The 220,292-nt window shown below is 52.7% G+C and carries 207 protein-coding genes, 1 tRNA gene and 5 pseudogenes (1 of these 213 cut by a window edge); 173 read left to right on the top strand and 40 right to left on the bottom strand.

The window, feature by feature from the left end:
• From F1381_RS28820 to F1381_RS12885, 28 genes and pseudogenes are all read left to right on the top strand, one after another.
• A pseudogene (locus F1381_RS28820) lies at nt 1-1,860 on the top strand (hypothetical protein); the annotation flags it as partial.
• A gap of 18 nt (nt 1,861-1,878) precedes the next feature.
• Nucleotides 1,879-2,853 (top strand): hypothetical protein, encoded by a 975-nt coding sequence (locus F1381_RS28270; protein ID WP_187355324.1) that lies wholly within the window; start codon nt 1,879-1,881, stop codon nt 2,851-2,853.
• Nucleotides 2,854-2,871: 18 nt separating this feature from the next.
• Nucleotides 2,872-3,345, top strand: a complete 474-nt coding sequence (locus F1381_RS13005) for a DUF6630 family protein (RefSeq protein WP_151735279.1) — start codon at nt 2,872-2,874, stop codon at nt 3,343-3,345.
• Between the two features lie 253 nt (nt 3,346-3,598).
• On the top strand, nt 3,599-4,105 hold the full coding sequence (locus tag F1381_RS13000; protein ID WP_151735278.1) for an ankyrin repeat domain-containing protein: 507 nt from the start codon (nt 3,599-3,601) through the stop codon (nt 4,103-4,105).
• Between the two features lie 163 nt (nt 4,106-4,268).
• Nucleotides 4,269-5,309, top strand: a complete 1,041-nt coding sequence (locus tag F1381_RS28265; RefSeq protein ID WP_187355323.1) for a hypothetical protein — start codon at nt 4,269-4,271, stop codon at nt 5,307-5,309.
• A gap of 17 nt (nt 5,310-5,326) precedes the next feature.
• Nucleotides 5,327-5,995 (top strand): hypothetical protein, encoded by a 669-nt coding sequence (locus F1381_RS12990; RefSeq protein WP_151735277.1) that lies wholly within the window; start codon nt 5,327-5,329, stop codon nt 5,993-5,995.
• A 373-nt stretch (nt 5,996-6,368) separates the two neighbouring features.
• The gene (locus F1381_RS12985) at nt 6,369-6,875 is read left to right on the top strand and encodes an ankyrin repeat domain-containing protein (RefSeq protein ID WP_425495272.1); all 507 of its coding nucleotides are present in this window, start codon (nt 6,369-6,371) and stop codon (nt 6,873-6,875) included.
• Between the two features lie 173 nt (nt 6,876-7,048).
• The gene (locus tag F1381_RS12980) at nt 7,049-7,441 is read left to right on the top strand and encodes a nuclear transport factor 2 family protein (RefSeq protein WP_151735276.1); all 393 of its coding nucleotides are present in this window, start codon (nt 7,049-7,051) and stop codon (nt 7,439-7,441) included.
• A 233-nt stretch (nt 7,442-7,674) separates the two neighbouring features.
• Nucleotides 7,675-10,017: an ATP-binding protein gene (locus F1381_RS12975; protein WP_222850438.1), complete on the top strand. Its 2,343-nt coding sequence runs from the start codon at nt 7,675-7,677 to the stop codon at nt 10,015-10,017.
• 2 nt (nt 10,018-10,019) lie between these two features.
• Nucleotides 10,020-10,592: a Pvc16 family protein gene (locus F1381_RS12970; protein WP_150275711.1), complete on the top strand. Its 573-nt coding sequence runs from the start codon at nt 10,020-10,022 to the stop codon at nt 10,590-10,592.
• A 311-nt stretch (nt 10,593-10,903) separates the two neighbouring features.
• Nucleotides 10,904-12,442, top strand: coding sequence for a phage tail sheath family protein (locus F1381_RS12965; protein ID WP_151735274.1), 1,539 nt, complete (start codon nt 10,904-10,906; stop codon nt 12,440-12,442).
• A 36-nt stretch (nt 12,443-12,478) separates the two neighbouring features.
• Nucleotides 12,479-12,922, top strand: a complete 444-nt coding sequence (locus tag F1381_RS12960) for a phage tail protein (protein WP_151735273.1) — start codon at nt 12,479-12,481, stop codon at nt 12,920-12,922.
• A 156-nt stretch (nt 12,923-13,078) separates the two neighbouring features.
• Entirely contained in the window at nt 13,079-13,447 is a 369-nt protein-coding gene (locus F1381_RS12955; RefSeq protein WP_151735272.1) for a hypothetical protein, read from the top strand.
• Complete coding sequence (locus tag F1381_RS29175; protein WP_187355329.1) at nt 13,444-13,629, top strand: DUF6760 family protein; 186 nt, start codon at nt 13,444-13,446, stop codon at nt 13,627-13,629. Before F1381_RS12955 ends, F1381_RS29175 begins: the two co-directional genes overlap by 4 nt.
• A 9-nt stretch (nt 13,630-13,638) precedes the next feature.
• On the top strand, nt 13,639-14,115 hold the full coding sequence (locus tag F1381_RS12950; RefSeq protein ID WP_151735271.1) for a phage tail protein: 477 nt from the start codon (nt 13,639-13,641) through the stop codon (nt 14,113-14,115).
• A 14-nt stretch (nt 14,116-14,129) separates the two neighbouring features.
• Nucleotides 14,130-15,692, top strand: coding sequence for a hypothetical protein (locus F1381_RS12945; RefSeq protein ID WP_151735270.1), 1,563 nt, complete (start codon nt 14,130-14,132; stop codon nt 15,690-15,692).
• Nucleotides 15,692-16,303: a CIS tube protein gene (locus F1381_RS12940; protein WP_151735269.1), complete on the top strand. Its 612-nt coding sequence runs from the start codon at nt 15,692-15,694 to the stop codon at nt 16,301-16,303. The genes F1381_RS12945 and F1381_RS12940 overlap by 1 nt, the downstream gene beginning before the upstream one ends.
• Before the next feature lie 14 nt (nt 16,304-16,317).
• Nucleotides 16,318-17,361 (top strand): phage late control D family protein, encoded by a 1,044-nt coding sequence (locus F1381_RS12935; protein ID WP_151735268.1) that lies wholly within the window; start codon nt 16,318-16,320, stop codon nt 17,359-17,361.
• A complete protein-coding gene (locus tag F1381_RS12930) occupies nt 17,358-18,080 on the top strand; it encodes a phage baseplate assembly protein V (protein WP_151735267.1) in 723 nt (240 codons plus the stop codon). Before F1381_RS12935 ends, F1381_RS12930 begins: the two co-directional genes overlap by 4 nt.
• A gap of 32 nt (nt 18,081-18,112) precedes the next feature.
• Entirely contained in the window at nt 18,113-18,499 is a 387-nt protein-coding gene (locus F1381_RS12925; protein WP_151735266.1) for a PAAR domain-containing protein, read from the top strand.
• A 4-nt stretch (nt 18,500-18,503) separates the two neighbouring features.
• Nucleotides 18,504-18,899, top strand: coding sequence for a GPW/gp25 family protein (locus tag F1381_RS12920; protein WP_151735265.1), 396 nt, complete (start codon nt 18,504-18,506; stop codon nt 18,897-18,899).
• Complete coding sequence (locus tag F1381_RS12915) at nt 18,899-22,546, top strand: putative baseplate assembly protein (RefSeq protein WP_151735264.1); 3,648 nt, start codon at nt 18,899-18,901, stop codon at nt 22,544-22,546. Before F1381_RS12920 ends, F1381_RS12915 begins: the two co-directional genes overlap by 1 nt.
• A gap of 15 nt (nt 22,547-22,561) precedes the next feature.
• A complete protein-coding gene (locus F1381_RS12910; RefSeq protein ID WP_151735263.1) occupies nt 22,562-23,434 on the top strand; it encodes a baseplate J/gp47 family protein in 873 nt (290 codons plus the stop codon).
• Nucleotides 23,431-24,180 carry a phage tail protein gene (locus F1381_RS12905; protein WP_151735262.1) on the top strand — a complete coding sequence of 250 codons (750 nt, stop codon included), beginning with the start codon at nt 23,431-23,433 and terminating at the stop codon, nt 24,178-24,180. Before F1381_RS12910 ends, F1381_RS12905 begins: the two co-directional genes overlap by 4 nt.
• A gap of 27 nt (nt 24,181-24,207) precedes the next feature.
• Nucleotides 24,208-27,033, top strand: a complete 2,826-nt coding sequence (locus F1381_RS12900) for a tail fiber domain-containing protein (protein WP_222850437.1) — start codon at nt 24,208-24,210, stop codon at nt 27,031-27,033.
• A gap of 17 nt (nt 27,034-27,050) precedes the next feature.
• Nucleotides 27,051-27,239 (top strand): hypothetical protein, encoded by a 189-nt coding sequence (locus tag F1381_RS12895; protein WP_151735261.1) that lies wholly within the window; start codon nt 27,051-27,053, stop codon nt 27,237-27,239.
• A gap of 45 nt (nt 27,240-27,284) precedes the next feature.
• Nucleotides 27,285-33,239 (top strand): tail fiber domain-containing protein, encoded by a 5,955-nt coding sequence (locus F1381_RS12890; protein ID WP_151735260.1) that lies wholly within the window; start codon nt 27,285-27,287, stop codon nt 33,237-33,239.
• A gap of 1,034 nt (nt 33,240-34,273) precedes the next feature.
• On the top strand, nt 34,274-34,636 hold the full coding sequence (locus F1381_RS12885; protein ID WP_151735259.1) for a hypothetical protein: 363 nt from the start codon (nt 34,274-34,276) through the stop codon (nt 34,634-34,636).
• 8 nt (nt 34,637-34,644) lie between these two features.
• On the opposite strand, the gene F1381_RS12880 is transcribed toward F1381_RS12885, so the two are convergent.
• Together F1381_RS12880 and F1381_RS12875 are read right to left on the bottom strand one after the other, a co-directional pair.
• Nucleotides 34,645-35,598, bottom strand: a complete 954-nt coding sequence (locus tag F1381_RS12880) for a serine hydrolase domain-containing protein (protein ID WP_151735258.1) — start codon at nt 35,596-35,598, stop codon at nt 34,645-34,647.
• A gap of 121 nt (nt 35,599-35,719) precedes the next feature.
• Nucleotides 35,720-36,625: a helix-turn-helix transcriptional regulator gene (locus tag F1381_RS12875; protein WP_246188009.1), complete on the bottom strand. Its 906-nt coding sequence runs from the start codon at nt 36,623-36,625 to the stop codon at nt 35,720-35,722.
• A gap of 48 nt (nt 36,626-36,673) precedes the next feature.
• Here F1381_RS12875 and F1381_RS12870 point away from each other — a divergent pair, with 48 nt between their 5' ends.
• The 6 genes and pseudogenes from F1381_RS12870 (at nt 36,674) to F1381_RS12850 (ending at nt 41,412) form a co-directional block, all read left to right on the top strand.
• Nucleotides 36,674-38,716: a carbohydrate-binding protein gene (locus tag F1381_RS12870; protein ID WP_151735257.1), complete on the top strand. Its 2,043-nt coding sequence runs from the start codon at nt 36,674-36,676 to the stop codon at nt 38,714-38,716.
• A 174-nt stretch (nt 38,717-38,890) separates the two neighbouring features.
• Entirely contained in the window at nt 38,891-39,439 is a 549-nt protein-coding gene (locus tag F1381_RS12865) for a polymer-forming cytoskeletal protein (protein WP_151735256.1), read from the top strand.
• Between the two features lie 254 nt (nt 39,440-39,693).
• A pseudogene (locus F1381_RS29275) lies at nt 39,694-39,870 on the top strand (SDR family NAD(P)-dependent oxidoreductase); the annotation flags it as partial.
• A complete protein-coding gene (locus F1381_RS12860) occupies nt 39,810-40,103 on the top strand; it encodes an SDR family oxidoreductase (RefSeq protein WP_222850441.1) in 294 nt (97 codons plus the stop codon). The pseudogene F1381_RS29275 and the gene F1381_RS12860, both read left to right, overlap by 61 nt.
• Before the next feature lie 58 nt (nt 40,104-40,161).
• Nucleotides 40,162-40,716: a polymer-forming cytoskeletal protein gene (locus F1381_RS12855; RefSeq protein WP_151735255.1), complete on the top strand. Its 555-nt coding sequence runs from the start codon at nt 40,162-40,164 to the stop codon at nt 40,714-40,716.
• 159 nt (nt 40,717-40,875) lie between these two features.
• The gene (locus tag F1381_RS12850) at nt 40,876-41,412 is read left to right on the top strand and encodes a hypothetical protein (RefSeq protein ID WP_151735254.1); all 537 of its coding nucleotides are present in this window, start codon (nt 40,876-40,878) and stop codon (nt 41,410-41,412) included.
• Between the two features lie 97 nt (nt 41,413-41,509).
• Here the strand turns inward: F1381_RS12850 and F1381_RS12845 are convergent, their stop codons facing one another.
• The 5 genes from F1381_RS12845 to F1381_RS12825 form a co-directional block, all read right to left on the bottom strand.
• The gene (locus tag F1381_RS12845) at nt 41,510-43,363 is read right to left on the bottom strand and encodes an ABC transporter ATP-binding protein (protein ID WP_151735253.1); all 1,854 of its coding nucleotides are present in this window, start codon (nt 43,361-43,363) and stop codon (nt 41,510-41,512) included.
• Complete coding sequence (locus F1381_RS12840; RefSeq protein WP_151735252.1) at nt 43,360-45,195, bottom strand: ABC transporter ATP-binding protein; 1,836 nt, start codon at nt 45,193-45,195, stop codon at nt 43,360-43,362. The genes F1381_RS12845 and F1381_RS12840 overlap by 4 nt, the downstream gene beginning before the upstream one ends.
• Before the next feature lie 32 nt (nt 45,196-45,227).
• Nucleotides 45,228-46,352 (bottom strand): helix-turn-helix domain-containing protein, encoded by a 1,125-nt coding sequence (locus tag F1381_RS12835; protein ID WP_151735251.1) that lies wholly within the window; start codon nt 46,350-46,352, stop codon nt 45,228-45,230.
• 119 nt (nt 46,353-46,471) lie between these two features.
• Nucleotides 46,472-46,813 (bottom strand): hypothetical protein, encoded by a 342-nt coding sequence (locus F1381_RS28255; RefSeq protein WP_187355322.1) that lies wholly within the window; start codon nt 46,811-46,813, stop codon nt 46,472-46,474.
• A 20-nt stretch (nt 46,814-46,833) separates the two neighbouring features.
• Entirely contained in the window at nt 46,834-47,262 is a 429-nt protein-coding gene (locus F1381_RS12825) for a hypothetical protein (protein WP_151735249.1), read from the bottom strand.
• Nucleotides 47,263-47,436: 174 nt separating this feature from the next.
• On the opposite strand from F1381_RS12825, the gene F1381_RS12820 reads away from it, so the two are divergent.
• From F1381_RS12820 to F1381_RS12810, 3 genes are all read left to right on the top strand, one after another.
• Nucleotides 47,437-48,321 carry an AraC family transcriptional regulator gene (locus F1381_RS12820; RefSeq protein WP_151735248.1) on the top strand — a complete coding sequence of 295 codons (885 nt, stop codon included), beginning with the start codon at nt 47,437-47,439 and terminating at the stop codon, nt 48,319-48,321.
• 734 nt (nt 48,322-49,055) lie between these two features.
• On the top strand, nt 49,056-49,790 hold the full coding sequence (locus F1381_RS12815; RefSeq protein ID WP_151735247.1) for a M12 family metallo-peptidase: 735 nt from the start codon (nt 49,056-49,058) through the stop codon (nt 49,788-49,790).
• Nucleotides 49,791-49,853: 63 nt separating this feature from the next.
• Nucleotides 49,854-50,171, top strand: a complete 318-nt coding sequence (locus F1381_RS12810; protein WP_151735246.1) for a putative periplasmic lipoprotein — start codon at nt 49,854-49,856, stop codon at nt 50,169-50,171.
• A 412-nt stretch (nt 50,172-50,583) separates the two neighbouring features.
• On the opposite strand, the pseudogene F1381_RS29270 reads toward F1381_RS12810, so the two are convergent.
• Nucleotides 50,584-51,001 (bottom strand): annotated as a pseudogene (locus F1381_RS29270) (IS110 family transposase); the annotation flags it as partial.
• Nucleotides 51,002-51,236: 235 nt separating this feature from the next.
• Between F1381_RS29270 and F1381_RS12800 the strand changes: the two are divergent.
• A complete protein-coding gene (locus tag F1381_RS12800) occupies nt 51,237-52,232 on the top strand; it encodes a phosphotransferase enzyme family protein (RefSeq protein WP_151735245.1) in 996 nt (331 codons plus the stop codon).
• A 98-nt stretch (nt 52,233-52,330) separates the two neighbouring features.
• Here F1381_RS12800 and F1381_RS12795 read toward each other — a convergent pair whose 3' ends face one another.
• Complete coding sequence (locus tag F1381_RS12795; RefSeq protein WP_187355321.1) at nt 52,331-52,609, bottom strand: DUF2087 domain-containing protein; 279 nt, start codon at nt 52,607-52,609, stop codon at nt 52,331-52,333.
• Between the two features lie 478 nt (nt 52,610-53,087).
• Nucleotides 53,088-54,029, bottom strand: a complete 942-nt coding sequence (locus F1381_RS12790; RefSeq protein WP_151735243.1) for an amidohydrolase family protein — start codon at nt 54,027-54,029, stop codon at nt 53,088-53,090.
• A gap of 115 nt (nt 54,030-54,144) precedes the next feature.
• Between F1381_RS12790 and F1381_RS12785 the strand changes: the two genes are divergently transcribed.
• From F1381_RS12785 to F1381_RS12770, 4 genes are all read left to right on the top strand, one after another.
• Nucleotides 54,145-54,834, top strand: a complete 690-nt coding sequence (locus F1381_RS12785; protein WP_151735242.1) for a response regulator transcription factor — start codon at nt 54,145-54,147, stop codon at nt 54,832-54,834.
• A complete protein-coding gene (locus tag F1381_RS12780) occupies nt 54,831-55,835 on the top strand; it encodes a sensor histidine kinase (protein WP_151735241.1) in 1,005 nt (334 codons plus the stop codon). The genes F1381_RS12785 and F1381_RS12780 overlap by 4 nt, the downstream gene beginning before the upstream one ends.
• Before the next feature lie 99 nt (nt 55,836-55,934).
• Nucleotides 55,935-56,690 (top strand): ABC transporter ATP-binding protein, encoded by a 756-nt coding sequence (locus tag F1381_RS12775; RefSeq protein WP_151735240.1) that lies wholly within the window; start codon nt 55,935-55,937, stop codon nt 56,688-56,690.
• Nucleotides 56,687-58,648, top strand: coding sequence for an ABC transporter permease (locus F1381_RS12770; RefSeq protein WP_151735239.1), 1,962 nt, complete (start codon nt 56,687-56,689; stop codon nt 58,646-58,648). The genes F1381_RS12775 and F1381_RS12770 overlap by 4 nt, the downstream gene beginning before the upstream one ends.
• A 145-nt stretch (nt 58,649-58,793) precedes the next feature.
• Here F1381_RS12770 and F1381_RS12765 read toward each other — a convergent pair whose 3' ends face one another.
• Nucleotides 58,794-59,597, bottom strand: a complete 804-nt coding sequence (locus F1381_RS12765) for a lipase family protein (protein ID WP_151735238.1) — start codon at nt 59,595-59,597, stop codon at nt 58,794-58,796.
• Nucleotides 59,598-59,831: 234 nt separating this feature from the next.
• Between F1381_RS12765 and F1381_RS12760 the strand changes: the two genes are divergently transcribed.
• The 4 genes from F1381_RS12760 (at nt 59,832) to F1381_RS12745 (ending at nt 64,193) form a co-directional block, all read left to right on the top strand.
• Nucleotides 59,832-60,692: a phosphotransferase gene (locus F1381_RS12760; protein ID WP_222850436.1), complete on the top strand. Its 861-nt coding sequence runs from the start codon at nt 59,832-59,834 to the stop codon at nt 60,690-60,692.
• A gap of 14 nt (nt 60,693-60,706) precedes the next feature.
• A complete protein-coding gene (locus tag F1381_RS12755; RefSeq protein ID WP_151735236.1) occupies nt 60,707-60,979 on the top strand; it encodes a hypothetical protein in 273 nt (90 codons plus the stop codon).
• Between the two features lie 74 nt (nt 60,980-61,053).
• A complete protein-coding gene (locus tag F1381_RS12750; RefSeq protein ID WP_151735235.1) occupies nt 61,054-62,217 on the top strand; it encodes a DUF6932 family protein in 1,164 nt (387 codons plus the stop codon).
• A gap of 260 nt (nt 62,218-62,477) precedes the next feature.
• Nucleotides 62,478-64,193: an SGNH/GDSL hydrolase family protein gene (locus F1381_RS12745; RefSeq protein ID WP_246188008.1), complete on the top strand. Its 1,716-nt coding sequence runs from the start codon at nt 62,478-62,480 to the stop codon at nt 64,191-64,193.
• A gap of 108 nt (nt 64,194-64,301) precedes the next feature.
• Here the strand turns inward: F1381_RS12745 and F1381_RS12740 are convergent, their stop codons facing one another.
• Complete coding sequence (locus tag F1381_RS12740; protein WP_151735233.1) at nt 64,302-65,906, bottom strand: M4 family metallopeptidase; 1,605 nt, start codon at nt 65,904-65,906, stop codon at nt 64,302-64,304.
• A 405-nt stretch (nt 65,907-66,311) separates the two neighbouring features.
• Here F1381_RS12740 and F1381_RS12735 point away from each other — a divergent pair, with 405 nt between their 5' ends.
• The 4 genes from F1381_RS12735 (at nt 66,312) to F1381_RS12720 (ending at nt 71,290) form a co-directional block, all read left to right on the top strand.
• On the top strand, nt 66,312-67,451 hold the full coding sequence (locus F1381_RS12735; RefSeq protein ID WP_151735232.1) for an SGNH/GDSL hydrolase family protein: 1,140 nt from the start codon (nt 66,312-66,314) through the stop codon (nt 67,449-67,451).
• A 161-nt stretch (nt 67,452-67,612) separates the two neighbouring features.
• Complete coding sequence (locus F1381_RS12730) at nt 67,613-69,175, top strand: DNA-binding protein (RefSeq protein ID WP_425495265.1); 1,563 nt, start codon at nt 67,613-67,615, stop codon at nt 69,173-69,175.
• Nucleotides 69,176-69,385: 210 nt separating this feature from the next.
• The gene (locus F1381_RS12725; protein WP_151735230.1) at nt 69,386-70,186 is read left to right on the top strand and encodes a class I SAM-dependent methyltransferase; all 801 of its coding nucleotides are present in this window, start codon (nt 69,386-69,388) and stop codon (nt 70,184-70,186) included.
• A gap of 144 nt (nt 70,187-70,330) precedes the next feature.
• Complete coding sequence (locus F1381_RS12720; protein WP_151735229.1) at nt 70,331-71,290, top strand: acetylxylan esterase; 960 nt, start codon at nt 70,331-70,333, stop codon at nt 71,288-71,290.
• A gap of 187 nt (nt 71,291-71,477) precedes the next feature.
• On the opposite strand, the gene F1381_RS12715 is transcribed toward F1381_RS12720, so the two are convergent.
• The 4 genes from F1381_RS12715 to F1381_RS12700 all read right to left on the bottom strand — a co-directional run bounded on the left by F1381_RS12715 (nt 71,478) and on the right by F1381_RS12700 (nt 77,329).
• Nucleotides 71,478-72,953 (bottom strand): glycoside hydrolase family 5 protein, encoded by a 1,476-nt coding sequence (locus F1381_RS12715; RefSeq protein ID WP_246188007.1) that lies wholly within the window; start codon nt 72,951-72,953, stop codon nt 71,478-71,480.
• A 528-nt stretch (nt 72,954-73,481) separates the two neighbouring features.
• Nucleotides 73,482-73,913 carry an NUDIX hydrolase gene (locus tag F1381_RS12710; protein WP_151735227.1) on the bottom strand — a complete coding sequence of 144 codons (432 nt, stop codon included), beginning with the start codon at nt 73,911-73,913 and terminating at the stop codon, nt 73,482-73,484.
• Between the two features lie 214 nt (nt 73,914-74,127).
• Nucleotides 74,128-76,002 carry an LTA synthase family protein gene (locus F1381_RS12705; protein ID WP_151735226.1) on the bottom strand — a complete coding sequence of 625 codons (1,875 nt, stop codon included), beginning with the start codon at nt 76,000-76,002 and terminating at the stop codon, nt 74,128-74,130.
• 244 nt (nt 76,003-76,246) lie between these two features.
• The gene (locus F1381_RS12700) at nt 76,247-77,329 is read right to left on the bottom strand and encodes a nucleotidyltransferase domain-containing protein (RefSeq protein ID WP_151735225.1); all 1,083 of its coding nucleotides are present in this window, start codon (nt 77,327-77,329) and stop codon (nt 76,247-76,249) included.
• A gap of 169 nt (nt 77,330-77,498) precedes the next feature.
• Here F1381_RS12700 and F1381_RS28250 point away from each other — a divergent pair, with 169 nt between their 5' ends.
• The 5 genes from F1381_RS28250 (at nt 77,499) to F1381_RS12680 (ending at nt 85,117) form a co-directional block, all read left to right on the top strand.
• On the top strand, nt 77,499-77,651 hold the full coding sequence (locus F1381_RS28250) for a hypothetical protein (protein ID WP_187355319.1): 153 nt from the start codon (nt 77,499-77,501) through the stop codon (nt 77,649-77,651).
• A 127-nt stretch (nt 77,652-77,778) separates the two neighbouring features.
• Complete coding sequence (locus tag F1381_RS12695; protein ID WP_151735224.1) at nt 77,779-79,083, top strand: MFS transporter; 1,305 nt, start codon at nt 77,779-77,781, stop codon at nt 79,081-79,083.
• 213 nt (nt 79,084-79,296) lie between these two features.
• Nucleotides 79,297-82,455: a GNAT family N-acetyltransferase gene (locus F1381_RS12690; RefSeq protein ID WP_151735223.1), complete on the top strand. Its 3,159-nt coding sequence runs from the start codon at nt 79,297-79,299 to the stop codon at nt 82,453-82,455.
• Nucleotides 82,442-83,317 carry an amidohydrolase family protein gene (locus F1381_RS12685; RefSeq protein ID WP_151735222.1) on the top strand — a complete coding sequence of 292 codons (876 nt, stop codon included), beginning with the start codon at nt 82,442-82,444 and terminating at the stop codon, nt 83,315-83,317. Before F1381_RS12690 ends, F1381_RS12685 begins: the two co-directional genes overlap by 14 nt.
• Nucleotides 83,318-83,560: 243 nt before the next feature.
• A complete protein-coding gene (locus F1381_RS12680; RefSeq protein WP_151735221.1) occupies nt 83,561-85,117 on the top strand; it encodes an ABC-F family ATP-binding cassette domain-containing protein in 1,557 nt (518 codons plus the stop codon).
• A 382-nt stretch (nt 85,118-85,499) separates the two neighbouring features.
• On the opposite strand, the gene F1381_RS12675 is transcribed toward F1381_RS12680, so the two are convergent.
• Nucleotides 85,500-87,167, bottom strand: coding sequence for an ABC transporter permease (locus F1381_RS12675; protein ID WP_187355318.1), 1,668 nt, complete (start codon nt 87,165-87,167; stop codon nt 85,500-85,502).
• The gene (locus tag F1381_RS12670; RefSeq protein WP_151735219.1) at nt 87,142-88,044 is read right to left on the bottom strand and encodes an ABC transporter ATP-binding protein; all 903 of its coding nucleotides are present in this window, start codon (nt 88,042-88,044) and stop codon (nt 87,142-87,144) included. The genes F1381_RS12675 and F1381_RS12670 overlap by 26 nt, the downstream gene beginning before the upstream one ends.
• Before the next feature lie 328 nt (nt 88,045-88,372).
• Between F1381_RS12670 and F1381_RS12665 the strand changes: the two genes are divergently transcribed.
• Nucleotides 88,373-88,573 carry a hypothetical protein gene (locus tag F1381_RS12665; RefSeq protein WP_151735218.1) on the top strand — a complete coding sequence of 67 codons (201 nt, stop codon included), beginning with the start codon at nt 88,373-88,375 and terminating at the stop codon, nt 88,571-88,573.
• Nucleotides 88,574-88,843: 270 nt separating this feature from the next.
• Here F1381_RS12665 and F1381_RS12660 read toward each other — a convergent pair whose 3' ends face one another.
• The 3 genes from F1381_RS12660 to F1381_RS12650 are packed head-to-tail and all read right to left on the bottom strand — an operon-like array spanning nt 88,844 to nt 92,640.
• Nucleotides 88,844-89,470, bottom strand: coding sequence for a response regulator transcription factor (locus F1381_RS12660; RefSeq protein ID WP_151735217.1), 627 nt, complete (start codon nt 89,468-89,470; stop codon nt 88,844-88,846).
• Entirely contained in the window at nt 89,463-91,802 is a 2,340-nt protein-coding gene (locus tag F1381_RS12655) for a sensor histidine kinase (RefSeq protein WP_151735216.1), read from the bottom strand. The genes F1381_RS12660 and F1381_RS12655 overlap by 8 nt, the downstream gene beginning before the upstream one ends.
• 34 nt (nt 91,803-91,836) lie before the next feature.
• Nucleotides 91,837-92,640, bottom strand: a complete 804-nt coding sequence (locus tag F1381_RS12650) for a CPBP family intramembrane glutamic endopeptidase (RefSeq protein WP_187355317.1) — start codon at nt 92,638-92,640, stop codon at nt 91,837-91,839.
• 234 nt (nt 92,641-92,874) lie between these two features.
• On the opposite strand from F1381_RS12650, the gene F1381_RS12645 reads away from it, so the two are divergent.
• Entirely contained in the window at nt 92,875-93,390 is a 516-nt protein-coding gene (locus F1381_RS12645; RefSeq protein WP_187355316.1) for a hypothetical protein, read from the top strand.
• A 92-nt stretch (nt 93,391-93,482) separates the two neighbouring features.
• Here the strand turns inward: F1381_RS12645 and F1381_RS12640 are convergent, their stop codons facing one another.
• Nucleotides 93,483-94,694, bottom strand: coding sequence for an MFS transporter (locus F1381_RS12640; RefSeq protein ID WP_151735213.1), 1,212 nt, complete (start codon nt 94,692-94,694; stop codon nt 93,483-93,485).
• Between the two features lie 198 nt (nt 94,695-94,892).
• Between F1381_RS12640 and F1381_RS12635 the strand changes: the two genes are divergently transcribed.
• Nucleotides 94,893-95,471, top strand: coding sequence for a TetR/AcrR family transcriptional regulator (locus F1381_RS12635; RefSeq protein WP_151735212.1), 579 nt, complete (start codon nt 94,893-94,895; stop codon nt 95,469-95,471).
• A 73-nt stretch (nt 95,472-95,544) separates the two neighbouring features.
• Here F1381_RS12635 and F1381_RS12630 read toward each other — a convergent pair whose 3' ends face one another.
• Nucleotides 95,545-96,444 carry a dihydrodipicolinate synthase family protein gene (locus F1381_RS12630; RefSeq protein ID WP_151735211.1) on the bottom strand — a complete coding sequence of 300 codons (900 nt, stop codon included), beginning with the start codon at nt 96,442-96,444 and terminating at the stop codon, nt 95,545-95,547.
• 191 nt (nt 96,445-96,635) lie between these two features.
• On the opposite strand from F1381_RS12630, the gene F1381_RS12625 reads away from it, so the two are divergent.
• The 3 genes from F1381_RS12625 to F1381_RS12615 all read left to right on the top strand — a co-directional run bounded on the left by F1381_RS12625 (nt 96,636) and on the right by F1381_RS12615 (nt 98,551).
• Nucleotides 96,636-96,824, top strand: coding sequence for a hypothetical protein (locus F1381_RS12625; protein WP_151735210.1), 189 nt, complete (start codon nt 96,636-96,638; stop codon nt 96,822-96,824).
• Nucleotides 96,825-97,361: 537 nt separating this feature from the next.
• Nucleotides 97,362-98,225, top strand: a complete 864-nt coding sequence (locus F1381_RS12620) for a DUF4085 family protein (RefSeq protein ID WP_151735209.1) — start codon at nt 97,362-97,364, stop codon at nt 98,223-98,225.
• On the top strand, nt 98,222-98,551 hold the full coding sequence (locus tag F1381_RS12615) for a hypothetical protein (protein WP_187355315.1): 330 nt from the start codon (nt 98,222-98,224) through the stop codon (nt 98,549-98,551). The genes F1381_RS12620 and F1381_RS12615 overlap by 4 nt, the downstream gene beginning before the upstream one ends.
• Before the next feature lie 279 nt (nt 98,552-98,830).
• Here F1381_RS12615 and F1381_RS12610 read toward each other — a convergent pair whose 3' ends face one another.
• Nucleotides 98,831-100,273 (bottom strand): MDR family MFS transporter, encoded by a 1,443-nt coding sequence (locus tag F1381_RS12610; RefSeq protein ID WP_151735207.1) that lies wholly within the window; start codon nt 100,271-100,273, stop codon nt 98,831-98,833.
• 150 nt (nt 100,274-100,423) lie between these two features.
• Nucleotides 100,424-100,879: a MarR family transcriptional regulator gene (locus F1381_RS12605; protein ID WP_425495271.1), complete on the bottom strand. Its 456-nt coding sequence runs from the start codon at nt 100,877-100,879 to the stop codon at nt 100,424-100,426.
• A gap of 81 nt (nt 100,880-100,960) precedes the next feature.
• Here F1381_RS12605 and F1381_RS12600 point away from each other — a divergent pair, with 81 nt between their 5' ends.
• The 3 genes from F1381_RS12600 (at nt 100,961) to F1381_RS12590 (ending at nt 102,787) form a co-directional block, all read left to right on the top strand.
• On the top strand, nt 100,961-101,833 hold the full coding sequence (locus F1381_RS12600) for a CPBP family intramembrane glutamic endopeptidase (RefSeq protein WP_151735205.1): 873 nt from the start codon (nt 100,961-100,963) through the stop codon (nt 101,831-101,833).
• A 28-nt stretch (nt 101,834-101,861) separates the two neighbouring features.
• On the top strand, nt 101,862-102,245 hold the full coding sequence (locus tag F1381_RS12595; protein WP_151735204.1) for a hypothetical protein: 384 nt from the start codon (nt 101,862-101,864) through the stop codon (nt 102,243-102,245).
• Nucleotides 102,246-102,316: 71 nt separating this feature from the next.
• Nucleotides 102,317-102,787 (top strand): DUF2691 family protein, encoded by a 471-nt coding sequence (locus F1381_RS12590; RefSeq protein ID WP_151735203.1) that lies wholly within the window; start codon nt 102,317-102,319, stop codon nt 102,785-102,787.
• An 80-nt stretch (nt 102,788-102,867) separates the two neighbouring features.
• Here the strand turns inward: F1381_RS12590 and F1381_RS12585 are convergent, their stop codons facing one another.
• Nucleotides 102,868-103,353, bottom strand: coding sequence for an SRPBCC family protein (locus F1381_RS12585; RefSeq protein ID WP_151735202.1), 486 nt, complete (start codon nt 103,351-103,353; stop codon nt 102,868-102,870).
• A 109-nt stretch (nt 103,354-103,462) separates the two neighbouring features.
• Between F1381_RS12585 and F1381_RS12580 the strand changes: the two genes are divergently transcribed.
• The 4 genes from F1381_RS12580 to F1381_RS12565 all read left to right on the top strand — a co-directional run bounded on the left by F1381_RS12580 (nt 103,463) and on the right by F1381_RS12565 (nt 106,786).
• Nucleotides 103,463-104,341 carry a CPBP family glutamic-type intramembrane protease gene (locus F1381_RS12580; protein ID WP_151735201.1) on the top strand — a complete coding sequence of 293 codons (879 nt, stop codon included), beginning with the start codon at nt 103,463-103,465 and terminating at the stop codon, nt 104,339-104,341.
• Complete coding sequence (locus F1381_RS12575; RefSeq protein ID WP_151735200.1) at nt 104,342-105,091, top strand: MerR family transcriptional regulator; 750 nt, start codon at nt 104,342-104,344, stop codon at nt 105,089-105,091.
• A 99-nt stretch (nt 105,092-105,190) separates the two neighbouring features.
• On the top strand, nt 105,191-106,159 hold the full coding sequence (locus F1381_RS12570; RefSeq protein WP_151735199.1) for a helix-turn-helix transcriptional regulator: 969 nt from the start codon (nt 105,191-105,193) through the stop codon (nt 106,157-106,159).
• 81 nt (nt 106,160-106,240) lie between these two features.
• Nucleotides 106,241-106,786 carry a ribonuclease FAU-1 family protein gene (locus F1381_RS12565; RefSeq protein ID WP_151735198.1) on the top strand — a complete coding sequence of 182 codons (546 nt, stop codon included), beginning with the start codon at nt 106,241-106,243 and terminating at the stop codon, nt 106,784-106,786.
• A gap of 206 nt (nt 106,787-106,992) precedes the next feature.
• Here F1381_RS12565 and F1381_RS12560 read toward each other — a convergent pair whose 3' ends face one another.
• Nucleotides 106,993-107,217, bottom strand: coding sequence for a helix-turn-helix domain-containing protein (locus tag F1381_RS12560; RefSeq protein WP_151735197.1), 225 nt, complete (start codon nt 107,215-107,217; stop codon nt 106,993-106,995).
• Between the two features lie 172 nt (nt 107,218-107,389).
• On the opposite strand from F1381_RS12560, the gene F1381_RS12555 reads away from it, so the two are divergent.
• The 18 genes and pseudogenes from F1381_RS12555 (at nt 107,390) to F1381_RS12475 (ending at nt 127,052) form a co-directional block, all read left to right on the top strand.
• On the top strand, nt 107,390-107,671 hold the full coding sequence (locus F1381_RS12555) for a DUF6809 family protein (protein WP_151735196.1): 282 nt from the start codon (nt 107,390-107,392) through the stop codon (nt 107,669-107,671).
• A 183-nt stretch (nt 107,672-107,854) separates the two neighbouring features.
• Nucleotides 107,855-108,640 carry a hypothetical protein gene (locus F1381_RS12550; RefSeq protein WP_151735195.1) on the top strand — a complete coding sequence of 262 codons (786 nt, stop codon included), beginning with the start codon at nt 107,855-107,857 and terminating at the stop codon, nt 108,638-108,640.
• A 143-nt stretch (nt 108,641-108,783) separates the two neighbouring features.
• A complete protein-coding gene (locus tag F1381_RS12545; protein ID WP_151735194.1) occupies nt 108,784-109,635 on the top strand; it encodes a hypothetical protein in 852 nt (283 codons plus the stop codon).
• A gap of 84 nt (nt 109,636-109,719) precedes the next feature.
• On the top strand, nt 109,720-111,495 hold the full coding sequence (locus F1381_RS12540) for an ATP-dependent nuclease (RefSeq protein WP_151735193.1): 1,776 nt from the start codon (nt 109,720-109,722) through the stop codon (nt 111,493-111,495).
• A 310-nt stretch (nt 111,496-111,805) separates the two neighbouring features.
• Nucleotides 111,806-112,003 (top strand): annotated as a pseudogene (locus F1381_RS28810) (MerR family transcriptional regulator); the annotation flags it as partial.
• A 24-nt stretch (nt 112,004-112,027) separates the two neighbouring features.
• Nucleotides 112,028-112,459, top strand: coding sequence for a hypothetical protein (locus F1381_RS12535; protein ID WP_187355326.1), 432 nt, complete (start codon nt 112,028-112,030; stop codon nt 112,457-112,459).
• Nucleotides 112,460-112,727: 268 nt separating this feature from the next.
• Nucleotides 112,728-113,945, top strand: a complete 1,218-nt coding sequence (locus tag F1381_RS12530) for a glycoside hydrolase family 5 protein (RefSeq protein ID WP_151735192.1) — start codon at nt 112,728-112,730, stop codon at nt 113,943-113,945.
• A 708-nt stretch (nt 113,946-114,653) separates the two neighbouring features.
• On the top strand, nt 114,654-115,874 hold the full coding sequence (locus F1381_RS12525; RefSeq protein ID WP_151735191.1) for an IS256 family transposase: 1,221 nt from the start codon (nt 114,654-114,656) through the stop codon (nt 115,872-115,874).
• 367 nt (nt 115,875-116,241) lie between these two features.
• Nucleotides 116,242-116,408 (top strand): annotated as a pseudogene (locus F1381_RS29265) (DUF255 domain-containing protein); the annotation flags it as partial.
• Between the two features lie 558 nt (nt 116,409-116,966).
• Nucleotides 116,967-119,069 (top strand): thioredoxin domain-containing protein, encoded by a 2,103-nt coding sequence (locus F1381_RS12515; RefSeq protein WP_151735190.1) that lies wholly within the window; start codon nt 116,967-116,969, stop codon nt 119,067-119,069.
• An 886-nt stretch (nt 119,070-119,955) separates the two neighbouring features.
• Entirely contained in the window at nt 119,956-120,624 is a 669-nt protein-coding gene (locus F1381_RS12510; protein ID WP_151735189.1) for a GntR family transcriptional regulator, read from the top strand.
• 51 nt (nt 120,625-120,675) lie between these two features.
• Nucleotides 120,676-121,830 carry an amidohydrolase gene (locus tag F1381_RS12505; protein WP_151735188.1) on the top strand — a complete coding sequence of 385 codons (1,155 nt, stop codon included), beginning with the start codon at nt 120,676-120,678 and terminating at the stop codon, nt 121,828-121,830.
• 55 nt (nt 121,831-121,885) lie between these two features.
• A complete protein-coding gene (locus F1381_RS12500; RefSeq protein ID WP_151735187.1) occupies nt 121,886-122,929 on the top strand; it encodes a methionine ABC transporter ATP-binding protein in 1,044 nt (347 codons plus the stop codon).
• On the top strand, nt 122,904-123,563 hold the full coding sequence (locus tag F1381_RS12495) for a methionine ABC transporter permease (RefSeq protein ID WP_151735186.1): 660 nt from the start codon (nt 122,904-122,906) through the stop codon (nt 123,561-123,563). The genes F1381_RS12500 and F1381_RS12495 overlap by 26 nt, the downstream gene beginning before the upstream one ends.
• A gap of 32 nt (nt 123,564-123,595) precedes the next feature.
• On the top strand, nt 123,596-124,612 hold the full coding sequence (locus F1381_RS12490; RefSeq protein WP_151735185.1) for a uroporphyrinogen decarboxylase family protein: 1,017 nt from the start codon (nt 123,596-123,598) through the stop codon (nt 124,610-124,612).
• Between the two features lie 16 nt (nt 124,613-124,628).
• Entirely contained in the window at nt 124,629-125,459 is an 831-nt protein-coding gene (locus tag F1381_RS12485; protein WP_151735184.1) for a MetQ/NlpA family ABC transporter substrate-binding protein, read from the top strand.
• A 19-nt stretch (nt 125,460-125,478) separates the two neighbouring features.
• Nucleotides 125,479-126,288 carry a pyrroline-5-carboxylate reductase gene (gene proC / locus F1381_RS12480; protein WP_151735183.1) on the top strand — a complete coding sequence of 270 codons (810 nt, stop codon included), beginning with the start codon at nt 125,479-125,481 and terminating at the stop codon, nt 126,286-126,288.
• Nucleotides 126,288-127,052, top strand: a complete 765-nt coding sequence (locus F1381_RS12475; RefSeq protein WP_151735182.1) for a VOC family protein — start codon at nt 126,288-126,290, stop codon at nt 127,050-127,052. Before proC ends, F1381_RS12475 begins: the two co-directional genes overlap by 1 nt.
• A 113-nt stretch (nt 127,053-127,165) precedes the next feature.
• On the opposite strand, the gene F1381_RS12470 is transcribed toward F1381_RS12475, so the two are convergent.
• The 3 genes from F1381_RS12470 to F1381_RS12460 all read right to left on the bottom strand — a co-directional run bounded on the left by F1381_RS12470 (nt 127,166) and on the right by F1381_RS12460 (nt 131,553).
• Nucleotides 127,166-128,008, bottom strand: a complete 843-nt coding sequence (locus F1381_RS12470) for a sugar ABC transporter substrate-binding protein (RefSeq protein WP_151735181.1) — start codon at nt 128,006-128,008, stop codon at nt 127,166-127,168.
• 148 nt (nt 128,009-128,156) lie between these two features.
• Nucleotides 128,157-129,749 carry a response regulator gene (locus F1381_RS12465; RefSeq protein ID WP_151735180.1) on the bottom strand — a complete coding sequence of 531 codons (1,593 nt, stop codon included), beginning with the start codon at nt 129,747-129,749 and terminating at the stop codon, nt 128,157-128,159.
• 1 nt (nt 129,750) lies between these two features.
• Nucleotides 129,751-131,553 carry a cache domain-containing sensor histidine kinase gene (locus tag F1381_RS12460; protein WP_246188005.1) on the bottom strand — a complete coding sequence of 601 codons (1,803 nt, stop codon included), beginning with the start codon at nt 131,551-131,553 and terminating at the stop codon, nt 129,751-129,753.
• A 262-nt stretch (nt 131,554-131,815) separates the two neighbouring features.
• On the opposite strand from F1381_RS12460, the gene F1381_RS12455 reads away from it, so the two are divergent.
• From F1381_RS12455 to F1381_RS12430, 6 genes are all read left to right on the top strand, one after another.
• Nucleotides 131,816-132,850 (top strand): ABC transporter substrate-binding protein, encoded by a 1,035-nt coding sequence (locus tag F1381_RS12455; RefSeq protein WP_151735179.1) that lies wholly within the window; start codon nt 131,816-131,818, stop codon nt 132,848-132,850.
• Between the two features lie 87 nt (nt 132,851-132,937).
• Nucleotides 132,938-134,449, top strand: coding sequence for a sugar ABC transporter ATP-binding protein (locus F1381_RS12450; RefSeq protein WP_151735178.1), 1,512 nt, complete (start codon nt 132,938-132,940; stop codon nt 134,447-134,449).
• 6 nt (nt 134,450-134,455) lie between these two features.
• Nucleotides 134,456-135,493: an ABC transporter permease gene (locus F1381_RS12445; protein WP_151735177.1), complete on the top strand. Its 1,038-nt coding sequence runs from the start codon at nt 134,456-134,458 to the stop codon at nt 135,491-135,493.
• The gene (gene yjfF, locus F1381_RS12440; protein ID WP_151735176.1) at nt 135,483-136,448 is read left to right on the top strand and encodes a galactofuranose ABC transporter, permease protein YjfF; all 966 of its coding nucleotides are present in this window, start codon (nt 135,483-135,485) and stop codon (nt 136,446-136,448) included. Before F1381_RS12445 ends, yjfF begins: the two co-directional genes overlap by 11 nt.
• A 96-nt stretch (nt 136,449-136,544) precedes the next feature.
• Nucleotides 136,545-137,579 (top strand): ABC transporter substrate-binding protein, encoded by a 1,035-nt coding sequence (locus F1381_RS12435; protein ID WP_246188004.1) that lies wholly within the window; start codon nt 136,545-136,547, stop codon nt 137,577-137,579.
• Nucleotides 137,580-137,868: 289 nt separating this feature from the next.
• Nucleotides 137,869-139,728, top strand: coding sequence for a carbohydrate-binding protein (locus tag F1381_RS12430; RefSeq protein WP_425495270.1), 1,860 nt, complete (start codon nt 137,869-137,871; stop codon nt 139,726-139,728).
• 107 nt (nt 139,729-139,835) lie between these two features.
• Here F1381_RS12430 and F1381_RS12425 read toward each other — a convergent pair whose 3' ends face one another.
• The 3 genes from F1381_RS12425 to F1381_RS12415 form a co-directional block, all read right to left on the bottom strand.
• Entirely contained in the window at nt 139,836-140,423 is a 588-nt protein-coding gene (locus tag F1381_RS12425; protein ID WP_151735173.1) for a DUF2812 domain-containing protein, read from the bottom strand.
• Nucleotides 140,424-140,425: 2 nt separating this feature from the next.
• A complete protein-coding gene (locus F1381_RS12420) occupies nt 140,426-140,749 on the bottom strand; it encodes a PadR family transcriptional regulator (protein WP_151735172.1) in 324 nt (107 codons plus the stop codon).
• A gap of 244 nt (nt 140,750-140,993) precedes the next feature.
• Entirely contained in the window at nt 140,994-141,827 is an 834-nt protein-coding gene (locus F1381_RS12415) for a MurR/RpiR family transcriptional regulator (protein ID WP_151735171.1), read from the bottom strand.
• Nucleotides 141,828-142,007: 180 nt separating this feature from the next.
• On the opposite strand from F1381_RS12415, the gene F1381_RS12410 reads away from it, so the two are divergent.
• The 7 genes from F1381_RS12410 (at nt 142,008) to F1381_RS12380 (ending at nt 148,587) form a co-directional block, all read left to right on the top strand.
• A complete protein-coding gene (locus F1381_RS12410; RefSeq protein ID WP_151735170.1) occupies nt 142,008-142,883 on the top strand; it encodes a DUF8171 family membrane protein in 876 nt (291 codons plus the stop codon).
• Entirely contained in the window at nt 142,876-144,828 is a 1,953-nt protein-coding gene (locus F1381_RS28805; RefSeq protein ID WP_246188003.1) for an ABC transporter ATP-binding protein, read from the top strand. The genes F1381_RS12410 and F1381_RS28805 overlap by 8 nt, the downstream gene beginning before the upstream one ends.
• A complete protein-coding gene (locus F1381_RS12400; protein WP_151735169.1) occupies nt 144,815-145,648 on the top strand; it encodes an energy-coupling factor transporter transmembrane component T family protein in 834 nt (277 codons plus the stop codon). Before F1381_RS28805 ends, F1381_RS12400 begins: the two co-directional genes overlap by 14 nt.
• Before the next feature lie 34 nt (nt 145,649-145,682).
• Nucleotides 145,683-146,468 carry a PHP domain-containing protein gene (locus tag F1381_RS12395; RefSeq protein ID WP_151735168.1) on the top strand — a complete coding sequence of 262 codons (786 nt, stop codon included), beginning with the start codon at nt 145,683-145,685 and terminating at the stop codon, nt 146,466-146,468.
• A gap of 300 nt (nt 146,469-146,768) precedes the next feature.
• Entirely contained in the window at nt 146,769-147,608 is an 840-nt protein-coding gene (locus tag F1381_RS12390; RefSeq protein ID WP_151735167.1) for a DegV family protein, read from the top strand.
• Nucleotides 147,609-147,659: 51 nt separating this feature from the next.
• A complete protein-coding gene (locus F1381_RS12385; protein WP_151735166.1) occupies nt 147,660-148,067 on the top strand; it encodes an LSm family protein in 408 nt (135 codons plus the stop codon).
• 325 nt (nt 148,068-148,392) lie between these two features.
• Nucleotides 148,393-148,587: a sporulation protein Cse60 gene (locus F1381_RS12380; protein ID WP_151735165.1), complete on the top strand. Its 195-nt coding sequence runs from the start codon at nt 148,393-148,395 to the stop codon at nt 148,585-148,587.
• 162 nt (nt 148,588-148,749) lie between these two features.
• Here F1381_RS12380 and F1381_RS12375 read toward each other — a convergent pair whose 3' ends face one another.
• The 3 genes from F1381_RS12375 to F1381_RS12365 form a co-directional block, all read right to left on the bottom strand.
• Nucleotides 148,750-149,037, bottom strand: a complete 288-nt coding sequence (locus tag F1381_RS12375; RefSeq protein WP_151735164.1) for a YxcD family protein — start codon at nt 149,035-149,037, stop codon at nt 148,750-148,752.
• On the bottom strand, nt 149,037-149,471 hold the full coding sequence (locus tag F1381_RS12370) for a hypothetical protein (protein ID WP_187355311.1): 435 nt from the start codon (nt 149,469-149,471) through the stop codon (nt 149,037-149,039). The genes F1381_RS12375 and F1381_RS12370 overlap by 1 nt, the downstream gene beginning before the upstream one ends.
• 238 nt (nt 149,472-149,709) lie before the next feature.
• A complete protein-coding gene (locus tag F1381_RS12365; protein WP_151735163.1) occupies nt 149,710-150,276 on the bottom strand; it encodes a beta-class carbonic anhydrase in 567 nt (188 codons plus the stop codon).
• A gap of 148 nt (nt 150,277-150,424) precedes the next feature.
• Here F1381_RS12365 and F1381_RS12360 point away from each other — a divergent pair, with 148 nt between their 5' ends.
• The 8 genes from F1381_RS12360 to trmD all read left to right on the top strand — a co-directional run bounded on the left by F1381_RS12360 (nt 150,425) and on the right by trmD (nt 156,917).
• On the top strand, nt 150,425-151,942 hold the full coding sequence (locus tag F1381_RS12360; RefSeq protein ID WP_151735162.1) for a carboxypeptidase M32: 1,518 nt from the start codon (nt 150,425-150,427) through the stop codon (nt 151,940-151,942).
• A gap of 78 nt (nt 151,943-152,020) precedes the next feature.
• Nucleotides 152,021-152,668: a PAQR family membrane homeostasis protein TrhA gene (gene trhA / locus F1381_RS12355; RefSeq protein WP_151735161.1), complete on the top strand. Its 648-nt coding sequence runs from the start codon at nt 152,021-152,023 to the stop codon at nt 152,666-152,668.
• 146 nt (nt 152,669-152,814) lie between these two features.
• Nucleotides 152,815-153,171: a putative DNA-binding protein gene (locus F1381_RS12350; RefSeq protein WP_151735160.1), complete on the top strand. Its 357-nt coding sequence runs from the start codon at nt 152,815-152,817 to the stop codon at nt 153,169-153,171.
• Nucleotides 153,172-153,189: 18 nt separating this feature from the next.
• Nucleotides 153,190-154,578, top strand: a complete 1,389-nt coding sequence (gene ffh / locus F1381_RS12345) for a signal recognition particle protein (protein WP_151735159.1) — start codon at nt 153,190-153,192, stop codon at nt 154,576-154,578.
• A gap of 301 nt (nt 154,579-154,879) precedes the next feature.
• Nucleotides 154,880-155,152 (top strand): 30S ribosomal protein S16, encoded by a 273-nt coding sequence (gene rpsP, locus F1381_RS12340; protein WP_150267586.1) that lies wholly within the window; start codon nt 154,880-154,882, stop codon nt 155,150-155,152.
• Between the two features lie 22 nt (nt 155,153-155,174).
• Entirely contained in the window at nt 155,175-155,405 is a 231-nt protein-coding gene (locus F1381_RS12335) for a KH domain-containing protein (protein WP_020432321.1), read from the top strand.
• Between the two features lie 115 nt (nt 155,406-155,520).
• The gene (gene rimM, locus F1381_RS12330) at nt 155,521-156,045 is read left to right on the top strand and encodes a ribosome maturation factor RimM (protein WP_151735158.1); all 525 of its coding nucleotides are present in this window, start codon (nt 155,521-155,523) and stop codon (nt 156,043-156,045) included.
• The gene (gene trmD / locus F1381_RS12325) at nt 156,045-156,917 is read left to right on the top strand and encodes a tRNA (guanosine(37)-N1)-methyltransferase TrmD (protein ID WP_151735287.1); all 873 of its coding nucleotides are present in this window, start codon (nt 156,045-156,047) and stop codon (nt 156,915-156,917) included. The genes rimM and trmD overlap by 1 nt, the downstream gene beginning before the upstream one ends.
• Nucleotides 156,918-157,884: 967 nt before the next feature.
• Here trmD and F1381_RS12320 read toward each other — a convergent pair.
• Both F1381_RS12320 and F1381_RS12315 read right to left on the bottom strand, forming a co-directional pair.
• A tRNA-Pro gene (locus F1381_RS12320) sits at nt 157,885-157,958 on the bottom strand.
• A 177-nt stretch (nt 157,959-158,135) separates the two neighbouring features.
• On the bottom strand, nt 158,136-158,333 hold the full coding sequence (locus tag F1381_RS12315; protein WP_151735157.1) for a hypothetical protein: 198 nt from the start codon (nt 158,331-158,333) through the stop codon (nt 158,136-158,138).
• 213 nt (nt 158,334-158,546) lie between these two features.
• Here F1381_RS12315 and F1381_RS12310 point away from each other — a divergent pair, with 213 nt between their 5' ends.
• Complete coding sequence (locus F1381_RS12310) at nt 158,547-158,795, top strand: LSm family protein (protein ID WP_151735156.1); 249 nt, start codon at nt 158,547-158,549, stop codon at nt 158,793-158,795.
• Nucleotides 158,796-158,915: 120 nt separating this feature from the next.
• On the opposite strand, the gene F1381_RS12305 is transcribed toward F1381_RS12310, so the two are convergent.
• A complete protein-coding gene (locus F1381_RS12305) occupies nt 158,916-159,935 on the bottom strand; it encodes a DUF4097 family beta strand repeat-containing protein (RefSeq protein ID WP_151735155.1) in 1,020 nt (339 codons plus the stop codon).
• Nucleotides 159,936-160,150: 215 nt separating this feature from the next.
• On the opposite strand from F1381_RS12305, the gene F1381_RS12300 reads away from it, so the two are divergent.
• The 11 genes from F1381_RS12300 (at nt 160,151) to F1381_RS12250 (ending at nt 169,515) form a co-directional block, all read left to right on the top strand.
• Nucleotides 160,151-160,438, top strand: a complete 288-nt coding sequence (locus tag F1381_RS12300; RefSeq protein ID WP_151735154.1) for a hypothetical protein — start codon at nt 160,151-160,153, stop codon at nt 160,436-160,438.
• 147 nt (nt 160,439-160,585) lie between these two features.
• Nucleotides 160,586-160,930, top strand: a complete 345-nt coding sequence (gene rplS, locus F1381_RS12295; RefSeq protein WP_042128973.1) for a 50S ribosomal protein L19 — start codon at nt 160,586-160,588, stop codon at nt 160,928-160,930.
• Between the two features lie 243 nt (nt 160,931-161,173).
• A complete protein-coding gene (gene lepB / locus F1381_RS12290; protein WP_151735153.1) occupies nt 161,174-161,794 on the top strand; it encodes a signal peptidase I in 621 nt (206 codons plus the stop codon).
• A 33-nt stretch (nt 161,795-161,827) separates the two neighbouring features.
• Nucleotides 161,828-162,691: a ribosome biogenesis GTPase YlqF gene (gene ylqF, locus F1381_RS12285; RefSeq protein ID WP_151735152.1), complete on the top strand. Its 864-nt coding sequence runs from the start codon at nt 161,828-161,830 to the stop codon at nt 162,689-162,691.
• 131 nt (nt 162,692-162,822) lie between these two features.
• Complete coding sequence (locus F1381_RS12280; RefSeq protein ID WP_151735286.1) at nt 162,823-163,476, top strand: ribonuclease HII; 654 nt, start codon at nt 162,823-162,825, stop codon at nt 163,474-163,476.
• A 99-nt stretch (nt 163,477-163,575) separates the two neighbouring features.
• Complete coding sequence (locus tag F1381_RS12275) at nt 163,576-165,816, top strand: hypothetical protein (protein ID WP_151735151.1); 2,241 nt, start codon at nt 163,576-163,578, stop codon at nt 165,814-165,816.
• On the top strand, nt 165,813-166,115 hold the full coding sequence (locus F1381_RS12270) for an EscU/YscU/HrcU family type III secretion system export apparatus switch protein (RefSeq protein ID WP_151735150.1): 303 nt from the start codon (nt 165,813-165,815) through the stop codon (nt 166,113-166,115). The genes F1381_RS12275 and F1381_RS12270 overlap by 4 nt, the downstream gene beginning before the upstream one ends.
• Complete coding sequence (locus tag F1381_RS12265) at nt 166,115-166,498, top strand: YraN family protein (RefSeq protein WP_425495264.1); 384 nt, start codon at nt 166,115-166,117, stop codon at nt 166,496-166,498. Before F1381_RS12270 ends, F1381_RS12265 begins: the two co-directional genes overlap by 1 nt.
• Nucleotides 166,499-166,689: 191 nt before the next feature.
• Nucleotides 166,690-167,103, top strand: coding sequence for a hypothetical protein (locus F1381_RS12260; RefSeq protein WP_151735148.1), 414 nt, complete (start codon nt 166,690-166,692; stop codon nt 167,101-167,103).
• 96 nt (nt 167,104-167,199) lie between these two features.
• A complete protein-coding gene (locus F1381_RS12255; RefSeq protein ID WP_151735147.1) occupies nt 167,200-167,712 on the top strand; it encodes a metallophosphoesterase in 513 nt (170 codons plus the stop codon).
• 135 nt (nt 167,713-167,847) lie between these two features.
• Nucleotides 167,848-169,515, top strand: a complete 1,668-nt coding sequence (locus F1381_RS12250) for a YifB family Mg chelatase-like AAA ATPase (protein ID WP_151735146.1) — start codon at nt 167,848-167,850, stop codon at nt 169,513-169,515.
• A gap of 101 nt (nt 169,516-169,616) precedes the next feature.
• Here the strand turns inward: F1381_RS12250 and F1381_RS12245 are convergent, their stop codons facing one another.
• Nucleotides 169,617-170,045 (bottom strand): organic hydroperoxide resistance protein, encoded by a 429-nt coding sequence (locus F1381_RS12245; RefSeq protein WP_151735145.1) that lies wholly within the window; start codon nt 170,043-170,045, stop codon nt 169,617-169,619.
• A gap of 146 nt (nt 170,046-170,191) precedes the next feature.
• On the opposite strand from F1381_RS12245, the gene F1381_RS12240 reads away from it, so the two are divergent.
• The 54 genes from F1381_RS12240 to proS all read left to right on the top strand — a co-directional run.
• On the top strand, nt 170,192-170,659 hold the full coding sequence (locus F1381_RS12240; protein WP_151735144.1) for a MarR family winged helix-turn-helix transcriptional regulator: 468 nt from the start codon (nt 170,192-170,194) through the stop codon (nt 170,657-170,659).
• Nucleotides 170,660-171,013: 354 nt separating this feature from the next.
• Complete coding sequence (gene sucC / locus F1381_RS12235; RefSeq protein ID WP_151735143.1) at nt 171,014-172,171, top strand: ADP-forming succinate--CoA ligase subunit beta; 1,158 nt, start codon at nt 171,014-171,016, stop codon at nt 172,169-172,171.
• 68 nt (nt 172,172-172,239) lie between these two features.
• Complete coding sequence (sucD, locus tag F1381_RS12230) at nt 172,240-173,169, top strand: succinate--CoA ligase subunit alpha (RefSeq protein WP_151735142.1); 930 nt, start codon at nt 172,240-172,242, stop codon at nt 173,167-173,169.
• Between the two features lie 168 nt (nt 173,170-173,337).
• The gene (dprA, locus tag F1381_RS12225) at nt 173,338-174,456 is read left to right on the top strand and encodes a DNA-processing protein DprA (RefSeq protein WP_187355310.1); all 1,119 of its coding nucleotides are present in this window, start codon (nt 173,338-173,340) and stop codon (nt 174,454-174,456) included.
• Nucleotides 174,457-174,529: 73 nt separating this feature from the next.
• Entirely contained in the window at nt 174,530-176,626 is a 2,097-nt protein-coding gene (gene topA / locus F1381_RS12220; RefSeq protein ID WP_151735140.1) for a type I DNA topoisomerase, read from the top strand.
• A 21-nt stretch (nt 176,627-176,647) separates the two neighbouring features.
• Nucleotides 176,648-178,018: an FADH(2)-oxidizing methylenetetrahydrofolate--tRNA-(uracil(54)-C(5))-methyltransferase TrmFO gene (gene trmFO / locus F1381_RS12215; protein ID WP_151735139.1), complete on the top strand. Its 1,371-nt coding sequence runs from the start codon at nt 176,648-176,650 to the stop codon at nt 178,016-178,018.
• Nucleotides 178,019-178,254: 236 nt separating this feature from the next.
• Nucleotides 178,255-178,797 (top strand): ATP-dependent protease subunit HslV, encoded by a 543-nt coding sequence (gene hslV, locus F1381_RS12210; RefSeq protein WP_151735138.1) that lies wholly within the window; start codon nt 178,255-178,257, stop codon nt 178,795-178,797.
• Nucleotides 178,798-178,832: 35 nt separating this feature from the next.
• Nucleotides 178,833-180,236 carry an ATP-dependent protease ATPase subunit HslU gene (gene hslU, locus F1381_RS12205; protein ID WP_151735137.1) on the top strand — a complete coding sequence of 468 codons (1,404 nt, stop codon included), beginning with the start codon at nt 178,833-178,835 and terminating at the stop codon, nt 180,234-180,236.
• Nucleotides 180,237-180,616: 380 nt separating this feature from the next.
• Nucleotides 180,617-181,024, top strand: coding sequence for a flagellar basal body rod protein FlgB (gene flgB, locus F1381_RS12200; RefSeq protein WP_151735136.1), 408 nt, complete (start codon nt 180,617-180,619; stop codon nt 181,022-181,024).
• Between the two features lie 6 nt (nt 181,025-181,030).
• Nucleotides 181,031-181,480 carry a flagellar basal body rod protein FlgC gene (gene flgC, locus F1381_RS12195; protein WP_151735135.1) on the top strand — a complete coding sequence of 150 codons (450 nt, stop codon included), beginning with the start codon at nt 181,031-181,033 and terminating at the stop codon, nt 181,478-181,480.
• Between the two features lie 39 nt (nt 181,481-181,519).
• Nucleotides 181,520-181,828, top strand: a complete 309-nt coding sequence (fliE, locus tag F1381_RS12190) for a flagellar hook-basal body complex protein FliE (RefSeq protein WP_151735134.1) — start codon at nt 181,520-181,522, stop codon at nt 181,826-181,828.
• Between the two features lie 34 nt (nt 181,829-181,862).
• On the top strand, nt 181,863-183,446 hold the full coding sequence (gene fliF / locus F1381_RS12185; RefSeq protein WP_151735133.1) for a flagellar basal-body MS-ring/collar protein FliF: 1,584 nt from the start codon (nt 181,863-181,865) through the stop codon (nt 183,444-183,446).
• A gap of 10 nt (nt 183,447-183,456) precedes the next feature.
• Nucleotides 183,457-184,473: a flagellar motor switch protein FliG gene (gene fliG / locus F1381_RS12180; RefSeq protein ID WP_151735132.1), complete on the top strand. Its 1,017-nt coding sequence runs from the start codon at nt 183,457-183,459 to the stop codon at nt 184,471-184,473.
• Nucleotides 184,466-185,329, top strand: a complete 864-nt coding sequence (locus F1381_RS12175; RefSeq protein ID WP_151735131.1) for a FliH/SctL family protein — start codon at nt 184,466-184,468, stop codon at nt 185,327-185,329. The genes fliG and F1381_RS12175 overlap by 8 nt, the downstream gene beginning before the upstream one ends.
• On the top strand, nt 185,307-186,623 hold the full coding sequence (fliI, locus tag F1381_RS12170; protein ID WP_151735285.1) for a flagellar protein export ATPase FliI: 1,317 nt from the start codon (nt 185,307-185,309) through the stop codon (nt 186,621-186,623). Before F1381_RS12175 ends, fliI begins: the two co-directional genes overlap by 23 nt.
• A 3-nt stretch (nt 186,624-186,626) precedes the next feature.
• Complete coding sequence (gene fliJ / locus F1381_RS12165) at nt 186,627-187,070, top strand: flagellar export protein FliJ (RefSeq protein WP_151735130.1); 444 nt, start codon at nt 186,627-186,629, stop codon at nt 187,068-187,070.
• Between the two features lie 18 nt (nt 187,071-187,088).
• A complete protein-coding gene (locus tag F1381_RS12160; protein WP_151735129.1) occupies nt 187,089-188,054 on the top strand; it encodes a MotE family protein in 966 nt (321 codons plus the stop codon).
• A gap of 50 nt (nt 188,055-188,104) precedes the next feature.
• Nucleotides 188,105-189,619, top strand: a complete 1,515-nt coding sequence (locus F1381_RS12155) for a flagellar hook-length control protein FliK (protein ID WP_151735128.1) — start codon at nt 188,105-188,107, stop codon at nt 189,617-189,619.
• Between the two features lie 32 nt (nt 189,620-189,651).
• Nucleotides 189,652-190,143: a flagellar hook assembly protein FlgD gene (gene flgD / locus F1381_RS12150; protein ID WP_151735127.1), complete on the top strand. Its 492-nt coding sequence runs from the start codon at nt 189,652-189,654 to the stop codon at nt 190,141-190,143.
• A gap of 53 nt (nt 190,144-190,196) precedes the next feature.
• A complete protein-coding gene (locus F1381_RS12145) occupies nt 190,197-190,523 on the top strand; it encodes a TIGR02530 family flagellar biosynthesis protein (RefSeq protein ID WP_425495269.1) in 327 nt (108 codons plus the stop codon).
• A gap of 108 nt (nt 190,524-190,631) precedes the next feature.
• Nucleotides 190,632-191,450, top strand: a complete 819-nt coding sequence (flgG, locus tag F1381_RS12140) for a flagellar basal body rod protein FlgG (protein WP_151735125.1) — start codon at nt 190,632-190,634, stop codon at nt 191,448-191,450.
• A 117-nt stretch (nt 191,451-191,567) separates the two neighbouring features.
• Nucleotides 191,568-191,792, top strand: a complete 225-nt coding sequence (locus F1381_RS12135; protein ID WP_151735124.1) for a flagellar FlbD family protein — start codon at nt 191,568-191,570, stop codon at nt 191,790-191,792.
• Nucleotides 191,789-192,256, top strand: a complete 468-nt coding sequence (locus F1381_RS12130; protein ID WP_151735123.1) for a flagellar basal body-associated FliL family protein — start codon at nt 191,789-191,791, stop codon at nt 192,254-192,256. Before F1381_RS12135 ends, F1381_RS12130 begins: the two co-directional genes overlap by 4 nt.
• A 39-nt stretch (nt 192,257-192,295) precedes the next feature.
• Nucleotides 192,296-193,294: a flagellar motor switch protein FliM gene (fliM, locus tag F1381_RS12125; protein WP_151735122.1), complete on the top strand. Its 999-nt coding sequence runs from the start codon at nt 192,296-192,298 to the stop codon at nt 193,292-193,294.
• Nucleotides 193,284-194,615, top strand: coding sequence for a flagellar motor switch phosphatase FliY (fliY, locus tag F1381_RS12120; protein ID WP_151735121.1), 1,332 nt, complete (start codon nt 193,284-193,286; stop codon nt 194,613-194,615). Before fliM ends, fliY begins: the two co-directional genes overlap by 11 nt.
• A 27-nt stretch (nt 194,616-194,642) precedes the next feature.
• Nucleotides 194,643-195,008 carry a response regulator gene (locus F1381_RS12115; protein ID WP_151735120.1) on the top strand — a complete coding sequence of 122 codons (366 nt, stop codon included), beginning with the start codon at nt 194,643-194,645 and terminating at the stop codon, nt 195,006-195,008.
• 9 nt (nt 195,009-195,017) lie between these two features.
• Entirely contained in the window at nt 195,018-195,548 is a 531-nt protein-coding gene (locus F1381_RS12110) for a flagellar biosynthetic protein FliO (RefSeq protein WP_151735119.1), read from the top strand.
• Nucleotides 195,549-195,550: 2 nt separating this feature from the next.
• Complete coding sequence (gene fliP, locus F1381_RS12105; RefSeq protein WP_151735118.1) at nt 195,551-196,315, top strand: flagellar type III secretion system pore protein FliP; 765 nt, start codon at nt 195,551-195,553, stop codon at nt 196,313-196,315.
• A gap of 20 nt (nt 196,316-196,335) precedes the next feature.
• Nucleotides 196,336-196,605, top strand: a complete 270-nt coding sequence (gene fliQ / locus F1381_RS12100; protein WP_151735117.1) for a flagellar biosynthesis protein FliQ — start codon at nt 196,336-196,338, stop codon at nt 196,603-196,605.
• A gap of 10 nt (nt 196,606-196,615) precedes the next feature.
• Nucleotides 196,616-197,401: a flagellar biosynthetic protein FliR gene (gene fliR, locus F1381_RS12095; protein ID WP_151735116.1), complete on the top strand. Its 786-nt coding sequence runs from the start codon at nt 196,616-196,618 to the stop codon at nt 197,399-197,401.
• 22 nt (nt 197,402-197,423) lie between these two features.
• On the top strand, nt 197,424-198,518 hold the full coding sequence (gene flhB / locus F1381_RS12090) for a flagellar biosynthesis protein FlhB (RefSeq protein ID WP_151735115.1): 1,095 nt from the start codon (nt 197,424-197,426) through the stop codon (nt 198,516-198,518).
• Between the two features lie 21 nt (nt 198,519-198,539).
• Nucleotides 198,540-200,573 carry a flagellar biosynthesis protein FlhA gene (gene flhA / locus F1381_RS12085; RefSeq protein ID WP_151735284.1) on the top strand — a complete coding sequence of 678 codons (2,034 nt, stop codon included), beginning with the start codon at nt 198,540-198,542 and terminating at the stop codon, nt 200,571-200,573.
• A complete protein-coding gene (flhF, locus tag F1381_RS12080) occupies nt 200,570-201,985 on the top strand; it encodes a flagellar biosynthesis GTPase FlhF (RefSeq protein WP_151735114.1) in 1,416 nt (471 codons plus the stop codon). The genes flhA and flhF overlap by 4 nt, the downstream gene beginning before the upstream one ends.
• Nucleotides 201,982-202,863, top strand: coding sequence for a MinD/ParA family protein (locus F1381_RS12075; RefSeq protein WP_151735113.1), 882 nt, complete (start codon nt 201,982-201,984; stop codon nt 202,861-202,863). Before flhF ends, F1381_RS12075 begins: the two co-directional genes overlap by 4 nt.
• Nucleotides 202,864-202,898: 35 nt before the next feature.
• Nucleotides 202,899-204,290, top strand: a complete 1,392-nt coding sequence (locus tag F1381_RS12070; protein ID WP_151735112.1) for a protein-glutamate methylesterase/protein-glutamine glutaminase — start codon at nt 202,899-202,901, stop codon at nt 204,288-204,290.
• 34 nt (nt 204,291-204,324) lie between these two features.
• Complete coding sequence (locus tag F1381_RS12065) at nt 204,325-206,397, top strand: chemotaxis protein CheA (protein ID WP_151735111.1); 2,073 nt, start codon at nt 204,325-204,327, stop codon at nt 206,395-206,397.
• 32 nt (nt 206,398-206,429) lie between these two features.
• Nucleotides 206,430-206,891, top strand: a complete 462-nt coding sequence (locus F1381_RS12060) for a chemotaxis protein CheW (RefSeq protein WP_151735110.1) — start codon at nt 206,430-206,432, stop codon at nt 206,889-206,891.
• Between the two features lie 3 nt (nt 206,892-206,894).
• Complete coding sequence (locus tag F1381_RS12055) at nt 206,895-207,521, top strand: chemotaxis protein CheC (RefSeq protein WP_151735109.1); 627 nt, start codon at nt 206,895-206,897, stop codon at nt 207,519-207,521.
• Nucleotides 207,514-208,011, top strand: a complete 498-nt coding sequence (locus tag F1381_RS12050) for a chemotaxis protein CheD (RefSeq protein WP_151735108.1) — start codon at nt 207,514-207,516, stop codon at nt 208,009-208,011. Before F1381_RS12055 ends, F1381_RS12050 begins: the two co-directional genes overlap by 8 nt.
• Before the next feature lie 2 nt (nt 208,012-208,013).
• Entirely contained in the window at nt 208,014-208,427 is a 414-nt protein-coding gene (locus F1381_RS12045; protein ID WP_246188001.1) for a hypothetical protein, read from the top strand.
• Between the two features lie 105 nt (nt 208,428-208,532).
• On the top strand, nt 208,533-209,285 hold the full coding sequence (locus F1381_RS12040; RefSeq protein WP_425495268.1) for a FliA/WhiG family RNA polymerase sigma factor: 753 nt from the start codon (nt 208,533-208,535) through the stop codon (nt 209,283-209,285).
• Nucleotides 209,286-209,314: 29 nt separating this feature from the next.
• Nucleotides 209,315-210,718, top strand: coding sequence for a flagellar assembly protein A (locus tag F1381_RS12035; RefSeq protein ID WP_151735105.1), 1,404 nt, complete (start codon nt 209,315-209,317; stop codon nt 210,716-210,718).
• A gap of 82 nt (nt 210,719-210,800) precedes the next feature.
• Nucleotides 210,801-211,109 (top strand): hypothetical protein, encoded by a 309-nt coding sequence (locus tag F1381_RS12030; protein WP_151735104.1) that lies wholly within the window; start codon nt 210,801-210,803, stop codon nt 211,107-211,109.
• Between the two features lie 36 nt (nt 211,110-211,145).
• A complete protein-coding gene (locus F1381_RS12025) occupies nt 211,146-211,703 on the top strand; it encodes a DUF6115 domain-containing protein (RefSeq protein WP_151735103.1) in 558 nt (185 codons plus the stop codon).
• Nucleotides 211,700-212,326: a hypothetical protein gene (locus F1381_RS12020; protein ID WP_151735102.1), complete on the top strand. Its 627-nt coding sequence runs from the start codon at nt 211,700-211,702 to the stop codon at nt 212,324-212,326. The genes F1381_RS12025 and F1381_RS12020 overlap by 4 nt, the downstream gene beginning before the upstream one ends.
• Before the next feature lie 209 nt (nt 212,327-212,535).
• On the top strand, nt 212,536-213,237 hold the full coding sequence (rpsB, locus tag F1381_RS12010) for a 30S ribosomal protein S2 (RefSeq protein WP_150267721.1): 702 nt from the start codon (nt 212,536-212,538) through the stop codon (nt 213,235-213,237).
• Nucleotides 213,238-213,373: 136 nt separating this feature from the next.
• Nucleotides 213,374-214,024, top strand: coding sequence for a translation elongation factor Ts (gene tsf, locus F1381_RS12005; RefSeq protein WP_151735100.1), 651 nt, complete (start codon nt 213,374-213,376; stop codon nt 214,022-214,024).
• Between the two features lie 108 nt (nt 214,025-214,132).
• A complete protein-coding gene (gene pyrH / locus F1381_RS12000; RefSeq protein WP_151735099.1) occupies nt 214,133-214,861 on the top strand; it encodes a UMP kinase in 729 nt (242 codons plus the stop codon).
• The gene (frr, locus tag F1381_RS11995) at nt 214,861-215,415 is read left to right on the top strand and encodes a ribosome recycling factor (protein ID WP_151735098.1); all 555 of its coding nucleotides are present in this window, start codon (nt 214,861-214,863) and stop codon (nt 215,413-215,415) included. The genes pyrH and frr overlap by 1 nt, the downstream gene beginning before the upstream one ends.
• 79 nt (nt 215,416-215,494) lie before the next feature.
• The gene (uppS, locus tag F1381_RS11990; protein ID WP_151735097.1) at nt 215,495-216,262 is read left to right on the top strand and encodes an undecaprenyl pyrophosphate synthase; all 768 of its coding nucleotides are present in this window, start codon (nt 215,495-215,497) and stop codon (nt 216,260-216,262) included.
• Between the two features lie 19 nt (nt 216,263-216,281).
• A complete protein-coding gene (locus F1381_RS11985) occupies nt 216,282-217,085 on the top strand; it encodes a phosphatidate cytidylyltransferase (protein ID WP_151735096.1) in 804 nt (267 codons plus the stop codon).
• Nucleotides 217,086-217,109: 24 nt separating this feature from the next.
• On the top strand, nt 217,110-218,249 hold the full coding sequence (locus F1381_RS11980) for a 1-deoxy-D-xylulose-5-phosphate reductoisomerase (RefSeq protein ID WP_151735095.1): 1,140 nt from the start codon (nt 217,110-217,112) through the stop codon (nt 218,247-218,249).
• Between the two features lie 145 nt (nt 218,250-218,394).
• A complete protein-coding gene (rseP, locus tag F1381_RS11975) occupies nt 218,395-219,669 on the top strand; it encodes an RIP metalloprotease RseP (protein WP_151735094.1) in 1,275 nt (424 codons plus the stop codon).
• Nucleotides 219,670-219,778: 109 nt separating this feature from the next.
• Nucleotides 219,779-220,292: the 5' portion of a proline--tRNA ligase gene (proS, locus tag F1381_RS11970; protein ID WP_151735093.1), read on the top strand. The gene runs 935 nt beyond the window's last position; 514 of the gene's 1,449 nt are visible here — the first part of the coding sequence; it begins with the start codon at nt 219,779-219,781; its stop codon lies beyond the right edge, outside the window.

Raw genomic sequence — 220,292 nt, 5'->3', positions numbered from 1 at the left:
ATCAGCGTATTCCTCGATGTCATGGAGCGGATCGGCGCGCTCGGCAAGGCGGCCAAACGCTCGTTCAGCCATCTGGAGGGCAAGATGTGGGAGTATCTGATCGGTGTGGATATTTCGAAGCCGCTGGGTGAAATGGCGGAAGGAGAAGCGGCGGCGGAGCAGACGGCTGCGGCGGACGCCGGAGAAGCCGAGAAGCTGTCGGCGGATGACATCGAGATGGATGCCGTAGAAGAAGGCGAAATCTCGCCTGAGCTGGCGGAGGATATGAACCTGCGCGACGGTGAGACGCGAGAGCTGCCGGGCAGTGCGCAGCCGGCGACACTTGCGGGCATTGAGAAGGAGTTCGCAGTGGAGCAAGAGCCGCAAAGCCTGGCCGGGAAAGTCAAGGCCGGCGTGTCGATGCGCGCGAATAATGTCAAACTGGTGTTTGACCAAATAAAAACATATGTAATAAAATGGATGAAGGCGAACGGATTGAAATTGCTGGCAGCGATTGTCGGCACACTGGCTGCGGTGGTAGTGCTGGAGATTGTCACCGGCGGGGCCATCACCGCATTCCTTCCGGTATTGATGCAGTTCCTGATGACAGCCATGAATGCATCGGCTGTAGTGGCTGTGGCCCAGACCCTGGCGGATGCGGCGGGCTATATCGGCCAATATCTGAGCAAGGGCTGGCAGAAGCTGGTCGAGCCCGCTTCGATCGCCTTGGCGACGGCGATGGCAATGGGGCTGGTCGAGCTGGCGATGGAGCTGGGCTTCAAGGGCCTGGGCAAAGGCCTGAAGAAAGCCGGCGCAGCGGTGAAGAAAGGTGCCACCGCGGCGGCCAAGGGCGCCAAGAACGCGGCAAGCGCAGGCGTACGCAGCGTCAAGAGCCTGCTGAAATCCGGAGCCACCCTCGCTTCCAAGTCAGGCAGTATGATCATCCGTAACGGTAAAGTGGTGATCAAGAGTCTGCAAAAGGGATTCACGAAGGGGGTCACGAAGCTCAAGGGTCTGCTCGGCAAGATCCTGAACAGGTTCAAGTTCAAGCGGTTCGAGCTGGAACGCAAGGGCAGATACTTCTGGTTGTACGGAATAGTTAATCCCAAGATAGAGATTATGCACGGGAAACTACCCGACCAGGACTCTGAGGATCTGGCTAAGCGTGGGAAGAAGTCTCCTAACACTGGAAATGAGATTACAGAGGCGCTTGATGATGCTAAGATTTCTAAGAATCCGTCCAGTCCAGTTGATATTAAGAAAGAAATCCAACGATTAGATGATGAAATAGCAAGGATTCAAAGAAAAGGAAACAAAAAAGAGTTTAACAGATTAACCCGCAGAAGAAATAAGCTGGCCAATTCATTGAATACACCGGATGATATAAGTGCCAATTTTGACTTGAAGGCTGCGAAAGAGTATGAAAGAAAGATCAATAATCTCAAAGAGGATGGAACCAAGAAATATTTCACCCATGATAAGGGGGATTTTGGAGAAGAAATCGCGAAAAAAGTAGCTAAAGACAACAACTTAGGCGATGACGTCTCCTCCATGTTCCAGACAGGAAGAAATGGAATTGATTCAGCGTTCCTGTCGAAGGGGCCTCCTCCAAAATTAACAATAGTCGAGTCCAAAGCATCAGAGATGGCTAATTTTAAATATTCAGCCGGCCAGAAAGAAGGAGGAGCTAGTTATCTGGAGAGTATCCTTAAGCGATCGGGCTCCAAGTATGAAGAGCTAAGGAGAAACATGGCAAAATTAGAAAGGGAGAACCCCGGTCTGGAATTCGGCTACATCCGAGTTGAAACCGAGATCAAGATAACCCCAACCGGATTTGGTGTTGAGCGATTAAAGATCAAAGAATGGACTGAGATAAAATAGAATTCAAAGGAGCAAACTATGATCAATCCCAAAAAGCTGAAGACGGCATTTAAAAAATATAAAAAAGATGTAGTTTCCGGGACAAATTATGAAGTTGTCAGACAAGATTATGATGAAAGAAGCAATGAAGTTCAAGATATAGTGGATTCAAATCAGACAGAAAAAGATCATATATTACTGTTAAGTCATTTAGATATTTTCACTTATTACTTGAAGCAATGGAAGAAAGATGTCCTGGTGAATGGCGGTAAGCGGACAGAAACGCTAAAAATCATGCAGATGACGGTTTTCTACCAATGTATGGGACATGATCTGTACAAAGTAAAGTATCCAAAAATGAGAGTAGGATATTCTTTCGGGGACGTTGTAGGTGCGTTGATTCATTTCACTATGTTTGGCTGGGAGAAGGAAGAGAACATTTTATTTGACTTTATCGCCAATAATTTGGGAGGGCATTTAATGCAGGCCAGAGAATCGGACAGGCACATCTGGTTCTTGCTGGAGCTATACTTGCAGCTCAGAGATAAAAGATTATTGGACACCGATCAGCAGGTGCATCTTGCCGTGATTCAGAAATTTAAAGAAGCTGAGATTCCATACGGATTAATCCCTGAGGACCTTGGCATTTACGGTAAGGTGCTGGAGCAATGGAAGACAGCCAGTTCCTATGAAATGGAACAACTGATTGCTGAAATGTCCGTGCGCCATTCCGTATTGGTCTCGGAGATCGACAAAATGGGTGAATTCGGTGATTACAGATACGGTTTCTACCCGTATGAAATCCTATTTTTGCTGCATGCACGAACTAAAATCGGAATGCCTGTGCCTAATGAGTTCAATGATTTTTTAATGAATACACCAGAGGCGAAAATGGAGTTCAACATCCATGAGCCTTATCCCGAATGGGACCCGCTGATGCGGAGCATTGATGATTTCTATCGGAAGAATTATCCCGAGTATCTTCCCAATCAATATGGCGGACTATTTCAATAATTACCGGAGGGACTGTGTATGAGTGACGAAGTGTTTGTAGAGCTCATATTTGAAGACAAGAATGATGTAGATGCTATTCTGAATGATCGGAAGAATAGCAGACATGAGAGCATATTAGAATATGGGCTCTCCAGACAGAAGTTCTTGTACCTTGATTACAAAGGAGAACAGGACCAGGAGATCACAAGTTTTATACTGGATTATGAATTTGATCGAAACTTGGAACTGGCTTCTGGAGATGAGCTTGAGGAATTGGATGATTTTGAGTATGAGTTCTTACCTGATAAGGTCATGGAGACGAACCGGATTCTATCACAGAACGGTTACGGACTGTTTGCTTATCCTACCTCCGGCGATTTCTATGCATTATTCATCAGCAAGCTAGAGAACAGGGAAAGATTAGAACAGGTAGAGCTACTCCACGGAGAACATTTACCGCCCGAAGAGAAAGGAATTCAGTATTACCACTATGATGAGGAAGATATGCAGTAAGAGATGGCGCTATTGAGCATGCATCGACTGTAAGGGGAGAACGTACTAAAAGGGCAACTGTGGTCCAACGTCCATGGTTGCTCTTTTTATTAGTGCTGGGCATTGCGATATTTTGACCGGGAGAGTCCGCACTGGCTTGGCATAGGAGCTGTCAGTTGAAGACGAGGAAGGCTCTTTGAGACTGTAAAATATTGGGTTGAAGAGGGACAAAGAATACAGCAGTAGATAATTGAACAATGAGGAGAGGTTTGTTTTGGATAATGTAAATTTAATAAAGGAAATTAGGTCTGCAATTAAACGTGGCGATTTAAATGAGACGAAACGGTTAATAGGCGACGATCGAGAAGTTTTAAACACAATGACGGCATTCGGTTCATGGCTCCACGTAGCTGCAACAAAAGGTCAGCTTGAAATTGTGAAATTTTTAATAGAAACAGGTATCGAAATTGAAGCAAAAGACGACACGTTCGATGCATCTGCATTATATACGGCAGCTGGAGAGGGGCACTTGGAGATCGTAGAATATCTGATTAATCAAGGTGCAAAAATTGATGTGAGCTTAGCGCAGAGAAACCCATTATTCAGTGCCATATATGGTGGTCATATTGACACAGTAAAATATTTGGTTGAAGAGGGCATAGATATTTCAATTAAGTATACCGGTGAAAATATAAAAAATATGGATGCCTACGAGTATGCAAGGCAATTTGGACAAACAGAAATCGCTGAGTATTTAAAGAGACAACTAGAAGAAAAATAAGAAGATTCTTAGACTGAAATTAGACCACAAGAGGGGAACAAACTCTTGTGGTTTTTTTATCATCTCTGGCGTGGCGGCACGTCCGGATAATGGATGAAGGCGAACGGCTTGAAATTGCTGGCAACGATTGTCGGCACGCTGGCTGCGGTGGTAGTGCTGGAGATTGTCACCGGCGGGCTATATCGGCCAATATCTGAGCAAGGGCTGGCAGAAGCTGGTCGAGCCCGCTTCGATCGCCTTGGCGACGGCGATGGCAATGGGGCTGGTCGAGCTGGCGATGGAGCTGGGCTTCAAGGGCCTGGGCAAAGGCCTGAAGAAAGCCGGCGCAGCGGTGAAGAAAGGCGCCACCGTGGCGGCCAAGGGCGCCAAGAACGCGGCAAGCGCAGGCGTACGCAGCGTCAAGAGCCTGCTGAAATCCGGAGCCACCCTCGCTTCCAAGTCAGGCAGTATGATCATCCGCAATGGTAAAGTTGTGATCAAGAATCTGCAAAAGGGATTCACGAAGGGGGTCACGAAGCTCAAGGGTCTGCTCGACAAGATCCTGAACAGGTTCAAGTTCAAGCGGTTCGAGCTGGAACGCAAGGGCAGATACTTCTGGTTGTACGGAATAGTTAATCCCAAGATAGAGATTATGCACGGAAAACTACCCGACCAGGACCCTGAGGATCTGGCTAAGCGTGGGAAGAAGTCTCCAGGTAGTACCGGCAGCGAGATTGCAGAATCTATCCAGGATTCTAAAATAACCGGGGACCCAGCTCATCACGGCACTACAAAAAGAAATACTGAAATAGAGGCCAAATCTGAACCCGTATCTACTAAGGAGACGGGGAATGGTAGTGAAGGTCCGAAGAAGACTAGATGGCAGTATATAACCGAGTGGCATGATAAAAGGGTTTCAGAATTGTTCGGGAATCTAGATGGTAGAAGATTTAATGATGTCGGAAGAAATTATGATGCACGCTATAAAGGGAAAGATATAGAATATAAATCAGATAATTTTAACAACGGGCCACGAACCCAATCAGAGTTAACTCGAATGGAGCGGCAGATAGAGAAGGATATTAAACTTTTAAATTCCGAGGAGGCAAAACCACATTGGCACTTTGAGCATAACCCGACAACGGCGCCTGAAATGAAGCCGTTGCTGGATAAATTGACCGGTGCGGGCATACCTTGGACCTATGGTCCGGACAAACCATTTTAGAAGGCTGGAGGATAACTATGGGCACAACCTTTGCTGAATCTATGAAAGAAACCCTTGGCTTGGCCGTTGCCAAAATTGGGTACAAGTTTACATCTTCATTGATTTCTAAAGATAGCTACTGTGTGTTTGTAAAGCGATATAACGATAAAATCGGCCTGTATATCAAATGCACCGATAATCGGGCAAAGGGAGGTGATGTTGTAGTAGCCCTATGGATCGCACCGGTTGAATTTCCTGATGACAGATTAGAAGTGCTGAGTCTCGGATTTAAAATTGTGGTCTATTCTGAATATGAAATCTCTGACGAAATTGTGCAATCCATAGGCAACAAAATCATTGAATTAAGCGGGAGTATCTCCAGTCTGGCTGCAGCAGTAGAGAAGGATATGGCCAGTCCTTTCATAGCAAAAGGAAGGCAGAAATACTACTATTATTCAAGGAGAATGTACGATTTACTCTGTTCCGAAAAAGAGCTCTCACAGCCCCTTGAAGAACTGAAATCCTCAGCCAGAAAATGTGTTGATGCCAAACTCTCCCTTAATAAACTCGTGGCTCAGTGTACTGCAGTTATTAATAAATGGGGGGACACTTACTTCTCCGATTTGATGCCGCAGCTAGAACAGCTAGAGAATGAAGAAAAAGGGAGGTTATTAGCAGGCGTACTGTATGCGGAAATGCTGATTTAATATAAATGCAATAAAATCTTCATGTCTTACGTCTATGAGGTTTATGGAACTTGATTTTAAATTTATCACTTATGAATATTTAGAGGAGGCCAATTCCAACTTGAAAAGGTTGAGGATCGGCCTTTTTTCCTTAAAATGCCTTCAGGGTATTGAGTGTGGTATGTTTCCAGATTTAGATGCATCTTGAACTGCTCTTTCTGCAGCACTTAGCAAAATGTATAAACTATCTCTGATCTTATTATTGAAAATAAATCCAATAAAGGTAACATATATATATGACCTTTCAATCCGCGTTAATATGGTAACTTGGCGGTAAAAGTTCACTATAATCTTGGTAGTAGGAAATGAAATTAATAGAAATGGAGGCTTTATATTGATTAACGCAGCTAGTATAAAGGAAATCCGAAATGCTATAAAGGATGATGATATTCAGGAAGTGAAACGTCTGATAGGTTATGATAAAGAAATTTTAAATACGATGACTGCATTTGGCACATGGCTGCATGTAGCGGCAAAGAAGGGGCATCTCGATATCGTTAAGTTTTTGCTCGAAAAAGGAATAGATATAAATAAAAAGGGTGGTACCTTTGATGGATCTGCGCTAAATCTCGCGGCAGGAGAAGGGCATTTGGAAATCGTTCAGTATTTACTTGATCACGGAGCAGAGATCGATGTCAGTTTAGCTCAGAGAAATCCATTATTTGCAGCTATAGATGATGGTCATATAGAAGTGATCAAATATCTGGTTGTAAAAGGAATAGATACTTCAATTAAATACTCTGGTGAAAACATTGAGAACATGGATGCATACCAATATGCAAGACAAGTCGGACAAACAGAAATCGCTGAGTATTTAAAGAGACAACTAGAAGAAAAATAAGAAGATTCTTAAACTGAAATTAGACCACAGGAGGGGAACAAACTCTTGTGGTTTTTTGTCATCTCATATGTATCAGTAATTGGCGTTGTTGATGTGATAATTACATAAGCGATTAATATTAATTTGTGGTACGATGCGATCGAGACCATAAAAAAAGGAAGGCTGTGGATCGAATGAACCTTGATGTTGTGAAGGAGTTTTTTGCGCTAACCGAGCAATTTGTGACTGAGGAATCCCGTTATGCAGGCATTTTTCATCCTGACATCAAGCAGACCGAATATCCCAACTGGCTGACGGCAACCCTTACGGTCAGTGATTGGAAGGTGTTATTCCAACGGATGCCCAATGGGGCCAAGCTGCTGTCATCGCAGAGTTATGACATTCAGCACGCATTTGAGACAGAGAACGCCGTAATTACTGAGGTGATATGGACGGCGGTCGTCGGTGCGGATCTTGGGACTTTCAGAGCCGGGCAGGAGCTGAAGGCTTATTTTTGCTGTGTGTTTGAGTTTAGGGACGGATTAATTTTCCGCCAGCGCAATTACGATTGCTTTGAACGGTTCTGATTTCTGCTTGCTGTCTGTCGCGTGAAGGGAAAGAGGCTGTTTTTTCTGCTAACGATGAAGTAATAACTCTATCCCGCCTCTTTCCATTGATTCTTCTTCATTTCCACAAGCTTCTTTCCCTCCCCATAACCTGCTGAAAAATAGCTGGAACATTTTCTTTTCAGTTGTATTCCCCCCTCCCAAACTTCCATATTAGTGAACGAGAAAAATAAAGAGTGAGGACATCACATGTCATGAAACTCAAACGACAATCCAAATGGTTTGGTCAGCCTGTAATTGAAAAAGTAACCGGTACTGAAGTTCATCCAACACTTGCCGTGAATCAGCCGGAGTCTGCTGAAATGCGGGAAGAAACAGTGGTAGCGACGGAGGTGCACCAGCAAGAAGAGCTTATCGCACCTGAACAAACAGCAGACGCAAAACCGGTTCACCCTTACACCGCAAATGCCGAATATCTATCAGACGAGCTCCGCTTGCTAGACCTACGTCTGCGTTATTACCGCGCATCTGCCGGCAACGGGGAGCAGACGCTAATCGATGAGGAGATCATCGCTTTGCTGGGCGGTGATGCATCTCAGACGGAAACCGCACAAGGGCTTGCGTCCTCCATAACCTCTCTGGATCGGAACATTTCCGAGCGGCTGGCCCTAAGCAGGGAAGCAGGCGTTAAACTGATGCTGCCCCATATCGCCTCGAAGCTGAAGCTGTCGGTGCTGGAGCGGAATTGCCTCATTGCTTGTCTGGCCCCTGAGCTGGACCGGAAATATGAGCGCGTCTATGCCTGCCTCCAGAACGACCTCTCCGCCAGAGGCCCGGCCGTAGAGCTGATTCTGTCGTTGTTTGCAGAGTCGGGGGAGGAACAGCTGGCGGCGCGGCTCTCTTTCGAACGAACCGCACCGCTGATGCATGATCTGCTGGACCGCACAGGCGAATATGGAGACAGCCGCGTCCCGCTGATTGCCCGGCCGCTGAAGCTGGAGGACTGGAGCGTGAGCGCGCTGCTCGGCTTCGAGACGCTGGACGGGAGGCTGGCTCCGGCGGCCAGGCTGTATCCGGCAGACACTATTCCTGTAACAACAGAAGAAAGTGACATGCAGGTGAGACAAATGCTGCGCTTCGTGAACCGGCAACATGCCGGAGCGGAGGGCTGGCCCGGAACGCTGCTGTATTGCAGCGGAGGGGACGAAGCCGAGAAGCTTGCCGCCGCCGGAACTGTATGTAAGCGGCTCGGTGCGGCGCTGCTGGTTGCCGATGCGGGTAAGCTCCTGCTTGAGAATGGCTACCCTGAGCTACTGCGGCTGATCGGCCGGCATGCCCTGCTGCATCATACGGCGCTGCTCTTCACCAGCTTTGACGCACTGACAGCCGAGGATGACCGGTACAATCCGCAGATCCGGCTGCTGCTGCAAACGCTCGGCGAACGGGCTCCGCTCACGTTCATTCTGGGCGAGGCCGCGTGGCGGGAGAACCTGACGGAGATTCCTCTCCATTTCATGCAGGTTGACTTCCCGCTGCCGGATGCCGCCGCCCGCCGTAAAGCATGGCAAAGCTACGCTTCCGGCCACACCCTCTCAGAGGCCGTCGATCTGGCCGACTTAAGCGGAGCGTTCCGCTTCTCCAGAGGGCAGATCCGTGCGGCGCTGCGCGGCGGGGAGGACCTTGCCGTGTGGAACGGCTCAGCCAGCGGAGAGATCGGCGTGAAGGAGCTGTACCAGGCCTGCTACCAGCAATCCGGACGCACGATCCGCACATTGGCGAACAAGATTGATGCGGTGTATACCTGGGACATGCTGGTGCTGCCGCACGAAGCGATGGGACAATTGCGCGAAATATGCAACCAGGTGAAGTACCGTCCACTGGTATACGGGGAGTGGGGTTTTGCCGGGCGGCTGTCGCTGGGCAAGGGGTTAAACATTCTGTTCTCCGGGCCGCCCGGTGCCGGCAAGACGATGGCTGCCGAGGTCATTGCCACCGAGCTTAATCTGGAGATGTATAAGGTTGATGTCTCGCAGATTGTCAGCAAGTACATCGGGGAGACGGAGAAGAACTTATCGCGGATCTTTGACGAGGCGGAGACCTCGAACGCCATCCTGTTCTTCGATGAAGCCGATGCCTTGTTCGGCAAACGCTCTGAAGTGAAGGATGCCCATGACCGTTACGCCAATGTGGAGATCAGCTATCTCCTGCAGAAGATGGAGGAATACTCCGGCATCGTCATTCTTGCCACGAACCTGAACCAGAACCTGGATGATGCCTTCCTGCGCAGACTGAATTTCAAGCTGGAATTTCCTTTTCCCGAAAAAGAGCAGCGCGAGCAAATCTGGCGGGGGATGTTCCCGGCCGGTGCCCCGGTGGACGATACGGTCGACTACAAGTTCATCGCAGACAAATTTGCGCTTGCCGGCGGCAACATCAAGAATATCGCGCTGAACGCCGCTTTTTATGCGGCTCATGAGGGCTGTCCCATCGGGATGAAGCAGATCATGCTGGCGGCAAAGCGCGAATACCGAAAGCTGGGCAGAACCTTCCTGCAGTCCGATTATGCTCCATACCACCAACTGATTGAGGTGAACTGACGATGGCCGTGGATACCGGTACAGTGATCAGAGATGTCAGCACGAGCCTGAAGGCGCTGCTGAAAGCGGGTGTGCCGGAGCTGAACGATGACAGCTTCATCAGCTTCGGCTCCCCCAGCGATATTGACAGCTCTACGATGAAGCTGTCGATGTGTTTGTATTATTTGAGCCACAGCCCCAGCATGCGCAACAGCGAGCGGGAGGAGATCGGCGGCACAGAGGATTTCTATTACCCGCCGGCCTACCTGGATCTTTACTATCTGCTGACGCCATACGCCAAAGACCGGGAGACGGAGCAGCTTATTCTGGGACGGATCTTTCAGCTGTTCCACGAGCATCCGGTGCTGAGCGGCGCCGATCTGACCGGGAATCTGGCCGCATGCGGCAACGAGGAGATCCGGATTTCCTACAATAATCTGACGATCCAGGATATCAAGCAGCTCTGGGAGGTTTTCCCCGGAAAGCCGGCCAAGGTCAGCTTGTCTTATCTGGTCTCACCGGTGAGGCTGCCTGCCGACAAGCGGATTACGATCCCGCGGGTTCAGACCCGCGAACTCGGCATTCATCCATATTAGTCTGCTTCTTCTGTGAAAGGAGTGATTCATGGAGGATAACTGGAGCGGAGAATCATTTGTTTATTTGCACGAAGCATTAACAGGGAGCGCAGCTCACAAAACTAAGCGTATGCTTCCGATGCGAGTTTTGTACGAAGTATTACCAAGGAAGCGCAGCTCACAAAACTAAGCGTATGCTTCCGATGCGAGTTTTGTACGAAGTATTACCAAGGAAGCGCAGCTCACAAAACTAAGCGAATGCTTCCGATGCGAGTTTTGTACGAAGTATTACCAAGGAAGCGCAGCTCACAAAACTTTTAGGAGGATACAAGATGGCCAATTATTTATCGCCTGGTGTGTATGTGGAAGAAGTCTCCAGCGGGGTTAAGCCGATTGCCGGTGTGGGCACCTCGGTCGGGGCGTTTGTCGGAATCGCAGAAAAGGGTGTGATCGGCAAAGCGGTGCTGGTCACGAACTGGAGCCAGTTCGTCAGCGAATTCGGCCAGTTTATTCCAAACGGGTATCTGGCTTATGCGGTGTATAACTTTTTTGCCGAAGGGGGCACTTCCTGCTATGTGGTGAGAGCGGCTCCTACCGACATTCAGCCGGCCTCGCTGACCATCCGGGACACAGAGAACGGTGATCTCTTCAAGGTCGTTGCCCGTTCCGAGGGGGTCTGGGGCAACCGGATTTCGGTCAAGGTGAGCCAATCCTCCAACAAGCAACAGTTTGGCTTCAAGGTAGTTGTGCAGTATGACGAGGACGACGACTTTAACGACGAATACGCCGGTGAAGATGAAGAGGGCAAGATTGTCGAAGTATTCGACAACATGCTGCTGATCAATTTCGAAGAGAAGATCAACGAGGTGTCCGCCTTTGTAAAGGTGACTCCGCTGATCAATCTGGATGTCCTGGAAAATATGGAGAAAACTCCGGCCTTCAACGAGAACGCGCTGCTCCTCAGCGGCGGTGTAAACGGGATGTCGCCGATTGATTTCCTGGGCGATTCGGTGAACCGCAACGGGATCCATGCCTTCGACACCATCGACGGCATCAATATCGTGGCCGCTCCCGACCTGGCCGACATGGCTTATAGCCGCGGAACTATCCTCGATATGCTCAATTACTGCAAGCAGCGGAAGGATTGCATCTTCATCGTCGATCCGCCGCACGGCCTGACCCCAACCGAGGTTAAGGACTTCAAGGCTGGTGCGGGCAACTTCTCCGGTAACTCCTTCAACACGTCTTACGGCGCGCTTTATTATCCGTGGGTGTACATCAATGACCCGCTGACCGGTAAGCAAAAGCTGGTGCCGCCTTCCGGCGCTATCGCCGGAACCTACGCTTACGTGGACTCTGTGCGCGGTGTGCACAAGGCTCCGGCCGGAACAACGGACGGCTATCTGGACACGGTGGTGGGCATCGAGAAGGTCATCACCAAAGCGGAGCAGGAGCTGCTGAACCCGGAAGGCATCAACGTCATCCGCTCGCTGCCGGAAGGCATCTGCGTTTGGGGTGCACGGACATTGTCCTCCGACTCCGAATGGAACTATGTTAACGTGCGGCGCCTGATGATGTACATCGAAGAATCGCTGGACGAAGGCAGCCAGTGGGTGGTCTTTGAGCCGAACGACCCGAGCCTGTGGGGCAAAGTCAAGCGCAACCTGACGGCCTTCCTGACCCGTGTCTGGAGAGACGGCGCGCTTTATGGCACTACGCAGGAGGAAGCATTCTTCGTCAAGGTGGACGAGGAGAACAATCCGCCTGCGGTCCGGGATGCCGGCCAGCTGATCATTGAAGTCGGCGTGGCTCCGGTGAAACCGGCCGAATTCGTGGTCATCCGGGTCAGCCAGAAGACATTGTCCAAATAACAGACTCATATCAGAGCATGAGAGGAGAAATACGATATGGCAACAGGCAAAAGACTGGATCCTTACCGCAATTACCGCTTCCGGGTGGTCATTGACGGCATTCAGACCGCAGCGTTCGCCGATGCGACAATTCCCGACACCTCTACCGAGGCCGTCGACTACCGGGAGGGCATTGATGCGCCGCATTCGCGCAAGCTGTCCGGCCTGACCAAGTTCGGCAACATCACGCTGAAGAAAGGTCTTACTGACTCGCTGGAGCTGTACAACTGGCGCAAATCGGTCGAAGACAAGGGCGCGCTCAAGAACCGCAAGAGCTTGTCCATCATTCTGGTGGACGAGGAGGGCAATGACAAGGCGCAATGGGATATCCTCGAAGCCTGGCCGGTCAAATACGATGTCAGCGCGCTCAGCGCCAAGGGCAACGAGGTGTCGGTCGAATCGCTGGAGCTGGTGCATGAAGGTGTACGCCGGGTGAGATAAGCCGTATGCTCCGCCGCCGGGCAGCCGACAACATACGCCTCAACCTAAAAAATTATAGGCCTGTATGAAAAGGATCGGCACCGGAATGGCGCAGCGGCTTAAGTATTCCTGAGAACCCCGGACGAATCCGGGCGGAAGCGAGGTATAGACGAAAGCATGGACATTTTGCAAACCGAATTCAGCTTCACTCTACCCAAGGGCTACGTGGATGGCACGGGTACCCTGCATAAGCAGGGCACCATGCGGCTCGCAACCGCAGCGGACGAAATTATGCCGCTGCGCGATTCGCGGGTGCAGCAGAACCCGGCCTATTTAAGCGTGATTCTGCTCTCGCGGGTGGTTGTCAGCCTGGGCGGCCTGAGCATGATTACACCACGGGTCATCGAAGAGCTGTACACCGCGGATTTTGCCTATCTGCAGGAAATGTACAACCGGATCAACCAGAACGGATCCAATACCTTGCATACCAAATGCCCGAAGTGCGAGCAGCCGTTCGAGATTGAGCTGGAGACGTTGGGGGAATAGTCGGCTACCCCCTTGACCGCCTCTATGAGGAGGTAGCCTTTCTGACCTATTACCTGCACTGGGATTACGCGACCGTGCTTGGCCTGGAGCATCCCGAGCGGGACCGCTGGTGCCGGGAGGTCAGCAGCATTAACCGGAAGCTCGGCGGAGGGGAAGAGAAGAAGGAGTTCTTTGAGGCTTAGGAGGTAATTATGCGGCCAAATATTCTGAATATCGGGGCCAGACGGAACTGGGTTCCGGGGTACCGGGAAGACCCCTATCTTGCTTATAACTTTATCGTGGAGATCGACGGAATATCAGTCGCCGGCTTCAGCGAGGTCTCCGGTCTGAGCATCGAAACCCAGGTGGAGCGCAAAACATTCGGCGGTGAGAACCACAAGGAATTTGTGTTCCTGACAGGGACGAAGCACTCTGATCTGACGCTGAAGAATGGAGTGACCGGAGACAATTATTTATGGAGCTGGTATCAAAATGTGATGAATGGGGTCATCAGCCGGCGCAGCGGCTCGATCTGCCTGCTGGATCATTCCGGCAATCCACAGGTCTGGTGGAATTTCATCGAAGCCTGTCCGATTAAATGGGAAGGACCGGCGTTCAATGCAGGCAGCAGCAGTATCGCTGTGGAAAGCCTGGTGCTGACTCACAACGGGCTGTACCGGTACAGATAGCGATGAGCCTGATCTTGCTAAAGCGGATAACCACCACGGGAATTCCGGCAGCGCCTGATTTTGCCGGCAGGATCAGCGGGAAATACGGAATCCTCCGCCATCGCCAGGCGCTTACCGGCCTGATTCTGCGCAAGCTGAGCTTTCAGCTGTCTGGCTGGCCCGAGACCGATGCCGCTCCAGCCGCTGTAACGAACATACATCCTGTGCAGCTTGTCCAAATCCGGCAGGAGTCCGCCCATCGGCCAATGACAAGCACGGTGCTGCCGGAACGGGTGATCCGGACACTGCTTGTGAAGCATACCTCAAGTATCGTCATCCGCCAGCAGGCGATTCCTCCCGGCCCGGAGCGGGAGATTACGGGAGCTGCCGTCAGGGCAGCCGCTTCCGCTGCTCCGCTGCATCATCCGGAGCAGGAAGAAGCCGGCAAGGCCGGGCATTACGCCAGGCCGGTTCCGCAGCCGGCAAGAGAGCTGGAACTGCCCTCAGGAAGAGCAAGGGTGCCGGAACGGCAGCTTAAGACCGGTTACCGGCTGCCCGCAGAGCGGGTGCAGGAATTCGCACGGTCCGTTGTTCCTTCAGTAGTAGAGGACGGGCCTTGGAATTTAGGCAGGGTAAGAACACACCAATTACAGCATATAACAACTGGGAAAAGTAATTCCATTGCTGCTGCTGATCCGTGGCAGGCGGTAAAGTCTGCCGGACGGCAGCTGCGTGTTCTGCAGATCCATTCCCATAATCGCGAGGCCCGTTCTTCCTCTAATCTGCAGGAAGTGCAGCAATATTCAGCTCCGCCACAACGGATGATTCCGTTAAGTCTTGGGCCTGGACGGCAAGCGGCGGCCTCATTACCCGGAACGGTGATGCAGGCGGGAACGGCCCGGTCCGGCGGATCAGCTGATCCGGATGGCCCCGTACCTGCTGCCGTAGTACCGCAGATGCAGCGGGCTCTGCCTGAGACGCTGAAGCTTACTGCAGGCAAGGGGGTAGCCCAAGTACTGGCCGGACTTGCATACCGGGGGCCCTCCGCTGAGAGCGGACGGACAATCTTTCCTGCTAGAACAGTCACTCAACACGCTGCGGGTGAGCGGAGTACACTAATGAGTCCGCTTCCGGCTTCCGTTCAGGAATCCCGGACGGAACTCCAGATGCTGCAGCAGCGGCACCGGCCCGTAGATGCTTTCGGACCCCAAAGGAGATCTGCCCCGCCGGTGTATCCCGTCAGCGGCCCGGCGCTTCCCGTGATGCCGGAGCTGCAGAACAGACCGGCTGTGAATACGCCGGGGCGGGCCATGCGCGGCACAGCGGAGCTTCCGTTTGCGGAGCTGCTTCATCACAGGCCAGAGCAGCGGAAGGCTGCGGCGGGGGCGGCAGCGGGCAAGCCGGCTGGACAACCTGCAGAGCGCATGCAGTCTCCGCAGGCGGGAGGGCATACCCCGGCTGCAGCGGGGCCGGCGCCCAGGGAGGCCGCCCGGCAACCGAAGGTCAGTGCGGAAGAGATCCATCAGCTGGCGGAGCAGGTATACCAGGTACTGGAGAAACGAATAGCCATTCGCAATGACCGGAGGGGGCTTAGGTAATGGCGGAGAAAGCGAAGATTATTCCGCTGGATATGGGCGGCGGTGCCATTGAGGTGATGTATAACCCCAATGAGTACACCGTTTCTTTTGAAGGGAAGTATACAGGCGAGAAGAACAACAAGCAGTTCCAGATTAGCGAAACGCCGGAGTTCAAGGTTTCTTTATTCTACGATACTTACGAGAAGCGCAGCGATGTGCGCAAGCTGACCCGTAAGCTGACCTCACTGCTTGACCCCAAGGTCAGCGGAAAGAGCACGAAGCGGCCGCCGGTGTGCTTGTTTGTCTGGGGCGGCTTTACGTACCGCGGGCTGCTGAGCAAGATTGAGCAGAAATTCACGATGTTCCTGGAGAACGGCACACCCGTACGCTCGCTGCTGGATGTCACGTTCATCACGGATGAGCCGGATAAAACAGTTGAGGACAACCAGGGGCTGAATGCCTGCCGTAAGCTGTGGATCGTCAAGAGCGGCGACCGGCTGGATCTCATTGCGAACGAAGCGCTGAAAGAGCCGCTGGCCTGGCGGAGAATTGCCGAACTGAACGGGATTGTCAATCCGATTGGCTTTCCCGGCAAAAATGATATCGGAAGGACGCTGGTCATTCCGGATTAAGGCGGGGGCTGAAGATGAGCACCAGTGTAGCGAACTACAAAATTGAACTGAATGGAAGCAAGCTCGCCGCCGGCCTTACGGCCGCTGTGGAAGGCGTGACGCTGGAGGATGAAATCAACCTGCCGGCTTTGTTCTCCATCCGGCTGAATATGGTGGACTCCGGCAATGGCATGTGGCGCGGCATTGATCTGAAGACGCTGAAGCCCGGCGACAAGGTGAAGCTCTCGCTCGGGCTGGACAAAGCCGTGCCGCTGATCAGCGGGGAGATTACGTCGCTGGATCTGAATTTCTCCGAGCATTCCGTACTCGATATCCGCGGGTATGACCTGCTGCACAGGCTCCGCATGGGCACGCGCAGCAAGGTGTTTCTCAAGAAGAAGGACAGCGAGATCGCTGCGGAAATCGCCAAGGAGCATGGCTTGTCGCCTGTGGTTGACGATACGGCTACTGTGCATCCCTATCTGTTCCAGAACAATCAGAGCAACTACGAGTTTCTCCTGGAACGGGCCGCGCTGCTCGATTATGAGCTTTATGCCGACGACAAGACGATGTATTTCGTCAAGTCGCGGGCACAGAAGGCCCCGACGCTGCCGGAGCTGAGCTTCAAGAAGGATTTTGAACGGCTGAACCTGGAGCTGCGGACGCTGACCCGCGGCAGCAAGGTTAAGATCCGCGGCTGGGATGTCAAGGAGAAGAAAGCGCTGGAGGCCGAGGCCAAGGCGGGCGATGAGACAGCCAAGATGGGCGGAAAGGAGACCGGGTATGCGATCTCCGCCAAGGGGATCGAGGAATCGCCGATTGCCATTATGGCGGAGAATCTGCTGGACATGAGCGAAGCGAAAGCGCTGGCCAGCGCCGCATACAACAGCAGGCTGCGTGATTTTATCGCCGGCGAAGGCATGTGCTGGGGCAATCCGCAGCTGCGCGCGGGCCAGACGGTGAAGCTGCTCGGCATGGGCGAGCGCTTCAGCGGGATCTATTACGTCGTGTCCACCGTCCACAAGCTGGACAGTAAAGGGTACACAACGACTTTTAGAGTAAAGAGGACAGGCCTATGAACGAAGGACCGGGAATTGGAAGCTTCAGCGAAAGTCTGCTGAATGACGGGCGGATTTACGGCGTTCTGACAGGAATTGTGATCAAGAACGATGCGGTGAACGATAAGGAAAAGCCGGGTCCCGGGCGGGTAAAAGTCAAGATTCCGCTGCTGGGCATGGCCGAATCCAACTGGGCGCGCATCGCTTCTCTGATGACGGGCAAGGGCAGAGGCATTTTCTTTCTGCCGGAGGTGGATGATGAGGTGCTTGTGGCCTTCGAGAATGGGGATGTCAACCGTCCGTATGTGATCGGCTCCCTCTGGAACGGCAAGGATGAACCGCCCGAGACGAATGCCGACGGCAAGAACAATCTGCGGGTTGTGAAGACCCGGAGCGGGCATCTGGTGGAGTTCAGCGACAAGGCCGGCGAAGAGCGTATCAGGCTGATCTCGGCCAAAGGCCACGCTATCCTGCTGGATGACAAGAGCGGCAGCGAAAGCATCCAGATTATCGACAAGGCAGGCAAGAACAAAATCGTGATCCAGACGAAGGACAACAAGGTCTCCATCATTTCCGGCAAGGATCTGGAGATTTCTGCTCCAAGCGGCAAGCTGACGCTGACTGCTCAGACGGTAGAAATTAACTCCTCCGCTGACACGAAGATTGAAGCCAAGGCCGGGATGAACGTCAAGGCTGCGGGCAGTATGGCGCTCAAAGGAGCGATGATTAACCTGAATTAACGCACACATCAATTAGCGAGGGAGCTGGAGGTATGGGACAACCGGCGGCCAAGAAGGGCGACCGCATTGTTGCCACGGATATGCATATTGTCATTCTCCCCGGACCGGCGCCGACTCCGTTGCCGCACCCATATACGGGGATCATCGACGGCGCACTCAGCGGCAACGTCAATATTATGGGCCAGCCCGCCGCCACAGTCGATTCCACGGCTACGAATACGCCGGGACATGTTCCCCAAGGCGGCCTGTTTCAGAAGCCGCCCCATAACAAAGGCACCATTGTCGCCGGAAGCACCAGTGTCAAGATTAACGGCAAGCCGGCGGCGCGGAGCGGGGACGCGGCCAAGACCTGCAATGACCCGGCCGATCTGCCCGTAGGAAAGGTGATTGCGGCGGGAACGGTTTTTATAGGAGGTTAGCAAGATGGAAGTAGTAGATTTCTTGGGCCGGGGCTGGAGGTTTCCGTTCGCTGTGCAGCGGGGCAGCACCAGTGTATCCGCCGGTGAAGACGCCATCAGGGAGTCGATCATCCTGATCCTGTCTACCGCCCGCGGGGAACGGGTCATGCGTCCCGATTTCGGCTGCCGGCTCAGCGAGCTGGTCTTTGCGCCGAACAATATGAGCACCGCCACACTGATCCGCAGCTATATCGAAGAAGCGCTGCTGAACTGGGAGCCGCGGATCGAGGTGGAGGATATTACGGTAACGCCGCTGGCCAACCAGTCACAGCTGGACGTATCCATTGAATATTCCATCCGGGCCAGCAACAGCAAATACAATCTGGTGTATCCATTCTTCCTTGAAAGCGTGGGGAAATAATGCCAAACTCAGTGCCATTGATTGACAGCCGGAATCAGGATCAGCTGGTTACAGAGCTGCGAAGCTTAATTTACAGGTATTGCACCAAGGAATGGAGTGACCTGACCGAGCTTGCAGCCGATAAGAAGGCCGAAGCCATGATCCATATCTTTACGGATATGCTGGGCAAGGTGACGGAGCGGCTGAACAAGGCCCCGGAGAAGCACTTGATCTCCTTTCTGAACATGGTCGGCATCAGCCCGACTCCGCCGCGGGCGGCTAAAGCGCCGCTGCTGTTTACACCCAAAGATGATGCCCAGGGGACAGGCACCATTCCGGCGGGCAGCAAGGTATCCGCCCAGCCCGATAGCGGAGGAGAACTGATCTTCGAGACCGACAAGGATCTTACGGTCATCAAGTCCCGGCCGGTCCGGGCAGCCAGTGTCGATCCGCTGCGGGACAAGTGGAGCAGTCATGACTTTCTGTTCTCGGATGAAGATCCGGGCGCCAGAGCGGAGTTGTTCACCGGAGATTCTGCAGTGATTCACCGGCTGTATCTGGGCCACGGGCAGCTGCTGGGCTTCGGGGAAGCCGGCAGCCGGTTAACGGTGTACCTGAACAAGCCGGAAGATACGGGGTCGCCGGAGAGCGGAAGCATTGAACAGGGGAATGTGCCTCTGACGATGGACTGGTTCTGCTTCGATAAGGACGGGAACCCCGTCCGTCTTACCCCTGCGGTGAGCCGGGAATGGGGAGATTCCATCTGGGGAGCGGCCTACCAGTTCGACGGGTTAAGCGGAGTCCAGGCCAAAACGGTCACCGGATATGATGCAGCAGGCGCTACTCGGGAATGGAACAGCAAATGGCTGTATGCGGAGCTCCGGACAGAGGTGAGCTCAGCCGCAGACATGCCGGACATTGAAGGGCTCCATCTGGCGCTCAGCATCGCCAGTCCGGCGCCGCTGCAGCCGGATACTGCTCTCGGAGGCGGTGCTGCACTTGATTTGGGCAAGGACTATTACCCCTTCGGCGATAAGCCGAAGGTGAACGATACGTTCTACATTGCCTGCGGCGAGGCTTTCTCCAAGGAAGGCGGGGAGATTGCCGTCCATATTGCGTTGTCCGCCCCGGCGATCAGCCCGCTGCCGGACACGAAGTTCGTGCAGCTTAGCTGGGAATATTGGGACGGGGCAAGCTGGAGCGCAATTACGGGCTTGCAGTCGGAAGCCCAGTCCGGCTCAGCGGAAGGGACGGGGCGTCCCGATCTTCTGACCGCCAGCGGGGTCGTGCGCTTCCGTTGTCCGGGCATCCGCAGAACGGAGCTGAACGGAGAGGATAATTACTGGATCCGGCTGCGTATTACCGGTGGCCATTACGGCGAGGAAGCGAAATACGGCTACCGGGACGAGGAGGTGCAGGTCGGAGACAATACGGTGACCATTGCCCAGCTGCAATTTACCGAAGCGACCTATAAGCCGCCGTCTCTGCAAAAGCTCAGCATCTCTTATCAATACACCATGGAGGATTGTCCTGAGGTTGTGCTGACGGAGAATAATTTCGTGTTCGCGGAGAAGACACGGGAATGCAGAGAGGAAGGACTCTATTTCAAGCCCTTCTATCCTTGTACGGAGCCGTCCCCGACCTTATATATTGCCTTCGACCAAAATCCGGCCAATCTGCCGGTGTCGCTGTTCTTCCCGTTGACCGGTGAGCAGCTCGGGGTAAGTCCGGTGATTGCCTGGGAATACTGGGACGGCCGCAGATGGCTGACGCTCCCTGTCAGCGATGATACCAGGGGCTTTACCCGCAGGGAAATGCTCCAGTTCGCTGCGCCGGCGGATACCGGCCGCCGTGCGCTGTTCGGGACCGAGCATTACTGGATCCGTGCCCGGCTGGAGGAGGGCAGCTTCGACATTGCGCCGCAACTGGATGCCATCTATTCCAACGTGGTATGGGCGCACAATGTCAGCACCATTGCCGGCGAGCTTCCCGGCTCCAGCAACGGGGAAGAGAACCAGAGCTTCCAGTTATCTAAGACTCCGGTGCTGCCAGGCCAGCGGCTGTGGGTCCGCGAGGCTTCGGGTCAGTCGGAGTGGAGCTTGTGGGAGGAAGTGGACGCGTTCTCCTTGTCCGAAGCGGATGGGCGGCATTACATGCTCGATCGCACCAGCGGTACGATCAGCTTCGGCGACGGCCGGAACGGCATGATTCCGCCGATGGGTGTCGACAATCTCAAATGCGATTACCAGTATGGAGGGGGAGCTGCGGGCAACGTTGCCGCCGGCTCGATTACGAGAATGTGGGACAGCTTCGACTGGCTGGACGGCGTAACCAATCCGGTTGCTGCGGACGGCGGCTTTGACCAGGAAGGCACGGAGCAGGCCATCGTCCGCGGCCCGCATTCGCTGAAGAGCTGGGACCGCGGGGTTACCGCAGAGGATATCGAATGGCTCGTACGGGAAGGCATGCCACGGATCGCCAAGGTGAAGTGTCTCGGTGCCCGAAACCGTGACCTGGAGTTTGTGCCGGGAACGGCTACAGTGATTGTCGTGCCGGAGAAGGACGAGCCGAAGCCCGTGCCGAGCCAGGAGCTGCTCAGTGAGATTGAAGCCTATTTACTGGAGCGGACGGCGGCCATCCTTGGTTCTCCTGCTCCGCGCATAGCCGTAATCGGCCCTGACTATGTGCGTATCGGCATTGAAGCGACTGCGGCATTCACCTCGGTGGAGCAGCGTAAAGTGGCGGAAGGCCGGATGATTGAAGGGCTGAAGCAGTTCTTCCATCCGCTCTATGGAGGGCAGTACGGCGAGGGCTGGGCGCTGGGGAATAACCTGTACGTATCAGAGGTTTATGCCCTGCTTAAGAACACGCCTGGAGTGGACTATATTTCGGACATCGCCGTAAAGGCTTCTCTGCAATGCTATACGCTGGGCATTGAGCCGCTGGAGAGCGGTCCCTACCGTCCGGCTGTGGAATATCCGAAATACAGCGCGGTGCGGATGAATGACGGCACCGTTCAAATGGCGCTATTCGAAGGGGCGGCGGCAGGCAGCAAGGTGAAATCCCTGATGGTCAAAGGCTTCAGGGAGAATGCGGAGATTCAGCTGCGCTACCGCAATTACAGCCCGGTCAAGCTGAAGGTCCTCTCGATTGACGGCGATATTCTGGAATGCCGGACCTGGGACGGCGAAGAGCTGAAGCTCAGCTATCCTGAAGGCAGTGATGTCGAATACACCCTGCCCGGAGATGCCCTCGTACGCTCTTATATCATGAATGAAGTCCCGGCAGGCGCAGACACCTTTTTCCTGAAAATCGCCGTCTTCGAGCCGGGTGACATTGTGTACCTCAGCCGCAACGATGAATATATCAACTCTACACCGCTGAAGCTCAGCCAGGCCAGCAGCGAGAACATTTTCCTGGAGGAGAACGAGCTGATATACGGCGGCACGCATCTGATCAACAAGACGGATGCTCCGGTGTTCGCATATCTGCTGGATAAGCAGGGGGACATGCTTCATGATCTGACCGCTGCGCAGCCGGAATGCGCCCTTGCGGAAATCCGCAGGGAGGACCGGAAGTATATCACCGGAACCGCCGGCATACCGGCAGGGGTGGAGCGCTGCCCGTATTGTTCTACGCAGGACACGCGTCTCCATGCCAAGCATTAGAAAGGAGGAAGGCCTATGGCGCTTCCGATACCGAATTTGGACGATCTGGATTTCGAGCAGTTGGTCGCCGACGCCAAATCGCTGATACCGCTGTATGCTCCGGAGTGGACGAATTATAATCCCTCCGACCCGGGCATTACACTGGTCGAGCTGTTTGCCTGGTTCAGTGAAATGGTGCTGTACCGCCTGGATCAGGTGACAGATGCCAGCAAGCAGGAGTTTCTGAAGCTGCTGGGCACAGCGCTGAAGGACGGCGAGGACCTGACGAACGGTATCCGCCGGGGGGTACAGCAGTTCAAGGAAACCTACCGTGCAGTTACGGCGGACGATTACCGGGAACTCGCCAGGCAGGGACTGGCCAAGATTCCGGGCATACAAGACAAGTACCCGGACCTGGCGCTGCGTACGCTCTGTCTGATCAACACGGATATGGAGTATGGTTCGGCCATGGACAAAGAGAGCTTCGGCCACGTGTCCGTGATTCTGGTGCTGCAAACCGCCAGGCAGAATGATCTCCTGCGCGAAATCACAGAGATTAAAGCCGCCGTCAAGACGTATCTCGACGCCCGTAAGCTGCTGACCACGCGGGTGCATGTGGTCGAGCCCGACTACCGCGATGTATCTGTCTTTATGGTGGTATCCGCAAAAAATAAAGGAATTTCCGCTACGGTAAGCGAAGCGGTAAGCCGCTTCCTGGACCCCGTATCCGGCGGAGAAGAGGGAGAGGGCTGGCCTCCGGGACGGAGACTGTATGCTTCCGACCTGTACCACCTGGTTGAAGCCATCCCCGGTGTGAATTACGTTGCCGCCTTGTCGCTGGATTCGCCGGAGCTTAGGCCCTACCAATTATTCCGGCTGAAGGAGCTGAAGGTGGAGGTGGAGGAATGACCACTCAGGAGGATTACAGTTATGTGAATTATTTGCCGCGGATCTTTCAGCAGCAGGCCAACCAGTCTGAGGCGGACTTTTTTCTGGGGCGGTTTCTGAAGGGCTTTGAGGCGCTGCTCTCGGGCAAGACAGGGGCGCTCAGCGGAGAGTCGGCGGGAATTGAAGCCCTGCTTGACGGATTTCATCACTATTTCGATCCGCTCAAGACCCCGGCGGCCTTTCTACCCTGGCTGGCAGGCTGGCTTGGCCTCACTCTGACCGATGGTGAGGAATACGACGGTAACCTTGACACTTACGAACGGGCACTTCACCCGGCGCAGCTGCTTCCGCTGCCTGCTGACCGCAGCACAGTGAACCGCAAACTGCTTGGCGGAATTATGGAGCTGTATAAGAAGCGGGGTACCCCTGAGGGGCTTGCGGAGTATTTGCAGGTGTTTGCCGGAGAGGAGGCCGCCATTCATATCGAGAGCTATGAGGAGCCGGTCCGCTGCGGCAAAGGCAGCCGCATCGGCATCAATACGATGGCCGGACCGGCGGAGCCGAGTTATTTTACCGTCCACGTCATCCTCCCCGCACACAACCGGAGCCTGCTTCAGAACAAGGTGAACATCCTGCAGGAGGTGCTCCGCCGGGAGAAGCCGTTCTACACCAATTACAGCCTGAATATCGAGGTGCCGCGGATGCGTCTTGGCGTGTACGGCCGTGTAGGTATGGAGACCTTGGTCGGAGGAATGCGAGAGGATTAGAGATTACAAATCCGGAGGTTGCAGAACATGGGAAAAGAATTCAAGAGAATGAATTATTTCGACGGGCTGTTCCTGAATGCCGCCGATTACAGCCTGGATCAGGACTTCTACCTGCGTCTGCAGCGCCTGCATAACCGCTATCTGCACACCTGGGGCATTGTCACCGGGCTGAAGGTGCAGGCGCTGCCTGGCAAGGATATGCAGGTGCAGGTGAGTGAAGGCTTGGCACTGAATCAGGTCGTACTGAACGGCGAAAGCGTCAGCCAGGAAATTCTGATCTATGAAGGACACCCGGATAATCCGGTGGATTTGTCCGAATATATGGCCAATGAAAGCATTTATATATGGGTCAGCTATAAGGAAGAAAAGTCTGAGCGGAATGTGGAACGGGGCCAGGGCGAACCGATTCATACCTGGGAGCGCGGCAGGATCAGTCACGGGACCATCCAACCGGAGGGAGCCGGGAACATCGTGCTGGCCCGTGTGGTCCCGCGCAAGGACGGCACTGACACGAAGATCGACAATGCCTGCATCTTTGACTATGACTCGGACGCCGCACGTACACCGCTGAGAATTTATGCGGGGGCGGCTGGTCGGAAGATGGTTACCGAGCAGCTGATTGTCAAAGCCAAAAGTGAAGATAACAACGGGAATATGAGTGACAATGAACAGTCTCTGGCTGCCATGCCCTCTGTATATGCACTGCAGGAAGGTAACGTGCTGGAGGTCAATGCCCGGGAGACGCATTTCACCGGCTCGCTGAACATCAAAGGCGATCTGACGCTGGAAGGCGAGCTCTACCTGCAGGGCAAGGACCAGTCCCAAAGCGAGCTGCGTATTATGAACAGCTTCGTCGAGGTCAACAGCCCCAATCCCGATGATCCGGATTATGTATTCCCCGGTCCCCGCGACGGCGGGCTGGAAGTGTACCGGGGCAGCGGCGGCACGCAGGACGCCCGGATTGTCTGGGTCGAGAGCGAGCAATGCTTCAAAGCGGGGCTTGGCACCGATCTCAAAAAAATCGCCTACGGCAACGATTGGGAGGGGCTGATCGGCCACGATTTTGCCGACAGCATGCACAAGCACGGCAAGCTTAGCTCTGCCACCGGCGCCAGCCTGGGCTACAATGCAGCCGGCAAGCTGTACAGCGATGCGGATCTGGCGCTGAAGGATGACAAAATGCTGTGGCTGAAGGCTACGGATAAGGACACTATTGACAGCACGCATGGCCTGGGGTGGTTCGGCAAGGGCAAGCTGTTCGCAGGTGCGGAGGTGGACGGTCCGGCGCTGTTCGGCGCAGCGGGCGGGGTGCTCGGGACCAGAGCGGTCGCCGCCGACGGCACGCGTACGGACAAGCCGGTACTCTCTTGGAACAGCAGCGGCAATGTGGGCATCGGTCCGAGGAAGACCCTGGAGGATTCGCTGGATGTGGATGGCAGCCTGCGCATGCTCAGCGGAAGCAATCCGATCCGCTTCACCTCCGTCTGGAGCGCTTTCCCGGACGGCAAGAACAATACCGCCGAGATCAGCAATGACACCACGTATCATAAAGCGCTGATGATCGTGGGCAATCAATCCGCGGGACAAGGAAGAAAGGTAGCGATCTGGGACCGGCTTGACGTCAACGGTATGCTCTACGTCAACGGCAGCCTTCAGGCGTCCGGGCAGATTATTCCGAGTGTGGGTAACGGCGCAGGCAACGGAATTGTATTCCCGAGCGATCCGGGCGGCGGTTCCGGCGATATGGCCTGGATAAAATACTACCGGCGCGAAGGCGAGGATTGCACGCTGGAGATCGGAACCACAAACGACAAGCTGGACCATATTTCGCTTAATGCTTCGGGCAATGTCGGCATCGGCACGCTGCTCCCTGCGGATAAGCTGGAGGTCACCGGAGGACTGCGCATTATGACCGGCTCGGGACAGAATCCGATCCGCTTCACCTCCGGGTGGTCCGGATTCGCAGGAGGGAACAAAGCTGAGATCAGCAATGATACGGGAACCTACGGGTCCCTGATGATTGTCGGCAATTCTGCAAACGGAGGAGCCCGGAAAGTTTCGATCTGGGACCGGCTGGATGTTAACACCTACCTGCAGGTGAACGGTAACGCCAGAATTACCGGAGATCTGGAAATCGACGGAGTCATTAAGACTGCGGTGCTGAATTTCGACGGAAAGCTCAAAAAGCTTGATGTGGCCGACAACTTCGACGCCATTGTGCGCTGCGCCGATTTCAAGATCGGTTATCCGGGACGCAGAGGGACGCCGGGCAGAGCGCTCGTGGACAACGGCAGCAGCCTTGTCCTGAATTACGGCAACGACTGGTCTTATGCCTCGGTGCACAGCAGCCTGGAGGTGCGCAGCGCCTTGATTCCGAGCGCGGGCAGCGGCAACAACGGCATTATCTTCCCTTCCGACCCCGGCGGCGGCAGCGGCGACTCTGCTTGGATCAAGTTCTATCCGACGAGCGGAGAGAACTGCGTGCTTGATATCGGCGTTTCAAACGACGCCGGCGACCGGATCTATCTGCATGCGAGCGGCGGAGTCTATGCCAACGGCAGCATGTATTGGTGGTCCTCCCGCGAGCTGAAGGACAACATCGCCGACCTCCCCGTAAAGGAAGCGAAAGGGCTGCTCGAAGCGCTTAATCCGGTATCGTTCAAATACAAGGACGGGACGAAGGAGCGGACACTCGGCTTTATTGCCGAAGAGGTTCCTGCCATTCTGGCCGACAAGGATCAGCGTGCGGTCAGTGCGATGGATATTATCGCGGTACTGACCAGTGTGATGAAAGACCAGCAAAAAGCGATTACCCGCCTGCAAAAACAAATGGCCGCCCTGCAGGGTGCCTGATTATGGAGGAATAGACAATGAGAGAACAGATTGAAGCACGGATTGGACATTTGAAAGCAGAGCTTGAATCCGGCCGGCAAATGATGCAGGAGCTCGATGAGAAACGCACCGGATTAAGCTATACCTTAATGCGCATCAGCGGCGCGGTACAGGTGCTGGAGGAACTGATTGCCGCAGGTGAAGAGGAAGCCGTGCTTCCCCAGTAACCAGGCGTTCATTGGCTATTTGAAAAGCCGGGAGGAGTGGAACTAGTGCCAAACGATATCAAACGGATGAATTACTTCAACGGGCTGCTGCTGAAGGAGGAAGATCTGAAGCTGGACCAGAGCTATCATCAGCGGCTGCAGCGGCTGCATAACAGGTACTTTCATGATTGGGGAGTCGTCGCCGGACTGAAAGTTGAGCCGTCGGAAAAAGACCCGACCAAGGTAACCATCGCGCCGGGGATTGCCATTAACCGGGTGCTGGATCCCGAGAACAATGAGGAGATCGGCCAGGAAATTGTCGTTGGCGCCGATCATCCCAGCCTGCATCTGGATTTGGCTGGCTACAGTACCTCGGACCAGATTTATATCACCGTCAGTTACAGCGAGCTGTTGACGGATACAGATGCTGACAAAGGCGGAACGAATAACATCCATGTATGGGAATATCCGGTGATCAAGACGAGCTCCAAGAAACCGGAGGAGCCCAGCAAGGATATCCTAATCGCCCGTGTAGTGCTGACGCACCGCCAGGATGGCACGATGGCCGTCGAGAATACCTATACCACGGATGTTGACGGTTCCCCCCTGGTCAGAAAAGCTGTAGGCGGTGCTACACTGCAGGCCGGCAAGCTGATCATCGGCAAGGAGGCGGGCCCGTCCCAGCCTTACTTCAGCTCTTCCGAGACCGGCATTGGCGATGATACTTCCACGCTGTATATCCATGCCGAGAAAAGCGAATTTACCGGGCCTGTCCATACCGCGGCGCTCACGGTAAGCGGCCAGCTTGAGGTGGACGGCTCCTTCGCCGTGACGGCGGGCGGCGAGGAAACGCTCAAGGTTAGCGCGGGAGGAGATATCGAGCTGGCCGGTCCCGTCCATGTTACGGGTCCGCTCCAGGCCGCCGGCGGTCTGGATGTCTCCGGCGGGCAGGCGGTACTCGACGTGCCCCAGGTTGTGATCTCCGGCAATATGATTACGCTGAATAAGAATGACGCCGGGCCGCCAAACAGCGGCATTGAGATCAGCCGCGGGAACCGGCCGAATGCCAAGCTGGTTTGGGACGAAGATGCTGCCGCCTGGAAGATCGGAACTGAGAATCAGGCGGACCAGTCGGGCAGCGGTATGCATAAAATCGCCTACGGCGCGGATTGGGAGCGGCTGCACGGCGGGGCCAGTGCAGACGGGCTGCATAAGCATAGCGGGCTGTATGACAGTAAGGGGGCGCCGGCGCTCAGCACAGACACTGATAGCAATGTTGTGATCGAGAACAAGCTGACGGTGGACAAGACATTGATTGCGACCGGCAGCGGCCTGGAAATTAAGCGCGGCGAAACGAAGCCGAATGCCAAGCTTGCCTGGAATGAAGAAACCGGGACCTGGCAAATCGGCGCTTCGCCAGGCGAAATGACAGACATCCCGGACGGGAAGCGCTGGGAAGAACTGACGGGCGGCAGCCACAATGCGGATGACCTGCACACACACAGCCAGTTTCATAATGAAGACCGCAGCCTGCTGGCACTGGAGATCGGTGCGGATGGCAATGTCCATATTCCGCATGAGCTGATGGTCGGCGAGACGCTGACAGTGAATAAGCTGGTCGTCAAGGAAGAAGAGGTGGTCGTCCGCAAGGTAGAGCAGGAGGTTGCGGACAGCTTCCTGACAGTCAACAAGGCGGAGAATGAGGCAGCGGCGGATGACAAGGGCGGCCTTGAGGTATACCGGGGAAACGGGAAGCCGAAGGCCCGGCTGGAGTGGAGTGAGAATGAACGGAAATGGCGGATCGGTGTGACAGGCAGCATGTCCGACATTCCTTACGGCAATAAGTGGGATGCGCTGACGAATGGAACGGTTGCGGATACCTCACATAAGCACAGCGTGCTTGGGACTCCTTCCGGCGGGGCAGTGCTGACCGTCAATGATCAGGGTAAGGTGACCGCCTCCGGCGATGCCGAGGTTGCCGGGAAGCTGCTGGCCGGGGGAGAGGCCGAGCTGCAGGGCAATCTGAAGGTAGGCGGATCGGCCACCATTGACGGCAATCTGACCGTTACCGGCTCAACCACCTTCATTAACAAGAGCGAACTGGCCGTAACCAGCAACCGGATCGAGCTTAACAAGTTCGAAGGCAGCAGCGGTTCGCTGCTGAAGCGGAGCAGCATTGAGGTCTACCGCGGTAAACAGAATCCCAGCGCCAAGCTGGTCTGGGACGAGGATGAGCTGCGCTGGAAGCTGGGCCTTGGCGATGAGTTGTCCAATATCGCCTACGGCAGCAACTGGGATGCATTAACCGGGGGTGTCTCCTCAGATGCGGATGGTCTGCACCGCCACAATTCACTCAGCGATGGAGAAGGCAATACGGCGCTGCGGACGACGGACGACGGTGATATCGAGGTTGTGAACAGCGCTGAGATCCAAGGGACGCTGACCGTGAACAACGGAGCGGATATTACGGGGGGGCTGGCCGTAGAAGGGCAGCTTACGGTGGATGGCAATCTGCTTGTCCGGGGGACCACGACAACGGTTTCCCGCGAAGATCTTGTCGTTGAAAGCAATATGATCGAGATCAACAAATTTACCGGCGGGGAGCCGCCGGTGAACGAGAGCGGAATCGAAGTCTTCAGAGGAGAATCTCAGCCGGGCGCACGGCTGGTCTGGAACGAAAGCGAACGCAAGTGGAAGGTCGGCATCGGCACCTCGCTGGAGACGATCGCCAGCGGCAGTGCCTGGGATAAGCTGACGCAGGCGGGAAATGCCGACTCCCTGCATATCCATAGCCAGCTGTATAATCCGCAGACGGATATACTGGCGCTTAGCGCCAGCGCGGAGGGCGATGTCGATATTCACCATGATCTGACCATCGGCGGCGGTGCCACCATTGCCGGAAGCCTGGAGGTCCGCGGAGCAGAGGTCAATCTCCAGTCAGACAAGCTGACCGCTGCCAGTTCAGTGATCACTCTGAACAAGGACGGTGCCGCTGCCGTATCGGCAACGGGCGGAGCGGTTGAAATCTACCGCGGCTCCGCCGGTGCAGCGGCCCAGATTGCCTGGCAGGAGGACAAGGATCAATGGAAGCTTGGCCTTGCCGGAGCCGCCGACGGGCTGGCGGTGGACACGGCGGGCAACATCAACGCCTCCGGCAGTCTGCAGGCAGCGGGCGGTGTCTTCACCGGTACCATCAGCGCGGCCGGCGCTTCCCTCACCGGCAATCTGATTGTCGGTGAAGGACTTGAAGTGCCCCAGGGGACGGAATCGGATGCCCAGATCAAATGGGTGAAGGACCGCTGGAAGCTGGGCACGGTGAACAAAACAGTGCTGAGCCTGACGCGCAGCGGCAGGATGGGCATCGGCACCGATAATCCGACCGAAGTGCTGGATGTGGCCGGCAAGGCCGTCTTCCGCACCGAGGCGGAATTCGCGGGAGCCACTTCCTTCTCCGGTAAGCTGACGGCGCATAAGGAAGCGGTCTTTGAAGATCAGGTGTCCTTCACCAAGCCGGTGAAGGCAGCCGACCTGGCGGTCAGCGGCAGCCTGGAGATTACCGGCAAGCTGCTTGCAGGCAAATTGGAAGCCTCGCGGGGGTTGGATTCAGAGGGTAAGCCGCTGGCCAATGCGTCCATCTATTGGGACAATGCGAAGCAGGCCTGGTTCTATGGAAACGGCGTTACACTGGCGGAGCTCGGATCGGGCAAAGACAGCCAGAATAAGCTGTACGATGCGGTTGGCAAGGGAATTGCTGTATTTGCCGACGCGGAAGGCAAGGTCGGCATCGGAACGAACACTCCGCTTGCGGCGCTGGATGTCAGAGTGGCGGCGGATACCACGGCATTCTCGGTTACGAAGGCTGGCAATGTAGGGGTTGGCACGGCCACGCCTGCTGCCAAGCTGGACGTAAGGGGTGAAGCGGCGGTTACCAAGCTGAACGTACAGGGTGATGCGGCAGTTACCGGTACTTTGAATGCCGCCAGCGCGGTGGTTTCCAAGGATTTGACCGTCAACGGTAATTTGACCGTCAACGGCGATGTGGTAACAGTCAACACGGCGACGCTGGAAATTGAGGATAACATCATCCGGGTCAACAAGTACAGTCCGCAGGCCACGCCGGTTGTCAAGAACGGCGGGCTGGAGGTATTCCGCGGCGGCACAGCCCCGGCGGCACAGCTGGTCTGGGACGAGAGCGCAGACCAGTGGCTGGCGGGGGCATCTGATGCGCTGAAGGCCATCGAATACAAGGGCCATACCCATCCGGAAATCGCGGGCTTAAGTGAAGTGTTCACCATTGACGCCGGCAAGGTCGGCATCGGTACAGCAGCTCCGGCGGCTACGCTGGATGTAGGCGGAACCGCGCGTATCAGCGGCAAGCTGACGGCAACGGAGGCGGCGGTCAGCAGCCTCCTGAGCGGCAAGGACGCTGCCTTCACAGGCACATTATCCGGCAAGGATATAGCTGTCTCCGGTATGCTGACAACCATGGATGCTTCTGTCACCGGCACGCTGACCGCCAAGGACAGCGCCGTCACCGGCAAGCTGACAGCCAAGGATGCCGTGATCAGCGGAAGCCTGGCCGTGGGCCAGGGACTCAGCGTGGAGCGCGGCACCGATCCGAAGGCGCAGATTCTGTGGGACGAGGCCGCTGATGAATGGCAGCTTGGCGTCGCCGGGAATATGAAGCAGCTGTCCTATAACGGGCACACGCATCAAGAACTGACTGTACTAAGCGGCGCGCTGAAGGTAGTCTCCGGCAATGTCGGCATCGGTACGGCAAATCCGGCCGTCAAGCTCGACGTCAGCGGCAATGCGGCGGTCAGCGGGAAGATCAGCGCCGCCGAAGCTGCAGTTACGGGCACCCTGACCGCGAAGGATATCAGCGCGGGAGGAACCGTTACGGCGGCCAACGCTTCAATCAGCGCGGCGCTGAGTGCGAAGGATGCGCAGGTAACCGGCAAGCTGACGGCCAAAGACGCCGTGATCAGCGGCAGTCTGGCTGTGGCCCAGGGCATCAGCGTGGAGCGCGGCACCGATCCGAAGGCGCAGATTCTGTGGGATGAAGCAGCTGATGAATGGCAGCTTGGCGTTGCCGGCAGCATGAAATCCCTATCCTACAGCGGACATACGCACCAGGAGCTCGCCGAATTAAGCGGGGCGCTGAGGATCGTGTCCGGCAATGTCGGGATCGGCACGGCCAGCCCGTCCGCCAAGCTGGACGTCGGCGGCAGCGTTGCCGTCAGCGGCAAATTGACCGCTGCCGAAGCTGCGGTCAGCAGCCTCTTATCCGGCAAGGACGCAGCATTCACCGGCGCATTATCCGCCAAGGATGCTGCGGTGACCGGAACGTTAACGGTGAAGGATGGCTCCGTGAGCGGCACATTAACAGCGCCCAATGCGGCGGTGACCGCCAAGCTGACCGCCAAGGACGTTGCCGTGAGCGGCAGTCTGGAGGTCAGCCAGGGCCTCACGGTCAGCAGAGACAGTGATCCCAAGGCCCAGCTGCTGTGGGATGAGGGGCTCGATGCCTGGCAGGCCGGCATTGCCGGCAGCCTGAAGCCGTTGGCCTACAGCGATCATACCCACGCTGAGCTGTCCAAGCTGTCCGCAGCGTTAACCGTCGATGACACAGGCAATGTGGGAATTGGCAAACCAGCAGCGGATGACTATAAGCTGGATGTCGACGGGAATATGCGGGCCAAGAACTTCGCCCAGACCTCCTCCCGCACCTTCAAAGACAACATTACGGCCTTGCCGGTCAAGAAGGCGGTCGAGCTGCTGGGCAAGCTGAAGCCGGTAACATTCAGCTACAAGGCAGATAACGGCAAGCAGCAGAATATCGGCTTCATCGCCGAGGAGGTACCGCAGATCTTCGCCACCTCTGACCAGAAATCGGTTGTGCTGATGGATATTATCGCTGTACTGACAACAGTGGTGCAGAAGCAGCAAAAAGACGCTGAGGGCATGCATAAGCAGCTCAAAGCACTGCAGTCGCAAGTTGCTGCGCTCACCGGTGCGTGAGCAGCTTCAACGCGTAACCCGCATTAATGTAGATAAAGAGCTTTCGCGCAAGGCGCGGAAGCTCTTTTATAGTAATCTTCCTGTCCGCCGAAATCAGCAGCCGTTAAATATTGAATAAAGTCACCTTCCATGACGTACAAAGATAGATATTTACGGCTCATACTTTACACAGCGTTTACCAAATCCATGAAAAAGCTTAAAAAATGAAGCAATTCTTAGCCTCAGCCGGATAAAATGAAGCGTTTACGAAATATCGGGGATATGGGCGATATACCCATTTTTATGGAATTTCAAATTTTAATAAATATGCGTTATACTTTAGTCATCACCACAGCAACAACCGAATAACAAGTAAGCACGGTTGTCAGGGTGATGAGCTCATTCCTAAATTTAGAAATGAATATAGGAAAGGAGAGGCCCCCGATGTACTGAGTTAGCGAAGCATGCTGGAATCGGCTGCAGCAGCATGAAAGGCTGGACGTGACAACGGCTTTTCGCAGACCGTGGGCATGCGGGAATCCAAGCGGACCAAGATTCAGGAAGCACCCCACTTAAGCAAGACTACTTGCGGAAGAAAGAGGCTGATTCCAATGAAAACGGTTAGCGAAGCGTACAATTAAACGGTAATCACATCAGGAGGAGCGTCAGTGAAAACGTGACTCGTGAGGATCGTGTACGCGGGAACTCACCCCATATGCTACGACATGGAGTAAGAATCTCCGAACGGGAGCGCACGGGAAAGTCTGAAATTTGAATAACATTTACCATGTCAGGGATATGGAATTGTTGCTGGAGGAAATGATTGAATTGAATAGTTATTGTAACAAATAAATCCCCGTTGCCTTAGGTAGTAAGGTAAGCGGGGATTTATGCGTTCTCCGGACATGTTACATGAGAAGTGAGATGTACCTCATAGAAATGGAATTTGTTTTCCACTAAACTGAAAGCGGTATCATACGCGAATCGGCTGACTGCCGCAGCAAGAGGGTGTAGGCGGTTGCCGGTTACACTTTAGTTCAGAAGGAGACGATTCCGTGTTGTTCCTGCGAAAAGTTCCGTTCAATGCCTGGTTGTTTGGATTGCTGGCTGCCCAGTATGCCCTGATGCATCTGTTTTCCCTGGATATTCCCGCTTCGGTTACAGAAATTGAGCTTGTGTTGTTCATTGTGTACACTGCTGCGGAAATCTTTATGTTCATCTACCGCGGCAGACGGACAGCGGGAGGAGCGGTGGACGGCATGATCCCGCTATTCTTCCTGGTGCTCTGGACGGTTTCTTTATTCTCGATGCTCCAGCGGGAGAGCTATCCTGCCGCTTTGACGGCGATTAACTCGCTGGGTGTGTTCACTGCATTCTTTATGCTGTTTGTAGAGTATATTTTTCTAATAAAAGATTGAAAGCGTTATTACGGGCAGAAGAGCAATCGCGGAGCGATGCAGCTGCGGAATACATCCGGCGGCGCCTGCTTTCTTGGCATACGCTGATCCGAGGTTAGGACAACTACCGTCTCGTGCTCAGGCACAATATAGACGAATTGCCCTCCGTATCCGCGTGCGTAGTAGTATTCCAGTGCGGCTGCACCTGCCAAAGCCTGCTCCGCTGTGTAGCTGTCACTCCGCCAGTGCCAGCCGTAACGGCCGCTCCGGGGCGGCTCGGTTCCGATAGCGGCAGCCGTTGAACGTGCGATGAGCTCGGGTGAAATGAGCTGCGCGCCATCTGCTGCCTTGCCCTTCCGCAAATACAGCTCGCCGAAGGCCAAGAGGTCGGCAGGCCGCAGGGACAGCCCGAAGCCGCCGGTATGTATGCCCTGCGGATCGGTCTGCCAAAGGTATTCCTGTATCCCGAGCGGACCGAACAGATAGAGCTCGGCGAACCGGGCGGCACTCATGCCCGAGACCTGTACGAGGATTGCGGACAACAGCTGGGATACACCGGAATTGTATTCCATTCTGGTTCCTGGCGCTTCACGGAGAGGCTGCTGCAATACATAATCGATCCAGTTCCCGGTCCGGGTCATCTTCGGAAAAGAATTAATACCGCCGAACTCGCTCCAGTTGAAGCCTGCGGACATCGTGAGCAGATGCTCCAGTGTCATATCCTGCTTGCGGCTGTCGGCGTCCTGCCGAAGCTGCGGGAAATACCCGGCGGCCTTGGCCGTTTGCGGCGGGAGCAGTCCCTGGTCCATGGCGATGCAGATCAGCGCCGAGAGAATGCTTTTGGTGCAGGAGTTGATCCTGTATAGCTCTGTTGCCGCACTCTGATCCCGGTAATGCTCGAATACCAGCGAGCCGGCATGGCTGATCAGAGCGCTGCGCAGGTTCAGCGGTGCAAGGTCTTGTGCAAGTTGATCCAGATTCATCACATTGTAACCTCCGTGTCATCCTGAGATGTACACGTATCATATCATGAACGGAATACTTGTCCCAAACCCGGACCGTCTTCAGGATGGTGCCGGGTTTATTTTATAGTGATAACAGCGTTCAATGGCGATGCTTGATCCACTGTGCCCGGAACTTTCTGGGAGGCATCCCGTAAATGGCCAGAAATGCGCGGTTGAAGGTGCGCTGACTGTCAAAGCCCGCATTGCCGCATATGCTCGTCAAGGAAGCATTGGTAGTAAGGATCAGCTTGGAAGCATATTCTGCGCGAAGCAAGGCGAGATAATTTCGGAAATTCATTTTGATATGATTAGAGAAGATACGTGAGATGTAATATTTACTGATGCAAAATTCAGCGGCCAGCGCTTCAAGTGTTAGGGGCTCGGTGAAATGTTCTGCCACAAACTCTATGATCTTGCGCGGCAGCTCCTGAACCGGAGGCTGTTGCCTTGGCTGAAGCTCCATTTGCTGCAGCAAATGGGACATAATCACGTGCAGCCAGCCCAGCTTAAGCGTAATGTCATCCTCTCTGCGGATATGCTCAAACGCATAAAGGGCATCCGGATGGATGGAGGCTTGAGGGAGACGCGGGACTAAGGGACGCACATTGCCTAGGCTGGGAATCAAGGCTCCCAGAAGCCTTGGGTGAAATATAAGGATCAGGGCCTCGGTATTCGCGGACCCGGTTCGGTGATAGCTGTGGATAATATCGGGAAAGATTACAGCAGCTTCGCCGGCATTTATGCTGTAAGCGATTCCATCAATCTCAAGAGACTGTGCTCCGGAGAAGACATAAAGGATCTCAATGGAACTATGCAGATGGGCGGGGAAGCTTAATGGTTTACCGTTGCGGATCACGCTCATCTCGCTGGACCGAATCTCATAAAACGGCGGCATGGTTTTGCGGCCTCCCGTGCAAATTTTGGCTACTATTCGATGCTTTCTGACTAATTTCATACCATGAATCATGCTATAATTCAAGCCATTAATACCAAATAATAGAATCATAGAGTGGAGTAAGGAACATCTGTAGCCATATTGAAGGAGGATATGAACATGGTTAAAAAGAATTGCTCTGCTCTGACCATCGCCTGCCTGCTAGCGGCAGCGTTGCTCACCGGAACAAGCGGCATTGCGCAGGCAGCCGTCATTAACGCTATACCGAACGCCAGCAAGACGGAAAAAAGCTATAACAACAGCTTTCTGTCAGTACCAGGGTATGCTTCGTTAGGGGTAAAGGACCGCAGCTCGTATGCAGGCACTTCTTATCACCGAAAGGTTGCGAACGGCAGGGAGTTCCTGCAGGCCATTCTGGATGCGGGCAGCGGCTCGGTTAAGGTGATCGAAGTTACAGATACGCTGAATCTGGGCTGGACGGAGCTGGCATTAACCTCGGCGGAAAAAACGAAATACAGCTTTATCAGCAAGTATCCGGACCCTGCCAACGGGTTCACCAATCCGCTGCTCAGCACTTCCGGCGTATCGAAGCTGAATATCAGCAATGTTGACGGACTGACCATCTTCTCCACTTCGGGGAAGACCATCAAGCATGCCGAACTGAAGCTGCAGGCGTCGGTGAATGATATGGTCATCCGGAATTTGAATTTTGATGAGATGTGGCAATGGGATGATTCCGGTGAGCATAAGGAGGTGGGCTGGTCCTTTATCAAAGTGAACGGGGCCAATAATGTATGGATTGACCATTGCAGGTTCTCCATTGCAGCGGACGGGCTTATTGACATGGAGAATGGATCGAGCAACGTGACCTATTCATGGAATGAGTTCGGGCTTGCGGCTGCCCAGAATCCTTCCTCCAGCAGCTCCATCTATCAGTCCATTGAATATATGGAATCGAAATATGCAGCCGGCACCCTTAACACTTCTACGAGTCTTTATTACAAAATGCGAAAGGAAGGCGCCAGCAAAAATCAGATTATGGCCTATGCGGCTTATCACTCCAAAGGGCATCTGGTTGGTTCAGGGGATAAAGATTTCACCAACTATGTCGGCTCAAACGGGGTTGAGGTCAAAGACGGCAACCAGAGGCTTCGTTTGACGATGGCCTATAACCGTTACACCAACGTCGGCTCACGCCTGCCGATGATCCGCCAGGGTGTCGGACATTTGTTCAACAACTATTTTGATAACTCCACACATCAGAGTGCAACGGATACGGTGGCTGCGATCTCTAAATATGGCGGTGACAAGTTGGCACGGGGTATGAATGCACGTAACGGCGCCTCCATCGCGGCGGATACCAACGTCTATAATAAGATCAATGAGCCGCAGCTTGGAGCCGAGCGCCAGGGAGACGACACGGGCAACATGAACGCTCCTTTTGACGTGCTGTTCAAGGATGCGGTGAATCACAGTCTGATCGTGAATTCCATGGTAACGAACAGCAGCGGAACCTCCTATACCGGGAGCAGCTGGGATAATAACGGCGTTAATTTATTCACGTCAGGTGTGAAATGGGATAACAAAGCCAGCATCGGTCAATGGGCCTGGTCTTCAGCGATTGTCGGAGTAGAGAATATGAGCAAGTCCAGTCCGCCGTCAACCCCGTTCACCTTCACTTACGGAACCAATGAACGGCTGCCCTATGCCTATACAACATTCCCGCTGTCCAGCGTAGTATCCGTGGTGAACCAGAATGCCGGGGCTGCCAAAATCACCCTCAGCGCCGCCGATTGGCTTCGCACGCAGGTTTACGACGCTTTCGGGACAACGGAGGCGGAAAGCTACACCGGCATGTCCGGCGTACAGAATGAGATTAGTACAGAGGGCGGCCAGAATGTGGGATATATCGAGAACGGCGATTATCTGGTATTCAATAATGTTAACCTTGGCGCGGGGGCCAGCGGCTTTCAGGCAAGAGTGGCCAGCGCCAACGCCGGAGGCAGCATCGAAATCCGGTTGGACAGTCCGTCAGGAACTCTGGTGGGAACGGTCCCTGTCACGGGAACCGGCGGCTGGCAGACCTGGACGACCAAGACGGCAACACTCAGCGGAGCGACCGGTACGCATAATCTGTATCTGAAATTTACGGGCGCAAGCGGATATTTGTTCAACCTCAACTGGTTCAAATTTGTACAGTAATATCATAAAATCATACCAAAGCCGGTCCGGGCAATATTCACATCGCCCGGACCGGCTTTGTTAAATTCAAGAAATAAAATGTTGTGAAAAATTTCACTATACAATCTATAAATTTTAATATATTATAAGTTTATAAAACAAATTTATAAAAAGAAATTTAGGGGGAGTAGAAAGATGAAATTTGTAAAAGTATTGATGGTGGCAGGAATTTCGGCGGCACTGCTTGCAGGCTGCGGCAATAACAACAACGCGGCGAATGAAGCTGCAAGCCCTGCACCGGCAACGGAGCAGACAGACGCCACTTCGGCGGCTTCCATCGTCAATGAAGCGGATGCTTTTGTGAAAGCTGTCAGTGCTGAAGGTACCTGGATTGTAGCTACACTGAACGATGTAACGGTTGAGCAGGAAGTAGTAGTAGCAGGCGAGTTCCATGACAAGGGCCTGGCCGAGAACGATATTTACCGTAAAATTGCCTTGTATGCGCAGGATGCAGACCACAACATTACCGCTTCCTATACGCTGACTGTTCCTAAACTGACCGTTCAAAGCGAGAACCTGCGCGTGCAGGGCGGAACGATCAAGGGCGATGTGTACGTGGAAGCAAATGGCTTCAACCTGCATGAGTCGGCCAAGATTGAAGGCAACCTGTATTTTGCCAGTGAAGAAGTGAAGACAAGCGCTGTCATCGACGGTTCCGTAAGCGGCGAAACTGCTGTGAAATAAGCAATCATACATCCCAATAGTATGTGAATAGCCCGTAGCCCACTCCTAACATGAGAGAGGGTTGCGGGCTTTTGCTGTCCACCGCTGCGTGTTCTTATACGGGAACGAACGGTGCAAATAATACTTTACCAATCGTTCTCAATATGCTATGCTGAGGAACGTAAAGAATAAGCGAGCGTAAGGTTTTATTTTTTTGATCATTCTAGAATGACTGGTCTCAAAAGAATTACTCAAACTTAAAAGGGGGCATTAACATGGGGAAATTGGCAGGTAAAGTTGCACTGATTACTGGCGGAAATAGCGGGATTGGCCTGGCTGCAGCCCGCTTGTTTGTGGCGGAAGGAGCGAAGGTGGTCATTACCGGACGAAAATTGGCGTCATTGGAAACGGCGGTGCAGCAACTCGGCGAAGGGAACGCATTGGCCGTGCAGGCGGGGCCACACGCACCCCGATCTGGAATCAGACGCCTGAAGCCTGGGAACGGTTCGCTGCCGGCATGTCCCGCTCGATTCCGCTCGGACGGCTGGGAGAAGCCGAAGAAGTCGCCCGGGCTGCATTGTTCCTTGCCTCCGACGATTCTTCTTATATTCAGGGCGCAGATATCAGTGTAGACGGAGGCGCCGGAGCCTCTCCGCTGGGGGCACCTGTTTATCATCTGGACTGATGGTTATATTATGGTATACCTCATAAATGGGAGAATTATGGAAAAGGAGAAATCATTCATGAACAAATGGATTAAACTGATGGCAATTGCGGGCGTGTCTGCCTCGTTACTGGCAGGGTGCGGCAACGGCAATAACAACGGGGCGAACGAAGCAGCCAGCCCTTCACCGGCGGTCGAACAGACGGATGCCAACTCGTCGGCTTCGATTGTCAACGAGGCGGATGCATTCATTCATGCGGTCAGCGCGGAGGGGACCTGGATTGTAGCGATAACGAGTGATGTCACGGTAGATCAGGATGTCGTGATATCCGGCGAATTCCATGACAAGGGAGCAGCCGAGAATGCGGTCTACCGCAAGCTGGCCCTTTACGCTCAGGATGCCGATCACAATATCACCGATTCCTACACACTGACTGCCCCTAAAGTCACCGTGCAGAGTGAGAATCAGCTGGTACAGGGTGGTACCATCAAGGGCGATGTAGTAGTTGAAGCCAATGGCTTTACGCTGGATAAGACGGCCACCATTGACGGCAATCTGACCTTTGCCAGTGCAGAGGCCCAGGATTCCGCTACCCTTGACGGTACAGTGACCGGCGAAACTGCCGTTCAATAACAGGAAGATTGAGTGAAGGGATGCCTGAGCAGGCATCCCTTTTTTGCATGAATGATTGGATGTACATTTTTCAGGTAACAAACTCTTCAATAAATACGGAACGCGGCGTAGTACAATGGGGAGGCCAGCTTCTAACCGGATGAATGGAGGCCATTACCGTTGCATATGAACAAAGCCATATACATACTTATTCTGATGCTCGCTATCCCGCTGGCCGGCTGCACCCGGGCAGATCAGATGAAGGCTCAGGCCCATGAGACGGAGGCTGCAGCCTCCGTTGACCAGCGGTATGCTTTACCTGACATGAAGCTGAAGCTTCCGCCAGATCTGCAGCTCGCGCGGGAAACGGACCATTATTACCTGATCCAGAATGCGGACGGAGAGGTATTCGGGGAGATATTGTCCGATGAGTATTCAGAAACCTACGATTACAGCCGGGTCAAGCCCAACCACAGCTCAATGACCGCTGAAGAACAGGTGAAGCTTCCCATTGGAGACTGCCGGCTGATTACGCTGGATGCGGACAACGGCAGTGCCGCCTCCGGGAGGACGGGAACGCATGACCAGTATTACGCTATCGTGACGGTCAAGGATGCGAAGGTTTACATCCTGAATTTTACCCGTCATAATAAGGCGCTCGAGACGAAGCAGGAATTCATCAAGATATTGGAAAGCATGGAGGTTGAAGTGTCTTGACCGGCAGGCTCCGGGTGAACGCCGGAGCAGTAAGGGTGCAGAATGTATGCTATTCGAATGTATGCAATCTGTGAGACTCCTACTCCAGCCATGGATTCTACAGCAGGGTCGTGGCGGGCGCAAGTTCTGCTGAGCCCCGGTCTTCTTGCTCCTCTGGGCGGAACTGGATCTGGTAGAGCTTCGTATATAACCCGCCGCGCTCCAGCAGCTCGGTGTGGCTGCCTTCCTCGACTATGCGTCCCTGGTCGATAACGACAATCCGGGAGGCACTGCGCACCGTGGAGAGGCGATGGGCGATGACCAGCGTCGTCCGGTTCTGCATCAGCAGATCCAGCGATTGCTGAACTATACGCTCAGATTCGTTGTCCAGCGCGGAGGTCGCTTCATCGAGCAGCAGCAGAGGGGCGCCCCGCAGGAACGCGCGGGCGATGGCCAGGCGCTGCCGCTGTCCGCCGGATAAGGTGGAGCCATGCTCCCCGATCACCGTATCCAGTCCCTGCGGAAGCTTATGGATGAACTCCTGGGCTCCGGCCAGGCGGACCGCCTCGTGAATCTGCCCGTCGTCTGCCGAATCGACGCCGAAGGCAATATTATCACGGATCGTCCCCGAGAATAAATAAGGCGTCTGCGGCACGTACGTAATCAGTGACCGGGCTTTCTCCAGCTCGTGCTGAACCGGATGGCCATAGACCGAGATCAGCCCGGCTGCCGGCTCGTATAGTCCGCAGCACAGCCGGACCAGCGTCGTCTTGCCCGCACCGCTCGGGCCGACGACGGCAACCGTCTCGCCAGGGCGGATACTCAGCTGAATTCCCGAGAACAGCGGTTCCGCCTCTTCCTGGCCGGCAGCATAGCTGAAGTAAAGATCCTTAATGCTCAAAGCATATTCCTGCCCCGGCGGGTTCACTGCTGCGGCAGAGCCGGCGGAGAGAGAGGCTTCAGATGATGAAGCCTTCTCCGGCTTCCCTTTGCCCGGCAGATCCATAACGGCGAAGACGCGGTCCCCGGCGCCCAGCGCTTCCTGTATTCCGCCCCAGGTCTGCGACATATACACAAACGGCCACTGGACTCTGCCCATCAGTATGATAAAGGCCAGGACTCCGCCGGCGGAGGTGCCGCCGTGCACTGCGGACCAGGCAATCAGCATGGCGCAGACAATCATGACCAGGTTGTTGACTAAAGCGGAGGATTGCCACAGCAGGCCGTTCAGCAGCGTTCTGTGCTGCTGCATCTTGGCCAGCTTCATCCGTTCCGACTCATACTTCTGCAGCAGCTTCTCTTCAAGCGAGAAGGAACGTACCACCTTCATGCCCTGCAGCGTCTCCTGCAGAATCCCCCGCAGTTCTCCTTCCTTGGTGTAGATGTCCGTGGACAACCGGCGCAGCCTGCGGTCAAAGAAACGGCCGCAGAGAAAGACTACCGGACCTGATCCGAGCGCGAGCAAAGCAATCCATACATCCATTCTCGCCAAATAAATGAAGGAGACGAGGCAGAGCAGCAAATTGTAACCGAGATCATAAATGACCCCGCTCAAGAGGCCCATAGCCATTCCCGCATCTTTGGTATTACGGGAGGTTAAATCCCCGGAGTGCATGGCTTGCAGCTGCGGGAAGGGCAGGCTATTCGTGCTGGCGAACAGCCTGGCCCGGAAATCCCAGGACATTTGCCCCTGGGTCATGAACCGGAAGAAGTGCTGGAGCATCAGGCAGACAATAATGATGGTGCATGCAGCCGCAGCGACAGCGGTCAGCCGGGTGAGAGAATCCATGCTGCTGCTGTTGATCGTATCAATAAAGACCTGCTGGATGGCCGCGAATCCGACATCGAACACCAGCTTGGCGGCCAGTGTCAGCACAGCGGCGCCGAGCCCGAGCTTATACGGCTTCGAATAAGGCAGCAGCCGCCGGAACATGGGCCATAAACCGTGCTTTAAGTGCGTGCTCTCTTTCATAGTGCTTCCTCCCGGAGTTCCTCTGCAGGCTGCAGCTTAGTCATACTCTCAACCATTGAATAATAATGGCCTTGGCGGGCGATTAATTCCTGATGGGTACCGGCTTCGGTGATCGTGCCTTGGCCGACATAATAAATCATATCTGCGTCCTGAATCGTCGACAATCTATGGGCGATAACCACCGTGGTCCGTCCGTGCATCAGCTTCCGCAGCGCCTGCTGGACAATCTTTTCATTATAGCTGTCGAGTGCTGCCGTAGGCTCATCTAGGAGCAGCAGCTTCGGCTGGCGGACAAAGGCCCTGGCCATCGACAGCCGCTGCCGTTCGCCGCCGGAGAGCGTAATCCCCCGTTCGCCGATGACGGTCTCATACTGCCGGGTAGTGCTCATAATAAAATCATGAATACCGGCATTCTGCGCCGCTTCCATGACTTCCTCCCGGCCGGCGGAGGGATTGCCCCAGGCAATATTATCGTAGAGCGTGCCGGAGAACAGATAAGGCTCCTGCGAGACATAGGCAAGCTGGCGGCGCCATTCCGGCAGCGGTATGGCGGCAAAGTCCTGCCCGCCGCAGCGGATCACGCCCTCATCGGGTGGATAGACCCTGAGCAGAAGCTGCAACAGCGTGCTCTTCCCGCTGCCGCTTGGCCCGGCGAAGGCGGTTACTTTGCCCGGATGGATTGCAAGCGAAATATTCTTCAGCACTTGCTCCCCGCTATAACCGAAGCCCACGCTCTTCAATTGGATATACCCCCGTGTGTATTCAGTCTCAGTTTCATTTGGAGTGGCGGAGGTCTGTGCATTTCTTGACTCTTCGCTGGCCGCAGGTTCTTCCTCCAGATCAAGCAGCTCGAACATCCGGCTGCCCTGGGCGAGCGAGGTCTGCAGCTCCGTCCACAGATTGGACAGCTTCGAGAGGGGGCCGGAAATTTGCTCAAAGCAGATCAGGAAGGCCGCGACAGCACCCACATCAAGGCTCCCCCCGATGACAAGGTATCCGCCGTAGGAGAGGACAAACAGCAGGCCGCCGAGAACCACCGTGAACGGCAAATTATAACCGATGGCCTCCAGTCGGGTAAGACGCTTATGCACCCGGAGATACTGCTGAACACGCTCCGAATACTGCCGCTGAAGCTTGGGGGCGAGCGAGAACGCGCGTACAACCTCGGCACCCTGCACCGTGTCCTGAACGAACATCTGCTGATCCGCTTCAATCTGCTGGCGCTCCTTATACAGGGAGCGCATACGGGAGCTGAAAGGAAGCATAACCAGCGGTACAAGCAGGCAGATCACCAGCGTGCCGGCGGTGAGTGCGGGCTGGAGGGATAGCAGATACATAATCAGTAAGGCAACCTGCATGACATAGCCGAACATTTCGATGGTCTTCTGGTTGATGCCGTGCTGGGCGGCGGCTGCAGAGTCGTTGATGCGGCTGATCAGGTCAGCGGAATGATAGCGGTCCAAGTTTTTGAAACTCACTTTCATCAGCTTCCCGAGCATGGATACCTGGAGTCTGGAGGTGGATTTGGCGTCGAGAGCTCCCGTTATATACATCCTAAGAAAGCTGGCCGTGGCATCCGCGATCAGGATCACAAACGCCAGGACGGTAATGGAGCTGAACAGGGACATCTCCTGCTTGGTGGCAGCATTAATAATACGCCGCAGCAGCTCCGCCAGCCCGACTTGGGTAACCGAGTTGACGAGTGAAAGGAGGCACAGCAGTACATACCAGCCCCAGTAAGGCTTAGCCAGCTTCAGCAGGCGGCGGAAGATGTGCGGTCCGGCAGCTTGGTTCATTGCGGCGTCAGCACGGTTATGCAAGGACTTTTTCAAGCAAAGGCCTCCCCATAGAATGAATATGTGCTTTACAGGTATTCTTCTTGCTCTTCCAGCATCACCTTGGCTGTCAATGCCAGCAGCTCCCGCAGTCTCCCGGTGTGAAGATGATAGTACAGGCGGTGATCCTGGCGTTTGAGCTCGATAAGATCAAGGAAGAACAGGAAGTTGGCGTGATAATTGACGGCGGCCGGCGTAATGCCGAGCGCAGCTGCAATCTCCTGTCCGTAATGCGGCCGGCTGCGCAGGAGCAACAGGAAATCGAGCCGCCGTTTATCCGAGAAGGTCTTCAGGAACAGCTCCGTCTTCTCCCGCTCGGCAACCGGACCGTAGATGCGCTCATTGTGAATGCCGAACAAGACCCAGCCGACCGGCCCGTCTTCCGTATAGGCTTTTAAAAAGTGATTATTGACCTGGGACATAAAGCTGATATGAAAAGTGGTAGGAAACTCATACAGCGTCGGCTCATTCTTGTTAATTTCGCGGATGAACCGCTCAGGGTTGGCCAGGAAGAGCTTACGGTAATGGTTAACGGCTGCTTCGGATGTCTGCCGGAGCGGCTCCTTCCAATGTGAAAAGGCATCCTTATAGAACACGCGCAGCAGCTGCAGATACCGTCCTTTGGTTTCTTCCGGATAAGCGAGACATTCCAGCAGCGGCGCTTGCGCCCCTGCCACCTCGGTATGCGGCTGTACTTTGGCGACGAGCAGACTCAGTTTGTTCAGGTCGCCTTTGACCGCTTCCCAATCGTTGCCGTCCAGCAGCTCGTCAAATTTGTCATAGTACACGCCCCAGACCATTTCCGCTACTGCTCGCTCGGCAGGCTCTTCGGCGAGAAGGTCAATCCAGCTTTCAACGGACAGCGGAGCTTGATGCCTGCAAATGTAGTAATAGAACGCATTGTCCATGGCCTTATGCAAAAAGTTATAGCCGAAGAAAAACAGCAATTCTCTGTACGCATGCGGCGACAGACTGGCTCTGGCCTGGGCGTGATAAGCGCTCGCCTGCGGGTCCAGCGTTATTTTGTAATCCTCGGCTATAGCCTCCATCTGCTCCTCGCAGGCAATCATGCCCATAGCGATGATCATTTCCATAGCCTCGTTATAGGCAAAGGAAATATTGTTCAGCAGCATTTCTTTAATCGGTATTTCCATAGCTCCTCCGATCATAATTCGAACTGAATATTAAGCTGAAACAAGTAATGTTTAATGATTACTTAATGTTAAAATACTCCATTCATCATTTTTTGTAAATAGACGATTTCACCGGGCATTTATATATCGAAATGAATACGGCCGTCTTTGGTGCTGAGGTAAGGCGCTGTGTTCTGAAGATATGCATATTCCGGGAGCCGGACCAGACAATTACGCAGGATATATTTGGCCAAGGTGTTAACATATACGTCATCGCTGCTGTTGGCGACGTAGCTTCTGCGGAGCTGCTGAAGAAGCGGCTCCCTCATGGCGGCAATAACCGGCAGAGCTGTCACTGGCGGCAGCTCCGAGAGGAGCAGCCTGAAATAAAAAACCGTCCCGGAATGCCTTGGATGATCCGCCAGATGACGGACTGCTCCATCCAGGAGAGGCTGAATCCGCTGCAGATCGTCGGGGAACACCGAAGCAATGAAGCGCAGGGCTACAAGCGAGGTCTCATAGCATTCCCCTTCGGCGCAGAACCGGCCGAAGCATGGCCATCGAGCCGGTCTGCGGTTGTATTAATCATGGATTGCAGACGCACACTGTCAGCATCCATAAGCGCAAGCAGGCGCATAATTTCAAGCTCGTAGGCATTTGCAGAGAAGAGGTGTGTCCGCGGCGTGACCCAGGTCAACGTTCGCATTTTTTTGTTCAAGACAGGTGGGACGAAATAGCGGGGGGACATCATTTTTTTGGCGGAACCGGTATGGAAGGCCGTCTTCAGGGATTGCCGGAAGGTGTTAACCGTTTGCTCACCGCTTAAGCCTTGCCAGAGTGTCCCGGCGATGCGTGCTTGCTCGTTAGTTGAAACAGGTACGCCTTTTATCATTAATTCGTTGGCTATAAGCATCATTTGATAAGGGGTCAAAAGCTATACCTCCTTGGAAACTGTTGCCCAATGGGTAAAATATACAACTTGTGTTAAAGTTCAAGATATAACAAAACGTATGCGGATTCCGGTATCCGTCAATTTCGTGCACTGAATGTCGGACCCGAAGGGCCCCAGTCTGATAGATTGAATGTGAGGAAAGGAGTGGCTGCGGTGAATCCGTTGACCTGTATGAATGATGCTCTGGATTACGTAGAGGAACAGTTGGACGGGGAGATCGATTATCAGGAGGTGGCCCGAAGGGCTTTATGCTCGGAGTATCATTTCAAGCGGATGTTCTCGTTTCTGGCGGGTGTTCCGCTCTCCGAGTATATCCGGGCCCGGCGGCTTACACTGGCCGCGTTCGACCTGCAGGGCACGGCTCTGCGGATTATTGATATCGCTGTGAAATACGGATACCGCTCGCCGGATGCGTTCGCCAAAGCATTTCAACACTTCCATGGCGTAACGCCCTCGGAAGCAAGGGCGGCGGGCCAGCCGCTGAAGGCCTTTCCCCGCATGAGCTTTCAATTGACGATCAGAGGAGGCGGAGAAATGAAGTACCGGTTGGAAGAGAAGGAAGCATTCCGCATTGTCGGCTTGTACAAAAGAGTGCCGATTGTTTTTGAAGGGGTTAATCCCGGAATTGCCGCCATGTGGCAAAGTCTGAATCCGGAGCGTATCGCCGCGCTTAAGGGATTGTCCGATACGACACCGCAGGGGCTGCTCAGCGCTTCGGTGAATTTCTCGGAAGGGCGGATGGAGGAGAAGGGGGAGCTGGACCATTATATCGGTGTGGCTACGACCCGGGACTGTCCGCCGGAGTTCGAGCAGCTTGAGGTTGCAGCGTCTACCTGGGCAGTATTCGAGGCCGTGGGGCCGTTCCCGGACACGCTGCAAAATGTGTGGGGCCGGATCTATGCCGAGTGGTTTCCTACCTCCGGATATGAACTGGCAGAAGGTCCGGAAATTCTGTGGAACGAGAGCAAGGACACCTCGTTGCCGGACTACAGAAGTGAAATCTGGATACCGGTGAAGAAGCGGCCGGCTGGATTATAATGTCTTGATCCCAGTCAAATGACATCAAGTCCAGATGCTGGCGTCGGCAAGCCGCAGCGGTTGGAATAATCGACCGTTGCGGTGCGTCCACCTAGCGATAACGTTTATCCTAGTACCTTGACCAAGCCAAATCTAAGGATGATATACATCTACGTCCTTTTCCCGTGACGTGAACAAGCCGACAAACAGCCCAATCCGGCTGATCATTCTAAATGTAGGTTTCACCTGTACGGTGGTTTTTACCAGACTAGTACCTTGACCAATCAAAATTCAGGATACAAGCGCTATAACTCTCCCACTATAAATTAATATTTCCTCTTGTTTGCTCACTCGTTCTCAGGTTTTCATTCATTGACATTTCGAGAGTTGGAATAGTCATGTAAGGATTACATTATTCACCTGAAGAGACGGTGGCGGGAATAGAGAGTGGGGGAGTTGTCCCCAACCCCAAGTTACATGCTTTGATCGCACTTTGGATATCCACACCTGTCTCTTGACGGCTTTACCCTCCCATGTCACGCGGGGTCTTTGCCCTTTCATTCCTTCGTTCTGCCTCTCAAGAGGTCAACTCTTCCTCCTTGATATTCTCCCTTTCATACTCCTTGTATTTTGATTAAAGGAACACGCATATATCTCTCTTGCACATTTATGTGTTTTCCATAAATTTAATAATTCCCTATACTTGATATTAAGTTTTTGTATATACGCGACTTTAAAGTAATGGTAATTTTAAATTGTTACATAATTACCTATTTCAGGAGGCATACAGATTTAGAACATCGCATGAAAATTACACACCAAATGTTGAAAGATCTTCGATTGCTTCGGTATATGATGAAAACGGTAACATTGTCGGTACGCACATTATTGAAAAAAATATTTCAGATGCCGAGGAAAATAATATACAATCTCGTGCCGCTTCGGGTAGACTATGCAAAGTTTTAGTTGCTGTTGATGAGGAGTACCGCGCAAAACACAGCAATTGGATGTCATTAACTGAAAGTATAGTTGAGGCAGCAGACGATGCTTTTAACAGAGATTTTGGTATAGATTTAACGGTTACAGACTATCGCTATTGGACCTCTAGTGGCAGCAATGCCTATCAAACTCTTAATAATTTGATGTCTACATATTCTTCAAATAGTTATGACTTTGTAATTGGTTTTACAGCAGAAACTGATTTCATTGATAATTATGGTATTCAATTAGCCGGTAAAGCCCAAGATATAACCAGCAATCCTATGTACGGAAGCTATGCTGTAAACTGGGATCAGAATGACACTTACTCCGATTGGCACTCTTTGCAACATGAGATTTCTCATCTTTATTCGCTTCAACACGATATTCAGGGGCCGTCGCCTTTATGCATCATGAATTATGGAACTATTTATAGTACATCATCTTGGGATACAGACCACTATAACCAGCTTGCCGTAAGGGTAGGTTGGTATGGGACTAGCATAAACTAATCTTCATGAGCGCCACAAACTTAGTTTAGTGGCGCTTTTAAAAATTTCTGGAGGCTTAATACAATGAAAAAGCTTATTTTTATTTTATCTGTTTGCTTGCTTTTAATTGGATGTTCAAATGACAAAGTAACCAGTACCAATAATTCGTCCAATAGCGATCCGGTGACTTGGCTAACAATAGATGGGAATAAATACTATTACACAACTACTTACGACAGTATGGATGAGACCACTCTAATTGATACGGGAACCATAACTGACAGTGAAGATGGAATTCAGCTTGGTCTTAAAATCTATAAAAGCACTGCCTTCGAAGACCGCTATTTCATAAAAAACCAAGACTATGAAAACGCATGGCGAGAATATAAATTACGCGAATAAATTTGCGCCTGTAAACTCTTTTCTTTACATTATTCATTTCGCTTGTAAAATGCGGATTTTATTTACTACTTCTCGAACACTAATGACAATCCATAATTTAAGCCACGCTTAACGAAAGTCCATGTGCCTACAACTTCGCCGGAGATCAAAACTGCATTATGTTTTCTGTATCAAAAATCTATATTGAAACTCTTTTAGCCACTCAAACCCTCCCACTATAAATTAATATTTCCTCTTGTTTGCTCACTCGTTCTCAGGTTTTCATTCATTGACATTTCGAGAGTTGGAATAGTCATGTAAGGATTACATTATTCACCTGAAGAGACGGTGGCGGGAATAGAGAGTGGGGGAGTTTTCCCCAACCCAAAGTTACATGCTGTGATCGCACTTTGGATATCCATACCTGTCTCTTGTACTTCCCGTTACGCACTAAATCGGCAATGACTTTTGCATTTTTATAGTCGTTTTTCGTTGGTTAGTTGTCTTCCAGTTCTTTGCTTTTGTGTACATGATGCGGATTGACAATGACCACAGGGATGCCTTGTTTTCTCAAATACTCCGCTAGAGTGAATCAGCAGTGTCCGGTAGGCTCAATACCGAAGAGGACGTCACTCTTGGCATGCTCCTGCTGTAGCTCCTTCATCCACTGAACCAGTTGCTCCAGTCCGGTACGGGTATTGGAGAACACACAGTCCTTTCCCAGTTCAATCCCCCGAAAGTCGACGGCACGGGCTATGTGGGTTTCTTTAGAAATGTCTGCGCCTACGACAAGTGTCTTGTCAGAAATTCGTGTAATCCGTTGAGTCTGTTTTCGATTGTTTATACTTTATGTTGAGTGCCAAATCAAAGGACGTTATGCGCTGCCATCACCTGTTCTTACTGGCAAGTTAGATGGTCCATAGCTGCAATTTGGCGCGCTCAAGGTCATAGTTAAATAAAGGAACTGTCCCAGACAACCATTTCATGGCTTACGGGACAGTCACCCATACTTGATTGTTCTAATTCATCGTTCTTAGTATAGTGAAGACATCAAGCAGGTGAAATGGAGCAGAGGAGAATCGTCATATGAAGCCTATAGTGGAAGATGATCCGGATGTTTTGTACCAGGAACTCGAAAGCAGCTGTAAACATTATTTTGGACTGGACGTCCAGAAAGCCGTGCAGATCAAACGCGGATGGCTGAATCTGAAATGGAAGCTCGAAACGAGCTCCGGGGTGTATTTGCTGAAGCAGTATAACGCCGGGCGGCTGAAGAAATACAGTCTGGAGGATTTGCGCGACGCGCTGCAATTCCACCAGCAATTACAGGCAGAAGGAGTGGCATGTCCCCGTCTTCTGACGCATAATGGTGAGATTATGCAAGTTACAGAGAGCGGACAGCTCTTCGTCGTAATGGAGTACTGCCCGGGATATACGGTGCGGCCCGGCACGGCCAAGGAGAGCCAAATGTATGCATTAGGCTGTCAGACGGGGAGAATGCACCGGCTGCTGAACGATAACGCTCCGCTGCCTTACAAGGAGCCGCAATTCTTGCCACCCGGCAAAGAAGCCAGAGTGATTTATTGGAAGAATGCCTGCAAGGAAGCGGAGGCGGACGGCAAGGCTTGGCTTGCAGAAATCATGGAGCTGCAGCTAAAGGCTACAGAGGCGTTTGATCTGACGGTACTGGGTAATGTGGCTAAAGGGCTCGCACACCGGGACCTGTGGGTGGACAATATACTGTTCGAGGAGGACGGGCTCTCGGCCATTTTGGACTTTGACCGGCTGCGCTACGATTATCCCGAGCTGGACCTTGCCCGGGCGGTGATCTCATGCTCGCTTCAGGAAACCGGCTTCCAGACTGACAAGGTCAAGGCTTGCCTTGAAGGCTACCGGAAGGAACAGAGCTTCGCCAAGGGTAAGCTGGCAGAGTCATTGCGGATGCTCTGGTATATGGAGAGCGAATGGTGGATTAACAGGGAGATGGACCGGCACAGTGCGTCACCGGCCAGATTTGCCGAAGAAATGCTGTGGCTTTCCCGTCATCACCGGCAGCTTGATGAGCTGTTCGGAAATATATGAGTGCAGCCCATTAAAGCCAAACAAGATCGAATACTTCCGCTTCAAAAAAAGGGCAGGGGAAACGCCATCGTTTCTCCTGCCGCTTCTAATGCTTACATTCACTCGCTCTCCGCTTCCTGCCGGGGCTTCCAGTACACGCGCCCGTCGCCGGTCCGTTCGAGGACATGATAATCCACGAGCTCCCGCCTCAGATAACAATGATCGTTGTACGTATGATTCTGCTTGATGATCTCATTGACTTCCGCCTCGCTATACTCCACTTCATTGTTGAACTTTGAACCCAGATATTCGATCACCAGCTTCTGGTTGCTGCGCTTGGCGGGCCAACTGCGGATTTTGCGCTCATGGTCCAGAAAATTGTCCAATTTAGTGCCCATCCTAATTCTCCCTTCTTGTGTACAGTACATGAACTTACAAAACTAATTATACATATATCTAATTAGAATTCAATCGAATTTAATAACTGCCAATGGGGAAGCCTGGGACGCGTTCGCCGATAGGGCGGCTGAGGGCAGCAATGCCGCTGTACGTCTGGTCTATTACCAGGAGAGTGTGCTTGAAGGGCCATACTTCCAGGATGTGTTCTTCCAGGATGAACAGTACTACCTATTTGATAGCTCTGCGGAGCGGCAGACCAAAGAGCCCTTCCATATCTGTTGAGCCTGGAAGGGCAGTTCGGTAATCCATCCCGCCTGAACGGGGTTATTGTGCTGGCGCGCGATTCGCAGCTCACTTTCGAGGATGTTATGCATACCTTCTTTTCCAGTACCTTAGATCCAGAGGCAAGAAGCAGGTTTAAGTTAGTCCGCTTCTATACACCAGAGAGTTCAGCGGCCCTTGAATAGCTTCCGTCAGCTAATCCTGAACCAGTAACCCGGTTTCCCGGACCCGGTTAAGCTCCTCGGCAGTCATCAGGCCGCACCGATATAAATTCATATACTCCTGTGACACGCTCTGATTAAAGATCAGCAGATCATCGCTATTGACCGTAACCGGCACCCCATTATCGAACAGCTTACGGATGGGATGGGAGGCATAGCTCTCCGCCACACCCAGCATCACATTGCTGGTGGGACACACGTTCAGCCGGATGCGGTGATCCGCCAGCCAGTGCATGATCTGCGGAGACTTCGCCGCCGCAACACCGTGATGCACCTCGTGCAGCTCCAGCTCCTCGACCGCTTTCATCACATCATCAGCGCTGCCGAACTCCCCGACATGTGCCTTCAGCACGAGCCCTGCGGCTTTGGCTTTCCGGTAGATTCGCTTGAACTTGTTAACGGGCGCAGCGAGTTCGTCACAGCATATGTCTACGGAGCGGAACCACCCGTACCCCAATATCTCATCCAGCCGTTCGAAGACCGCATCCGCATTACACGCCCGGTCAAAAGCCAGCTCGGGAAGAAAGCGGGTATCCGTAGCGTACCGCTCGCGGAAACCGTTCATCGTCTTCATGAAGGATTCCATACCGCCCAAAGCATCAATTTCGTCTATGCCAAAGCTTAGCGCCAGCAGCGAGATCCGGTCTTCACCGGCCTGCACGAACGAAGCCTCCACCCGTTTCAGGTATCCCGGAGTGCCGGGACATACACTTTTGACATGAGAATTGAACCAATTCGCCATGCCTCCCAGCGAGTCGAACACAGCTGGAGGCGGCTCAACCTTCACGCCTGCCCACTCCTCAATGTAGCGGATGCTGCCCCCTCGTCCAGCATGGTTGTGCAGATCGCTCTTGGGCACGTTCTGTACTCCCTGCAGTGATCCGCTCTCCAATGAATCCATGAATTGCTGTTTCATCTCATCCCTCCGTTATGATCAATTGTCCAATCGGTGACGATTATGATAGGCTGTGTTATGTAGAGAATGTTTTAGTTATACGCAAGTTCCATATAATGGTTTCTCCGGAGGTCCCATGTTCAAAATCATGCTGATCGAAGACGACATTACGTTATACAGCGAAATTAAGGAGCGCTTAACCCAGTGGGGCTATGAAGTACATGGTATCAGCGACTTCGGCAAAGTGATGCAGGAGTTCGCGGCGGTGAAGCCGGAGCTGGTGGTGATTGATATCCAGCTGCCGCAATACGACGGCTTTCACTGGTGCCGCATGCTGCGGGCGCATTCCAATGTGCCGATTATCTTCCTCTCCTCGCGGGATCATCCGAGTGATATGGTGATGGCTATGCAGTTTGGCGCAGATGATTTTATGCAGAAGCCGTTTCATTTCGAGGTGCTGGTCGCCAAGATTCAGGCCACGCTGCGCAGGGTGTACAATTACAGCACGGAAGCAACGCTGCTGAAGACATGGCGGGGAGCAACCATTGAATACGGAAAGAATACCGTAAGCAGCGGGAGCGGGTCGATTCTGCTGACTAAGAATGAAATGTTCATTCTGCGGATCCTTGCAGAGCGCAAGAATCAAATCGTAAGCCGCGAGGACCTGATCAAAGAACTGTGGGACAATGAGCATTTCGTCAGCGACAACACCTTGACCGTAAATGTGAACCGGCTGCGCAAGAAGCTGGAGCCGCTCGGCCTCGACGCTTTCATCGAGACGAAGGTCGGACAAGGGTATATGGCGACGGAAGAGGAAGCCCTATGATCCTGAAATACATACAAGAGAAACGGAGCTGGCTGCTTCTGCTGGGAGGCCTGCAGCTGCTGATCCTGTTTATAGCCTATATCGATGCGTCTATCCCTTTTCTGCCGGTGCTTTATATTGTCATGCTTAATGTGCTGATCTGTGCGGTGTTTCTGCTGTTCAGATATTCACGGGAGACACGGTTCTATGCCCGAATGGCCGCCTGGGACGAGGTTTATGAGCTGGGGGCGATCTCGGGTGCCGAAAGTCCCTTCCAGGAAATCGTCCAGGAAGCTGTGGAAGGTCAAACGGCCCGTTACCGAAGAGAGGCTGAGGAGAACATTCAACTGCTGGAGCAGGAGAAGGATGAGCTGTTAGCCTGGATTCATGAAGTGAAGACGCCGCTGACTGCCATGCAGCTGATGATCGAACGGATTCCGGATGAACCGTTGCAGACCCGTCTGAATTATGAGTGGTTGCGGATTAATCATCTGCTGGACCAGCAGTTGCACCAGAAGCGCATTCCGTTCATGCGCAACGACCTGTTCATCGAACGGACCAGGCTGGAGCCGATTCTCCATGCCGAGATCCGGGCGCTGAAGTCGTGGTGCATCCCGAAGGGCATCGGCTTCGATGTATCGCTTGAGGCGGAAGAGGTACTTACGGACGGCAAGTGGCTTGGGTTCATCCTGCGCCAGCTGCTGACGAACAGCGTCAAATACAGCGAGGCGTCTGATATTACGATTGAAAGCAGACTAGAGCATGAGCATGTTGTGCTGACCATAACCGACCAGGGCAGAGGCATCGAAGCCAAGGACCTGCCGCGCATTTTCGAGAAAGGCTTCACCTCCTCCGCCGGACGGCAGGAAGGGGCGGCTACCGGGATGGGGCTTTATTTGGCGAAGCAGGTGACAGAGGAGCTTCTGATCAGGATCGGGGTGACGTCTGCCGCCGGACAAGGCAGCAGCTTTACACTAACTTTTCCGCGGGAGAACGATTTCGTGCGGATAACGGGCATGTGACAACAATGTCACATGCTCCTTCATTTTGTTCGGGGAATCGCAGGATAAATCCGCCGCATCCGCTTAAGATGGAACTATAGAAAAGGAGTGGATGAACAAGTGGCAATCCTACAGGCTAATAAAATTTACAAAACATACGGCAACAAATTCAACAAGCAGGAGGTGTTAAAAGGCATCGACCTGACCGTGGAAAAGGGCGAATTTGTCGGCATTATGGGCGCTTCCGGCTCCGGCAAGACGACCCTGCTGAACGTGCTCTCCTCCATAGACCGGGTTACCCGGGGGACGATTGAAATCGAAGGCAAGGAATTCACGGCGATGAAGGAGAAGCAGCTGGCTGAATTCCGCAAGCAGCATCTCGGGTTTATTTTTCAGGATTACAATCTGCTGGACACGCTGACGGTCAAGGAAAATGTACTGCTGCCGCTGTCGATTACCGGGATCTCGAAGAAGGATGCACACCGCAAGTTCGAGCAGGTGGCCGGGGAGCTGGGCATTTATGAGCTGAAGGATAAATATCCTGCCGAAATTTCCGGCGGGCAGAAGCAGCGGACGAGCGCGGCGCGGGCGTTTGTGCATGATCCGGGGATTATTTTTGCCGATGAGCCGACCGGGGCGCTGGATTCCAAATCTGCCTCTGACCTGCTGAACAAGCTGGCCGACATGAACCAGAAGCATCAGGCGACGATAGTAATGGTAACGCATGACCCTGCAGCCGCCAGCTATTGCAGCCGGGTGGTGTTCATCCGCGACGGACAGGTATATACCCAGCTGAACAAGGGCGAGGAGGCCCGGCAGTCGTTTTTGGGTGACATCATCAAGACCCAAGGCGTGCTGGGCGGTGTCCAGCAATGAGCCTGAATGTAATCATCCTGCGCAATCTGAAAAAGAACATCAAGAACTACTATCTCTACGTCTTCGCGCTGGTGTTCGGGGTGGCGCTGTACTTCTCCTTCGTAACGCTAAAATATGATCCTTCCCTGGATGTAATGGAGGGTACGATCAAAGGCGGAGCAGCCATAGGTGCCTCTTCGGTGCTGCTGATCGCCATCGTTGCGATCTTCCTGCTGTATGCCAACACCATTTTCATCAAACGGCGCAGTAAGGAGATCGGTTTGTTCCAGCTGATCGGTCTGACCAAAGGACGGATCTTCAAGCTGCTGAGCGCCGAGAACCTGATTCTTTATTTCGGGTCGATGGTGCTGGGGATATTGGCCGGCTTTGCCGGTTCCCGCCTGATCCTGATGATTTTGTTTAAAATCCTTGATATTGAAGTGGCAGCGAAGCTGCGTTTCTCTATAGAAGCTCTGCAGCAGACCGTTATTGTGTTCGCTGCCATATATGTGCTCATTATGCTGATGAACTATATGTTTATCAAAGGGCAGAGCATTCTCTCGCTGTTCCGGGTGAACTCCACCGCAGAGGAACGTGTGCGCAAGATGCCGATCCGGGAGATTATCATGGGGGTGCTCGGCATCGCCTTTATTCTCGGCGGATATTACATCTCTACCCAGCTGTTCGGCGGCAAGTTCGTCGATATGGCAGAGCTGATGGCGGCGATGATTGCCATTCTGGCCCTCGTTATTATCGGGACCTATCTGTTCTATAAAGGCTCGGTCAGCTTCGTATTCAACCTGATCCGCAAGCGTAAAAAGGGCTACCTGTCGATTAACGAGGTCTTGTCGCTGTCTTCCATTATGTTCCGGATGAAATCGAATGCGCTGCTGCTGACGATCATTACGACCGTATCGGCACTCGCCATCGGACTACTGTCCCTGAGCTATATTTCATATTATTCGGCGGAAGCGCAGGCAAGGGAGAGCTCGCCGCAGGACTTCGGGTATGTGAACCCCGAAGTGAAGGAGCAGTTCACGGCTGCGCTGGATCAGGCGGGAATCAAGTATGAGGAGCTTTACATTCCTGTTTTTTATACATCCGTGGATGCGGCGCAAGTGATGGGCAAAACGGTGTATCAGAAAGATGAAGACAAACAAATTCACACAGCCGTTATTAGCGACAGCAGCCTTGGGAATGTAGATGTAAAGCCCGGGGAGACGCGCCTGATGGGACTTAGCGGTGCTCTGAAAAACTTCATGCCAATGAAGGAGACGGGAGAACTGGGCTTCTGGACTGCGGAAGGTAAAGTTCCGATGAAGCTGAACGGAATCACCAGTGAAGCAGTAATGCCTTATCGCTTCGGGGGCGGAAGCGGTGTATTCGTAGTCGATGAAGCGGATTATCAGAAGCTGGTTAAGGTTAGCTACCCTTCTTCGCAAAAGAATGTTCCAACCGAGTACTATGGCCTGAATCTGAAGGACCGCGGACAGATGAAGCAGGCGTACGAAATCTACACCGCCCAGGAGAGCACCGGGGATAAAGACCACGCCTTGAGACTCACCAGCTTCTCACAGTATGAGTTTGAAATCAACCAGCGCACCAGCATGGGCATGATCATGTTCATCGTCGGCTTCCTGGGGCTCACCTTCCTCATCACATCAGGCTGTATCCTCTATTTCAAGCAGATGGACGAGGGGGAAGAGGAGAAGGGCGGCTATACGATCCTTCGCAAGCTGGGCTTTACCCAGGGCGATCTGCTGCGGGGCATCCAGTTCAAGCAGCTGTTCAATTTCGGCATTCCGCTGATCGTCGGCTTATTCCACAGCTATTTCGCCGTCAAATCGGGCTGGTTCTTGTTCGGCACGGAAATGCTGACACCGACGGTCATTGTCATGGTGCTCTACACAGTGCTGTATTCAATCTTCGGTCTGCTGTCTGTGGTTTATTATAAGCGTGTAATCAGAGAATCGCTGTAACGGTAAAAATACTTATGTGTTATGGGCGGCTCCCTCTTCGGCAGCCGCCCGTCAAAGGAATGAACCGGCCCGCCGTCTTGACGGCTGCGGCCGGTTTTTTTTATTCCCGAGTGTTATCCCTCATATGCCATCGGAGAATGACGAGTTACAATATCTGGAGAATGCGGGCTGTGGGAGACGGACAGAAGCCCGGATTGGCTAAGTGTAATTCTTCCGTAAACTGCGGGTCTAATTTGGACAGCTCGGCGAAATAGCTGCTGATGATATGGTTAAGGCCGATGGCGCCGTTCTGGAAGGGCAGGGAGTACAGCGGACGCACGTGGCTGTAAACATATTTCTTCTCCCGCTTCGGCAGCTTGTAGACGGTAGGCGGTGCGTGTACGACAATGTCGAACGGATTCGCATAGCGGAAGATGGCGGAGGCATAGCTTCCGGCGGCTTTTGCGAAGTCGGGGTCCCCGACGCGGGGAGAGCCGTACGTGTAGAGAAACGGCGGAAGGTGGCCGGTGTTAGCCGCAACATCTGCGGCACAGAGCGTTGCGAGGGCTGCCCCGAGGCTGTGGCCCGTGATGTAGAGGCTCTTGCCGGCCGGCAGCTCCCGCAGTGCGGACAATATGCCTTGCCGGGCCGAGCTGTAGATGTTCGTAAACCCGCGGTGGGTGAGGACAGCTTCCTTGATGTACTTGAACCGCTTCTGGGAGGCGATCATGTCGGAAACCCAGTCGGTAGCCGAGCTGGTCCCCCGGAAAGCGACGATGAGGGCTTCGGCGGATTCAAGGATGAATCCGAAGCGCTCCTTAACGCCGGCGATGGATACGGCTTCAATGGTTGCTGTCTGTGTATAGCCGCGCGGAATCACAAACGCCCCGTCCGCATTGCTGTACTGGGCATAGGTCTGGGCGCAGATCGCCGCCAGAAAGATCGCCCACTTGTTCTCTGCCTTGCCCACCCCGACTCCCCCTTTTACTATCTGTGTATGACACGGGCGGAGAATGGGTGACTGTCCCTGTTCAGATTTAGTCTTAGCACGTGCAAGCGTTATGATGAAATGGAGGGAATTAAGCTGTCACTGACAGAGAAGCAATGGACACATATAATGCAGAGCAACGGAATCCTTGGGGGCATCCGCAGCGGAGAAGCTATAGTCCGGGGGAGGGCGGTTTTACGGCCTTTTAACCTGCTAATGGAAGGTGGAGCATCGCTGCACCTTCTGGAAAAGACCACCTCATCCCGGACGGAGCCGGTAGAGAATGCGATGTACCGGTTCTTCAGCGGCAAAAAAGTCCGTATCCCCAAAATATTTTATAATACATTCGATGCTGCAGCTGAGGAAGGTGTACTGCTGATGGAAGACCTGGCGCCGACCCACCGCAATATTGCAGACTGGAATGCACCGCTTGCTGCCGGGGCGCTGACTGATCTGCTGGGGCTGATCGCGGAATTTCATGCCTGCGGCTGGGGACAGGCCGATTTGCCGCTGCCGGAGCACCTGGGGAGTCTCGGGAACTATATGCAGCATCTGAATTATCTCGAACGGGATTATGCGTATTTCCGGCAGCATTGTGCTTTCAGGCTGGGGGCGGAAGAGCATGCGCTGTACGAGCACTGTTTGCGCAGACTGCAGGAGCACGCCGGCCGTCATATTGACCGCATTCACGCCAGACATCATACTGCATACATTCACGGGGATTTAAACGCCTGCAATGTATTGTATCCTGCGGTTCCCGGCGCATTGCCGGTATTGATTGATCTGGAAGCGGTGCGGACCGGGCTTTGTTCTGAGGATCTTGTGATGCTCTTCGTGCACGATTTTCATCATGGCGAAGCGCAGACGATGGCAATCCTGCAGCAATATTATGATATTTTACACGCCGGACTGGTGCAAACCTATCCTTGGGAGCAGTTTATGGAGGATATGCGGTGGTCGCTGATGGAAGGACTGTTTTTTCCGGCGAAGCTGCTTGCGCATGAAGGGGTGCAGGACGAGGAGCTGGCGTGGAAATCCATCGAGGCCTGCCGCGCACTGCTGGAGGCAACCGGATAAGGGGGATGAACGGAATGAAGAGAATGATCGGCGGCATCGCCTTTTTACTGTTCGGGCTGGTGCTGTATGTTAGTATGCACAATCAGGCGGTGGAACAATTGCCCGCTATAGGCAGCTGGCCGGCAAAAGGGAAGATGTGGCAAGCTCTTGTAGAGACCCACGGATTAACCCCGACTTACATTGCCATCGCCTTTTGTATTGCGGGCACTTTGCTGATTCTATGGGATATCGCTGAAGATTATGTGGGGCCGCTGCAGGAGCTGAGGAATAAATACAAAGACAAATGAGCCTCCGAAGTCATTTTATGGGATATAATGTTCTATGAATTTTTTTGATAACATACATAGCGGGGGGTGGATGAATGCCTATACCTGACTTTAATAAGAATGGATATCTACCGAAAGGTTTGCATAAATGCAGTAGTAATGAATTTTATCAAAGATTTTGTGTTGCTACTGTTAATAAACCTGGCCGGGAAGAACGACTAGATGGGATTATACGAGAGCAAATGAAGGATATTTTTGAAGAGATGCTCTATTTTGCAGCGCAGAGAGGCTCAAAGATGATCATTTTCGGTGGATCCTTTATAACAAATCAACCTTATCCGGATGATATTGATTGTATAATCATAGTTCCTAACGAAAAATGCATCCCATCCAAAAGTGAAACATTTATTGTATCGAATTGTAAAATTGATGCTATTTTTATTACTGAAGATAATGAGGAAAATATATATAGAATGATAAATTTATTTTCCAGGAATCGCTTCAACATGGAAGTTGGTTTAGTGGGTGTGCTGGTTGACGATTCGGAAGATATCACAGATTATGATGATTATGATGAGTTCTACAACCTAGAGTCGCATCTTGAAGATATGCTTATTTACACTTCAAGACACATAATAACCGGATATCAGAAGAAGGGGCTTCTGATTACTATACATGGACTGAATACTTATGCGGAATGGAATTATGAGCTAGCTCCTATTGTAAGCTCAGACCATTGGATATTTGCCCCTTTCAGATATGGAAATGTAAAGTCACCACTTCTTAAAGATGGTAAGAAAATTATTGAGCAGTTCCGGGATTGGGTTTACGAAATAAAGACTAGATATAGAATGAATCCTTCGGTAATTGCCCATAGTTACGGTACATTCGTCTTGGCATCATATCTACATCTAACTAATTCTAAACCGGCGGTTACTTTTAACGATATCATACTTACAGGGTCTATTCTTAGTCCTCATTTTGATTGGAAAAGCTGTTTTGATTCCGGATCAGTGAAACGTGTATATAACTTAATTGCGCCTAATGATCCGTGGGTCCCCCATATTGAAAAAATAAAGTGGATTAATAATCATCCGCTTTATGGCAACTCAGGGGTAACAGGATTTGAAGTACCTGAAGATTTAGCCATTTTTCAAGAAGAACGTATACCTCTATTCGATCATTCAAGTATGTTGAAAAGAGATGTATTCGAGCAAAAGGTCATGCGCTTTCTAAACGCCTCAAGACTTATTCAATAGCCTGCATGGGAAGAAGGGAATCGGAAGCTATACCGTGGTATTCAGGGCTGTTGAATTCAAAAGAAGATCAATACAATTAAAAGGTCTTCCCGTAAAGGGATGGCCTTAACCGATTAGACTCATCAATTTTTCGGGTAAATGCTTTACTTTACATCTGATAAGGTACATATACTGTTTGCTACAATATAGTGAATCCCGTTGACAATACACAAATTTTTGTTAATGGAAACGTATACATGTGCGAAAGAAGGTTATTTCCTTTGAAAAAAAATCAAACAGAGCCGGCAGGTCCGGCCGCCCCCAAAGACCCGGAGCAGCGGCGGAACGGGGTTTACCTTCTTTATGAGGCCGATATTGAAGCCACCGCCCGCAGCGGCGGCCGCCCTTCGCAGGAAGTTTATCTTGATAACGGCAGGCTTGCAGATAAAGCCAGATACACCGGCGGCGTCAGCGATGAGGTGATCTTGCAGCTGCTCACAAGCTGCAGCGGTCTGCGGAAGCTGGTACACAGCATCGGAGTCAGCGTCAAGGCGGCGGAGCCTGTAATCTTTGTATGGCATAACTGGGGAAGAACTTCAACGTATGAAACCGGAACACAGGTCCGCATTACCTGTCCGGGTGACGGCAGAGAGGTTCAGATTCCTCTGGCAGATATCCGGTGGTCGGATGACGACGATGTTCCCGGTAAGCTCGGATTTGAGTTCGCCGAGCCGGGAGCGCTGGGCAGGGCAAGCGTAATCTTCTATTTGAACGATGGTTACGAGGTTCCGGACATCGAAATGGAGCCGCCGGTGGCGTTCGGCTCGGCGGAATATCAGACAATGATTACGAGGTCACTGCTGCAGGCCGGCAACAACCGCCGTTTAAAGCTGGCGCTGGACAAGGCAGCCCGTGGCGAACAGACCACTATTGCCTATATTGGCGGATCGATTACCCAGGGGGCTGGAGCCAAACCGATTCATACGGGCTGTTATGCTTACCAGTCCTATATGCGGCTTAAGGAATTGCTCGATCCGGAGGGCCGGGGCCATATCCGGTTCGTGAAAGCGGGAGTCGGCGGAACCCCATCGGAGCTTGGTGTGATCCGCTATGAGCGGGATGTTACGCGGGACGGCGCCATCATGCCCGATATCGTGGTCGTTGAATTCGCAGTCAATGACGAAGGGGATGAGACCAAGGGGAATTGTTACGAGAGCCTGTGCCGGAAAATATTGTCGGCCTCCAACCGTCCCGCGGTAATTCTGCTGTTCAGCGTGTTCGTTAACGACTGGAATCTGCAGGACCGGCTGTCTCCTGTAGGCTTTCATTACGACCTGCCGATGGTCAGCGTCAAAGACGCCGTCACGGAGCAGTTCCGGTTATCGAAAGCGGAGGGTAACGTCATTTCCAAAAGACAATTCTTCTACGACAGCTATCACCCGACGACGGACGGCCACCGGGTCATGGCGGACTGCTTGGTTCACCTGTTCGCCGAAGCCGCCAAAGGGCCGCTGGACGAACATGATATCCGGCTGGACCTGGAGCCGGTAATCGGCAATGACTATGCTGGTATCCGTCTGCTGGACCGGCGGGACAATACCGGCCGGGCTAGTATTGAAGCGGGCGGCTTCACGGAGACGGATCGGGAGCTACAGATGGTGGAAAGGGACGATCAACCCGGCGGGACTCCGCAATTTCCGTACAACTGGATGCATACCCCGGCCTCGGGCGGCGAAAGCTTCAGCTTGACGATCAATGCCCGTAATCTGATCCTGGTCTACAAGGATTCCGGCAGCCCGGAGTTTGGGCGCGCGGATATTTATGTAGACGGCAATTTCGTCCGTACCGCTGATCCTCATGAGAACAACTGGACCCACTGTAATCCGCTGATTCTGTTTCAGCACCGGGATCGCAGGGAGCACCGGATCGAAATCCGCATGACGCCCGGAGAAGAGGAGAAATGCTTTACGATCCTGGGGTTCGGGTATACGGAGTAGATTAGCTGCCAATATCTGCGTATATATGACAGAACGCGTTCCCCGGCTTGCGGGGAACGCGTCTTTGTGCGGGCACAGGGTGAACCTGTGTTCAAGGTAAACCACTGTTTAGTTTACGCCAACGGCTGTATATGCTTTGGTGACGGCAGTGACCTGGGCGGAGCCGGCTCCGTACAGTTCAGTGGCTGATTGAATCACGGCCGCCCGTGCTGCAGAGAAGTTGGAAGAAGTAGTGAGATAGTTGACAAGGGCGTTGTAATAGATTTGCACCGCAGCATCGCGGCCGATACCTGTAATTGTCTGGCCGTTAAAGGTTCCGCCCTGTACGACCAGATAAAATGCCTTATTGTTGATTCCGCTGTTGGTATGCACGCCACCGTTGTCACTCGAGCCGGTGTAGCGGTTGGCGTATTTGTCAGGCTGGCCGTACAGCGTCGGATTGGCCAGGGAACGCAGGGCATCTCCCGCTACACCCGGTGTGTAAACGTCATCCCCGACCAGCCAGCTGTCGGCTTCAATCGAATTTCCGATGATATCGGAGAAGGATTCGTTCAGCGCTCCAGGCTCGCCGTAGTATTCGAGATTGGCGGTATATTCAGTCACTCCATGGGTCAGCTCATGACCGACGACATCGAGATCTCCTGAAAGCGGAGCGAAAGTTACGCCGTCCCCGTCACCGAAGACAATCTGAGTGCCGTTCCAGAAGGCGTTATTATACTTGGTATAGTAATGTACTGTGGATTTAATCTGCAATCCGTTGCCGTCCAGGCTGTTGCGGCCGAATTTGCTCAGGTAATAGTCATACACCCGCTCCGCATACGTATGGGCATCAACGGCAGCGCCGTCAGTCCATGTATTGTTGGTGCTGGTCAGCAGTGTGCCCGGTAGCGAGGTCTTATTCTTGGCGGTATAAGTGACGATGCCCTTGCCTCTGGTGCTGTCATAAAGCTGATAGGTAGAGCCGGATAACCGGGTCTGGAAGGTCTTCGTATCGCCGAATACCCCAGGGCCGGTTGCAGTCACGTCCTGCAGGATGTTGTACTTGAACAGCACGCTGCCGTCCTCGGCAGAGATGAAGTAGCGAATGCGCAGTGGCAGGGGTTCCAGCACGTTGACTTCTGTTTTGTAGGCCAATCTAGGGACATCATCCTGGACAAAATAATACAGATCCGCACTTGGAGTCACCTGCGGCTCGCCCAGTGCGCCATATTCCAGGGTAGCGTCTGCCGTGGCGACAGCAATCGCATCCGTTCCGGACAGCAGGCTGATCTTGGCGAACGTCTGCGGAAGGTTCTGGTATACATCCTGGACGACGCTGCCCAGCAGGGAGGTCACGTTGCCGTTCTTGTCCACATGCAGGGTCTGGTCCGCACCGTATACCGGGACACCGCCGATCGTCTGGGACAGCCGGTAATGCTTGGTGCCGGTGACGCTGTTGGTCTTTTGCTCCTTGATTTGGAACTGGCTGCGGATATCGTCCTGGTCGCTGACGCTAAGCTTTCCTTTGACACTGTCCAGATAAGACCAGACAGCCTCCTCTGAACCTGCACCTACCGGCGCTTTCCAGGACTGGCCTGTGATGGAGATAGGGGCAGATTCGGTGAACAATTCACTTGGACCGCCGACGTCATCAATTTCAGCCGCAGTTCCTATGGAAGCGAACGAACCAAAAGCCAAAATGCCTGCAAGAAGTGAAGCCGCTTTTCTTTTCATAATTAATATTCCTCCGATCAAAATAGTTGGTATTAAGCGTGTAATCTCTTGTAGGTTTGGACTCTGACTGAGCCTGAGAAGCAATCTGCGGTGGTGGCAGTGACGGCAGGACAACGGTCTACCTGGATTCAAGAGGCAGTGGAAGGCATCACTCCCTTCAATAAAATGGATAATAATGTATAAACCATCTATTAATTTGCTATTCTACTATCATTGTTTTATTTTGTGAAGATAGATTCGGAAAAAATGTAAATAAATACTATATAAATATGATCTTTTAGTGAATTCTTCCATGGTATGGAATAAGAGATTTAAGAGAAAAGTAAAGGGTCCGCTTTCATTTTTCGGAACGGGTGTTGGTATAATGAGAGAGCTGGAGATTAATCAGGAGGAGATGGAGATAATATGGAGCTAAATCAGCAATTGCAGACGTATGCGCTCTCAGAGATTGAGCTGCTGAAGATTCACGGCAGAACGGCTGGCAGCCTGGATCCCTTGACGTTGTTCTGGACGGGAAGTGCGCTTGAAATGAACGTTACCGGCAGTGAACTGTGGGTTGAGATAGAGGCGGATTATGAGCTTTACGAGCCTTGGATCAGCATTCTGGTAAACTCAGCTCCCGTAAGCAGAGTTATGGTGACCGCGGGGAGGTACTGGCTCTGCATCTTCCGCGGGATGAACCCGGCAGCAGTGAAGAATATCCGCATTGTCAAAGATGTGCAGGCCATGAGCGCCGATCCCGCATGTTCACTGCAGCTGCACGCCGTTAAGGCGGACGGAGAATTCAAGCCGGTGGGGGATAAGCCGTACAAAATCGAATTTATCGGCGACAGCATCACTTCCGGTGAAGGGGCTATCGGCTCCGTTCACGAGGAGGATTGGATTCCGATGTGGTTCAGCGCGATACATAATTATACAGCTATGACAGCGGAAGCTCTGGACGCCGATTACCGGGTCATTTCGCAAAGCGGCTGGGGCGTGCTGACAAGCTGGGACAATAATCCGCACGGCAATATCCCTGGCGGTTACGGAAAGGTGTGCGGTCTGCTCACCGGTGCGAAGAATGAAGCTTTGGGCGCTCAGAAGGACAATGATTTTACTGCCTGGCAGCCCGATGCGGTGGTGGTCAATCTGGGAACCAATGACGGAGGAGCCTTCTATTCGCCGGGGTGGAAGGACGAAGCCACCGGAAAGACGTACAAGCAGCGGCTGAATGCGGACGGTTCCTTTCATGAACAGGATCTGGCGGCCTTTGAAGAGGCAGCGGTGCGGTTTCTGCGTCAGCTTAGACAGTACAACCGCAAGGCGCATATCATCTGGGCCTATGGCATGCTGGGCATTCCGATGCTGCCGGCGATCCGCCGGGCGGCTCAGGCTTACACTAAAGAAACCGGCGACAGGAAGGTCACGGTGTTCCAGCTTCCTGATATGACACCGGAGACGGCGGGCGCCAGAAGTCATCCGGGCCTGGAAGCACACCGGCAGACGGCCCGGGAGCTGGCCGGATATATCCGGGGGATCATAGGAAGCGGCGCATCTTTATAGCTTAATAAGTAAAATAATAGGCATTCTGCCTTCCGGATTGTAATGCGTGCATAAAAAAAATCAGCGTCTAGTAAAAAATAGTAAAACGCTATATTCTTCCAAATGTTTCTGTGTTATTCTTTGCTCAGCTTAGCTGACCAATTCATAGAAAGAGTGGAGGAATGAACATGGCTTATCGCTCATATCCGTTACGTACAATCTGGTGGAGCTTGGGGATTGCGGCAATGCTGATCACCTCAATCGGATTACCGCCGGCGCAGGTCAGTGCGGAGGGGCCGGCCGATCCGGCGCCCAGCATCACACCGTCTGTCCCGAACGGCAAGAAGATTCTGTTCGACAACACCCATGCGCAAACCTCCGGGGCGGCGGATTGGGTCATCGACGGTGCTTTCTCGGATTTCGCGAACGGGCTGGCTTCCGCCGGCTATTATGTTAAAGAGCTGCGCAAGAGTACACCCATAACTTTGGCTGATCTGAATGGCTATGACGTCTTTATTCTTCCGGAAGCGAATATTCCGTACAAGACCTCGGAGCAGTCTGCGCTGCTGAGCTATGTCCAGTCCGGCGGCAGTCTCTTCTTCATCAGCGACCATTACAATGCCGACCGGAACAAGAACCGCTGGGACGCTTCGGAGGTGTTCAACGGCTACCGCCGGGGAGCCTGGTCGAATCCGGCACTGGGGATGAGCAGCGAGGAGGCCGGTTCCGGCGCAATGTCCGGTGTGGCCAGCTCCGATTGGCTTGCGGCGAATTTTGGCGTACGCTTCCGTTACAATGCCATTGGGGATGTTACGGCTAATACTGTCGTCACCCCGGCGCAGACCTTTAACATTACCAGCGGCGTATCGTCCGTAGCTGTGCATGCCGGTTCGACTCTGGCGATTACGAACCCGGCGAAGGCAAAGGGAATTGTCTATTTGCCTGCGACGTCGGCTGCCTGGGCCAACGCCGTGGACCAGGGCGTATATAACGGCGGCGGAGTAGCGGAAGGCCCTTATGTGGCTATTGCCAAGGTAGGCGCCGGAAAGGCGGGCTTCATCGGCGATTCCTCCCCCGTTGAGGATGCCACACCGAAGTACAAGCGGGAAGAAACCGGTGGCACCAAAACGACATACGACGGCTATGAAGAAGCAGATGATGCCACGCTGCTGCTGAATCTGGTCAACTGGCTGGCCGTCCAGGAGAGCTATACCTCGCTATCCGCCGTTTCCGGACTGACGCTGGATACCGCCACTGCCCTCTTCAGCTGGGAAACGCCGGCCAGCTCCGCCGAACCGCAGCCGGAGCCCTGGGCTGCACCGGCAAGCGGCTACAAGTGGTATGATCCGTCCACCTTCAAGACCGGCTCCTACGGCGCCGCGGTGACTCCGGGGCCGTTTACCTTCATTCATCAGACTACGCTGCCGAACCAATATGAATTTAGCGTGCAGGTTATTGTCACCGGTCTAGCGGCCGGCCAGACGACCTCCGGCTACAGCCTGGGCGTCTACACTTCATCGGGCACACAGGTGGCCAAGGTTCGGAACAGCGACGGTTCCTGGCCGTCCGCTTACGGCTACAGTTCGAGCTTTGCCCTGACGGCCAATGCCGGCGGCGTTGCTTCCAAGGTGCTTACGGTTAAGCTGAATCCGAGCGTTACCGGCGCCGCCAGCATGCGCTTGCGGCTGAACAGCACTGCGAAATATACCGAGGCAGTGACAATCGGCAATGTGCCGGTGGAATGAGCCCAACCTATTTATCCGCAAAGACATAGGCCGGTAAAGAAGTTTTCTGTCAGTCCGTGCTACAGTTGAAGGGCATCTCATATCTTTAACAATTGAAAGGATGATCACCATGACATATCTGAAATGGAACTCTGCCGGAGAGGCCGCGCTATTATCGGCATAGGGGGCAAACCATCCGTGTCAGCCTCCTGAACAAATGGAGGGAACAAGTTGAACCGGGATTACGATAACCAAATTTATTACAAGAAGCATTGGTACGCAGAAATTTACGAGCAGCAGGAGAATCAGACGGATGATGTGGAGTTCATCCTCAAGGCGTTTGGCGGGCAGCGGCTGAAGGTACTGGAAGTGTGCTGCGGCGGGGGACGGATTGCTGTTCCGCTGGCTGAAGCAGGACATCAGGTAACCGGGTTTGATGCGGACGAAGAGATGCTTAAGCGGCTCTGTGCCCGTGCCAAGACTTTGGACAACCTGGCCTGTTATCAGGCCGATGCCGTTCAGGCCGATTGGGGCAGCGGATTTGAAGCGGTCATTCTGGCAGGGAATATCATGATTAACATTGAGACGGAGATGGACTACAGGGAGGCGCAGAGGTTATTTCTGCGGAAAGCGGCAGCCTGTCTCGTACCGGGCGGGATGCTGCTGCTCGATTTCAATCTGTTCGCCGATCCGGTCAGCGCGTTTACCCGCCGAGGAGAGCGCGTCCAGTTCGAAGGTACGGACAGCCTCGGCACATACGGACGGCTGACCGGTCTGGATTCGGTATACGATCCTGATTCACAGGTCGTGTCGGGTAGAAGCCGGACAGAAATGCAGTTTATCAACGGCGAGCGATACGAAGCGGAGCGTTCCTGGAGCAAGCATATTCCGACGCTTGTCCAGGTGGAAGGCTGGCTGGAGGATGCCGGGTTCAAAGTGCTTACGGTATATGGTGATTATGCAGACAACCCGGTCAGCAACGGGACGTATCGGGCTGTAATCCTGGCCCGTCGCGGACAGGCAGAGGCATAGCAGATCACAAGAGATGTCAGGTCATGCGCTGAACCCCGCTGGAATATGCGTTGTCTCTGATCCGGATTCCTGATATGGTAGGAATGCTGAGGCCGTCTGTGCGAGCAGACGGCAAATAATACATATTGTGGAGTGATTACGAAGATGCCGATGTTAGATATGCCGTTAAATGAACTGAAAGCCTATCCGGGCCGTAATCCGCGGCCGGCGGATTACGATGCTTACTGGGAAGCCGCGCTGGAGGAGATGAGAGCAACCGACCCTCAGGTGGAGCTGATTCCGTCAGATTTCCAGGCGCCGTATGCGGAGTGCTTTGATTTATATTTCACCGGTGTGCGGGGGGCGCGGATTCATGCCAAATACATCCGTCCAAAGAACGCGGATACTCCCCATCCGGCGGTGCTGCAATTTCACGGCTACAGCGGCGATTCGGGAGACTGGCAGGACAAGCTTCAGTATGCTGCGCTTGGCTTCTCCTATGCCGCGCTGGATGTGCGGGGACAGGGCGGGCTGTCGGAGGACAGCGGCGGCCATAAAGGCAATACGTTTCAGGGACATTTCATCCGCGGCCTGGACGATGCGGCAGACAATCTGCTGATGCGCCACGTATTTCTCGATACGGCACAGCTGGCTTCCATTGTGATGGGATTCGCTGAGGTGGACGAGAACCGCGTAGGTGCAACTGGTTGGTCTCAGGGCGGTGCGCTGACGATAGCCTGCGCGGCGCTGGAACCGCGTATTAAACGGGCGGCAACGGTGTACCCGTTCCTGAGCGACTACAAGCGGGTGTGGGAGATGGATTTGGCGAAGGATGCTTATGCGGAGCTGCGGGATTATTTCCGGCACTTTGATCCGCAGCATAAGCGGCAAGAGGAAATCTTTACGAAGCTGGGCTATGTCGATATTCAGCATCTGGCTCCGCGGATCCGTGCCGAGGTGCTGTACGGCGTCGGTTTGATGGACAGTATCTGCCCGCCGTCTACGCAATTCGCTGCCGTCAACAAGATTGAATCGCCGGTGCAGACAGAGATTTATCCGGACTTCGGGCACGAAGGGCTACCGGGGCTGCCGGACCGGATTTTCCAGTTCCTGAGTGAGCTGTAAACGAACTCATCACATCGTTCTATTCGAAGAGGCTGTCCCCAAAGCTATGAAATGGCTGCTTGGGACAGCCTGCACATTCGTCAAGCTTCTTGCCAACGCGTCCCGAAAAGAGCCAGAGGAGCCGGAAGTCCCGGCTCCTCTGGCATTTCTCAGGTGGCAGTACATCGTGCGGCGGCTGATGAAGTGTCTATTGTACGGTTATGCTGTCCACATAAATGGCGGATTGCCCGCTGCTGCCGGCGGAGCCTCGGAATTCCACCCCGATCTCTTTGACATCGGTGAGGCTTTGGATCGCGCCCAGGGACAGCGTCAATGTGGTGCCGCCCGAGGCGTTGATTGGCGTTGCTCCGCTGTCATACCAAGTCCATCCGGAGCCGGTCTTCACGTACAGCTTGGCTGTAAGTCCGCTGCCGAAGCTGCCCCAGCTCGCATGCTTAACCGCTGCTTGCAGCGTGCTTTTGCCGGATAGATTATGGTTGGCTGTTAAGAACAGGCTATGAGCCGAGTTGGCGGATAGCTGGATATCCGCTTTCAAAGCAGCTGCACCTGTGGATTTCCATTCGCCAGTGGTCCAGGGTCCGCCGGAAATGCCGCTTCCTGACCAGCTTTGCGTACCCGCCTCGAAATCATACAGCGTCGTTGCCGTACCACCAGAACCGTTACCCGGATTCGAGCCTCCCCCGCCGAAGACGCCGGATAATACGGAAGTCGCTTTGATTCCATTGCTGCCGTTCACGACGGCGTTACCGAAGGTAGTCAGTGAGCTGCCTGCCCAATCATTGGTCATATCCAGATAAGCCAGGTCGCTGCTGTTACCCTTCCAGGACCAGGCCAGCCAGCCGACGGCCTTCTCCTTGGAATAACTCATAATGGTGGATTCGTCCACGTCACCGTTTGTGTGCTGCCCGCCGAATTCACCGATGACCAGCGCCAGATTCTTGTTCAATACGCCGTCGATATTGGCTTTGACAGTTGACGCATTCCCGCCGGCATATTCGTACATATGAATCGAGAACATCGTGTTCTTGAGCGTGTCTGCATTTAGCACCTCCGGGCCATAATTGATGACGGAAGCGGGATACTGCCCCCAGCCTGCCGAATCCACCATCAGTGTATGCGTGAGCCCGGCATTCCGCAGCTTCGGTATTGCCTGCTTATAACCGCTGGCCCAGGTTGCCCCGTCCCAGGTGCCATACCATTCGTTGGCGATATTGATGATGACACGGTCTTCTTTGCCGATCAATGCGCTTTTAATACTGATCCAGTAATTCACAGCAGCGTCCAAATCGGTAAGACTGTCACTGCCGGTGGCGTCATGCACTTCCAGGACGGCGATTAATTTGTTCTGCTCGCAGAGGCTGATGATATTCTTGACGGCATTCACATCATCCAAGGACCATTTCTTGCCGTTGGCGAGCACAATCCGGACCGTATTGGCTCCAGTCTTGGCGATGGCAGGGATGGCTGCAGCCAGCTGATCCTTATACCAGGTGTGAGCGTGGTTCACACCGCGCATCACGAACGCTTTTCCCGTAGCATCCATCAGTTTGGTTCCGCTTACATAAAAACCGCTTGCGGCTTGTGCCCTGTCCGGAACCCACCCAACCGCCGAGAACGCCAGGAAGAACACTGCCAATACCATCGACCACTTGCGTAATTTCACCAAATACCACCCCATCTTGATTAGTTTTATGTAAACCCCTGTCCTCCGGAATTTGCGTGCGTCCACCTCCTTATACTACCGGGAAGATCAGGGGAAACATATATGTTTGCGCTTTCAAATAATGTTATTATATTAGCATTTAGTTAGGGTGAGGAAGTATGATTATTTTATACAATTTTAGCGTTTAGTACATATTTTGGAATGAAACAAAGAGATTACGGATGGGATAGCCGGAAATTCGGGGGAAGGGGGGCTAAAAAATAAATATAATGAAGAAAAGTTATTATTTGTTAGCTTATTTGTTTGTTGGTTCAGGGACAGATGTTACATGTAGTCTTCTGAAAATGCCATAAAGGGCCAATCGTGGAGATCGCACCGGGTTATTAGAAGGGTTGTCCGTTTGTGTCGTAGGAATAACAACTTAAGAGGGAGGAGGAACTGGGAGAAGTTCGTCTATTGAATCAATTCGACAAGAGATCTTTAGGTATTCAAAGCTTTTTAATAAATGAACTTCAATCTGCTCTACTGTTAAGCGGGAAGAGTTTCATCGGTCAGAAAAATACTTTGGTTCATTTTCACTTGTTCAACCATATGACCAATATTACCTTCACCTGCAAATAAAGTCATGTCAAAAAAATCCTGATTCAAATCTGACCAATATAATTCATTCTCATCACCTGAAACCTCTACATCACACTTCAACCTGCCGGTGTAAACTTCAATATAGATCTGCTGTAAGTAGTATTTGAAATCCATTAGGTGATGCAAGGTAATATTATCTTTTGAAATGCTCGTTTCCTCCAAAAGCTCCCTGTAAGCTGCTTCCGTTCCAGATTCACCAAGCTCGATTTTACCGCCAACCAGATTGCTTAATCCTTTGTAAGGATTCTTTAGCCGTTTGCACAGTAGGATGTGATCCAAATTTCTATTGAATATCATTAGAACATTATATCCTTGCATGCTCTGGACTCCTTTAGGATTAGATTTAAAAAATACAATATTCGATATTTTCACTAGATTAGCCGTCTTTCCGAAACCTTTGGCTGCATAGGAATTGAGAATAGCAGCCCAGTATCTTAACAGAACAGCCAGTCCGCCTCCTTGGGAGGTCTGGACCGGCTTGTCGAAATGACTATCGTCTCAGGTGGGCAATAGAAGACTCAATGATTGCAGCTTACTCTTCCGGCACTTCCCGGTCCGGCAATTGCGTCACATAGCTGTCGGAGAGCCGGAGCAGCTCCAGGGCGTTGTTGAATTCGTCTTCGGTGGACTGCAGCGGACCATCGCCGTCGCCGGACAGGGTGTAATGCTGGCCGTCCTCGAAGCCGCTGCCTGACAGGAACAGCTCTTCGTTGTTGACGAAGGAGCCTGTCGGCAGATAGTAGCGCTGCGGCAGCAGATTATACGCTGTCTGATTTAGCAGGTCCTGACCGAAATGAATGTGGTTGTCCAGCGATACACCCAGCAGGTTGGCGACCGTCGGCAGAATGTCGACCTGTCCGCCCAATTGATTCTGCACGCTGGGCGCCTTCGCGCCGGCGGAGGCAATCATCAGCGGGATGTTGATCAGATCCCGTTCCGTATACTCATGCCCCAGGATTTCCTCCAGCAGCACCTTGTCGTCATCCTTCAGCGAGAAGATCGGAAGGCCACGGTGATCGCCGTACAGCACAACCAGGCTGTTGTCCCATACGCCGTTCGCTTTGAGTTCGGCAACGAATTGCCCCAGCGCATAATCGGCGTAATTCTGGGCCCGGATGTAGTTGCCGACGAAGGTGCCTTCATACCTTTCCGGCAAGGTCATCTGGTATTTACTTTCCGGAATGGTGAACGGGTTATGGGCCGACATGGAGATGACGTGAGAATAGAAGGGGCTGGCTGCCGCATCCATCCGGGCCAGTTCGGCGGCCGTCTTGCTGTACAGCACTTCATCGGAAGCGCCATAGAATACAGTGTCCTCTTCGCCAAAATAGGCTTTATCGTAGAACTGGTTGAAGCCAACCGCCTTGTAGAGCTCGCCGCGGTTCCAGAAATCGACTTCGTTCGTGTGGAACGTGGCGGTGTCGTAGCCCTCGGCCTCCAGCAGCTTCGGCAAGCTTGGAAGTTCTTTGCCGGCGTAAATATCGGTAGCCGGACCGTCCGGCGGAACATAGAAGGACGTGTTAACAATAAACTCCGCATCGGAAGTATTGCCTTGGCCGACCTGCTGGAAGAAGCGCGGGAAATACATGCTGCTGTCTGCGAGCTTATTCAGATTCGGTGTAATCTCCTTGCCGTCGATCGACAGATGCAGCAGGAAGTTCTGAAAGGACTCCATCTGGATAATCACTAGATTCTTGCCCTTGGCACTGCCGAACAAAACAGGACTGCTCTGGGTCTGAATGCCTTTGGTGTCATCAATAAGCGATTGCGTAATTTCAGAGAACTCAACCGGCTCTTCCTCATCATCCGCAAGCAGAGCGTAAGCCTCGTAGTTCAGGATACCCATCTGTTCGGCCTGGACAGTCTCGTTCATACTGGCCTTGTTCGGGAAGATGTTCATCATACAGATGGCCAGGGAGATACAGAACAGGGCGGCGACCACTCTGCGGTTGCTTGGGCGGGACATTGCTTTCTTCCAGCCAAGCGCTTTCTTGCGGCTCACCATCACCAGGCTCATGATGACAATATCTACAAACAGCAGCAGATAAGAGGGATGCACGACGGCGAAAATACTCTTTTTCACGGCACCGACCTGCTTCGCTTGACCGATCACCTGCGAGGTTGCGATAATGCCAAAGTGGTTGTGGTAGATGATCAGGGAGAAGAACAAAATTGTAATTAACAGATTAACAAGCATGTAAATATGAATCTTCCGCTTCGGGGCGAACCACTCGATTAGGCAGAAGATTATGAGCACAAAAGGAATCTCCTTCAGCCACGTGCTCCAGGTGGGTCCGTCTTCAAACAGGTAGTACCAGGCAAAATAACTTTTCACCAGCATAATAACCGAAAAAAACAGTATCGCGGCTCCTCTCTTACCGAGAGTCCGTACATCGTTTAACCCCATTTTGTATGCGCATCCTTTTCTCTATTTTTCTCTATTGAATTCATTTATTCTATTACAATCCGGCTTCCAGAATCAACTACATAAGATTACCCCTGATTCCTGCAAATAGCACCTCCCCTGGAGACCTAAATATAGTATGAAAATCGGTTCATAGATTCTCCTGTCATGCGTGCATTTGCGCAAGAATAGGCCGATCCCTTACAGGATCAGCCTAATCTTGAATTTATTTACCGCTTAAGCGCCTTTAGCATCCCATATATGCACAATATAATTCTTCAAAAGAATCATAGCGCTCAACCTCACGGCCAACCTTCTTGTACTCCTCCAGGTATTCGTCCATAATTTCCATAAACCTGTCCCGGAAGGATTCCAGGTGTTCGGCGGAAAAATGCTTCATGACATCGAAACGCGGGGTTCCTTTGTATAACAGCATCTCATCCAGAAACTCTTGCCCGTTTACGGCGGTAAGAAAGGCATAGGATTTGTCTTTGGTCCGTGTACTGTTGATGACTTTGTTACGCAGATTGCACCACAGCTCTTCATAAGTGCCCTTCAGATTGTCATAGGTGGGGACAGGATGCTCTACCAGTTCGGAATCCATCTGAGCATAAAGGGTGACGGCACCCTTCAACAATGCCAGCGCAGCGCTTCGGATCTCATCGACCGACCGGGCATTTACGATGTCCATATAAGTCTTTTCAAATCCATCCGGCACAAAGGTCAGCGGCCGCAGCTCTTCGAGATACCGTCTGTAGCCGTGCTGAAAGCAGTTGTTGTTCAGGCAGTTTATGGCGTTCATCACCTCAAAAGATAGCTTTCCTGCCGCGTAGCGAACGGGGCCGATATCATCCGCCAGCATGGCATCCACATAAAACTGTTTAGCGTTGTTGATGTAGGGCAGGGCTCTTTCCAAAGAGGCGGGGCCCACCGGTTTGGCCAATTCGTCCAGGGCCTGCCGCTGATAGGCCTGCAGCTTTTCCAAATCCTCCGGCTTGGCGCTGTAGAGAATCTTCATGTTCGTCAGACAAGATACCATCGGACTTTCAAGCCGCGATTGCGGTTCAATGCGCGTATCCCAGGGCGTACAGTAAATATCGTAACCTACATCCTCCAGAATAAAGCCGGCGGAGATGTTCCAGCCGTTGCCGGTGTTGTTGATGATGATCAAATCAAGATCGCTTTTCTCATGAAAATCACCGGTGGCGAAAGAGCCGCTTAGCCCGATAATGGCAATATCCTCCGGAAAATCACGTTTGGCCCGCTCGATGACCATAGCGATCAGCCGCTCATTCTTCTCATTCAGCTGCTTCAATAGGGTTTCCTGCATAACCATTCCCTCCCTGTTAACTTAGCATTATGATATACCGCATTGGATTGCTGCGCACACCTAATATAGCTTTGTTATAAAAGGATTTAAAGGCAATGAATGTTTACTATAAGTTTGCGGCATATGCCTGCGCAGGAATCGTTTAAGAAAAGAAAGGAGATGCATGGCGATGTTAATCATTTTTTTATTGCTAATTATTTTTATTGGGATTTTAGCCATCGAAGGCGGGATCCGCAAGAAGCTGAAGAACGACGAAGCCATTATTGCCCGGCTCGACCTCATCATCAACGAGCTGCAGAAGACCAGCCGCGATCAGCACTGACTGAGCCTCCTGTTTACGCGCACCGGGCAATTTTTACAAACTTCGCGAAGTGTCTGTTACTTCAAGTCTTATACTGCCTGTATGGAATTTCCGGTTAGAGAGCGAATTCATACAGGAGGCTAAGCTTATGCGCAATACATACTCGAAAGAAGAACAGAGCTGGATGATGTACGACTGGGGTCATTCGGCGTATTCCATCGTTATATCAACGGCAGTCTTTCCGCTCTTCTACAAAGCGGCGGCCGAGGGGGCCGGCGTCAGCAGCACGGATTCAACGGCCTATCTGGGCTATGCAGTGGCGATTTCAACGTTTATTCTGGCCATGCTGGGACCGATTCTCGGCACGATAGCCGATTATCAGGGGTTTAAGAAGAGCTTCTTCGCCTTTTTCAGCCTGCTCGGCGTCTGCGCTACTGCGCTGCTTACCTTTATCCCCGGGGACAATTGGCAGCTGCTGCTCGTCGGGTATATGCTCATTGCTATCGGGTCCGCAGGCTCGAATGTGTTCTATGACGCCTTTCTCGTGGATGTGACCGACGATTCGCGGATGAACAAGGTGTCCGCCCGCGGCTTTGCCACCGGGTATATCGGCAGCACGATCCCGTTTCTGATCAGCATCGCGGTCCTTCTGCTGGCCCAGCAGGAGGTGCTGCCGGTCTCCGTCACGGCGGCGAGCCGGATCGCCTTCTTCACTACGGCCGTATGGTGGGGAATATTCACCCTCCCGATGCTCCGCAATGTGCGCCAGACGCACTATATACAGCGCGAGCCGCGGATGGTTGCCAACAGCTTCAGGAGCCTCCTCGAAACCATGAAGCAGATCAGGCAGCACCGTGCGATCTTCCTGTTCCTGCTGGCGTACTTCTTCTATATTGACGGCGTTGGGACGATCATCACCATGTCCACCGCTTACGGGACGGATCTGGGCATCGGCTCGACGGATCTGCTCATTATTCTGTTCGTGACCCAGGTGGTCGCCGCTCCGTTTGCCATCCTTTACGGACGTCTGGCCGACCGGTTCTCGGGCAAAACCATGCTGTACGCCGGCATTTGCGTGTACATCATCGTATGTATCTACGCTTACTTCATGAAGTCCGCATTCGACTTTTGGGTGCTGGCCATGCTGGTGGCCACCTCGCAAGGCGGGATACAGGCGCTGAGCCGGGCCTACTTCGCGCGGCTCGTGCCGAAAGAGAATGCGAACCGCTTCTTCGGGTTCTATAACATCTTCGACAAGTTCGCCTCGATCCTGGGACCGCTGCTGGTCGGGTTAACGGCCCAGCTCACCGGCAATACCAGCGCTGGCGTCTTCAGTCTGGTCATCCTGTTCATCGCCGGCCTCGCCATTCTGCTGCAGGTGCCGGAGCCGGAGGGCGCACCGAAGCCCGGCAGAATAGGTGCGTCTGCAGGAGAATCCGGCATCCTGAACTAGCTTGAACCAGTCTGCCACGGCAGGGGAGAGAACAGCGGCGGCAAGGGAATTACCGGGTCCTTGTTCCCCGCTGTTTTTAGGTTATGTTCAGTTTAAAAAGATTGTTCCCTCGCCGGGGCTTCCAGTAAATAGTACAATAAGAACTTATAGGGCTGTGATTGCTGCGCCCGTCAGCACGAATGGGCTTCGAATATCCATAAAGGAGATGAACTTATGACATCCAATACTACTGCGGATCTGATCCGTATTGTCGAATATGATCCATCCTACGCCGGAGCGGTCGCCGAGATGTGGAACCGCAGCCAGGCCAGCTGGGGCGGCGGCACCAGCCAGCAAACGGAGGACAGCGTGCGCCGGGAGATGGAGACGACCTCCAATCTTCATGTGTTTCTTGCCGTGGACGGCCGGGAGGTGGTCGGTTTCTGCAGCTTTGCCCACTACCGTCAGGATGAAGGGGCGTTATACGTACCGCTGCTGAATGTCCGGCCTGATTATCACGGCCGGAAGGTCGGCCGCAACCTCATCCTCCACGCCGTCCGTACAACCATCGAAGCGGGCTGGCCGCGGCTTGATCTGTTCACCTGGGCAGGCAATACAAAGGCCGTACCGATGTACAAGAAATGCGGCTTCTTCTGGGAAAAAAACGACAGTTACGTCCACCTGATGAACTTCGTTCCCACAGTGCTGCAGACCGAGGCGCTGTCTGCTTATTTCACGGAGCTGGACTGGTATGAGGACAGCACCCGTGAACTGCTCCAAGAGCCGGACGGCCGCCGGGAGCGGGGCTTTGACTTCTTCGATTACACCTGGCTCAAGGGAGAGCTTGCCCTGCGGGCAGAATTCGAGAAGAGCGGCCGCGGATTAACTGCGCTGGACACGCCGGATTATGAAATCACGACCGAAATCGACGAACATGACCTGGTATTCGGCTCTTCCTATAAAGTCCGGTACCGCATTGTAAACCGTTCGGCAGCCGAGCTGCCGATTGAAATTAAAGCCGGGAACGACAAGAATATCCGCTTTGAGCTGGCCGCCACCCATACGCTTGTTCCAGGCGAAACCTGGCTCGTTGAAGGCGAGTTCACGCTTGATCCGGTCCTGGAGGAGCAGAACGACAAGAAGACCCATCCGGTCGTAAAGAGCAGCTGGCTGATCGGCGGCAAACGGGCGGAATTCCGCATCGGTGTCGCCCCGAAATTTCCGCTCAAGATGGATATGGTGCTTCCGGCACAGCAGCTGCATCCTGGCCTTCCGGCTGAGCTGCATTTAAATGTGGAGAATAACTTTGCTGCGGATGCGGAGTTTAGGTTTGAACTGCCGGAGGCAGAGTTCCTGGAATGGGCTGACCGTGCAGTAAGCATCAAGCTTCCGGCTAAGGGCAAAGCTTCTGTCCCGCTGTCTTTCATACTGCGGGCCTATGGCCTGTACTCCCGCGAGGCAGAAGTAACTGCTGTACGGTCCGGAGAGAAGCCGGTAACCTTCGCCGTTAAGCTGTCCAGCCTGATGAAGGGGCTGCACGGCCGCTTCGGCGGGCAGCACGGGGACCAATGGGTCGCCGTGAACGGCGCGTATTCGCTGCATATGAGTAAGCTCGACAACGGGATGTGGATCGAATCCCCTGGCTCGAACCACAGCTTCTGGTGGGCTTTCCCGCGGCTGGGCAAGCCGTTTGCCGAGGAATTCTCCAAGAAGCGGGCCAAGGACGTGCAGATTTACCCCGAAGGGGAGGATCAGATGCTGGCGGCCCTTTATGAATCGGAGGCTTTTCCGGGGCTTACGGTCAAGACTGTAGTCAAGCTTTCGGCAAACGGGCTGGCCGAATTTTACCATGAGGTCTGCAATGACGGTGCATTTGCAGCGGAAGACGTCTATGTAATGGCAAATTTCGGCTTCTTCGGCAGCCGGCTCATCCTGCCTTACCAGGATCGTGTTGTGGATATGGGCGACGGATATGCCGGTTATCCCGATTCCTGGGACAGCGGCAATATCACCGAGAATTGGCTGTTCAGTCATAAGGGCAGCCATACCTGCGGGATTTGCTGGGACCCTTCGCTGAAGCTGCTGCGGCCGGAGTATACGCTCGGACTGGAGCATCCGCTCGGGGGGATTGCCGCCGGAGAAACGGTGCGGACTAAGCATGTGACGGTTGCCCTCCATACCTTCCGCAAGTGGTCGGATTTCCGTGCCTTTGCCCGGAAGCGGCGGGACGAAGTGGTGCCGGTTCTGGATGACCATCTGGAGCTGACCCTGAATGGAGGCAATCCGTTCGCGGCCGGGCCGGTAAAGGTGGAGCTGAATGAACGGAAGATGACTCCGCTGGCTGGCAACATTGAATTCTATCTGCAGAGCGGCAGTGAGCCGGAGCGGCCTGCGGGGGAGCTGACACTGGCGAGAGAGCAGGATTTGTATACAGCCGGCGTAGAGATCACAGGCGGGGATACGCTATCCGGCGGTGCTGGACAGAGAATCCGGGCCGTGTATAATGGGGAGGACCGCCTGCAGGAACGGGCCGCGCTCTGGTTGCCGCAGCAGGATACAGCTGTGGATTACCGGAAGGACGAAGGCCCAGCCGGCAAGATCTATACAGTAAGCAACGGGGTACTCTCGATTGCGGCTTCTCCCGGTTTTGGAGCTGCCGTGTATTCACTGAAATACCTGGGCGAAGAATGGCTGGACAGCTCCTTTCCGGAGCCAGGACCGCGGTCGTGGTGGAATCCTTGGCTCGGCGGACTTGGCGTAACTGTTCCCGGCCTGGGCGGATTCAGCCGCCAGCAGGAGCCGCAGAGTGCAGCCTTCGTCAGGAAGGCAGATGCTTTCGGCAATGTCTGGCAGGGGCTGCAGCTCACCCTTTCAGTTGAGAATAATGAAGCAAATCAAGGAATTACCGTCCGCCAGCATTATCTGATGCTGCCCGGCGTGCCCGTGCTCTGTGTACTGCATTCGGTGGCTAATCTGAGTGGCAAGGCCTTGCCGCATTACTCGCTGCTCTCGGACAGCTATCTCCGGCCGTCCCCGGTTTATTCGGAAGGCTGGATGGAGCTTCCGCAGGAAGGCAGATTTCCGATCGGTACGGTTGAGACCGAGCTGGAGCCGGAAGGCATGATGCGGGCCGGAGCAGTCTGCCGTAAGGATGTACTGCATGCGGTGAACCATTACCCGAACCAGCAGGCTTCGGTATATGTGAACAATAAAGTATTCGAGCACAGTATTGATCACCGGCTGTCCCTCCGGCACGGAGAGACCGTCTGGACACAGCCGTCCTTCCTGATCTTAGGGGAGCTGAACCTTAGTCTGGAGGATGTGCGCGAGCTTCTGAAGCTGACTTTTGATCAGACGATGGCAGAGAAGGAGGATGCACATGCCGATCATTGATATCCATATTCACCTGTCGGACATCGACAGCTTCCATCGTACAGCGGCGAATCTGTCCAAGGTGGATTACAGCGCTGCCGGTCTGAAGGCGGAGTTTGATAAGAACGATGTTGTCCTGGGCATCGGAATGGGCGTGACGGAGCAGAGTAAAGGGGCCTTCCCCGACTCGGCTTCCCCCAATCCGATGGGCCTGGACCTTGAAGAGACCGTCCCGCCGTTCCTTATGGAATGCGTCGGCATCAATCCGAACAGGCTCTCGGGAATTGGGGCAACGGCCGAGCTTGACCGGATTGAGGCCCGGCTGCAGGCGCCGGAGGTTGCGGGAATCAAGCTGTATGCCGGCTATTACCATCATTTTGTTTATGATGCGATTTATGGGCCGGTGTATGAGCTGGCCGCCAAATACGGCTTGCCGGTGGTCATTCATACAGGCGATACGTATTCGATGAACGGCCTGCTCAAGTATTCGCATCCGCTGACCGTCGACGAACTGGCCCTTCAGCAGCGCGGGGTGAACTTTATGATCTGCCACCTGGGCGATCCGTGGGTGATGGACGCGGCTGAAGTGGTGGCCAAGAATCCGAACGTGTATGCCGATCTCTCCGGTCTGGTCGTCGGCGACCGGCCGCATTTCGAGCGGTTCATAAATGAGCCGCTGTTCATGGACCATTTCCGCCGGGCGCTGGTCTATTCCGACCACTACGAGAAAATGCTGTTCGGCACCGACTGGCCGCTGGCGCCGATTGACCTGTACGCCGAATTCGTCCGCCGGCTCGTTCCCGAGCAGCATCACGGGAAGGTGTTCTATGAGAACGCCTTCGGACTGTTCCCGCGCATCCGGGAGCGGATCGCGGCGCTGTGAGCTTGAGATGCCGCCAGTAATGGCGCACGGCGATACAAGCATGGAACGACAAGCCATTCCCGCAGAAGCAGGGGATGGCTTGTTGTTTGCTTCGGAAGGGGGCTTCCCCGCAGAGATTAGGGTGTTGGCCGCATTAAACTCTCTGTTAATTCTTTTGCATACTTTCTGAAACTTGTGGAGTTGTGAAGCATTAACCTTTATAATATGACAAGGATAATGAATAAAGGAGAAGTTGTTAAATCCATGAGTATATTAAATGTTGAACGTTTGAGTCACGGTTTTGGCGACCGTGCGATATTTACGGATGTATCCTTCCGCCTGCTGAAGGGCGAGCATATCGGCCTGATCGGTGCGAACGGCGAAGGGAAATCCACCTTCATGAACATTATTACCGGCAAGCTGCAGCCGGATGAGGGCAAGGTCGAATGGTCGAAGCGCGTGCGTACCGGTTATCTGGACCAGCATGCGGTACTGACCAAGGGCCAGACAATCCGTGATGTGCTGCGCGGCGCGTTCCAGTATCTGTTCGATATGGAACAGGAAATGAATGACATGTATGGCCGGATGGGCGACGTGACCCCGGAAGAGCTGGAGCAGCTGCTGGAGGATGTCGGCACGATTCAGGATACGCTGACCAGTCAGGACTTCTATATGATCGATGCCAAAATCGATGAAACCGCCCGCGGATTGGGCCTCACCGATATCGGTCTGGACAAGGATGTCCATGATCTCAGCGGCGGGCAGCGCACCAAGGTGCTGCTGGCCAAGCTCCTGCTGGAGAAGCCTGACATTCTGCTCCTGGACGAACCTACCAACTATCTTGATGAGCAGCATATCGTCTGGCTGAAGCGTTATCTGCAGGAATATGAGAATGCGTTCATTCTGATCTCGCATGACATTCCGTTCCTGAACAGCGTCATCAATCTGATCTACCATATGGAGAATCAGGCGCTGACCCGCTATGTGGGCGATTATGACTACTTCCAGCAGGTCTATGAAGCGAAGAAGCAGCAGCTGGAATCTGCGTATAAGCGCCAGCAGCAGGAGATTGCCGACCTGAAGGATTTCGTTGCGCGGAATAAAGCCAGTGTAGCTACGCGGAATATGGCGATGTCCCGCCAGAAGAAGCTGGATAAGATGGATGTGATCGAGCTCGCCAAGGAGAAGCCGAAGCCGCAGTTCAACTTCAAGGATGCGCGCACTTCCGGCAAGCTGGTCTTCGAGACCAAAGATCTTGTCATCGGCTATGATTCGCCGCTGTCCCGTCCGCTGAACCTCCGGATGGAGCGCGGGCAGAAGATTGCCCTTGTCGGTGCGAACGGCATCGGGAAGACGACGCTGCTGCGCAGCATACTCGGCCAAATCCCGGCGATCTCCGGCGACGTCAAGCTCGGGGACCTGCTGGAAATCGGCTATTTCGAGCAGGAAATGAAGGAAGCGAACTATAACACCTGTATTGAAGAGATCTGGAACGAGTTCCCTTCGTACAACCAGTTCGAAATCCGCGCCGCGCTGGCCAAATGCGGTCTGACAACGAAGCATATTGAGAGCAAGATTGCCGTCCTCAGCGGCGGCGAGAAAGCCAAGGTACGCCTCTGCAAGCTGATCAACCGTGAGACCAACCTGCTCGTACTCGACGAACCTACGAACCACTTGGACGTCGATGCGAAGGAAGAGCTGGCCCGTGCGCTGAAAGCCTACAAGGGCAGCATCCTGCTGATCTCCCACGAACCGGAATTCTACCGTGAAGTTGTGACGGAAGTATGGAACTGCGAAGAGTGGACGACAAAGGTATTCTAATCAAGCCCGGCCGTACGGCTGGAGTTTAATTAAGACCCGCAAGGGCGGAGGCTTGAACACAAGCAGCCTGTCTTGCGGGTCTTTATGTTGTAGTTATGGAATCCTGCCTGTAACTCTGTATATAGATTGCTTCTCCTCCTGCATCCCGCTCTTAACGGACACAGCTACACTTATCTTTAAGTATTTCGGGAATAGGCGGCTGTAACGGACATGAATGCACTTATTGGAGACGGGAAGAGCCTATTTGCACTGATGGAGTATAAATAGATGCATCTGTGTCCGTTAGCCCGGCAACATAAGGGTTTTTCCTGAAAATAGCTTCAATATGGTCCGTTGGCGGTAGTCGCCCGCTGTCTCACCTGTATTGTTAATAGTTCTATATTTAGATGCTCCGTGTCATCCGCTTTCTCCCCATATACGCCAATCCCAACAATCCACAGCTGACCAAGAAATAAATCAGACTCAGCAGCCATGGATGTATCCCTATACCGCTGGCCCAGCTTGTTCCATCCGCCGATTCCATCACCATAAAGTCGAGATAGGGCACTTTGTTCACCGGGCCCAGGTACCAAATCAGCATATACAGTACCTCGAAAGCGCGGCTGGTTCTGGTAAGCACCCCGGTGGCAAGCGCAAGGCTGGGAATCAGCAGGGCGGCAGACAGCCAATGACCCGCACCCGCCGCATCTCCCTCCAGCAGCAGCCGGATTAGAATGCCGCTTCCTGTAAGACAGGTTAACATGAACCCTGAACACCAAACTGCCGCAAGCTGCCGGGATACAAAACGCGGGCTTGAAGCGATGAGGTAGGTAGTCTGGTAGCGGTATTCGCGCGAGCCCATCCCGGACCAGAGCGCCAGCGGCCAAATCCAGGTCAACGGCCAGATCAGCCGGCTCATTGAGGCGCTTAAGGGCAGGTTCAAGCCAAGCAGAAGCAGGAGTCCGGCGCCAACATACCATTTGGGGGCAGTCCCTTTCATCATGAGCCGCCACTCGGATGAGACCATTATCAGAAAAGCGTTCCAGGCCGTGGCGGGTGCCAATACAACTGCAATATCTGGAGGAGCCTCTCCGCTGGTATCCGCCTCATTCCCTTCATCCTTCCCGGCTTCAACCGCATCGGCAGCGGCTGCTCGGGCGCCTTGCTCCGCCGGTTCAGCAGTTCCTTCGTTCTGCTCCACACCTGAATCTTCCCCGTGCAGCGGTTCCTGAAAGCGGCGGAACAATAAAGCAGCGGCCAATATAGGCGCGACAGCCCACAGGAACAAGCTCAGCTGCCGGCGGACCAATGTCCAAGTCCAATGCATACCCTGCCATTCAAAAACTTCTACAGGGCCATCGCCGGCGGTGATGATGCCGACTCCGAAAGGCCCTGGAAGGTCCGGATGAAGCGCTGAGAGGGCAGCGCTGATCTGATCTGTAATGATACTGGTCCCGAATGGAGAGCTGTTTGAGAGCGACAAAGAAAAAAACGAGATATACATCACGAAAAAGATCACATTGCCGAATGCGCCTCTTAAAGGCTTACAGGCTTCAAACCATATCGAGAGGGCCGATACCAGGGCCAGGATAGGCAGTGTCAGGAACAGGGACGGAGCGATCAAGGGCCACGGCTCAACTGTAGAAGCTTCCCCGCGTATCCACTGCATGATGGCGGCCATCACAATCACAACAGCCAAGATCATGGACAATACGGCAAAATTACTCGAGAATTTCCCCAGCAAATAGCGGAGCCTGCTGACCGGGGAAGCGGCGATAATCTGTCCGAAGCCCGATTGTTCATCGCGCTGCAGACTGTTCTTGACCAGATAGAAGCCAAACAGCGTAAGGAACAATGTGGTAGATATAGCGATGGATGCGCCAACCCAGGCAGAGTTGTAAATACCGCGGTACCCGCCGACGCTAAGGGTGCGGTAGCCGCTGTCCGCAGGCGGGAGAAAAAAGTAGGCGGCCATAACCGTTACTCCCAGCGTAATTAGGAACGTGAACTGCCTGGTCCGTTCCAGCAGATCGGCCCGCGCGATATTATAGATGGTGCGGATAGGGTTCAATGAACGCTTCCTCCCGGGCGGATAATATGTATAAATAGGCATCTTCCAGACTTGGATGGACTTGGGTGGATCCGGGCAGCGGAGGATGGTCAGACACAACCCGCAGCTGCAGCCCGTCCATCCGGCGGACGGTGGAGCTGATAGTCCAGTTGCGGCGGGCTTCCTGCAGCTCATGATCTGCAATGACCACAGACCACACCTTTCCTTGAACCGTGTGCAACAGTTCTGCAGGAGTGGAATGGTTCAGCAGCCGGCCATTGGCCAGAAGCGCAAGCTGATCGGCAGTGGCTTCGACATCCGAGACAATGTGTGTGGATAAAATAATAATTCGTTCCCCGGATAAATCCGTCAACAGGTTGCGGAAGCGCACGCGTTCTTCGGGATCCAGCCCGACGGTAGGCTCGTCGAGGATCAGCAGCCGCGGATCATTGAGCAGCGCCTGGGCAATCCCGATCCGCTGGCGCATCCCGCCGGAGAAGCTGCCGATTGGCCGCTTGATTACATCATGCAGATTCACAAGCTCCAGGAGTTCCATCATCTGCGGCCGGAGCTTCTTGCTGTGGAGGCCCTTCAAAGCGGCGGCGTACTGGAGAAATTCAAGCGGATTCAGATGAGGGTATACCCCGAAATCCTGCGGGAGGTATCCCAGGCACCGGCGCAATGCATCAGGCTTCTTGCGGATATCTGTTCCATCCCAGATTACGGCTCCGGAAGTAGGCTGTGCGATCGTAGCGAGTATCCGCATCAGCGTAGACTTGCCGGCCCCGTTAGGGCCAAGCAATCCCACAATACCCGGCTTCAGCTGCAGGCAGATCTCATGCAGCGCCCAGGCGTCACGGATGTATTGCTTACTGACTTGCTTTATTTCCAGCAGCATTTACATATCTCCTTAGGGATCAATAAGAGTAGAATGAAGAGTAAATAAATCCTAGTTCATTATATTTATTACATTCTGTTCTGTCTGTTAAGGATGGTACATTTACAAACATGATATTTAGTTACATCAAAAGCATAGGCAAGGTGGTCTAGCAGAGCATATCTCCGGGAAAAAAAGCCCCCCAAGCGGGGGACCGGAGCCCTGAACAAATCACAGCGAGCTGCAGCAGGCTGAAACTGTATGTGGATATGGATACCTGCAAGATGATGCAACCGGCAGAGCTGAGGCGGAGACGATGATGAGGATTAAAGAGTAAGAGTATGCAGAATTGCTTGTCTGGATTCAGGAGTGGAAGTTCAATCTCTCGATGGCGGACGAAGTGCTGATCTTTGCTGCGCTGCTGCTGATCCCGTCCATTGCCGCCCTGTTTCGCGTGCTGGCGGAAGTCGATTCCGTCACAACCTGGCTGGGCTGCGGGCTGCTCGCTGTCACGATTCCCGTATATATCATACTGGCCATTATAGTTTAGCGACGGCTGCGTTAAGACTGGCCGCGAAGCCGATAATTGCCCTCTCCCAGTAATGTTCTCGGCATGGTTTGTGGTTGTGGGACTGAACCGAATTCCCGCTGAAATCAGTTTTGCCTGCACCATTCGGACTGACAATGGCATTATTGCTGTTGTAAGGCGCATGGAACGAAACATTTCAGATAATTTCCATATTTTTAGACTCTTGCTTTCCTCTTAAATAAAACAATCACGTTTACATAATGCTCACCTTCCTTTTTTTTCGGAATTTGTTCACCGGTAAAAATCTGGTCCGATGATCCCGAGCTGGTAGCCCCTGGCGACTGCACCGACCCGCGACTTAACCCCCAGCTTCTGGATAACCGCACTCAGGTGATATTCTACTGTACGCTGGCTGACCGCCAGATCGCGGGCAATTTCCCGGTTGTTCATTTCCTTGGCGACCCGCAGCAGCACTTCCCGTTCCATCGGCGTCAGCTTCTCTTGCGCTGAAGCGCTGAATATACGCTCTGGTACAAGCATATGCCCCGACATGCTCTGCCGCACCGCATGAATAATCTGCCCATAGGATGCCTGCTTGGACAAATAAGCGTTCACCCCCAGCTCGTAAGCCTTACGGTAAAATTCGTCATAGGTGTAGCCGGACAGCATGATGATTTTCAGCGGGGCGCCATATTCCTGCTTTAACAGAGCCGCCAGTTCAAAGCCGTCGATATACGGCAGATTCACATCGAGGATCAGCACATCCGGTTTCAGGGAGCCGATCTTCTCCATCAAGCGCCGAGGGTCTGCAAAAGCTTCAATCACACTGATATCCTGTTCCTGCTCCAGACGGGCCCGCAATGAATCCATGACGAGGTGATGATCATCAATCAGAATGACCCGGATACAATCATCCATAACGTTGTTCCTCCCGGCAGTTGTATTGCGGCGGCAGCCGCAGTGTAATGACGGTTCCTTGCCCGGGACCCGACAGGATGTCCATTTCTCCGCCTAAATGCCCGATCTGACTGTTGACGGAGACAAGTCCCAGATGGCCGCCGTTCATATAAGCAAGCTGCTTAGTGAACGCCGCCGCATCAAACCCCCTGCCATTATCGGTGATGGTGCAGCAGATTTCTTCTGTAGGCATTTGGATGAAGCAGACGGAGAGCCGGCTGGCTCCGGCGTGCTTCTGCACATTGTGGATCAGTTCGCGGATGATGCGGAACAAATTGGATTTCAAGAGGGGGGCGGGCGGAGCCGCGGCACTCCAAAGATACTCCAGCGAGACCTCCAGCCCGCTGCTGTCTTTAACCGTCCGCAGCAGCCATTGCAAGGACTCTTCGAGACTGGCTTTGTCCACAATGTGCGGGTACAGTTCATCGCACAGCCGCCGGATCTCCTGCTGGGAGGTGTCCAGACATTTGAGCCATGTTCCCAGTCGCCTGGAGTCCACCGTTCCCCGGTCGGTCAGCTCCTCCAAATCCCGGGCCAGGAAGATCAGGTTCTGAAGAAGCTGGTCATGCAGACGATAAGAGAGCCGGATACGCTCACCTTGCTGGGCTTCCAGAAGCAGGTGATTGGCCGACCGGATGTCGGAGACATGGCGTTCATATACGGCATTTTGCTCTTTGCTGAGCTGAAGTTCCCCGTGCATGACGGCCATCTGTCTGGCATTGACCAGCAACCGGACAGCTTCGATGCAAAGGTCCTCGACCAGTTGCTTTTCTTCGGAGGAGAACAGGGACTGATTGAGTTTAGATCCCAGGCACAAATAGCCTTCACCGCCAGTATCCGCCGGAGCGGAAAGAGCAGCCACATGCGCAAACGGACGTCCGGGATTCCAGAGGCTCGGATGCATTAGAAGGTTGTCTCGATCCGTGATGGTAATGCCGCGTATTAAATCCGCATATGTCTCAGTTCCGTGAATAATCGGTTGTACGTTTTGATCCTCTTGCCAAATGATACAGATTCCTTCTACATCCACTATGTGGTGCAGCATTTCGCAGATCAGGCCAAGAATATCCCGGATGTTCTGTTTATTGGCCGCCTGCAGCGATAGTGTATAGGCTTGGCGTTCCAGCCACTGCTTCCTTCCCTCTGTGCGCTGCTTTGTCCTTCCGGCTGCATTCCGGTAGGCCCAGGTTCCGGCAATGAAGCAAATAAACAAAATAACGACGCCAACAGGTTGCTTAACCCGTTGTGCCAAAGCGAACAAAGCGAACACGCCACCGTAGTAGACGGAATGCAGAATCATCCGGGGCAGGTAAACTTGCATGTCCGCCATGCTTCGTTTGTTTAACACATACAGCAGAAGCACAGACAGCGGTACAAGACCACTTAGGGCATATTCGGGGGCGATCACATACGACGAGGTCAAGAGATTTGGCAGTGCATAGAGCAGCAGATATGGCAAAAGACCGGCGGTCAGGCCGGCGGCAAGGACCAGTGCATGATTCTTCTCCGCCTTCTCCAGAGATCTCCAATAGATAGCGATGGTGGCGAGGAGCAGCAGCATCGCCGGCAGCAGAATCAAATGAAGCGTTCCCCGGAACCAGCCGGGAATTGCAGGACGGGTCACCGCCCAGAGGGCACAGCCGGAGAGCAGCATACTAAACACCCGGATTATCGTTAATGCTCTCGCCCAGGCTTGGGGGATCGCCCGCAGTACGAATGATACACAGAAAGAGAGCAGCAAATAAGGCAGCCAGACGGACGAGAGGGCCAAAATCAAGTTCGACACAGCCATCTCGGTCGAATATACAGCCAGGATCACCAGCGCTATCACCACATTCAGCAGCGAAAATTTGCGCACCGTGGAAGAAACGGGGTTGGCCCGGTGGGCCAGCCAGGCGATGATGAGCAGCAGTGCTTCCAGAAGCATGGAGAACAGGATTTTCCAGATATCGGAGCGGGTAGCTTGAAACCTCAGTTCATAAACAGAACCGTCGCCGCTCTGGAATACTGCCGTATTGGCTTGGGTCAGCGAGGTTTGGGTCAGGCCCGCATACTTGGTATGGGCGGCAATCCCGTCCACCGACACCACCCCATCTCCGGGATGCACTTGTCCCTGGGCTGCATGCCCTGAAGGGTCCACGCGGATTACTCTCCAGCCGGTATTGCCTTGCTCAAGCACAGCTCCAATATAGGGATGCCGGAGGGTCTCCGAGTGAACATAACCAGCCAGGGACAGAAAGATTAGGGCAAGCGCAGCGGTGAGCATTGCGAGCTTCGTTCGGCTTGATAACATGAGTCAATCCTCTTTCATTCATCGTGTTAGAGAGTCAGACGCCTACCAGATATAGCGTTACCGCGCCCCACAGGGTGTTGATATAGATATGGAACAGAATCGCCCCATACAGATTCTTGCGCAGTTTCACCAGAATTTCGCAGGGAATGACCAGGGCCAGCGGAACAAAAGCCCAATTCACCGGCGCCTGCCACATGTGATACAACTGGAACAGCACACTTACAATCAGCCAGTCGCCGCGGAGCCGCCCGATCTTCTTCAGCAGAAATCCGCGGAAATACATTTCCTCACCGATAAAATTCCCGATCAGCCCGATCACCAGCAGCGGCCAGGGAAAATCATAGTACCCCTGATGATAGATATGCCATTCTCCCATATGCAGCGCCGGAATAGAATCCAGGAAGGCGGATAAAGGCGGGAAAATCCATTTCATATAGGGCAAGGACAGCAGAGTGAACATTACCGTTATTATAGGAAGAACTAAGAGTAGTCCCTTGCTGTCGGCTCTCCGGAATCCCAGGTAAGTTAACGTCTGTTTCCAGGTCAGCTTATCTACAAATTTTAGCATGAACAGTGGAAAAAGAATATGCCAGCCGCTAGCCATCACTGCCAGCACCAGAAATTGCACATCATGGCTGGACAGCCCGGTGAGCTCCATCAGCCAGGGGCGCAGCGGATAGATCAGCAGATAGGCCAGGAAACCGGGGAGGATAGCGCAGCCTAAGTAGAAGAGAATGCTGATGCGGCTCTGTGCCTCATGTTCACGCAGGAACTTATCGTATTCGGGATCGGATCTTACAAAATAGGCGGCAAGTTTACGGGTCCATGCGGGTGTCATAACGAACGCTCCTTTTACGGGTAATGGGGTTAATTGGAGAATAGCATGGCCGGAACCATCCGTTATCCGTACACCACGCAGAATTCCCGGGGAGCCGCGCATGATTTTTGCGGGATCGCGAAACCAATTGCTGTGATATTTTGGCAGGAGCTTATAACGTAAGAAACGGGCAGGAGTAATCCAATGCCGCGATGCGGCTGGGAGATATGGAGCCGATCGGGAGGAGGAGCACCGTTGAACCGTTATGAGGGTATAGGCGTGAGTGCGCTCAAATACGGAGTGCTGAATTTCGTACTTATATTTAATCATCTACTGCTGTTTGTTATGGGACCGGATGGGGGAGGGACGGGCGACCGGGAAGAAGGGCTGGGATTTTATACCGTTCATTGGGTAGTCTTGATTTGTATATTTGCGGGTTATGGGTTGTATGCAATCACTTCCGGAAGAGCACAGAAGCGCATAAGAGCTTTAACCGCGCTCCCTTTACTAGTCGCCTCAGTAGGTATTACAGGTCTGTTGATCTATTCCCTTAGTCAAAATAAGGACATATACGATACCGGGGGATTCTTCAATGAACTGGGTGCACAGGTGCTGCAGCTAAATGTGGATGCTCTAATGGTCCTGATCTATGGCTTGATCGGGTTCGCGGTGCTGATTAGTACGATTGGGGTTGTAGCAAGAAGAAGATTCTCGATACCGGCTTTACTATTAAATGTATTATTGCTCGCAGTGTTTATAAAGATCGATTGAAAGATTGACTACAGAAAAGAAAACCAAAGCTGCTGAAGAACCGTTTCCGGCCGGAAACGGTTCTTCTTTCTGCGGGCAAACTGCTCTCATTCTTAGGTTAGACGTCTGGTTAGAGCCCAGAAGAGCAGGGCTATCGTACTCACACCGGCTCCAAGCCAGCATACCCCGCTCCAGCCCGCATATGCGTAGATACTCGTCGCTGCAATTGAACCTATGGCACTGCCGATAGAGTAAAAAATCATATAAGCAGCTGTTAGCCGGCTCCTTGCTTCGGGACGCACATTAAAAATCATGCTTTGGTTCGTGACGTGTACGGCTTGCACGGCCATATCCAGAAGGAGAATGCCGAAGACAAGAGCTGTCAAGGAATGCCCGGTATAGCTGATCGGCAACCATGACATAAGCAGCAGAGCCAGTGCGATTCCCGTTGTGAGTTGTCCCCGGCCACGGTCGGCCAGCCGCCCGGCACGAGCCGCACCTAGCGCTCCGGCAGCTCCGGCCAGCCCAAACGCTCCAATCGCGGAATGTGAAAGGGACAGCGGAGGCAGGCTGAGCGGTAAGACCAGCGAGGTCCACAGGATGCTGAATGCGCTAAAAATAAACAAACAAAGCATTGAGCGGATACGCAGCACCCGTTCTTCTTTAAACAATAAGATCACGGAACGAAGAAGCTGAAAGTATGTAAGAGATTCCTTTGGCCGTTCATTCGGCAAAAGCCTGAGCAGGATAAGTGCAACGATAAGCAGGCACAGCGCTGAAAAAAGATAAACGGAACGCCAGCCTGCCAAATCCGTTAACACTCCGGCAGCGGATCTTGCCAGCAGAATGCCAATCACGACACCGCTCGTTACCCTGCCTACGATACGTCCCCGTTCCGAGGGTGCAGCCATCGTTGCTGCGTATGCAACCAGCGTTTGCGTGACCACGGCCAACAATCCTGCGGCTGCCATCCCCGCAAACAGAATGCCGGTACCCGGAGCAGAAGCTATGACAGTCAGCGCCAGTACAGACAATAACATTTGCCCTGAAATCAGCCAGCGCCTGTTGACTAGATCTCCCAGAGGTACAAGCAGCAATAAGCCTAACGCATAGCAGGCCTGTGTGACTGTAATGACGATTCCGACGGACGACCGGGCAATTCCGAATTCGCCGGCGATGACGTCCAGAAGCGGCTGGGCGTAATAAATATTGGCAACAGAAAGCCCGCAGGCTATGGCAAACCATAAAGCTAATTTGTTTGAAATGAATACAGGCTGCTGAGCATCGGATTGCTTTTCTCTTACTGGTATTTCGGTACCGGCCATTATTTATTGAGCTCCATTCTTAGCATATTCCAATATGTACTTAAGAGTATAATATACTAAACGGTACAGTATAGTTATGCCTAAAAATAACTCCAACAATCAATAAAGTCAAGAGATTTAGGAAGAGATTTGACAATTTTTGATACAGTAAATATAATTTATTCTATACTTGTTGGTATATTATGAGGAGGATACATAATGGTTCGGCTCCGGGAATTTGATAAGGAGAAAGCGCTGGATGCGGCAATGCATGTCTTTTGGGAAAAAGGGTTTGAGGCAACTTCCTTAACGGATTTGACTATGGCAATGTCTATTCAACGGCCTAGTCTTTATTTGGCCTTTGGCGATAAACAACAGCTCTTTGAGACTGCCTTGCGAAAGTACACGCAGTGGCATGCCGCCACGATACGGACCAAACTGCAAAGTAAAGCCTCGGTGCGGGAGGCGTTCCGTGGATTCTTCAGCGATTTAGTTGAGGAAGAGTATGCTGGAGCAGGTACACTGGGATGCTTTTGTATAAATACGATGGTTGAGCTTGCGCCCCGGGACGAGAAATTCGAGATTATTACGCGGGAACATCAGAACTATCTTGCAGTCCTGTTTCAGGAAACCATTGAACGGGGGATTCATACAGGTGAGTTGCAGCAAGACCTTAACGCCAAGAAGCTGGCACAAAGTTTAGTTGTGTCGTTAGTAGGGATTACCGTGATGATGAAGGCGCGGCCGGAGCGCACATTTATCGATAATGCCGTAGCAGTAGCATTATCGTTGCTGTAGGAACGGCGGACACCTATTTAAAGAGGCTGTCTCTTATGGAGACAGCCTCTTCGTGCTTCCTGCCGGTATACAGTTACTGCTTCGCAAATTCAGCTTCATCGAGAAAGGCGAATAGCTGCTTCGCCGCCGTCCCGCTTAACGGTTGGATAGGCAGCGGCAAAGCCGACCCTGGAATGAGCCCCTTCCACTCCGCAGCGGCCGCCATTACCCGGAGGCTGCCATATTGGGTGAAGAAAGACCACAGGGGAGCCAAAGCTTGGGATAAGCGGAGAGCTTCATTGTGATTCCCGTTCAGCGCGGCCCGTGTGATATCCAGACATACCTCCGGAAACAATCCGGCCAGTGCCGAATACCAGGCTTGGCAGCCGGCGGCTAATCCCAGTGCAGCAGAAGCGTCACCGCTAATTCCGAGAGTTACATGTTCAGGCAACAAAGCGCGTAGAAGGTCCACCCGGCTCTTAGCCTCAGCTTGGCTGGGCGGCAGCGGCGGGATTTTGACCGATTGAACGTTAGGAAGCTGCGCAATTCGACCCAGCAGTTCGTCACTGAAGCGGAAATGAGTGGTGGAGGGATTCTCATAGACGCATAAGGGGATGGACAACGTTCGGGTGACCGTTTCATATAACGTGAATACTTCCTCCTCCGTTAATGGCTGATAGGAGAGCGGAGCGAGCAAGACGGCGCTAGCCCCCGCCTGCTGGGCATCATCCGCTAGTAGCAGAACGTCGCGGGTACGCAGAGCGCCAATGCTCACGATCACCGGAATCTCTGCGGCATGCGCTACAGCTAGTTGTGTGACGCGTTTACGTTCTTCGCGGGTGAGATAAGCGTAACTCCCTGTTGAACCCAAAGCGCCGATAGAGTCTACCCGGGCGGCAGCCAAACGCTCGATTAACCGGATGAATGATGCTTCATGAATGCCGGACACTTCGTCCATTGGGGTAAGCGGGAAGGCCGATAAGCCTTTGAACATGATGAGTCACTCCTTATATAACAGGTGAACAGAATAACGCCCATTATAAATGGAATGGCTTCAGGCGGACAGGTCCAATTCTTCATTTTATAATAGTGCCAATATGCCATTTGGGTATAGGAATCCATTGCTGGCGTTACAGATATTTCAATTTGGTTAATGAGCATTATCGTTATAGGAGGTGGGTCTTAATGAACATCGGAACGAAAAAAATGCTGCAAGCCATATTATTAACCGTTATTCTGGTTGCCGGGATATGGGCCAATGTACAGCTTGCTTACCCTGTGTGGGTGAAGATTCTCCTCGTAGGGTTCTTGATAGTTGCTTGTATATTGAGCTACAGGAATTATGCCCGGAAGTTAGATCGGGAACAGGCATAAGTAATTCCTTGTGGAGGAAGAGACACGGAGGCCATTTCACTTGAGCGAAGCGACGATGACTGGATTCATTGTACAGTGAAGAGGTGATTGAGGATGTATAAGGCATTTAAAACCCTATTAATATCCGCAATGGCTGTAAATGGCCTGTCGTTCTTGTTTTTCTTTCTGCTTGCCAACCGATTCTTTAAATATGGGTTTATAATGGACGTGATTAGTACCGTAATCTTATCTATGTTTGGAATACCTTCTGTTGCCTTAATCATGGGCTCCATGTATGTATTGAAATTTCAATGGACGCCTAGGAGTTGGATAGGGTATGCAGGGCTATCTATCATTAGCGTTGCACTGTTCAGTATTGCCGTCTATTTATGTTCATTTGCCTGGCGTGTATAAGTGGCTAACCAAGCGAACGCTGAAGCTGAAATTCATTGAGTCCGTTGGGCAACCGGTTAGTGACGACTTTTTGACCGAAGAAGATATAAGGGAATTATTGAAATTACATAGATGACTATCCACATGGCTAGGGGGAAGCAGTGCGTGAGATATCTGACCAAAGAGTGGTACGAGCTGTGCCAGCAGCGGAGCCTGGAATTCGGCTTGCGGGCGCATAGAGGAGCAGACGTCCACGACGAAGCGCTGTATAGACGGCTGTATAAACGTAAAGAGAAGGCGTTCCTAAAAGAACAACGCGAAATGTACGATGTGGACCCCCGTTACCTGCTGGCGCATGATGGGGCTGAGATGATTCGGGTGGACCAATACTTCAGCGGTGAAGAGATTGCCGATGAGGATAAATTGATATACCATATGCCGGAAGAAGAGAAAGTGCAGATACATAAGCGGATTGCCGAATATGACGCCCGGCCTGCTTTTGACGAAGTCGCCTGTAAGCAAGAGTTTCAGCAGAGGCAGGAATGGGGGCTGGAAATACACGCTGAGCGGCTGCCGGGTGAGATTTTGCAGCAGATTGCGGATTTACGGGTATTTACGCTGGGCTACTGCACGAAAGATATGCTGCGCCAGTTGAAAGAGTTGAGCATCGAGAATGTAAGAAAGACAGATCAGATCTCACAGGAATACCGTCAGGCACAGCAGGCAGAACCGCTGCCCGAGGAGCTTCGTAATCATTTCCATTTTCACGATTGTACAGTGACGGAAATGCTCTCCGGTGATGACCTTGTAATCCGCCTCGACACTCAGGGAGGCTTCACCCAATTGAATAAGATTACGTTTGTAGCACCGGATATCATCAAGCAGGACGAAGGCATTGTGGGGAAATTTTGGCTTTATAATGAGCTCTATCGTACTGATGACGGGTATGAGGCGCATGTGCTTTTGGACGGTAAGGAGATGGCTGAATTCATTGTACGATGCAGGGATATTATCATTGAACAAGAATGATGCAATTAGTAGTATATTTGTGGAAATCTACCTGCCAAAGTGCTGATGAGAGGTTATACATGCCAAAATACTGGGAGAGTACCGAGCAAGGAGTTTACACGACACTGCGGGCTTGTGAGGATGAGCACTGTGACGGTGCTAAGCTACTGGATGAAATCATTACTCACTATATCGCTCACTATAAAGCGTCTGCAGTCCATGCAGAAGAAAAGCCAATGATCATTATTGATATTCTGGAACTGGAGTTTAACTGGAAGGAATTTTTGAGCTTTAGAGGAAGACTCGGTATCTATCAACAAGACTACAGTATTTGTCTGACCTTCTGATGAAATAGCATATGCATGAGGATTACCTGAGCAAGCGCCGGGCCACGGGGAAACCGCGTATTCCGGCCCTTTTTCGGCTGCCTTTTCCAGGTATACACGAAATATAAAGCAAGTGCCCGTGAGCTGTTACTGGAGAGAGTTCGCATGATTGATAGCCAGGTGGTAGAGCTCGACAGACAGCGGGTTGACCTTGTGGAGAATCTGGCGGAGGTGGAGCAGGTGCTGAAGCAGATGAATTAACCCCTGACGCATTCAGAATTCATCTGCTTCCCGTTGAAGCTAAAGGCTGCTTGTATCCGCCGCAGGCCCGCTATTAGCGTTCTTTTTTTGCGTGAGGAACAGACTGGGGACAAAGATTAGCGCAAGGACAACGGCAGAAACCAGGAATCCGGCATGGTAACCTTTCAAATTAAGAGCCACCGTAGGCTGCAAACCATGGATATAGGCGGCGACAACGGTTGCGATAACAGCCGAACCAAAGCTTGAACCAAGGTTCTCGACAATCGTAATACCAACCCCGGCTTCGGGAAGCTGCTTGCTGTCCAGGCCGGAATAAGCGCCACTCGTCAACGGAATGCTGATGCCTCCGACACTGGTACCCCGGATAAACAGAACCACGGAAATCCAAATCATACTGGTTTGACCGGTGATAAAGATCAGCGGTATCGTACCTATGAGTGAAAGGGCAAGACTGGCCATAACCACATATTTTACGCCGAGCTTATCAATCCATCTCCCAAGCAAAGGACGGGTAACAAGCATGCCTATGCCCTGAGGAATTAAAGCGAGCGCTGCCTGAATGGCCGTGAAATGAAGGATGCTCTGGAAGAACAACGGGAGGATAAGCATAGGGCCCAGGATAGCGGCATTGGCTAAAAATAAACCGCTGCTGGATGCCAGATAGTTCTTGTGTGCAAACAAATTGAGCGGAAGTACCGTCTGGTTGCTTCGGATGGCATTATATACAAAGTAGATTACGGCTAAAGCAAGGCCAGTACCTGCCCATAGAATGGTTTCGCGGTTGTTAAAGGAAGCGTAGTCCGCTGCTTTCGTAATTCCGTATATCAGTGACGCACTCATTAAGGACAAATTGACAATCCCGAATAGATCGAGCTTGCTGTCTTTGTTGAACGGTTTGAAATCTGGAATGCTTCTCATCATAAGCGGCACAGTAATCAAGACGATGAACACATTAATATAGAAAATCCAATGCCATGATGCGCCTTGTACGATAAAGCCCCCGATTACAGGGCCTAAGATAGGGCCAAAAATCATAGGTGTACTGACAATGGCCATCACTCTTCCGAGGTTTTCTTGTCCGGCGGTCTTCACTAAAAGGGTAAACATAAGTGTAGTGATGATCCCCGCGCTAAATCCTTGAAGTAATCGAAAGACGATGAAACTGGTCACATCCCCGCTCATTCCTGCAGCTATCGAGATTACCCCGAAAGCAATAACCGCGCCGATAAAGATCTTCTTGCCGTTAAATTGGTTCATGAGCCATCCCGATATGGGAACAGCAATCGCGAGGGCCAAAATATAACCTGTAATGGACCACTGAATGATAGCCAATGTCGTGTTGAAGTCCTTGGTTAGCTGGTCGATAGCAATGTTCACCATTGTGGAGTCAAGCATGGGGGCAATGGCTCCCAGTGCAATGGCCCAGGCGGCCATGAGTATTTCTTTTGGTAATCCTGGTTTATTTGTTTTGTCCTGTGACATAGTAGTCTCCTCATATGGCGTCGTTATAGTTTCCTTGTCAACAAAAAAAGTATCATTATTTAGTTTCCTTGTCAACAAAAATATGCAATAAAAAAGCAGCCTGCTCTCATAAGAGCCAGACTGCACGCGGTTTCATGTTCCTTGTTAACCTTATTCTACTGGGTCAATCTCTAAGTTCTGCTTCTTTATTTCTGCATCCAGGTGCCTGCTGTATTTAGCAATGAAGCTAAGCATACTGTCATATTGCTCCTCGGTCACCTGCTCAAAGACGGCTTTATCCCGTTCCTGAAATTCTTTGTGCAGCGCATCATGAATGTCAAATACGGCAATTCCTTGCTCCGTAAGCCGGAAATAGATTTCCTTCTTGTTGTCCGGCTTCTGATAGCTTTCAATTAGCCCCTTCTCGATCAGCTTCTTCGTTAATTTACTGATAGCACCCTTGGTCATATAAAAGGACTCGGCAAGCTTCGTCACATTGGAGTCTGCATTGCGTCCGATATATTCAATGCAATGGACTTCAGTAGGCGTATACCCCTTAAGGCTCACTTCCATCTTGATTTTATTCAGCCAGCGCATCTTGTTGAATACGTCCCTGAATTCCGTCATGACCTGGTCTTGTTTATTCACAGCCTATCCTCCCACCCGCTTGGAACGTTCATTATTATATATTATACCTGAACCAAGCCAATGGAAAGAATGTACACTGCTCGGGTACACACACATCAGGTCAAACGCACTATAAGTGCAGGGAGTGCTATGCTTATTAAAAAAGATAAGAGGTACACTATGACTATTGCCAAAGCAGGAAAATTCATTCTAATTAACGTTATCCTGCTCGTTATCATCTTTGCTTTGCAGAGCCTCTATAACTTCCTTACATATGATCTGAGCGGCCCCATGACATGGGTGCTGAATCAATCCGGGACCTTAAATGCCAATGGGGATTTTATCCGGGCCATTTCCTGGTATCTCTTGCAAATCGGGGTCACCTGCCTGCTCATCCGGTTCATCCTGCACCAAGGGTTACGAGAAGCCGGGTTTAACACGTGGAATGTGCAGCTTAGCAGGAAATACATCCGATATTTTGTGGTGCTGTTCCCATTCATTGTGGCGGCATGCTTAATGCTCATTTATTTCACCCTCGGTCCAGACGCCATCATAGGGCAATATGCCGGCCGGGATGCTGTTTATGCTGTTAAGGACATCGCGGTGTATGGCACATTGCCGGGCTTAGGCGAAGAGCCGTTCTTCCGGATATTCGTCATTCAATTCTTGTTGATGTATGGATTCAATAAGCGCCCTTCACTGGATTCAAAAGCGATACATACGATTATCCTGTTGTCGGCGGTTTATTTCATGCTCGGGCACATCCATATTGGGTGGTCTCCCTTGTCCCTGCGGTATGACGTCATTCAACTGATCACAGCCTTTGTGCTGGGTATCTTCTATGCCGTCACCTATTTGCGTACCCGAAGCATTCTGGCCGCCGTGGTCTGCCACAGCTACTCCGACTTCGTGATCTTCTTGATGGGGTATCTTGTGTATTTCTATCATCAGTAGCCGCCATAACCAGAAAGGGGATGAGTTCATGACTGTATCCATACCAGCCATCGTATTCACCATCTTGATCCTGCTAACCATTATGTTTCAAGCCGCCTTGGCACTCGGCGCTCCGTGGGGAGCCTGTGCCATGGGCGGGAAGTACCCCGGGAAATTTCCGGCGCCGCTGCGGTGGGCATGTCTGATGCAGATCGCAATACTAGCGCTGCTTGCGCTTATTGTGTTGAGTAAAGCAGAAATGATTCTGCCCGGATGGCGTGAAATTGCGGATTGGGCGATCTGGGTTGTGGTCGGGTTTGGCGCGCTCTCTACGTTCTTGAATCTGATTACGCGAAGCGTATGGGAGCGGAGAATCTGGGCGCCTGTAGCTGCGCTGATTCTGATCAGCAGTCTGATGGTGGCTGTTACGTAGGCCGTTCAGCCGAGCCATTGAGATGGATTTTTTCCGAAGGATAAAGTCAATCAGGAAAGAAGGTAAAAATCATGAAGCGGGGCATAACGTTTAAGCTTCCCCATCAGGACGGTCATTTTCTGGCGGACATGCTGAAGCCTGTGGATGTGGCTGCGTACCATTGGTACAACGGGGGAGAGGAAGCCTATTACGTGGAACGTAAGGATAACGGGGACCAGTCCCTTTTCCCGGAACAGGTCTTTGGGATGGACGGGGCTGAGCTGAAGGAGATTATAGGGAATCATGAGTATTATGCTTTCTTTGTGGATCTCAAAGCTTTTCCGAAGGATAAAGAGGTCGTCAATGTGGAGACGTACGAGGAGTATGTCAGCAGTGACTGCCAGCTTGTGCTGTTATTAGCCGACAGTGTGTATGTCACGATCTATTGCAAGAATCAAGCGAAGCTGAAAGCCTTGTATGACAATGCGATCTCTCAAGGTTATAACAAGGTAGAGTACGTTACCGACGATAATGATGCCAGAACAGGGTTGTCTGTGTGGTAGGTAGAATCTTTTTGGAAAAGTTGTTAAAAGGCAGTCCTGAGGTGGAAACATGCATCCTGGACTGCCTTCAATTTATTGAACTAGACGCTTCCGATATAGACCGAGAGATTCTCCAGACTCGACCTCAAGCCTTCGTCATGATCTTCCTTTCGAATTCCTTCAGGCACATTCTCACACAAGATGGTAACAGCAGTGCCCTCCGCAACGGCTGCTAACGACCAGGTCATCGTCATCTCTCCCGCATATGCAAGGTCGTCAGACTCGAATTCAATCAGCTGTACCACCCGTTGATCCGGGGAGAATTCCAGGAATTTGCCCTCAACAACATCCGTATCCTCCGTGGTCTTACCCTGCGTTGAAGCGTCCATTTCCAGATAGGTCAGAGCCATCCGATAAAATCCGCCAACCCGGGCGTCGAACTCCAGCATCTCGCCTTTCATTCCCTTGGGTGGAAGCCACACAGCCAGAGCTGCCGGGTCCACGAGGGCCTTGTAAATTTGTTGCGGGGTGGCCTGGATGATCCGTGTAGCCTTGTCGGTTCTTTTCTTGCCGGGGGTGTTTGTCATGGAATGAACCTCCTTTATAAGTAAGCATAGCCAAGTATAGAACAAGAGTAAATCCATCTTGACCCTGACGTATAGGGGAGGCTTTATACTGAGCAGGGAGGGATGTATTGTGATTCCATTGGCAAGAAATCAGTCAGCAGGGCGTTCGCACAGGGGCGCTATCGCTATTCTGGGCTGGCTGGGTATGACCTTAGGGTTATTTGCGGCTTCGGCCATCGGACAGTGGGTACGGACATCGGGCGGCACGGAAGAATCCGTGCGGTTCATCCAGGCCCTGGTTACAGGCTTAACAATTGTACCCTTGGTTTACTTGACTCAGCGCCGCTTCGGTGTCAGGCTGAATTTATTGCCGGTATCGACGGGAAGCTTGGTCCACTTGTTGTGCGGTTTCGGGCTGCCATTGGCTATGACCGGTGCAGGATTCTTGATTGCCGCCTCTAAGGATTGGATAACAATCACAGGTTGGCACTGGACACCGGAGCTGATATCGGCAGTGCTAATGAATCTGTTCATAGCCCTGCTGTATGAAGCGTTGCCGGAGGAGCTCACGCTTAGGGGACTGGTTTACAGCGGCTTACGGCTAAGGCTGCCTGTTGTGCTCGCTTATTTCGGGCAAATGCTCCTGTTTGTGCTCGTACCGTTGACTGTACTGCTCCTGCAGAAGTTAACGGGGATGCCTGCCGGTAATACGATAACAGCAGACTATGTTATACTTCTGCTCGGCTTCGGGCTGACCTTGCAGCTATGGCGCAGTTTGACCGGATCGTTATGGGCTTCTGTAGGCTTTCATTTAGCCTATCTGACCCTATCCCGATTTGTGGTGATTCCGCGAGACTATGCGGCACTGACTTATACGGAGCAGGAGGCGGGAACGGGCGGGCTGTTTATTTTATTTGGTATGGCTGTGCTGGGTTCAGCAGGTGTACTAATTGTGCTCCTGCTCGGAACAAGGTTGCTTCTAAGCCGGAGAGGAAAAGAGGCGGATTAAATGTACACAGTGGGCCAGCTGGCCAAGCAGACCGGAGTCTCTGTCCGTACACTGCATTATTATGAGAAGCTCGGGCTGCTGCACCCCGCAAGGGGAGAGAGCGGCTATCGCCTGTATGCAGACAGCAGCATCATCCGGCTGCAGCAGATTACGGTTCTTAAGAAGATGCGCTTCACCTTAAGTGAAATCGCTGAAATGCTTAGCCAGTCCGGCGGCGAAGCCGGAAGCCCCGCTGAAGTCTGGGAGCGGTCCTTGGAGCAGCAGGTAGCCATCGTCCGACAGCAGCAAAAAAACCTGCAAACGGTAGAGCATCTGCTCCGCTCGGCACAATACGCCATCAGGGCAACTGGGCAACTAAATACTGCGGAGCTGATGGGCTTCATCCGTGAGCTGGAGCAGTTTCCGGCACCGGATACCGGCAGGCGGGAACGTTATTTCACCGCAGACGAGCGGGCGGAGCTGCCGATTAATGATTTTGACAATCCACTGGTGATGGAGTGGGCGGATATTCTGCGTGACATGAAGCAGCAGTTGCAAGAACCGCCAGACTCTGCAGCTTCGCAGGAGCTGGCGGCCCGTATTGTCCACTATAGTTCACGGCTGTTTCATGGAAATGAGGAACTGGCGGACAAATTCTGGAGCTACGTCACACCTCAAGATGGACAAGATACCGTTATATATGGAATGACTACAGAGGTCATGAATTATATCGAGGAGATTTTGGAGATTTATTATCGTAGTGATAATTAAGGAGACTATATCCTCTCGTTTCCGCAAGTAAAATCAAGCCAGAAAATTTCCATTCCTCTATATTGATTATAGAGTGGTTGAAACGGGGTGAACGGACGAATGTACGAGTGGCACAAGCAAATCCAAATCATCGTAGATGAAATTGACGAGTGTATCAAGCATCGCAACGGGGAAGCAATAACGCTGCGGGTTCTATCCCGCAAGTTAGGGTATTCCGAATTCCATACTACGCGAAAATTCAAGGAAATATCGGGTATGCAATTCAGGAATTATCTGCGGCACCGGAGATTAGCCTTTGCGCTTAAAGAAGTTCGGGATAGTGAAAAAAGCATGTTGGATATTGCTTTTGATTATGGGTTCTCATCCCATGAGGCGTTCACCAGAGCTTTCAAGGGAACCTATGGCGTGACGCCAAGTGAATACCGGAAGAATCCGCTGCCCATCGTCCTTCGTACCAAAATCAATCCGTTCGACCGCTACTTCTTCGGATTCGGGGAGATTGGTATGATAAAATCTACAGAGGATGTTAAAGTTTATTTTGTAACCATTCCCGCACACAAATTTCTGCACATTAAGAACTATGAGAGTAACGGATATTGGGATTTCTGGCAAAAACAAAGCCTTATTCCCGGGCAGGACTGCGAAACCATCTGTGGCTTACTCGACAGCATCACTGGCAAATTGGATGATGATGGCGGAAACGAATCGAACGCCGGCAGCGGTCAGATCATGGCGTACATTAATGACCCGGACGGCAGACTCTGCGATTGGGGGATTCCGCGCACAGAGTGTTATGGTGCACGACTTCCTTCTGAGTATCAAGGCGAAGTGCCACCTCAAATGCTTATGATAGATGTTCCCGAAGCCGAGTATATCGTTTTCGAGCACGGGCCATTCGATTATGAGCAGGAGAATCGCAGTGTGGAGGACAAGATGGAGCAGACCATGGCGGCTTTTGATTTTGCCGGTACCGGTTACTGCTTTGATGCTTCCCCCGGCAGAATCATTTATTTCTATCATAATCCGGAGCGGTTCTGGAAATACATCAGGCCAGTGCGCAAGTCATAAGCATGAATAAGCACCCGCCCTATGTGGCAGGTGCTTGATTACATAGGCAGGCCAATCTCATAGGCAAAGGGAGATGTACACTTGAAGCGAAAATATGGAGACCGTTCAGATTGGAAACGTGTACTGGAAAGAGAATATGCCCAGTCCTACTTAGAAACGGATCATTTTAAAGGCTACGTATCACTTCTGAAGATAGCCAAAGTGAAAGAGCCATTGTACGTAAAATACATTGACCAAAATATTTGCCTTGTAAATGACGGGTACATATGGCTTCAACAATTCCCTTTGGGTAAGCAGCATTCAGTGACTACCATGTTTGACGAGAAAGGGCAGATTGTGCAGTGGTATATTGATATCTGTTCATTGAATGGTGTGAGTGAGGATAACGTGCCTTGGATGGACGATTTGTACTTAGACATTGTTGTGTTGCCATCAGGAGAAGTCATCCAGAAGGATTCGGATGAGCTCGATGAAGCCTTGCTTCATGGCACCATTGACAAAGCTCTATATAACCTCGCAAGACAAGAGGCGAATTTGATTAATTCCCTTATCAAAGACGGGAGCTTCACCTTGCTGCAGCTTTCGGAGGAACACAAAGATATTCTTTTACTTAAGCTCCAAAAGTAAGCTTCAGGGAGAATGTCTTTGAGTTTGAATGGCAAGAGGAAGATCTGGAAGACAGGTCCCGATATTGTGGGTGAGAATCGGGGATGAGCCGCTAACGTAGGGTTCGCTTGTTTGGGGAAATAAGACTAGCCAGCTATTTAAGCTGACGTGGATATGGAACAAGCTCTGTGGAGTGGCCATTAGAGCTTGTTTTTGTTGTGGCGCTGTTATCCTTTTTGGCTAGGATAGCGCTTGGGGGTATTCGTTTGACCAAGAAGGTAGTCGATGCTCACTTGATGGAAATCTGCCAGAGTGATTAATACAGCGCTCGGCACATCTAAGTTCCCGTTCTCGTACCGGGAGTAGGTAGTCTGACTGATATGTAACAGCTCAGCCATTTGCTGCTGTGTTAGGTCTTTGTCTTCACGTAGATTGCGGATTCTTGAGTACATGTCATCACCTGTGACAAGTTTACTTTATGCGAAAAATGCATATTGATATTTATGCGTTTTTCGCATAAAATTTATACTTAAACAGGCGTCCGTAATCCATTTGATTTTGCATAATCAAGCTATAAGGAGAGTCGATTGCATAATTGATCAATTTCATACAAGGAGGGGAGTCATGAGTAGAGTTTTGGAAGACTTATTTTATGGAAATATCAGGCCTGACGAGAATATTCATCCGAAAAATTCCGAATACCAGGAGATTAACCGCAAAATATCAATATTAATTGAGAACTACCACAAGAAGCTACCGCCGCATGAATATGATGAGCTTGAACGGTTACTTGATTTAATGGGCCAGACGACCTCCATGTATTCTGCTGCCGCGTATACCGAGGGTTTCCGGCTGGGGGTAAAGATGATGATTGAGGTAATGGGGGCGGAGGAAGGAGAAATATAAGATTAAACAAGCCGAGCGGTAATACGCTTCGGTTTTTTGTTTTGGAGTAAATTTGTCTATCTAAATTGGGAGAAGGAAAAATATAGATTTTGTAGAAATATTGAGAATGGTGTAACTTGTGTGTCGAAAAATTACTGAAAAGTGATTCATCAGAAAGTAGAAATGTAAGAGGTGTATACGCGAATGCTGGAGCAGATTTTTGAGTATTTTAAAACCAATCCGGGCTGGTCTTTAGTAATTACTATTGTCAGTACGGCTCTGGTCTGGTTGTACAAAGAGTTTAAACTACTGTTAAATGCGGACCAGAAGAATAAATTGGCACTGGTTCAAAAGAAAATGGATCTGTATTCCGTCGTTGAAGCCGCAGCGGCCCAAGCAATCAATCGACTAGGCGATCCCGTAGCAATTCAGTATTTATACACCAAACTGGGTGAGGCGAGTGCTTATTTTACACCGGACATTCGTACTGTGATTCGTGATTACTACGAACGGCCAGATGTTTTGTTATTAAGGACCTTAATGACCTTTATCAAAGTAGAGTCCAACAAGCTTGAAAAGGAAAAAGACAAATTAATGAAACTAGATATTTCAGGTGATATGGTTGAGACCATTTCTCGGTTGTTTAGACCATTAAAGCCGATACTTTTATTGTTTGGAACAGTGTTACTAGCATCTGTATTCTTACTCAATTCCCTTCAAGAAGAAGAGATTATCGGTAGTATCTCTTGGGTTATAGCATTTCTAACTATGGTATTCAGCCTTACGCTAATTTTCGTAATAATATCGTCCTTGTTGGACGGAAGTTTAGGGATTAGAGGGGCATACAGATGGGGATTAAGTATCGCCATCATTACATGTCCAATACTGTGGTTGCTAAATATAAAATTTGCAATTTTTTCTTTAGGAGTACAACTTATTTCAATGGTTTTATTTGCAAAAAGTAAACGGAAGGGACTTATAGTGACTTGAACTCATTGATTTTGAGCACGTGACTTTTCGGTCGCCATACTTTTACCATGTTCAAAGAACATCGATTGTGAGAAATTATCAGTAACCTCTACGATATGCTGTGAATTATTTAGATGAAATAATTACTAAGGAGGTCCTCTAAGATGGTTGCTTGGTGGGGAGACGATGAAGATAACTTGTTCAAAATGAGGTATGGTTTTGATGATTTAGAGTTAATAGGGGACCATATGTTCACTATTGGCGTGCCTTCAAATTCTAATGAAACTTTTAGAAAATACGTTTTTGCAGCAGCCAAGGCTTACAACTTAGGAATAAAAATGGATTATACATATAAAAAATATAGCTCGAATTGGAATCTAGTAAATCAAGATGAAGATGTGATTTTAATTACAAGTGCATTGAACATGATAAAGGAAACTTTCATAGATAATCTTGATTATATTATGTCTATAAAGAATAAACCTGATGACTTTAATCTTTTTATGTGCAGTGCATCTTTAGTCCGTCTACAAAATACTTTTAAGTCGGCGTCGATTTTAATCAAAAGTTACATGCATTTTGAGGCTGTATCAATGCTACGAATTATTCTTGAGCAATTAGCTTGGATCTTTACTGTACACAATTCGATACAAATATGTACAGATATAAAGCCTACAGCGTGTATAAAGAACTTAAAGAAAATATATCCTTTAATCGGAAATTTGTATGGTGAATTGAGTACCGGTGTGCACATGTCTTCAGATAGCTTTACTAAGTTTGTAAGACTCGATGATGATGATTTTTCAATCCATCTTACTGATATTGAAGAAGCAAAATATGATGCATTCATATTAATTTACTTATTAGACGTGTTTAGCGTGGTTGGTGAATTCGTATATGCTAATTTAATTACTGAACATCGGTTTATTCAAAAGGTTGGAGATTTGTTTGAGTTAAAGGAGGATAGGATGACCAAATTACTCTTAGATAAATATATTAAACTACTACGAAAGTAATTATGAGTTTATGTTCTTTACACTTTTGGAAAGCTGCTCTTTTATCGGGTCTTCAAAGAAACTACGCATGAAAGGAAATACAGTATGCAAAACAATAAAGAGAACATCACTTCAATTGAATTCAAAAATTTTAAAGCCCTTAAATATTATTCTGTAAAAATACAACGTATGAATATATTGGTTGGCCCTAATAACAGTGGTAAATCAACTATAATAAGTGCATTTCGTGCTTTAGCTATTGGAATAAGACAAGCTCTATCCAAGAAAGCATCTATTGTAAGCACTTCTGATGGTGAACAGATGGGATATCAAATTTCAGAGGAAGCATTACCGATGTCACTTGAAAATGTGCATACAGATTACGCTGAAATTGAGTCATCAATTAATTTTCGTTTATCTAATGGCAATCGACTCATATTATACTTTCCATTGACAGGAGGTTGTTACTTATTGACTGTAACAAGTGGAAAAAAAGTGACTACCCCAAAGCAGTTTAAAGAAGAATTTCCGATTTCATTAGAAATTGTTCCTGTTTTAGGGCCAATTGAACAAAATGAACAAGTTATTTCTGAAGAAACTGTTAGAAAAGGATTAACCACTCATAGAGCTTCAAGACATTTCCGGAATTATTGGAGGTATTATCCTCAGGGATTCGAAGAGTTTTCAAAATTAGTTAGTAAAACATGGCCTGGAATGACGATAGAACCACCGAGAAAAACAGATATGATGTCATCTGACCTTGTAATGTTCTGTAATGAAGATCGTATCGCACGTGAGCTATACTGGTCAGGCTTTGGATTTCAGATATGGTGCCAACTACTAACTCATATATCACGAAGTAAAGATGCTTCTATAATAGTTGTTGATGAACCAGAAGTGTATCTGCATCCTGATGTACAGAGACAATTGTTAGGGATACTTAGAGATAGTGGCCCTGACATAATAATAGCTTCTCATTCTACTGAAATAATGGGTGAAGCGGATGCGTCAGAGATTCTATTGATTAATAAAAAAATGCGATCTGCTCAAAGACTTAAGGACATTGAAGATATTCAAAAAGCCATGGATGCTGTTGGTTCAATTCAAAATATTACATTAACACACTTAGCTCGAACCGGAAGATTATTGTTCGTAGAGGGGTTAAGTGATTACAAAATACTCAGAAGGTTCGCTAAGCAATTAGGACTTAATGAATTATCAACAGGAAATGATTTAACTGCATTCGAATGTGGTGGATTTTCATATTGGGAAACTATAAGATCATTTGCTTGGGGATTCAAAGAAACACTTAATTCTTCATTACATATTGGAGCGGTCTTCGATAAAGATTTTAGGTGTGATGAAGAAATAAACAATATTAACTTAGAATTAAACAAACATTTAGTGTTTTCTCATATACATGAGAGAAAGGAAATTGAAAATTATTTGTTAATTCCTAAAGTCTTAGATAAAGCAATAAGGAAGGCTATTCGTGAGCGAGAGAAAAGAACTGGAAATGAACTAGCGCAATTAAGATCAGTGTCGCAGATTTTAGACGATATTACCTCATCAATAAAAATAGACGTTCAATCTCAGTATTTAGCTAAAAGAGCAGAATACTTGAGAAACTCACGCTTAGATCAAGCAACAATAAACAAACAATCAATGGAGATATTCGAGGATAAGTGGAAAAATATTGATACTAGAATGATGATAGTTCCAGGAAAAGAAGTATTGAAAATGTTAAAAGCAGAACTTCAAAGTGAGTATACTATTAGTTTGACTGATTTTAAGATCATTGATGAATTTACTGAGCATGATTTTCCCAATGATCTTTGTAATTTGTTAAATAGACTTGATCAGTTTAGATCAATAATCTAGCTACAATAATGCTAAAGGGAATTCTAAATACAGAAGATAGTATGATTTTCTTGTTTTTGTATGATAAGTATTACCTAATTCTTGTGAAGCGGTGCTATCTTGTCTGTTAAGCCACTCTTATTGTACCTAACGGCTCTTGTAAGGATACTTGTTTCATACATGGATTGCTGAAGCTTCTGCTGATTTTGCGGGAGCTTTTTTATGCTATCAGCATCCATTGGACCAAAGAACAAGCGATTTTTAGACTCTTGAATAAATAATAATAAAAACCCATTGACATTGGACTTTACTCCAATGTTATGGTAAATGCATGGAAAAACAATACTCGATCAAAGAGGCTTCACAGTTGCTTGGTATTCCGAAGGATACGCTTCGGTACTATGACCGTATTGGAATCGTATCGCCGTCCCGGGAACACAATGCGTACCGCAGGTACTCGAAGGCTGATCTCGTCGAATTGATGAATGTTCAAATCATGCAGTACGCGGATTTTTCGCTGGAAGAAATCAAAGGGAGGTTTCAGTTCCACAGAATGGAGAGGGTAGACCCCGATTATCTACGGGAGGTCGCTGAGATGGCTGGCGTGCTTGCGATATTGTTTGCCGTAACGCACGCTTGGAACGGGCAATCCGTTGTACTGCCGGTGCTTGCTGTAACTGATATACACCTGGACACACAGATCATATTCAGATATGTCTGGCACATTATCACCGCAGAGAATCTGGTCTTCGGTATTGTATTCATGATCCTGTCATTTCAAAGGGAGCAATCGAAGCTCCGGTCTGCTGCATGGACGATTGTGATACTTTTGCTTGTCCGTCTGATGGTCATTCTCGGCGTTACGGCATATTATGATGCTTCGGCACTTGCGGATACGTTGATAGATTCGATTGCCATCCTAATCTATGTTGCTATCATCCTGCTGGGCATAAGAGGCCGGAGACCAATGGCCACTAACGAGTAGGGAAGTGTGAGTGTTAAATTGCATTTCACTAACAGTGATCTGCTCAGAGTTAACGGGGTACGCTTCTCCTAATTGTCATCAGATTCTCAAACTCTTTCATACTATATTTTCCATAAATATGTTATTCTGATGGTAACAAACGGATAATTCCTTTTGTGGATTAGATGATACGGAAAGGAGGGCATTCGGCTCTTCATACATCTATATAGTTTGATATTTTGTAACCGTTTTCTTGAAGTGCAATTACAATATTAACGGAGGTTTTGACATGCTGGCTAAATTAAAAAAATGCGGAGTGTACAGTCTGGCGCTTGTACTGCTAGCTTCGGTAGCCTTGACCGGATGGGGTGACCGGGCTTCTGCGGCAACACCGATTACATCGGATTTCAGATCGCTTACGGCTACGCAAATTGTCGGCGAAATGGGCGCCGGATGGAATTTAGGCAATCAGCTGGAGGCATCCATCAATGGTACACCGAGCGAGACGGCTTGGGGCAATCCCGTTATCACTGCAGAGCTGATCAAGAAGGTGAAGGCAGCAGGCTTCAAAACCATTCGTATCCCCGTCTCCTACTTGAATCTTATTGGAAGCGCTCCCTCTTATACGATTAATTCGGCATGGCTGGATCGTGTGAAGACGGTAGTAGACTATGCCTACAACGAGGGCCTGTATGTGGTCATTAACGTTCACGGGGACGGGTACAATACCGTTCAAGGCGGCTGGCTGCTGGTGAACAGCAGCAATCAGACGGTCATCAAAGAGAAGTATAAGAAGGTGTGGGAGCAAATTGCCAACAAGTTTGTGGGCTATGATGAACGGCTTATTTTTGAATCAATGAACGAGGTGTTCGACGGTACTTACGGCAATCCGAATTCGGCTTACTACGCCAACCTAAATGCGTATAACCAAATCTTCGTGGATACGGTCAGACAGACCAGCGGCAACAATAGTGCCAGATGGCTGCTGATTCCGGGCTGGAATACGAATATCGACTATACCGCCGGTAATTACGGTTTTGTTCTGCCCACGGATACGTACCGGTCCTCAACCATCCCTAGCTCTGAGAAAAGAATCATGATCTCCGCGCACTACTATTCCCCTTGGGATTTTGCGGGTGAGGAGTCGGGCACGATTACGCAGTGGGGGGCTTCGGCCACGAACCCAGCGAAGAAGTCGACCTGGGGTCAAGAGGATTACCTGAATTCGCAGCTGCAGATGATGTACAACAAGTTCGTCACTCAAGGCTATCCGGTAGTGATCGGTGAGTTCGGTTCCATTGACAAAACAGCGTATGATTCCACGAGCAACGTGTATCGTGCAGCTTTTGCCAAAGCGGTTGCGGCAGCATCCAAGAAATACAAAGCCGTGCCGATTTATTGGGATAATGGCTACAACGGCCAGCATGGCTTCGGTCTGTTCAATCGATCGAACAATACCGTAACTCAGCAGGGCATTATTAATGCGATTATGCAGGGCATGCAATAAGATAATTAGTAAGACGGCGCGGGCCTGATTGTGGGCGACTGCGCCGTTTTTCTTTTTTTGAGTCGAGAACATTCTTGATGGAAGGCGTATAATTGATCGTGAAGAAAATTATGTAAATAAACGGGGTGTGAACTGCCGTTACCCTCAGATTACGCAACCTCATCCTCAAAGAAAATCGCGGGTATTACTGATGAAGAAACAGCGAGTCTCGTACCTCTTGCCGCAACCAAGGGCTATTACACCATTCGCCATATTCAAACCAATGCTTAAATCACTGGTATTGATGTATTTGATCTCAGCTATAACAATGTGGTCATCGGAATTCTGAGTACGGAAGATAATAAGAGCTATTTATTATCGTATAACATGTGAAGAGTGTTTATATCGTTGATCGGCGATTATGGTCACCAACCTTTGCGTAATAGCCACAATTCGCTAAAGAGTATAGAGAAAGGAATGACCTTCATAAAAATAAAAAAATTCTAAAAGTGTTCTTACTTATAATTTTTATAACATTTAACGGTTGTAGAATAATGAGTGGAAAAGAGAAGATTGAATATATTATATTGGATAATGCCGGAAAAGCTCCTAACTAAATAAAACCTTTAATAGGGCAATAACACACGGCACAACTCGAGTCTGTAAAATATATTGTGTAAACTCTCAAACCCATTAAAATGGAAGTAAGAGAAAGGTTGGGGAGAACACATGGGACTTTGGTCAAAACAGCAACTTCGGGAGTTCATTAAGGAGAACAATCTTGTCACTGCACAAGATGCACAAAATGCCTTGAAAGACCTGTTTGCAGAGACGATTCAGGAGATGCTGGAAGCCGAAATGGATACCCATTTGGGCTATGGAAAGCATGAAGTGAAAGCGAAGCTCACGCCAAACAGCCGCAACGGGAAGAGCCGTAAAACGGTAGTCAGTGAGTACGGCGAACAGGAAATCGCCATCCCCCGGGACCGGCTGGGTGAGTTTGAGCCCTTGGTGGTCAAGAAGCATCAATCCAATGTAACGGGTATCGAAGAGCAAATCATCGCCCTATATGCCAAAGGGATCAGCACAAGGGAAATCCAGGATCATCTAGGGCAGATGTATGGCATTGAGGTCTCTCCTACGCTCATTTCCAATGTCACGAATAAGATTGTTCCTCTCATTAAAGAATGGCAGAACCGCCCTCTGCAAGGCGTCTATGCGGTCGTCTATTTGGATGCGATCCACTTCAAGGTCAAACAGGACGGGGCCATTATCAACAAAGCTGCCTACATGGTCATTGGCATTGATCTGGACGGAAACAAAGACGTGCTGGGCATGTGGATTGGTGAGAATGAGTCCTCCAAGTTCTGGCTGAGTGTGCTGAATGAACTGAAGAATCGCGGGGTTCTGGACATTCTTATTATCTGCGTGGATAATCTATCCGGATTTTCTCAAGCGATTGCAGCCTGCTATCCCCAAACTGAAATTCAGAAGTGTATTATTCACCAAATTCGCAATTCCACCCGGTACGTGTCGTACAAGGATATTAAGAAAGTAACTGCTGACTTAAAGCCAATTTACAAAGCAGCTACCGAGGAAGGCGCCTTACTTGAACTCGATCGTTTCGAGGAGGTCTGGGGAACAAAATATCCGCTTATTATCCGTTCTTGGCGAACAAATTGGGACGAGCTTGCTGCCTTTTTCAAGTACCCGCCTGAGATCCGCAAACTCATCTACACCACCAACATGATCGAGAGTTACCACCGTCAGCTTCGTAAAGTGACGAAGGGAAAGAGCATCTTTCCTACGGATGAGGCATTGCTGAAGATGCTCTATCTGGCCACCGTAGACGTCACCCGGAAATGGACGGGACGTGTCCAAAACTGGGGCCAAATGCTGCTCCAGCTGTCGGTCTTTTTCCCTGACCGGGTCGGTCAACACTTGCGTTAGATTTGCGGCTTCCCCCTCGGGGGAAACTGTGCTTAAAAGAGTTTACACAAAATTATTGACAGACCCCACAACTCACAACGAGATGGATAGCTTTTGGGACATTGAACGGGTTGTTGAACGATTGGTATGTCTTAATTGTAAGTTGCCTTTTTACTCACTCTGCGCTCTCCTGTACTTTTTTAGGTAAACTAACCCTAGACGATACTTTACCAAATTAGCCGATATGAGGGAATGCCCGATGACAACCCATAAACCCATTCCTTGCGCCTTCCCCCGCCAAATTGGGTAAACTAACCCTAGACGATACTTTCCCCAAATTAGCCGTAATGTGGGGATGCCCCATGGCAACCCACAAAGTACCTAATAAATTTGCTTACGAAAGTCGCCTTACCTGCTATAGCACGCCCACAATCCAGTGGGTTGGTATCCTTTGGGCGAGGAGCTTTTGCCAAAGCCCAAGCCGAGAATAAGCCGATATTCCTTTCAGTCGGCTATTCGACTTGTCATTGGTGGCAAGTCGGTGAATTCCACTCCTGTTAACTTTAGTTTTTCAGCCCATACGAAATTACTTTCCTGTATTAACGGACAAGAAAGTGTGGTTATAGACTTTCATTTATTTAGAATAATATGGTAATACTTAACGGCCCCGATTTAAAATTGTTTGAGCATACGATGTATAAGAAGCTTGAAATCTGTGCAAGATATTTTTGACGGTGTGAAGAGAGGTGTGGTTCCGTTGGACCATTCGGTGCTAGGGCTACAAGAGGAATTTAACTAATCACTAAGTCAACTGAAAGCGAGGGGTTGTGTCGCAGAGCATCTCTGAACACACACGCCTAGTAGCATTCCTTAAAACGGAAAGTGAACAAGCGGTGCCCAAGTATTTCTAGTGATGCGAAGTGTGACTTTTAAAGATACTCGAACGATCAAACACCGTCGAAGGGGAGCCTGTAAAAGGGCTCCTTTTTCTATTGATTAACCTGCAAAGATAAAGAGAAAAGGCGAACCGAGGCACTAACCCTTGTTGGTGTCTTTTTGCCATTCAATGGGTAATACTAACAAAGGCACATTCTGCATAAGGAGGCTACATAAATGGAGATAAAAGAAGGCCAAAAGCCTAATCGACTAATAAATGAAAAATCCCCGTATTTGTTACAACATGCGTACAATCCAGTGGATTGGTATCCGTGGGGAGAAGAGGCTTTTGCTAAGGCGCAAGCGGAGAACAAGCCGATCTTTCTATCCGTCGGCTATTCGACTTGCCATTGGTGTCACGTAATGGAGCGCGAGTCCTTCGAGGACCAGGAAGTCGCGCAGCTGCTTAACGATCACTATGTAGCGATCAAGGTCGACCGCGAGGAGCGGCCGGATATTGATGCACTGTACATGTCGGTGTGTCAGGCACTGACCGGGAGCGGCGGATGGCCGCTCACGGTGCTGCTGACACCGGAGAAGAAGCCGTTTTATGCCGGAACGTATTTTCCGAAGCGGAAAATGTTCGGGCGGATCGGGCTGATGGATTTGCTGGAGCAGATCCGCAGCAAGTGGGAGCAGGACGGTGAAGCGCTGATCCAGTACGGGGATGAGCTGATGCAGGAGCTGCAGGAGTATGAGCGTAAAAATGCGCGAAGCGCGGGCGGCGACGGCAGCGGAGTTCCCGGCGAAGAGCTGCTGCATGAAGCGTACAAGCTGTACCAGCGGCAGTTCGATGAGGAATACGGCGGATTCGGCCAGGCGCCGAAGTTCCCGACGCCGCATAATCTGTCGTTTCTGCTGGCGTACAGCCAGACCTATAAGCAGCCGGAGGCGCTGCGGATGGCCGAGAAGACGCTGGAGTCGATGTACCGGGGCGGAATGTACGACCATATCGGCTTCGGGTTCTCCCGGTATTCGACGGACCGCGAATGGCTGGTACCGCATTTTGAAAAAATGCTGTATGATAACGCGCTGCTGGCCATCGCTTATCTGGAAGCGTATCAGATTACCGGAAAAGCGCTCTACGCGGATATTGCAGAGCAAATCTTTACGTATGTGAAGCGCGATATGACCTCGCCGGAGGGCGCCTTCTACTCGGCGGAGGATGCCGACTCCGAAGGTGTCGAAGGGAAGTTCTATGTCTTCACGCGGGACGAAATCGAAGAAGCGCTGGGCCTGGAGGATATGCACTCCTACTGCAATGTCTACGGCATTACGCCGGAAGGCAACTTCGAGGGGGCGAATATACCGAACCTGCTGCGCGGATTGCCGGAGGAGCAAGCGGAGCTGAAGGAGCTGAACCCGCTCGGCCTGAAGACGCGTACTGACGAGTGGCGCGAGAAGCTGTTCGCCTACCGGGAGCGGCGGATTCATCCGGCCAAGGATGACAAGGTGCTCACTTCCTGGAACGGCCTGATGATTGCGGCGCTGGCCAAGGGTGCAAAAGCGCTGCAAAAGCCCGAGTACGCCCAGGCTGCGGCCGCAGCCACGGACTTCATCTGGACGACCCTGCGGCGGGAAGACGGGCGGCTGCTGGCCCGCTACCGCGACGGCGAGGCCGCCATTCCGGCATATATCGACGACTATGCCTTCCTGCTCTGGGGGTTGACCGAGCTGTACGAAGCGACGGGGCAACCCGTGCATCTGGAGCGGGCAATCACGCTTAAGGATGGACTGCTTGAGCTGTTCGGCGACAAGGAAGGTGGAGGCTTCTTCTTCACCGGCCATGACGGGGAAGAGCTGCCGATCCGCTCCAAGGAGCTGTATGACGGAGCTATCCCGTCCGGCAACTCCGTAGCGGCCAGACAGCTGTGGAAGCTGTCTGTCATTACGCAGGATGCCGAGCTGAAGGCGATTGCCGAGCGGACGGCGCAAATGCTGGCGGCAGCGGCGGCGGAGTATCCGCCGGGCTATTCCATGTATTTGCAGGCGCATCTGGCGCTGGTCTCCGGCGGCCGCGAGTGGGTGCTGAGCGGCAAGCGCGGCGATGCCGTGCTGCACGGCATGCTATCCCAGGTGCAGCGGGCGTACCAGCCGGACGCGGCGCTGATCGTCAACTGGACGGACGCCGAAGACGGCGGGGTGCAGAAGCTGCTGCCGCATCTGGCCGACAAGCCGGCGGTGGACGGACAGGCTACGGTGTACGAATGCCGCAATTTTGCCTGCCGCCAGCCGCTGACGAATCCAGAAGCGCTGAAGGAGCTGCTGGTGCGGGACTAGTTGTATGCTAAGTGGCGGAAATGGCGGAGTAGCGGAAATGGAGAGTGTTCGGCCGATTAATGTGGTGACCCAGCCAAATTTAAGATCAGTATCTGCTGGAATCCCCAGCCTACTCGCATTAGGTGGTGCATAGCTGCAATTTGCTGCGGTCAAGCTTCTAGTTGGATTTTCGCACACTAATTCTGCCGTTATGAAGGATTTCGGCGATCTAGTTGGATTTCCGCCACCTAATGCGGACGTAATAGACGTAAAGGCTAGTTACCGCACAGATTAAGTGGCGATTTTCCACTTAGGTTCGCGGTTAACTCGATACAGATGGAATTAGGTTGCGATTTTCCACCTAAATCGGCAACGTGTACTCAGCACAGAAGTGCGCGTAGAGGAAGTGGAGTTGCACAGAGGGCCTAAAGTGCGCGTAGAGTAGCCGGAGTTGCACAGAGCAGCCTAAAGTGCCAGTAGAGTAACTGGAGTTGCATAGAGGCATCAGAGGTGCACAACAGCATTGCCGAATTTAGAGTCGCTTGCAGGAGCACAGGAGCACAGCCTACCAGCTGATGCTCCTTTTTATTATTCCTCCAGCCTTACAGCAGAGGATTGCAGGCGCTTGTCAATTCCCGCCTCCTCACAGCAGGGGCTTTCCTCATACTCAATGGCCATCCGGCCGGCGATCCTTGCAGACTTTTGTCATTTTCCCATAAATCATACTTGACTAGGTGGGATTATGGGATTATTATATGAAAAAAAGCTAGGATAACTGAGATTTTCAGAAACGAAATGCTAGGGCATACTTGTTTGTTACATAGAGTGCAATCTCACACTAATAATTGTATACAATTATACAAATATATCGCCGACACGCCACCATGCGATGAGGGGAAGTAGAGGAATGATGATCCGGTCACGGAGATTGTCCAAGGACAACACTTATTACGAATTAAAGCAGAAAATCATAGACAGTGAATTAGTGCCGAATCAGCCGGTCAATGAAGAGAAGCTGGCGGCGCTGCTAGGGGTTAGCCGTACTCCGCTGCGGGAAGCGATTCAGCGGCTGGAGAATGAGGATTTTCTGGTCCGTCAGCCAAACGGAAGGCTCAGGGTAGCTTCGGTAACCGCCAAGGAGGTTGAGGAGATTTTTCAAATCCGCAGCATGCTTGAAGGATACGTTGCCAGAAGTGCCGCGAGGAACGCGACGGAGCAGGATATCCAGAAGCTCACCCGGATGATGGAACAGATTAAGCATTCCTTCCGGCATGGGGAGAATCAGAATTTTGTTACCTACGGGTTTGAATTCCATGATTATTTGTCGGAAATAAGCGGACTTCAGACCTTCGAGAAGGTATTGAATCAGTTAAGAGATCATTCGCTCCGCTACTGCCGGTATGTCTCCCTGCACGGGGATTGGAACACACAAGCGGATGAAGAGCATAATTTCATTTTGCAGATGATTATCGACAAGAATGAAGACGGTGCAGAGAAGGCGATGCGGGATCATATTCTTAGCAGTCTGGCTACGGCCCTGGAGCAGATCAAGGAAATGGAACCTGCCGATTCATAATAAATTGAAGACATAATGAATGGAAGACATAAAGAAGGGAAGTGCCCGACGATGGCCCCGAATCTGGAGACGGACTTAGTCAATCAATTAATCGACGTGCGCAGAAACCTCCACCGGGAGCCGGAGCTCAGCTATGAAGAGTTCCGGACGACGGCGAAGCTGCGGGAATGGCTGACCGAAGCCAATATACGTATACTCGACCTCCCTTTAGCAACTGGTCTGATTGCTGAAATTGGACTGGCTGACGGGCCTATTGTAGCCATCCGCTGCGATATCGATGCCCTGCCGATTGAAGAGCAGACGGGATTGCCGTTTGCTTCAGAGATTCCGGGTAAAATGCATGCCTGCGGCCATGACTTTCATACCGCTGTCATTTTAGGTGCTGCGATCCTACTCAAGGAACGCGAAAGCGAATTGCCGGGAAAGGTGCGCGTGCTGTTCCAGCCGGCCGAAGAAACGGGGCATGGGGCGGAGAGTGTTCTGGCCTCGGGAGGCCTTAAGGATGTAGCTGCCATTTTCGGACTGCATAATTCACCGGAGCTGCCAACAGGGACGTTTGGAACGCGTTCCGGAGCTTTGACGGCAGGCGTAGACCGGTTTGAAATTACGGTAAAAGGCGTCGGCGCCCATGCAGCTACTCCCGAGAATGGGGTAGACGCTATCGTAACCGCGGCACAGATCATTACGATGCTGCAAACTGTCGTCAGCCGGCAGAGTACGGCACTGGAGCCGGTGGTGCTCAGCGTCACCCGCATCAACGGGGGCTTCACCTGGAATGTACTGCCGGAGAAGGTTGAACTGGAAGGTACGGTACGGACTTACAATGAAGAGATCCGGCGTAACATTCCAGAGCAGATGACCCGGATTATCGAGGGAATCGCCGCAGCAGCCGGAGCGGAGGCGGAGCTGCACTGGTATCCGGGCCCGGCGGCCACGATCAACCATGCAGAGTGGGCTGATTTTACAAAAGAGGTTGCCGCAGCTGCCGGCTATGAGGTGCGGGATATTCCGCCGCAAATGGGCGGGGAGGACTTCTCGTTCTACCTGCAGCAGATTCCCGGCGCTTTCGTCAATATCGGAGCGGGTCCGGCGTATCCGCTGCATCACCCGCAGTTTGATGTCGACGAGGCAGCTATTGAACCCGCAGCCCGCTACTTTGCTTCTTTAGCCGAAAGGGCGCTGGCGAAGCTGCAGGCGAAAGCGTGATTTTTATAACCAACAAACTAAGTCCTAACTTCACGATAAGAATGAGGGGATGAACATGCTTGAAATCAGGAATGTGTATAAGACATTCACACGCAAAGGCATCACGATTGAAGCCCTGAAGGGCGTCAGCCTGAACGTAGAGAAAGGCGATATCTTCGGGGTCATCGGGTACAGCGGCGCCGGAAAAAGCACACTGATCCGCCTGGCCAACTATTTGGAACGTCCGACCGAAGGTCAGGTGTTGGTCGACGGATTCGATTTAGGCGAATATAGCGCCAGTGAATTGCGGGAAGCCAAGAAGAATATCGGAATGATTTTTCAGCATTTTAACCTGCTCGAATCGAAAAAGGTATTTGATAACGTAGCGATCCCCCTCGTGCTGCTCAAGAAGAGCAAGGAGGAAATCCGCCAGCGGGTAACGGAGCTGCTGGAGTTTGTGGGCTTAAGCGACAAGGCAGGCAGCTACCCGAGCGAATTGTCGGGCGGACAGAAGCAGCGGGTCGGGATTGCCCGGGCGCTGGCTACGAATCCATCCCTGCTGCTGTGCGACGAAGCGACTTCGGCGCTGGACCCGCAGACTACCCAGTCGATCCTGCAGCTGCTGAAGCGGATCAATGCGGAATACAACATTACGGTGCTGATTATTACGCATGAGATGTCTGTTATTCAAGAGATTTGCAACAAGGTGGCCGTGATGGAGGAAGGGAAGATTATCGAGCAGGGCAGCGTGCTGGAGGTATTCGGCCATCCGCGGCATCAGACAACGCAGAATTTTGTGAAGACTGTCATCCAAAATGAGCTGACCGCCAGCGTACAGCAATCCATCAAAGCCGAGCATGGACGGCGGCTTGTCAAGCTCCATTTTCTCGGGGAAAGCACGACGGAACCCGTTCTCTATGAGATGGTCCGCGCCTATGACATCAAGTTCAATATACTGTTTGCCAACACGACCGAAATTCAGGAGAAGACGCTGGTCACCATGATTCTGCAATTCAGCGGCGAGTCCGCAGAGATCGGCAAGGCATTAGAGTTCCTGGAACAGCATGAGATTGGAATTGAGGAGGTGGATGCAAATGTTTTCGACCACAGTAACCGGTGAGCAATTTATGCAGGCGATTATAGAGACCATACAAATGGTAGGGATTTCGCTGTTTGTGGGTTCACTGATCGGAATTCCCTTCGGCATCCTGCTGGTGGTTACCCGTCCAGGCGGTGTGCTGGAGAACCGGGCCGTCTATGCGATCCTTAATCCGGTCATTAACATTGTCCGGTCGTTGCCATTTATTATTCTTCTGGTAGCCATTGTTCCGTTTACAAGACTTATTGTGGGGACCTCGATTGGAACCAGTGCAGCGATCGTGCCGCTGATTATCTATATCGCACCCTATATCGGACGTTTAGTCGAGAACTCGCTGCTGGAAGTAAACCCAGGAATTATGGAAGCTGCCGAGTCGATGGGGGCTACTCCGTTTCAAGTGATCCGCTACTTCTTATTGCCGGAGGCAGTGGGTTCCCTGATTCTGTCGTTGACCACGGCAACGGTCGGCTTGATCGGCGCTACGGCCATGGCCGGAACGGTCGGGGGCGGCGGTGTCGGCGACTTGGCCATCGTTTATGGCTACCAGCGGTTTGACACGGTAGTCGTAATAGCCACAGTGTTAATTCTGGTCGTTCTGGTGCAGGGCATTCAATCCTTGGGCAACACCTTGGCGAGAAAGATTCGCCGCTATTAGTTTGAACATTCTCAGGAGGGGGAAGCAGACAGATGAGTGCATGGAGCAAGCAAGACCGATTCCAAGCGATTCTTTCCGGTGAACTGGCGGATCGCCCGATTGTCAGCGGCTGGCGCCATTTTATTGACAAGGAGCAAACGGCCGGGGATCTGGCGGACACGACGGTTTCTTTTACGAACAAATATGGTTGGGACTGGGTCAAAATCAACCCGAGAGCCACTTACCTGGCCGAAGCCTGGGGCAATCAGTATGATTTCGCGGATTACCAGACCGTGTTTCCGAGACAGAAGACGACAGTCATTCCGAAGGCGGAGAATCTGTGGGATCTTGAGGTGAAAAAAGCTGCCGAAACGCCATCTCTGGCGGAGCACCTGGATGCGGTCAGACGTATCCGGCAAGGATTGCCGGACACACCGCTGATCCAGACGGTATTCTCGCCGCTAACGGTGCTGCTGTTCATCGTAGGCCGCTCGGCTTATGTGACCAAGACGGTGTTCGGCATTGAGCAGCCGGTTACGCTGGAATCGCTCTTCCAGGAGCACCGGGCCGCTGCCCATCATGCACTGCATGCGATTGCGCTGACCTTGGCGGATTACGTGCAGGAGCTGAAGCAAGCAGGTTCCGACGGACTATTTTATGCGGTGACAGGTACAGCACATCCCGGGTTGTTCAATGAAGCGATGTTCGATGAGCTGTCCAGACCCTATGACTCCATTGTCCTGGAGGCCGCAAGTTATGGCAAGAATATCCTCCACACCTGCGGAGCCCATGCCCAGCCGGAGAAATTCAACGATTACCGGATCGACGGCATCAGCTGGGATACGGTAGCCGAAGGAAACCCTGGGCTGAAAGCCGACCTCAAAGCCACGAAGGTAGGCGGAGTGGATCATGGATTGTTTGCGGTGAATGACATCGCACAGATCCGGCAGCAGGCGGCAGACGCATTGAAGCAGATGCAAGGCAAACCGTTTATTCTCTCGCCAAATTGCGCGATCCCGTTAAGTGTCACCGATGAGGCGTTAGAACAATTTAAAAACACAGTACTTTAATAGGAGAGGTGTACAAATGAAAAAGTTAATGCTGGTCATGCTGATTGGAGTTCTGGCGGTGCTGACCGCCTGCGGCAATAAAGAATCCGCAAACTCCGGGGATAAGAAGGAAATTACCGTTGGTTTCGGCGTCGGTACCTATGAGGAGCAATTCCGCCAATCGATTCAGCCGATCCTGGAGGAGAAGGGCTACAAAGTGGATATTAAGACCTTCTCGCAAAATATGCAGGTCAACCCTGCGATGAAGGAAGGCTCCATTGACGCAAGTATTTTCCAGAGTACAGCCTATATGGAGGCCATCAATGAAGAGATTAATGCCGATATGACGGGAATCGCTTATGTTCCTGGCGCTCCGCAAGGCTTGTATTCCGTCAATCATACAACGCTGGATGATGTTAAAGACGGCACTACAGTGGCTGTTCCGAATGACCCGGTCAATCAGGAGCGCGCACTCCGCATTCTGGAAGAGCTGGGCTGGATCAAGATCAAGGAAGGCGCAGGCGTAGCGGATTTCAACATCAACAGCATGGAGTCGGACCAATTCGATATTGACATCAAGGTGCTGGACCCGGCACAGATTCTCGTTTCTTTGCAGGATGTGGACTACGGTGTGGTGAATGGTAACTACATTGCCAACTCGCCGGACTGGAAGATTACCGATGCGCTTAAGATCGAGAATACGCCAATGCAGCACAGAATTATCGTGTCGGTGAACAAGAAGGACGAGAATACCCAGTGGGCCAAGGACTTGAAGGCAGCGTATGAATCGAAGGAGTTCGAAGAGTACATCACAAGCCAGGAGAAATACGACGGCTTCATTCTGCCGGAAGCATGGGACAACAACTAAGGTAAGGAAGTGGGCTGAAGTGACGAAGCAAAAGATTCATTTCATCGGCGGAGGACAGATGGCGGAAGCGATGATCCGCGCCTGTCTTGCCAATGGTACCATGTCGGCTGACCAAGTCAGTGTAACGGATATTAATGAAGGACGCCTGCAGCTGTTGAATTCGAAGTACGGTGTAGATACGGGAAGCACGCAGGAGCAGGGACTCGCTGCAGCAGACCTGATTGTCATTGCCGTTCGTCCCCAGGACGATCTGGCTCAGCTGGGACAAACTGTACAGCAATCCGCTTCAGCGGATGCCGCTATCGTATCCATTGTAGCAGGGGTAACCATTGCGCAGCTCGGCGGTTATTTCGGGGCGGAACGGGCGATCATCCGGGTCATCCCGAACACCTTGACCGATACGGGCTACGGGTACAGCGGAGTGACGCTGAATGCACACGCTATGCGTGAGCAAGTCGAGAGCTTCCTGCTCGGCTTCGGCAAGGTACAGTATCTCGAAGAGTCCTACATTGATATCTTCACCGGCTTCGGCGTGGCTGGACCGAACTATATCTATTATTTCATTGAATCCTTTACCGATGCCGGCGTTCTTGCCGGACTGCCGCGTGAACAGGCTTGGCAGGTAGCGCTGGAGAACATGATGGGTGCGGTCAAAATGCTGCAGCAGACCGGCCTGCATCCACGCCAGCTGCTGGATATCAACAATTCCCCCGGCGGCGTAGGCATGCACGGCTTGTATGAGCTGAATAACAGTGACTTCGCAGCCGGACTGCAAAGAAGTGTGCTTGCAGCGGTAAAGCGGACCACTGAGCTGGGAGTGAAAAAATAGTGGCGGAGCTAATATGGGATCATTTAGTGCACTATATCAATGATCTGGATCAGCCGGTGGAACAGTTCCGTGAGCATGGCTTGATCGCTTTCAGAGGCGGCTCGCATACGAGCTGGGGGACCTATAATTCCTTAAGCTACTTCGGGTTAACGTATATCGAGTTTCTGGGGATTGAAAATCTGGAGCTCGCGAAGGCCACGGAACATAATGTCGTAGTGAGAGATGCGGTTCACGTTCTGCCGGAGCATGAGGTCTTAAGCCGGGTCGTCCTGCGCACGGATGATATCGAAGCCGTGGAAGCATCCTTGAAAGCAGCTGGCTTGGCCCTGTCGCCGATCATCGACGGCAAGCGTCTGGACAACGAAGGCCGGTTAATCGAGTGGCGGATGATGACCATAGACGGAGATTTTCAGGGCCTCGTCTATCCGTTCATTATCCAGTGGAGCGGAACCGACCTGGAGCGGCTGCAGCGCCTGACCGAATCCGGAGTTATCCAGCCTCATCCTGCAGGGAACACGGACATGGTGAGCGCGGTATTCCGCGTCTCCGATCCGGCCGCCGCCGCTAAGCATTGGGGAGAGCTATTCGGGCTGTCTGTTGCCGAATCAGAGGGCGGCAGCTATTCGCTTCAGATCGGCGAGCAGTCCTTTGCTTTCGTGCAGGGCGATGAGAACCAGTTCAAGCAGGTGGTTTTTGAGACGGATTCGGCTGAGCTGAAGGGGAAGACGATTCAAATCGGCGAAGGCGAATATGTATTTGGTTAGAGAATAAAAGCTGCATGGCAAAAGGAGCACAGCATATGCTGGTGCTCCTTTTGCTTTTAGGTCGCTGGGCTATGCAGGAACGGGAAGGCTTCCTCGGAAGCTCTTTGCAGAGCTTAACTGGAATGATCATGATCGGCGGGTACGGGCGACTCCCCGATAATGGTGATGTTTGTGTCTATCCATTGAGGTGATTTGATGCGGCTGGACCTTAACAGAAGTGTATTAATGATATCGGCTCCCCAGTTCTGTTCGTTTTGCGAAATGATCCGGGTGATCTGTCCGTTGTCCAGCGCCTGTGCCAGGGAGGGCGTAAAGCCAAGAGCGATGTTATATCTCGTAAGGCCCTTGGCTTTCCAGACCAGCACAGAGCTTGAGCTGGAGACAAAATCCAGGTTGACCAAGGCGCTGAAATGGGGATGATCCGTGATCATTTGCTCCAGCTGAAATGCAGCAGATTCCTCATTGCCATCATTATGACGGATTTCAAGGATATCAATTTCCGTATGCTTTGCTAAATACTCCTGCAGTCCATTCAGCCGTTCCCCGTATCCAAGCATATGCGGCATTCCGGACTCGACCAGAATCATGCCTTTTCCGCCCAGCAGGCGGTCCACGGTCTGCCCGATCACGGTCCCGGTCTTCCGGTTATCGGCACCGATGAAAGCATCCCGGTTGCTGTCCGGCGAGTCGGACTCAAAACAAACCACAGGAATCCCTTGGGATACAGCTTTGTTGATCACGCTGACGAGAGCCTTGGGGTCCACCGGGGCAATCGCAATACCGTCAACTCCCCGTTTGATCATCAGCTCCATGAAACGGATCTGCTGCTCCAGATTCGCTTCATCGGGAGCCTGCACCAGCAGCTGAATGTTATGATCTTTTGCCGCTGCCTCGGCTTTCTCCGTAACCATTTCGTAAGTGGCATTCACCATGGGATAGATAATGCCGAAGGTCAATTGCGGCCTGTGTTTGGTCTTGTCCGGGAATCTCCGGAAGTTTGGGAGGGCGGGTCGGTGGCGCCGGCAGAAGGAAAGCAACCACTGAGCAGAATACCCGCCGTCAGAAGGAGCATTAGAACCAGTCTAGTCCTGAAGCGGGGCGATTTCACCAATCTTCCGCCCCTTTACGGGTGAAGTGAAGCCCATCCTCTGATTGTCCGTGCTTCCGGTATTCCATCGGAGTCATCCCCGTTACTTTTTTGAACAGATTGGAAAAATAATGCTGGTCATTGTAGCCTACGCTGAACGCAATCTCAAACGTTTTGTGTCCTGTTGTCTTAAGAAGCTCCTTTGCTTTTCCAATCCGCGTGGCGGTCAGAAATTCAGTGATGGTCTGCCCCGTCTCCTGGCTGAAAATCTTGCTCAGATGGCTGGAGCTGACGCCGACCTGCCTGGAAATCCCGCTAAGGGACAGCTGTTCATTGTCATAATGCTCCCGGATATAATGCCTGACCTTGTCAATCAGCTCCCGGTATTTATCGGAGCCTTCGGACCGCCATTCCCACAGCCGAACAAACAGGCGGTTCAAATAGACCAGGCATTCGTCTGCACCCGCAATATTCTGTATCTGCTGCTGCAGCTCTTTAATGATGTCAGCAGGATTGGCGGCTGTACGAAAAGAGGATTTAGCGGTCTGGACCAATTCCAGAGTGATATCGTTCAACAGGTAATAGGCATATATGGATTTCCAGTTCAGGGCCTCAAGACCGGGAGCGAACTGCAGCAGGAACTCCTGAGCGTGCCTTGCATCACCCAGCTTCAGAAACTGCACGAGGCGGCCCCGGTTCAGCAGTACACTATCTGTAGAAGGATCAAAGGAAGCATCCAGCAGTGCCGCTGCATTTTGTCTCGTCATCTGTTTGAACATCCGGTCATTCTCGGCTTCCAGATAGGAAAGATGGATGCCCTGAAGGCGTTCCTGTGCGCCGCCTATACCGGCGGACAGCTCGCATTCATAAGCCGCTTGCAGCTTCTGCTTCAATGTACTTGAAATCGTTTCCAGCTTGCTGCCTATTTGCTCCGGATCATTTCCTTTACAGATCAGCACGATTTCATTTCGGCTGCGCTTAAAGGTGAAGCTGCCCGGAATCTCCTCCAGGAGGCCGGACATCAGTGCTGCCGGGCTTTGCGGCTGAAGCTCAGCGTGCTCTTCCTTCCAGGAGGGATTCCAGGCAAGGATGGCCACTCCATAATAGGCCGCTGCCAGAGCCAGACCCAGCTGTTCCGCTGATTCTATGGCAGCAGCGGGACTGATCAGGCCGCCGCACAGCTCAGCGAACAGCTTCTCCGGGGTATAGGCAGACTTTTGTTTGAGCAGCTGCTCCTCATCCATTCTATGGCTGACATGATGAAGCAGCTGCAGCAGGTCGGAAGCACTGAACGGCTTCAGACAATAATCCTCGACACCGAGCCGCAGGGCAGTCTGGGCATACCGGAAATCATCATGCCCGCTGAGAATAATGATCTTAATCTTCGGAAATTTCTGGCGGACGACCGAGCTTAGCTCCAGGCCATTGATGAAAGGCATCTTGATATCGGTAATGAGGATATCGGGAAGCTGTTCGCTGATAATAGGAAGGGCCAATTCCCCGTCGGGGGCGTCACCGCAATAGATAAAGCCTTCTTTCTCCCAGTCCACGCATTCCCGGATGCTCTCACGGATCAGAATCTCATCATCGACAAGCATAACCTTCTTCATATCAGTCCCCCCTGTTCTTGGGAATGTACACCCTGATTTGCGTACCCGTGCCTTCGGAGCTGTCGAGCCGGATGCCGTATTCTTTGCCGAAATACAGCTGCAGCCGCTGATGAACGTTCTGGAGGCCGAAGCCGCTCCGGGCGGTGTCGGCATCCTCCGACTGAATGGGCAGCTCTATTTGTTTCCTGAGCAGCGCCAGCCGCTCCTCGGAAATTCCGATCCCGTTGTCTGAGACAGTTAGCACAACAAAATGATCTTCCGGATACCCTGACACCGTGATCATTCCTTTGCCTCTTTTATTCTTAATTCCATGATAGAGGGCATTCTCGACCAGGGGCTGCAGCGTCATGTTCAGAATCGGATAGTCCTGCAGCTCATCGGCAACCTCGATCCTGTATTCCAGTATGTCACGGTAGCGCATCTGCTGGATTATCAGGTAGCTTTGCGCATGGGCCAGCTCCGTGCGGATCTGTACCCAGTCGCGGCCTTTATTGAGACTGAGCCGGAAAAAATCAGACAGCGCTTTCACCAACCGGATGACGCCGTCGCTTTTTCCGGCCTCGGCCATCCATATAATCGAATCCAAGGTGTTGTATAAAAAATGCGGGTTAATCTGCGCCTGAAGCGTCCGCAGCTCGGCTTTCTGCAACTGCTGCTGCTCCCGGATACTTCTCTCCAGCAGCACTTTGATCTGCTCCAGCATAATGTTGTAGCTTTGTCCCAGGTCGGCAATTTCGTCATTGCCTTCAGGCTTTACTTTGGCTTCCAGATAGCCGCTTGCGGTTAGCCGCATTTTGTGCTGCAGCTGCTGTATGGGCCGGGTCAGCCGCATGGTCAGCAGATAGTTCAGCGTAATCGCAAATATGATGCTCAGTACCACACTGACGATAATGAGCTGCCTGATCCGGTTGGCCTCGGCCACGATCTCTTGAAGAGGAGCCATGCCAATGATCGTCCAGCCTGTCGCAAGGGAGGAGGTATGGACGATGAAGCGGGGCGCGCCGGCGGTCTGCAGCACAAAGCTGTCGCTTCGTTTCAGTTGCGGATCAGGTATCCTTGTGCTGTGAACCAGGGCCGAATCCGGCTTACTGACAGGAGGCACATAAATCGGATTGCCCTGCTGGTCGAGCAGATAGAAGAAGCCTGTTTTTCCGATCGTTACGCTGTCGCAGAATTCCTTAATGAACGAGTCCTTCAGGTCAACGATTACATATCCGATGACCTCATGGGTGATCTGCTGCTTAACCGCTGCCATGATGGAGATGATTCCCTGGTTCCCGTATGTGAAGCCATCGACCCTGTCATAGGTGGAGAACGGGGATGGCGGAATTCTCAGGATGATATCAGGATTCATGGCCAGTGTCTGGAAGTGGGGATTGCGGAGCGGGTTCATGTTGGACTGAAAGATCCCCCGGCGTTCGCTGATGCCTTTGCCATACAGGTTAATCAGGCTGATGTTGAGAACATCCTCATATTTGTAGGTGTCCCGGTACAGGCTGAATGTCCGCAGAATGTCTTTGGCCTCCTGATAGGTTTCCGATTGTGTGAACAGGAAATGGATGACCTGAGGATTATTGCTCAGTTCCAGGAGCCGTTCAGTATCTTTGAAGAGGTTATCGATGCTCATTCCCAGCATGTCAGCCTGCAGCATGCTCGAAGCTTTGCTATGACTGGAAATCGAGCGGTAGGATTTCTGGTAGGAAATGAGGCCGACCGTAATCAGCGGTATGGTGGATAACACAATGAACAAAGCCAGTAGTTTTGCCCTCAGACTGGAGGTAATCCAGCGTTTGATCCGCATCATCAATGAACCCTTTCTCAAGAAACCTAATATATCCTTTGTAGATAGTTTATAACAATCCCTGTGTGCCGGGAAGGGAAAAAGAAAGCGCAAACAAAATTTGCACATTAAAAATAAAAAAATACACCAAGGCAGGTTGCAGGCAAAAAAAACGAAAGAATAGAAAACAAACGCCAAAGGCTCTCCGTATAACGGCATTTTGAAAGCGTTTTATAATGAGCGCAACACCAGCATATGGTGACAGCCAAGGGGGAGGAAAATACGGATGAAGAAACTCGGGAAAATGGGAGCTGTGCTTGCGCTTACTCTAACTGTGATGATGCTTGGAGCTTGCGGAAACAATGGCGGCGGGAACACTGCGGCCAATGAAACCGGAAAGGCTGCAGAGGCATCGGGGAATGGCGGAACCAAGACAGAGGCCAAGGATATTACGCTCGGCTTCTCACAGGTCGGCGCAGAGAGCGGCTGGCGAAGCGCGAACACCAAGTCGATTCAGGATTCGGCCAAGGAAGCAGGAATCACACTGAAATTCTCGGATGCACAGCAGAAACAGGAGAATCAAATCAAAGCCCTTCGATCATTTATCCAGCAAAAGGTTGACGTCATTGCCTTCTCGCCGGTAGTGGAATCCGGGTGGGATACGGTACTGAAAGAAGCCAAGGATGCAGGTATTCCGGTAGTTCTGACAGACCGCGCAGTGGATTCCAAGGATACGTCACTCTATGTGACCTTCCTGGGCTCGGACTTCGTGGAGGAAGGCCGCAAGGCAGGCCAGTGGCTGTCCGAGCAGTACAAAGATGCCTCAGAGGATATTAACATCGTTGAGCTGCAGGGGACTACCGGCTCGGCACCGGCCAATGACCGTATGTCCGGGTTTGCCGAAGTAATTGCCGGCAATCCGCATTTGAAGATGATTGCCTCACAGTCCGGTGATTTCACCCGTGCCAAAGGCAAGGAGGTCATGCAGGCGTTCCTGAAGGCGAACAAGGACATTGATGTCCTGTATGCCCATAATGATGATATGGCACTGGGGGCTATTCAGGCTATAGAAGCGGCAGGGCTCAAGCCGGGCGAGGATATCCGAATTATTTCTGTCGATGCCGTCAAGGACGGAATGCAGGCGGCCAGCGAAGGGAAAATCAACTTCATTGTCGAGTGCAATCCATTGCTTGGACCGCAGCTGATGCAGGTGGTGCAGGACGTGGTGGACGGTAAACAGGTGGAGGCCCGGATCGTGACCGAAGAGTCGACGTTCACCTCCGAGCAAGCCAAGGAAGCGCTGCCTAACCGCCAGTATTGATTACAAGAGTAGTACATTCCCACTCCGCGGGCAAAGCGCCTGCCGGAGTGGGTTCTATCTCGCAAGAAAGAGGAGTGGACGGAGAAGATGAGCACGCAGAAGCCCATATTGCAAATGACGAAGATTCATAAGCGGTTTCCGGGCGTCAAGGCGCTCAGTGATGTGAATCTGCGCCTGTTTCCGGGTGAGGTTCATGCCCTTATGGGGGAGAATGGCGCCGGCAAATCAACACTGATCAAAGTGCTGACCGGCGTTTATTCGATTGATGAAGGCCGAGTGGAAATGGAAGGCATGCCCATTACGCTGCACAGTCCCCTGGAATCGCAGGCTGCCGGAATCAGTACCGTGTATCAGGAGGTGAATCTGTGCCCCAATTTGACCGTAGCGGAGAATATATTTATAGGAAGAGAGCCGCGGAGATTCGGCCGGATTCTGTGGAAAGAGATGAACCGGCGTGCCGCTGAACTGCTTAGTGAGCGGATGAATTTGCAGATTGATGTAACCCGGCCTCTGCATACGTATTCAGTAGCCGTCCAGCAGTTAGTTGCGATCGCCCGGGCTTTAAATATTTCAGCGAAGGTGCTGATACTGGACGAACCGACCTCAAGCCTGGATCAGAAGGAAGTGGAGCAGCTGTTCCGGATCATGAGAAAGCTCAAGCAGGACGGCTTGTCCATATTGTTTGTTACGCATTTCCTGGATCAGATGTATGAAATCTCCGACCGGGTGACCATCCTGCGGGGTGGTGAATTTGTCGGCGAGTATATGGCTGAGGAGTTAACCCGGCTGGAGCTGGTCATGAAAATGATCGGGAAGGAGCTCCATTTGCTGGAGGAGCTGCCGAGCCTGGCGGAGGCGGATCAGCATACGCTGGGCGGTGAATGGATTAGAGCCGAAGGCTTGGGCCGCAAAGGCGGGATCGAGCCGTTTGACCTGGCGATTCGCCAGGGGGAGGTGGTCGGCCTGGCGGGCCTGCTCGGCTCAGGGCGGACGGAGACGGCGCGCCTGTTCTTCGGTGCGGACAAACCGGACTCCGGAAGATTGACGCTGCCGGAATCCGCTGGCACGGTTCGTTCTCCCCGTGAGGCCATCAGAAGGCGGATCGCCTTCTGCTCCGAGAACCGCAAGACGGAGGGGATTATCGGAGATTTGACGGTAAGAGAGAATATAATTCTTGTACTACAGGCTAAATACGGAGCCTTTAAGGCCATTTCCCGGAAGCGGCAGGAGGAGATTGCCGGGGAATATATCCGCATGCTGAACATCAATCCCCCTAATCCCGATCATCTGATCAAGAATCTAAGCGGCGGAAACCAGCAGAAGGTGCTGTTGGCCCGCTGGCTTCTCACGGAGCCGCAGCTCCTGATCCTCGATGAGCCTACCCGCGGGATTGATATCGGGGCCAAGGCGGAAATTCAAAAGCTGGTGCTCTCACTTTCCCGCCAGGGAATGTCATTCCTGTTCATCTCGTCCGAACTGGAGGAGGTGCTGCGCGTCAGCGACCGGATCGCCGTCCTGCGGGACCGCCGGAAGGTAAAGGAAGTTACCGGCAAGGATATGAGCCAGCAGCATATTATGCAGTCGATTGCAGGAGGCTGACCGACCATGGGAAGATTAGTTAAACATCATTTATTCTGGCCACTGTGCGTGTTGGCCGCATTATTGTTATTTAATCTGTGTTATTCACCGGATTTCTTCACCATCACCATGCATGACGGCCATTTATATGGCAGCCTGATTGATATCCTGAACTTCGGCTCGCCGCTTATCCTGGTGGCAATCGGGATGACACTGGTCGTCGCCACCAAGGGCATCGACCTGTCTGTCGGTTCCATCGTTGCAATATCAGGCGCTGTGGCCTGTCTCAGCATCAGCAAAGGTCCGGATCAGAATTCCTTGGTGCTTATATTGATCTCCGTGCTGCTTGCCGTCGGATTATCGCTCGTCTTGGGGTTATGGAACGGACTGCTGGTCTCTGTAGCCGGTATTCAGCCCATTATCGCTACACTGATACTTATGGTTGCAGGACGCGGGATTGCCCAATTGGTTACCGGCGGCCAGATTATTACTGTAACCAGCGCCAAATATGCATATATCGGCTCCGGATCACTAGCTACCCTGCCATTCTCCATATTTGTCGTGATCCTCGTCCTGCTCATTGCCCTGCTTACCCGAAGAACGGCGCTGGGCCTGTTTATCGAATCCGTGGGCTGTAATCCTACTGCAAGCCTGATGGCCGGCGTCCGGGCGAAATGGGTTATTCTGTCGGTGTATATCTTCTGCGGTTTATGCGCAGGCATTGCCGGGTTGCTGCTCAGCTCCAATGTCTCCAGTGCAGACGGCAATAACGCCGGCCTGTGGTATGAGCTGGACGCTATTCTGGCGGTTGTCATCGGGGGGACGTCCCTCAATGGCGGAAGGTACTATCTCACAGGCACCGTCATCGGGGCGCTGATCATCCAAACGCTGACCACAACCATTTATATGATCGGTGTACCCCCGGAAATAACACTGGTCGTCAAAGCCTTCGTGGTTCTGGCCGTCTGTCTGATCCAGTCGGATTCGTTCCGTGCCGCTTTTGCCGCCCGCTGGAAGACGCGCCATTACCCCGCAGAAAAGGAGATCACCCGTCATGTCTCTTAACCGCAAATACATCCCGATTGTTGTTACCATTCTGCTGTTTCTGGTTATGTTCGCAGCTGGTTCTTTCAGATATACCGGATTCTTCTCCCTTCAGGTACTGATGAACCTGCTGGTCGATAACGCCTTTCTGCTGGTGACTGCTGTCGGCATGTCTTTTGTTATCCTGTCGGGGGGGATTGACCTCTCTGTCGGATCGGTCATTGCCTTGTCGACGATGATCTCTGCCAGTCTGGTGCAGCAGCTGGGCTGGCCGCCGCTGGTCGTCATTCCGCTGGTGCTTCTGATGGGCGCTGCCTTCGGGAGTGCCATGGGCGCGATCATTCATTATTTTAAAATACAGCCATTCATTGTTACGCTGGCGGGGATGTTCCTGGCGCGGGGGTTATGCTATGTAATCAGCATCGATACGATAACTATCGACCATCCGTTCTACACGGCTGTCGCCCAGACCAAAATTCCGTTGCCGGGCAGCAGTTTCCTTTCCATTAGCGCTGTTATAGCCCTGATCGTGGTCGCTGCGGCAATTTTTACCGCCCACTATACCCGTTTCGGGCGCAATGTATATGCGCTTGGAGGCAATGAGCAATCCGCCCTGCTGATGGGACTTCCCGTCGCGCGGACCAAGGTGCTGGTCTACACGTTAAGCGGATTCTGCTCGTCGCTCGCCGGGGTTGTATTTACCTTCTATATGCTGTCGGGATATGGGCTGCATGCGGTCGGCTTTGAGCTCGATACGATTGCGGCTGTTGTCATTGGCGGCACGCTGTTGACCGGAGGCGTAGGGTATGTGCTCGGCACTTTCTTTGGTGTGCTGATTCAAGGGGTGATCCAGACCATTATCAGCTTCGAGGGGACACTTAGCTCCTGGTGGACCAAAATCGTCATCGGTCTGCTGCTGTTTGTATTCATCCTCCTGCAGCGGGTGCTTACCTCGGGAAGCCCCGCCCGGAAATGATAATAAGCAAAGCCTGCATCGGGAGACAATAACCATTTGTTTCCTGATGCTTTTTATATATAATTGTAATCGCTAACAATTCTGGAGGGGATGCCGATGAAAATGGGGAAATGGTGTCTGGTCCTGCTGCTGCTCCTGTTAAGCGGCTGCTCATCAGCAAATACTGGGCAGAGGCAGATCCCGCTGCGTACTGCGGCCCCCGCGTTAAGCGGACAGCTGCTTGACGAAGACGGGCCTGCGGCGGCCAAACGGATCGTGCTGGGCTTCTCGCAGCTAGGTTCGGAGAGCACCTGGCGGGAGGCCAATACTGCTTCGATTCAGGAAGCCTCCGCAGAGGCGGGCATTACCCTTATACTGAGGAACGCCGAGCAGGACCAGCAGAAGCAGTTTGACGCCATCCGTTCATTTATCGACAGCGAAGTCGATATCATTGCGATTGCACCTGTCGTACAGACAGGCTGGGAAGCGATCCTGGAGGAGATCAAGCTGGCCGGGATTCCGGTTATTATCCTGGACCGTTCGGTCAATGTGCAGGACAGCTCACTCTACGTTACTTTCATAGGCTCAGACTTTTATGAGGAGGGGGTGAAGGCGGCAAAATATATGATTGATAAAATGCGTCATGATTCCGGTGTGATTACTATTGCTGAATTGCAGGGTACAGAAGGTTCGACGCCGTCGATTGACCGGGGGCGGGGCTTCCGCAAGATGATCGAGGACAAACAGAATTTCCGGATTACGCAGAGCAAGCCTGCAGGCTTCACCAAGAGCGGAGGACGGGAGGTTATGCGGGAGTTCCTGCAGCAGCCGGAAGAAGAGTGGCCTCAGGTACTGTATGCCCACAATGACGATATGGCGATTGGTGCGGTTGAGGCCATTGAAGAGGCGGGGCTTAAGGCCGGAAGTGACATCATCATTATTTCAGTAGATGGAACAAGACGGGCGTTCGAGCAGATGATCGAAGGCAATATTAATGCTGTAGTGGAGTGTAACCCGCTGCTTGGTCCGCTGCTGATGCAGGCTGCTAAGGAGATTATGTCGGGCCGGACACTGCCGAAGAGAATCGTGCCGCCCGAGGACATTTTTACCCAGGAGCTCGCCGGCATGGAAGTGGAGAACCGCAAATATTGAAGGGAAGCAGGCGGAAATAAGAGGTCTGCTTTCTTTTTTTGGGAAATCTAACAATTGCGCAAAAAATTAAACTTTTCAAATAAAAATCTACATTGTTCCACAAATGTAATTATAATATGATGTTTTCGAGTAACAAATATTAGAAATAATATAAATTAATACAAGAACGAAGGGTGGGAAGGTGAAGCAAGGTATTTATGTCTTTCTATTATGTAAACGATTACAATTATGATCGGGAGGTATTTGGATGAAAAAGATCGCAGCTATTCTATTAACGTTTATCGTATTGATGGGTTGTATGCCCATCATGTCTGTGTTCGCTGCCAACAGTGCAATTGCCAAGCAGCCGGGGAAATCCAATCCGCTCATGGACCATAAGCTGGGTGCCGATCCCTTCGCCCTGACCTACAATGGCAGAGTCTATGTGTATATGTCCAGCGATGCTTATGTATATAACAGCGACGGCTCGGTAAAGGACAATGATTTCAGCGTCTTGAACAAAATCAATGTCATCTCTTCGGCGGATATGGTGAACTGGACGGATCATACGCCCGTTCCGGTTGCCGGAGCCAACAATTCAAATAATGGTCAAGGTATTGCCAAATGGGCATCACTCTCCTGGGCCCCTTCCGTGGCGGTGAAAAAAATCAATGGCGTTGACAAATTCTTTTTGTATTTTGCCAACGGTGCCTCCGGGATCGGCGTGTTAACGGCTAACTCTCCGGTAGGTCCATGGACTGATCCGCTAGGCAAAGCGCTGGTTACGACCAGTACAGCCGGGATGTCCGGCGTTACCTGGCTTTTTGACCCGGCCGTATTGGTGGACGATGATGGAAACGGATATCTGTACTGCGGGGGAGGGATACCGAATACCTCTGATCCCGCATCCATCGCCAATCCCCGGACAGCCAGAGTTCTGAAGCTGGGCCCCGATATGACCAGCATTGCCGGAAGTGCAACGACCATTGACGCGCCTTATATGTTTGAGGATTCGGGAATCCACAAGTACAACGGCAAATATTATTATTCCTACTGCATTAATTTCTCCGGCACTCATCCGGCAGCTTATCCGGCAGGCGAGATCGGCTATATGGTGAGTAACAGTCCTACAGGCCCTTTTACGTATGTCGGCCATTTCCTGAAGAATCCGTATACCTTTTTTGGCGTCGGCGGCAACAACCATCATGCCGTCTTTAACTTTAACAATCAGTGGTATGTGGTGTATCATGCGCAGACCGTCAGCAAGGCGCAGCTTGGAGATGGCAAAGGCTACCGGTCACCGCATATCAATAAGCTTGTCCATAATGCCGACGGCACGATCCAGGAAGTTCAGGGAAATATGGACGGCATCGCCCAGATTGCCAATCTGAATCCGTATACCAGGGTCGAAGCCGAAACCATTGGCTGGAATGCCGGCATCGGAACCGAGGCAACACAGGCAGCTGGCGGACCGGTAAGCAATATGAATGTGACGAATATTCACAATGGAGACTGGGTTGCTGTAGGAAATGTTGACTTTGGTAGCGGCGGAGCCAAGACTTTTAAAGCGAACGTAGCTTCGAGCACCGGCGGCAAAATCGAAATCCGGCTGGACAGCGTGGCAGGAACGCTCGCAGGAACGCTTAATGTCCCTTCTACGGGCGGAACACAAACCTGGAAGGAAGTTGAAACTGCTGTCAGCAACGCGACGGGAGTTCACAGGCTGTTCCTGGTATTTACCGGATCAGGCAGCGGCCAGCTGTTCAATTTCGATTACTGGCAGTTTGCAGCAAATGCAGCCGGCACAGGAAACCGGGTGGAAGCTGAAGATATGACCCTCAGCGGGACTTACGCCGGGAAGATTACTTCTCCTTTCAATGGAGTTGCCCTCTACGGGAACAATGATGCCGGTTCATTCTCACAGTATTTCGCCTACGACACCCATACGATCTCGATCCGCGGGGCATCCAGCAACTCGTCAACGGCCAGAGTGGATTTGCAAATCGGGGGTACGACAGTAGGTTCCGTTTATTTCACCGGAACTACACCTACGGTCCAGACATTGACCAATGTGGTCCATGGCACCGGAGCCCAGGAGGTCAAGCTGATTGTGACCACAGATAACGGAACCTGGGACACTTATGTGGATTATATAGAGTGGAGCTTATGAGACGATAAGCTTCCGCATCGTCTTGTACCGGTTCATCCATCTACGCTGATGTTCCTGACAACGCTATGAGAAGGAGGCTGCTCAGTGAATGAGCAGCTCCTAATCGGTTATTCGCTTAACTTCCGCTCCTTCTTCAGGCGGCGGAGCGACCTGCGCACAGCAAACACGTTGAAATAAATGATAGAGGCGATCACAAGAAGCATGACTGCGTAGAATAGGGCCCAAAAATACGGATCATTGATGGAGAAGAGCTCCCGGGACCAGCCGGCATCAGCGGCATGCAAGGACCAGGAAATCCCGCTGACCAGGAACCCGATCAACATCAACAGGGTTACTGTATTGGAGATTGAGGTGATACGCTTGTAATGCCTCATTTTGGAGTCGAGATCGGAATAGAGCTCGAAGGCCCCTTCACGGGCCGGTCTGCGGAAGTAAACCCATCTGCGGACGGAGCCGACGTGTTCGATGCCGGTCTCCTCCATAAACTTGATATAGGCAGTACACTCCGGGTGGGTGGGGGGATAGTCCAGCAATTCCAGTCGATAAGTATATTTGCCGGGATTATCGTCTTCGAAGGTGAATTTAAAGCCCGCGACACCTGTAAGCATCATCCCCTTGGCAGCCATGGCATTCAGCCAAGCCTCTTCTTTCTCATGCTCACCCAGAGAGAACCACTTGTAACAGTTATACCTCATGGCTAACGACCTCCCATAATTCTGCTGCCATTGTCCACCAGCTCTTTCAGGCGTTCTACTTCCGCCCGGGCCGCTTTCCGGCCCCTGTCCGTAATTTCGTATTCCTTCTTCCGGGAATTGCCCTCCCCGGGCAAAGCTGCAATCCAACCGCGTTCCACCAGGTTATTAATGGCCCCATACAAGGTTCCCGCCGCCAAAACGACCCGCCCGCCGCTTAACTGCTCTACATTCTGCATGATGCCATACCCGTGCATGGGTTGATGCAGGGATAGCAGGATATAATAGACGGCTTCGGTTAAAGCCGCATTGCTTTTATCCGCGGGCATTCCGCACCTCCTTTATCGTCTCCCGTTATAACGGTAGACGATATATTTATTATAACGGCAGCCGATACAGTTGGCAAGGAGGATTTACCAAATAGGACAGTTCTTCAGAACTCGTAGCCAGAATATACCGTCAGAGCTACTGCCAGCACCGGCCGACCTTCCCTCTGATCCTGCGGATATCATCCGGTTTGTTATTCATCCTCGTCATAAGGCTCCTGTCATTAACACCCTTCTGTGCTAAGGCTCAGCTCCGCGGCAGCTTTCCGCCAAATCTGGCCCGGAGCTGCTGGAGCTTCTCCAGCTTGCGCAGACTGCGGTCCTTATGCAGCAGCCCGACGCCGAGAATCAGGTTCTCGACGATATAGGTCGGTCCGACCATCGAATGGAATTCCCACACTTCACCCCGCCCCGCATACAGCACAATATCGGCATCCTGGGAGCGCGGAAAGACGAGCCGGTCGGTGATCAGGATAATCCGGTAGCCCGCTTCTCTGGCATAATCCAGAATCACCTCCGTCTCCGGCAGCAGCTGCACGAATCCGAAGACGACGACGACATCCTTGGCTCCGGCATGCAGCAGCGCCTCCAGCAGCTCGTGGCCGCTTGCGGCCATCTTTCGAAGGACAAGCCCATAACGGGCCATCCGGTAAGCCATCAGCTCGGCCAAGCCGGCACAGGGGCCGGGACTGTAAATATAGATCTGCCTGGCACCGGCCAAAGCGTCGATGGCTTCCTGCAGCAGCGCTTCATTTAAATATTTGCCGGTCTCCTCCAGGTGGTGGGAGGTGATTTCGAGCAGCTTACGCGGAAGGGAGCCGCCGTCCGTCCGCTGCATGGCATCGCGCATCTTCTCCGAAGGGGTCGATTCGAAGCGGAAGCGCAGCTTGCTCTTGAAATCCTTGGCATGCTTGTATCCGGCCGCTTTCCAGAACCGCGAGACCGAGGCGATGCTGAGGCCCAGCTCATCGGCAATTTCCTGCTCGGTCATATACAGAATCCGCTGCTCATTCTTGGGAATGAAATCGGCGAGTATGCGCTGGTTGGGGGAGAAAGGACGGGTATTCCAATCTTTGTACATCGGGCGTTCCTCCTGCGTCGGTGGTGTTGCCCCCACTATAGCCCTTGAGTGTGATGTAAATATTTTTACAACGTTAAAAATACTGAAAAAATTATTACCCTCCCTTAACAATCGGGAAAAGCTGTGCTGACATGCGCTCTCTATACTGAGAGTAAATTCCTGGAGGGGGCCGATTCGCTAATGAGTACGTTAAAAACGCGTTACACACTGACCCAATCGCAAAAAATGATGATTTTTGTGCTGTCCATGTCGCTGTACGGACTGTCCAACATGTTCACGGAGCTGATCCCCAGTCTGCAGCTGGGACCGATCGAGCTGTCGGTTGAGTATTTCGCCTTCATCCCGCTGACGCTGTGCATGCTGTTCCATCCGCTCTATGCGGCTGTAGGCGCTGCGGTCGGAGAAATTATTTTCGGTGAGCTGATGCTGGGGCAGTTCGGCGGTCTGGGTGAGCTGGAAAAGTTCATTACCTTCTCGCTGGCCATGTATACAGCGGGCCGCATGGTCTCCGATCCGAAGAACCGCCGCCAGGTCGGCGTTGCGGCCATCACCGGTGTAGCGATTCATCAGTTCTTCAGCTCGGTCATCGACATCGTGAAGGTGTGGGTCGGCGTCGAGGAGCTGGAGGCGGTGCAGGGTCTGGCGGAAAGTGTTGTACTCATCGAAGGCGTCAGCTTTCTGAATGATGTGTTGTTCTCGGGTATTCTGTTCGCGCTGCTGCCGACGCTCTATCTGGTACCCCGTCTCTATGGCAAAATCGAGCCGCTGCTCGGCATGAAGCCGCGCGGGCGCAATATGCAGTACGCGGCAGGCGCCTGGCTGTCGCCAAAGCTGGTCATCGTCGGCACCCTGCTTGCCGCCGCAGCGCTCGGCGCGGAGCTCATGTCCGAATCCGGCTGGAGCATCGGCGAATTCGAGCTGGCGGGCGCAGAGTCAAATGAAGGCAGCCTGATCTGGATCAGCATCGCAGCTGCGGCGGTCCTGGCTGCCGCCATTATCCTGATCCTGCGCCGCACCGCCCGCAGGCGGCAGGAAGCGGGGCAGCTTGATGGCTAATCACATTCTGGAACTGCGCGGCGTGTCGTTTACGTATCCGGGGTCGGAGACGCCTGTACTTCAGGACGTATCGCTATCGCTTACGGAGGGCGATTTCGTGGCGGTCATCGGCGGCAATGGCTCCGGGAAATCGACGCTCTGCAAGACGTTCAACGGACTGATTCCCCATTATTACACCGGTGAATTCGCCGGCGAGATCATTCTGAACGGTCAGTCCGCGGAGGGGAAGACGGTCAGCCAATTGTCGCGTCATATCGGGTACGTGTACCAGGATTTCGAGAACCAGCTGGTCCGGCCGACCGTGCTGGACGACGCCTGCTTCACGCCGCTGAATTACGGCCTGGCCGATTACCGGCAGCGGGGCGAGCGGGCGCTGGAGCTGACAGGCCTTACCGGCAAGCGGCATGATTTCATCTGGCAGCTCAGCGGCGGGCAGAAGCATCTGCTTGCCCTGGCCGGGGCGCTGGCGATGGACCCGGACATTCTGGTCATCGATGAGCCGATCTCCCAGCTCGACCCGCAGCATGCCCGGCACATCTATGACATCCTGCGCGGCCTGAACGAGCGGCTGGGCAAGACGGTTGTGGTCATTGAACATCATACGGAGTTCATTGCCGAATACTGCCGCAGCGTCGTGCTGATGGACGGCGGAAGGCTGCGCTGGCAGCGCCCGGTGCGCGAGGCGCTGTCCGCCGTAGACGAGCTGCTGCCGCTCGGCATCTATCCGCCCGATGTCACCCGGGCGGCCTGGATGCTCCGCCCCGGCGCTCCGGCGGGGACGCTGCATCCGCTGAGCTGCGAGGAGGCGGAAGGCCGCTTTGTGCGGCGTGATGCGGGGGAAGCGGCACAAGGGATCAAGCGTGCGGGAGCGCAGACAACAGAGCGCAGGATAGGGTATATGGAAGAACGACAAGCAGGACTCGTGCAAGAGAATCAGGGAGGGCATGCAGCAGAGCAGAGTGCAAAGGGTGCAGAAGAACAAGCGTCTGAGCACGGCTTAAAGGGTGCAGGCAATCATCCGGCAGAGCGCACGGTTCTGCGCTCGCAGCCGGATTCTGCCCCCGCTATGGCCGGCGGGCAGGCACCCGTCGTGGTCATGAATAAAGCCGGTCTGGCCTACCGGACCATTCACAAGACGGTGCAGCCTGTGCTCCGTGAGGTTTCGCTGACGCTGCAGGCAGGCGAATGTGTAGCGCTCGTCGGCAACAACGGTGCCGGCAAATCCTCGCTGATGAAGCTGATCGCCGGGATCGCCCAGCCGACAGCAGGAACCGTCACCGTTAAAGGAATCACGGTGAACGGACAGCCGCCCGAACGCCTGGCGGGAACCGCCGCCTATGTATTTCAGAACCCGGAGGACATGTTTATCGACGATTCGGTCCGCGGCGAGGTGTCGTACTATCTGAAGGCGCGGAAGCGAGCGGACATGGCCGGGACGGTGGAGCGGATCCTCGCTGCTTTCCGCCTGGAAGAGCTGGCCGAGCGGGATGCGCGGCTGCTTAGCGGCGGCCAGCAGCGCCGCGTCTCGCTGGCCATTGGCGCAGCCATGGCTCCGGCGGTTATGCTGCTCGATGAGCCGACCGCCAATCTAGACATATCCACGAAGCAGGAAATGATCGGAGTGCTGCACACGCTCCGCAGCCATGTGGAGACGGTCGTCATTGCGACCCATGACATGGCGCTGGTGGCGGAGTGGGCGACCCGGGTCATCGTCATGCATGAAGGGCGGATCATTGCCGATGGCAGCAAGGAGGAGGTCTTCGCCGACGCGCTGCTGCTGCGGCGAGCCGGACTGACGGAGACGCAGCTGATGAGGCTGAGCCGCCGCCTGGGGCTGCCGCAGATCTGCTGCAGTCTGGAGGAATTCACGGAGGCAGTCGTGTGGAAAGAGGCTATGGAACTTAAGCACGAAGAGGAAGGAGTGGCGCTAAGTGGAAGCCGTTAAACGGGCACTCGACAAGATTTCCGTCGAGCGCATCAAGCTGGAGCTGCTCGGCAATGCCTACAACAGCAGCAGCACTGTTCTGGGCCGGCTGGACCCGCGTACGCTGCTGATCTGGTATTTGTTCTTTGCCATCGTCCCGTGGTTTGTGCATAACCGGACGATTCTGCTGGGCATGTTCATCTTGATGGCGGTGTGTACGGTACTGTCACGGGCCAGTACGTTTATTATCTTCATCCTTTGTCTGGGGCTGATCACCCAGGTTGGCTGGATGTTCCTGCTGTCGCTGTTCTTCGGCGGCGGGGGCGAGTCTCTGCTGCCGATGCTTACCCTGACGCTTAAGCTGTCGGTGATATCGCTGGCCAGCATTACCGTGTTCTCCAGCCTGGACCCTGAGCGGCTCAGCGACGGACTGTCTGCGCTGGGCGTTCCTGACGCCTTTGCCTTCAGCCTGTCTTACGGCTACCGCATTCTGCCGACGCTGCTGGAGGAGTTCCACCAGATTCTGCTGTCGTTCCGCCTGCGCGGGCTGCGCCCGCAGAAGAACGGTTTGTTCTATTGGCGGACCGCTGCCTACTATATGCGCATCATCGTGCTGGTCTTTTACCCCCTGATGCTGAATACGGCCAAGCGTTCGCGCACTACCGTCGAAGCGCTGGAGACACGGGGCTACACCTACGCCGTGAACAATCCGCAGGTCAAGAAGCTCAAGCTGTCCTACATGGCGCTCAAGCCGCGCGACTGGATGTTCGCAGGAATCACCGCGCTGTATCTTATTGCCCTGTTTACCCTGGGCATGGCTTATCCTGAACTGGTCTATTAATCCGGCACCATACCTACAAAGGAGAGAAAACGCGATGAATATCGATTTGCATACACACGGCAAGCTGTCCAAAAAGTCTGTCTTTGATCCGGAATATTTCCGGCAAATGGTGTACGAAGCCAAGGAGAACGGGCTCGATGCCTTGGCGCTGACTGAGCATTTCAACACGCTGAATTTCTTCGGGATGTACGCTGCGCTGGATGAGATGTATCCCTACAACGGGCATTACTACGATGCAGCAGGTCTGAAGATTTTCCCCGGCATGGAGGTCGACATCGCCGAGACCGGGCATATCCTCCTCATCGGACGGAAGGAGGAGATTCTGGAGGTCCGGGCCGCGCTGGAGCCGTATACCCGGGAAGGACATTTCATTCCTTTCCGCCAGCTGCTGGATCTGGCCGACAGCCGCGGCCTGTGGAAGATCGGCGCCCATCCGTTCCGGCGTTCCACCCCGCTGCATCACCTGAGCACGGAGCTGCTGGTGCGGCTGGACGCGCTCGACTTCAACGCCAAGGATATTTATGTGCAGGGCGAGGAAGCATACCGCGCGCTCATTACCCCTTTTGCCGCTGGTCTCAGACTCCCGGTGATCGCCGGCAGCGACAGCCACCAATGCCTGCAATACGGCAGCGTTCTGAACAAGCTGGAGGTCTCCTGTGAGACGATGGAGGAGCTGCGTGCCGCAGTCAACCTGGGTGCGTATACGCTGGAGGTATCTCACTGTCTGCCGGTGAAGGTGAAGGCTTCCGTCATGATGAAGAAGCTGCTGAAGCAGATGCGCGGCGAAGCCCCGTCGCGGGATGAGGAGTATTCGATGTAACGTTTGGGAGGCCACGTTTTGGATGTGGGTTTTGAGCTGAAGCAAGCTGCGTCTGGCATGTATTGCCGCGGCTTGTTTTTTTTGCATGAGGCAGACCCGGCCGGTCGGAGCTGCTGTTTCAGAACCCCTGCTTGTGCGTGAAATATGTCTATACTGCAAATGAAAACCGCATAATATTTGGGGCTAAAGACCATTTATGTCACCATGCACAGAATCCTCATTTTGGCAAGTTATATATCATACTATTTGAGCCCCGGCAGGGTGGATATAATGGGGTAGAATTGAAAGGAGAGCGCCCTGATGACCATCAAGATTATTACGGACAGCGGTTCCGACTTACCTCAGGCTTACATTGACCAATATGATATCGGCATTGTCCATCTGCCCGTCCATTTCGGGCATGAGCTGATGCCGGCAGAGACGGATACGAAGGAATTTTATTCCCGGATGGTGGCATCCAAGGAGCTGCCTACGACAGCAAGCCCCAGTCCGCAGGAATTTGTAAATACATTTAAGCAGGTGGAACCGGGAAAGGATATCCTGGTCATCAGTATGTCGTCCAATATCAGCAGCACGTATCAAGCCGCGTTAATCGCCAAGGACATTTATGAGGATGAAGGGAACGGCGGCAACATCGAAGTGATCGATTCGCTGAACTTCTCAGGCGGACTGTCCCTTATTGTAGCTTTGGCTGCGAAATGGGCAAGCGAGGGCATTAGCCTGGCTGAACTAAAAGCAAAAGTGCTCGCACAGATTGAAGATGTGAACGCATACTTTACGCTCGATACGCTGGAAAATGTCATTAAGGGCGGCCGGCTCAACCGTTTGTCCGGAGCGGTGGCTTCAGTGCTGAACATTAAGCTGCTGCTCAAAATCAGCGACGAAGGCAGAGTAGAGGTCGTGGAGAAGACACGGGGCCTGCCGAAAGCGCTGAACCAGCTGCTGGCCAAGCTGGATGAGAAACAGCATGATTATGAGCAGGCGGTTATCGCTATCGTTCACAGCAATTGTGAGAAGCTGGCGCTGGAGATTCAAGAGCGTATTCTGGCGAAGCATCCGTTCAAGGAGGTATTGTTATCCAGCATGGGACCTGTTATGGGCACCTATGCCGGGGAAGGCGGCATCGGGGTTGCTTTTTAAGGTGAAGTAATCCGGATATTGCCGGTAGCGGGGCGAGGAGTGCACCATCTGATGGGCATCCGCATAGAATGGAGCAAAATCGATTTTCTCGGAGGTTCAATAATCATGTCGATTTATTCTCCAGATGTGCGGGCTTCGATGATTTATCAGGCAGACCCCGATGCCGCCAGGCATTATCACCATGTCCGCAATACGCTGCACCAGACCTGCAAGCCGTACCTGAACCACAAAGTAAAAGTACAGACGCATGACGGGAATACGCATGAAGGTATTCTTGCCGGCATGGACAGCAAAAATGTGTACCTGTTCATTACGGTCAGCACCGACCAGGTCCGGGGATTCTACAACCCCTATTACAAGCCGTACCCCTATCCGCCGTATCCATATCCGGGCCCGGTAAGCGGTAATGCCATCCTGCCGCTGGTGCTGTATGAGCTGCTGGCCATTTCGTTGTTGTAGCTGTTCAAATATTTAGCTTTCCCGTGAGAGCCCGCGTCTAGCGCGGGTTCTTTGTTTTTAGCCCCCAAAATACGTTCTTATTTGCGTATGCCGAAGTGGAGATCGCGGACGGTAAGGGAACAGTTACGCAATATTTTTATAGCTGATGTATCCGGAATATGGGCTCTAATTGAACACTGGTAAATGAAAAAATGTGAAATATTATGAAAAAAGCTATTGACCCTGCTTACACCGGGTGTTAAGATAGACTGAAATTTGGGCATTTCGCGGTAGTCTGCGGGGTGCCTTACTATTTGTGAAGGCTTTCCAGCCAAAGGAGAAGAACATGATTCAGGTCAAAGAGTTTGTGGATGCGGATAACTCCTATGCCGTCAATACGGCCAATGAGTTTCTGAAGACGCTTCGTGAGGAGCAGGTGGTCAACGTTTGCTATGGCTCGGTGGTTAAGGCGGCCCGCGACGGTTCCGAGCATCAGCGGAGCACAATTTTGGTGGTGTACAGAACGAATGAAGAACTATAACTGGAACCGGTTTTTCACCTTGCTGTCCGTTGCTTCCACCATGTGCATCTTCATCCTCGGATTCTATTATGTAGTAGTAAATTAGGTTGGTTCTATACAAAACACAGCAACGTATCCAAAAAGGGACAGCCGTCAGGCTGTCCCTTTTTCCTTAACCTATCTTTATGTGGTCACCACTGCCGTAATTTCTTCGTCCAGCTCCAGCCGCACATTCTCGCGGTAAGCACGGATGCCGTACTCGCTGTGCAGATAGCGGAGGATCGCTTCGTTCAGATTCGATTCCACTAAATATTGGCTGCGTCCCTGAATCCAGACCTCGGCGGTATAGCCGGTATCTTCATCCCAGCTCAGCTCGACCTGAACCTCCTGGACACGCACGCCCTTGCGCTCCGCCATATGCAGACATACGGCGTTAATAATTTCGTCCATGCTCAGAACGGTTGCTGCCATCAGTAACGGTCATCCCTTTCCTGCCATTTGCGCCGCTGCTGGCGGCTGCGGATAAAGGACATTACGAGCATGAAGACCAGATAGATGGCCAGCAGGTTGATGGCCAGTCCCAGAATGTTGCCAAAGGCGCCCATGCCGGCGAACATTCCGCCGAAGAGCATGCCGGCGATTCCGCCGATCATCAGGCCTTTCATCAGGCCGCCGCCGCTGAAGAATCCGCGGTTCGCGGTTGTGGCCGCTGCACCGGTGGATGTGGTGCCTCTGCTGCTATCGTTTGGTTTCACGCTGTCTGTCGTTGATTTCTTCGGAGTCGTGGTGAAGCTCCGCGTGCCGGATTTAAAGCCGCCGCGTTTCGCATCCGCAAAATCCGGTGTCGTTACGGCAAAAAACAGGGTGAAAGCCATTACAATCATCAGTACGCGTTTCAATTTCATTGAGTATAGATACCCTCCTAGAATTATGGTATGCACGGTAATACGTCAGCAGGTTCGCGGAGGTTTCAAATTTAATTAAAAACTTTTTTATTTTTGCAAAAAAATATTACGAAAGCTGCTTATTAAGCCCATAAAGTAACTCTGTCCGCAAAAATTCCGCAAAAATTCCGCAAAAATTCCGCAAAAAAAGGACGGAGATCCCGTGGATCTCCGTCAAAAAAGAGTTCAGAGAGTTGCCTTATGCTCCGCTATACCCGTCAACGACGAGTTCAAGCGCTCCGGTAGACGGATCGATGATCATGCCGTGTACAGGTACCTTGGGGGGGAGTAAGGGATGGCGCTTAATCAGCTCCACAGTCTGAATTACCCCGTCCTGAACGTTGTCAAACCCGCGCAGCCACTTCGTCAGCTTAATTCCTGAATTTTCAAGTGTGCTGAGTACTTCCTCGGAAACGCCGCGCTCTTTGATCGAGTTAATCATCCGTTCCGCATTCAGCGAGGCCATGCCGCATTCATAGTGGCCCACGACGATGACTTCATCGGCGTCCAGCTCATATAAAGCGACCATTACACTGCGCATGACGCTCCCGAAGGGCTGGGAAATGACCGCACCCGCATTTTTGATGATTTTAACATCACCGTTCTTGAAATTCATCGCCTTAGGCAGCAGCTCCACAAGCCGGGTGTCCATGCATGTGATGATCAGCATTTTTTTATCGGGAAAGCGGCTGGTCAGATAAGCTTCGTATTCTTTTTTCTCGACAAATTGCTTGTTAAAATCCATAATTTTTGTGATTTGACTCATGACCATGCTTCCTCCCAAATCAAAATGTGTAAATACTTCAAACCTTTAATACTTCAAATTAGAGATGTAGCTCTGAAGTTGATTATACTCATTCAAAAAAGTATCATCAAGAGGAGCGGGTAAAACATAGAAAGCGGGTGGATCCATAGTGGAACAATCAGTCCGGGAACAATGGGATATTTTTAAGGCACTGCTGGGCAAAATTCAGGCCTACAACGAAGCAATTGCACTGATGCACTGGGATTTGCGGACCGGCGCGCCGCGCAAGGGAGTGGAGATGCGCTCGGGTACCATCGGCATTCTCAGCACCGAGTCCTTCAAGCTGCAGACCTCACCGCAGATGAGCGAGCTGGTGGAATTCTTCAGCCGTCCGGCGGTGATGAATCAGTTGAGCGCAGCCGAGAATAAGCTGGTGGCGGATAGCCGCAAGGAATATGAACGCAGCAATCAGATTCCGCCCGAACTGTTTGAAGAGTATTCCGTGCTCTCCGCAACGGCGCAGACGATCTGGGAAGAGGCCAAGGATAACGATGATTTTGCTTCCTTTGAGCCGTATTTGAGCAAGATTGTGGAGTTGAAACAGAAATTTATCGACTACTGGGGTGTAAAAGACACCAGATACGATACGCTGCTGGACATGTACGAGCCAGATCTGACCACCGATAAGGTAGACGAGCTGTTCGGCCGCTTGCGCAGCCGCCTGGTACCGCTGGTGGAAGCGATCAGCGCCTCGCCGAACAAGCCGGATACCGGCTTCTTAAGCGAAATCTTCGCTAAAGAGCAGCAGGAGAAATTCGGCCTCTTTTTGCTAGGGCAGATGGGCTACGACTTTGACGCCGGCCGGCTGGACGAAAGCGTGCATCCGTTCGCAACCGGACTGAATCCGGGCGATGTGCGCATCACGACCAATTATTTGCTCGATAATGTAACCAGCGCGATCTTCAGCTCGTTGCATGAGGGCGGACACGCGCTGTACGAGCAGAATATCAGCAAGGAGCTGGTCGGCACGCCGCTGGCGCAGGGGGCTTCCATGGGCATCCATGAATCGCAGTCCCGTCTGTGGGAGAATATCATTGGCCGCAGCCGCGCCTTCTGGGAACGCTACTATGGCGATTTGCAGCAGCATTTCCCCGATCAGCTGGCTAAGGTGGAAGTGGAAGAGTTCTACCGGGCGATTAACAGTGTAGCCAATTCCTTCATCCGCATCGAAGCCGATGAGCTGACCTACAACCTGCATATTATTGTGCGCTATGAGATTGAGAAGCAAATCTTTAATGAAGGCCTGGAGGTCAAAGATCTGCCGAAGGTATGGAATGCAAAATACCAGGAATATCTGGGCATTACTCCTCCGACGGACGCACTTGGCGTCCTGCAGGATGTACACTGGTCGGGCGGAGATTTCGGCTATTTCGCTTCCTACTCACTGGGGAATATGTATGCGGCGCAAATCGTGCATACGCTCCGCAAGGAGCTTCCTGAATTCGACAGCCTGATTGCCGAAGGCAACCTGCTGCCAATCAAGGAATGGCTGACGGAGAAGATCTACCGTCACGGCGCGAGCCTCACCCCTTCGCAGATTATTGAGCAGGTGACCGGCGAACCGCTGAACCCGGATTATCTGGCCGATTACCTGGAAACCAAGTATAAGGAATTATATCAGTTGTAATCGTGCCCGTCCGCGCGGCTGGAATGGCTACGCAGAACAGGATATAATAGAAGAAAACCGAAATGGAAGGATTTTGTTATGGCCAACACGCATACTTACAGCCGCCGGGAAGAGGTCGCCAACGCCATCACGCACGGAATCGGTACGGTACTGAGCATCGCCGCACTGGTTCTGCTCGTTGTTTATGCCAGTCTGGAAGGTACCGCCTGGCATGTGGTCAGCTTCTCGATATACGGAACGACCATGCTGCTGCTGTATCTCAATTCCACACTGGTGCACAGCCTGAAGGAAGGGAAATGGAAGGATCTCTTCGAATTCTTCGACCATTCCTCGATTTATCTGTTTATTGCCGGTACCTATACGCCTTTTCTGCTGGTGGCGATCCGCGGACCGCTCGGCTGGAGCCTGTTCGGGATCATCTGGGGCATCGCCCTGTTCGGTGTCCTGTTCAAAGCCTTTTTCGTCAAAAGATTCCTGTTCATGTCGACGATCTTCTACATCGCCATGGGCTGGCTGATCGTCATCGCCTGGAGCCCGCTTGCCGCCGTTGTCGCCAGCGGGGGAATGACGCTTCTTGTTGCAGGCGGTATTCTGTACACGCTGGGAACGATCTTTTATGTGTGGCGCGGATTCCCGTTCCATCATGCCGTGTGGCATATGTTCGTGCTGGCGGGCAGCGTAACCCACTTCTTCGCAGTCCTGATCTACCTGCTGCCAATCCGCTGATGGCGGAAGGAGCGGCCTTACAAAATTATTTTTCATCCGGAGAAAGATGACAAGTAAAAGTGCTTGACATCTTTCTTTGTTTTAGGTATGATAAGTGACGTTGTGAGGCTGTAAAGTGTTTTTCCTTGACGAAGGGAGTGCCCTTGATGAGTCAGGAAGATCGGCTCGAGAAGACCAACCGGATCAATTTGCTGTTCGCTTTCTATGAGCGGCTGTTAACGGATAAGCAGCAAACGTTCCTTAAATATTATTTCCATGATGACTTCTCCCTCGGGGAGATCGCCGCGGAATTTGAAATCAGCCGCCAGGCTGTCTACGAACATATTAAACGGGCGGAGCAGGTGCTGGAGAATTACGAAGAGAAGCTTGGACTGCTGGTGAAGCATGAGCTGCGCAGCAGGCATTTGGAGGAACTTCGCGGACTTTCCGGCAGCGACATAGTGCCCAGTGAATACAAAGAGCGTTTAAATGAAATTGTGGATGCATTGCAGAGGTTAGAGTAACGGAAGGGAGAACCCGATATGGCATTTGAGGGCTTGACCGGCAGATTGCAGAATGTGTTCAGCAAGCTGCGCGGCAAAGGCAAGGTTTCCGAGGACGATGTCAACGAAGCCATGCGTGAAGTGCGTCTGGCGCTTCTGGAAGCCGACGTTAACTTCAAAGTCGTCAAGGATTTCGTAGCCAAGGTGAAAGAGAAGTCCGTCGGCAAAGAAGTGATGGACAGCTTTACTCCCGGCATGGTCATCATCGACATCGTCAACAAGGAATTGACCGAGCTGATGGGCGGCAGCCAGGCCAAGCTGGCTAAGGCAAACAAGCCGCCGACTGTAATCATGATGGCCGGTCTGCAAGGTGCCGGTAAGACAACCACCTCCGGCAAGCTGGCCAAGCTCCTGCAGAAGGGCAACCACCGCCCGCTGCTGGTAGCTGCGGATATCTACCGCCCGGCGGCGATTAAGCAACTGCAGATTCTCGGCGAGCAGATCAAGGTGCCGGTGTTCTCCTTGGGAGACCAGACCAGTCCGGTGGAGATTGCTAGGCAGGCGCTCCAGCATGCGAAGGACAACAACCTGGATTATGTCATTATCGATACCGCCGGACGCCTGCATATCGATGAAGAGCTGATGGAAGAGCTGAAGCAGATTCATACGACAGTCAGCCCTGACGAAGTGCTGCTGGTGGTCGATGCCATGACCGGTCAAGATGCGGTCAACGTAGCCGACAGCTTTAACAAGCAGCTGGAGCTGACCGGGGTTGTACTGACGAAGCTCGACGGCGATACCCGCGGCGGTGCCGCACTCTCCGTCAAAGCCGTCACCGGCTGTCCGATCAAGTTCGCTGCACTGGGCGAGAAGATCGACGCCCTGGAGCCGTTCCATCCGGAGCGGATGGCATCCCGTATTCTCGGCATGGGCGATATGCTCTCTCTGATTGAGAAAGCCCAGGCGAACATTGATACCGAGAAGGCCAAGGAAATGGAACGGAAGATGCGTAACGCGGAATTCACGTTCGATGATTTCCTGGAGCAGATGGACCAGGTGAAGAAGCTTGGCCCGCTGGATCAGATCCTTGATATGCTGCCCGGTATGGGCAAAGCCAAGGGCATGAAAGACCTCAAGGTGGATGACAAGCAGATGGGCCGCGTCGAAGCGATTGTGCATTCGATGACAAAGGCTGAGAAGGCCCAGCCTGAGATTATCAACCACAACCGCCGCAAGCGCATCGCCGCCGGCAGCGGAACGTCCGTCGCCGAGGTCAACCGCCTCATCAAGCAGTTCGATGAAATGCGCAAGGTGATGAAGCAGTTCTCCGGCATGATGGGCGGCATGGGTAAGGGCGGCAAGAAGAACGCCATGAAGCAGTTGAAGAGTCTCGGCGGCGGCAAGGGCATGAAGTTCCCGTTCCGTTGATCTGACATAGTACAACATCAGAAGATCGAGCAAGCTTTTGATCTTAGGTTTTCAGCTTTTGACATTGCAGCAGCAATATAGCGCCACAGTTAAGCGGGTCCCGTAGGGACGGCAAGCGCTCTTACCACTACTCGTCGCAAGGTCCCGTCTCCCCAAGCTCCTTCGCCAGTTGCACTGGCGGGTGTCCAGAGGGCGGCAGCCCTTGGGGCCCTCCCTTAGGAAGGGTGGGTTTGGGTGGGATGGCAAAAGGTTTTTATAAAGCTTTCCTATTTTCTAATACTTTTCTAAGGAGGTGAATCAAGTGGCAGTACGTATTCGTTTGAAAAAGATGGGTGCGCATAAAGCGCCTTTCTACCGCGTAGTGGTTTCCGATTCCCGGTCCCCTCGTGACGGACGTTTCATCGAGGAAATCGGTTATTATAACCCGATTGAACAACCAGCGGTTGTGAAGATCGATGAGGAAAAAGCTCTGAAATGGCTTCAAACTGGTGCACAAGCATCCGATACCGTCCGCAATCTGCTTTCCAAAGCAGGCGTGATGAAGAAGTTCCATGAGCTGAAGCAACAGAAATAATGACTGATTGCGAGGGTCCTCTATGGAAGAATTAGTTGGCGTTATTGCTAAGGCTTTAGTGGATCATCCCGAGGATGTGGCGGTACGGACTGTGGAGAAGGATCACCTGATTGTATATGAGCTCTCCGTTCATCCTGATGATGTCGGTAAGGTTATCGGCAAGCAGGGGCGGATCGCCAAAGCGCTCCGTACAGTAGTCACATCGGCAGCAGTCAAAAGTGATAAGCGCGTTACCGTTGATATTTTATCTTAATGGATGCGTTCAAGAAGGGGCCAGGGATCGTATATCCCGGCTCCTTTTTGTTGAAATATATAAGAAGGATCAATCATTATGCCGGGGGATAAGGCAAGAGAAGGGAGCGAAAGGAATGACGCAAGAGTTGACCGTTGGTAAGCTGGTGAATACGCACGGAATCCGCGGCGAGATCAAGGTGGTGTCGCGCACCGATTTTCCGGAGGTCCGCTTCGCGGAAGGCAGCAAGCTGCTGATCGTACCGGAAGACGGCGGTGCCAGAATTGAAGTAGAGGTCGAAGCGGCCAGAGAGCATAAGGGGACCTATATCGTCAGACTGAAAGGTTTCACCAATATCAATCAGATCGAGAAATACAAAGGCAGCCTGCTGAAGGTGCCAAGCGATGATCTCGTCGAGCTGTCGGAGGACGAATATTACTTCCATCAAATCGTGGGCTGCACCGTCTATATCGAGGGCAAGCCGGAACAGCCGCTGGGTGTAATCACGGAAATTCTGCAGCCGGGCGCAAATGACGTTTGGGTGGTGAAGCCGGCGAAAGGTGCTGAGGTTCTCATCCCGGTCATCAAGGATGTCGTTCTGAATGTGGATATCAAGGCGCAACAAGTGACCATCCGTCTGATGGAAGGGCTGCTGCCATGATGCGGATTGACGTGCTGACCCTCTTCCCGGAGATGTGCGAAGGAGTGTTTGGCACAAGCATTCTGGGCAAAGCCCGCGACAAGGGAATTGTCAGCCTGAACGCTGTCAACTTCCGCGATTTCTCGGGCAACAAGCACGGCAGTGTGGATGATACGCCTTACGGGGGCGGCGGCGGGATGGTGCTGAAGCCGGACCCGATTTTTGCGGCGGTAGAGCATGTACTAGAACTTGCGCAGCAGCAAGAAACTCCAGGGAAAATGACAGGTAAGGGCGATGCAGAGACGCTTCATGCGGAGGGAAGAGTCTCTGACGTCGATGCTCCGGCATCAGTTGCTCCATTCAGATCAGAGGCAGACGCTTCAACCAAGCCGCGCATTATCCTGATGTGTCCTCAAGGGCGCACTTACAACCAGAAGATAGCCGAGGAACTGGCCCAGGAGCAGCATCTGATCTTTATCTGCGGCCATTACGAAGGCTATGACGAGCGGATCCGCGAGCATCTGGTGACCGATGAATTGTCCATCGGAGACTATGTTCTGACGGGAGGGGAGCTACCGGCGTTGACAGTAATCGACTCCGTCGTGCGGCTGCAGCCGGGCGCGCTAGGTAATGAAACCTCTGCGGTTACGGATTCTTTCAGCACCGGCTTGCTGGAGTACCCGCATTATACGCGTCCTGTAGAGTTTCGCGGCTGGAAAGTACCGGACATTCTGCTGAGCGGACATCACGCCAATATTGAACAGTGGCGGCGGGAGCAGGCGCTTCAGCGCACGCTGGAACGCCGTCCGGATCTGCTGGATACAGCGGACCTGCCAGCCAAAGACCGCCAGACGGTTGAACGCTTAAAGCGGCAGGGGCGAGAGAAGGAATAGACAGCTAACAAAGCTGTCAAAATGAAGAGTCATTTTGAGCGTCTTTTTAACGTAGATTACGTTAGGAAGACGTTTTTTGTCGTTACAGTATGGTTTAAGCAGAGGGGATAGGGAGGGTGAAGGGAATATAAAATTTTAAATAAATGTACCGATATATACATCAAGAGGTTTGCAGACAACAGAGGCTGAAAGTCCGAAGATTTATGGAGCCGCGGCTATTCCTGACACGACACAAAGGCTTCACAAAAATACGAGCAAATGTGCGTTGTTTTCCGGAGATCGGGGTAATAAATAGAGGCGCCGGGAACATCAAATGCAGCTCCATATACAGCAAGCCAATATTCGAAAGGGATGACAACAAGTGACTGCGAATACGCATGAAAAACTCAAGCAGGGCGCGGACACTGCCCGCAAGGAAGCGGAGCCGCTCCGCACTGTGAATGACATTATTGATTTCTATACGAACCGTAAATCATAAGTACATTCTTCTACAGTCAAAGCCTGGATAACAGGTGAAAATAGCAGGTGAATCAAATAAGCGGCAACCGGCTTCTCAGGCTGCTGCGTAAGGAAAGAGGGCATACGGAGGGATCTGCGTTGTCCTCTTTTCTTATGTCTACGTCCAAACCAATGTAAAATAAAAAAGACCGTCCGAAGACGGTCTCTCTACCCGAGGCGCTAGTTAAAACTTATGATCCGTATCCCGCGCCACCAAAGCTGATATTAGCAGTTGGTCCGGGTAAGGGATACGTTCAACATGTCATTATTGATGTGAACGCACCTCCTTTCCTTGTGCCATGAGTATAGCATAGCTCTCTTGAAAAATCTATAAAAATTTAGGAATATTTTAAAATAATATAAAGGCGGCAGCCGCCATACAGCACCATCCGGATGTAACAAAAAAACTGCAACTGATAGAATTTAAAATCCTACAGTTGCAGTTTCTTTAGTGAAAATGTACAACGGATCGGAGTAGCGGGATTTGAACCCACGGCCTCACCCACCCCAAGGGTGCGCGCTACCAGACTGCGCTATACCCCGCTGTTATGTATTATTTACTTCTCTGTTAACAACGTTGATGCTTACCATTATAAGGCTGCAGTCAATTTGTTGCAAGACTAAATCGCTTTCATCTTCCAAAAGAAGAGCAAAAAACCGCTGCTGAAGGATAGTTTCCGTAAGCAGCGGTTTTATTGTAGAGAAATAATTTCCAGTGAGCTATAAGCTTTGTCCGGACTGTTTTTTATGCTTTTTCATCATAATCACACCGGTTACCAGAGCATACACGGCAAAAACCGCGAGGACCGCGATGGCCCAGATGTAATTGCGGACCGTATACGTCAGCGAAGCCAGCATGAAAAAGATGGCAATGCGCAGAATACCTTCGTTAATAAATGTTCTTTCAGCTGTACTCATGATCGTGGCCTCCTTGACCGAATAAGATTCCGGGTGGACATCTCCGTAAGCGTGTTCTTTCTTCTACTGCATATTATAAACCTTATTCTCGGAAAAGTCACACATTGTTCACAAGTTAATCTTTTCACAGCTCCGCAATCTGTACCCTTGCCGTTGCCTGCTTATCCCGGCATTCATACAATACACCAACACGAGGCGAGGAGGGGTTCACAGGTGGAAGCCTATTACAATTGTTTGCATTGCAAAAATAAGCGGGTACGTATCCTGACTCATGATGGCAAGCGGTACGAGGGTGTAATTGTTGATGTAGACAACCAAAATGTTTATTTGCGGACGAAGGGTAACGGTAAAGTGAGAACTTCAGCATTTTATCCCGGAAATTATTATGGCGGTTATTACGGTTATGGCAGCGAAATTTTGACCTTGAGCTTGTTCACGCTGCTGGCGATCGCACTCATCTAGCTCCTTCTCCACCAGAAGGCGGTGGCAGTATGGAACTGAAAGGCTCCGTAATCCACACAAAAAGTGGGCTCCCTGTCAAGAGGGGCCCACTTTTTGTACTGTAATCCTATAGCCTGACCTCTAGCGTTGAACGGTAATGGAGCCGATTTCTGTTGAAAGAGACAACAGCGGACCGCCGCCGTTGATTTCCTGCTTGCCTTTTTTCGCTCCGGATATACCGCCAAGCTCAGTGCTTGTATCGAGGGTTACCTTCATGTCTTCCGCCAAGGCGGCGGAAATATGGCCTACAGCGCTTTCCGCTTTCAGCCGGGTGCTCTTATCCATCGCGGTTAAATCAAGATCAATGTTACCCGTTTCAGTGGATACGGAAGACTTGCCGCGGATGCCGGCATTTTGTAAAGAGACAGCCCCGACATCGCTGGAAAGCTCGAATGTCCCTTGAACATCCTGTACCCGGATTCTTCCGACGTCTGTATTGATATCGAAGCCAGTCAGGGAAGGAGGGACTTGCACTGTATAGTTAATGCTGATGTCGGAATGTCCATAAGTCTGCTGCGCCCAGCTCCACAGGTTCTGCTTAGGATGATCCTTGGCGTAAGTGATCACGGTGAGTGTATCTCCGCTCTTCTTGACGGCCACTTCGGCGCTTTCCAGAAGCTGTTCATTGTCTTTATCCGATTTGCTGCTATGCACAATAATGGCAGCCTTGACTTCAACGGCAGCTCCCTGACCGGGAACGACATGTACTTCGCCGACAGCGTTGTCGATCTTGAGCGTTGATGCGGAGCCGGCTTCTAGGGAAGCTGTCAGCTCCTTGCGCACACCGCCGGCGGCAAGCAGATCATCAGCGGCAGAGACACCTGCTTCTGCTACAGCGGTGCTTCCGGCTGCCACAGCCTGACTAAGCTGGTCTTTGACGGCAATTGCAGCGTCTGCGGCATCCGCTCCGGCCTCGGCCAGTGCCTCACTGATATTCCGCTCTAGATCGTCGGCATTAAATTCTCCAAAATTTCCGGATAAACGCTCCTGGAATTGATTATCGGCGGCTTCCTTACCCGGCAGTTCCCGGCAGCTTGCCAGCATCACGGCTGATAAAACGCAAACTGCAGCAATCAGTGTAACTTTCGGTTTGTTGTTCAATGGTTCTGCTCCTCCTAAATGAACAAATCTGATCTATGTACGTATGTATTCCAGAGTATAACATTTGGTAAAAATATGTAAAAGGGGCTGCGGACCAGTTGCTGCACTGGACCATAGTCCAGGAGAGCCCGGCGGCTGTAATTCAAGAGTGGATTATGCTAAAATAAGCAAAAGGAATACCGACTATATGCTGGTCAAGGGAGCGGATGAGGCATATGCAATATGCAGTGGGTCTCGTGGTATTGGTGATCGTAGCGGCAGGCTACGCCGTGTATCGCGGCCGTAAGCGCAAGCCTGTGCAGCCGCAGAGAAGAACGGCGGGCAATGTGATATCCATGGAAAGTCACCGTAGGGCCAAGCAGGTTGCATCGGAGCAGCAGTGCTCTTCGTGCAAGCGGAAGAACGGAAAGCTGATTTTTTATGCACAGGATAATGGAACGGTCGTCGGATTGTGTAAGGATTGCAAGGATAAAGCCAATAAACGCGATTTGCTCCCTTTGTAAAATAAAAATAATTATATTGAATTTGCCTGACACTTATGATAATATTAATTCTGTTGTGTTGAATACGGCGGTCCTCTGCGGATAATGATGAAGAGCGAGGCTCTTTGGAAGATGTATGAACGCCCGTACGGAAGGAGGAAGTCCTAAATGAATATCCTGCAAGCAATTACGCAAGAGCAGCTTCGTAAAGATATCCCAAGTTTTCGTCCTGGCGATACGCTGAAGGTGCATGTAAAAGTTATTGAAGGAACCCGCGAACGTATCCAGTTGTTCGAAGGCGTTGTAATCAAACGCCGCGGGGGCGGTATCAGTGAAACCTTCACTGTCCGCAAAATTTCTTACGGTGTTGGTGTGGAAAGAACTTTCCCAATCAACTCGCCGAAGATCGAGAAGATCGAAGTGGCTCGCCGTGGTAAAGTTCGTCGCGCCAAGCTGTACTACCTGCGCGAACTGCGCGGTAAAGCTGCCAGAATTAAAGAAATCCGTCGTTAATAGCGGCAAAGAGAGGGGCTTGTTTACAAGCCCCTTTCGTTCTTTCCAGAATACAAGAGAGGCCGGCAGACTGGGGCCTTCTTCATATATTTTCAAAGCACGGGGACTGTTTACTTAGAGAGAGTTAATATATAAATACTATGTGAAGGCCCCACTTTGTGGGGTTATTTTAAACATATAAGGACCACCGGAGCGGTTTGAACGTTGCTGTACTGTATAGCATAAAGAGAGGACGGTGAAACTATGCAGCAGGATATTCAGCAAGGCCAGAACGATATTGTGGAGCCGGGCAGCGATAATGCGAAAAAGCCCAAGAATGAAGCGCTGGAATGGATTAAGGCGATCGTGATTGCACTGGTATTGGTGATCCTGATCCGCTGGCTGCTCTTTAAGCCGTTTATAGTGGACGGGCCTTCCATGCAGCCTAATTTCCATACCGGCGAACGGGTCATTGTCAATGAGATCTTATACGACATCCGTTCACCGCAGCGCGGAGAGGTTATTGTCTTCCATGTGCCGTCCGAAGGCAGAGACTTTATTAAACGTGTAATCGGCGTAGCGGGAGATACCGTGAAGGTAGAAGGGGATGTGGTGACGGTCAACGGCCAACCGGTAGACGAAACCTACATCCAGGGAGCTGTTGATGCGGCCCACCAGAACAATGCCTTGTATAACAACAAGGATTTCCCGAATGAGGATTTCCCTGACGGCACGGTTCCAGAAGGTCATGTGTTTGTTATGGGCGACAACCGTTCAGACAGTACGGACAGCCGGATGATTGGCTATGTTCCGCTGGATGACATTGTCGGCCGTGCGGATCTGATCTTTTGGCCGCTGAAGGACGTCTCCGTGATCAATCATTAACATGAAGCAGGCAAGTCGAAGGAGGTGACGGCTATGACCATCCAATGGTTTCCCGGTCATATGACGAAGGCCAGACGGCAGATCGAGGACAAACTGAAGCTGATTGATGTGGCGATCGAGCTGATCGACGCACGTCTGCCGCTTTCCAGCCGCAATCCGATGATCGACGATATTTTACGGGACAAGCCCCGGTTGATTATTATGAACAAAGCGGATCTGGCCGACCCGGAGGCCACGCGCAAATGGCTGGCTCATTTCAAAGAGCAGGGGTATTTGGCCCATCCGGTCGATGCGGCCACCGGCCGGGGTGTGAAAGACATTCCCGAGCAGGTGAAGACGCTGCTGAAGGACAAGCTGGACCGGCAAATTGCCAAAGGCATGAACCCCCGTCCAATGCGGGCGCTGATCGTCGGCATTCCCAATGTCGGCAAATCGACGCTGATCAACAAGATGGCCGGCCGGAACATTGCCCCCACTGGCGACCGTCCGGGTGTGACGAAGGGGCAACAATGGATCAAAACCGGCGGAAATCTGGAGCTGCTGGATACGCCGGGGATTCTGTGGCCGAAGTTCGAGGATCAGGAGGTCGGCTACCGTCTGGCCGTAACGGGTGCAATCAAGGAAGAAATTCTTAACATCGAGGATATCGCTTTTTTTGCGGTGAAATATTTGCTGCGTGACTACGGTGAACGGTTCACTGAGCGGTTCGGTGTGGAGAAGCTTCCGGCACCGGATACGGACAATCCGGACGAGATTGTAGCGGTGATGGAAGCGGTCGGCCGCAAGCGCGGCTGTCTTGTCAGCGGCGGGCGTGTCGATCTGGAGAAGGCTTCGCGTATCCTGCTGCATGAGCTGCGGGCCGGCAAGCTGGGAACCTATACGCTGGAAATGCCTTGAATAGAATAGAGTGACGGTTAAGCAAGCCATCCAACATTTGGGTGGCTTTTTGTATGGGGTTAGAAGCGCAGACAGGGATGACCTGTCCCCCTTCCTGTGATAAGCTGGGAGGAAGAGGAGCGGATGAAGAAATGGAAAGTGAACAACAATTGGAACAATGGAGCACCACCGATATGCTGCTTCATGAAAAAGAAATCTGGGGGCAGTCCTATTGCCGGATTGCCGGCGTAGATGAAGTGGGGCGCGGTTGTCTCTTCGGCGATGTGGTGGCTGCCGCCGTGATTTTGCCCGAAGGGCTGATCATTGAAGGCGTGGATGACTCCAAGAAGCTGACGGCAAAGAAGCGCGAGTCGCTGTTCGAACAGATTATGGAGCAGGCACTGGCCGTAAGCGTCGGCCAGGTGGAAGCGGCTGTCATCGATGAGATCAACATCAAGCAGGCCTCGCGGCTGGCGATGAAGCTGGCGGTGGAGGGGCTGGCCGAAACGCCGGACTATATGCTGATTGATGCGGAGAAGGTGGATCTGCCGCTTCCGCAGCGGGCCATTATCAAGGGCGATGCGAACAGCCAGTCGATTGCAGCGGCTTCGATTATAGCCAAGGTTACGCGTGACCGGTTATGTGAAGGCTTGTGGGAGGAGCAGTATCCGGAATACGGGATTAAAGTACATAAAGGATATGCTACCAAATTGCACCGGGAGCAGCTGGTGTCGCTGGGGCCGACCCCGATGCACCGGCGCAGCTTCATCGGCAAGATTATGGCGGAGCAGATGACTTTATTTTAGGCAGTTAGCGGTAAGGGCAATGGAGCTTCGGCTTTCATAAATCACAGCGGATTGCCGATATATTAAATAGTAATTAACCGTGGGAAGGAGGGAACGCAGATGAATATCGGATCGCTGATGCGCGGATTACTCGGCGACAGCAGGCCGGGTGAGGTGAAAGCCGTTGAGCTGAAGGAAGGCCAGGTCGTCCGCGGTACGGTTCTCAGTGTAGCAGAGAACGGCAAAGAAGCGGTCGTGCAGATTCAAGGAACGCCGGTGCGGGCTGAGCTGGAGACGCCGCTTGCGCCCGGACAAATGCTGACGCTGCAGGTGGCGCCGGCCGGAGAGAACGGTCTGCCGGTGCTTAAGCCGGTGCCGGCGGAAACGGCGCTGCTGTCCTCGCCGCAAAGCATGGGCGAAGCGCTGGAGACGCTGGGTCTAAGCCAGTCCAAGGCCGGGCGGGAGGTGATTCAGGCCATGCTGTCGGCCGGGCTGCCGCTCACCAAGGAGACCGCCGCCAAGCTGGATGCGGTCATGGCGGCCAAGCCGCAAGGCGTTCCCGCCGGGGAGTGGCTGGAATCGGCAGCGATTTCCCTGAAGCGCGGTTTGCCGGTAACCACCGAGAGTGTCAAAGGCATTCAGCAGGCCGTATTTGGCCCTAAGCTGCATGAGCTGCTGACGAATCTGGAGAATGAGCTGCGGCTTTGGACGGAGCAGACCGCGAAGGGCAGCAGCGGAACGTCGGCTTCGGCAGCCGGAACGGGTGTGCCGGCAGGCACGGCGGGAGCGGGGGAGAAGGCATCCGTACCTTCTTCACAGGCGCAAGCTGCGTCCGGCAATGTTGCCGGAGCAGGTACGGCCGATAGCGGCCCGGAAGCTTCTGCATTGCGGCCGGGGACGGTCAATGCCCACGCGGCTGCGCCCGCTGTTCCGGGAGTCGGGACAGGCTCTTCTGCGCAGCTTGCTGCAGGGCAAAGTGAGGCTCCTGACGGGTTGCCGCAGGCTGACGGGAAGCCGGGGATGACCTCTGCGGGCGCGGCTTTGCCAGCTGCTGACGGAGCAGAGGGCTTGCCGCAAGGAACGGCAGGCAGAACAGAGCCGGCACCGGGGGCGGTGCCGGGAGCAGCAAGCGGTGCGGAGCCGGCGGAACCAGCCGCGCAGGCTGCTTCGGGGAAAGCGGCTGGGACACCCGCGGCTCCGCAAGGACCTGTAGGACAGGCTGAAGGATCAGCCGGACTTATGCCAGAAAGTGCCGGGAGAGCCGAGGGACCGGCCGGATCCATGCAAGGAAGTGCCGGGAGAGCCGAGGGACAGGCTGGCAGCTCGCCGGGAACCGCAGCGCCAGCCGGGGCGCCGCAGCCGCCTGAAGGCCGAGGCGGCGATACGGCTGCTGCCGCTGCGAAGCCGGCTGCTTCCGGGCAAGCTGAAGCTGTGAGCTTGCCTGCGGGGGCGGTGGCCAAGGCTGCGCCGGCCGCCGGCGGACCGGCCGCCCTGCAGCTGCGCCTGCAGGGCGTGCTGGACGAGCTGCGCGGCGCATTGCCGCAGCTCGCCGGAGCTTCGCCCGCGCCTGCGGCGGGCGAAGCCGCTGACCCTGCGCCCGCTGCGGCGCAGGGCAACGCCTCCACCCACGAGGCAGAGCCGTGGGTGGGGCGCGTGCTGAAGCTGCTCGGTGCGGAGCACGAGCAGCAAGCCGTGCGCGGCGGCGGTGAGACCGCCGCGCAGGTGCGGTCCGCGGCGCCGGCGGCAGCCGCGGGGACGCGCGAAGCAGCGCTGCCGCAGGCGGCGCTGCAGGGCAGGGGCGCCCAGGCGGAGGCGGCAGACACGCTGAAAGGCGTGCTGCTGCAGGTGCTGGGCGCGCCGGAGGTGCCTCCCGCGGTCAAGGAGGCCGCGGGCCAACTGGTACAGCAGCTGACCGGGCAGCAGCTGCTCCTCAATACCGACCGCACGGCGCCGTTCGCGCAGGTAACGCTGTTCCTGCCGCTGAGAGGTGCGGATGGTGAGGAGACCGCTTCTGTGCATATCCAGTCGCGGCGCGGCCGCAAAGGCGAGCTCGATCCGGCGAACTGCCGGCTCTGGTTCGATCTGGATATGCGGCAGCTCGGCCAGACCCTGGTCGATGTGCAGGTCGTGGACCGGATTGTCAGTCTGAAGCTGCATAACGATACGCCATGGGTGCTGGAGCTGCTGGAAGCGCGGCGGGAGGATATTCAGGGAGCAGTCGAATCGATCGGCTACCAACTGTCCAGCCTGCGGACTGAACCGCTGCCCGAGCGCAGCACAGCCCCTTCCGTGACGGGAGCGCCGGGCAAGCTGGCTGACTATGTGCCGGATGCCTACAAAGGAGTCGATTACCGCATATGAAAGAGACGGACACGGAAGCTGCGCTCCTCCGCAAAAAAGCGGTAGCATTGAAGTATACGCCCGGCCAGTCCGAGGCGCCTGTGGTTGTGGCGAAAGGGCAGGGCGAGATTGCGGAGATTATTCTGCAGAAAGCCAAGGAGCATGGCGTGGCTGTGCAAGAGGACGCGGCACTGGTAGAGGTGCTGTCCAAGCTGGATCTCGATCAGCAAATTCCTCCGGAGCTGTATCAGCTCGTAGCCGAGATTCTGAGCTATGTGTATCAAAGCGACCGCTCTGCCGCGGCACGGAGGCCGAAATGATGGAGCCGGAGCCGCGTAGTCGGTACAACCGCAAGCAAAAGGGAGCCGCCGCAGAGCAGGCTGCTGCGCAGTATCTGGCTTCCTGCGGATATCATATCCGCGAACGGAATTGGCGCTGCCGCACTGGAGAGCTTGACATTGTGGCCGAATTAGACGCAGGTCTGGTCTTTGTGGAAGTGCGCAGCCGCGCCGGCAATCCGCTGCCGGGTACCCCTGAGGAGTCGGTGGACGCACGCAAAATCCGCCAAGTCAGGCAGAGCGCGGAGGTGTATTTGCACCAGCATCGTCTGGCGGACCGGCGGGTTTCTTTTGATGTGGTGACGGTCCAGCTGCATGAAGATTTGAACGTTGTCCGGTTGCATCATATACGCGAGGCCTTCTAGCCCGTGATTGGCGTAAGGATGAGGCGGCTGAATAAGATTCCTTTTTTCGGAAAGAATGGATGGGTCTGTGCTGTTTCTGCGGAATGTCTGACACGGTTCGACTCGAGGCACGTCTTCCTGGGTCATTTCTCTGAGGAAATGGGTATACATAATTGTAACTTTGAATGCCACCGGGAGGAGGGTTGTCCGCTATGCATAATCCAACATTTCACATACACATTACCTTTGACTGCCAGCATTGTGAACATAATCTTTCAGTCGACCTGGGCGGAGAACCGATGTCCGTCGTCCGTTGCGAGCATTGCGGCAAGACCTTTACCGTCATGCGGCCGGCGATCGCCGAAGAGATCCTGATTGATTGGGAAAGCGAAGCGCTGTTTCAAAAAATAAGGGCGGAAAAGAACCAGCGCAGCAACAGCAGCCTGCTGTCACTCGTGATCCGGGTGATTGAGCTGCTGACGTGGCGGGACAAAGGCAACGGACAGGTTGAAGCGATTAAAGAGATGCGCAACTGGCTGATCGAGAATGAAGAAGTCCCGCCGCTGGCGGAACTGATCAGGCTGGATGGCGATGAGCGCACAAGCAAGCGTGACTGGGACAAATGATCCGTTTTTTTGCATAAAAACACATGGTCTGTGACTAATATAGCAAAATACGCACTTGTGCAAAGACGTAAGACTCATTGAAAGTAGAGGATGCTGATGTCAAAAGTATTTTTCACTTCCGATCACCATTTCGGCCACCTTCAGATCATTGATTTTGAATCGCGGCCGTTTGCGGACGCGGAGGAAATGGACCGTGAAATGATCTCGGCATGGAACTCGGCGGTGGATAGCGGGGATACCGTATTTCACCTCGGTGATTTTTCATTCCGCACTTTGGAGGAGACCCGCCATATCGTATCGGCTCTTAACGGCTACAAAATATTGATTCTGGGCAATCACGACCGGGGGCGCGGGCGGGCCTGGTGGCTGGAAGCTGGCTTTGACGAAGTCAGCGAATATCCGCTGATTTATAACGAGTTCTTTTTCCTGTCCCATGAACCGATGTATATGAACAGGCATATGCCTTATGTTAATGTACACGGACATATCCATGGCCAGAAATATGAAGGTATTCAGCATTTCAATGTATGTGTGGAACATACGGGATACCGCCCGCTGGCATTTGAACAAATCAGGGATTACGTAACGACCGGTGCGGGAGAGGCCTAGAGCCAACTTGCCGCCGGACTGCTGCCGGCTGTATACTATGTTTAATAGAATATCCGGAAATTAGGAAGCACCTTTTTCTCGATGTAAACGCTCTGTTGTTCTTGCGGGCGTAAACTGGGGAAGAGGTGTTTTTTGATGTATGGAAAATTACAGAGTGCCTGCTTATACGGTATTGAGGGAGTAATGATCGGCGTAGAGATCGATTTGGCCAACGGGCTGCCGCAGACGAACATTATCGGACTGCCGGATTCCGCCGTACGTGAGGCGGTGGAACGTGTGCGGGCTGCCGTCAAGAACTGCGGATTCCGCTATCCGCAGCAGCGGGTGACGGTAAACCTCGCGCCGGCTGACTTGCGGAAGGAGGGCTCGGCTTTCGATCTGGCTATTGCTCTGGGTATCCTGACGACAAGCGGGCAGCTCGTCATGCCTGCAGCACAGGATATGCTGCTGCTCGGTGAACTCGCGCTGGACGGCAGTCTGCGGCCGGTGACGGGGGTGCTGCCGATGGTGGAGGCTGCCCGCCGCGCCGGCTTACGCCAAGTGCTTGTGCCTGCCGGCAATGCTTCCGAGGCCGCGCTCATCCAGGGAATGACGGTATATGCCGCCGGGCATTTGCGTGAGCTCTCGCGGGAGACGGAGGAGCCGGTCAGGCTGCTGCCGGCAGGGGAGTCGGGGGAAGCCTGCGCTCCTAATCCGCTGCCCTTTCCCGTGATAATCAGTGCGGCAGCGGGACCGCAGGACCGCTCTCCGGTTAAGGTGACGGATTTAAAGCATTTGATGTACGAGCAGCCGGCCGTGAGCGGCACTGCGGAATCAGGCGGGCAACTGCTGCTGGAGGATTACAGCGATGTACGGGGTCAGGATCATGTGAAACGGGCATTGACGATTGCCGCCGCCGGAATGCATAATATTGTGCTGGTCGGCCCTCCGGGAACGGGGAAGACGATGCTGATTAAACGGTTGCCGGGCATCCTTCCGCCGCTCAGCGACAGCGAAGCGCTGGAGGTAACCCAGATCTTCAGCGCTGCGGGCAAGCTGAAGGATGCCCGCAGCGGCCTCCTGCGCAGCCGGCCGTTCCGTTCGCCGCATCACACCATCTCCGGTGCCGGACTGATCGGCGGCGGCGGAATTCCGAAGCCCGGTGAGGTCAGCCTGGCCCACCGCGGTATACTGTTTCTCGATGAGCTTCCTGAGTTCTCGCGGAATGTGCTTGAAGTGCTCCGCCAGCCGCTGGAGGACGGTGTGGTTACCATCAGCCGCGCCAGAGCAACGTTTACATATCCCGCCAAATTTCTGCTGGCCTGTTCCATGAATCCATGCAGCTGCGGGTTTCTGGGAAGCGGCAGCCTGCAGCAGCGGTGCACATGCAGCGACGCAAGGATTGCCCATTACCGTTCCCGCATCTCCGGCCCGCTTATGGACCGGATGGACATGCAGGTCGATGTTCCCCGCCGGAGCGAATGGGAACGCGGGCGTCCGTCCCGGTCGACGGCGGAGATGCGCGCCGAAGTGCTGGCGGCTCAGGCGATACAAGCGGAGCGCTACCGGTCACTGCCCATCTCATGGAACAGCGAGCTGACCGGCGGAGCATTGCGGCGTTATGCGGCGCTGAGTCCGGAGAGCGCCGCGTTGCTTGCCGGAGTATTGGACAGTCTCGGTCTCAGCATGCGCGCCCATGACCGGATTATTAAGCTGGCCCGTACGATTGCAGACCTGGAAGGGGCTGCCGACATCTCTACTGCGCACCTGGCCGAAGCGGTGCAATACCGCAACTTAGACCGCCAGGTGCAGAGTGAGGAGTGAAGCGTATAGGCTAGCCGGCACAGATAAACAGAAGATATAAAGATGCCGCCCCGGTGATGGGGCGGCATCTTTACTGTCGGCAAGCCGCAAGGCATTCCGGCTTACAGCACGTTAATCTCTACCTGAATGTTCCCGCGGGTAGCGCGGGAGTAAGGGCAGGCGCCGTGTGCCGCTTCTGTCAGCTGCACCGCAGTGTCATGGTCAACGCCTTTGACCAGCACGTCAAGCTTGACGGCGATGCCGAAGCCGCCGTCTTCCACTTTACCGAAGCTTACAGTCGCCGTTACTTCACTGCCTTCAATCTTCACTTTGCCCATCCGGGCCACCATGTTTAGGGCGCTGTCGAAGCAGGCGGAATAGCCGGCGGCAAACAGCTGTTCAGGGTTGGTGCCGTCTCCTCCTGCGCCGCCCATTTCGCGCGGGGTGCTGATGGTCAGGTTCAGCTGCGGGTTAGCTGATTCCACGTAGCCGTTGCGGCCGCCGACTGCTTTTACTGTAGTCTCATACATTTTCTGTTGAATAGTCATCATAGAAATCTCTCCGTTCGTTATCAAATTATATTGTACACAATTAAATTTACCAAAATAAAAACAATAGTCAATATATTTTTTGCTATTAACATGATATTGCGGAGAAGTTGTGATAAAATAATGACCGAGAGGCAGGTGAATCTAACATGAATAAACCGACTACATCACCCGAGCTGATGCTGGACAATCAGCTGTGTTTTACAATATACGCCTGTTCCCGCGAGTTCACCAAGCTATACCAGCCCCATCTGGACAAGATCGGCCTGACCTATTCGCAATACCTGGTTATGATGGTGCTCTGGGAAAGACAGGAATGCACGGTAAAAGAGCTGGGAGAAGCCTTATTCCTGGACTCGGGAACACTGACGCCGCTCCTGAAGCGGCTGCAGGCTGCGGGGCTCATCGTCCGTGAACGGTCACTGCAGGATGAGCGCAAGGTCCTGATTTCCCTTACCGAGAAGGGCTGGGCGCTGCGCAGCGAGGCGGCCTGCATTCCTGCCAAACTTGCCGAAGGGACGGAGCTGTCCCCTGACGAGTTCATCCGGCTGCTGGGCGAATTCAAAGAGCTGCTGGCCCGCGTTCACCAGGCCAATGTCAATTCCGCTTCAAAATGATCATTATGTGAATGTCAATGAAACCGTTCGCGTTTCGGCATGAAACTTAGCGAAAATTTGTGTATAAATAATGAAAAGTTTATAAGGAAAGCGTTTTTAAATCATGTTACAATATTCTGGGTTTCCCATTCTGTCATATATGTAAATATAGAATCTAGACTCTGTATTTAATGACAGTGGTCACAGGTGAGAGCGCGGCCGTCTTCGCTTACGGACCGGTTCGGCTGTCGCCTTGAACACCGGGTGTTGTAACATCCACCGGTCTGGACCCGGCTTTGGACAATCAAAACGGAAAGCGGAAAGGCTTTAGGGAGCCTGCCCTAAGGCCGCCGCTACATTTAGGAGGCTTCCGGTATGAATATCCACGAGTATCAGGGAAAAGAAGTACTTAAGAAGTACGGCGTCGCCGTACCGAACGGTAAAGTAGCTTACACAGTGGAGGAAGCGGTAGAAGCCGCAGCATCGCTGGGCACACCGGTAGTGGTTGTAAAAGCGCAGATTCATGCAGGCGGCCGGGGAAAAGCAGGCGGCGTCAAAATCGCGAAGTCGCCGGAAGAGGTGCGAACCTATGCGGCGGAGCTTCTGGGCAAAACGTTGGTCACGCACCAGACAGGTCCGGAAGGCAAGGAAATCAAACGCCTTCTGATTGAGGAAGGCTGCCAGATTGTGAAGGAATACTATATTGGACTGGTGGTAGACCGCACTTCAGGACGGATCGTCATGATGGCCTCTGAAGAAGGCGGGACAGAAATTGAAGAGGTGGCGGCTAAACATCCGGAGAAGATTTTTAAAGAAGTGATCGATCCGGCTGTGGGTCTCCTCACCTTCCAGGCCCGTAAGCTGGCTTACAGCATCGCCATTCCTCCAGAGCTGGTTAATAAGGCGGTCAAGTTCATGCAAGCGCTGTATTTGGCTTTTGTGGATAAGGATTGCTCTATTGCTGAGATTAATCCGCTGGTCGTCACCGGTGACGGAAATGTGATGGCGCTGGATGCGAAGCTTAATTTCGATTCGAACGCCTTGTTCCGCCATAAGGATATACAGGCGCTGCGCGACCTGGATGAAGAAGATGAAAAGGAAATCGAAGCCTCGAAGTTCGATCTCAGCTATATTGCACTGGACGGCAATATCGGCTGTATGGTCAACGGCGCCGGCCTTGCCATGGCAACGATGGACATTATCAAATATTACGGGGGCGAGCCGGCCAACTTCCTGGATGTCGGCGGCGGCGCCACGGCGGAGAAGGTTACGGAAGCGTTCAAGATTATTTTATCCGATGAGAAAGTCAGCGGGATCTTTGTCAATATTTTCGGCGGGATTATGCGCTGTGATGTCATTGCCAGCGGAGTGGTGGAAGCGGCCAGACAGCTGGGTCTGACCAAACCGCTCGTTGTGCGCCTGGAAGGCACAAATGTCGCTTTGGGCAAAGAAATTCTCGCCGGCTCGGGGCTGAATATAGTGCCTGCCGACTCCATGGCTGACGGTGCCCGCAAGATTGTCGCTCTGGTGTAAATTGCTGCCGGGTTATACGGCCCGGTATTCGTATTCGACTACTCTAACAGTGGGGATGTGACCTGAACATGAGCATTCTTGTCAATAAACATACGAAAGTAATTACGCAAGGCATTACCGGGGCGACCGGCTTATTCCATACTAAGGGAGCACTGGATTACGGTACGCAAATGGTCGGCGGGGTTACCCCGGGCAAAGGCGGAACCTATGTCGATATTACGCTGGAAAACGGCAGCGAAGTCCATCTTCCCGTATTCGATACGGTGGTGCAGGCGGTAGCGGCTACCGGGGCGACAGCCAGTGTGATTTACGTTCCGCCGGCATTCGCTGCGGATTCGATCATGGAAGCGGTGGACGCGGAGCTGGAGCTTGTTATTTGCATTACCGAAGGGATTCCTGTCCTCGACATGGTCAAGGTCTCCCGTTATATGGAAGGTAAATCTACGGTGCTGATCGGACCGAACTGTCCTGGTGTAATTACGCCGGGCGAGTGTAAAATCGGCATTATGCCGGGCTACATCCATACGCCTGGCTATGTAGGCGTAGTGTCCCGCAGCGGAACACTGACTTATGAAGCGGTGCATCAGCTGACGGAGCGCGGAATCGGTCAATCGACGGCAGTGGGCATCGGCGGTGACCCGGTGAAGGGCTCGGAGTTCATTGATATCCTTAAGCTATTTAATGAGGATCCCGGAACCAAAGCGGTTGTGATGATCGGCGAAATCGGAGGGACTGCGGAGGAGGAAGCCGCACAGTGGATTAAGGAGAACATGACAAAGCCGGTCGTCGGGTTCATCGGCGGCGTTACGGCGCCTCCGGGCAAACGGATGGGTCATGCCGGAGCGATTATTTCCGGAGGCAAAGGCACCGCCAGCGAGAAAATCGCCGTGCTGGAGTCCTGCGGCATCAAAGTTGCGCCAACGCCATCCGAGATGGGCTCTACGCTGGTCAGCGTTCTGGAGGAACGCGGTATACTAAATGCCTTTACCACACATTAAAGCTATACCCGGTCTTCATTGATGTGTATAATAATGTTAAAGGTAAGCAACCTTTTATTCCCCGGGCGGGAATGAAAGGTTGCTTTTTTTGTTGGTCTTGATTTTGCGCTGCACGTAACCCAAAATAAGGAAGGTTAGCCTTCCGCCGGAGCAGGGAGAAGGATACATATGGACAAACGCGACTTATTATTCGGTTATCATGAAATTGCGGGTATTGGCTGGAAAAGCATCGACAAAATTCTCCGGGCGGGCTATTTGTCGGAACAGGCACGTTCATGCCCCGAAGAGGAGTGGCGAAATATCGGGCTGCCATCCGCTGCCGCACGGCGTCTGGCGGTGCTGGATTTTGCGGAGTGGATTGAGGAGCGCCGCCTTTTAATGGAAGAAAGAGGTGTGAATATCGTTACTGTACTCGACGGAAATTACCCGGCGCGGCTCCGAGAAACGCCGCAGCCGCCCTGGGTGCTGTACTACAAAGGCGATCTTGGCCTGTCTGCCCGTCCGGCCGTGGCGATGGTCGGTACCCGGGGGCCCACTGCTTACGGAAGGAAGGTCGGCGGACAGCTTGCCGAGCAGCTTAGCCGCTCCGGTCTGGCGGTCGTCAGCGGGCTGGCACGGGGAATCGACAGCGTCTGCCATGAAGCGGCATTGCATGGGGAGGGAAGCACGATCGCCGTAATGGCGACAGGTTTTGACAAAATCTACCCGCCGGATAACCGGGAGCTGGAACGGCAAATCGCCCGCAGCGGACTCGTTCTGACCGAGTATCCGCTGGGCACGCCGAGTCACCCCGGCCTGTTCCCACAGCGGAACCGGATTATTGCCGGACTGGCTTTGGGAACGGTGGTTGTTGAGGCCGATACCCGCAGCGGCTCGCTGATTACGGCGGATGCCGCGCTCGAAGCGGGCCGGGATGTATTTGCCGTGCCGGGGCCGCTGACATCGCCCAAGAGCAGAGGCGCCTTGGAACTGATTAAACAGGGAGCCAAGCTGGTGACCGGAGCGGAAGATATCCTTGAAGAATATGCCCATCTTCTGCCGCTGAAGCCAGAGGACAGGCAATCCGGGCATGAATCTGCGGGCACGGGCCTGGACGGGCAGACCGAAAAGAAATTGACAAAAGATGAGAAACACCTATACCATATACTGCAGCAAGGCCCGTTCTCCCTGGATGAGCTTCTGGGACGTACCGGCTGGCAGTTTGGACATTTGCATTCAGTTCTGTTATCGTTAATCATACAAAAAGCGGTAGCGCAATTACCGGGTGCAATCTATAAGGTAATTTAATATAGAAGTGCGTGTAAATCGCGCGTTTTACGGGTAAAAGTTGCACTTTATTTATGATCTAGGAGGAGAGCCTATGGCGGATGCATTGGTTATTGTCGAATCGCCGGCCAAAGCGAAGACGATCGGCAAATATTTAGGCAGCAAATATATTGTAAAGGCATCAATGGGACATATTAGAGACTTGCCGAAGAGCCAGATGGGGGTTGAAGTCGAGAACCAGTTCAGCCCTAAATATATAACGATCCGCGGAAAGGGCTCCATTCTGAAAGAGCTCAAGGACGCGAGCAAAAAAGTGAAGAAAGTCTATCTGGCGGCGGACCCGGACCGCGAAGGTGAAGCAATTGCCTGGCATCTGGCGCATGCGCTGGAGCTGGACAACACGCAGGAATGCCGGGTGGTGTTCAATGAAATCACCAAGCAGGCAGTTAAGGATGCATTCAAGACTCCGCGCAAAATCAATATGGATTTGGTTAACGCACAGCAGGCCCGGCGTATCCTGGACCGGCTGGTAGGGTATAAGATCAGCCCTCTATTATGGAAGAAAGTCAAAAAGGGCCTCTCCGCCGGACGTGTGCAATCGGTAGCGGTCAAGATCATTATGGACCGGGAAAATGAAATTTCGGCGTTTGTTCCGACTGAGTATTGGAGCATTACGGCAAAGCTTGCCATCCGTAATTCCGAGTTTGAGGCGAAGTTTCACAAGCTGAACGGCGAGAAAAAGGAGCTGGGTCAGGAAAGTGATGTTCAGGAAGTGCTAGAGGCCATCAAGAATGCAGCTTTCACAGTAAGCGAAGTCAAAGAGAAGGAACGCCAGCGGCATCCTTCCGCGCCGTTTACGACAAGCTCATTGCAGCAGGAGGCAGCGCGTAAGCTGGGCTTCCGTGCGGCCAAGACGATGTCGGTGGCACAGCAGCTTTATGAAGGGGTAGAGCTGGGCAAGGAAGGAACGGTCGGTCTGATCACCTATATGCGTACCGACTCGACCCGCCTGTCCACGACGGCCCAGGATGAAGCGCGTGAACTGATTCTGGCCAAATATGGAGAACCGTTCGTGCCGGAGGCGCCGCGCAATTATTCCAAGAAAGCGGCCGGAGCCCAGGATGCCCATGAGGCGATCCGTCCAACCTCCGCGATGCGTGAGCCGGAGCTGGTCAAGGAATTCATGAGCCGGGATCAATACCGCTTATACAAGCTGATTTGGGAGCGCTTTGTTTCCAGTCAGATGGCTTCGGCGGTACTGGATACCTTGTCGGTAGATATTGCGGTAGGCACTGCTGTATTCCGCGCCGTTGGCTCCAAAATCTCTTTCCCGGGCTTCATGAAGGTGTACGTGGAAGGCAATGACGACGGGACAACGGATGAAGAGAAATTCCTGCCCCCGCTGCAGGCCGGAGATGTGCTGGAGAGCAAGGGAATTGAGCCCAAGCAGCATTTCACCCAGCCGCCGCCGCGGTATACGGAAGCACGCCTGGTAAAGACGCTGGAAGAGCTGGGCATTGGACGGCCAAGTACTTATGCGCCGACGCTGGAGACCATTCAGAAGCGCGGTTATGTAGCGATTGAAGAGAAGAAATTCATGCCGACAGAGCTGGGAGAGCTGGTTATCGAGCAGATGGAGCAGTTCTTCCCGGAAATCCTCGACGTGGAATTTACAGCGCATATGGAAGGTGATCTTGACCATGTCGAAGAGGGTGCAGAGGATTGGGTGAAGGTGCTTGCCGAATTCTATGAATCCTTCGAGAAACGGCTGGTCGTAGCTGAGGAAGAAATGAAGGAAATCGAAATCGAAGATGAGGTTTCCGATGAGCATTGCGAGAAATGCGGCAAGCCGATGGTCTACAAGCTGGGACGGTTCGGCAAATTCCTGGCCTGCTCCGGATTCCCGGATTGCCGGAACACGAAGCCGATCGTTAAGGATATCGGAGTGGAATGCCCGAAATGCCATGAAGGCAAAGTCGTCGAACGCCGCAGCAAGAAAGGCCGGGTCTTCTACGGCTGCGATCAGTATCCGGGTTGTGATTTTGTCTCCTGGGACCGGCCGTCGGCCAAGCCTTGTCCGGTATGCGGTTCCTGGATGATTGAGAAGCGCAACAAGCAGGGTGCGAAGCTGCAGTGCACATCCTGTGACCATACAGAGGAAGTAGCAGACAACGAAGAACTGGCAGAATAAGCCTTACAGGGGGAACGGAAAGTGACGGAATCAGCAAAAGTAACAGTGATCGGCGCAGGGCTTGCGGGAAGTGAAGCCGCCTGGCAAATCGCCTCGAAGGGTGTGCCGGTCCGCTTATATGAGATGCGCCCGGCCGTGAAGACGCCGGCGCATCACACGGATCAATTCGCCGAACTGGTCTGCAGCAATTCGCTGCGGGCCAACGGTCTCGGCAATGCCGTAGGTGTGCTCAAAGAAGAAATGCGCAGGCTGAACTCCCTCGTGCTCGGGGCGGCCGACCGCCATGCGGTACCGGCAGGAGGAGCACTGGCTGTTGACCGTGACGGCTTCTCCGGGGAAATTACCAGAACGCTTCATGAGCACCCGCTGGTAGAAGTCATAAACGAAGAACTGACGCATATACCGGAGGAAGGGATTGTTGTCATCGCGACCGGTCCGCTGACTTCTCCCGCGTTGTCCGCTGAAATTAAGGGACTGCTCGGCGAAGAATATTTCTATTTCTATGATGCCGCTGCTCCGATTGTCGAGAAGGACAGCATCGATATGAACAAAGTTTACCTCGCATCCCGGTATGACAAAGGTGAGGCCGCCTATCTCAATTGCCCGATGACGGAAGAGGAATTCGATGTTTTTTACGAAGCGCTGGTCTCGGCGGAAACGGCGGCGCTCAAGGATTTTGAGAAGGAGATTTATTTTGAAGGCTGCATGCCGATTGAAATCATGATGAAACGCGGCAAGCAGACGGCCCTGTTCGGTCCGATGAAGCCGGTAGGTCTGGTGAACCCGCATACCGGAAAGCTGCCTTATGCCGTCGTGCAATTACGCCAGGACAATGCTGCCGGAACGCTCTATAACCTGGTCGGCTTCCAGACCCATCTCAAATGGGGCGAGCAGAAGCGCGTCTTCTCCCTGATTCCCGGACTGGAAAATGCCGAGTACGTGCGGTATGGGGTAATGCACCGCAATACGTTTATCAACTCACCGAAGCTGCTCCATCCTACCTATCAGATGAAGGGACAGGAACGGCTGTTTTTTGCCGGCCAGATGACGGGCGTGGAGGGCTATGTGGAATCGGCGGCCTCCGGGCTCATTGCCGGTATCAATGCGGCGCGGGCTGCCCTTGGCCGTGAAGGCCTGATTTTCCCGCGGGACAGTGTACTGGGCAGTATGCCGGCTTATATCACTTCAGCCGATCCTGCACATTTCCAGCCGATGAATGCCAATTTCGGCCTGCTCCCTAAGCCGGAGCAGAAGATCCGCAATAAAAAAGAGAAGAACGAGAAGCTTGCCTACCGCGCCCTGGACAGCCTGGCGGCATTCGCCAAGGAACAAGGTCTGGCTTATACGGAGCCTGCTGCAGAGCCGGCGGCTGCAGAGACTGACGGGCAGTAGGCGGACATGTGCAGTTGAAGCCAACAAAGCCTATGCTTTCGAAGTAGTTTTGTACGAAGAAGTATTCTAAGATGTAACGCTCACAAAACATAGCCTATGCTTTCGAAGTAGTTTTGTACGAAGAACTATTCTAAGATGTAACGCTCACAAAACAAAGCCTATGCTTTCGAAGTAGTTTTGTACGAAGAACTATTCTAAGATGTAACGCTCACAAAACTTTTAGGAGGTTGCATAATATGTTACCCAGCTTTCACGCAACCACAATTTGTGCAGTCAGACATAATGGCCAGGCGGCAATTGCCGGCGATGGCCAGGTGACTTTCGGGGAAAGTGTCATTATGAAGACGACTGCCAAAAAAGTGCGACGGCTGTACCGGGGACAAGTCATCGCCGGCTTTGCGGGCTCCGTAGCCGATGCCATCACGCTGTTCGAGATGTTCGAGGGGAAACTGGAAGAGCATCACGGCAACCTGCAGCGGGCTGCGGTAGAACTGGCCAAAGACTGGCGCCAGGATCGCGTTCTCCGCAAGCTGGAGGCGCTTATGATCGTTGTGAACCGGGAAGGCATGCTGCTGATTTCCGGCAACGGGGAAATTATCGAACCGGACGATGATGTACTGGCAATCGGTTCGGGCGGTAATTTTGCACTCGCGGCCGGCCGGGCGCTTAAGCGTCATTCGCCGGACATGGCGGCACAGGATATTGCCAGGGAAGCCTTGCAGATTGCTTCCGAGATTTGTGTATATACCAATTCAAACATCATTGTGGAACAATTGTAGGCTGGATAAGCCCTTATACAGAGGAGGAAGTCGCGATGCCGAATCAAGCCTTTACACCGCGCCAGATCGTAGCCGAGCTGGACAAATACATCGTGGGGCAGAAACAGGCCAAGAAATCGGTGGCGGTCGCTTTGCGCAACCGTTACCGGCGCAGCCTGCTGAGCGAAGAGCTAAGGGATGAAGTGGTGCCGAAGAATATTTTGATGATAGGGCCTACAGGCGTGGGTAAGACGGAAATCGCCCGCCGCCTGGCCAAGCTTGTCAATGCGCCTTTTGTCAAAGTGGAGGCAACAAAGTTTACCGAGGTAGGGTATGTCGGACGCGATGTAGAGTCTATGGTCCGGGATCTGGTCGAAACGGCGATTCGGATGGTGAAGCTTGAACGGACGGAGAAAGTGAAAGACCGGGCTGAGGAATTGGCCAATGACCGCATCGTGGCCATCCTTGTTCCATCCAACACCAAAAGTAAATCCCAGCGCAATCCGTTCGAGATGATCTTTGGCGGCGGAAACAACAGCGCTTCCGAAGATACCAAAGAAGAAGCGGATGACGGCAGCCTCAGCGAACGCCGCCGGGGCGTCAAGTTTAAGCTCCTGGCGGGACAACTGGAAGAAGACGTTATCGAGATTGATGTGGAAGATACTGCGCCTACCATGTTTGATATGTTTGCCGGACAAGGGAACGACCAGATGGGGATGAATATGCAGGAGATGTTCGGCAGCCTGCTGCCCAAACGGACCAAGAAGCGCAAGCTGCCGGTTAAAGAAGCCCGCAAGGTGCTGATCCAGGATGAAGCGGCCAAGCTGATTGACATGGATGATGTGATTCAGGAATCCGTGGCGCGCGCAGAGCAATCGGGTATCATTTTTATCGATGAAATCGACAAGGTTGCCAGCACCGGAAAGGGCTCCGGCCCTGATGTCTCCCGTGAAGGCGTGCAGCGTGATATTCTGCCGATCGTCGAAGGCTCGACTGTCATGACCAAATATGGTCCTGTAAAGACGGATTATGTGCTCTTTATCGCCGCAGGTGCATTCCACATCGCCAAACCCTCCGATCTTATTCCCGAGTTGCAGGGCCGCTTTCCGATTCGCGTAGAGCTAAGCAGTCTGACACTCGAGGATTTCGTGTCCATCTTAACGGAGCCGAAGAATGCATTGACCAAGCAATATATTAATCTGCTTAAGACGGAAAACCTGGAGATCGAGTTCCAGCAGGAAGCGATACAGGAAATTGCCCGGATTGCTGCTTCTGTTAATCAAAATACCGAAAACATCGGGGCGCGCCGACTGCATACCATCCTGGAAAAGCTGCTGGAGGATTTGTCGTTTGAGGCCCCTGAACTGACGCTGGAGACCATGGTGATTACTCCGGAATACGTCCGGGAGAAGCTCGCGGGAATTGCACAGGACCGGGATTTAAGTCAATATATTCTTTAATACGACAAAGCAAATAATTTGTAGAAAAATAGGCATTTTGTAATAGTGACATATAAGTCAGTCTATACATTCGCCTAAAACCTGTAGAAATCAGCGAAATATTAGCAATGAATGGGATTTGGAATCCAAAAGTATACAGTTTGCTTTACGGGGCCCTGTCTTTTCAGAAAAGATAGGGCTTATTTCTTATTGTAATAATATACAAATTCTAAGAGAATCAATGTATGTGAGTATCGCTAGTTTGTATCGATATCGACACCTTTCGACTTGTTCGTGAAAGGGCGGGAAGAATTTTAGCTTTTTTTGTCGAATCAAGCAGGAATTCGTAAGAAGATGTGGAATTCTTTTCATTATGAATAGGATTGGAAAGGAGGGTTTCCATGGGTTTGCTGAACAGTGTCAGTTTTCAGCGTCTGCAGGCTGGTTTGAATGCCGCCAATATACGACAAGAAGTGTTGTCCAACAATGTGGCAAATGCCGATACGCCGAATTTTAAACGTTCGGAAGTGGCTTTTGAAAGCTTGCTGAAGCAGCAGGAGAGCGGAATTCAATCCACACTGGGCGCGAAAGTGACGGATACCCGACACTTCAAATTTGGGACAAGTACCGCGATGACGGGTCCGGTTGTTTCCACGGATGCAACCACTTCCATGAATAACAACGGCAACAATGTGGATATGGACCGCGAGATGGCGCTCAGCGCCGAGAATCAGCTCAGGTACAGCTCGTATATCCAGCAGCTTAACAGCCAGATCACGATGATGAGAACCGCAATCGAAGGGAGGTAGTAAGTGGTGAATTTTGGCAGCAGCTTTGGGATCAGCGCCTCTGCTTTGACCGCCCAGCGGCTTAGAATGGATGTCATTTCTTCAAATATTGCCAACGCCGAAACGACTAGGGCGTCGGTGGTCGATGGCAAGGCAGTGCCGTACCGCCGCAAGCTGGTGGTGCTGGAGACGTCAGACAATAACAGCTTCGCGAATGTTCTGAATTCCAAAATGAACGGACAGAGTGAAGGAGTAAAAGTGCAGTCCATAACGGACGATCCTTCGCCGCTGAAACCTGTATACAATCCGAGCCATCCCGACGCGGACGCCGAAGGTTATGTATATATGCCCAACGTGGATATAACGAAGGAAATGGTAGATATGCTCTCGGCTTCCCGTTCTTACGAGGCCAACGTAACGATGCTTAACGCTTCGAAAGCGATGGTAACCAAGGCGCTTGAAATCGGCAGAGCTTAAGTTGAACACTAAGGCAACGATATAACAGGAGGGAATTCATTGATCCAGAATTTTATGATTGGCTCCCAGACAATACAACCGCTCGCCATGAAGACAGCGGCCGCCGAGAAGACCGGCGCAGCCGACTCTTCACAAAGCTTTAGCGCATATCTGCAGGATGCCCTGAGCCAGGTTGCTGACCAGGAGCAATATGCCAAGGAAATGAACAATAAATTTGTCCTGGGAGAGGTCAACATAGACGAGACTATGATCGCTTCCCAGCAGGCACTGCTAAGTTTGCAGTTGACCACACAAGTCCGGAACAAGGTGATTGAAGCCTATCAGGAAATTATGAGAACGCAGATCTAAATAATCCAAGCTTAGTTTCGGATGGGGTGACACTGTGAATGAAAGATTTGCCCAGTACAGGGAGAAGCTCACCCAGTATTGGAACAGATTCAGCGGGAAGCAGAAGATTCTCTTCTTCTCTACCCTTTTTATAATCATCATCATAATCGTGGTTCTGACCATGCAGCTTTCAAAAACGGAATATGAGGTTGCATTCACAGAACTCGACAGTACGGATGCAGCGGGGGTAATGACTTACCTGGAATCGGCGGGAATTCCTTACCGCCTCAGCCCGGATGGACAAAGCATTTCGGTCCCAAGCACGGACGCGGCCCGGATCAAGGTTGATATCGGTTCGCAGGGCATTGTGCAGGAAGGATCGATTGGCTACAAAATATTCGATGAATCCTCTTCAATGATTGGAACGACCGACAGTGAGTTTAATGTTAAGTATAACAACGCATTGAACGGCGAGGTTGAACAGCTGATGAGACGCATGCAGGGTATTAAGGATGCCAAGGTGCTGATCAATCTGCCCAAGGAAACTGTATTTGTTGCGCAGGAGGGTCAAGAACAAGCATCTGCCTCGGTTGTGCTGAGTTTCGATCCCGGATTTAGACCTTCTCAAGATAATATCGACGGATACTTCAATCTAGTGAAGACTGCCGTTCCCAACCTGCCTATCGAGAATATTACGATCGCAAATAATGAGGTCGAATTAATGCCCACGGCGCGGGGCGGACAAGCGGGCGTTTCCAATCAGGTGGAGGAAAACTTTGCGCTACAGAAAAAGTTCGAGGAAGAAGTCAAAAAAAATGTGAAACAGTTCCTAAGCACGCTTACCGGTCCGGACAAGGTGGATGTTCTGGTGTTCTCTAAACTGAATTTTGATAAAGAGAGCCGGACGGAGAATATCGTAGCACCTGTGGATACCGAGAACATGCGCGGAATTGAAATCAGTTCGCAGATCATCAGCAACACGTATTCCGGTCAGGGTAATACGACAGGCGGAGTTGCGGGGACAGGCTCTGAAGATGTCTCGGGATATCCTGCCGGTACTGATTCGGGAACTTCCACTTCCGAAGAATCTTCAGAAACCCGGAACTATGAAGTAACCCGCATCACCAAGGATGTTATCGCAAGCCCATATACTGTTAAAGATTTAACCATTAATGTGATGGTTGAACCACCTGACGGACAAACAAGTTTGGATGAGAACACTTCGGGTGCAATTGAGAATATTCTGGTAAATATTGTACGCGCATCGCTGGCCGATTCTGGTACTACTTATACAGACGCTGATTTGACCAAGAAAGTTTCGGTCTACTCGCAGCAGTTCGGAAGCACGGCGGTGGAAGAGGCGGCAGGCGGGCTTGCTACGTGGATGCTTTGGGCCATCGGAGGAGCGGCGCTTTTAGTGGGCGTCGGAGCCGGATACTTGATTTACCGCAGACGCAGAAACAATGCGGAGGAAGAAGTGGAAGAAGAAGTTCCGCTGCAGGTTCCTACCGAGTTTCCGTCGATTAATCTGGAAAGTGTGACGAATGAAAGCCAAGTCCGCAAGCAGCTGGAAAGTCTGGCGAAGAAGAAGCCGGATGAATTCGTAAATCTGCTGCGTTCCTGGCTAGCTGACGAATAGAGGTGTCTTCATGGCAAAAGCCGGCCAAGCGGGACTCAGCGGCCGCCAGAAAGCGGCGATCCTGCTTATTACCTTAGGGCCCGAAGTATCGGCGCAAATCTTCAAGCATTTGAAGGACGAAGAGATCGAGCAGCTGACACTGGAGATCGCTAACGTCCGCAAGGTGGACAGTGTGGAGAAAGAGATGATCATGTCTGAATTCCACCAGATCTGCCTGGCACAGGAGTATATCACGCAAGGCGGCATTAATTATGCCAAAGAGATTCTGGAAAAAGCGCTCGGACAGACCAAGGCGATGGAAGTCATCAACCGGTTGACGGCGACGCTGCAGGTCAGACCTTTCGACTTTGCCCGCAAGGCTGATCCGAATCAGATCCTGAACTTTATTCAAAACGAGAATGTGCAGACCATTGCCCTCGTCTTGTCCTACCTGCAATTTGAACAGGCTGCTTCCATCCTGTCCTCGCTTCCGCAAGAGAAGCAGGCGGAGGTCGCCCGACGGATTGCCATCATGGACAGCACTTCACCGGAAGTGGTCACGCAGATTGAACGTGTGCTTGAGCAGAAGCTCTCTGCGACTGTTACTCAGGACTATACCAATGCCGGGGGCATTGAATCCATCGTGCAGATTCTGAACGGGGTTGACCGCGGTACGGAACGCACGATCCTCGATTCTCTGGAAATTCAGGATCCTGAGCTTGCCGAAGAAATCAAAAAACGGATGTTCGTGTTCGAAGATATCGTCAATGTGGACAACCGTTCCATTCAGCATATTATCCGGCATATCGAGAATGCCGATCTCCAGCTTGCGCTTAAGGTGGCCAGCGAAGAAGTGCGGGATGTTATCTTCCGCAATATGTCCAAACGTATGGCTGAAACCTTCCGCGAAGAAATGGAATATATGGGTCCGGTGCGGCTGCGTGATGTAGAAGAAGCGCAGACCCGCATTGTAGGTACAATCCGCAGGCTGGAGGATTCAGGTGAAATAATCATCGCCCGTGGCGGAGGAGATGACATCATTGTCTAGGCTGATTAAACATTCCCAATATGTTCCGGTGGACGTGCTTAAACGGCTGGAACAGGCCCGGCATAATGCCGGACTTGCCGAGGAGCCGGTTTCGGAAGAAGCGCCCAGCGAAGCCCCTGTCCATGACGTTGCCCGCGAGGAAGCGGAGCAGGCCCGGAAGCAGATGCTGAAGGATGCCCAGGAGTTTGCCGAAGGACAGGTCCGGAGCGCTTCGGAGGAAGCCGAGCGGATCGTGGAGGCGGCACAGGCCGAGGCGGAGGAATGGTGGCGGCAGCGCAGGGAACAGGATGAGCATCTTGTGGAGGCCGTTAAAGCCGAAGCATACCAGCAAGGGTATCGGGAAGGGCTTGCGCAGGCTGAGCAGGATATGGCACGCAAGCTGGAACAGATGATGGAAGAGGCCCGGATTGTGCTGCAGGAGGCGTATTCGGCGAAAGATGTCATTATTCAGGAGGCCGAACCGTTTCTGGTAGATCTGAGCTGCTCCATTGCCGAGAAGATTGTCGACAAGCAGCTGACGGTTGAACCGGAATTTACGCTGGAGCTGATCCGGAAAAATCTGGCCCGTAAACGCGAGCAAGGGGTAATATCTTTATGTGTTTCTCCTGCCCAGTTCACATTTGTGAATGCTGCCCGGGAAGAGTTGTCGCTTGCGGTTGATTCGCAGGCTGAGCTGCAGATTTTGCCGGATTCTACCGTTAAAGATCAGGGGTGTGTCATCCGCTCCTCCTTTGGGAGCATCGATGCCCGGATTGATACACAGCTGGCCGAAATTAAGAAAGAGCTGCTGAGAATCGCACTAGATAACGAAGATTCAAGAAATGGGGAAGACGATGCTGGACAGCGGACGCTATAAAGAGCAGCTGCGCAATCTCGATCCGGTGCGGGTCAACGGCAAAGTGACCCAGGTCATCGGGCTGATGGTTGAATCGGAAGGGCCTGACGCCAGTATCGGTGATGTCTGCTACATTTATCCTTCCAAAGGCAGCAAGCCTTTGCAGGCCGAAGTTGTAGGCTTCCGGGATAACAAGGTGCTTCTCATGCCGCTTGGCGAACTGCAGGCCATCGGGCCGGGCTGCGATGTGGTTGGAACCGGCAAACCGCTCAGTGTACAGGTCGGTTCGGAGCTGCTGGGCAAGGTGCTTGACGGATTGGGACAGCCGCTGGACAGCTCGTTGATTCCGGCCCGCATGCCTTACAGTTCGACCTTTAATATTCCTTCCAATCCCCTGAACCGTCCGCGGGTGCATGAGCCCATCAGCATCGGGGTGCGGGCAATTGATGGACTGCTGACTATCGGCAAGGGACAGCGCGTCGGCATCTTCGCCGGCTCAGGCGTTGGAAAGAGCACACTTATGGGCATGATTGCCCGCAATACTTCCGCAGATGTCAACGTCATTGCCCTGATCGGCGAACGCGGACGTGAAGTGCTTGACTTTATTGAACGGGATCTCGGGCCCGAAGGCCTGCAGCGTTCGGTGGTAGTGGTGGCAACCTCCGACCAGCCGGCGCTGATCCGGATTAAAGGGGCGCTAATCGCCACGACAATTGCCGAGTATTTCCGGGACAGAGGACTGAATGTCATGCTGATGATGGACTCGGTAACCCGATATGCGATGGCCCAGCGCGAAGTCGGTCTGGCTGTCGGGGAGCCGCCGGCGATGAGGGGGTATACACCTTCGGTCTTCGCCAGCCTGCCAAAGCTGCTGGAACGGGCGGGAACCGGACCGACAGGTTCGATTACGGCTTTTTACACGGTGCTGGTGGACGGGGATGATATGAATGAGCCGATCGCGGATGCGGTTCGCGGCATTCTCGACGGTCATATTGTACTGAACCGCGGGATTGCCAACAAAGGCCATTTCCCGGCGATTGACGTGCTGGCCAGCATCAGCCGTGTAATGAAGGATATCGCACCACAGGATCAGATTGCCGCAGCGGAGAATGTGAAACGGCTGATGGCGGTCTACAAGGATTCGGAGGATCTGATCAATATCGGAGCGTATCAGCGGGGCTCCAACGCACAGATAGATGAATCCATGGAATATATCGATAAAATCTGGGAGTTCACCAGACAAAAGGTTAACGAAAAAGTCACCTTAGCCGAGGTTCAGCAAACCCTAATTTCACAGTTCTCAAGGAGTGGATAAGCAATGAGATTCCATTACAACTTTCAAAAAGTGGTGGATTTGAAGAGCAACGAGAAAACCCAGGCGGAGTGGATGCTCTCAAGCGCGCTCGGAGAACTGCAAGCCCAGGAAAAGAGCCTCGATGAATTGCTGGAACAGCGCAGTACCCTGTTACTTGAATTACAGAACGCTGCTGAACACCGGACGCCGATGGCCAAAATCCGTGAGATGCAAAATTATGTGGAGTATCTGGATCACTGCATTTCCCGCAAGCATTCAGACATTAACCGGGCCCATGCGGAGGTTCAAGTCAAGAAGGATCAGCTCAGCACCAAGATGCTGGACGAGAAAGTGTGGCTGAAGGCGCGGGACAAAGCGCTGGCCATTTTCCAGCAGGACATGATTTTACGGGAACAAAACGAACTGGATGAGATGGCAACCGTCCGCTTCGCGATGAAATCCCTCTAACCCGGGAGGCTTCCGCAATTGGCTAATAATGAATTAGAGATCGAAAATGAAGAGTCGGCAAGCAAGTTTGAGCGGTTTTTATTCCTGATGATCCCGATTATATTCACGCTGGTGCTGCTTGGAGTCTTGCTGACTTTATTCAATATGGATATTCGCGAAAAGGCGCTTAAAATCGCCGACAAAATTCCCTTTGTGGAACGGTTTGTCCCCGATCCGGTGGATGAGACGCCGGCAGAGACTGCCGGGGAAGAAACACAGGAGGAAAGCAAGAAGCAGCTGGAGAGCTCGGAGAGCACGATTAAAGAGCTTAAAGCACAGCTTGCGTCACAGGCGGCGCAGCTGCAGCAGGCCAACGAGGCCAAGGCGGCGCAGGACAGCAGGGTAGAAGCGCTGCAGAAGCAGATTGATGATATGAAGGCGGAGGCGGAAGCTGCCGCGGCTCAGGAGTCGGAAGACACAGTGGACCCCTATCAGGAAAAGGTAACGGAGCTCGCCAAGCTGTACTCCGGCATGAAAGCGTCCAAGGCTGCACCGATCCTGGAGAATCTGACCACCGAGGAGCAGGTGCAGATCTTCAGTGCCATGAATAATGCCAGCAAGACGGCGATACTTGAAAAAATGGATCCCGAGGCCGCGGCCGAAGTTACGGTGAAGCTGAAAGAAACGGCAAACTCGACGGATATGGCGGTAGCTGCGCTGCAGTCAAGACTGAAGCAGGATCAGGCGGATCAAACGGCAGAGGCCCCGGCTGCTGTAGGCAATCTCGACAAGGATCAGCTGGCACAGACGTTCAGCGCGATGCCTGCAGCTGAAGCTGCCTCATTGCTCAGCTCGATGTATAGCATCAGCCCGGATAAAGTAATCACCGTTCTTAGAACCGTCGATGACAGCGTAAGATCCTCGATTTTGGGTGAGATGGCGAGCGGCGATGATAATGGCGCATTGGCCGCGAAAATTGTCAACCGGCTTATGGGGGGCAAGTAATCAGTCAGGCGTTCGCCTGTTCTGCTCTTGAAAGGAGGTGAAAATATAAAATGAGTTTAGTATTCACATCATTTACTGGCGGGAGTACTGCAGCACCGGCTGCTCCAACAGCGGCTGCGGGAAGCGCTGCAGGTTCTGCGGCAACAGGCGGTGTTTCGGTTCTGGCCTTTGCCCAGACGCTGGTTCAGAGTATGGACGGCAGCGCCGGCAAAGAAGCCGCAGGTTCGCTTACGGTTAATGCCGCCGCTTTGCTGCAAGGCCTTCTTGCCGGCACTACAGCTGCTGGCGAAGAGTCCGTACAACCGGAAGAAGCAGAGACCGGCAAGCTGCTGGAAAGTCTCGCAGCACAGCTTGAACAGCTGGATGAGGATATTCAGGAAGATCCGGCACTTCTTGCAGCGCTGCAAGGCTGGCTGCTGCAGGTTACAGCACTGCTGGACGTCAATAATGCCGCAGAACAACAAGGGACACAGCAGGCTGAATCCGCGCAAGCTATCGACACTCTACCACCACTGGCCCGCCAGCCCGAAACGCTGCGCTTTGCGGTCCAGGATGAGCTGCATAATCTGGTGACGATGATTCAGCAGGCGGCTATATCGGGTAATAAAGAGGTTGCGCTGAAAGGCAGTAATCTGCTTAACCAATTCTCCGCCTTGCTGGCAGAGGCAGCTCCGGCTACTAGAGGTCAGAGTGCAGATGCAAAGCCAAGCTCGGCACAGATTATCAGCTCGGCACAAATTATCAGCTCTGCACAGGCTGGAAGCGATACTGCTAAGGCCGCTGAACCGTTGGTTCACCTCGCTTCAGACAAAGCTGGTCAACAGCCTGTTACAGCTAGACAGGCGGATTCTACAACCGTTCAGCTGCAGCAGCCAACTGTTGATGCCGCAGACGGGAAGATTACCGCATCTGCAATGAAATCAGCAGCGCCTTTGCTGACTGCAGAGGCCGCCGAAGAACAGGCTCCTGAAGCCGTTGCGCCAGGTGCAGATCAATCCGGGGATATTATCACAGCCGGGCAGCTTTCGCTGCGCGAAGGTCTGGCAGTGTCTCCGAAGCCTGAACTGCAGCGGGTTCCGGTGCATCAGTTCGCAAATGAGATGGAGACTTTTATCAAAGGTAACTTGCAGATCATCCAGAAAGACGGTGTAGCTGAGGCGACGATTACGCTCTTCCCGGACAACCTGGGTCAGGTCGACGTCAAGATCACGATGCAGGGCGGAATGCTGATGGCGCAATTCGTGACAGAGCATGCAGGCGCCAAGGATATGCTGGAGCAGCAGATGAACCAGCTGCGCACCGCATTGGCATCCCAGGGCTTGCAGGTTGAGAAGCTGGAGGTTGCCCAGGGCAATTCCTCATCGCTGCTCTCGCAATTTAACGGACAGCAGGGACGCGGTACAGGTTCCGGAGCCCAGCAACACGACAGACGTTCCAGAGAACGCAGCGAAGAGCATTCTGATGCGGTTCTGGCGGCCGAATTAAACGGCGAATGGAAAGATTGGGCGGCAAGCGCCCGGATGGAGCAGCTCGAAGGCCGGAACGGCTTCTCTGCCAAAGTATAAACAATACAGTCAACAAGCGGGGTGAAATAAGTATGACAACAACGAATCCGGTATCTACAAATACCCAATGGAACTATTCCGTGCCTGATTCCACTAAGCAGACGACCGGGAGTTCGGTGCTGGGCAAGGATCAGTTCCTGAAGATTCTGATCACGCAGCTGCAGAACCAGGATCCGATGCAGCCGATGGAAGACAAGGAATTTATCGCCCAGATGGCCCAGTTCTCCTCCGTCGAGCAGCTGATGAATATTTCGACGCAGCTTACGGCGCTGAACCAGTCGCTGGGCTCGGTATCCGGTCTGATCGGCAAGGATATTACCTGGACCGATGCGTCTACCGAGCTGCCTAAGTCGGGAACGGTAGAATCGATCATCGTGAAGGATGGGAGCCAGTATGCCGTAGTCGGCAGTGAACGTATTGCCCTGGCCAATATTACGCAAATCCAAAATGCTGTTCCGGCGGCGGAGAGCGCAAGCGGCGCGAACACCCAGGCGGGCAGCGGGGAGAGCGGGGCGGGAGCATGAGTGACAGAATCACGATAGGTCAGCTGTACCCCTCCAGCATACATCCTTCAGTTATGCAGCGCACGAAGACGGCGCAGGCTCCGGCAGCACCGGAAGCCTCGTTCGAGCGGGTGCTGCAGAATAATCTGCTGAAATTCAGCAACCATGCGGCTAAACGTCTGGAGCAAAGAGGAATTGAGCTGGGCGACCGTCAGCTGGACCAGATTTCGTCGGCGGTTGACAAAGCCGCGGCAAAGGGCAGCAAGGAATCGCTTATCCTCATGAAAGACATGGCGCTGATCGTCAGTGTACCCAACCGTACGGTGGTTACGGCGCTGGATGGAAACGCAATGAAAGACAATGTATTCACACAAATTGACAGTGCAGTCATTATATCTTAAGCCGGCTGGTCCTTATCTGGGAGCCGGAACGGCCGCCGACCGACTGAAGCGGCCGAACTCTTGATGATGAGTCTATAAAAATAATTTTATAAACCGGGAGGACATGTAATGTTAAAATCAATGTATTCAGGTGTTTCAGGTATGCGCGGGTTCCAGACGAAGCTGGACGTTATCGGCAACAATATCGCTAATGTCAATACGATCGGCTTCAAATCCGGGCGTGTTATGTTCAAAGATATTATGAGCCAGACAGTTTCCGGCGTAACCGCTCCGGTCGAGGGAGGCCAAGGAGGCGTGAACGCCAAGCAGATCGGTCTGGGCGTAAGCATCGGCTCGGTGGATACGCTTCATACGGCAGGCAGCGCCATGACGACCAACAACCCTACGGATTTGCGTATTGACGGCGATGGGTTCTTCCTGGTGCGTCTAAGCGATGACCAGGAAACTCCGTTCCTGACTCGGGCCGGGGACTTCCATGTCGATGCCGACCGCAATCTGATTACTTCGGACGGCCTGCATGTTCTTAGCGCGGATGGAGAAGCCATTCAGCTCGGCGAAGACGTTACGGCATTCTCGATTTCCAGCGACGGCACCATTGTACAGACGATGGCTGACGGCACTACCGAGCCGGGCGTGCAAATCGGGGTCGCTAAGGTAAGCAATCCGTCAGGTCTGGAGAAGATCGGCGGCAACCTGTACCGCTTGACACTGAATGCCAATGCGGAGGGGGCTGTTGAGCCAACGACCGCAGGTAATGCGGAAGTGGGCACCGGTTCAATCGTGGCCGGCCAGCTGGAAATGTCCAATGTGGATCTGACCGGCGAATTCACGGAGATGATTGTAACCCAGCGCGGATTCCAGGCGAACTCCCGTATTATTACCACTTCCGACGAAGTGCTGCAGGAAGTCGTTAACCTCAAACGTTGATTTGAAAAACGAATTTCAGGCTTGCTGAATCGAACACGCCCGTACGTGAAGCGGCTGGCGGCTCGTTACCGGCGGCGGGGGAGGCGCTCCTCCCCCAATTTTGTTAGGGGGTCAGATATGATTTCGGTAACGAGATTAAACGGCACACAGATGTGGCTTAACGCGCTTCTGGTAGAAATGGTCGAAGAATGCCCGGATACTTACATTACGCTGGTTACCGGGAAAAGGCTGATCGTGCTGGAAAAGGCCGATGAAGTCATTGTAAAGATCCGTGATTATAACAGGGACATTGGCACATATGCTGCCACCATTAAAGTCCAGTCAATGGAGGAGCTATCATGAAGAAGATGCTGCCGTGGCTCATTACGGCACTGCTGGGAATTACGCTGATTGCAGTTGCCGCAGGTTTATTGTGGGACAAATTTTTTCCGAAGGATACGAACGATGTCAATGCTGCCGTTCAGAATGTGGAGGCCAAGCACTTAAGCGCCGATGAAATCGTCGAGCTGACTGCAGAATTGACCGGTATTAAAACTAATCTTGCCGATCCCGAGTATATCGTTTCCATAGACTTCGCCTTCCAGCTTGATACCGCTACAGCGAAGGAAGATTTCGAGAAGATTAAGCAGATCAAGATCAAGCCGATTATCATTAAAACCCTGGCCGACACCAAACCCGAGGAACTGAACGGGGCGGGCGGCAAAGATCAGCTCAGTGCCAAGCTCGTCAATCTGATCAATAAAACACTCCCTGAAGGGAAGCTGACCCAGATCGACATCACGAACTATGTGCTTGCAAGCATGTAATTACAGACGGATGACACTATTGACGGGGGGGTGATTGAAATGGTTGATGTACTTTCGCAGAACGAAATAGACGCTCTCCTGGCCGCACTCTCCTCCGGCGAGATGGATGCGGATGAGCTGAAGAAGGAAGAAACGCAGAAAAAAATCCGGTCGTACGATTTCAAACGGGCGGTGCGGTTCTCCAAAGACCATATCCGCACACTGACGCGGATTCATGACAACTTTGCCCGCTATCTGACAACTTACTTTTCGGCACAGCTGCGCACTTTTGTCCAGATCAATGTCGTGCAGGTCGAGCAGCTCCCTTACGATGAATTTATCCGCTCCATTCCAAAAATGACTATTCTCAATATCTTCGAAGCCGAACCGCTGGAGGGGCGGATGGTGATGGAGGTGCATCCGAATATCGCCTATGCCATGCTGGACCGGCTGCTCGGCGGCTTCGGCTCGGCGCCTGCGAAGATTACGGCGCTGACCGAAATCGAAACGACCATTATGGAGCGCATTTTCAGCAGATGCTTCGAAAGCCTGCAGGAGGCCTGGAAGACCGTACTTGATATCCAGCCCCGCATGGAAGCTCTGGAAACCAATCCGCAGTTCATGCAGATTGTCTCCCCCAACGAGACCATCGCCCTGATCTCGCTCAGCACAAAGATCGGCGACACGACCGGTATGATCAATCTTTGCATACCGCATGTGGTGCTTGAACCAATCATGTCGCGGCTGTCTGTGCATCAATGGTTCGTCTCGGAGAAGAAGGTCCGTGATGAAGTGGAACTGCAGGCGATTAAAGCCAGCGTCAACCGGGCACAGCTGCCGATTGTGGCTGAGCTCGGAGAATCGAGCCTCTCGATCGCCGAATTCCTTGGCCTGAGCGTAGGCGATGTCATCTCCTTGAACAGGTCGGTGGACTCCGGGTTGTCCATAAAGGTAGGAGATAAGCTCAAGTTTATCGGCAGTCCCGGCATGGTGAAGGACCGCGTGGCTGTGCAAATAGACGAGATTGTCAGCGAAGGAGTTGAAGAGATTGACGAGTAAAGATTATTTATCCCAGGAAGAAATCGATGCTCTTCTCAGACAATCTGCGGAAGGCGCGATGGAACCTGCGGCGAAGACGGTCGATGATTTCCTGACTCCGTTTGAACAGGACGCACTCGGGGAAATCGGCAACATCACTTTCGGCAGTGCGGCTACCGCGCTGTCCACTCTGCTGGGCAAGAAGGTAGACATTACGACCCCGCAGGTGTCCATTATTACCAGGGGCGAATTCGAAGAGGCCTTTCCTAAACCGCATGTTGCAGTGCATGTGCAATACGTGGACGGCTTTCAGGGCATCAACTCGCTGGTCATTAAGATCAAGGATGCACAGGTCATTGCCGACCTGATGCTCGGCGGCGAGGGTGTTCCGAAGGATGAAGAGCTGAATGAGATTCATATCAGCGCTGTCCAGGAAGCCATGAACCAAATGATGGGCTCATCGGCGACATCGATGTCCACGATCTTCAACCGGTTTGTCAATATATCGCCTCCGGGCATTGATATTCTGAATATGTCGAGCGGTGAAGGCGTGGGCAATCTTCCGGATGATGAGACACTGATCCAGATTTCGTTCCGCCTGAAGATCGGCGACCTGATCGATTCCACGATTATGCAGCTGCTTCCGGTGCAATTCGCCAAGGATATGGTAACTATGCTGCTTGGCGATGTATCTCAGGCAGAGCCGGAGGCCGCCGCTGCCGTGGAAGCACCGCCGGCGCCCTCTGCACCGCCAGCCCAGCCGGCTGCCCAGGCTCCGCAGGCCCAGCCGGAGCAGGCGCCGCCGCAAGGGGCGGTGCCGCCGCAATATCCGCCGCCGTATCCTCCTCAAGGGATGCCGTCATATCCGGGAATGCCGGAAGGCGGCGGATACTATTATCCACCTGCGGGTATGCCGGCTTACGGAATGCCGCCATATGGCATGTCGCCGCAGGGGATGCCTTATATGCAGCCGCCGCAGGCGCAGACTCCGCCGCCGCAGTCGCCGCCTGCAAACCGCAATGTGAATGTGCAGCCTGTCCAATTCGCCAATTTGTCCGGTGGCGCTTACGGAAGCATTGATGAAAATAATTTGAATTTACTAATGGACATACCACTGAAAGTGACCGTAGAATTAGGAAGGACCCAGAAGCAGATCAAAGATATTCTGGAAATGTCGCAAGGCTCGATTATCGAACTGGACAAGCTTGCAGGGGAGCCTGTGGACATCCTTGTCAATAACAAGCTTATCGCCAAGGGGGAAGTCGTAGTAATCGACGAGAACTTCGGTGTTCGCGTTACGGATATCGTCAGCCAGTGGGACCGACTTCAAAAACTACAATAATGGACATTTAGGGAGGATTTTGTACAAATGGCTAACCGAATTCTGATCGTAGACGATGCAGCATTTATGAGAATGATGATTCGCGACATTCTGACAAAAAACGGATTTGAGGTAGTGGGCGAAGCCCAGGACGGCGCACAAGCCATTGAAAAATTCAAGGAACTGCGTCCCGACCTCATTACGATGGATATCACCATGCCCGAAATGGACGGCATCGCTGCTCTGAAAGAAATTAAGAAGGTAGACGCAAGCGCCAAAGTCATTATGTGCTCTGCCATGGGGCAGCAGGCAATGGTTATCGATGCGATTCAAGCAGGTGCCAAAGACTTTATCGTCAAGCCTTTCCAGGCGGACCGCGTAATCGAAGCCATCAACAAAACGCTGGGTGTGTAGGGAACTAAGATGCTATTGAATGCCTCCGAACCGTTCGGAACCGGCAATACCCTGCTGAATTTGTTCAAAATCATTGCCGTGCTTGCGGTGATTGTCATTCTTATTGTATTCCTGATCCGGTTTCTGGGCCGGCGCAACCAGCTGCTGATGAGCGGGCGTTCGATCCGCACGCTGGGTGCGATGGGTCTTGGACCCAATAAATCGGTCCAGATCATCGAGATCGGCGGCAGCCTGTATGTCATCGGGGTCGGCGAAGACGTCACCATGCTCGACAAGATTACCGATCCGGCAGAAGTTGCGCGCATTCTGTCCGCGTTCGAGGGAGAAATGGCAGGCACAGCCAATGTCCTTGCGCCGCTCGTCGGCAAGCTCAAAGCCAAGCTGCGGGGCGAGGTGCCTTTCGAGGAAATAGAACTTAGTGAATCCTCGTCTTTTTATGAGACTTTGCAATCCAAGCTTGCGCTCGCACCCGAGCGGAAAGAAAAGATGGACGAGCTGCTCCGGGACGATGGCGATGCACAAAGGGATGAGTCGAGGTAGAGATGAACAAAAAGCTGATTCTTTCTTTTTTGCTGCTCACTGTATTTGGCCTGTTCCTGCTGCATCATCCGGTTCATGCGGATCCGATTCCGAATATCAGCATTGACATCGGGGGAGAGGGCGAAGGCGGGGAGACGAGTTCCATCTCCATTCTGCTGCTGGTCACGGTGCTTAGTGTGGCGCCTGCTTTTCTGGTTCTGATGACCAGCTTTACCCGGATCGTGATTGTACTCGGCTTTGTCCGCACTTCACTCGGTACGCAGCAAATGCCGCCGAACCAGGTGCTGGTGGGCCTTGCGCTGTTTATGACGCTGTTCGTGATGTCTCCGACGCTATCCGAGGTCAATGAGACAGCGCTGCAGCCCTATCTCAGAGGCGAGATGAACCAGACCGAGGCGCTGAACCAGGCGGCTGATCCGATGAAGGAATTTATGTTCAAGCAGACCAGTACTAAGGATTTGCTGCTGTTCATGAATTATGCCGGTGACTCGATAACGGAGAAACCCGCTACTTACAGCGATATCCCGCTTACGGTCCTGGTTCCGGCGTTTGCAATCGGCGAGATGAAAAAGGCGTTTACGATGGGCTTTATGATCTTTATTCCGTTTCTGATTATCGATCTGGTCGTATCCAGTACCCTGATGGCCATGGGTATGATGATGCTGCCGCCGGTCATGATCTCGCTGCCGTTCAAAATTATGCTGTTTGTACTGGTTGACGGCTGGTATCTGGTCGTCCAGTCACTGCTGTCCAGCTTTAATACCTGACACGTGGGAGGCATCCTTGAATGAATACGGAGTTTATTATCGGGCTGGCCGGCCAAGCCGTATATCTGGTGCTGGAGACTAGCGCTCCCATGCTGGTCCTTGGACTCGTAGTCGGGCTCATCATCAGTATTTTTCAGGCAACGACCCAGATTCAGGAGCAGACGCTCGCGTTTGTCCCTAAAATCGTCGCCGTTCTGCTTGCTTTATTGCTCTTCGGGCCGTGGATCATAACAAAGCTGGTCGATTTTACCAGCCAAATTTTGGGCAGTCTCCATATGTATATCGGTTAAGATGATGACAATGGAGACCCTGCTGCAAAATTTACCTGTTTTTATGTTGTATTTTTGTCGAATTACCGCTTTTTTTGTAGTTGTTCCGGTCTTTTCATCCTTGAATATACCGACTACATTCAAAATCGGGTTATCCTTTTTTGTTTCACTGATCGTATTCAGCTCCAGAGGAACCGGGATTACCGTGCCTGAAGACCTCACTTATGTTCTGCTGATCTTTAAAGAGGTTCTGGTCGGTTTGCTGCTCGGTTTTATCGGTTATCTGATGTTTATGGCCATACAGACGGCCGGCTCGTTTATCGATCTTCAGATCGGCTTCGCCATCGCGAATGTCATCGATCCGATGACAGGCACTTCCGCTCCGCTGCTCGGTAACTTTAAGTATATGATCGCCCTGGTCTTGTTTCTTGCAATGAACGGGCATCATTATATGCTGGACGGCATTATTTACAGCTATAACTGGGCGCCGCTGGATAATGATTTACTGGCCCGGATGATGGACGGAAGCCTGATGGATTTTCTGGTCCGGACTTTTGCCCAATCGTTTATGCTTAGCTTTCAAATGTCCGCTCCGCTTGTAACGGCCTTGTTCCTGACGGATGTGGGGCTGGCGTTTCTGGCCAGAACGGCTCCGCAATACAATGTGTTCGTTATCGGGGTTCCGCTCAAAATCATCGTAGGACTGGCGCTGCTGCTCGTGCTGATGCCGGGACTGGCGGTATTGTTTCAGAATCTCTTCGATATCATGTTTGAGTCCATGCGGAATCTGCTCGGTATTATGGGCAAGAGCCCTTAGATCAATTTGGGGGAGAGAGTGTATGCCGGTTGCGAGCCGCTATAAGCTGGATCTCCAATATTTCGGCGGAGACAAAACAGAGAAGGCGACGCCCAAGAAGCGGCAGGATGCCCGCAAAAAGGGCCAGGTGGCCAAAAGTCCCGAGCTCTCCGGTGCGGTGGTGCTGCTGGCGGCGCTGCTTACCTTTACCGCCTTCGGCGGTTTTATTAAAGAACGTTTTATGGCGCTGTACACGGATGTGCTCCAGAACCGGATGCTCATGGAGGTTACTCCGGAGAATGTAATTGCCATGTTCAATGAGTACGGACTGCAGATTCTGCTGCTGCTGGCTCCATTGCTGGTAATTACGTTCGTGCTGGCCATCGTGGCGAATGTGGCCCAGGTTGGTTTTATGGCCATTGGTGAAGGACTTACCCCGAAATTCAGTAAACTGAATCCGATCAAAGGCTTCAAAAATATTTTTTCCATGCGTTCGTTTGTGGAGTTCCTGAAATCGATATTAAAGCTGGTTATTATCGCTTACCTGGTATACAGCACCCTCTGGGGGCAAAAAGACCAGTTCGCCTCGCTGTCGCATATCAATGCGGAGGGGGTCTACCGGTTCGCAGCCGATCTCACCATGAATCTCGGGATCAAAATCGGAGCGGCCCTGCTTATTATGGCAGCCCTGGATTATATGTATCAGAAGTATGAGCATGAAAAAAGTCTGAAGATGTCCAAGCAGGACATCAAAGATGAGTACAAGAAGATGGAAGGCGACCCCATCATTAAAGGCAAGATCAGGGAACGCCAGCGCCGGATGGCCATGCAGCGGATGATGCAGGAAATTCCGAAAGCAGATGTCATTATCACCAATCCGACCCATTTTGCGGTAGCCCTGAAATACGACGGCTCCCAAATGGAAGCGCCGCAGATTATCGCCAAGGGTCAGGACTATGTGGCGCTGCGCATCAAAGAGCTGGCCAAGGAGCATGGCGTCATGACTATCGAGAACAAGCCGCTGGCCCGGGCGCTGTTTGGGCGGACGGAGATCGGGGACAGCGTCCCCGCCGATCTGTTTCAGGCTGTCGCTGAGGTCCTGGCATATGTATACAAGCTTAAAGGCAAGAGGAGATAAGCCCCGGGGAGGTTGAGGACAATAAAAACTAAAGATCTAACAGTTCTTGTGGGAGTCATCGGCATTGTCCTGATGATGATCCTGCCCATCCCGGAATGGCTTCTGGATGTACTGCTGATTGTCAATATTTCGATTGCGTTGATCATTATTCTGGTAGCGATGAATACGCGTGATCCGCTGCAGTTCTCCATCTTTCCGTCCCTGCTGCTGCTGACAACGCTGTTCCGCCTGGCGCTGAATATTTCCACCACCAAGCTCATTCTTGGCGAAGGGCATGCCGGTGAGGTTGTAGCGACCTTCGGGAGCTGGATTGCCGGAGGTCAGATCGCCATCGGGTTCATTGTCTTTCTGATTCTCGTCGTGGTGCAATTTATCGTAATCACGAAAGGCTCGGAGCGGGTAGCCGAAGTCGGCGCCCGCTTTACGCTGGACGCGATGCCCGGCAAGCAAATGAGTATCGACGCCGACCTTAACGCCGGCATGATCAATGAACAGCAGGCCCGGGAACGCCGCCGCAACGTCGAACGTGAAGCCGACTTCTTCGGCGCCATGGACGGTGCCAGTAAATTTGTTAAAGGGGACGCGATTGCGAGTATCATTATCCTCCTGATCAATCTGATCGGCGGATTCATTATCGGCGTGGCGATCCACGGGGATTCCTTTCAGGATGCGCTCGGCAAATACTCTGTGCTCACCATCGGGGACGGTCTGGTGAGCCAGATTCCCGCCCTGCTGATCTCTACGGCATCTGGTCTGATCGTTACCCGGGCCGCCTCCGAAGGCAATCTCGCCGAAGACTTGACCGGACAGCTGCTGTCTTATCCGAAGCTGCTTTATATTGTGGCCGTAACCATTGCGTTTCTCGGCTTCTTTACCCCGATTACTGTGCTGTCCACGCTTCCGCTGGCCGCGCTGATGGCTTTTGCCGCCTACAGGATGGGCCAGAATGCCAACAGGCAGCAGCTTGCCGAGGAGCAGCTTGTCGAAGAGCAGCAGATCGAAGAGGTGCGCAGTCCGGAAAGTGTCATTAATCTGCTGACGGTGGATCCGATCGAGTTCGAATTCGGCTACGGGCTGATTCCGCTCGCGGATACGGCGCAGGGCGGCGATTTGCTGGACCGGATCATCATGATCAGACGGCAATGCGCCCTGGAAATGGGACTGGTCGTCCCTGTCATTCGCATTCGCGACAATATTCAACTAAAACCGAATGAATATGTCATAAAAATAAAAGGGAATATTGTCGGCGGGGGTGAATTATTACTTAATCACTATTTGGCGATGAGTCCCGGGTACGATGATGAATCCATACATGGTATTGAGACCGTGGAACCATCCTTCGGCCTTCCGGCGCTCTGGATCGATGAAACGGTTAAGGAACGCGCCGAACTGTCCGGTTATACCGTAGTGGATCCGCCTTCGGTGGTAGCTACACATCTGACGGAGCTGATTAAACGTCACGGGCATGAACTGCTGGGACGCCAGGAAACGAAGCAGCTGGTCGACAACCTTAAAGAGAATTACCCTGTGCTGGTGGACGAGCTTATTCCGTCGGTGCTGGCGGTCGGGGACGTTCAAAAGGTGCTGGCGAAGCTGCTGCGGGAGAAAATCTCGATACGCGACCTGGTAACGATCTTTGAGACGCTGGCTGATTACGGCACATACACCAAAGATCCTGATATCCTGACCGAATACGTCCGCCAGGCGCTGTCCAGACAAATTACACAGCAATTCTCGCAATCCGGCGAGACGCTGCGGGTCATTACCGTCGGACCAAACCTGGAAAAGAAAATTTCCGAAAGTGTGCAGCAGACGGAGCAAGGAAGTTATCTGGCGCTCGATCCGGTATCGACCCAAACGGTATACCAGCGGCTGACCGAGCAGATTAACCGTCTGCTGCAGTCGGGGCAACAGCCGATTGTGCTGACTTCTCCGACCATCCGGATGTATCTGCGTCAGGTCATTGAACGGACCATGCAGGATATTCCTGTATTGTCTTACAGTGAGCTGGAGCCAAATATTGAAATTCAAAGCGTTGGGGTGGTGAACTTATGAGAGTAAAGCGTTATGTGGTTGATACGATGCCAGACGCGATGCAGTCCATCCGCAGCGAGCTTGGAAGCGACGCCGTTATTTTAAGCACCAAAGAGGTGAAGGTAGGCGGCTTCATGGGCCTGTTCACCAAGAAGAAGATCGAGGTGGTAGCGGCTGTAGAGGATGCCAAGAAGCCTTCAGCCCAGTCTAAGACCCCGCCGGCGCCACCGATTGTGCCGCGCAGTGCGGCACCGCAGGCTTATCAGAAGGCAGCTGCGGTGTCGGCCCAGCCTGCGGCGCCGCCGAAGGAACCGGAGGCGCCGAAGCGGACCTTTGCCGAGATTGCAGCGGCTTTGGCCGAAGCTTCGGAAGCCGCCGAAGCTTCCTCTGCGGTTGCTGTACTCACTGAACGGCAAAGGGAAGAAACCATTGCTCCGGTCAGCGGGGTTCAGGAGAAGGTGCCGCCGGCTGAGCAGAAACAGGCGGAGAAGAGCCCCGCTATGATCCGCGAGGAGCTGCGGAGCCCGGAACTGAGCCAGGAGCGGACAGCGGCTGCCGATCAGGACCTGATCCGCGAAATCCGTGATATGAAGCAGTGGATGGAACGGATTGCCCGTTATTCTTCAAGCGGCATCGAGCTGCCAGCCCGGCTGGATGAACTGAAGGCGATGCTGCTCGACCACGATACCGACATGGTTCTGGTGGATGAATGGATCAACAACATCTACGAAGCCTGGATCGCGGACGGGCGGACCTGGAATCCCGAACAGTTTGCCGGGAGACTCCAGGACCAGATTGATAATTTCCTGCAAGGCCGGATCGCCGGCGGTATAGAGCAGGATACGCGGATCGTCTATATTGCCGGCCCGACGGGAGTGGGCAAGACTACGACCATCGCCAAGCTGGCCGCCGAGCAATTGTTCAAGCAGGGCCGCAAGGTCGGGCTCATCACATCCGACACCTACCGAATTTCCGCGGTGGAACAGCTGCGGACCTATGCAGCTATCCTCAACATACCGCTGGAAGTGGTGCAGTCGCCGGGCGATCTGCAGCGGGCGATGTTCCGGCTGGAAAGCTGCGATCTGGTGCTGATGGATACGGCCGGCCGGAATTACCGCAACGAAATGCTGGTGGCTGAGCTGCAGAGCCTGCTGGCCAGAGAGCTGAAGAGTGAAACCTTCCTGGTGCTGAGCATGACCTCGAAGAGCCGCGATATGAAGACGATTGCCGAACACTTTGGCCGTTACCAGCTGGATAAGGTAATCTTCACCAAGCTGGATGAAACGGGAAGCTGCGGGCCGCTCTTCAATGTGCTCAACGATTTTCCGCTGAAGCTTTCCTACATGACCAACGGCCAGAATGTGCCCGATGATTTGCTGCTTGTCACCAAAGAACAGGTCGCCGGTATGCTTCTCCGAACAGGAGGCTTTTGATGGATCAGGCGCAATCGCTCCGGCAGCTCGTCTCCGGCCAGGCGCCGCGGCGTGCGCCGGGAGACGGACCCACAGCCCGGATTATCACAGTCTGCAGCGGCAAGGGAGGCGTGGGAAAGTCTAATTTTACGCTGAATTTCGCTTTGGCGCTTAAAAATATGGGCAAAAATGTGCTGCTGTTCGATGCCGATATCGGTATGGCGAACATCGATGTATTAATGGGGATCACCCCGAAGTTTAACCTCTATCACTTGCTGAAGCGGGAGGCGGAAATCGGACAGATTATTTCTGCAGGTCCGCAGGAGCTGCCTTTTATTGCCGGCGGCTCGGGAATGGATGAGCTGTTCAGCCTTTCCGAAGGCGATCTCGAATATTTTACATCCCAGGTGACGCAGATTGCCGACAAGATGGATTATATTCTGTTCGATACGGGAGCGGGACTTTCCAAAGAAACTATGAAATTTATTTCCTCCGCGGATGATTGCCTGGTGGTGACTACGCCTGAGCCTACAGCCATTACCGATGCTTATGCTCTGATGAAGGTGGTTCATAATACTCATCCGGAGACCGTCTTTAAGCTGATCGTCAATCAGGCGGGGGATGAGCGGGAAGCGCGGCTCACCAGTGATAAAATCCGGATGGCGGCCAGCCGCTTCCTGCAGCTGGACATCCCTTTTCTCGGTTTCATCAGCAGTGATGCCCATGTGGTTCAGGCGGTCAAGAAACAGATTCCATTCTCAGTGGCTTTTCCGAACAGTGCAGCAGCCAAAGATATACAGCGTCTTGCCCTCAGCTATCTGTCCGCCAAGCCGGCGGAAGCGGAGAAGCCCCAGGGCATCAGAGGATTCATCAGCAAGTGGTTGAAGCGTAATCAGTAGAATGTTCTGAATAAGAGGACAGAGGTGGAAATGATATGGAGCCATATAAGGTTTTGGTAGTCGATGATTCCGCATTTATGCGCAAGATCATTTCCGATTTAATCGAAACAGACCCGGCCTTCCGGGTTACGGCGACGGCGGCCAACGGCCGCGAAGCGGTCATGAAAGTGGATGAGCTCTCTCCGGATCTCGTTACGATGGATGTAGAGATGCCGGAGATGAACGGCCTGGAGGCGCTGAAGGTCATTATGGCGGAGCATCCGCTCCCCGTCATCATGCTGTCTGGAATCAACGAGCAGGGCATGAAAGAAACCATTATGGCTTTGGAGTGGGGGGCCTTCGATTTCATCCGCAAGCCATCCATCTCCAATTCACAGGATATCAGTGCGGTCGGGGAAGCGCTGCGCGAGCAGATGAACGAAGCGATGCTGGCCCGCCGCCAGCGCGAAGAGCGGGAGCAGGCGCTGAAGCAGCAGGAGACGCCGCCTCTGGCGGCAGCCATGCCGGCGGCTCCGCCGCCTAAGCCGGAGCCGTTGCGGAAGGAACCGCAGCTTCCGGGCCGGCTGCCTGAAGCGAAGCTGAAGCCCCCGGTGCTGCGGGCTCCGGAGACGGGCGGCACGCGCAAGCCGGCCGGGCCGGCACAGCCGGAAGGCAAGGCTGCGGCACCGTCGCCGTCCGCGCCGCAGCCGGCTCCCGCCGCCCGCAGGCAGCAGGCTGCCGGGAAGCAGCCCGGCCGCAGCGGCGCGGAGCAGCCGCGCGGGCAAGCGCTGCAGCCGCCGGCAGCGGTGCAGGCGGCGCACAGCGAGCCGCCGGCCGCCGGAGGCGAACGCCGCCAGGCAGCCGGTAAAGGGCTGCGCAAGCTGGTGGCCGTCGGTACCTCGACAGGCGGTCCCCGGGCACTGAAAGCTTTTCTGGAGAACATTCCCGAAGACTTTCCGGCGCCGATTGTTATTGTGCAGCATATGCCGCCCAATTTCACCAAGTCGCTGGCCCAGCGGCTGAACACCTTCAGCGCGCTCGAGGTGTCGGAAGCCGAGCACGGTACACTGCTCCGTCCGGGCGCCGCATACATCGCGCCCGGAGGCTATCACCTGAAGGTGGCGCCGGCAGGCGGCGGCCAGTATTTGATTCAGCTGTCCCAGGAAGAGGCCCGCAACGGCCATCGTCCTTCCGTCGACACTATGTTCGAATCGCTGTTGCCTCTGACCGAACTGGAGCGGCATGCCGTCATTATGACGGGGATGGGCAGTGACGGAGCGCGGATGATGAAATCACTTTATGACTCCGGGGTAACCTCAACTTTTGCCGAGAGCGAAGAGACTTGTGTTGTCTACGGAATGCCGCGTTCCGCGGTGGAATTGCAGTGCGTCAAACATATCCTGCCGTTGCAAGAAATTGCTCCAAGGCTGGTGCAAGCCGTTAAATAATGGAAAAGCGAACTCGAAGGGGAGGTGCTCGTTAATGGACATGAATCAATATTTATCTATGTTTATTGATGAGTCGAATGATCATCTGCAATCGTTGAACGAGAATATGATGGGGCTGGAAGCAAATCCGGAGGACCTGGGTATTGTGCAGGTTATTTTCCGCTCAGCCCATACCTTGAAGGGTATGGCAGCTACTATGGGGTTTGAAGATTTGGCTTCACTGACCCATCAGATGGAAAATGTGCTCGATCTGGTCCGCAACAACAAGCTGCGGATGCAGGATTTCATTTTTGACACACTGTTCAAGAGTCTGGACGCGCTGGAGGCCATGGTTCAGGATATCACTGCGGGCGGAGAGGGCAAAGCCGATGTGACGCATATCGTAGCTTCGCTGCAGGCCATCGTCCGCGGCGAGGTTCCGGCAGCCGCAGGGGCAGCGGCCGAAGTTACCGCAGCCGCAGCGCCTGCGGCAAGCAGCGCGCCGGGAGCCCTGGATGAGTTTCAGTATTCCGTACTGGAGCAGTCCATTCAGGAAGGCCATCATGTACTCTACATTGATGTAGCGATCCGCAAGGACTGTCAGCTCAAGGCTGTCCGCGCCTACATGGTGTTCGATCTCCTTGAGCGCTCGGGTGAAGTGGTCAAGTCCTTCCCTTCGGTTCAGGACATAGAACAGGAGAAATTCGATTATGGCTTCTCCCTCTATTACATAACCGCCAAGGAAGCAAGCGAACTGGAATCGATGATTATGAATGTGTCGGAGATCGAGAAAGCTACAGCGGTTGCCCTCGATTCCGAGACCCTGCGCCAGATGAGCCAGGCTCCGGCAGCAGCAGCGGCGGAAGCTCCGCCCAAGGAAGTGCCGGGGGAGATCCAGGCTCAGCCTGCGGCTCCGGTACCGCAAGCCAAGGCAGAAGCCGGCAAACCGGCACCGGCCAGAGCTTCCGGCGGCGCTCCTTCGCGCACCATCCGCGTGGATATCGAGCGGCTGGACGTACTGATGAATCTGTTCAGCGAACTGCTGATTGACCGGGTACGGCTGGAGCAGCTTGCCTCGGAAGTTCAGAACAGCGATCTGACCGAGACTGTAGAGCATATGGGACGCGTCAGCGGTGATTTACAGAACATTGTCATGAAGCTGCGCATGGTGCAGGTGGATACGGTGTTCAACCGCTTCCCCCGGATGGTGCGCGACTTGGCCAAATCGCTCGACAAGAAGATTGACCTCGTGATTACCGGTGCAGAGACGGAGCTTGACCGCACGGTCATCGATGAAATCGGCGACCCGCTTGTGCACTTGCTTCGTAATGCCGTGGATCATGGAGTGGAGAATGGCAAGGACCGTATGGCCGCCGGCAAGCCGGAGACAGGTACAGTCAATCTGCGGGCTTTCCACAGCGGTAACCATGTCTTCATCGAAATAGAGGACGACGGGGCGGGGATCAACCCGCAGAAGATCCGGCAATCTGCAGTGAAGAAGGGCATTCTCTCGCAAGAGGAAGCGGCCCGCTATTCTGACGACGAAGCGATCCAGTTGCTCTTTGCACCGGGATTCAGTACGGCAGAGGTAATCTCGGACGTGTCGGGTCGCGGCGTCGGACTGGATGTCGTCAAATCTAAGATCGCTTCGCTCGGCGGCAATGTCGTGGTCTACTCTACGATGGGCAAGGGCACCAACTTCTCGGTTCAGCTGCCGCTGACCCTGTCGATCATCGCTGCAATGCTGATCCGTCTCGGGTCCGAGAAATATGCAATTCCGCTTTCGTCCATTGTGGAGACCGGCATTATTAAGAAGACGCAGATCCGCCAGGTGCACGGCAGCCGGATGATTGAGTTCCGGGGCAGCCATATTCCACTCTTGTCGCTCAGCAAATTCTTCGCAGTCGCCGACTTCGACGAAACCACGGAAGATGAGACGGAGATTGTTGTCGTGCGTAAAGGCGAACGCCTGGTGGCGCTGGCTGTGCAGGATTTTATCGGCCAGAATGAAATTGTGATCAAGAACCTGGGCAAATATTTACCGGAAGTACAGGGCATTTCCGGAGCAACCATCCTGGGTGACGGACAGGTTGCACTGATTATCGATCCCAACGCTTTTATTAAATAATAATTTTAAGTTCAACAGGGAGGTTTCGTTCGATGGCTGAAGATATTAAAGTGATAGTGTTTAAGCTTGGCACCGAAGAGTACGGAATTGAAGTGGACAAGGTGCAGACGATCGAGCGGATGATGCCGATTACCCGGGTTCCCAAGACGTACTCCTTCATTAAAGGGGTCATCAACCTGCGCGGGGTTGTTATTCCGGTGATCGATCTGCGGGGCCGATTCGGCATCGCGGAAGCTGAGTATACGGATCAGACCCGTATCATTATCGTCAATGTGAACGAAATGGAAGTCGGCTTCATTGTCGATTCGGCCAACGATGTCATAGACCTGAACCGCGCCTCCATTGATACCCCTCCAGAGATCGTGGGCGGCATCAAAGCCAAATATCTGGACGGTGTGGCCAAAATCGGTGAAGACCGCCTGCTGATCATGCTCAACTTGTCCGAAGTGCTTAATAAGAGTGAAATTGTGCAGCTGGAAAGTCTTGAGGGCTAACGGATGGAGCTGTTTAAGAACTTCAAGGACTTTAAAATGGATGTGCTTAAGGAGGTCGGCAATATCGGCGCGGGCCATGCGGCCACCGCATTGTCCCAGCTTGTCGGCAAGCCGATCGACATGGCCGTACCGAAAGTTCAGCTGCTCAGCTTTGAAGAAATCACCGAGAAGGTGGGCGGAGCGGAGGAGCTGGTATACGCCGTATTCCTCCGTGTGGAAGGGGAAGCCCCGGGCAATCTGTTCTTCATTCTCACTCCCGAGGCTGCGGTAAGCCTGCTCAACCGGATTGCGGGCATTGAAGTGTCCAGCGCCGGTGAGCTGGGAGAGATGGAGATGTCTGCGCTGAATGAAATCGGCAATATCCTGGCCGGATCGTATCTGTCCTCGCTGGCGGACTTCACCAAGCTGTCGATGTTCCCGACGGTCCCGGCGCTGGCCATGGATATGGCAGGGGCCATTCTGGCTTACGGCCTGCTGCAGTTTGGTCAGATGGGCGATGATGCATTGCTGATTGACACAACGTTTATGGAAGGCCATGATGAAATCGAGGGACAGTTCTTCCTGATTCCCGATCCCGAATCATTCCCGAAAATTTTCAGATCATTAGGAGTTCCGTTTGATAATGATTGAAGAACAGAGCATTATTAAAGTAGGCATGGCCGATCTTAATGTGGGCAGCCAGGAAAGCCTGATCCGCACCACCGGACTTGGCTCCTGTGTAGGATTAACCTTGTTTGACCCGGTCAAGAAGCTGGCGGGCATGGCGCATGTCATGCTGCCTTCATCGGATATTGCCCGGGAAGGACAGCTCAATATCGCCAAATATGCTGATACCGCTGTGCCGGAGCTGCTGAACCGCCTGTTAGCGCTGGGTGCGGTCCGCAGCCGGCTCGTGGCCAAGATGGCCGGCGGCTCGCAAATGTTCGCATTTGCCGGGGGGAATGACACCATGAGGATCGGGCCTCGGAATGTGGAATCCTGCAAGCTTGCGCTGGAGGCACTGCATATCCCGCTGATCGCCGAAGATACGGGCGGCAATTTCGGCCGCACGATCGAAATCGCCTGCGGTACCGGAGTACTGTTCATCCGCAGTGTGCAAAAGGGCATCAGGGAAATCTAATGATGAAAAAAACCATTGTACTCAGCGCCCTTGTCGGAATGATTGGTTTTTTGATTACCTTCCTATCCAATTTCGGACATAATCTGTTAGGAACAAGCCTGATCAGAGGGTTTTACGCATTTGTTATCTGGTTTGTGCTTGCATGCCTTCTAAGATGGGTATTGGGATTTATCATGAAGCCATCCGATAGCGTGGAGCCTGCCGCTCCGGATGCTGATAGTCAAGAGGGGCTCGGCAATCAGCTGGATATCAGTACACCGGGTGAAGATCAGGAACTGATTGACCTGCTGAAGCCTAAACCGGCGGAGGGAGGCGGGAATGCGGAGGGCTTTCAGCCGCTCCAGCCGCCAAAGCTGGTTTCCATGAAAGATCCTGAAGAATTGGCCAAGGCCGTTCGTCACCTGAAAGAAGAATAAGCGGGAAAGCGGCAGCAAGGAGGCGCCGCTTGTGCCCGCCGACTACACTTTGGGAAGGGTGAAAGCCGCTTGAACGATCATAAATCCTCTCCATCGGATACGGACATGCTTTGGGAGCAGTGGAAAGAGCACGGCGATCCCGAAGCCAAAAAGAAGCTGATTGAGAGTTACCTTCATATTGTTGATTACGTATCCAGCCGTCTCGCTGTCGGATTGCCCAAGAATGTCTCCAAAGAAGATTTGGCCAGCAATGGGGTTATGGGACTGATTGACGCCATTGAGAAATTTGATTATAAGCGCGGGCTGCAGTTTCAGACCTATGCTTCCTGGCGTGTGCGCGGGGCGATCCTGGATTCACTTCGCCAGAGCGACTGGGTGCCGCGGTCCGTGCGTGAGAAAGCGAAGAAAATTGAAGACGCTTATCAGCAGCTTGAACAAAAATATTTGCGCTCGGTCACAGATGAAGAAATGAGCCGGCACCTGAATATATCGGAGACGGAGTTCCAGAACATGCTGCAGGATGTCGCAGTCATGTCGCTTTGCTCGCTGGAAGACCCGATCCGGGAAGAAGAATCCGAGACAAGAATGTCCATTCTGGTGGACGACAAAGCAAAGAATCCCGACCGTAAGGTCAATGAATTTTATTTGCGTGAGACGCTCACCAAAGGCATCGAAAAATTAACAGTGAAAGAACGGACCGTCGTGTCCCTTTTATATTATGAGGATTTATCTTTAAGCGAAATCGCCGAGGTGATGTCCTTGTCGCCTTCACGTATTTCGCAGCTTCATTCGAAAGCGATTTTGAGGCTCAGAGGGACGCTTGAAAAAAACCGCGATCTGCTCATGCAAAACGATTAACCGGGCGACGGTGACAAGGGGGAGCAACATTGATCGGCCATTATGCGTTGAATCAATATGTGACGATTACCTTTTCAGAGGATAAGGGGATTGCTTATCTGCAGTTTTCAAAGCGGGATGAGAATTTTTCCTGTACGGTTGAGGATTTGGAAAGCTTCCTGATCAGTCAAGACATTCGTTACGGTATTCAGCATGATATAGTGAGACGGATCAGCACCAATCCAGAGGAATATTTCTTCAGCAGAGTCCCGATTGCCATCGGGGAGCCTGCAGTGAACGGGGTAGACGGCCAGATCAGATTCACGGTGGATTTGGAGGAGGACCGCAAGCCGCTGGAGAAAGCGGACGGCAAAGTGGATTATAAAGAGCTTGTCCGGCTGCACAATGTGCTGAAGGGCCAATTGATCGCCAAGTCCATTCCTCCCCGTCAGGGAAAAAACGGCATGACAGTTACCGGTGAGAAGCTGCCGTTTAAGCCGGGTAAGGCAGCGCGCTTCAAGGTGGGAAAGAACGTGCTCGTCGATACGGACGAAACGGGGCTGTACGCGGCTATTGACGGACTGGTCACCCTGACCGACAAAGGGAAGGTTAACGTGTTTCCGGTGTATGAGGTCAACGGCGACGTGGACTACAGTACGGGGAATATCGATTTTGTCGGAACGGTAGTCATCCGGGGCAATGTCCTTACAGGCTTTACTGTGAAGTCGGCGGGGGATATCCGCGTAGTCGGCGGTGTAGAGGGGGCCGAGCTTATCGCAGGCGGTTCCATCGAGGTGACCGGCGGGATTATCGGTTATAATAAAGGGCTCGTCAGCGCAGGCAAAAATGTGAAGGTCTCCTTTATTCAGGACGGGAATGTCGTGGCGGGGGAAGACGTAATCGTCTCGCAAAGCATCATGCATTCGAGTGTCCGGGCAGGCCGTGATGTGCTGTGCAACGGGACCAAAGGGCTGATTGTCGGCGGAACGGTCCAGGCCGGCGAGCGGGTAGTGGCGCGGACCATCGGCAATACGATGTCTACGGCGACTGCGGTTGAAGTAGGCGTTGTACCGGAGCTGCGCAATGAGATGAATGAGCTGCGCCAGGAGCTGCGTCAGCTGCTGGAGAATGAGGATAAGACCAACAAGGCGCTGTATCTGCTCAACCAGCTTGCCGGAAGCGGCCAGCTGTCGCCGGATAAAGCAGCAATGCGGGTCAAGCTCAATGCTACGAAACAATCGCATCTGCGCGAAGAAAAGCGGATTAAGGAACGTACGCTGGAAATCGAGCGCATGCTGGAGGACAACAGCCGGGCCCGGGTTGAGGTGGTCAAAACCATTTACGGCGGCTCCAAAATTGTCATCGGGCGATATACCCGCTTCGTCAAGGATCCGACGGAGCGGGTCATCTTCTCCTATACTGAAGGCGATATTACCCTTACGCCTTATATTTAACTTTGGCGGGCAGCGGGAAGCGGCCGGCCATTCATTGATTATACGCTGTACATACATTTGGACAAGGAAGAGGGCTCAACTTATGAGTATGAAACCGGTGGAACTGCAAATTGCGTTGCCGCGGACGACCGATGCCGGAAAAGTCCAGAATGAACTGCAGCAGCGTCCAGTGCTGGCCCAGCAGCAAATCTCCGCCGACAATGTCAGACAGTCGGCGGAAGCAGCCCGGCGCAGCGCCGAAGTGGACGAGCCGGCCGATGCCAGGCTGCAGGGCCGGGAAGGCCGAGAACGGCAGGAACCGTCGTCCTCAGCCCATAAAGGCCGCAGGGAGGAGGTTGTCCATGAAGCCGAGCATCCCTATAAAGGACACCGGATCGATCTCAGCCTCTGAACTGGACAAAATTGATCGTTAAGGAGATAAACGCATTTGGAACCATGGGGATATATTGTGCTGGTAGGGGCTGCCGCCATTGTGTACGCGCTGATGCTCCCGGCGCGGCAGCAGGAAAAGTCGGGCGTACAGCAGAGCTTGAAGGATACGGAAGCGGCATTGGAGCTATACATGTCGGATCTTGAGCGTGAACAAGAGAAAATGATTGAGCTGGTTGCCAGCCTTAAGCAGCAGAATCAGCAGGGCAAGAACGCTTTGCTGGAGGAAATCGGCGCACTTAAGGAGCAAGTATCCGAGCTGCGGAATCTGAGCGGACAGCTGGAGTCCCGGTTGGCTGCGAGCGAGCGCGAGGTGCAGGAGCTGGGGACGGCGCAGGCGCGTGCCGAGGCTGCACGGCAGGCGGCCGCACCGGCTGAAGCCATGCACGAACAGTCTAAACCGAAGCCTGTCAGCTCGATCAAGCTGCGCTATCCGAGGCTCTTCGAGCTTTACGAGGAAGGGAAATCGATCGATGCCATCGCCAAGATGGCCGGTCTGCAGCGCGGTGAGGTGCAGCTTATTCTGCAGCTTGCCAAGCAGGAGGAATCGGTATGATGAAGAACCGTTCCTTTCTGTTCGGCCTCGGTGCCGGACTAATTATCGGCGCCCTGCTCCTGCAGCTCATGATCGCAGGCGGAGCGGCTCCAATGACCAAGGAGCAGCTGGTGCGGGAAGCAGCGAAGCTGAATCTGGTCGTGGAGGACCCGGCCACGCCTGGACCAAGCCCGTCTCCGGGTGCAGACGAAGGGAATCAGCCGGAACAGGAAGGCAAGGAGGGAGACCAGGCAGAGGCCTCCGCCGCACCGGCGTCGCCCGTTTCCGAGCCTTCTGCCCCGGAGAAGGCTGCATCTGCATCTCCGCCGGCTGAGCCTTCTGCACCGGCCGTTTCGCCTTCCCGGCAGCCGGTAAGCACTGCTGCCGCTGCCAGCGCTCCGGCATCGCCGTCCACGCCCGAACCGGCAGCAGCGGCGGTTAATGTCCGCATTCCGACCGGAGCAACGCTGTCTGAAACAGCGGATCTTCTTGCCTCGGCGGGAGTAATAACCGATAAGGCCGCTTTTCTGGATGCGGCACTCGCCCGTAAGATTAATAGAATTATTCAATACGGCAGCTACAGCTTCACTAGAGGAGAGAGCAACGACTCGATTATTGACAAGCTGATTACGGTCCGGAAATAAGGTTTTGCCGATTTGCGCTTCCCGCAAGCCGGCAAAACTTTTTTTATGGATTGCATCCCGGATTTGATTGTGGTATAGTAATTGACGGTGTTAAAACACACGCCGGTTGATTTCGACAAGGGGTGCTTTCTTCCGAAGAAAGTCTTGTAGAAAAATGATATCCGGCGGAGGAGACACACAAAAAAACCAAACTTAGGAGGTGTGTGAAGATGGCAGTAATCTCCATGAAACAGCTGCTTGAAGCTGGGGTACACTTCGGTCATCAGACCCGTCGTTGGAATCCGAAAATGGATCGTTATATCTTCACTGAAAGAAACGGAATTTATATTATCGACCTGCAAAAAACGGTTAAGAAAGTTGAAGAAGCTTACAACTTTGTTAAGAGCGTAGCAGGCGAAGGCGGCACAATCTTGTTCGTAGGAACCAAGAAGCAAGCCCAAGACTCTGTGAAAGAAGAAGCCGAACGTTCCGGTATGTTCTTCATCAACCAACGCTGGCTCGGCGGTACCCTGACCAACTTCCAGACCATTCAGAAGCGCGTTGACCGCTTGAAGAAGCTGGAACTGTGGGAAGAAGACGGTACTTTCCAAGTTCTGCCTAAGAAAGAAGTTATCCTTCTCCGCAAAGAGAAAGATCGTCTTGAGAAATTCCTGGGCGGTATCAAGAACATGAAGGGCCTGCCAAGCGCGCTGTTCATCATCGATCCTCGCAAAGAGCGTATCGCTGTTGCCGAAGCCCGCAAGCTGGGTATCCCAATTGTAGCTATCGTTGATACCAACTGCGATCCGGACGAAATCGACTACGTCATTCCGGGCAATGACGACGCGATCCGCGCCGTGAAATTGCTCACTGGTAAAATGGCTGACGCCGTTGTGGAAGCCCACCAGGGTGAAGACACGACTACAGCTTAAGTAGTCTTTCGGACCTTAACAAGAACTTAAATGAAAAGGGTGGTTGGCAGGTGGATAACCTCTCACTGCCCTTTTTTTGGGATTATAGGCCTGTAGCGGGCTAATTATACAACTACATTTTGGAGGGAAAATAACAATGGCAGTAGACGCTAAATCCGTAAAAGAACTTCGTGAAAGAACTGGCGCCGGCATGCTGGACTGCAAGAAAGCGCTGGAAGAAGCCGGCGGCGACATCGCCAAAGCCGCTGACCTGCTTCGTGAGAAAGGCCTTTCCGCAGCAGCTAATAAAGCTGGCCGCGTGGCAACTGAAGGCGTTGTTGAATCTTATATCCATGCCGGCGGACGTATCGGCGTACTGGTTGAAATCAACTGCGAAACAGACTTTGTAGGCAAGACTGATTCCTTCAAGGAATTCGCACGCGACATCGCCATGCAAATCGCTGCAGCCAGCCCGCGTTATGTACGCCGTGAAGAAGTGCCTGCTGAAGAAGTAGAGAAGGAAAAGGAAATTCTTAAAGCGCAAGCGCTGAACGAAGGCAAGCCTGAGAAGATCGTTGAAAAAATGGTTGAAGGCCGCATCGCCAAGTTCTATGAAGAATATTGCCTGATGGAGCAGTCCTTCGTGAAAGACCAGGACAAGACCATTTCCCAATTGCTGAACGAAAAGATCAGCACCATCGGCGAAAACATCTCCATCCGTCGTTTTGTCCGCTATGAACTGGGCGAAGGTCTGGAGAAGAAAGTCGACAACTTTGTAGAAGAAGTTATGGCACAGGTTAAACAGTAATACCCGCTGCGAACGGAAATCGGCAGAATTGAATAAAGGTAAGCATCTTAAGAGCGGAACACAGTCCACATCAGTGTTCCGTCTTTTGTAAGAAAGTGAGGGTATACAATGGAACAGCCGGTATTTAAAAGAGTCGTCCTCAAGGTCAGCGGGGAGTCGCTGGCAGGACAAAACGGATACGGCATTGATGCCGAAACGATTATTTCGATTGCGGAGCAGGTTAAGGAAGTCGTCGAACTCGGCGTTCAAGTGGCTATTGTGTGCGGCGGCGGGAATATCTGGCGCGGCATCGCCGGCAGTGCAAGCGGCATCGACCGGGCAACTGCCGATTACATGGGTATGCTGGCCACCGTCATGAATTCGCTCGCACTGCAGGATGCCCTTGAGCAGATTGATGTGCCTACACGGGTGCAAACTTCGATTTCGATGCAGCAGATCGCCGAGCCGTATATTCGCCGCCGCGCAATCCGTCATCTGGAGAAGGGGCGGGTGGTCATATTTGCCGCCGGAACGGGCAATCCGTTCTTCTCGACGGATACGACAGCAGCGCTCAGAGCCGCTGAGATTGAAGCTGAGGTTATCCTCATGGCCAAGAACAAAGTGGATGGCGTATACTCCGCTGACCCGTTCAAGGACAGCACCGCTGAGAAATACGAGCAGTTGACTTATATGGACGTGCTCAATAAGAATCTTGGTGTCATGGATTCGACGGCTTCTTCCCTATGCATGGACAACAATATACCGCTCATTGTGTTTGCCATTACGGAGCAAGGCAATATCAAACGTGTCGTACTCGGTGAGAGAATCGGGACGATTGTTAAAGGGAGTGTAGATTAATGCCGCAAGCGGTGAAGAAAAATGCCGAAGAACGTATGGAAAAAGCGATCGGCGCGCTGAAGCGCGATCTGGCGACATTACGGGCAGGCCGTGCTTCCTCAGCGCTGCTTGACCGCATTCAGGTTGAATACTACGGAGCGCCTACCCCTGTTAATCAGCTGGCCAATATCAGCACACCGGATTCCCGGACTCTGCTGATCCAGCCTTGGGATAAATCGGCGATGTCCGACATTGAACGGGCGATTATGAAATCCGATCTGGGACTGACGCCTGCTAATGACGGCAGCGTAATCCGTCTGAGCATTCCTCCGCTGACCGAAGAACGCCGCAGTGAGCTGGTGAAGCTGACCAAGAAGTTCGGCGAAGAAGCGAAGGTGGCGATCCGCAACATCCGCCGCGATGCCAACGACGACATCAAAAAGATGGAGAAGAACGGTATTTCCGAGGATGAATCCCGCGGTCATCAGGAGGACATTCAGAAATCAACGGATAAGTTCATAGCCGAAGTCGATAAAGTGCTCTTGGCCAAAGAAAAAGAGATAATGGAAGTATAAGAATTTCAAGAGACTAAGAGGCCCCTCCGTTTATGGTGGGGTTTGTCTCTTTCTTACGAAGAGCTTGGAGGAAACGGAAATGATCAAACGGGTTCAAGCATGGCTGGGCCGTAAAGACGGGCAGCAGCCGGTCGAGATTTCACCGGATAATATCCCCCGGCACGTGGCCATTATTATGGATGGCAACGGAAGATGGGCCAAGAGCCGCGGCCTGCCACGGATTGTCGGACATCAGAACGGCATGAAGGCGGTTAAACGGGCCACGATCGCCGCCAACGATCTTGGCGTGGAGTTCCTGACAATGTATGCTTTTTCCACGGAGAACTGGAAGCGTCCCAAGGATGAGGTCGATTTCCTGATGAAGCTGCCTGTGGAATTTCTGGCCCTTGAGCTGGATGAGCTGATTGAGAAGAATGTCCAGGTTCGCGTGATGGGCGATGCCGACGCTCTGCCCGCCCATACCCGTAAGGCGATGGAGGAAGCGGTTGCCCGGACGCAAGACAACACGGGACTGGTGCTTAACTTCGCACTGAACTATGGCGCGCGCAAAGAAATTGAAGACTGCATGCGCAGCATGGGTGAAGATATCCGGGCCGGAGTGCTGTCACCGGAAGAGATTACATCGGAGCTGATAGACAGCAGGCTGTTATCCGGCGGCTTGCCCGATCCTGATCTGCTGATCCGGACAAGCGGAGAAATGAGACTGAGCAACTTTATGCTTTGGCAGGTCGCTTACAGCGAGCTGTGGTTTACGGACATCTACTGGCCTGAGTTCGACAAGACGCATTTACTGCAGGCGGTGGCGGAATACCAGCGCCGTTCGCGCCGGTACGGCGGATTGAAGTAGCCTGATGGGGGTTTGAATATTGAAGCAGCGATTGATTACCGGTATTTTGGCCGGAGCGTTGTTTTTGGGCATGTGCGTATGGGGCGGCTGGCCGTATCAGCTGCTGCTTGCAGCAATGGCACTTATCGGAACCTATGAATTTATAAAAATGTCCGGGATACCAGCGGCAGGCGGTCTGGCTGCTCTCTGCTATCTCAGTGTACTGGGCTTTATGATTCCCTGGAGCTTGATGGACACATCACCCTGGTTGTCCTGGGATCAGGGAATATGGCTGCTGATGCTGTTATTTCTGCTGGTTACGGTATTCACCAAAAATAAGCGGGACATCAAAATCGTCGCGCTTATTTTCACAGGCATCCTGTATATCGGCACAGGCTTTTCGTATATGGGGGTAGCCCGCGGTGCAGACGACGGCCATGGTCTGCTTTGGACGTTTCTCTTGCTCAGCTGTATTTGGGGCAGCGATGCCGGTGCTTATTTTGTGGGGCGTAGCTTTGGCAAGAATAAACTCTGGCCGGCGATCAGTCCCAACAAAACCATTGAAGGCGCGATGGGCGGAGTGCTCATTGCAATTGTGATTTCTGCTGTTTATGCACTGGCCGCACCGGATGTGCTGACCATGGGAAGAGCTCTCCTGATCGGGGCTTCCTGCGCTGTGCTCGGTCAACTCGGGGATCTGGTGCAGTCTGCTTATAAACGGGTGTACGGCATCAAGGATTCCGGCTCGCTGCTGCCCGGCCATGGAGGCATCCTGGACCGTTGCGACAGCTGGATCATCGTATTTCCTTTCGTACATATCGTAATGCTGATGCCTTACTATTAAACGGCGGGAAGAAGGTCATTTCTGGTGAAAAAAATAAGCATTCTTGGCTCTACCGGGTCCATCGGCACACAAACACTCGACGTTGTGGCCATGCATCCGGAGGCCTTCAGTGTAGACGGCCTTGCGGCCGGCGGAAATACGGATCTGCTGCTGGAGCAGGTCCGGCAATTCAAGCCGAAGCGGGTCTCGGTGGGCAGCAAGGAGCTGGCTGACAGCATCCGCCCAAGCCTGCCTTCCGGCACGGAGCTGTATTACGGAGAAGAGGGACTGGTGGAAATTGCTGCGGGCGGTGATGCGGAAATGATCGTAACCGCGCTCGTGGGCAGTGTTGGCCTGGAATCTACGCTGGCCGCGATAGAAGCCGGCCGCGACATCGGTCTTGCCAACAAGGAGACGCTTGTTACAGCCGGTCATCTGGTGATGGAAGCGGTCCGCTGTAAAGGCGTCAGCCTGCTGCCTGTCGACAGCGAGCATTCAGCCATCTTCCAATGTCTGAACGGGGAGAACCGCGGCGATATCGCCGGCATTACCATAACTGCATCCGGCGGATCTTTTCGCGATTATTCCCGCTCCGAGCTGCTCGATGTAACGGTGGAAGACGCGCTGCGTCATCCCAATTGGAGCATGGGTGCCAAGATTACCATCGACTCGGCGACAATGGTCAACAAAGGTCTGGAGGTTATTGAAGCCCACTGGCTGTTCGGTCTGCCTTATGAACAAATCCAAGTGGTGCTGCATCCGGAAAGCATCATCCATTCGTTTGTGGAGTTCCGGGACAGCAGTATTATCGCCCAACTGGGCACTCCGGATATGCGCGTTCCGATTCAATATGCGCTGACCTATCCGCAGCGTCTGGCATCTCCGGCGAAGCGCCTGTCCCTGGCAGAAGCCGGACGGCTTACTTTCCGGGAAATGGATCTGGTGCGCTACCCGGCGCTGCGGATGGCCATTGAGAGCGGCAAATCCGGCGGTACTACAACAACGGCCTTCAATGCCGCAAATGAGGTTGCTGTAGCGCGCTTCCTGCGCCGGGAAATTCCTTTCCTGCGCATCGAGGAGATCATTGAAGAGGTGCTGCAGCAACATCAGAATATTGCGGGTCCGGACCTGCTGCAGATCAAGGAATGCGATGCCGCCGTCCGTCAGCTTGCGGCCGGGCTGTAAACGCATAGGATGCCTTCGCGGACGGGAAGTGGACTTCACCCTGTAAAAATAGACCGGGACGAGTGATTCTCTTGTGAAGGACCTTGGAATAATGATAAATTAAGAGGACATACTTCGGTCTTAACCAAAAGGGGGAATGTTACGCATGGAAATGGTAAGAGTCGTCTTTTTGACGGTGCTTATGTTCTTTGTTCTGGTGACGGTGCATGAATGGGGACATTATTTTTTCGCCAAACGCGCCGGCATCCTTGTACGGGAATTTGCCATCGGTTTCGGTCCGAAACTGTTTTCCTATAAACGCAATGAAACCCAGTTTACGCTTCGCCTGCTGCCCTTTGGCGGCTACGCACGTATGGCGGGAGAAGATCCCGAAATTATTGAGATTGGTCCGGGACAGACCATTGCGGTTAGACTGGGCCAGGACAACAAGATCAAGAACATCTATCTCGATATGCTCGATACCCGCCGGAATGTCATTCGCGGGGAAGCACAGTATACCGATCTGGAGAATGATCTGAAGATCAGGCTTGATGTGGACGGAGAGGTTATCACCTACGATGTTCACCCGCAGGCCATGATGATTAAGGGGAATCAGCAGACACAGATTGCCCCTAAAGACCGCCAATTCGGCAGCAAGACGGTCGGTCAGCGCGCATTGGCAATCGTGGCCGGTCCGGTCATGAATTTCCTGCTCGCCTTTGTGCTGTTTGCGCTTCATTTGCAGATGGCCGGTATTGCCATCGAGAATCCGACCTATGTGAAGATCGGGGATGTCAGTGCCGGAATGCCTGCGGAGGAAGCCGGTCTTAAGTCCGGGGATATCGTAATGTCCATCAACGGGGAAGCGATCGGGGGAGATTATGAGAAGATGATCTCCATGACCTCTGTCTCCAAAGGCAAACCGATGGATTGGGTGCTCAAGCGCGGCGACGAGACAATCAACGTCACGATGACCCCGCGCAGTATGGAAGGGGAAGAAGGAGGCAAGGTGGGGATTACGACCGAGCTGCCGACCCGCAAGGCCGGCTTTGCAGAAACCATCACCTTGTCCGGAACAGCGATGGTCGAAACGACCGAGCTGATCTTCACCGGCTTCAAGCAGTTGATCAACAACTTTAACATGGATGACATTTCCGGACCTGTAGGCACAGCCAAGATGACCGGCCAGATCGCCCAGCAGGGGATTGAATATCTGACCTATTGGGCAGCTATACTCAGTCTGTACCTTGGCATCTTTAACCTGCTGCCTATTCCGGCGCTGGACGGAAGCCGGCTCGTGTTCCTCGGTGTCGAGGCTCTGCGCGGCAAGCCGGTCGATCCGGGACATGAAGGCATGGTGCACTTTGTGGGCTTTGCGCTGCTGTTCCTGGTGATGATCGCCGTAACCTACAATGATATTCTGCGGCTGATTTCCGGTTAAGCGCAGCAACCGCCTCACTTTGCGGGGAGGGTCGGGGTCTCCGCAAAGTACTTGAATAAACTACGAAGCAACTGCCTCACTTTGTGGGGCTGTTTGGGAGGATTCGCCAATGGCAAAAGACAAGCAATTCGTGACCGAGATCACGCCGCAAAGCGAGGATTTCTCACGCTGGTATATTGATGTAATCAAAAAAGGGGATCTGATGGATTATTCCCCGGTCCGCGGCTGTATCGTGTTCAAGCCGGAAGGCTACGAGATCTGGGAGCATATTCAGGAGGAAATGAACCGCCGCCTGAAGGCGACCGGCCACCGTAATGCTTACTTCCCGGTGTTTATTCCGGAGAGCTTTTTCCAGAAGGAAAAAGAGCATGTAGAAGGCTTTAACCCTGAACTCCCATGGGTAACGGAAGCCGGCGGCGACGTTCTGGAAGAGCGTCTGGCCGTCCGTCCGACTTCGGAGACGATGTTTGGCCATATGTACTCGAAATGGATTCAATCCTACCGCGATCTGCCTGTGCTGATTAACCAGTGGGCTAATGTGGTCCGCTGGGAGAAACGGACGCTTCCATTTATCCGCACAACGGAATTCCTCTGGCAGGAAGGCCATACGGCGCATGAGACCG

Source organism: Paenibacillus tengchongensis, assembly GCF_008973665.1.
GTDB classification, from domain to species: domain Bacteria; phylum Bacillota; class Bacilli; order Paenibacillales; family Paenibacillaceae; genus Paenibacillus_AQ; species Paenibacillus_AQ tengchongensis.
This window is presented reverse-complemented; position numbering and strand designations above follow the sequence as displayed.

Bases quoted from the DNA above. Each gene is read 5' to 3' on its own strand.
- F1381_RS28270 (WP_187355324.1), top strand. From the start codon at position 1,879: ATGATCAATCCCAAAAAGCTGAAGACGGCATTTAAAAAATATAAAAAA.
- F1381_RS13005 (WP_151735279.1), top strand. From the start codon at position 2,872: ATGAGTGACGAAGTGTTTGTAGAGCTCATATTTGAAGACAAGAATGAT.
- F1381_RS12990 (WP_151735277.1), top strand. From the start codon at position 5,327: ATGGGCACAACCTTTGCTGAATCTATGAAAGAAACCCTTGGCTTGGCC.
- F1381_RS12980 (WP_151735276.1), top strand. From the start codon at position 7,049: ATGAACCTTGATGTTGTGAAGGAGTTTTTTGCGCTAACCGAGCAATTT.
- F1381_RS12975 (WP_222850438.1), top strand. From the start codon at position 7,675: ATGAAACTCAAACGACAATCCAAATGGTTTGGTCAGCCTGTAATTGAA.
- F1381_RS12970 (WP_150275711.1), top strand. From the start codon at position 10,020: ATGGCCGTGGATACCGGTACAGTGATCAGAGATGTCAGCACGAGCCTG.
- F1381_RS12965 (WP_151735274.1), top strand. From the start codon at position 10,904: ATGGCCAATTATTTATCGCCTGGTGTGTATGTGGAAGAAGTCTCCAGC.
- F1381_RS12960 (WP_151735273.1), top strand. From the start codon at position 12,479: ATGGCAACAGGCAAAAGACTGGATCCTTACCGCAATTACCGCTTCCGG.
- F1381_RS12955 (WP_151735272.1), top strand. From the start codon at position 13,079: ATGGACATTTTGCAAACCGAATTCAGCTTCACTCTACCCAAGGGCTAC.
- F1381_RS12950 (WP_151735271.1), top strand. From the start codon at position 13,639: ATGCGGCCAAATATTCTGAATATCGGGGCCAGACGGAACTGGGTTCCG.
- F1381_RS12940 (WP_151735269.1), top strand. From the start codon at position 15,692: ATGGCGGAGAAAGCGAAGATTATTCCGCTGGATATGGGCGGCGGTGCC.
- F1381_RS12935 (WP_151735268.1), top strand. From the start codon at position 16,318: ATGAGCACCAGTGTAGCGAACTACAAAATTGAACTGAATGGAAGCAAG.
- F1381_RS12930 (WP_151735267.1), top strand. From the start codon at position 17,358: ATGAACGAAGGACCGGGAATTGGAAGCTTCAGCGAAAGTCTGCTGAAT.
- F1381_RS12925 (WP_151735266.1), top strand. From the start codon at position 18,113: ATGGGACAACCGGCGGCCAAGAAGGGCGACCGCATTGTTGCCACGGAT.
- F1381_RS12920 (WP_151735265.1), top strand. From the start codon at position 18,504: ATGGAAGTAGTAGATTTCTTGGGCCGGGGCTGGAGGTTTCCGTTCGCT.
- F1381_RS12915 (WP_151735264.1), top strand. From the start codon at position 18,899: ATGCCAAACTCAGTGCCATTGATTGACAGCCGGAATCAGGATCAGCTG.
- F1381_RS12910 (WP_151735263.1), top strand. From the start codon at position 22,562: ATGGCGCTTCCGATACCGAATTTGGACGATCTGGATTTCGAGCAGTTG.
- F1381_RS12905 (WP_151735262.1), top strand. From the start codon at position 23,431: ATGACCACTCAGGAGGATTACAGTTATGTGAATTATTTGCCGCGGATC.
- F1381_RS12900 (WP_222850437.1), top strand. From the start codon at position 24,208: ATGGGAAAAGAATTCAAGAGAATGAATTATTTCGACGGGCTGTTCCTG.
- F1381_RS12895 (WP_151735261.1), top strand. From the start codon at position 27,051: ATGAGAGAACAGATTGAAGCACGGATTGGACATTTGAAAGCAGAGCTT.
- F1381_RS12880 (WP_151735258.1), bottom strand. From the start codon at position 35,598: ATGAATCTGGATCAACTTGCACAAGACCTTGCACCGCTGAACCTGCGC.
- F1381_RS12875 (WP_246188009.1), bottom strand. From the start codon at position 36,625: ATGATTCTATTATTTGGTATTAATGGCTTGAATTATAGCATGATTCAT.
- F1381_RS12870 (WP_151735257.1), top strand. From the start codon at position 36,674: ATGGTTAAAAAGAATTGCTCTGCTCTGACCATCGCCTGCCTGCTAGCG.
- F1381_RS12865 (WP_151735256.1), top strand. From the start codon at position 38,891: ATGAAATTTGTAAAAGTATTGATGGTGGCAGGAATTTCGGCGGCACTG.
- F1381_RS12855 (WP_151735255.1), top strand. From the start codon at position 40,162: ATGAACAAATGGATTAAACTGATGGCAATTGCGGGCGTGTCTGCCTCG.
- F1381_RS12845 (WP_151735253.1), bottom strand. From the start codon at position 43,363: ATGAAAGAGAGCACGCACTTAAAGCACGGTTTATGGCCCATGTTCCGG.
- F1381_RS12835 (WP_151735251.1), bottom strand. From the start codon at position 46,352: ATGGAAATACCGATTAAAGAAATGCTGCTGAACAATATTTCCTTTGCC.
- F1381_RS12810 (WP_151735246.1), top strand. From the start codon at position 49,854: ATGAAAAAGCTTATTTTTATTTTATCTGTTTGCTTGCTTTTAATTGGA.
- F1381_RS12800 (WP_151735245.1), top strand. From the start codon at position 51,237: ATGAAGCCTATAGTGGAAGATGATCCGGATGTTTTGTACCAGGAACTC.
- F1381_RS12795 (WP_187355321.1), bottom strand. From the start codon at position 52,609: ATGGGCACTAAATTGGACAATTTTCTGGACCATGAGCGCAAAATCCGC.
- F1381_RS12790 (WP_151735243.1), bottom strand. From the start codon at position 54,029: ATGAAACAGCAATTCATGGATTCATTGGAGAGCGGATCACTGCAGGGA.
- F1381_RS12785 (WP_151735242.1), top strand. From the start codon at position 54,145: ATGTTCAAAATCATGCTGATCGAAGACGACATTACGTTATACAGCGAA.
- F1381_RS12780 (WP_151735241.1), top strand. From the start codon at position 54,831: ATGATCCTGAAATACATACAAGAGAAACGGAGCTGGCTGCTTCTGCTG.
- F1381_RS12770 (WP_151735239.1), top strand. From the start codon at position 56,687: ATGAGCCTGAATGTAATCATCCTGCGCAATCTGAAAAAGAACATCAAG.
- F1381_RS12760 (WP_222850436.1), top strand. From the start codon at position 59,832: ATGGAAGGTGGAGCATCGCTGCACCTTCTGGAAAAGACCACCTCATCC.
- F1381_RS12755 (WP_151735236.1), top strand. From the start codon at position 60,707: ATGAAGAGAATGATCGGCGGCATCGCCTTTTTACTGTTCGGGCTGGTG.
- F1381_RS12750 (WP_151735235.1), top strand. From the start codon at position 61,054: ATGCCTATACCTGACTTTAATAAGAATGGATATCTACCGAAAGGTTTG.
- F1381_RS12740 (WP_151735233.1), bottom strand. From the start codon at position 65,906: ATGAAAAGAAAAGCGGCTTCACTTCTTGCAGGCATTTTGGCTTTTGGT.
- F1381_RS12735 (WP_151735232.1), top strand. From the start codon at position 66,312: ATGGAGCTAAATCAGCAATTGCAGACGTATGCGCTCTCAGAGATTGAG.
- F1381_RS12730 (WP_425495265.1), top strand. From the start codon at position 67,613: ATGAACATGGCTTATCGCTCATATCCGTTACGTACAATCTGGTGGAGC.
- F1381_RS12720 (WP_151735229.1), top strand. From the start codon at position 70,331: ATGCCGATGTTAGATATGCCGTTAAATGAACTGAAAGCCTATCCGGGC.
- F1381_RS12710 (WP_151735227.1), bottom strand. From the start codon at position 73,913: ATGCAAGGATATAATGTTCTAATGATATTCAATAGAAATTTGGATCAC.
- F1381_RS12705 (WP_151735226.1), bottom strand. From the start codon at position 76,002: ATGGGGTTAAACGATGTACGGACTCTCGGTAAGAGAGGAGCCGCGATA.
- F1381_RS12700 (WP_151735225.1), bottom strand. From the start codon at position 77,329: ATGCAGGAAACCCTATTGAAGCAGCTGAATGAGAAGAATGAGCGGCTG.
- F1381_RS28250 (WP_187355319.1), top strand. From the start codon at position 77,499: ATGTTAATCATTTTTTTATTGCTAATTATTTTTATTGGGATTTTAGCC.
- F1381_RS12695 (WP_151735224.1), top strand. From the start codon at position 77,779: ATGCGCAATACATACTCGAAAGAAGAACAGAGCTGGATGATGTACGAC.
- F1381_RS12690 (WP_151735223.1), top strand. From the start codon at position 79,297: ATGACATCCAATACTACTGCGGATCTGATCCGTATTGTCGAATATGAT.
- F1381_RS12685 (WP_151735222.1), top strand. From the start codon at position 82,442: ATGCCGATCATTGATATCCATATTCACCTGTCGGACATCGACAGCTTC.
- F1381_RS12680 (WP_151735221.1), top strand. From the start codon at position 83,561: ATGAGTATATTAAATGTTGAACGTTTGAGTCACGGTTTTGGCGACCGT.
- F1381_RS12670 (WP_151735219.1), bottom strand. From the start codon at position 88,044: ATGCTGCTGGAAATAAAGCAAGTCAGTAAGCAATACATCCGTGACGCC.
- F1381_RS12660 (WP_151735217.1), bottom strand. From the start codon at position 89,470: ATGGATGATTGTATCCGGGTCATTCTGATTGATGATCATCACCTCGTC.
- F1381_RS12655 (WP_151735216.1), bottom strand. From the start codon at position 91,802: ATGTTATCAAGCCGAACGAAGCTCGCAATGCTCACCGCTGCGCTTGCC.
- F1381_RS12650 (WP_187355317.1), bottom strand. From the start codon at position 92,640: ATGACACCCGCATGGACCCGTAAACTTGCCGCCTATTTTGTAAGATCC.
- F1381_RS12640 (WP_151735213.1), bottom strand. From the start codon at position 94,694: ATGGCCGGTACCGAAATACCAGTAAGAGAAAAGCAATCCGATGCTCAG.
- F1381_RS12635 (WP_151735212.1), top strand. From the start codon at position 94,893: ATGGTTCGGCTCCGGGAATTTGATAAGGAGAAAGCGCTGGATGCGGCA.
- F1381_RS12630 (WP_151735211.1), bottom strand. From the start codon at position 96,444: ATGTTCAAAGGCTTATCGGCCTTCCCGCTTACCCCAATGGACGAAGTG.
- F1381_RS12625 (WP_151735210.1), top strand. From the start codon at position 96,636: ATGAACATCGGAACGAAAAAAATGCTGCAAGCCATATTATTAACCGTT.
- F1381_RS12615 (WP_187355315.1), top strand. From the start codon at position 98,222: ATGATGCAATTAGTAGTATATTTGTGGAAATCTACCTGCCAAAGTGCT.
- F1381_RS12610 (WP_151735207.1), bottom strand. From the start codon at position 100,273: ATGTCACAGGACAAAACAAATAAACCAGGATTACCAAAAGAAATACTC.
- F1381_RS12605 (WP_425495271.1), bottom strand. From the start codon at position 100,879: ATGACGGAATTCAGGGACGTATTCAACAAGATGCGCTGGCTGAATAAA.
- F1381_RS12600 (WP_151735205.1), top strand. From the start codon at position 100,961: ATGGAAAGAATGTACACTGCTCGGGTACACACACATCAGGTCAAACGC.
- F1381_RS12595 (WP_151735204.1), top strand. From the start codon at position 101,862: ATGACTGTATCCATACCAGCCATCGTATTCACCATCTTGATCCTGCTA.
- F1381_RS12590 (WP_151735203.1), top strand. From the start codon at position 102,317: ATGAAGCGGGGCATAACGTTTAAGCTTCCCCATCAGGACGGTCATTTT.
- F1381_RS12585 (WP_151735202.1), bottom strand. From the start codon at position 103,353: ATGACAAACACCCCCGGCAAGAAAAGAACCGACAAGGCTACACGGATC.
- F1381_RS12575 (WP_151735200.1), top strand. From the start codon at position 104,342: ATGTACACAGTGGGCCAGCTGGCCAAGCAGACCGGAGTCTCTGTCCGT.
- F1381_RS12570 (WP_151735199.1), top strand. From the start codon at position 105,191: ATGTACGAGTGGCACAAGCAAATCCAAATCATCGTAGATGAAATTGAC.
- F1381_RS12560 (WP_151735197.1), bottom strand. From the start codon at position 107,217: ATGTACTCAAGAATCCGCAATCTACGTGAAGACAAAGACCTAACACAG.
- F1381_RS12555 (WP_151735196.1), top strand. From the start codon at position 107,390: ATGAGTAGAGTTTTGGAAGACTTATTTTATGGAAATATCAGGCCTGAC.
- F1381_RS12550 (WP_151735195.1), top strand. From the start codon at position 107,855: ATGCTGGAGCAGATTTTTGAGTATTTTAAAACCAATCCGGGCTGGTCT.
- F1381_RS12545 (WP_151735194.1), top strand. From the start codon at position 108,784: ATGGTTGCTTGGTGGGGAGACGATGAAGATAACTTGTTCAAAATGAGG.
- F1381_RS12540 (WP_151735193.1), top strand. From the start codon at position 109,720: ATGCAAAACAATAAAGAGAACATCACTTCAATTGAATTCAAAAATTTT.
- F1381_RS12535 (WP_187355326.1), top strand. From the start codon at position 112,028: ATGGAGAGGGTAGACCCCGATTATCTACGGGAGGTCGCTGAGATGGCT.
- F1381_RS12530 (WP_151735192.1), top strand. From the start codon at position 112,728: ATGCTGGCTAAATTAAAAAAATGCGGAGTGTACAGTCTGGCGCTTGTA.
- F1381_RS12525 (WP_151735191.1), top strand. From the start codon at position 114,654: ATGGGACTTTGGTCAAAACAGCAACTTCGGGAGTTCATTAAGGAGAAC.
- F1381_RS12515 (WP_151735190.1), top strand. From the start codon at position 116,967: ATGGAGATAAAAGAAGGCCAAAAGCCTAATCGACTAATAAATGAAAAA.
- F1381_RS12510 (WP_151735189.1), top strand. From the start codon at position 119,956: ATGATGATCCGGTCACGGAGATTGTCCAAGGACAACACTTATTACGAA.
- F1381_RS12505 (WP_151735188.1), top strand. From the start codon at position 120,676: ATGGCCCCGAATCTGGAGACGGACTTAGTCAATCAATTAATCGACGTG.
- F1381_RS12500 (WP_151735187.1), top strand. From the start codon at position 121,886: ATGCTTGAAATCAGGAATGTGTATAAGACATTCACACGCAAAGGCATC.
- F1381_RS12495 (WP_151735186.1), top strand. From the start codon at position 122,904: ATGTTTTCGACCACAGTAACCGGTGAGCAATTTATGCAGGCGATTATA.
- F1381_RS12490 (WP_151735185.1), top strand. From the start codon at position 123,596: ATGAGTGCATGGAGCAAGCAAGACCGATTCCAAGCGATTCTTTCCGGT.
- F1381_RS12485 (WP_151735184.1), top strand. From the start codon at position 124,629: ATGAAAAAGTTAATGCTGGTCATGCTGATTGGAGTTCTGGCGGTGCTG.
- F1381_RS12465 (WP_151735180.1), bottom strand. From the start codon at position 129,749: ATGAAGAAGGTTATGCTTGTCGATGATGAGATTCTGATCCGTGAGAGC.
- F1381_RS12460 (WP_246188005.1), bottom strand. From the start codon at position 131,553: ATGATGCGGATCAAACGCTGGATTACCTCCAGTCTGAGGGCAAAACTA.
- F1381_RS12455 (WP_151735179.1), top strand. From the start codon at position 131,816: ATGAAGAAACTCGGGAAAATGGGAGCTGTGCTTGCGCTTACTCTAACT.
- F1381_RS12450 (WP_151735178.1), top strand. From the start codon at position 132,938: ATGAGCACGCAGAAGCCCATATTGCAAATGACGAAGATTCATAAGCGG.
- F1381_RS12445 (WP_151735177.1), top strand. From the start codon at position 134,456: ATGGGAAGATTAGTTAAACATCATTTATTCTGGCCACTGTGCGTGTTG.
- yjfF (WP_151735176.1), top strand. From the start codon at position 135,483: ATGTCTCTTAACCGCAAATACATCCCGATTGTTGTTACCATTCTGCTG.
- F1381_RS12435 (WP_246188004.1), top strand. From the start codon at position 136,545: ATGAAAATGGGGAAATGGTGTCTGGTCCTGCTGCTGCTCCTGTTAAGC.
- F1381_RS12430 (WP_425495270.1), top strand. From the start codon at position 137,869: ATGGGTTGTATGCCCATCATGTCTGTGTTCGCTGCCAACAGTGCAATT.
- F1381_RS12425 (WP_151735173.1), bottom strand. From the start codon at position 140,423: ATGAGGTATAACTGTTACAAGTGGTTCTCTCTGGGTGAGCATGAGAAA.
- F1381_RS12420 (WP_151735172.1), bottom strand. From the start codon at position 140,749: ATGCCCGCGGATAAAAGCAATGCGGCTTTAACCGAAGCCGTCTATTAT.
- F1381_RS12415 (WP_151735171.1), bottom strand. From the start codon at position 141,827: ATGTACAAAGATTGGAATACCCGTCCTTTCTCCCCCAACCAGCGCATA.
- F1381_RS12410 (WP_151735170.1), top strand. From the start codon at position 142,008: ATGAGTACGTTAAAAACGCGTTACACACTGACCCAATCGCAAAAAATG.
- F1381_RS28805 (WP_246188003.1), top strand. From the start codon at position 142,876: ATGGCTAATCACATTCTGGAACTGCGCGGCGTGTCGTTTACGTATCCG.
- F1381_RS12395 (WP_151735168.1), top strand. From the start codon at position 145,683: ATGAATATCGATTTGCATACACACGGCAAGCTGTCCAAAAAGTCTGTC.
- F1381_RS12390 (WP_151735167.1), top strand. From the start codon at position 146,769: ATGACCATCAAGATTATTACGGACAGCGGTTCCGACTTACCTCAGGCT.
- F1381_RS12385 (WP_151735166.1), top strand. From the start codon at position 147,660: ATGGGCATCCGCATAGAATGGAGCAAAATCGATTTTCTCGGAGGTTCA.
- F1381_RS12380 (WP_151735165.1), top strand. From the start codon at position 148,393: ATGATTCAGGTCAAAGAGTTTGTGGATGCGGATAACTCCTATGCCGTC.
- F1381_RS12375 (WP_151735164.1), bottom strand. From the start codon at position 149,037: ATGGCAGCAACCGTTCTGAGCATGGACGAAATTATTAACGCCGTATGT.
- F1381_RS12370 (WP_187355311.1), bottom strand. From the start codon at position 149,471: ATGAAATTGAAACGCGTACTGATGATTGTAATGGCTTTCACCCTGTTT.
- F1381_RS12365 (WP_151735163.1), bottom strand. From the start codon at position 150,276: ATGAGTCAAATCACAAAAATTATGGATTTTAACAAGCAATTTGTCGAG.
- trhA (WP_151735161.1), top strand. From the start codon at position 152,021: ATGGCCAACACGCATACTTACAGCCGCCGGGAAGAGGTCGCCAACGCC.
- F1381_RS12350 (WP_151735160.1), top strand. From the start codon at position 152,815: ATGAGTCAGGAAGATCGGCTCGAGAAGACCAACCGGATCAATTTGCTG.
- ffh (WP_151735159.1), top strand. From the start codon at position 153,190: ATGGCATTTGAGGGCTTGACCGGCAGATTGCAGAATGTGTTCAGCAAG.
- F1381_RS12335 (WP_020432321.1), top strand. From the start codon at position 155,175: ATGGAAGAATTAGTTGGCGTTATTGCTAAGGCTTTAGTGGATCATCCC.
- rimM (WP_151735158.1), top strand. From the start codon at position 155,521: ATGACGCAAGAGTTGACCGTTGGTAAGCTGGTGAATACGCACGGAATC.
- trmD (WP_151735287.1), top strand. From the start codon at position 156,045: ATGCGGATTGACGTGCTGACCCTCTTCCCGGAGATGTGCGAAGGAGTG.
- F1381_RS12315 (WP_151735157.1), bottom strand. From the start codon at position 158,333: ATGAGTACAGCTGAAAGAACATTTATTAACGAAGGTATTCTGCGCATT.
- F1381_RS12300 (WP_151735154.1), top strand. From the start codon at position 160,151: ATGCAATATGCAGTGGGTCTCGTGGTATTGGTGATCGTAGCGGCAGGC.
- rplS (WP_042128973.1), top strand. From the start codon at position 160,586: ATGAATATCCTGCAAGCAATTACGCAAGAGCAGCTTCGTAAAGATATC.
- lepB (WP_151735153.1), top strand. From the start codon at position 161,174: ATGCAGCAGGATATTCAGCAAGGCCAGAACGATATTGTGGAGCCGGGC.
- ylqF (WP_151735152.1), top strand. From the start codon at position 161,828: ATGACCATCCAATGGTTTCCCGGTCATATGACGAAGGCCAGACGGCAG.
- F1381_RS12280 (WP_151735286.1), top strand. From the start codon at position 162,823: ATGGAAAGTGAACAACAATTGGAACAATGGAGCACCACCGATATGCTG.
- F1381_RS12275 (WP_151735151.1), top strand. From the start codon at position 163,576: ATGAATATCGGATCGCTGATGCGCGGATTACTCGGCGACAGCAGGCCG.
- F1381_RS12270 (WP_151735150.1), top strand. From the start codon at position 165,813: ATGAAAGAGACGGACACGGAAGCTGCGCTCCTCCGCAAAAAAGCGGTA.
- F1381_RS12265 (WP_425495264.1), top strand. From the start codon at position 166,115: ATGGAGCCGGAGCCGCGTAGTCGGTACAACCGCAAGCAAAAGGGAGCC.
- F1381_RS12260 (WP_151735148.1), top strand. From the start codon at position 166,690: ATGCATAATCCAACATTTCACATACACATTACCTTTGACTGCCAGCAT.
- F1381_RS12255 (WP_151735147.1), top strand. From the start codon at position 167,200: ATGTCAAAAGTATTTTTCACTTCCGATCACCATTTCGGCCACCTTCAG.
- F1381_RS12250 (WP_151735146.1), top strand. From the start codon at position 167,848: ATGTATGGAAAATTACAGAGTGCCTGCTTATACGGTATTGAGGGAGTA.
- F1381_RS12245 (WP_151735145.1), bottom strand. From the start codon at position 170,045: ATGATGACTATTCAACAGAAAATGTATGAGACTACAGTAAAAGCAGTC.
- F1381_RS12240 (WP_151735144.1), top strand. From the start codon at position 170,192: ATGAATAAACCGACTACATCACCCGAGCTGATGCTGGACAATCAGCTG.
- sucC (WP_151735143.1), top strand. From the start codon at position 171,014: ATGAATATCCACGAGTATCAGGGAAAAGAAGTACTTAAGAAGTACGGC.
- sucD (WP_151735142.1), top strand. From the start codon at position 172,240: ATGAGCATTCTTGTCAATAAACATACGAAAGTAATTACGCAAGGCATT.
- dprA (WP_187355310.1), top strand. From the start codon at position 173,338: ATGGACAAACGCGACTTATTATTCGGTTATCATGAAATTGCGGGTATT.
- topA (WP_151735140.1), top strand. From the start codon at position 174,530: ATGGCGGATGCATTGGTTATTGTCGAATCGCCGGCCAAAGCGAAGACG.
- hslV (WP_151735138.1), top strand. From the start codon at position 178,255: ATGTTACCCAGCTTTCACGCAACCACAATTTGTGCAGTCAGACATAAT.
- hslU (WP_151735137.1), top strand. From the start codon at position 178,833: ATGCCGAATCAAGCCTTTACACCGCGCCAGATCGTAGCCGAGCTGGAC.
- flgB (WP_151735136.1), top strand. From the start codon at position 180,617: ATGGGTTTGCTGAACAGTGTCAGTTTTCAGCGTCTGCAGGCTGGTTTG.
- fliG (WP_151735132.1), top strand. From the start codon at position 183,457: ATGGCAAAAGCCGGCCAAGCGGGACTCAGCGGCCGCCAGAAAGCGGCG.
- fliI (WP_151735285.1), top strand. From the start codon at position 185,307: ATGCTGGACAGCGGACGCTATAAAGAGCAGCTGCGCAATCTCGATCCG.
- fliJ (WP_151735130.1), top strand. From the start codon at position 186,627: ATGAGATTCCATTACAACTTTCAAAAAGTGGTGGATTTGAAGAGCAAC.
- F1381_RS12155 (WP_151735128.1), top strand. From the start codon at position 188,105: ATGAGTTTAGTATTCACATCATTTACTGGCGGGAGTACTGCAGCACCG.
- flgD (WP_151735127.1), top strand. From the start codon at position 189,652: ATGACAACAACGAATCCGGTATCTACAAATACCCAATGGAACTATTCC.
- F1381_RS12145 (WP_425495269.1), top strand. From the start codon at position 190,197: ATGCAGCGCACGAAGACGGCGCAGGCTCCGGCAGCACCGGAAGCCTCG.
- flgG (WP_151735125.1), top strand. From the start codon at position 190,632: ATGTTAAAATCAATGTATTCAGGTGTTTCAGGTATGCGCGGGTTCCAG.
- F1381_RS12135 (WP_151735124.1), top strand. From the start codon at position 191,568: ATGATTTCGGTAACGAGATTAAACGGCACACAGATGTGGCTTAACGCG.
- F1381_RS12130 (WP_151735123.1), top strand. From the start codon at position 191,789: ATGAAGAAGATGCTGCCGTGGCTCATTACGGCACTGCTGGGAATTACG.
- fliM (WP_151735122.1), top strand. From the start codon at position 192,296: ATGGTTGATGTACTTTCGCAGAACGAAATAGACGCTCTCCTGGCCGCA.
- F1381_RS12115 (WP_151735120.1), top strand. From the start codon at position 194,643: ATGGCTAACCGAATTCTGATCGTAGACGATGCAGCATTTATGAGAATG.
- F1381_RS12110 (WP_151735119.1), top strand. From the start codon at position 195,018: ATGCTATTGAATGCCTCCGAACCGTTCGGAACCGGCAATACCCTGCTG.
- fliP (WP_151735118.1), top strand. From the start codon at position 195,551: ATGAACAAAAAGCTGATTCTTTCTTTTTTGCTGCTCACTGTATTTGGC.
- fliQ (WP_151735117.1), top strand. From the start codon at position 196,336: ATGAATACGGAGTTTATTATCGGGCTGGCCGGCCAAGCCGTATATCTG.
- fliR (WP_151735116.1), top strand. From the start codon at position 196,616: ATGGAGACCCTGCTGCAAAATTTACCTGTTTTTATGTTGTATTTTTGT.
- flhB (WP_151735115.1), top strand. From the start codon at position 197,424: ATGCCGGTTGCGAGCCGCTATAAGCTGGATCTCCAATATTTCGGCGGA.
- flhF (WP_151735114.1), top strand. From the start codon at position 200,570: ATGAGAGTAAAGCGTTATGTGGTTGATACGATGCCAGACGCGATGCAG.
- F1381_RS12070 (WP_151735112.1), top strand. From the start codon at position 202,899: ATGGAGCCATATAAGGTTTTGGTAGTCGATGATTCCGCATTTATGCGC.
- F1381_RS12065 (WP_151735111.1), top strand. From the start codon at position 204,325: ATGGACATGAATCAATATTTATCTATGTTTATTGATGAGTCGAATGAT.
- F1381_RS12060 (WP_151735110.1), top strand. From the start codon at position 206,430: ATGGCTGAAGATATTAAAGTGATAGTGTTTAAGCTTGGCACCGAAGAG.
- F1381_RS12055 (WP_151735109.1), top strand. From the start codon at position 206,895: ATGGAGCTGTTTAAGAACTTCAAGGACTTTAAAATGGATGTGCTTAAG.
- F1381_RS12050 (WP_151735108.1), top strand. From the start codon at position 207,514: ATGATTGAAGAACAGAGCATTATTAAAGTAGGCATGGCCGATCTTAAT.
- F1381_RS12045 (WP_246188001.1), top strand. From the start codon at position 208,014: ATGAAAAAAACCATTGTACTCAGCGCCCTTGTCGGAATGATTGGTTTT.
- F1381_RS12040 (WP_425495268.1), top strand. From the start codon at position 208,533: ATGCTTTGGGAGCAGTGGAAAGAGCACGGCGATCCCGAAGCCAAAAAG.
- F1381_RS12030 (WP_151735104.1), top strand. From the start codon at position 210,801: ATGAGTATGAAACCGGTGGAACTGCAAATTGCGTTGCCGCGGACGACC.
- F1381_RS12020 (WP_151735102.1), top strand. From the start codon at position 211,700: ATGATGAAGAACCGTTCCTTTCTGTTCGGCCTCGGTGCCGGACTAATT.
- rpsB (WP_150267721.1), top strand. From the start codon at position 212,536: ATGGCAGTAATCTCCATGAAACAGCTGCTTGAAGCTGGGGTACACTTC.
- tsf (WP_151735100.1), top strand. From the start codon at position 213,374: ATGGCAGTAGACGCTAAATCCGTAAAAGAACTTCGTGAAAGAACTGGC.
- pyrH (WP_151735099.1), top strand. From the start codon at position 214,133: ATGGAACAGCCGGTATTTAAAAGAGTCGTCCTCAAGGTCAGCGGGGAG.
- frr (WP_151735098.1), top strand. From the start codon at position 214,861: ATGCCGCAAGCGGTGAAGAAAAATGCCGAAGAACGTATGGAAAAAGCG.
- uppS (WP_151735097.1), top strand. From the start codon at position 215,495: ATGATCAAACGGGTTCAAGCATGGCTGGGCCGTAAAGACGGGCAGCAG.
- rseP (WP_151735094.1), top strand. From the start codon at position 218,395: ATGGAAATGGTAAGAGTCGTCTTTTTGACGGTGCTTATGTTCTTTGTT.